146 protein-coding genes, 1 tRNA gene and 1 riboswitch (1 of these 148 running past the window's edge) are annotated in these 164,434 nt (G+C 67.3%); of the genes, 77 read left to right on the forward strand and 70 right to left on the reverse strand.

The window, feature by feature from the left end:
* On the forward strand, nucleotides 1-778 hold the end of the coding sequence (locus AC5P8D_RS15805; RefSeq protein WP_010482758.1) for a hybrid sensor histidine kinase/response regulator. Its footprint begins 2,750 nt before the window's first position; 778 of the gene's 3,528 nt are visible here — the last part of the coding sequence; the start codon falls outside the window, past its left edge; the stop codon is at nucleotides 776-778.
* A 602-nt stretch (nucleotides 779-1,380) separates the two neighbouring features.
* Here the strand turns inward: AC5P8D_RS15805 and mdtD are convergent.
* The 5 genes from mdtD to AC5P8D_RS15830 form a co-directional block, all read right to left on the reverse strand.
* Nucleotides 1,381-2,790, reverse strand: coding sequence for a multidrug transporter subunit MdtD (gene mdtD, locus AC5P8D_RS15810; RefSeq protein ID WP_010482759.1), 1,410 nt, complete (start codon nucleotides 2,788-2,790; stop codon nucleotides 1,381-1,383).
* Nucleotides 2,791-2,882: 92 nt separating this feature from the next.
* Entirely contained in the window at nucleotides 2,883-3,965 is a 1,083-nt protein-coding gene (hemE, locus tag AC5P8D_RS15815) for a uroporphyrinogen decarboxylase (protein WP_019336385.1), read from the reverse strand.
* Nucleotides 3,966-3,991: 26 nt separating this feature from the next.
* Nucleotides 3,992-4,231: a WGR domain-containing protein gene (locus AC5P8D_RS15820; RefSeq protein WP_019336384.1), complete on the reverse strand. Its 240-nt coding sequence runs from the start codon at nucleotides 4,229-4,231 to the stop codon at nucleotides 3,992-3,994.
* Nucleotides 4,232-4,351: 120 nt separating this feature from the next.
* The gene (gene aroB / locus AC5P8D_RS15825) at nucleotides 4,352-5,464 is read right to left on the reverse strand and encodes a 3-dehydroquinate synthase (RefSeq protein ID WP_478420708.1); all 1,113 of its coding nucleotides are present in this window, start codon (nucleotides 5,462-5,464) and stop codon (nucleotides 4,352-4,354) included.
* The gene (locus AC5P8D_RS15830; protein WP_010482764.1) at nucleotides 5,461-6,003 is read right to left on the reverse strand and encodes a shikimate kinase; all 543 of its coding nucleotides are present in this window, start codon (nucleotides 6,001-6,003) and stop codon (nucleotides 5,461-5,463) included. Before AC5P8D_RS15830 ends, aroB begins: the two co-directional genes overlap by 4 nt.
* Nucleotides 6,004-6,101: 98 nt before the next feature.
* Here AC5P8D_RS15830 and AC5P8D_RS15835 point away from each other — a divergent pair, with 98 nt between their 5' ends.
* Nucleotides 6,102-6,305: a dodecin family protein gene (locus AC5P8D_RS15835; protein ID WP_005410663.1), complete on the forward strand. Its 204-nt coding sequence runs from the start codon at nucleotides 6,102-6,104 to the stop codon at nucleotides 6,303-6,305.
* Between the two features lie 6 nt (nucleotides 6,306-6,311).
* Here the strand turns inward: AC5P8D_RS15835 and AC5P8D_RS15840 are convergent, their stop codons facing one another.
* A complete protein-coding gene (locus AC5P8D_RS15840) occupies nucleotides 6,312-7,139 on the reverse strand; it encodes a kinase (protein ID WP_329761134.1) in 828 nt (275 codons plus the stop codon).
* Between the two features lie 40 nt (nucleotides 7,140-7,179).
* On the opposite strand from AC5P8D_RS15840, the gene pdxH reads away from it, so the two are divergent.
* Nucleotides 7,180-7,779, forward strand: coding sequence for a pyridoxamine 5'-phosphate oxidase (pdxH, locus tag AC5P8D_RS15845; RefSeq protein ID WP_329761135.1), 600 nt, complete (start codon nucleotides 7,180-7,182; stop codon nucleotides 7,777-7,779).
* An 84-nt stretch (nucleotides 7,780-7,863) separates the two neighbouring features.
* Here the strand turns inward: pdxH and prpR are convergent, their stop codons facing one another.
* Nucleotides 7,864-9,447 carry a propionate catabolism operon regulatory protein PrpR gene (gene prpR / locus AC5P8D_RS15850; protein WP_495203474.1) on the reverse strand — a complete coding sequence of 528 codons (1,584 nt, stop codon included), beginning with the start codon at nucleotides 9,445-9,447 and terminating at the stop codon, nucleotides 7,864-7,866.
* Between the two features lie 154 nt (nucleotides 9,448-9,601).
* On the opposite strand from prpR, the gene prpB reads away from it, so the two are divergent.
* From prpB to pbpC, 9 genes are all read left to right on the forward strand, one after another.
* Nucleotides 9,602-10,495, forward strand: coding sequence for a methylisocitrate lyase (gene prpB / locus AC5P8D_RS15855; protein WP_197646569.1), 894 nt, complete (start codon nucleotides 9,602-9,604; stop codon nucleotides 10,493-10,495).
* Nucleotides 10,496-10,531: 36 nt separating this feature from the next.
* On the forward strand, nucleotides 10,532-11,689 hold the full coding sequence (prpC, locus tag AC5P8D_RS15860; protein WP_010482770.1) for a bifunctional 2-methylcitrate synthase/citrate synthase: 1,158 nt from the start codon (nucleotides 10,532-10,534) through the stop codon (nucleotides 11,687-11,689).
* Nucleotides 11,690-11,786: 97 nt separating this feature from the next.
* A complete protein-coding gene (gene acnD, locus AC5P8D_RS15865) occupies nucleotides 11,787-14,405 on the forward strand; it encodes a Fe/S-dependent 2-methylisocitrate dehydratase AcnD (protein ID WP_495203475.1) in 2,619 nt (872 codons plus the stop codon).
* Between the two features lie 100 nt (nucleotides 14,406-14,505).
* Complete coding sequence (locus AC5P8D_RS15870) at nucleotides 14,506-14,763, forward strand: type II toxin-antitoxin system ParD family antitoxin (RefSeq protein ID WP_071306232.1); 258 nt, start codon at nucleotides 14,506-14,508, stop codon at nucleotides 14,761-14,763.
* A complete protein-coding gene (locus AC5P8D_RS15875; protein ID WP_262102851.1) occupies nucleotides 14,750-15,076 on the forward strand; it encodes a type II toxin-antitoxin system RelE/ParE family toxin in 327 nt (108 codons plus the stop codon). Before AC5P8D_RS15870 ends, AC5P8D_RS15875 begins: the two co-directional genes overlap by 14 nt.
* A 23-nt stretch (nucleotides 15,077-15,099) precedes the next feature.
* A complete protein-coding gene (prpF, locus tag AC5P8D_RS15880) occupies nucleotides 15,100-16,278 on the forward strand; it encodes a 2-methylaconitate cis-trans isomerase PrpF (protein WP_414614500.1) in 1,179 nt (392 codons plus the stop codon).
* A gap of 124 nt (nucleotides 16,279-16,402) precedes the next feature.
* Nucleotides 16,403-17,863: a bifunctional 2-methylcitrate dehydratase/aconitate hydratase gene (locus AC5P8D_RS15885; RefSeq protein ID WP_414614499.1), complete on the forward strand. Its 1,461-nt coding sequence runs from the start codon at nucleotides 16,403-16,405 to the stop codon at nucleotides 17,861-17,863.
* Between the two features lie 157 nt (nucleotides 17,864-18,020).
* Nucleotides 18,021-22,928 carry an alpha-2-macroglobulin family protein gene (locus tag AC5P8D_RS15890; protein WP_495203476.1) on the forward strand — a complete coding sequence of 1,636 codons (4,908 nt, stop codon included), beginning with the start codon at nucleotides 18,021-18,023 and terminating at the stop codon, nucleotides 22,926-22,928.
* Nucleotides 22,929-22,977: 49 nt separating this feature from the next.
* Nucleotides 22,978-25,359 carry a penicillin-binding protein 1C gene (gene pbpC / locus AC5P8D_RS15895; protein ID WP_495203477.1) on the forward strand — a complete coding sequence of 794 codons (2,382 nt, stop codon included), beginning with the start codon at nucleotides 22,978-22,980 and terminating at the stop codon, nucleotides 25,357-25,359.
* A gap of 154 nt (nucleotides 25,360-25,513) precedes the next feature.
* Here pbpC and AC5P8D_RS15900 read toward each other — a convergent pair whose 3' ends face one another.
* Together AC5P8D_RS15900 and AC5P8D_RS15905 are read right to left on the reverse strand one after the other, a co-directional pair.
* Nucleotides 25,514-26,089 carry a ferritin-like domain-containing protein gene (locus tag AC5P8D_RS15900; RefSeq protein ID WP_010482780.1) on the reverse strand — a complete coding sequence of 192 codons (576 nt, stop codon included), beginning with the start codon at nucleotides 26,087-26,089 and terminating at the stop codon, nucleotides 25,514-25,516.
* Nucleotides 26,090-26,118: 29 nt separating this feature from the next.
* A complete protein-coding gene (locus AC5P8D_RS15905) occupies nucleotides 26,119-26,601 on the reverse strand; it encodes a peroxiredoxin (RefSeq protein ID WP_049410392.1) in 483 nt (160 codons plus the stop codon).
* 261 nt (nucleotides 26,602-26,862) lie between these two features.
* Here AC5P8D_RS15905 and AC5P8D_RS15910 point away from each other — a divergent pair, with 261 nt between their 5' ends.
* Nucleotides 26,863-27,756 (forward strand): DnaJ C-terminal domain-containing protein, encoded by an 894-nt coding sequence (locus AC5P8D_RS15910; protein ID WP_010482782.1) that lies wholly within the window; start codon nucleotides 26,863-26,865, stop codon nucleotides 27,754-27,756.
* A gap of 88 nt (nucleotides 27,757-27,844) precedes the next feature.
* On the opposite strand, the gene pilH is transcribed toward AC5P8D_RS15910, so the two are convergent.
* On the reverse strand, nucleotides 27,845-28,216 hold the full coding sequence (gene pilH / locus AC5P8D_RS15915) for a twitching motility response regulator PilH (RefSeq protein WP_005410644.1): 372 nt from the start codon (nucleotides 28,214-28,216) through the stop codon (nucleotides 27,845-27,847).
* Between the two features lie 88 nt (nucleotides 28,217-28,304).
* Complete coding sequence (locus AC5P8D_RS15920; protein WP_043399083.1) at nucleotides 28,305-29,300, reverse strand: YhdH/YhfP family quinone oxidoreductase; 996 nt, start codon at nucleotides 29,298-29,300, stop codon at nucleotides 28,305-28,307.
* 153 nt (nucleotides 29,301-29,453) lie between these two features.
* Between AC5P8D_RS15920 and hflK the strand changes: the two genes are divergently transcribed.
* The 5 genes from hflK (at nucleotide 29,454) to AC5P8D_RS15945 (ending at nucleotide 34,109) form a co-directional block, all read left to right on the forward strand.
* Nucleotides 29,454-30,587 (forward strand): FtsH protease activity modulator HflK, encoded by a 1,134-nt coding sequence (hflK, locus tag AC5P8D_RS15925; protein WP_049435269.1) that lies wholly within the window; start codon nucleotides 29,454-29,456, stop codon nucleotides 30,585-30,587.
* A complete protein-coding gene (gene hflC / locus AC5P8D_RS15930) occupies nucleotides 30,584-31,447 on the forward strand; it encodes a protease modulator HflC (protein ID WP_010482785.1) in 864 nt (287 codons plus the stop codon). The genes hflK and hflC overlap by 4 nt, the downstream gene beginning before the upstream one ends.
* A gap of 68 nt (nucleotides 31,448-31,515) precedes the next feature.
* Nucleotides 31,516-31,701, forward strand: coding sequence for a DUF2065 domain-containing protein (locus AC5P8D_RS15935; protein WP_005414170.1), 186 nt, complete (start codon nucleotides 31,516-31,518; stop codon nucleotides 31,699-31,701).
* A 325-nt stretch (nucleotides 31,702-32,026) separates the two neighbouring features.
* Nucleotides 32,027-33,319 (forward strand): adenylosuccinate synthase, encoded by a 1,293-nt coding sequence (locus tag AC5P8D_RS15940; RefSeq protein ID WP_142806544.1) that lies wholly within the window; start codon nucleotides 32,027-32,029, stop codon nucleotides 33,317-33,319.
* 127 nt (nucleotides 33,320-33,446) lie between these two features.
* Nucleotides 33,447-34,109: a hypothetical protein gene (locus AC5P8D_RS15945; RefSeq protein ID WP_099560314.1), complete on the forward strand. Its 663-nt coding sequence runs from the start codon at nucleotides 33,447-33,449 to the stop codon at nucleotides 34,107-34,109.
* Here the strand turns inward: AC5P8D_RS15945 and AC5P8D_RS15950 are convergent.
* Nucleotides 34,045-34,695, reverse strand: a complete 651-nt coding sequence (locus AC5P8D_RS15950) for a M23 family metallopeptidase (protein WP_010482789.1) — start codon at nucleotides 34,693-34,695, stop codon at nucleotides 34,045-34,047. The two genes, AC5P8D_RS15945 and AC5P8D_RS15950, sit on opposite strands and share 65 nt — an antisense overlap.
* A gap of 4 nt (nucleotides 34,696-34,699) precedes the next feature.
* The gene (locus tag AC5P8D_RS15955; RefSeq protein ID WP_329766476.1) at nucleotides 34,700-35,659 is read right to left on the reverse strand and encodes a L,D-transpeptidase family protein; all 960 of its coding nucleotides are present in this window, start codon (nucleotides 35,657-35,659) and stop codon (nucleotides 34,700-34,702) included.
* A gap of 235 nt (nucleotides 35,660-35,894) precedes the next feature.
* On the opposite strand from AC5P8D_RS15955, the gene AC5P8D_RS15960 reads away from it, so the two are divergent.
* Nucleotides 35,895-38,021, forward strand: coding sequence for a methyl-accepting chemotaxis protein (locus AC5P8D_RS15960; protein WP_495203478.1), 2,127 nt, complete (start codon nucleotides 35,895-35,897; stop codon nucleotides 38,019-38,021).
* A gap of 88 nt (nucleotides 38,022-38,109) precedes the next feature.
* On the opposite strand, the gene AC5P8D_RS15965 is transcribed toward AC5P8D_RS15960, so the two are convergent.
* Both AC5P8D_RS15965 and AC5P8D_RS15970 read right to left on the reverse strand, forming a co-directional pair.
* A complete protein-coding gene (locus AC5P8D_RS15965) occupies nucleotides 38,110-38,400 on the reverse strand; it encodes a hypothetical protein (RefSeq protein WP_032954416.1) in 291 nt (96 codons plus the stop codon).
* 14 nt (nucleotides 38,401-38,414) lie between these two features.
* The gene (locus AC5P8D_RS15970) at nucleotides 38,415-38,918 is read right to left on the reverse strand and encodes a hypothetical protein (protein WP_495203479.1); all 504 of its coding nucleotides are present in this window, start codon (nucleotides 38,916-38,918) and stop codon (nucleotides 38,415-38,417) included.
* Between the two features lie 176 nt (nucleotides 38,919-39,094).
* Between AC5P8D_RS15970 and AC5P8D_RS15975 the strand changes: the two genes are divergently transcribed.
* Entirely contained in the window at nucleotides 39,095-39,835 is a 741-nt protein-coding gene (locus AC5P8D_RS15975) for a serine aminopeptidase domain-containing protein (RefSeq protein ID WP_049410380.1), read from the forward strand.
* 9 nt (nucleotides 39,836-39,844) lie between these two features.
* Here AC5P8D_RS15975 and AC5P8D_RS15980 read toward each other — a convergent pair whose 3' ends face one another.
* The gene (locus tag AC5P8D_RS15980; RefSeq protein WP_049410378.1) at nucleotides 39,845-40,321 is read right to left on the reverse strand and encodes a hypothetical protein; all 477 of its coding nucleotides are present in this window, start codon (nucleotides 40,319-40,321) and stop codon (nucleotides 39,845-39,847) included.
* A 22-nt stretch (nucleotides 40,322-40,343) separates the two neighbouring features.
* Nucleotides 40,344-42,434, reverse strand: a complete 2,091-nt coding sequence (locus tag AC5P8D_RS15985) for a catalase (RefSeq protein ID WP_235650844.1) — start codon at nucleotides 42,432-42,434, stop codon at nucleotides 40,344-40,346.
* A 114-nt stretch (nucleotides 42,435-42,548) separates the two neighbouring features.
* On the opposite strand from AC5P8D_RS15985, the gene AC5P8D_RS15990 reads away from it, so the two are divergent.
* The 3 genes from AC5P8D_RS15990 to AC5P8D_RS16000 all read left to right on the forward strand — a co-directional run bounded on the left by AC5P8D_RS15990 (nucleotide 42,549) and on the right by AC5P8D_RS16000 (nucleotide 45,272).
* The gene (locus AC5P8D_RS15990) at nucleotides 42,549-43,271 is read left to right on the forward strand and encodes an AraC family transcriptional regulator (RefSeq protein ID WP_043399063.1); all 723 of its coding nucleotides are present in this window, start codon (nucleotides 42,549-42,551) and stop codon (nucleotides 43,269-43,271) included.
* A gap of 82 nt (nucleotides 43,272-43,353) precedes the next feature.
* Nucleotides 43,354-44,721 carry an amino acid permease gene (locus AC5P8D_RS15995; protein ID WP_043399061.1) on the forward strand — a complete coding sequence of 456 codons (1,368 nt, stop codon included), beginning with the start codon at nucleotides 43,354-43,356 and terminating at the stop codon, nucleotides 44,719-44,721.
* Nucleotides 44,722-44,861: 140 nt separating this feature from the next.
* The gene (locus AC5P8D_RS16000; protein WP_005410627.1) at nucleotides 44,862-45,272 is read left to right on the forward strand and encodes a VOC family protein; all 411 of its coding nucleotides are present in this window, start codon (nucleotides 44,862-44,864) and stop codon (nucleotides 45,270-45,272) included.
* 92 nt (nucleotides 45,273-45,364) lie between these two features.
* On the opposite strand, the gene gcvP is transcribed toward AC5P8D_RS16000, so the two are convergent.
* Nucleotides 45,365-48,232: an aminomethyl-transferring glycine dehydrogenase gene (gene gcvP / locus AC5P8D_RS16005; protein ID WP_329766473.1), complete on the reverse strand. Its 2,868-nt coding sequence runs from the start codon at nucleotides 48,230-48,232 to the stop codon at nucleotides 45,365-45,367.
* A 62-nt stretch (nucleotides 48,233-48,294) separates the two neighbouring features.
* Nucleotides 48,295-48,397: riboswitch (glycine riboswitch) on the reverse strand.
* Between the two features lie 301 nt (nucleotides 48,398-48,698).
* On the opposite strand from gcvP, the gene AC5P8D_RS16010 reads away from it, so the two are divergent.
* From AC5P8D_RS16010 to AC5P8D_RS16020, 3 genes are all read left to right on the forward strand, one after another.
* The gene (locus tag AC5P8D_RS16010) at nucleotides 48,699-49,925 is read left to right on the forward strand and encodes a multidrug effflux MFS transporter (protein WP_329763366.1); all 1,227 of its coding nucleotides are present in this window, start codon (nucleotides 48,699-48,701) and stop codon (nucleotides 49,923-49,925) included.
* A 141-nt stretch (nucleotides 49,926-50,066) separates the two neighbouring features.
* Complete coding sequence (locus AC5P8D_RS16015) at nucleotides 50,067-50,963, forward strand: siderophore-interacting protein (protein WP_010482799.1); 897 nt, start codon at nucleotides 50,067-50,069, stop codon at nucleotides 50,961-50,963.
* A gap of 83 nt (nucleotides 50,964-51,046) precedes the next feature.
* Nucleotides 51,047-51,439, forward strand: a complete 393-nt coding sequence (locus AC5P8D_RS16020; RefSeq protein ID WP_010482800.1) for a hypothetical protein — start codon at nucleotides 51,047-51,049, stop codon at nucleotides 51,437-51,439.
* A 121-nt stretch (nucleotides 51,440-51,560) separates the two neighbouring features.
* Here AC5P8D_RS16020 and AC5P8D_RS16025 read toward each other — a convergent pair whose 3' ends face one another.
* The 4 genes from AC5P8D_RS16025 to AC5P8D_RS16040 all read right to left on the reverse strand — a co-directional run bounded on the left by AC5P8D_RS16025 (nucleotide 51,561) and on the right by AC5P8D_RS16040 (nucleotide 58,360).
* Entirely contained in the window at nucleotides 51,561-53,525 is a 1,965-nt protein-coding gene (locus tag AC5P8D_RS16025) for a M2 family metallopeptidase (RefSeq protein WP_049481899.1), read from the reverse strand.
* A 579-nt stretch (nucleotides 53,526-54,104) separates the two neighbouring features.
* Nucleotides 54,105-55,754, reverse strand: coding sequence for a phosphoethanolamine transferase (locus AC5P8D_RS16030; protein ID WP_010482802.1), 1,650 nt, complete (start codon nucleotides 55,752-55,754; stop codon nucleotides 54,105-54,107).
* Nucleotides 55,751-56,518 (reverse strand): phosphatase PAP2 family protein, encoded by a 768-nt coding sequence (locus AC5P8D_RS16035; RefSeq protein WP_029379842.1) that lies wholly within the window; start codon nucleotides 56,516-56,518, stop codon nucleotides 55,751-55,753. The genes AC5P8D_RS16030 and AC5P8D_RS16035 overlap by 4 nt, the downstream gene beginning before the upstream one ends.
* Before the next feature lie 111 nt (nucleotides 56,519-56,629).
* Nucleotides 56,630-58,360 carry an ArnT family glycosyltransferase gene (locus tag AC5P8D_RS16040; RefSeq protein ID WP_495203480.1) on the reverse strand — a complete coding sequence of 577 codons (1,731 nt, stop codon included), beginning with the start codon at nucleotides 58,358-58,360 and terminating at the stop codon, nucleotides 56,630-56,632.
* A gap of 103 nt (nucleotides 58,361-58,463) precedes the next feature.
* Between AC5P8D_RS16040 and AC5P8D_RS16045 the strand changes: the two genes are divergently transcribed.
* Both AC5P8D_RS16045 and AC5P8D_RS16050 read left to right on the forward strand, forming a co-directional pair.
* Nucleotides 58,464-59,177: a response regulator transcription factor gene (locus tag AC5P8D_RS16045; RefSeq protein WP_010482805.1), complete on the forward strand. Its 714-nt coding sequence runs from the start codon at nucleotides 58,464-58,466 to the stop codon at nucleotides 59,175-59,177.
* The gene (locus AC5P8D_RS16050) at nucleotides 59,164-60,450 is read left to right on the forward strand and encodes a sensor histidine kinase (protein ID WP_049411177.1); all 1,287 of its coding nucleotides are present in this window, start codon (nucleotides 59,164-59,166) and stop codon (nucleotides 60,448-60,450) included. The genes AC5P8D_RS16045 and AC5P8D_RS16050 overlap by 14 nt, the downstream gene beginning before the upstream one ends.
* A gap of 86 nt (nucleotides 60,451-60,536) precedes the next feature.
* On the opposite strand, the gene AC5P8D_RS16055 is transcribed toward AC5P8D_RS16050, so the two are convergent.
* Nucleotides 60,537-60,926 carry a VOC family protein gene (locus AC5P8D_RS16055; protein WP_010482807.1) on the reverse strand — a complete coding sequence of 130 codons (390 nt, stop codon included), beginning with the start codon at nucleotides 60,924-60,926 and terminating at the stop codon, nucleotides 60,537-60,539.
* 135 nt (nucleotides 60,927-61,061) lie between these two features.
* Here AC5P8D_RS16055 and AC5P8D_RS16060 point away from each other — a divergent pair, with 135 nt between their 5' ends.
* Nucleotides 61,062-62,312 (forward strand): DUF819 family protein, encoded by a 1,251-nt coding sequence (locus AC5P8D_RS16060; protein ID WP_010482808.1) that lies wholly within the window; start codon nucleotides 61,062-61,064, stop codon nucleotides 62,310-62,312.
* A 542-nt stretch (nucleotides 62,313-62,854) separates the two neighbouring features.
* Here the strand turns inward: AC5P8D_RS16060 and AC5P8D_RS16065 are convergent.
* Nucleotides 62,855-63,079, reverse strand: a complete 225-nt coding sequence (locus tag AC5P8D_RS16065) for a YbdD/YjiX family protein (protein WP_005410613.1) — start codon at nucleotides 63,077-63,079, stop codon at nucleotides 62,855-62,857.
* Complete coding sequence (locus tag AC5P8D_RS16070; RefSeq protein WP_010482809.1) at nucleotides 63,079-65,160, reverse strand: carbon starvation CstA family protein; 2,082 nt, start codon at nucleotides 65,158-65,160, stop codon at nucleotides 63,079-63,081. The genes AC5P8D_RS16065 and AC5P8D_RS16070 overlap by 1 nt, the downstream gene beginning before the upstream one ends.
* Before the next feature lie 215 nt (nucleotides 65,161-65,375).
* Here AC5P8D_RS16070 and AC5P8D_RS16075 point away from each other — a divergent pair, with 215 nt between their 5' ends.
* Nucleotides 65,376-66,227 (forward strand): pirin family protein, encoded by an 852-nt coding sequence (locus AC5P8D_RS16075; protein ID WP_049481948.1) that lies wholly within the window; start codon nucleotides 65,376-65,378, stop codon nucleotides 66,225-66,227.
* A 128-nt stretch (nucleotides 66,228-66,355) separates the two neighbouring features.
* Here the strand turns inward: AC5P8D_RS16075 and AC5P8D_RS16080 are convergent, their stop codons facing one another.
* From AC5P8D_RS16080 to AC5P8D_RS16095, 4 genes are all read right to left on the reverse strand, one after another.
* Nucleotides 66,356-66,814, reverse strand: a complete 459-nt coding sequence (locus AC5P8D_RS16080) for a hypothetical protein (protein WP_010482811.1) — start codon at nucleotides 66,812-66,814, stop codon at nucleotides 66,356-66,358.
* A gap of 196 nt (nucleotides 66,815-67,010) precedes the next feature.
* On the reverse strand, nucleotides 67,011-67,730 hold the full coding sequence (gene aqpZ, locus AC5P8D_RS16085; protein WP_019338641.1) for an aquaporin Z: 720 nt from the start codon (nucleotides 67,728-67,730) through the stop codon (nucleotides 67,011-67,013).
* Between the two features lie 121 nt (nucleotides 67,731-67,851).
* A complete protein-coding gene (locus AC5P8D_RS16090; RefSeq protein WP_032129853.1) occupies nucleotides 67,852-68,715 on the reverse strand; it encodes a pirin family protein in 864 nt (287 codons plus the stop codon).
* A gap of 648 nt (nucleotides 68,716-69,363) precedes the next feature.
* Nucleotides 69,364-71,427 (reverse strand): 3-hydroxyacyl-CoA dehydrogenase NAD-binding domain-containing protein, encoded by a 2,064-nt coding sequence (locus AC5P8D_RS16095; RefSeq protein ID WP_054172299.1) that lies wholly within the window; start codon nucleotides 71,425-71,427, stop codon nucleotides 69,364-69,366.
* Nucleotides 71,428-71,662: 235 nt separating this feature from the next.
* Here AC5P8D_RS16095 and rpoE point away from each other — a divergent pair, with 235 nt between their 5' ends.
* From rpoE to recO, 9 genes are all read left to right on the forward strand, one after another.
* Complete coding sequence (gene rpoE / locus AC5P8D_RS16100; RefSeq protein WP_495203481.1) at nucleotides 71,663-72,283, forward strand: RNA polymerase sigma factor RpoE; 621 nt, start codon at nucleotides 71,663-71,665, stop codon at nucleotides 72,281-72,283.
* Nucleotides 72,280-73,161 carry a sigma-E factor negative regulatory protein gene (locus tag AC5P8D_RS16105; protein ID WP_159360447.1) on the forward strand — a complete coding sequence of 294 codons (882 nt, stop codon included), beginning with the start codon at nucleotides 72,280-72,282 and terminating at the stop codon, nucleotides 73,159-73,161. Before rpoE ends, AC5P8D_RS16105 begins: the two co-directional genes overlap by 4 nt.
* A gap of 74 nt (nucleotides 73,162-73,235) precedes the next feature.
* Nucleotides 73,236-74,771 carry a DegQ family serine endoprotease gene (locus tag AC5P8D_RS16110; RefSeq protein WP_159360446.1) on the forward strand — a complete coding sequence of 512 codons (1,536 nt, stop codon included), beginning with the start codon at nucleotides 73,236-73,238 and terminating at the stop codon, nucleotides 74,769-74,771.
* Nucleotides 74,772-74,951: 180 nt separating this feature from the next.
* Nucleotides 74,952-76,745 carry a translation elongation factor 4 gene (lepA, locus tag AC5P8D_RS16115; protein ID WP_010482819.1) on the forward strand — a complete coding sequence of 598 codons (1,794 nt, stop codon included), beginning with the start codon at nucleotides 74,952-74,954 and terminating at the stop codon, nucleotides 76,743-76,745.
* Nucleotides 76,746-76,799: 54 nt separating this feature from the next.
* Nucleotides 76,800-77,594, forward strand: coding sequence for a signal peptidase I (lepB, locus tag AC5P8D_RS16120; RefSeq protein ID WP_010482820.1), 795 nt, complete (start codon nucleotides 76,800-76,802; stop codon nucleotides 77,592-77,594).
* 52 nt (nucleotides 77,595-77,646) lie between these two features.
* Nucleotides 77,647-78,030 carry a DUF4845 domain-containing protein gene (locus tag AC5P8D_RS16125; RefSeq protein WP_010482821.1) on the forward strand — a complete coding sequence of 128 codons (384 nt, stop codon included), beginning with the start codon at nucleotides 77,647-77,649 and terminating at the stop codon, nucleotides 78,028-78,030.
* Nucleotides 78,020-78,700 carry a ribonuclease III gene (gene rnc / locus AC5P8D_RS16130; protein WP_010482822.1) on the forward strand — a complete coding sequence of 227 codons (681 nt, stop codon included), beginning with the start codon at nucleotides 78,020-78,022 and terminating at the stop codon, nucleotides 78,698-78,700. Before AC5P8D_RS16125 ends, rnc begins: the two co-directional genes overlap by 11 nt.
* Nucleotides 78,697-79,593: a GTPase Era gene (gene era, locus AC5P8D_RS16135; RefSeq protein ID WP_010482823.1), complete on the forward strand. Its 897-nt coding sequence runs from the start codon at nucleotides 78,697-78,699 to the stop codon at nucleotides 79,591-79,593. The genes rnc and era overlap by 4 nt, the downstream gene beginning before the upstream one ends.
* Before the next feature lie 18 nt (nucleotides 79,594-79,611).
* Nucleotides 79,612-80,331 carry a DNA repair protein RecO gene (recO, locus tag AC5P8D_RS16140; RefSeq protein ID WP_010482824.1) on the forward strand — a complete coding sequence of 240 codons (720 nt, stop codon included), beginning with the start codon at nucleotides 79,612-79,614 and terminating at the stop codon, nucleotides 80,329-80,331.
* Between the two features lie 525 nt (nucleotides 80,332-80,856).
* On the opposite strand, the gene AC5P8D_RS16145 is transcribed toward recO, so the two are convergent.
* Entirely contained in the window at nucleotides 80,857-81,585 is a 729-nt protein-coding gene (locus AC5P8D_RS16145) for a response regulator (RefSeq protein WP_010482825.1), read from the reverse strand.
* 127 nt (nucleotides 81,586-81,712) lie between these two features.
* On the opposite strand from AC5P8D_RS16145, the gene rlmD reads away from it, so the two are divergent.
* The 9 genes from rlmD to AC5P8D_RS16190 all read left to right on the forward strand — a co-directional run bounded on the left by rlmD (nucleotide 81,713) and on the right by AC5P8D_RS16190 (nucleotide 89,045).
* Entirely contained in the window at nucleotides 81,713-83,047 is a 1,335-nt protein-coding gene (rlmD, locus tag AC5P8D_RS16150) for a 23S rRNA (uracil(1939)-C(5))-methyltransferase RlmD (RefSeq protein WP_010482826.1), read from the forward strand.
* 30 nt (nucleotides 83,048-83,077) lie between these two features.
* The gene (locus tag AC5P8D_RS16155; protein ID WP_010482827.1) at nucleotides 83,078-83,563 is read left to right on the forward strand and encodes a CYTH domain-containing protein; all 486 of its coding nucleotides are present in this window, start codon (nucleotides 83,078-83,080) and stop codon (nucleotides 83,561-83,563) included.
* Nucleotides 83,564-83,675: 112 nt separating this feature from the next.
* Nucleotides 83,676-84,371: a DsbA family oxidoreductase gene (locus AC5P8D_RS16160; RefSeq protein WP_049436450.1), complete on the forward strand. Its 696-nt coding sequence runs from the start codon at nucleotides 83,676-83,678 to the stop codon at nucleotides 84,369-84,371.
* A 165-nt stretch (nucleotides 84,372-84,536) separates the two neighbouring features.
* Nucleotides 84,537-85,544 carry a beta-N-acetylhexosaminidase gene (gene nagZ, locus AC5P8D_RS16165; RefSeq protein ID WP_019336693.1) on the forward strand — a complete coding sequence of 336 codons (1,008 nt, stop codon included), beginning with the start codon at nucleotides 84,537-84,539 and terminating at the stop codon, nucleotides 85,542-85,544.
* Entirely contained in the window at nucleotides 85,544-86,098 is a 555-nt protein-coding gene (locus AC5P8D_RS16170; protein WP_005410592.1) for a hypoxanthine-guanine phosphoribosyltransferase, read from the forward strand. The genes nagZ and AC5P8D_RS16170 overlap by 1 nt, the downstream gene beginning before the upstream one ends.
* Nucleotides 86,099-86,180: 82 nt before the next feature.
* Nucleotides 86,181-86,927 (forward strand): S-methyl-5'-thioinosine phosphorylase, encoded by a 747-nt coding sequence (locus AC5P8D_RS16175; protein WP_495203482.1) that lies wholly within the window; start codon nucleotides 86,181-86,183, stop codon nucleotides 86,925-86,927.
* An 88-nt stretch (nucleotides 86,928-87,015) separates the two neighbouring features.
* A complete protein-coding gene (locus tag AC5P8D_RS16180; RefSeq protein WP_005410590.1) occupies nucleotides 87,016-87,222 on the forward strand; it encodes a cold-shock protein in 207 nt (68 codons plus the stop codon).
* 103 nt (nucleotides 87,223-87,325) lie between these two features.
* Complete coding sequence (locus AC5P8D_RS16185) at nucleotides 87,326-88,594, forward strand: FAD-dependent oxidoreductase (RefSeq protein ID WP_495203483.1); 1,269 nt, start codon at nucleotides 87,326-87,328, stop codon at nucleotides 88,592-88,594.
* Nucleotides 88,595-88,775: 181 nt separating this feature from the next.
* Nucleotides 88,776-89,045, forward strand: a complete 270-nt coding sequence (locus tag AC5P8D_RS16190; protein ID WP_019336695.1) for a hypothetical protein — start codon at nucleotides 88,776-88,778, stop codon at nucleotides 89,043-89,045.
* A gap of 1 nt (nucleotide 89,046) precedes the next feature.
* On the opposite strand, the gene pdeM is transcribed toward AC5P8D_RS16190, so the two are convergent.
* Genes pdeM through AC5P8D_RS16210 form a run of 4 tightly spaced genes read right to left on the reverse strand, consistent with a single transcriptional unit; the run spans nucleotide 89,047 to nucleotide 94,736 of the window.
* Nucleotides 89,047-89,688: a ligase-associated DNA damage response endonuclease PdeM gene (pdeM, locus tag AC5P8D_RS16195; protein WP_495203484.1), complete on the reverse strand. Its 642-nt coding sequence runs from the start codon at nucleotides 89,686-89,688 to the stop codon at nucleotides 89,047-89,049.
* A complete protein-coding gene (locus tag AC5P8D_RS16200; RefSeq protein ID WP_329841326.1) occupies nucleotides 89,678-92,137 on the reverse strand; it encodes a ligase-associated DNA damage response DEXH box helicase in 2,460 nt (819 codons plus the stop codon). Before AC5P8D_RS16200 ends, pdeM begins: the two co-directional genes overlap by 11 nt.
* A complete protein-coding gene (locus tag AC5P8D_RS16205; RefSeq protein WP_043402346.1) occupies nucleotides 92,134-93,741 on the reverse strand; it encodes an ATP-dependent DNA ligase in 1,608 nt (535 codons plus the stop codon). The genes AC5P8D_RS16200 and AC5P8D_RS16205 overlap by 4 nt, the downstream gene beginning before the upstream one ends.
* Nucleotides 93,738-94,736, reverse strand: coding sequence for a ligase-associated DNA damage response exonuclease (locus AC5P8D_RS16210; protein ID WP_043402344.1), 999 nt, complete (start codon nucleotides 94,734-94,736; stop codon nucleotides 93,738-93,740). Before AC5P8D_RS16210 ends, AC5P8D_RS16205 begins: the two co-directional genes overlap by 4 nt.
* 113 nt (nucleotides 94,737-94,849) lie before the next feature.
* Here AC5P8D_RS16210 and AC5P8D_RS16215 point away from each other — a divergent pair, with 113 nt between their 5' ends.
* On the forward strand, nucleotides 94,850-96,487 hold the full coding sequence (locus AC5P8D_RS16215) for an acyl-CoA dehydrogenase family protein (RefSeq protein ID WP_134958913.1): 1,638 nt from the start codon (nucleotides 94,850-94,852) through the stop codon (nucleotides 96,485-96,487).
* 295 nt (nucleotides 96,488-96,782) lie between these two features.
* Here the strand turns inward: AC5P8D_RS16215 and AC5P8D_RS16220 are convergent, their stop codons facing one another.
* The 3 genes from AC5P8D_RS16220 to AC5P8D_RS16230 all read right to left on the reverse strand — a co-directional run bounded on the left by AC5P8D_RS16220 (nucleotide 96,783) and on the right by AC5P8D_RS16230 (nucleotide 98,993).
* Nucleotides 96,783-97,193, reverse strand: coding sequence for a hypothetical protein (locus AC5P8D_RS16220; protein ID WP_257472247.1), 411 nt, complete (start codon nucleotides 97,191-97,193; stop codon nucleotides 96,783-96,785).
* 158 nt (nucleotides 97,194-97,351) lie between these two features.
* Nucleotides 97,352-97,693: a hypothetical protein gene (locus tag AC5P8D_RS16225; protein WP_004153024.1), complete on the reverse strand. Its 342-nt coding sequence runs from the start codon at nucleotides 97,691-97,693 to the stop codon at nucleotides 97,352-97,354.
* Nucleotides 97,694-97,817: 124 nt separating this feature from the next.
* Nucleotides 97,818-98,993 carry a thiolase family protein gene (locus AC5P8D_RS16230; protein WP_010482849.1) on the reverse strand — a complete coding sequence of 392 codons (1,176 nt, stop codon included), beginning with the start codon at nucleotides 98,991-98,993 and terminating at the stop codon, nucleotides 97,818-97,820.
* A 183-nt stretch (nucleotides 98,994-99,176) separates the two neighbouring features.
* Between AC5P8D_RS16230 and AC5P8D_RS16235 the strand changes: the two genes are divergently transcribed.
* Nucleotides 99,177-102,017 carry a S8 family serine peptidase gene (locus AC5P8D_RS16235; RefSeq protein WP_495203485.1) on the forward strand — a complete coding sequence of 947 codons (2,841 nt, stop codon included), beginning with the start codon at nucleotides 99,177-99,179 and terminating at the stop codon, nucleotides 102,015-102,017.
* Nucleotides 102,018-102,061: 44 nt separating this feature from the next.
* Here the strand turns inward: AC5P8D_RS16235 and AC5P8D_RS16240 are convergent, their stop codons facing one another.
* A complete protein-coding gene (locus AC5P8D_RS16240) occupies nucleotides 102,062-103,159 on the reverse strand; it encodes a Glu/Leu/Phe/Val dehydrogenase dimerization domain-containing protein (protein ID WP_010482852.1) in 1,098 nt (365 codons plus the stop codon).
* A 278-nt stretch (nucleotides 103,160-103,437) separates the two neighbouring features.
* Between AC5P8D_RS16240 and AC5P8D_RS16245 the strand changes: the two genes are divergently transcribed.
* Complete coding sequence (locus AC5P8D_RS16245; RefSeq protein ID WP_495203486.1) at nucleotides 103,438-104,514, forward strand: HDOD domain-containing protein; 1,077 nt, start codon at nucleotides 103,438-103,440, stop codon at nucleotides 104,512-104,514.
* Between the two features lie 3 nt (nucleotides 104,515-104,517).
* Here AC5P8D_RS16245 and AC5P8D_RS16250 read toward each other — a convergent pair whose 3' ends face one another.
* The 3 genes from AC5P8D_RS16250 to AC5P8D_RS16260 form a co-directional block, all read right to left on the reverse strand.
* Nucleotides 104,518-106,107 carry a phospholipase D family protein gene (locus tag AC5P8D_RS16250; RefSeq protein WP_197579523.1) on the reverse strand — a complete coding sequence of 530 codons (1,590 nt, stop codon included), beginning with the start codon at nucleotides 106,105-106,107 and terminating at the stop codon, nucleotides 104,518-104,520.
* A gap of 103 nt (nucleotides 106,108-106,210) precedes the next feature.
* Nucleotides 106,211-106,909, reverse strand: a complete 699-nt coding sequence (locus AC5P8D_RS16255; RefSeq protein ID WP_495203487.1) for an RNA pseudouridine synthase — start codon at nucleotides 106,907-106,909, stop codon at nucleotides 106,211-106,213.
* Nucleotides 106,910-106,956: 47 nt separating this feature from the next.
* On the reverse strand, nucleotides 106,957-107,457 hold the full coding sequence (locus AC5P8D_RS16260; protein ID WP_100446354.1) for a M48 metallopeptidase family protein: 501 nt from the start codon (nucleotides 107,455-107,457) through the stop codon (nucleotides 106,957-106,959).
* Between the two features lie 62 nt (nucleotides 107,458-107,519).
* Between AC5P8D_RS16260 and AC5P8D_RS16265 the strand changes: the two genes are divergently transcribed.
* On the forward strand, nucleotides 107,520-108,077 hold the full coding sequence (locus AC5P8D_RS16265; protein ID WP_019338831.1) for a DUF2058 domain-containing protein: 558 nt from the start codon (nucleotides 107,520-107,522) through the stop codon (nucleotides 108,075-108,077).
* 170 nt (nucleotides 108,078-108,247) lie between these two features.
* Complete coding sequence (locus AC5P8D_RS16270) at nucleotides 108,248-108,514, forward strand: DksA/TraR family C4-type zinc finger protein (RefSeq protein ID WP_019662141.1); 267 nt, start codon at nucleotides 108,248-108,250, stop codon at nucleotides 108,512-108,514.
* A 512-nt stretch (nucleotides 108,515-109,026) separates the two neighbouring features.
* Here AC5P8D_RS16270 and AC5P8D_RS16275 read toward each other — a convergent pair.
* Nucleotides 109,027-109,620, reverse strand: a complete 594-nt coding sequence (locus AC5P8D_RS16275) for a mechanosensitive ion channel family protein (RefSeq protein ID WP_010482867.1) — start codon at nucleotides 109,618-109,620, stop codon at nucleotides 109,027-109,029.
* Nucleotides 109,621-109,654: 34 nt separating this feature from the next.
* Nucleotides 109,655-109,834: a hypothetical protein gene (locus AC5P8D_RS16280; protein WP_049411841.1), complete on the reverse strand. Its 180-nt coding sequence runs from the start codon at nucleotides 109,832-109,834 to the stop codon at nucleotides 109,655-109,657.
* A gap of 126 nt (nucleotides 109,835-109,960) precedes the next feature.
* On the opposite strand from AC5P8D_RS16280, the gene AC5P8D_RS16285 reads away from it, so the two are divergent.
* From AC5P8D_RS16285 to AC5P8D_RS16295, 3 genes are read left to right on the forward strand one after another with little or no spacing between them, the layout of a single operon-like run.
* Nucleotides 109,961-110,539, forward strand: a complete 579-nt coding sequence (locus AC5P8D_RS16285; RefSeq protein WP_495203488.1) for an RNA polymerase sigma factor — start codon at nucleotides 109,961-109,963, stop codon at nucleotides 110,537-110,539.
* Entirely contained in the window at nucleotides 110,536-111,069 is a 534-nt protein-coding gene (locus AC5P8D_RS16290) for a hypothetical protein (protein ID WP_019337005.1), read from the forward strand. The genes AC5P8D_RS16285 and AC5P8D_RS16290 overlap by 4 nt, the downstream gene beginning before the upstream one ends.
* A 10-nt stretch (nucleotides 111,070-111,079) precedes the next feature.
* On the forward strand, nucleotides 111,080-111,961 hold the full coding sequence (locus AC5P8D_RS16295) for a DUF4097 family beta strand repeat-containing protein (protein ID WP_478407163.1): 882 nt from the start codon (nucleotides 111,080-111,082) through the stop codon (nucleotides 111,959-111,961).
* 49 nt (nucleotides 111,962-112,010) lie between these two features.
* Here AC5P8D_RS16295 and AC5P8D_RS16300 read toward each other — a convergent pair whose 3' ends face one another.
* From AC5P8D_RS16300 to AC5P8D_RS16310, 3 genes are all read right to left on the reverse strand, one after another.
* Entirely contained in the window at nucleotides 112,011-112,193 is a 183-nt protein-coding gene (locus AC5P8D_RS16300; RefSeq protein ID WP_005410566.1) for a hypothetical protein, read from the reverse strand.
* A gap of 11 nt (nucleotides 112,194-112,204) precedes the next feature.
* Entirely contained in the window at nucleotides 112,205-112,498 is a 294-nt protein-coding gene (locus tag AC5P8D_RS16305) for a YkgJ family cysteine cluster protein (protein WP_053462562.1), read from the reverse strand.
* Nucleotides 112,499-112,727: 229 nt separating this feature from the next.
* A complete protein-coding gene (locus AC5P8D_RS16310) occupies nucleotides 112,728-114,089 on the reverse strand; it encodes an Hsp70 family protein (RefSeq protein ID WP_478407162.1) in 1,362 nt (453 codons plus the stop codon).
* Nucleotides 114,090-114,271: 182 nt separating this feature from the next.
* Between AC5P8D_RS16310 and AC5P8D_RS16315 the strand changes: the two genes are divergently transcribed.
* The gene (locus AC5P8D_RS16315) at nucleotides 114,272-114,607 is read left to right on the forward strand and encodes a zinc ribbon domain-containing protein YjdM (protein ID WP_010482882.1); all 336 of its coding nucleotides are present in this window, start codon (nucleotides 114,272-114,274) and stop codon (nucleotides 114,605-114,607) included.
* Nucleotides 114,608-114,613: 6 nt separating this feature from the next.
* On the opposite strand, the gene AC5P8D_RS16320 is transcribed toward AC5P8D_RS16315, so the two are convergent.
* Entirely contained in the window at nucleotides 114,614-115,768 is a 1,155-nt protein-coding gene (locus tag AC5P8D_RS16320; RefSeq protein WP_019662133.1) for a transglutaminase domain-containing protein, read from the reverse strand.
* A gap of 228 nt (nucleotides 115,769-115,996) precedes the next feature.
* Here AC5P8D_RS16320 and AC5P8D_RS16325 point away from each other — a divergent pair, with 228 nt between their 5' ends.
* From AC5P8D_RS16325 to AC5P8D_RS16340, 4 genes are all read left to right on the forward strand, one after another.
* The gene (locus tag AC5P8D_RS16325; protein WP_019337000.1) at nucleotides 115,997-116,599 is read left to right on the forward strand and encodes an HD domain-containing protein; all 603 of its coding nucleotides are present in this window, start codon (nucleotides 115,997-115,999) and stop codon (nucleotides 116,597-116,599) included.
* Between the two features lie 50 nt (nucleotides 116,600-116,649).
* Entirely contained in the window at nucleotides 116,650-116,823 is a 174-nt protein-coding gene (locus AC5P8D_RS16330) for an oxidoreductase-like domain-containing protein (RefSeq protein ID WP_049398321.1), read from the forward strand.
* Nucleotides 116,820-117,437: a DUF998 domain-containing protein gene (locus tag AC5P8D_RS16335; RefSeq protein ID WP_495203489.1), complete on the forward strand. Its 618-nt coding sequence runs from the start codon at nucleotides 116,820-116,822 to the stop codon at nucleotides 117,435-117,437. The genes AC5P8D_RS16330 and AC5P8D_RS16335 overlap by 4 nt, the downstream gene beginning before the upstream one ends.
* A 78-nt stretch (nucleotides 117,438-117,515) precedes the next feature.
* Complete coding sequence (locus tag AC5P8D_RS16340) at nucleotides 117,516-118,862, forward strand: virulence factor family protein (protein WP_029379846.1); 1,347 nt, start codon at nucleotides 117,516-117,518, stop codon at nucleotides 118,860-118,862.
* A 29-nt stretch (nucleotides 118,863-118,891) separates the two neighbouring features.
* Here AC5P8D_RS16340 and mprF read toward each other — a convergent pair whose 3' ends face one another.
* Nucleotides 118,892-121,456 (reverse strand): bifunctional lysylphosphatidylglycerol flippase/synthetase MprF, encoded by a 2,565-nt coding sequence (gene mprF / locus AC5P8D_RS16345; RefSeq protein WP_053443354.1) that lies wholly within the window; start codon nucleotides 121,454-121,456, stop codon nucleotides 118,892-118,894.
* Between the two features lie 192 nt (nucleotides 121,457-121,648).
* Between mprF and AC5P8D_RS16350 the strand changes: the two genes are divergently transcribed.
* A complete protein-coding gene (locus tag AC5P8D_RS16350) occupies nucleotides 121,649-121,996 on the forward strand; it encodes a RidA family protein (RefSeq protein ID WP_005410556.1) in 348 nt (115 codons plus the stop codon).
* A gap of 51 nt (nucleotides 121,997-122,047) precedes the next feature.
* Here the strand turns inward: AC5P8D_RS16350 and rnfB are convergent, their stop codons facing one another.
* From rnfB to AC5P8D_RS16395, 9 genes are all read right to left on the reverse strand, one after another.
* Nucleotides 122,048-122,461: an Rnf electron transport complex subunit RnfB gene (rnfB, locus tag AC5P8D_RS16355; protein WP_053091869.1), complete on the reverse strand. Its 414-nt coding sequence runs from the start codon at nucleotides 122,459-122,461 to the stop codon at nucleotides 122,048-122,050.
* Nucleotides 122,462-122,486: 25 nt separating this feature from the next.
* Nucleotides 122,487-123,077: an HAD family hydrolase gene (locus AC5P8D_RS16360; RefSeq protein WP_010482899.1), complete on the reverse strand. Its 591-nt coding sequence runs from the start codon at nucleotides 123,075-123,077 to the stop codon at nucleotides 122,487-122,489.
* Nucleotides 123,078-123,153: 76 nt separating this feature from the next.
* The gene (gene metG, locus AC5P8D_RS16365; RefSeq protein ID WP_495203490.1) at nucleotides 123,154-125,235 is read right to left on the reverse strand and encodes a methionine--tRNA ligase; all 2,082 of its coding nucleotides are present in this window, start codon (nucleotides 125,233-125,235) and stop codon (nucleotides 123,154-123,156) included.
* 103 nt (nucleotides 125,236-125,338) lie between these two features.
* Nucleotides 125,339-125,782, reverse strand: coding sequence for a DUF2147 domain-containing protein (locus AC5P8D_RS16370; protein ID WP_005410552.1), 444 nt, complete (start codon nucleotides 125,780-125,782; stop codon nucleotides 125,339-125,341).
* 415 nt (nucleotides 125,783-126,197) lie between these two features.
* Nucleotides 126,198-126,602: an SMU1112c/YaeR family gloxylase I-like metalloprotein gene (gloA2, locus tag AC5P8D_RS16375; RefSeq protein ID WP_495203491.1), complete on the reverse strand. Its 405-nt coding sequence runs from the start codon at nucleotides 126,600-126,602 to the stop codon at nucleotides 126,198-126,200.
* On the reverse strand, nucleotides 126,599-127,669 hold the full coding sequence (locus AC5P8D_RS16380) for a serine hydrolase domain-containing protein (RefSeq protein WP_495203492.1): 1,071 nt from the start codon (nucleotides 127,667-127,669) through the stop codon (nucleotides 126,599-126,601). The genes gloA2 and AC5P8D_RS16380 overlap by 4 nt, the downstream gene beginning before the upstream one ends.
* Before the next feature lie 19 nt (nucleotides 127,670-127,688).
* Nucleotides 127,689-129,629: a DUF885 domain-containing protein gene (locus tag AC5P8D_RS16385; RefSeq protein WP_495203493.1), complete on the reverse strand. Its 1,941-nt coding sequence runs from the start codon at nucleotides 129,627-129,629 to the stop codon at nucleotides 127,689-127,691.
* A 95-nt stretch (nucleotides 129,630-129,724) separates the two neighbouring features.
* On the reverse strand, nucleotides 129,725-130,510 hold the full coding sequence (locus AC5P8D_RS16390) for a queuosine precursor transporter (RefSeq protein ID WP_049437362.1): 786 nt from the start codon (nucleotides 130,508-130,510) through the stop codon (nucleotides 129,725-129,727).
* A complete protein-coding gene (locus AC5P8D_RS16395; protein WP_054172268.1) occupies nucleotides 130,507-131,190 on the reverse strand; it encodes a DUF502 domain-containing protein in 684 nt (227 codons plus the stop codon). Before AC5P8D_RS16395 ends, AC5P8D_RS16390 begins: the two co-directional genes overlap by 4 nt.
* 76 nt (nucleotides 131,191-131,266) lie before the next feature.
* Between AC5P8D_RS16395 and AC5P8D_RS16400 the strand changes: the two genes are divergently transcribed.
* Nucleotides 131,267-132,583: a hypothetical protein gene (locus AC5P8D_RS16400; RefSeq protein WP_495203494.1), complete on the forward strand. Its 1,317-nt coding sequence runs from the start codon at nucleotides 131,267-131,269 to the stop codon at nucleotides 132,581-132,583.
* A gap of 8 nt (nucleotides 132,584-132,591) precedes the next feature.
* On the opposite strand, the gene AC5P8D_RS16405 is transcribed toward AC5P8D_RS16400, so the two are convergent.
* From AC5P8D_RS16405 to trxA, 5 genes are all read right to left on the reverse strand, one after another.
* Complete coding sequence (locus tag AC5P8D_RS16405) at nucleotides 132,592-133,308, reverse strand: hypothetical protein (protein WP_010482927.1); 717 nt, start codon at nucleotides 133,306-133,308, stop codon at nucleotides 132,592-132,594.
* A gap of 45 nt (nucleotides 133,309-133,353) precedes the next feature.
* On the reverse strand, nucleotides 133,354-133,806 hold the full coding sequence (locus AC5P8D_RS16410) for a DUF4442 domain-containing protein (RefSeq protein WP_313124938.1): 453 nt from the start codon (nucleotides 133,804-133,806) through the stop codon (nucleotides 133,354-133,356).
* Nucleotides 133,807-133,881: 75 nt separating this feature from the next.
* On the reverse strand, nucleotides 133,882-135,507 hold the full coding sequence (locus tag AC5P8D_RS16415; protein ID WP_010482931.1) for a CHASE2 domain-containing protein: 1,626 nt from the start codon (nucleotides 135,505-135,507) through the stop codon (nucleotides 133,882-133,884).
* A complete protein-coding gene (locus AC5P8D_RS16420; RefSeq protein ID WP_197598068.1) occupies nucleotides 135,504-137,204 on the reverse strand; it encodes a FecR domain-containing protein in 1,701 nt (566 codons plus the stop codon). The genes AC5P8D_RS16415 and AC5P8D_RS16420 overlap by 4 nt, the downstream gene beginning before the upstream one ends.
* Before the next feature lie 107 nt (nucleotides 137,205-137,311).
* Nucleotides 137,312-138,169, reverse strand: coding sequence for a thioredoxin (gene trxA, locus AC5P8D_RS16425; RefSeq protein WP_019336992.1), 858 nt, complete (start codon nucleotides 138,167-138,169; stop codon nucleotides 137,312-137,314).
* A gap of 125 nt (nucleotides 138,170-138,294) precedes the next feature.
* On the opposite strand from trxA, the gene AC5P8D_RS16430 reads away from it, so the two are divergent.
* The 8 genes from AC5P8D_RS16430 to AC5P8D_RS16465 all read left to right on the forward strand — a co-directional run bounded on the left by AC5P8D_RS16430 (nucleotide 138,295) and on the right by AC5P8D_RS16465 (nucleotide 145,194).
* Nucleotides 138,295-138,906, forward strand: coding sequence for a DUF998 domain-containing protein (locus AC5P8D_RS16430; RefSeq protein ID WP_049482177.1), 612 nt, complete (start codon nucleotides 138,295-138,297; stop codon nucleotides 138,904-138,906).
* A 105-nt stretch (nucleotides 138,907-139,011) separates the two neighbouring features.
* Nucleotides 139,012-141,654 (forward strand): leucine--tRNA ligase, encoded by a 2,643-nt coding sequence (gene leuS, locus AC5P8D_RS16435; RefSeq protein ID WP_495203495.1) that lies wholly within the window; start codon nucleotides 139,012-139,014, stop codon nucleotides 141,652-141,654.
* Nucleotides 141,655-141,790: 136 nt separating this feature from the next.
* Complete coding sequence (locus AC5P8D_RS16440) at nucleotides 141,791-142,375, forward strand: LPS-assembly lipoprotein LptE (RefSeq protein ID WP_010482940.1); 585 nt, start codon at nucleotides 141,791-141,793, stop codon at nucleotides 142,373-142,375.
* A 9-nt stretch (nucleotides 142,376-142,384) separates the two neighbouring features.
* Nucleotides 142,385-143,422, forward strand: coding sequence for a DNA polymerase III subunit delta (gene holA / locus AC5P8D_RS16445; RefSeq protein WP_010482943.1), 1,038 nt, complete (start codon nucleotides 142,385-142,387; stop codon nucleotides 143,420-143,422).
* A gap of 3 nt (nucleotides 143,423-143,425) precedes the next feature.
* Entirely contained in the window at nucleotides 143,426-144,091 is a 666-nt protein-coding gene (gene nadD / locus AC5P8D_RS16450; RefSeq protein WP_495203496.1) for a nicotinate-nucleotide adenylyltransferase, read from the forward strand.
* 58 nt (nucleotides 144,092-144,149) lie between these two features.
* Nucleotides 144,150-144,560 (forward strand): ribosome silencing factor, encoded by a 411-nt coding sequence (gene rsfS, locus AC5P8D_RS16455; protein ID WP_005418109.1) that lies wholly within the window; start codon nucleotides 144,150-144,152, stop codon nucleotides 144,558-144,560.
* Nucleotides 144,561-144,624: 64 nt separating this feature from the next.
* Nucleotides 144,625-145,095 (forward strand): 23S rRNA (pseudouridine(1915)-N(3))-methyltransferase RlmH, encoded by a 471-nt coding sequence (gene rlmH, locus AC5P8D_RS16460; protein WP_005418108.1) that lies wholly within the window; start codon nucleotides 144,625-144,627, stop codon nucleotides 145,093-145,095.
* 22 nt (nucleotides 145,096-145,117) lie between these two features.
* Nucleotides 145,118-145,194 (forward strand) — tRNA-Asn (locus AC5P8D_RS16465).
* Between the two features lie 128 nt (nucleotides 145,195-145,322).
* On the opposite strand, the gene AC5P8D_RS16470 is transcribed toward AC5P8D_RS16465, so the two are convergent.
* From AC5P8D_RS16470 to AC5P8D_RS16485, 4 genes are all read right to left on the reverse strand, one after another.
* A complete protein-coding gene (locus AC5P8D_RS16470; RefSeq protein WP_495203497.1) occupies nucleotides 145,323-146,744 on the reverse strand; it encodes a basic amino acid/polyamine antiporter in 1,422 nt (473 codons plus the stop codon).
* Between the two features lie 135 nt (nucleotides 146,745-146,879).
* Nucleotides 146,880-149,711, reverse strand: a complete 2,832-nt coding sequence (locus tag AC5P8D_RS16475; protein WP_159360424.1) for a TonB-dependent receptor — start codon at nucleotides 149,709-149,711, stop codon at nucleotides 146,880-146,882.
* 191 nt (nucleotides 149,712-149,902) lie between these two features.
* Entirely contained in the window at nucleotides 149,903-150,553 is a 651-nt protein-coding gene (locus tag AC5P8D_RS16480) for an energy transducer TonB (RefSeq protein ID WP_414614543.1), read from the reverse strand.
* A gap of 217 nt (nucleotides 150,554-150,770) precedes the next feature.
* Nucleotides 150,771-151,508: an SIMPL domain-containing protein gene (locus AC5P8D_RS16485; RefSeq protein WP_006382138.1), complete on the reverse strand. Its 738-nt coding sequence runs from the start codon at nucleotides 151,506-151,508 to the stop codon at nucleotides 150,771-150,773.
* A 131-nt stretch (nucleotides 151,509-151,639) separates the two neighbouring features.
* Here AC5P8D_RS16485 and AC5P8D_RS16490 point away from each other — a divergent pair, with 131 nt between their 5' ends.
* Genes AC5P8D_RS16490 through tldD form a run of 4 tightly spaced genes read left to right on the forward strand, consistent with a single transcriptional unit; the run spans nucleotide 151,640 to nucleotide 159,119 of the window.
* Complete coding sequence (locus AC5P8D_RS16490; protein WP_029379848.1) at nucleotides 151,640-152,248, forward strand: Maf family nucleotide pyrophosphatase; 609 nt, start codon at nucleotides 151,640-151,642, stop codon at nucleotides 152,246-152,248.
* Complete coding sequence (rng, locus tag AC5P8D_RS16495) at nucleotides 152,241-153,728, forward strand: ribonuclease G (RefSeq protein ID WP_010482960.1); 1,488 nt, start codon at nucleotides 152,241-152,243, stop codon at nucleotides 153,726-153,728. Before AC5P8D_RS16490 ends, rng begins: the two co-directional genes overlap by 8 nt.
* Before the next feature lie 30 nt (nucleotides 153,729-153,758).
* Nucleotides 153,759-157,613: a YhdP family protein gene (locus AC5P8D_RS16500; RefSeq protein WP_495203498.1), complete on the forward strand. Its 3,855-nt coding sequence runs from the start codon at nucleotides 153,759-153,761 to the stop codon at nucleotides 157,611-157,613.
* A gap of 60 nt (nucleotides 157,614-157,673) precedes the next feature.
* Nucleotides 157,674-159,119, forward strand: a complete 1,446-nt coding sequence (tldD, locus tag AC5P8D_RS16505) for a metalloprotease TldD (protein WP_159360420.1) — start codon at nucleotides 157,674-157,676, stop codon at nucleotides 159,117-159,119.
* Between the two features lie 41 nt (nucleotides 159,120-159,160).
* Here the strand turns inward: tldD and yjgA are convergent, their stop codons facing one another.
* Nucleotides 159,161-159,748, reverse strand: a complete 588-nt coding sequence (gene yjgA / locus AC5P8D_RS16510) for a ribosome biogenesis factor YjgA (RefSeq protein ID WP_134958094.1) — start codon at nucleotides 159,746-159,748, stop codon at nucleotides 159,161-159,163.
* A 68-nt stretch (nucleotides 159,749-159,816) separates the two neighbouring features.
* Here yjgA and pmbA point away from each other — a divergent pair, with 68 nt between their 5' ends.
* Together pmbA and AC5P8D_RS16520 are read left to right on the forward strand one after the other, a co-directional pair.
* Entirely contained in the window at nucleotides 159,817-161,184 is a 1,368-nt protein-coding gene (gene pmbA / locus AC5P8D_RS16515; RefSeq protein WP_049482167.1) for a metalloprotease PmbA, read from the forward strand.
* Nucleotides 161,185-161,271: 87 nt separating this feature from the next.
* Nucleotides 161,272-161,643: a DUF4870 domain-containing protein gene (locus AC5P8D_RS16520; protein ID WP_010482972.1), complete on the forward strand. Its 372-nt coding sequence runs from the start codon at nucleotides 161,272-161,274 to the stop codon at nucleotides 161,641-161,643.
* A gap of 85 nt (nucleotides 161,644-161,728) precedes the next feature.
* Here the strand turns inward: AC5P8D_RS16520 and AC5P8D_RS16525 are convergent, their stop codons facing one another.
* From AC5P8D_RS16525 to tilS, 3 genes are read right to left on the reverse strand one after another with little or no spacing between them, the layout of a single operon-like run.
* Nucleotides 161,729-162,607 (reverse strand): polyprenyl synthetase family protein, encoded by an 879-nt coding sequence (locus AC5P8D_RS16525; RefSeq protein ID WP_495203499.1) that lies wholly within the window; start codon nucleotides 162,605-162,607, stop codon nucleotides 161,729-161,731.
* Nucleotides 162,597-162,857 carry an exodeoxyribonuclease VII small subunit gene (locus AC5P8D_RS16530; RefSeq protein WP_019338620.1) on the reverse strand — a complete coding sequence of 87 codons (261 nt, stop codon included), beginning with the start codon at nucleotides 162,855-162,857 and terminating at the stop codon, nucleotides 162,597-162,599. The genes AC5P8D_RS16525 and AC5P8D_RS16530 overlap by 11 nt, the downstream gene beginning before the upstream one ends.
* 36 nt (nucleotides 162,858-162,893) lie before the next feature.
* Entirely contained in the window at nucleotides 162,894-164,180 is a 1,287-nt protein-coding gene (gene tilS, locus AC5P8D_RS16535) for a tRNA lysidine(34) synthetase TilS (RefSeq protein ID WP_414614541.1), read from the reverse strand.
* Nucleotides 164,181-164,434 lie beyond the last annotated feature (254 nt).

Here is a 164,434-nt window from a genome sequence, read left to right on the forward strand (position 1 = left end):
GCAGGCCACCGGCGATGCAATGCGGGTCCGTCAGATTCTGCTGAATCTGCTCTCGAATGCGGTCAAGTTCACCAGCCGCGGCACCATCACCCTGCACGCGCGCGGCGACGCCGAGCTGCGATCGCTGCATTTCGAGGTGCGCGACACCGGCCCCGGCATCAGCCAGGAGCAGCAGCAACGCCTGTTCCGCCGCTTCGAGCAGGCCGATGGTGCACGTACCGCCGCCCAGTACGGCGGCAGTGGCCTGGGCCTGGCGATCTGCCGCGAACTGGCGCATGCGATGCAAGGGCGCATCCAGGTGGAGAGCCAACTCGGTCGCGGCACCTGCTTCGGCGTGACGTTGCCGTTGCCGATGGTGGTCGATGCCAATGCCGAAGCAGATGGTGAAACGCACCGCGAGGACGCGGCGAACATGCCGCCATTGCGGGTACTGCTGGTGGAGGACGATGCGACCGTGGCTGACGTGGTGCGCGGGTTGCTGAGTGCGCGCGGGCACGAGGTCGTGCATGCGGGGCATGCGCTGGCGGCACTGCGCGAGATCAGCGCCGGTGATTTCGACGTCGGCCTGCTGGATCTTGACCTGCCGGGCCTGAGTGGCTTCGAGCTGGCCCAGCACCTGCGCAACCAGGGCTACATGCTGCCGCTGCTTGCCGTGACCGCGCGGACCGATCCGGACCTGCAGCAGCAGGTGGAAGCGGCCGGCATCGGCGGTTTCCTGCGCAAGCCGGTGACCGGTGAGCTGCTGGTGGAAGCGATCGCCAGGGTCATGGGGCGGTAGGGGGTTCGGCAGGGCCTGCGGCCCTGCACCTGCGGCAAGCCGGAGCAACAGCAACAGTAACAGCCGAAGCAAAAGCTGGCTTCCTGTGGGATGGCGGGGTGGGCCCGGTTACGGGGGACGCTGCAAGTCCCCCTCCGGGGCCCGGCCCAGCCGCTGGCGGCTGTGCGTTCGGGCGCTTGCGAAGCAGTGCTTCGCAAGCAAAGCGCCCTCACCCATGTAAGCTCGGTCGCCGCATCCATGCGGCTCACGCCCCCGCAACCGGACCCACCCCGCCTTCGACAGAATTCTGCGATCTGCAGTAGATCCACGCCATGCGTGGATGCGTTTCGATTTCAATTCGACCTATTCGATGTTAATGGACGTTCATCCACGCACGGCGTGGATCTACCCGATCGCGAAAATCTGTCAGAGGTGGGGCGGTGTGGGCTTGCAGGACCGTTGGCGCCATGGATGGCGCCATCGAGCCCCCATGGACGGGTTTACGGCGTGTCCTGCAAGCCCACACCGCCCCGCCATCCCAAGGAATGCCTGCTTTTGCTGTTGCTTTTGCCTTGGCTTGAAGCCTCTGCAGGTGCAGGGCCGCAGGCCCTGCCGAACCACCCTCACTCCGCGACGTGCTCGACCTGCCGTGGCTCCGGCTTGGTATCGGGCAGCTGCCAGAAGATCATCGTCGAAGTCAGCGTGATCGCGCCCACGCACAGGAACGTCGCATGCAGCGCCGCGGTCGCGCTGTTGCTGTCCAGGTGGTTGCCGAACGCGGCCAGCAGGCTGCCCGCAGCGGCGGCACCGAAACCAGCGGCGAGCATCATCACCATCGACAGCAGGCTGTTGCCGGAACTGGCGAATTCGCGGTCCAGGTCGCGCAGCGTCACGGTGTTCATCACGGTGAACTGCAGTGAATTGACCGCACCGAAGAACGCCAGCTGCAGCAGGCGCCACGCCAGGTGCTGGCCCGGTGTCATCAGGATGAAGCTGGCCATCGCCAGGCCGACCAGCACGGTGTTGACCATCAGCACGCGGCGGTAGCCGTAGCGCTCAACCAGCTTTACCGCCAGCTTCTTCGACACCATGCCGGCCGCTGCCACTGGCACCATCATCAGGCCGGCGTTCATCGGGCCCAGGCCCAGGCCGACCTGCAGCAGCAGCGGGATCAGCATCGGCATGGCGCTGCTGCCGATGCGCGAGAACAGGTTGCCGAGGATACCGATGCGATAGCTGGGCACGCGGAACAGGGCCAGCGAGAACAAGGGGGCGGTGGAGTTGGCGGCGTGCAGCCAGTAGCCCACCAGCGCAGCCAGGCCGGCCACGGTCATCAGCATCACCAGCGCATGTGGCGTGCCGAGTCCAGAGATGCCGTCCAGCGCCAGTGACAGCACCACCATCGCGAAGGCCAGCATGATGTAGCCACGCAGGTCGAAGCGGGTGCGATGGCTGGCGTAGTGGTCGGGCATGATCTTCATCGCGGCGATGAAACCGATCACGCCGATCGGCAGGTTGATCAGGAACACCCAGTGCCACGAGGCGATCTCGACCAGCCAGCCACCCAGCGTGGGACCGATCAACGGGCCGACCAGCGCGGGGATGGCGATGAAGCTCATCGCACGCAGGAAATCCTCGCGCGGCACCGAACGCATCACCGCCAGGCGACCGACCGGCAGCAGCATCGCACCGCCGATGCCCTGCAGCACGCGCGCACCGACCAGCTGGTGCAGGTGCTGGGCCAGCGCGCAGGCCAGCGAGCCGAGGGTGAACAGGATGATCGCCACCAGGAAGGTGCGGCGGGTGCCGTAGCGGTCAGCGATCCAGCCGGAGGCGGGAATGAAGGTAGCCACCGCCAGCGCATAGCTGAACACCACCGATTGCATCTGCAGCGGGCTTTCGCCCAGGCTGGCGGCCATCGCCGGCAACGCCGTGTTGACGATGGTCGAGTCCAGCATCTGCATGAAGATCGCCAACGAAACCAACCACAGCAGGGGGCGCTGGCGGTTGTAGGTCGATGGCGAGGTGGACATGGGGCGCGGCCGGTGCAGCGTGGGGGAGACCATGATCGCGCACTGCGGGTCACGGCGCGATCAACATCGCGCCGCAACCGCATGCGCAAGGTTCAGCGCTGGCTGTGCGCGTGCACAGCGTCGACCAGCACCTGCACGTGCGCCGGGTCCATGTCCGGCGACATGCCGTGGCCAAGATTGAACACATGGCCCTCGCGCGAACCACCGTTGCCCGCGGCATAGGTGTCGAGCACGCGTGCGGCAGCGGCGGCGATCGCATCCGGCGAGGCGTACAGCGTGGTCGGGTCGAGGTTGCCCTGCAGGGCAACGCGGCCACCGGTGCGGCGCATGGCCTCGTCCAGGTCCAGCGTCCAGTCCAGGCCCAGCGCATCGGCGCCGGTCTGCGACAGCGCTTCCAGATGCAGGCCGGTGCCCTTGCCGAACAGGATCAGCGGCGTGCGCTCGCTGCCTTCGCCACGCTCCAGGCCCTCGGCAATGCGCTGCAGGTAACGCAGCGAGAACTCGCGGTACATCGACGGCGACAGCACGCCACCCCAGGTGTCGAACACCTGCAGCGCCTGCGCACCAGCCGCACGCTGCGCGCCGAGGTAGGCGATCACCGCTTCAGTGGTGACCTCCAGCAGGCGGTGCAGGGCCTGGGGGTGGTTCAGCGCCATCGCCTTGATGCGCGCAAAGTCCTTGCTGCCGCCGCCTTCCACCATGTAGCAGGCCAGCGTCCACGGGCTGCCGGAGAAGCCGATCAACGGCACCTGGCCATCCAGTTCGCGGCGGATCAGGCGCACCGCGTCCATCACATAGCCCAGGTCCTGTTCCATGTCCGGCACGGCCAGCCTGGCGATGGCCGCTTCATCACGCACCGGGTGGCGGAACTTCGGGCCTTCGCCTTCGACGAAGTACAGCTCCAGGCCCATCGCGTCGGGAATGGTGAGGATGTCCGAGAACAGGATGGCCGCGTCCAAGGGGAAGCGGCGCAGCGGCTGCAGGGTGACCTCGCAGGCGATCTCCGGATTCTTGGCCATGGCCAGGAAGCTGCCGGCCTTGGCCCGGGTCGCGCGGTACTCCGGCAGGTAGCGGCCGGCCTGGCGCATCAGCCAGACGGGGGTGCAGTCCACCGGTTCGCGGCGCAGGGCGCGCAGCAGGCGATCATTGCGGAGAGGGCTGGTCACGATGGGCATTCCTTGGACGAAAGTTGGCAGCGGCATCAGTCGCCGTGCGAAAGAATCTGGAAGCCGCGATGCAGTTCGGCATCGCGGGCCTTCTCGAAAGCATGGCGGGCTTCGTCGGCCTGCAGGAACAGCTCGCGCCGCAGCTGCGAGCGGGCACCGACGCGGCCGCTTTCGCGCAGCAGTTCCCAGCCGCCGAACAGGTCCGGCTGCAGGCTCAGGCGCAGGAAGCGCGGTGCCTGCGCACCGGCGTCGGGATGTTGCAGGTAGACGTGCATGGCGCCGATTGTATCGCCCCGGGGCGGCACGGACCTGTAGAGCCGAGCCCACGCTCGGCTGCGCTTCATGCCGCAGCACAATCCGTCAGCGCCGGGCCATGCCCGGCGAACGCGGAAAGGTCAGCCCGCGCCCAGCACCTTCAGCACCGCCTCCTCATCCACGTCCGGCACCACCTCGGCACGGCCCATGCCGCGCCACAGCACCAGGCGCAGGCGGCCGGCCACGTTCTTCTTGTCCAGCCGCATGCGGCCGAGCAGGGCCTGTGGGTCCAGCCCGGCCGGAATCGCCACCGGCAGGCAAAGGCGCTCCAGAAGCGATTGCAGGCGCGCGCGGTCGGCATCCTCGGCCAGGCCCAGGTGGGTGGACAGCTTCGCCGCCAGCACCATGCCCACCGCCACGGCCTCGCCGTGGTTCAGCGCATCGCGGCCCGGGGCCGAGTAGCCCTGTTCGGTCTCGATGGCATGGCCGAAGGTGTGGCCCAGGTTGAGCAGGGCACGCTCGCCCTTCTCGAACGGATCGCGCTCGACGATGGCGGCCTTGTGCCGGCAGCTGCGCGCGATGGCTTCGGAAAGCACGTTGTCTTCACCGGCGATCAGCGCATCGGCATGCTGCTGCAGCCATTCGAAGAACATGGCATCGCCCAGCGCGCCGTACTTCACCACTTCGGCCAGGCCGGCACGCAGTTCGCGCGGCGGCAGCGTAGCCAGCACGCGGGTATCGGCAATGACCGCGCGCGGCGGATGGAAGGCGCCGACCAGGTTCTTGCCGGCCGGAATGTCGACCGCGGTCTTGCCGCCCACCGACGAATCGACCATCGCCAACAGCGTGGTCGGCAGCTGCACGCAGTCCACGCCGCGCATCCAGCAGGCGGCTGCAAAACCGGCGAGATCACCGACCACGCCGCCGCCGAGGGCGAACACGCAGGCGTCGCGGGTGGCGCCAAGCGCGGCCAGTGCTTCGATCGCACGGCCGAACTCGGCCAGGGTCTTGGAGGCTTCGCCTGCGGCCAGCACGTGCTCGCCGACGATCAGGTCGGGGCGTGCGGCCAACAGCGTCTGCTTCACGGCGTCCAGATAGCGTGGGGCCACTTCGCTGTCACTGAGCAGCAGCACGTGGCGGCCGCGAACATGCGAGGCCAGCGCAGCGCCGTCGGCCTGGGCACCGGCGCCGATGGTGATGGTGTAAGGGCGGTCGCCGCCAACGGCGACCTGCAGCAGGGCGGGGGAAGTCATGCGGTCAGGTCCTGGCGCTGCCATTGCGTGGCCAGCTTGACCACCAGGTGGGCGGTCGCGTCGGCAGCGGTATACGGGTCGGTATCGAGGGTGAGGTCGGCCAGTTCGCGGTACAGCGGGTCGCGGTGTGCGGCCAGATCGTGCAGCACCTGCTCGCGGTCCGGGCGCTGCAGCAGCGGCCGGCCCTTGTCGCGGGCCAGGCGTTCCAGCTGCGCGGCCACGCTGACCCGCAGGTAGACCACGAAGCCGCGCTGGGCGATCAGTGCACGATTGCCAGGATCCAGCACCGCGCCGCCACCGGTGGAGACAAGCTGGCCGCGGCCTTCCAGCACGCGCGCAAGCGCCTCGCGTTCATGGCTGCGGAAGCCGGCTTCGCCGGAGTGCTCGAAGATGGTCGGGATGCTGGCGCCGGCGGCATCGACGATGGCCTGGTCGACGTCGACGAAGTCCAGCGTGAAGCGCTCGGCCAGGCGGCGGCCGATGCAGGTTTTGCCGGCGCCCATCGGGCCGATCAGGATCAGGTTCGGAGCAGGATTCATGCTCTCTGATGCTAACACCTCCGTGCCCTGGCCTTTACGTTCTTCACGTCAGGGTAGGCGTTCCTGCGGGGTCTCCCGCGCCAGCCGGAGTACAGGCCATGACGGTCGCCAAGGTCATCGAAATCACCGCCTCCTCGCCGAAAAGCGTGGAGGACGCCGTGCGCAGCGGGCTGAAAAAGGTCTCCGAGACGGTCAAGGGCATCCAGGGCGCCTGGGTGAACGAGACCAAGGTGGTCACCAATGGCAGTGGCGAGATCACCGAATGGCGGGTCAACCTGCGGGTGACCTTCCTGGTGGAATAGGCGCGCTCAGCGCACGTCCTGCACCTGTCGCTGGCCGTCCAGCACCACCACGTGGTCGGCCAGGGCGGGCAGGGCACGCAGCGCCTGGCGGCTGACCCGCTCGTAATACTGCACGAAGCGCTCCAGCTGTGGCCGGCTCATGCCGTGCCGGCCCGGCTGCGCGGCCTGCAGGTTCTGCTCCTGCTGCCAGCGCCAGCGTGGTACCACCAAGAAATCCGGTGGCTGCAGGAACCACAGGCGGTCGCAGCGCTGCCACAGCGCAGGATAGTCGCGGGCCAGCGCCTGGTTGCACCAGCGCCGCCAGCGGCCATCGGCGTCGGCCTCGCGTTCCAGCGCGTTCAACGGGCTGTCCAGCGCGTCGTCATCCTGCGCAGGCGTGCCCAGGAACCAGCCTTCGAACACCAGCAGGTCCAGCGGTTGTTGCAGCTGCGACCATTGCGCTTCGGGCAGGCGTTCATCGGCCAGCTTGTCGAAGCGCGGCATCGCGAAGGGCTGGCGTGCGGCCACTGCATCCAGTACCGCGTGGGCCAGCGGCAGGTCATGGGTGCCAGGCGGGCCGCGGGTGATCAGCAGTGGGTGCACCTGGCGGGCCAGCCGTTGGCGCTGTGCACGGGTCAGGTAGACATCATCGATCGACAGCGTGGCTGCGTTCAGGCCGCGCGCCTGGGCGCGGGCCACCACCTGCGCGGCCAGCGTCGATTTGCCGCTCCCCTGCAGGCCGCTGATCGCCAATACTGGAACTGCTGCGCCGCTGCCCAGTGCATCGTCCAGCACCTGTTCGGCCAATGTTTCGGGGAATCCTTTCACCTGGGGCATATACGCAGCAGCGGCCATGCAGCCACAATAGCCCAATCCGTGTGAGAAGAACGCAATCATGAGCGACCTGTACGCCGAAGCCCTGTCCACGTTTGCCGGCCTGTTCGAAGAGGCCAAGCAGAGCCGCGAGGTCGAGCCGAATGCGATGACCGTGGCCACCGCCGATACGCAGGGCCGTCCCTCGGCACGCACCGTGCTGCTGAAGGCGTTCGATGAGCGCGGCTTCGTGTTCTACACCCATCTGGACAGTCACAAGGGCCAGGAACTGCAGGCCAATCCGCAGGCGGCGCTGTTGTTCCTGTGGCGCAGCCTGCGCGAGGCCGGCATCCAGGTGCGCATCGAGGGGCGCGTGGAGCAGGTGGCCGACGCCGAAGCCGATGCCTATTTCTCCAGCCGTCCGCGCATGAGCCAGATCGGCGCCTGGGCCTCGCAGCAGTCGAAGACGCTGGCGACGCGTGAGGAGTTCGATGCCCGCGTTGCCGGGATCGAAGCCCGCTTCGAAGGCAAGGACGTGCCGCGCCCGGAGGGTTGGAGCGGCCTGCGCGTGGTGCCCGACCGCATCGAGTTCTGGTACGGCGCGCAGTTCCGCCTGCACGAACGCTGGTGCTATGAAGCCGGTGCCGAAGGGCGCTGGAGCAAGCGCCTGCTGTATCCGTAAGTCGGGGCGGTGCCGGGGCTGCGGTAGAGCCGAGCCCATGCTCGGCTGTTGTCCCTGCAGAAGCCGCCGAGCATGGGCTCGGCTCTACAGACCCTCCGCGCGCAGCCAGCGCCATAGCGTGGTGCGTGATACGCCCAGCGCCTGTGCCATGCCCTCGCGGTCATTGCGATGTTCCTGCAGCAATGCTTCCAGCTGCGCACGCGGCGGGCGTTTGCCGTTACTTTCCAGCGGCAGTGCCGTCGCGCCTTCGCTTGCCAGCTCGGGCGCAAGCTGCAGCAGTCGCGAAGCATCAATAGGCCCTTCAGCCGGCTGCCAGTGGATGCGCAGGCGATCCACCAGATTGCGTAGTTCGCGCACGTTGCCGGGCCACTCGGCCGTGGTCAGCACCGCCAGTGCATCCTCATCCAGTGGCGCGTCGATGCCACGCAGCTGGCGGAAGAAGTGCTGCGCCAGCAACGGGATGTCACCGCGCCGGGCACGCAGCGAGGGCAGGGCAATGCGTAGTGCGGCCAGTCGGTAATAAAGATCGCGGCGGAAGCTGCCCGCTGCCGCGCGCTGCTCCAGCGATTGCAGGGTGGCGGCCACCACGCGCAGGTCGACCGGGGTCGGTTCGGTTGCGCCGACACGCAGTACCTCACGTTCTTCAAGTACACGCAGCAGGCGGGTCTGCAGTGGCAGTGGCAGTTCGCCGATCTCATCCAGGAACAGGGTGCCGCCATCGGCGGCCTCGACCAGGCCGACGCGGCCGCCACGACGTGCACCGGTGAAAGCGCCATCGCTGTAGCCGAACAACTCCGCTTCCAGCAGCGATTCGCTGATCGCGCCGCAGTTCAGCGCGACGAAGCGACCCCGCCGGCCGCTGGCGGCGTGCAGCTGGCGCGCGACCAGTTCCTTGCCGGTGCCGGTTTCGCCACTGACCAGCACGGTGCTGTCGTGCGGTGCATAGAGCGCAATCTGTGCGCGTACCTGTGCCATCGCATCGCTGTCTCCGAGCAGTTCATGCGCGTCGGCACGTACTGCCGGGCGCCGGCGTGGGGTGGATCGGTTGCCACTGGAGCGGGCCAGCGTCTGGGTCAGTTCCAGCGCATGTTCGAACGCCTGCCGCACCGAGTCGGCCGAGTACAACAGAACGCCGGGCAGGCCGGCCTGTTCGGCGTGGTCGATGGCCATGCCGGTGCCGACGATCACCTCGATGCCATTGGCGCGCAGGTCTGCAATGCAATCGCGCGCGTCTTCGCGGGTGACGAATCGGCGGTGTTCGATGTCCAGGCCGAAACTCTGCTGGAAGTTGCTGAACACCGGTACGTCGCTGGCATGGGTGACCAGGCCGATGCGGCTGGCGATGCGGCGTGCACGCGCCAGCGCCTCCATCAGATCGAAGCCGTTGGCCTGGATCGGCACCAGCGGCAGCTCCAGCCGGCTGCGCAGCCAGGCGGCATTGGAGCCACCGGCGATCACCACGTCGCAATGCTCACGGCGCAGGCGCTGGCCGATCACCTCGACGGCTTCCTCGAAGCCGAGATTGATCTGCTCGATGCGCGCGCGGCGGTCGAACTCCGGAATGACGTCGCCGAGCAGGCCGGTCAGCCGCGAAACGCTGACGGTCCAGATCACCGGGCGACCGGGGTCGGCGTCGGCGTGGCGCAGGGGCGAGCGGGGCAGGTACATGGCGGCGTGCGTGGGACGGGGTGTTTCATGATACATCTGTTTCAATGTTTCATTTGTTTCACCCCTGCATGGCGGTCATGCCCGTGAAATCAACGGCTTGCAGCTTGGCATGGTGCTTGCGCTTTCTTTTCCGTACCTCAACCTGGATTGCCGCATGACCGCTTCCGCCCCTTTCTCCGCCGGTGCCCGCTTCCGTGAGGCGCTGGCTGCCGAATCGCCGTTGCAGGTGATCGGCGCGATCAACGCCAACCACGCTCTGCTGGCCAAGCGCGCCGGTTTCCGTGCCATCTACCTGTCCGGTGGCGGTGTGGCCGCCGGCTCGCTGGGCCTGCCTGACCTGGGCATCAATACCCTGGAAGACGTGCTGGTGGACGTGCGCCGCATCACCGATGTCTGCGACCTGCCGCTGATGGTCGACATCGATACCGGCTTCGGCCCGAGCGCGTTCAACATCGCGCGCACCGTGAAGTCGCTGATCAAGGCCGGCGCGGCCGCCTGCCACATCGAGGACCAGGTTGGCGCCAAGCGCTGCGGTCACCGTCCGGGCAAGGAGATCGTCTCGCAGGGTGAAATGGTCGACCGCGTGAAGGCGGCTGCCGATGCCAAGACCGATCCGGAATTCTTCCTGATCGCGCGCACCGACGCCATCCAGGTGGACGGCGTGGACAAGGCCATCGAGCGCGCCATCGCCTGCGTCGAGGCCGGTGCCGATGGCATCTTTGCCGAGGCCGCCTACGACCTGGAGACCTACCGCCGCTTCGTCGACGCGGTGAAGGTGCCGGTGCTGGCCAACATCACCGAGTTCGGCGCCACCCCGCTGTTCAGTCGCGATGAACTGGCGTCGGCCGGTGTTGCCATCCAGCTGTTCCCGCTGTCGGCTTTCCGCGCCGCCAACAAGGCCGCCGAGAACGTCTACCAGGCGGTGCGCCGCGATGGTCATCAGCGCAACGTGGTGGAGACCATGCAGACCCGCGAAGAACTCTACGACCGCATCGGCTACCACGCGTTCGAGCAGCAGCTCGATGCACTGTTCGCCGCCAAGAAATAAGCAGTACCCTGCACCATCAGTTTTCGGAGGGAAAACATGAACGATACGACCGCAACCCCGACCTTCAAGCCGAAGAAGTCCGTCGCCCTGTCCGGCACCGCTGCCGGCAACACCGCGCTGTGCAGCGTGGGCCGTAGCGGCAATGACCTGCACTACCGTGGCTACGACATCCTGGACCTGGCCAACACCAGCGAGTTCGAGGAAATTGCCTACCTGCTTGTGCACGGCAAGCTGCCGACCCGCGCCGAGCTGGTTTCGTACAAGGCCAAGCTGAAGTCGCTGCGTGGCATCCCGGCGGCGGTGAAGGCGGCGCTGGAAGAGTTGCCGCCGTCGGCACACCCGATGGACGTGATGCGCACCGGCGTGTCCGTGCTCGGCTGCGTGGCGCCGGAGAAGGACGACCACAACCATCCGGGTGCGCGCGACATCGCCGACAAGCTGATGGCCTGCCTCGGTTCGATGCTGCTGTACTGGTACCACTGGAGCCATAACGGCCGCGCCATCGATGTGGAAACCGATGACGACTCGATCGGTGGGCACTTCCTGCACCTGCTGCACGGCGAGAAGCCGCAGGAATCGTGGGTGAAGGCGATGCACACCTCGCTGATCCTGTACGCGGAACACGAGTTCAACGCCTCGACCTTCACGTGTCGCGTCATCGCCGGTACCGGCAGCGACATGTACAGCGCGATCTGCGGTGGCATTGGTGCCCTGCGCGGCCCGAAGCACGGCGGCGCCAACGAAGTGGCGTTCGAAGTGCAGAAGCGCTACGACACCCCCGATGAGGCTGAGGAGGACATCAAGGCCCGCGTCGAGCGCAAGGAAGTGGTGATTGGTTTCGGCCACCCGGTCTACACCGTCTCCGATCCGCGCAACAAGGTGATCAAGGACGTGGCCCGCGAGCTGTCCGAAGAGCAGTCGAGCATGAAGATGTACGACATCGCCGAGCGCCTGGAATCGGTGATGTGGGACATCAAGAAGATGTTTCCGAACCTGGACTGGTTCAGCGCCGTCAGCTACCACATGATGGGCGTGCCGACCGCGATGTTCACTCCGCTGTTCGTGATCGCCCGCACCGCCGGCTGGAGCGCGCACATCGTCGAGCAGCGCATCGACGGCAAGATCATCCGCCCGAGCGCCAACTACATCGGTCCGGAAGACCGCGACTTCGTCGCCATCGACAAGCGCGTCTGATCCACCTGCTGTACCCATCCGGCCGGCTGCGTGCCGGCCGGATGCTTTCGCCGCCGCACCGCCGGCACCCGGCCCGCCTCAAGCATTCCGCCAGCCCATGAATACCGATTACCGCAAGAACCTCCCCGGCAGCGCGCTGGATTATTTCGACGCGCGCGCCGCTGTCGATGCAATCCAGCCCGGCGCCTACGCCACCCTGCCGTACACCTCGCGCGTGCTGGCCGAGAACCTGGTGCGCCGCTGCGATCCGGCCACGCTCGGCGATTCGCTGAAGCAGCTGATCGAGCGCCGTCGCGACCTCGACTTCCCGTGGTTCCCGGCGCGCGTGGTCTGCCACGACATCCTCGGCCAGACCGCGCTGGTCGACCTGGCCGGCCTGCGCGATGCGATCGCCGACAAGGGCGGTGACCCGGCCAAGGTGAATCCGGTGGTGCCGGTGCAGCTGATCGTCGATCACTCGCTGGCGGTGGAGTGTGGCGGTTTCGATCCGCAGGCGTTCGAGAAGAACCGCGCGATCGAAGATCGTCGCAATGAAGACCGTTTCCACTTCATCGACTGGACCAAGCTGGCCTTCGAGAACGTGGACGTGATTCCGCCAGGCAACGGCATCATGCACCAGATCAACCTGGAGAAGATGTCGCCGGTGGTCTACGTGCAGGACGGCGTGGCCTTCCCGGATACCTGCGTGGGCACCGACAGCCACACCCCGCACGTGGACGCACTGGGCGTGATCGCGATTGGTGTTGGCGGCCTGGAAGCAGAGAACGTGATGCTTGGCCGCGCCTCGTGGATGCGCCTGCCCGACACCGTCGGTGTCGAACTGAGTGGCCGCCCGCAGCCGGGCATCACCGCCACCGACGTGGTGCTGGCCCTGACCGAGCTCCTGCGCAAGGAGCGCGTGGTCGGAGCCTGGCTTGAATTCTTCGGCGAGGGTGCTGCGGCACTGACCATCGGTGACCGCGCCACCATCTCCAACATGTGCCCCGAATACGGTGCCACCGCCGCGATGTTCTACATCGACGCACAGACCACCGATTACCTGCGCCTGACTGGCCGCGAGGATTCGCAGGTGGCGCTGGTGGAGAACTACGCACGCACCACCGGCCTGTGGGCCGACGATCTGGCGACCGCGCAGTACGAGCGCGTGCTGCGCTTCGACCTGTCCAGCGTGGTGCGCAACATGGCGGGCCCGTCCAACCCGCACAAGCGCGTGGCCACCGCCGAGCTGGCCGAGCGTGGCATTGCTGATGAAGCCAAGCTGGAAGCCGGCAAGGCCGAGCAGGCGCAGGGCCTGATGCCCGATGGCGCGGTGATCATCGCCGCCATCACCAGCTGCACCAACACCTCCAACCCGCGCAACGTGATCGCAGCCGCGCTGCTGGCGCGCAACGCCAACGCGCGTGGCCTGCAGCGCAAGCCGTGGGTGAAGTCGTCGCTGGCGCCGGGCTCGAAGGCGGTGCAGCTGTACCTGGAAGAGTCCGGCCTGCTGCCGGACCTGGAGCAGCTCGGTTTCGGCATCGTCGCCTTCGCCTGCACGACCTGCAATGGCATGAGCGGCGCGCTGGACCCGAAGATCCAGCAGGAAATCATCGACCGTGACCTGTACGCCACGGCCGTGCTGTCGGGCAACCGCAACTTCGATGGCCGCATCCATCCATACGCCAAGCAGGCCTTCCTGGCCTCGCCCCCGCTGGTGATCGCCTATGCCATCGCCGGCACCGTCCGCTTTGATATCGAGAAGGACGTGCTGGGCGTGGATGCCGACGGCAACGAGGTGCGCCTGAAGGACATCTGGCCGAGCGACGCCGAGATCGACGCGGTGGTGAAGGCTTCGGTGAAGCCCGAGCAGTTCCGCAGGGTCTACAACCCGATGTTCAACGTGCGCGTGGAGCATGGCGCGGCGGTCAGCCCGCTGTACGACTGGCGGCCGCAGAGCACCTACATCCGCCGCCCGCCGTACTGGGAGGGCGCACTGGCCGGTGAGCGCACGCTGGCGGGCATGCGTGCGCTGGCGGTGCTGCCGGACAACATCACCACCGACCACCTGTCGCCGTCCAACGCGATCATGGCCTCCAGCGCCGCCGGCGAATACCTGGCGAAGATGGGCCTGCCGGAAGAAGACTTCAATTCCTACGCCACCCACCGCGGCGACCACCTGACCGCGCAGCGCGCCACGTTCGCCAATCCGAAGCTGTTCAACGAGATGGTGCGCAACGACGACGGTAGCGTGAAGCAGGGCTCGCTGGCGCGCGTGGAGCCGGAAGGCAAGGTGATGCGCATGTGGGAAGCGATCGAGACCTACATGGACCGCAAGCAGCCGCTGATCATCATCGCCGGCGCCGACTACGGCCAGGGCAGCTCGCGCGACTGGGCCGCCAAGGGCGTGCGCCTGGCCGGCGTGGAAGCGATCGTGGCCGAGGGCTTCGAACGCATCCACCGTACCAACCTGATCGGCATGGGCGTGCTGCCGCTGGAGTTCAAGCCGGGCACCACCCGCCTGACCCTGGGCATCGATGGCACCGAGACCTTCGACGTGGTGGGCGAGCGCACCCCGCGCGCCGACCTGACCCTGGTCATCCACCGCCGCGACGGCCAGGACCTGATCGTGCCGGTCACCTGCCGCCTGGACAGTGACGAGGAAGTGGCGATCTACGAAGCCGGCGGCGTGCTGCAGCGCTTCGCCCAGGACTTCCTGGAGGGCGCCAAGGTGGCGTGATGCCGGGCTGAATGCCTGCTCCTGGAGACCGGGGGCGGGCTTGTCCGACACGCGGGTGGGGCGCACACTGGCTTGGCAAAAACTGCCAAAGGAGAGTTTCATGGCCACCATGAACATTTCGCTGACCGACCCGCTCAAGCAGTTCGTGGACGAGGAAGTACGTGAAGGCGGCTATTCCAGCACCTCCGACTACGTGCGCGACCTGATCCGCCAGCGCCAGCGGCGCAAGGCCGAAGATCTGCTCAAGCAGCTGATTGCCGAGGGCTTGGCATCTGGGCCTGCCGTGCCGGTGACGGCCGACACATTCGAGCGCATGCGTCGCGAACTGACCGAAAGGATGGAGCGTGAAGGCGATTGAGTGGAGGCCCAGGGCCGAGGCGGATGCGGCCGATGCCGCGCTGTGGTTTGCCCGGCAGGGAGGGCTGGCACTGGGCCAGCGCTTTCTCGAAGAACTGGAGGCCACGCTTCAACGCATCGCGCTGTTTCCAGCCTCGGGTTCCACACGGCACGCCGACCTCGCGGCACAGCTGCCAGCGCCATTGCGCTTCATGCGCGTCCCAGCCTTTGAACGCTATCTCGTCTATTACCTCGATCTGCCGGACCGCGTCGACGTCATGCGTGTGTGGTGCGTTGATCGTGGCCTTGATGCCCTGATGCAAGACATTTCCTGAAATCCAAACGCGTGGATCCGACGATGACCTTCCTCCCCCAACTCCGCATTCCCGCCACCTACATGCGCGGTGGCACCAGCAAGGGCGTGTTCTTCCGCCTGCAGGACCTGCCCGAAGCCGCGCAGGTGCCGGGTCCCGCGCGCGATGCGCTGCTGATGCGCGTGATCGGCTCGCCCGATCCGTATGGCAAGCAGACCGACGGCATGGGCGGCGCCACCTCCAGCACAAGCAAGTGCGTGATCATCTCCACCGCCTCGGTGCCGGACCACGACGTGGACTATCTGTACGGCCAGGTCTCGATCGACACCGCCTTCGTTGATTGGAGCGGCAACTGCGGCAACCTCAGCACCGCGGTCGGCCCGTTCGCGATTGCCAATGGCCTGATCGATCCCGCCCGCGTGCCGCGCGATGGCCTGTGCACCGTGCGCATCTGGCAGGCCAACATCGGCAAGACCATCATCGCCCACGTGCCGATGCGCGACGGCGAAGTGCAGGAGATCGGCGATTTCGAACTGGACGGCGTGACCTTCCCGGCGGCCGAGATCCAGCTCGAATTCATCGATCCGTCCGATGATGGCGACGCGGGTGCGATGTTCCCGACTGGCAATCTGGTAGACACCCTGGAGGTGCCGGGCGTGGGCAGCTTCGAGGTGACCATGATCACCGCCGGCATCCCGACGATCTTCCTCAACGCCGCCGACCTGGGCTACACCGGTACCGAGCTGCAGCCGGCGATCAACGAGGACAAGGGAGCGCTGGAGCGCTTCGAGAAGATCCGCGCCTACGGCGCCTTGCGCATGGGTCTGATCAGGAGCCTGGAAGACGCGGCGACCCGCCAGCACACACCGAAGGTCGCCTTCGTGGCACCGGCGCAGGACTACGTGTCGTCCAGCGGCAAGGCCATTCCGGCTTCGGCGATCGACCTGCACGCGCGTGCGCTGTCGATGGGCAAGCTGCACCACGCGATGATGGGGACCGCCGCCGTGGCGATCGGTACCGCAGCGGCGATTCCGGGCACGCTGGTCAATCGTGCGGCCGGTGGCGGCGAACGTGAAGCAGTAACCTTCGGTCATCCCTCCGGCACGCTGCGCGTGGGCGCACAGGCTGGTCTCGTTGACGGCCAGTGGACAGTGACCAAGGCCATCATGAGCCGCAGCGCCCGTGTGCTGATGGAAGGCAAGGTGCGGGTGCCGGCCGAATGATGTACTGGTAAACGCCAACCAGGGTTGGCGACTACCGGGCCGCAGAGACCGATTGCTTTGGTAGATGCCAACCTTGGTTGGCATGGTGCGCGGGCAACTGCGCACCGCAACGAGGAGATCGACGATGTCCGACAACCACACCCCATCCAACGAGCGTGCAGCGTGGGATGCGCTGCTGGTGGATATCGTCGATTACGTGCGTGACGCCCGCATCGACTCACCGCTGGCGTTCCAGACCGCGCATCACTGCCTGCTTGATACGCTGGGCTGCGGCCTGGAAGCGCTATCCTTCCCGGCCTGCAGCAAACTGCTCGGCCCACTGGTTCCGGGCATCAGCGTGGTCAACGGCGCGCGCGTACCGGGCACGCACTACGTGCTGGACCCGGTGCAGGCCGCCTTCAACATCGGCGCAATGGTGCGCTGGCTCGATTTCAACGACACCTGGCTGGCCGCCGAATGGGGCCATCCATCGGACAACCTGGGCGGCATCCTTGCCGTCCTTGATTGGCTGGGGCGCAACGCGCAGGCCCTGCGTCGTCCGCCGCCGACCGTGCACGACGTGCTGCTGGCGATGATCAAGGCGCACGAGATCCAGGGCGTACTGGCCCTGCAGAATTCCTTCAACCGCGTCGGGCTGGACCATGTGGTGCTGGTCAAGGTGGCCACCACCGCCGTGGTCGCGCAGCTGCTCGGCCTGGACCGCGAACGCATGCTCAATGCAGTGTCGCTGGCCTGGGTTGATGGCCAGGCGCTGCGAACCTACCGGCACGCGCCCAATACCGGCTCGCGCAAGAGCTGGGCCGCTGGCGATGCGACCAGTCGTGGCGTGCGTCTGGCGCTGATGGCAGCCAGCGGCGAGATGGGCTACCCCAGCGTGCTGAGCGCGCCGACCTGGGGCTTCGAGGCTGTATCCATGCACGGTCAGGCACTGGCGCTGGGGCGACCGCTGGGCAGCTATGTGATGGAGAACGTGCTGTTCAAGATCAGTTACCCGGCCGAGTTCCACGGCCAGACCGCAGTGGAGGCGGCGGTCACGCTGCACCAGCAGCTGCGCGCGATGGGACGGCGGGCCGAGGACATCGCGCACATTGCCATCCGCACCCAGGAAGCCTGCATCCGCATCATCGACAAGCAGGGGCCGTTGCATAACCCGGCCGACCGCGATCACTGCGTGCAGTACATGGTCGCCATCGCGTTGCTGCACGGGCGGCTGGTGGCCGAGGATTACGAGGACGACGTTGCCGCCGATCCGCGCATTGATGCGCTGCGCGCGAAGATGGCCTGCCATGAAGACCCGCAGCTCAGCGCGGATTATCTGGATCCGGACAAGCGCAGCATCGCCAACGGCCTGAGCGTGCGCTTTACCGACGGCAGCGAATTGCCGGAGGTACTGGTGGAATACCCGCTCGGCCACGCCCGACGCCGCGAGGAAGGCATTCCGCTGCTGATGGACAAGTTCCGCCGGCACCTGGCCCATCGCTTCCCGACCGTGCAGCAGCAGCGCATCCTGGCCGCATCGCTGGACCCGGTGGCGCTGGCGGCGATGCCGGTAACCGACTACGTGGACCTGTACCTGCCGGGGTGAGGCCGCTCTGGTAGATGCCAACCTTGGTTGGCATGGGGGGCGCCAACCAAGGTTGACGGCTACCGGGTCCCGGGCGGGACCGGGTTTCCGACCGCCGGGGCGTCAACACCTTGACGCAGCCTGCCTATAATGGCCACCTCGATCAAGGAGTGACGACATGAGCGGTCCGGCACGGCGGAAGCGGTGGGGATGGGCGGCGGCGGTACTGGCAGGAGGCCTGTTGCTGGGTCTGGCGGGCTGCCGCAACGACAGCGGGCAGCTGCCCAAGGCCAGCGGTGAAGCCATCACCACCAAGGCCGAGCAGGTGAAGGAGTTCACCCTGCTGCGTGCCTACCCGGACCAGAAGAATGACGGCTTGTCGCTGGCGCTGGAGTTCTCGCGCCCGCTCGTCGGCACCCAGGATTTCGACAAACTGGTGCGCTTCGAGGAAAAGGTCGGCACCGACGACAGCAGCTGGACGCTGTCCGATGACGGCCTGACCCTGCGTTACCCGTTCGTCGAGGCCGGCAAGGAGTTCAGCCTGGTGGTCTCGCCGGACCTGCTGGCCGCCGATGGCAGCCGCCTGGGCAAGGAACTGAAGCAGAAGGTGTTCAGCGGCGAGCTGAAGCCGGTGGTCGGCTTCGCTTCGCAGGGCAGCGTGCTGCCGGCCAAGGACAGCCGTGGCCTGCCGGTGGTGTCGGTGAACGTGCCGGAGGTCGATGTCGAGTTCCTGCGCGTGCGCGAGAAGGACCTGCCAACCTTCTTCAGCCAGTACCAGCGCGGCGGCCGCCGTGGCAGCTGGGAGCTGAGCAGCGACTACGAGCGCAGCCCGATCAACAAGCTGGCCGAGCCGGTCTACGTCAACCGCTTCATCCTGGGCGGCAAGAAGAACGAGCGGGTGCTGACCTACCTGCCGACCCAGGACATCAAGGAACTGCAGGAGCCGGGCCTGTACTTCGCCCTGCTCAAGCGGACCGGCGACTACGAGGGCGAGTTCGATACCGCGTTCTTCTCGGTCAGCGACATCGGCCTGCATACCCGCGCCTACAAGGACAAGCTGTTCGTGCACACCGCCGGCCTCAAGGACGGCGCACCGCTGAAGGGCATCGACCTGCGGGTTCTCGATGCCAAGGGCGAGGTGGTGCTGAAAGGCAGCACCGACGGCAATGGCAATGCGCTGCTGAACTACACCCTGGATGCCACCCACGTGCTGGTCGCCAGCACCGGCAAGGACACCAGCTTCCTGCCGTTCAACCAACCGGCGCTGGACCTGAGCGAATTCGCCGTGGCCGGCCGTGACAACGCCTGGTTCGATGTCTATGCCTGGTCCGGACGCGACCTGTACCGCCCGGGCGAGACCGTGCGCCTGTCCGCACTGCTGCGTGACAACGACGGCAAGCCGGTCAAGGCGCAACCGGTGTTCCTGCGCCTGAAGCAGCCCGACGGCAAGACCTTCCGCGAGACGCGCCTGCAGCCGGGCGACCAGGGCTACATCAACTTCGAGCAGGTGATCCCCGCCGAGGCGCCGACCGGGCGCTGGCAGGTCGAGTTCCGCACAGACCCGGCCAGCAAGGAAGCGATCCAGGGCATGACCCTGCGCATCGAGGAGTTCCTGCCCGAGCGCATGAAGCTGGACCTGGACAGCGCGCAGAAGACGCTGAAGCCGGGTGAGGACCTGCGCCTGCAGGCCAATGGTGCCTACCTGTATGGTGCGCCGGCCGATGGCAACCGCTTCACCGCGCGCATGGCAGTGGCGGCCGAGCAGCAGCCGGTGGAGGGCCTGCCGGGCTACTTCTTCGGTGACCCGACCCTGCAGCTGCCGCGCGAAGCCAAGGACGTGATCGACACCACGCTGCCGGCCAATGGCCAGCTGCGCGAGGACGTGGCGTTGCCGGAGGAGGCGGCCAAGGCCAAGGCACCGATTGCCGTGGTGCTGTCCGGCAGCCTGTACGAGACCGGCGGCCGCACCGTCACCCGTACCCTGAAGCGGGTGATGTGGCCGGCCAATGCGCTGGTGGGCGTGCGCCCGCTGTTCAACCCCAAAGACGGCGCCGATGCCAACGGCAATGCGCGCTTCGAGCTGATGCGCGTGGACGCGGCGGGCAAGCCACAGCCGGCCAAGGGTCTGAAGATCACCCTGGTGCGCGAGCTGCGCGATTACCACTGGACCTTCAACGACAACCGCTGGGACTACGACTTCACCCGCCGTTTCGAGAACAAGGAAACGCGCACCGTCGATGCCAGCAGCAGCGCGGTCGCCTTTGATTTCCCGGTAGAGTGGGGCGAGTACCGGGTGGACGTGTTCGATCCGACCACCGGCCTGACCAGCCGTTATCCCTTCCGTGCGGGCTGGAGCTGGGGTGATGACAACCGTGGCCTGGACGCGCGCCCTGACAAGATCAAGCTGGGCCTGGACAAGACCGGCTACAAGGCAGGCGACACGCTCGAGGTGACGGTGACCCCGCCGCACGCCGGCAAGGGCATCCTGATGGTCGAGACCGACCGCATGCTGTACGTGCAGGACATCGACGCCAAGCCGGGGTCGACCTTCAAGATTCCGGTCACCGCCGACTGGGAACGCCACGACGTCTACATCACCGCGCTGGTGTTCCGTGGCGGCAGTGCGCCGAGCAAGATCACCCCGGCCCGCGCCGTGGGTGTGGTGCACGTGCCGATGGACCGCAAGGGTCGCACCGTGGCCGTCGGCCTGGTCGCGCCCAAGCAGATGCGCCCGGAGCAGGACCTGCCGGTGACGGTCAGCGCGCCGCAGCTGGCCGGCAAGACGGCGCATGTCACCGTCTCGGCGGTGGACGTGGGCATCCTCAACATCACCCGCTTCCCGGTGCCCGACGCCGGTGCGCACTTCTTCGCCCAGCGTCGCCTCGGCATCGATGCCTACGACATCTACAGCCGGGTGATCGAGAGCTTCGACGGCAGCAGCGGCAAGCTGAAGTTCGGTGGCGACATGGCGCTGCAGGCGTTGCCGCAGGCCAAGCGCCCGACCGCGCGCGTGCAGACCGTGGACCTGTTCTCCGGCCCGGTGCAGCTGGATGCCAAGGGCAATGCCCGCATCCGCCTGAAGGTGCCGGACTTCAACGGCACCCTGCGCGTGTCGGCGCTGGTCTACAGCGATGACCAGTACGGCAAGCGTGACGTGGAAACCATTGTGCGCGCGCCGATCCTGGCCGAAGCCAGCATGCCGCGCGTGCTGGCCCCGGGCGACCGCAGCACCGTGACCCTGGACGTGCAGAACTTCACCGGCAAGCCGGGCCAGTTCAACGTGAAGGTGGAAAGCGAGGGCCCGCTGAACCTGGGCGAGGGCAGCCGCAGCGTGCAGTTGAATGCCGATGCCAAGACCACGTTGAGCTTCCCGTTGTCCGCACGCGAGGGCCACAGCGTGGCCAAGGTGCGCGTGCGCGTGGATGGCAATGGCTTCAAGGCCGACCGCCGCTACGATCTGCCGGTACGCGCGGCGTGGCCGCAGGTGCTGCGTTCGCAGGTGCGCACGCTGGATCCGCTGGCCGCGGTCAGCCTCGACAACAGCCTGACCGAGGGCCTGATGTCCGAGTCGGTGAATGCCCGCCTGCTGGTCAGCCCGCTGCCGCCGATCCCGTTCGCCAGCGCACTGCAGGGCGCGCTGAACTACCCGTACGGCTGCGCCGAGCAGACCACCAGCAAGGGCTACGCTGCGCTGATCCTGGACCAGGCGACGTCGTCGATGCTCGGTGCTGACGGGCTGGATGCCAAGTCGCGCCGCGAGCGCATGGAAGGCGCGTTCGGTCGCCTGGCGTCGATGCAGGTGGCCAATGGCAACTTCTCGATGTGGGGTGACGACGGCTACGTGAACCCGTGGCTGACCCCGTACATCACCGAGTTCCTGCTCGATGCCAAGGACGCCGGCTTCGCGGTGCCCGACAACGTGCTGCAGAAGGCGCTCAACCGCCTGAGCGAGGATCTGCTGTCCGGCGGCAACCAGTTCTACGGCCAGGACGACCGCGAGAAGCTGAAGTTCGCCAACCAGGCGTATTCGGGCTACGTGCTGGCACGGGTCAACCGTGCGCCGCTGGGTACCCTGCGCACGCTGTACGACAACGAGCGCAGCAAGGCGGTCGGTGGCCTGTCGCTGGTCCATCTGGGTGTGGCGCTGTCGCTGCAGGGCGATGCCAAGCGCGGCCAGGCGGCACTGGCTGCGGCCTTCGCCAAGTCCAGCAGCGAACGTCCGTCGTACTTCGGCGACTACGGCAGCGCGATCCGCGATGACGCGCTGATGATCGCGCTGACGCACGAGAACAAGCTGGCCAAGCCAGCCTGGGATGCGCGTGCGGTCGATCTCGGCCGTGGCCTGGATGCGCGCCGAAATGCCGGCTGGATGTGGCTGAGCACGCAGGAACAGGTGGCGATTGCCCGCCTCGGCAAGGCGCTGGCTGCCAATCAGAAGGCGCTGGTGGCCGGTGAGCTGGTGATCGGTGGCAGCACCGAGGCGATCAGTGAGCGCAAGCTGTTCGGCCGCAACTTCAGCGCCAGCGAACTGGCCAGCGGCGTGCGCTTCACCCCGCAGGGCCAGCCGCCGATGTTCGCCAGCATCGACGTGGCCGGCATCCCGCGCAGCGCACCGGCGCCGGACAACAGCGTGCTGGGCGTCGAGCGCAGCTACTACGGTACCGATGGCAAGCCGTGGACGCCGCGCCCGCTGAAGGAAGGCGAAGCGCTGATCGTGCGCGTCACCGTCACTGCCGACACCACCATGCCCGATGCACTGCTGACCGACCTGTTGCCGGCCGGCCTGGAGATCGAGAACTTCAACCTGGGCGACGCCAAGCAGTGGGCCGACGTGGTGGTCGATGGCATCACCATCAGCGATCGTGGTGAAGCCGCCGATACCAAGCACGAGGAGTTCCGCGACGACCGTTACGTGGCTGCGCTGAAGCTCTCGCGTGGCAGCAAGGCCAACGTGTTCTACCTGGTGCGCGCGGTGACCCCGGGAACCTACTCGGTGCCGCCGCCGCTGGTGGAGGACATGTACCGGCCGCAGCTGCGTGGCGTCGGCCGCAGCAACCCGACCACGATCACGGTGGTACAGCCGTGACCGCGCGGACGGGCCGCGACGGCGCGGCCCGTCCTGATGGCAATTCGCAATGAAAGACGCAATGAAGACCCGGCTGGCGGCCCTGCGCCGCCGGCTGCGGCCGCTGTGGCCGTGGTTGCGCTGGGGCACGGCCGTCACGCTGGCGCTGCTGCTGGTGCTGGATTTCGCCTTCCCTCCGCCGCTACCGAAGCAGCGCGATACCAGCACCCTGGTGGTGGCCGCCGACGGCACGCCGCTGCGTGCCTTTGCCGATGCCGAGGGCGTGTGGCGCTATCCGGCCTCGATCGACAGCGTGTCGCCGCTGTACCTGCAGGCGCTGCTGACCTACGAAGACCGCTGGTTCTGGAACCATCCGGGCATCAATCCGCTGGCGATCCTGCGGGCAGGCGGCCAGCTGCTGCGCGGCGGCCGCATCGTGTCCGGTGGCTCGACCCTGACCATGCAGGTCGCGCGCATCCTCGACCCGCATACGCGCACGCCGTGGGGCAAGCTCAAGCAGATGCTGCGCGCGGTGCAGCTGGAAGTGCACCTGAGCAAGCGGCAGATCCTGGCCCTGTATCTGGAGCGCGCGCCGTACGGCGGCACCATTGAAGGCGTGGAAGCGGCCAGCTGGGCCTACCTGGGCAAGCCGGCGGCGCAGCTGTCGCATGCCGAGGCCGCGCTGCTGGCGGTGCTGCCGCAGGCGCCGAGCCGGCTGCGCCCGGACCGTCATCCGGAAGCGGCGCAGAAAGCGCGCGACAAGGTGCTGTCACGCATGGCCGAACTGGGCGCGTGGACACCGGAAGAGGTGGACGACGCGCGCATCGAGAACGTGGTGGCACGCTCGCTGCGACCGCCGCTGCACGCCGCGTTGCTGGCGCAGCGACTGCATTCGGCGCATCCGGGGCAGGCACGCATCCAGAGCAGTATCGACATTGGGCTGCAGCGCACGCTGGAGGAACGCGTGGCCAGCTATTTCTCGACGCTGCCCGAACGCACCTCGGCCGCGCTGCTGGTGGTCGACAACCAGACCCTTCAGGCGCGTGCCTATGTCGGCACGCTGGCCTTCGGCGACCGCCAGCGGCTGGGTCACGTCGACATGGTGCAGGCCTGGCGCTCGCCGGGGTCCACGCTCAAGCCGTTCCTGTATGCGATGGCGCTGGACGATGGTCTGATCCATTCGGAGAGCCTGCTGGTCGATGCGCCGCAGAGTTTCGGCAGCTACCGTCCCGGCAACTTCGACATGGCCTTCAACGGTCCGATCGGCGCTTCCAGTGCGTTGCGCCTGTCGCTCAACGTGCCCTCGGTGGACCTGCTGCAGCGGGTGGGCGCGGCGCGCTTTGCTGCGCGGCTTTCGCACGCCGGCATCCAGTTGCGCTTCCCGCCGGGCAGCACGCCCAACCTGTCACTGATCCTGGGCGGCACCGGCGCGCGGTTGGAAGACCTGGTCGGCGCGTTCGCCGCGCTCAACCGCAATGGCATCGCCGGGCGCGTGCGTTACACCGACGATGAGCCAATGATCGAGCGGCGCCTCGCTTCGCCCGGCGCAAGCTGGATCGTCCGCGAGATGCTGGAATCGAATCCGCGGCCGGGCTATGGCGTCGGGACGTTCGATGTCGGTGGCCGCCCGCGTGTGGCGTGGAAGACCGGCACCAGTTACGGGTACCGCGATGCGTGGGCCATCGGCAGTACCCGTCACTACACAGTGGGCGTGTGGGTGGGGCGACCAGACGGCACGCCGTTGCCGGGCCAGTATGGTGCGGTTACCGCACTGCCGCTGATGTTCGAAGTGGTGGACAGCCTGCCGCGCCAGCGTGGCGATTCCGCTGCTGCGCCAATGTCGGCCAGTGTCAGCCAGGAAGACATCTGCTGGCCGACCGGCGAACGTGCCGAGGGACTGCCAGCTGCGCTCTGCCAGCGCAGGATGCAGGCCTACCTGCTGGACGGTGCAGCACCACCGACCTTCCCCGAGCGCGAGGCGCGGCGCTGGCAGCCGGGGCGGCAGCGCTACCTGGCCGATGCGCGGACCGGTCTGCGTGTCTCCGCTGATTGCCGTTTGCCGCATGAGGAAGTCGCGCGTGAGATCGCTCGCTGGCCGGCGCTGTTGTCGCCGTGGTTGTCCAAGGCCACGCGCGAGGCCTCGCAATTGCCAGCGCTATCGCCTGACTGCCGCGACGATGGGCGTGAGGCCAGTGTCGCGTTGCACATCGATGGCCTCAATGATGGCGCAGCACTGGCGCGTGCACCCAACGCCGAACATGGCGTACGCCTGCAGCTGCGCGCGCTGGGCAGCGAGCAGGCGGTGGACTGGTTGCTGGATGGACGCTGGATTGCGCAGACCCACGGCGCGCAGTTGATGCAGCGCGAGTTCGCCGATCCGGGAGCACACACCCTGACCGCGCTGGCGGCAGATGGCGCGTGGACCCAGGTACGGTTCAACGTCCTCCGGTAGGTGCCAACCTTGGTTGGCACTTCCCGTATGACTGCCACGCTGTTGTAGAGCCGAGCCCATGCTCGGCTGCTCCTTCGACGTGCATGCAGCGGTAAGCCGAGCATGGGCTCGGCTCTACAACACCGTAGATGGCCGCGAGCCCGTGGCGTAACCGCTATTCTCCGATCCACCCGTCCAGCAGGTCGGCAAACTCGTCGGCGTGTTCCTCTTCCTGCGCCAGGATCTCTTCGAGGATGCGCTTGGTGGTGGTGTCGCGGTCGCCGATGAAGTTGATCATTTCGCGGTAGCTGTCGATGGCAATGCGTTCGGCCACCAGGTTCTCGCGCACCATGTCGCGCAGGTCGCTGCCTTCCTTGTACTCGGCGTGCGAGCGCGCGGTCAGCGTATCCGGGTTGAAATCGGGCTCGCCGCCGAGCTGGACGATGCGCTCGGCCAGCTTGCCGGCGTGTGCCTGCTCCTGCTGTGCGTGCTCCAGGAACTCGGCCTTGACCGCGTCGGCCAGCATGCCCTTGGCCATGAAAAAGTGCCGGTAGTAGCGCAGCACGCACACGTACTCGGTGGCCAACGCGTCGTTGAGCAGCTTGATCACTGCCTCGCGGTCGGCATTGTAGCTGTCGGTGATCGCACCATCTTCGATGTTGCGCCGGGCGCGTTCGCGCAGGGTCTTGCGGTCGCTGATGCCGGGAACCTTTGCGGCAGGCTTTGTGGCTTTGGCTGGCTTGCTGGACATGGCTGGCCGTTTCCTCTTGCGGTGGAAGATCAGGTGGGCAGGTGCTCCAGCACGTACTCGGCTGAAGAGACTTCGAACTGGCCCGGCTGTTCGACCCAGACCGCACGCACCACGCCATCGACCACGTACAGGGCGAAACGGCGCGAGCGGATGCCCATGCCCGAGGCGCTGGCATCGAGCTCCAGGCCGAGCGCGCGAGTCAGTTCGGCGTTGCCGTCGGACAGCATCAGCAGGCCGTCGGGCACGCTCTGGTCGGCGGCCCAGGCCTTCATCACGAACGGGTCGTTGACGGCCATGCAGTAGACGTCGATGCCGCGCTGGCGGAAGTCCTGGAATTTTTCGACGTAGCCGGGCAGGTGGCGCGCCGAGCAGGTCGGGGTGAACGCGCCGGGCACGGCGAACAGCACCACCTTGCGCGCATCGAACAGCGAATGCGTATCGAGTGTTTCGATGCCCTCGCGGATGCGCTTGAGGGTCACTTCCGGAATGCGGTCGCCGACATGGATGGTCATGGGGAACTCCTTGCTGGGGCAGGCTAGTGGGCCGGATGGGACAGGGGCGTCAAGACATTGGAAAACCTGCGTGCAGGCCCCATCTTCGGGCTTTGCGGCAGGGGCTTCCAGCCACAGCGTGGGGCATGGGGATGGCAGCCGCATTGCGCAGGATCAGTCGGCCTCACCGGCGCCGCACGAGGCCCGGCGTAGCATCGCCGGCGCGTAGAATGAACCCGGGGCGGCGCCACCGGCGCGGCCGAAGCGAATCGAGGTAGCTGGATGGAATTCAAGGATTACTACGCCACCCTGGGGGTGGAACCGAGCGCGGGCGAGGCGGAGATCAAGACCGCCTACCGCCGGCTGGCACGCAAGTACCACCCGGACGTCAGCAAGGAGGCCGGGGCCGAAGACAAGTTCAAGGCGGTCAACGAGGCCTATGAGGCGCTGCGCGACCCCGAAAAGCGGGCGGCCTATGACCAGCTGCGCGCGCAGGGCTATCGCCCGGGCGAGGAGTTCAACGTGCCGCCGAACTACGGCGGCGCCGGGGGGTTCAATTTCGAGGAAGTGTTCGGCGGCGGCGGCCCCAACGGCGGCTTCAGCGACTTCTTCGAAAGCCTGTTCGCGCGCCAGCGTGGCGGTGGCGGCGCTGGTCCGGGGCCGGGCTTCAGCAGCCAGGGCCATGCGCCCAATCGCGATACCCGCGCCAAGCTGTCGGTACCGCTGGAGGCGGCCTACAACGGTGACAGCCTGCGCATCACCGTCAACGGCAAGCAGCTGGACGTGCGCGTGCCCAAGGGCATCCGCCCGGGCCAGGTGATCCGCCTGGCAGGGCAGGGCAACCATGGCGGCAACCTGCTGCTGGAAGTGGAATACGCCGCGCACCCGCAGTTCGAGGTCGATGGCCGCAACATCCTCTATACGCTGCCGGTCACACCGTGGCAGGCCGCGTTGGGGACCAGCATCAGCGTGCCGACCCTGGGCGGTGCGGTGGAGCTGAAGATTCCGGCCGATTCCGATGCCGGGCGCAAGCTGCGCCTGCGTGGCCGTGGCCTTCCCGGCAGCCCGGACGGCGACCAGATCGTCGAAATCGAGATCGTGGCCCCGGCTGCGACCGACGAGGCGCAGAAGAAGGCCTATCGGAACCTGGCCAAGGCGTTTGGCGAAACGATCTGAGATCGATTCTGATGGGTGTGGACCTCGGTCCACACGCCTTTCGGCCGTTCAAGGCGTGCCAACCAAGGTTGGCACCCACCGGAATGTTTCAGCCCTGCCCGGCGAACACCCGTTCCAGCACCTCGGACAGTTCATCTTCCGAGAACGGCTTGGTGATGTAGGCCTTGGCGCCCTGGCGCATGCCCCACATGCGGTCGGTGTCCTGGTCCTTGGTGGTCACCAGGATCACCGGAATGTGCCGGGTCGCCTCGTCGCGGGCGAGGGTACGGGTGGCCTGGAAGCCATTGAGGTTGGGCATCACCACGTCCATCAGGACCAGGTCGGGCAGCTCGGCCTTGGCGGTTTCGACCCCGGCGGCGCCATCGGTGGCGGTCAGGATCTGGTGCCCGAGCTTCTCGACGATGCGCTGTATCCCCAACAGCTGCGACGGTGAGTCGTCGACGATCAGAATGCGTGCCATGTTGTTCCCCATGTAATGCCCGCAGTGTAGTGCGGGCACATTACCGGCGGGAGGGGCGCGTCTGCCGTCCGTCGCCTGCCTGCGACGTTCAGTCGATCCGCACCACCGTGCGCCCCAGCGAGCCGCCGGCCAGCATCCGCTGGAACACGGCGGGCAGGCCATCCAGGCCGACTTCGGCAGTGCAGATGCGGTCCAGGTGCTGCGGCTTCCAGTCACTGCCCAGTCGCGACCACACCTCTTCGCGCAGCCCGCGCGGCGCATTGGCCGAGGACACCCCCAGCAGCGAGACACCGCGCAGGATGAACGGCATCACGGTCATGTCCAGCGTCGGGCTTGCGGCCAGACCGGCACTGACCACGCTGCCGTAGGGCACGGTCTGCGCCAGCAGGCTGGCCAGCATGTCGCCTCCGGCATTGTCGAGGCCACCGCCGAAGCGCGCCGACTGCAGCGGGCCGGTATCGGCCAGCGCGTCGCGTGGCAGTACCTCGGTGGCGCCGATGCTGCGCAGGAAATCGGCCTGGTCCTGCTTGCCGCTGACCGCGTGCACGCTGTAGCCGGCACGGCTGAAGATCGACAGCGCCAGCGCACCGACGCCGCCGCTGGCACCGGTGACTGCCAGCGGGCCGAGTTCCGGGGTCTGCCGGTTGTCCTGCATGCGCAGCAGGGCCAGCGCCGCAGTGAAGCCGGCGGTGCCCAGCACCATCGCCTCGCGCGGGGTCAGCCCGGCCGGCTGGGCGATCACCGCGCGCGATTCCAGCCGCACGTACTGGCTGTAGCCGCCATCACGGGTCTCGCTGAGGCCGCAGCCGGTGGCCAGCACCGCATCGCCTTCACGCCAGTCCGGGTCGGAGCTGGCGACCACGGTACCGGCCACGTCGATGCCGCCCACGAGCGGGAAGCGGCGCAGGATTTTCCCCTTGCCGGTACCGGCAAGGGCATCCTTGTAGTTGACCGAGGACCAGTGGGCGCGGATCAGCACCTGTCCGGGGTTGAGGTCGTCGATCCGGAGCTGGGCAAGGCCGCTGCGGTAGCCGGCGTCGTCGTTTTCGATGCGGAAGGCGGTGAACGGGGTGGTGGGGGCCATCGGCGTTGCCTGACTTCGAGGAAAACGCCACCTTACCCCGTTGCCCCCCTTTCGATCCTGCCGATCCGCCCCATCTTGTATGATCGGTGATGGTTTCACGGCTGGCGGTGCGGGAAGGGCCCGCGCCGCAGCCCAAATCTTGATGGAGCGTGCATGGCCTGGAATACACCCGGCGGCAACAAGGGCGGACAAGGCCCCGAGGACAATCGACGCGGGCCCTTCGGGTCGCGCGGCGGTGGCAATGGTGGTGGCTGGGGCGGACTGCCCGGGCCGCTGAAGGACCTGTTCGACGGTGGCATCGTGCGTTGGGTGGTGGCAGCCGTGGTGTTGCTGGTGCTGTTCTCCAGCTTCCAGCTGATCGGCGAACAGCAGCGTGGCGTGGTGCTGCGCTTCGGCCAGTTCTCGCGCATCCTGCAGCCCGGCCCGAACTTCAAGCTGCCGTGGCCGATCGAATCGGTCACCAAGGTCAATGCCACCGAGATCAAGACCTTCTCGATCCAGGTGCCGGTGCTGACCCGCGACGAGAACATCGTCAACGTCTCGCTGAACGTCCAGTACCGCATCGACGACCCGCAGCAGTACCTGTTCGGCACGGTCGATGCCAACCAGGTGCTGGAGCAGTCGGCGCAGAGCGCGGTGCGCGAGGAAGTCGGCCGCGCCGACCTCAACGCCGTGCTGAACAACCGTGGCCCGCTGGCCGTGGCCGCCGAAGAGCGCCTGCAGGCGCTGCTGAAGGCATTCAAGACCGGCCTGACCGTGACCGGACTGACCCTGCAGGACGCCCGTCCGCCGGAAGAGGTCAAGCCGGCCTTCGACGAGGTCAACGGCGCCCAGCAGGTCAAGGAACGCCTGATCAACGAAGCCCAGGCCTACGCCGCCAAGGTCGTGCCGGAAGCCCGAGGCCAGGCCTCGCGCGCCCGTACCACCGCCGAAGGCTACAAGCAGGCCGTAGTGTCCAAGGCCGAGGGTGACGCGCAGCGCTTCAGCCTGTTGCAGGCCCAGTACAAGGACGCCCCGGAAGTAACCCGCAAGCGCCTGTGGCTGGAAACCGTGCAGCAGGTGCTGAGCGAGAACCGCAAGGTGATCGGTGGTGATGGCCGCCAGCTGATCTACGTGCCGATGAACGGCGATACCCGTCCCACCACCTCGGCTCCGCCGGGAGTGACGAACCCGGAGGTGGTGATGCCGTCGCTGCCGGGTGCAGCGGCGGAAGCTTCCCGTGATCCGGGCCGGCCGGTGGGCCGCCCGACCGGGCGACCGAGCGGCCGTGAGGAGGGCAGCCGATGAAGAGTCCTATCTGGATCGCCGTGATCGTGGCGGTGGTGCTGGGCCTGCTCGGCTCGGTGTACGTGGTCCGTGAGGACCAGACCGCCATGGTCCTGAACCTGGGCAAGGTGGTGCGTTCGGACATCAAGCCGGGCCTGCACTTCAAGGTGCCGGTGGTGGAAACGGTGAAGGTCTTCGACCGCCGCTTCCAGGTGCTCGACACCGCGCCGGCGCGCTACTTCACCGCCGAGCAGAAGGACGTCAGCGTCGACTTCTTCGCCATCGGCTACATCTCCAACGTGGGCGACTACTTCCGTGCCACCGGCGGCGATCCGCGCATCGCCAATGCCCGCCTGGCACCGATCATCACCGACTCGCTGCGCAACCAGATCAACTCGCGCACCCTGCAGCAGCTGGTGTCCGGCGACCGCAGCGAGCTGATCGCCGAGCAGCTGAAGGGGATCAACGAGGCGGTGGCCGGCCTCGGCATGCAGATGATCGACCTGCGCATCAAGCAGGTGGACCTGCCGACCGACAGCCAGGTGATCAATGACGTGTACGAGCGCATGCGCGCCCAGCGCAAGCAGGAAGCCGCCAAGCTGCGCGCCGAGGGCGAGGAGCAGTCGCTGACCATCCGTGCCCAGGCCGACCGTGACAGCACCGTGCTGATCGCCGAGGCCGAGCGTGATGCCCAGCGCCTGCGTGGTGAAGGCGATGCCGATGCCGCCCGTATCTACGGCAAGGCCGGCTCGGCCGATCCCTCGTTCTACGCGTTCTACCGCAGCCTGGAGGCCTACCGTGGCTCCATGACCGACGGCAACGGCGTGATCGTGCTGGACAAGAACGACCCGTTCCTGCAGTACCTGAAGAACGACCGCTGAGGTCGCAGGGCACTACCCCACGGGGCCCGGCCAGACGCCGGGCCCCGTGCTTTTTCCGGAGTCCCCCCATGAAAGATCTGTTCGCCGCCGTCTGCCTGGTCGCGGTGCTGGAAGGCCTGTTCCTGTTCGTCGCCCCGTTCGCCTGGAAGCGCATGGCCGAGCGCCTGCTGGACCTGCCCAGCCCGGCCCTGCGCAGCTTCGGCGGGCTGGTGCTGCTGGCCGGCCTGAGCCTGCTGTGGTGGGTGCGGCACTGAAGGCCCGGCACGGCCGCCTGCGTTCACATGCGTGGCCCTGCTCTGGTAGATGCCAACCTTGGTTGGCATTGCCGGCCAGCGGCCGGCACGACCGGGCGGGGCGCCTGACCGGTGGGTAAAGCCGCCCGTCGGAAAGGTGGCACCCGACCCCGGAAACCCGGATAATGCACAAAAGCCGGACGGGCCTCCCCGTTCGGCTTTTTCCGTGTCTGGGCCTTCCATCGCCGGCTGCTCCCCGTTTGGAGCCGCCCTCCAGGTGCTGGCCAGCCCCGCCACGGTTTACCCGTCCGCGGCCCCGATGGCCGCAACATATGAGGAGCCCGTCATGGGTCAGTCTGTCGTAGTGCTTGGTGCCCAGTGGGGCGATGAAGGCAAGGGCAAGATCGTCGATCTGCTCACTGAGGAAATCGGCGCCGTCGTGCGCTTCCAGGGCGGCCACAACGCCGGCCACACTCTGGTCATCAACGGCAAGAAGACCGTCCTGCACCTGATCCCGTCGGGCATCCTGCGTGACGACGCGCTGTGCCTGATCGGCAACGGCGTGGTGATCTCGCCGGCCGCGCTGCAGAAGGAAATCGCCGAGCTGGAAGCCTCCGGCGTGGAAGTGCGTTCGCGCCTGAAGATCTCCCCGGCCGCGCCGCTGATCATGCCGTACCACATCGCCCTGGACCAGGCGCGCGAGCGCGCCGCCGGCGGCAAGGCGATCGGCACCACCGGCCGTGGCATCGGCCCGGCCTACGAAGACAAGGTGGCGCGCCGCGGCATCCGCATCGCCGACCTGCATTACCCGAAGCAGCTGGAAGAACTCCTGCGCACTGCGCTGGATTACCACAACTTCGTGCTGACCAAGTATCTGAACACCGATGCGGTCGATTTCCAGAAGACCTTCGACGAAGCGCTGGCCTTCGGCGAATACGTGCAGCCGATGAAGTCCGACGTGGCCGGCATCCTGCACGACCTGCGCAAGCAGGGTAAGCGCGTGCTGTTCGAAGGCGCGCAGGGTGCACTGCTGGACATCGACCACGGCACCTACCCGTACGTCACCAGCTCCAACACCACGGTCGGTGGCGCACTGGCCGGTTCCGGCGTCGGCGCCGATTCGATCGACTACGTGCTGGGCATCGCCAAGGCCTACGCCACCCGCGTCGGCGGCGGCCCGTTCCCGACCGAACTGGACGACGAAGTCGGCCAGGGCATCCGTGACCGCGGCGCCGAGTACGGTGCGTCGACCGGTCGCCCGCGTCGCTGCGGCTGGATGGACATCGTCGCGCTGAAGCGCGCCGTGGCCATCAACGGCATCAGTGGCCTTTGCATCACCAAGCTGGACGTGCTGGATGGCATGGAAAAGCTGAAGGTCTGCATCGCCTACGAATACAACGGCAAGCGCACCGAGTACGCGCCGCTGGACGCGCAGGGCTGGGAAGAGTGCACCCCGGTGTACCTGGAGTTCCCGGGCTGGAGCGAGAACACCCACGGCATCACCCACTGGGACGACCTGCCGCCGGCCGCACGTGCCTACCTGCGTTCGCTGGAAGAGCTGGCGGGTTGCCCGATCAGCATCGTCTCCACCGGGCCGGACCGCGACCACACCATGGTCCTGCAGGATCCGTTCGCCTGAGTGCGTGACCGGTAGCGCCGGGCTGCGCCCGGCGTCGCTGCAAGGAAAGGCCCCGCGAAAGCGGGGCTTTTTCGTTACTGTGGCGGCATGGCCAGCGGGGAGGCGACGTGATGACCAGGATGTCCGCGTGAAAGGCGAGACGGTGGTGCGGGTCACCCTGTGGGTGTTGTGGAGCCTGTGGGGCATCGCCTGCGCGGTTCTGGCGCTCGGCGCCATCGCCAACCATCTGGCCTCGCGTACCCAGACCCTGCCGCTGCTGCTCAGCCCCGGCGCGACGGCCGAGGTGACGGTCTACCGCTTCATTGATGACCAACTGCGGCTGCGACTGCGGTATGCCGCAGACGGTACTGAGGCTGACCCTGAAGTGCTGCTGCGCATCGACACTCCCACCGATCATGGGGACTTCCGCGCAGGAGAGCGTTCGGGAGTGGCCGGGCAGGGTATCAACCGCAGGCTGGCATCGGTTGAGTCCAGCGGGCTCATGGCGTCCTACTTTGGATATGGCCGCGGTGATGCATTGCCACGCGGACGCTCATGGCTGCGGGTAACCGTACTGGAGGTGGACCCGGCGCTGGCGGGCAGGGCGGCCGTGATCGAACTGCAGCCCCCGCTGGACCTGCTGAAGCTGACCGACCTGGATTACGTCTGGCTGTGGCCGTTCTTCTTCTGGAAGGTGGCGGCACTGTTCCTGTTGATTCCCGGGGGTGCGTTGGCGGTGTTCACGTTCACCTTGCGGCGCTGGCAGCGCCGGGCGTCGAAGCAGCCGATTTCAGCAGCGGATACGGATTGATCGATTCCCCCTTCCACCACTGCTTCTCCGGCCCCAGTACGTGTACTTCGAAATGCAGGTGCGGGGCCTCCGCGCTGGCATTACCAGTGCTGCCCACATAGCCAATCACATCCCCGCGTTTGATCACCTGCTTTTCGCTCAGGCCATCGGCATAGCGCTGCAGGTGCGCGTAGTAGTAGCACCAGCGTCCGCTGGGCTCGAACTGGTAGATGGTCAGCCCACCGCGCTTGCTGTCGAACAGCTTCTCCACCGTGCCGTCGGCCACCGCCAGCACCGGCGATCCGGCATCGGCCATGATGTCGATCGCATCGTGCACGCGGCCCTCGCTGCGTGCATCAGTGAAGGTGTCGCGCAGTTGAGAGGGCAGTACCCCCTGCACCGGCAGCAGCAGGGTGCCCGAGGCTGCGTCGATGCCAGTCGGTGCCGTCGCGCGCGGCGCGGCAGCTTGCATCGACGGCGTTGTGGCCACGCTGGGCTGCGCTGCAGGAGTGGACGCGGCCACGAATTCGCCAGCATCGCGGCGCAGCCACCAGCCCAGTCCCACACCCAGCAGCACGCCCAGCACGATCAGCTGCGAAAAACGCATCGGCTCACTCCTGCATCACCACGGGGACGGAGGTATCCACCGCATCGGCCACGCGCAGCGCATCCCAGTTGGTCATGCGTACGCAGCCGTGCGATTCGGTCTTGCCCACGTGGCTGGGTTCGGGCGTGCCGTGCAGACCGTAATGCGGCTTGGACAGGTCGATCCAGACCCGGCCCACGGGATTGTTCGGGCCGGGCGGCAGCGTGGCCTTCTTCTCGCCCTTGCGCGCATCCCAGAACAGCTTGGGGTTGTAGTGGAACGGCGGGTCGCGATAGACGCCGAGAATCTTCCATTCGCCGATCGGCAGCGGATCGTGCTGGCTGCCCGAAGACACCGGCACCTGCGCGATCACCTTGCCCTGCACATCCAGCAGTTGCAGGGTGGAATCGGACTTGTCGACCACGATCTTCGCCGCCTTCGGCAACGCCCCCGGTGCGATGTTGGGCACCTGGATGCGATTGCCGGCCTTGGCCAGATCGACGCCGGGGTTGAGCGCCTTCAGCAATGCCGGCGAGGCATGGAAGCGCTCGCCGAGCAATTCCTCCACGCTGCCGTAGCCCAGCGCCTTCAGCTTGGCCTGTGCGGCCGGCCCTTTCGGAACCGGCTGGAACGGGCCGGCCACGTCCTCGGCGGTCAACGTGTAACTGGCAAGCGGTGTGGTCGTATCGGCCTGCAGGGCCTTCCAGGTGCTGTCGTCCAGCTCTCCGCTCACTGTCAGGCCGTGGGCCGCCTGGAAGCCTGCCACGGCCCGGCGCTGATTGCTGCCGACTTCACCGTCGATCTCGCCCGGGGAGAAATTGGCGCGATCCAGAAGCACCTGGGCGTGCAGTGGCGAGCGCGCCGCGGTATCGGGTCCGGCCTTCTCGGCAATGGGCTCCGGCAGCTGGACCGGCGGCGGCACCTGCGCGAAGGCGGGGGACATCAGCAATGACAGGGTGAGCAGGGCGGGGCGACATACGGGCATGGAGATCTCCGGCAGATGGCAGCTCCACCCTGCCCGGAGAGGCTGCGCAGCCCCCGTGAAAGCAACCTGATGCTGGCATGAGCAGGGCAGCCCAGGCGTGGCCCAGGCCCTTGTCGCAGAAGCGCCGTGCGTGGCATCACCAAGGTGAACGGCTGCCGACGCCCGTGCACGTTGCCGATCAAGAATGCCGGCGGCGCGGCCGATAGGGGCGCATCCCCCCGTTTTGGATGTACCGATGAACTACTTGAGGAATGTCAGGGTTGCCTGGCGTCTTGGGCTGGGCTTTGGCCTGCTGTTGTTGCTGGTTGCCGCCGTGGTGGCCACCGGCGCCACCGCCAGTGTCGTGCAGAAGCGCGCGATGCAGCAGGTGGTCGACGTCAGCGTGGCCAAGGTGCGCCTGTTGTCGCAGATGCTCGATGCCAACAACCAGATGATGGTGGTGCGCCGCGAGATGCTGATCCGTCAGGGCGAAGACCGCGGCAGCGACGAGCAGCGCATCGCCGATCTGGTCAAGCGCTATGAGGCCAGCTGGACCAGCTACCAGGCACTGCCCAGCGACGCCGACGGCAAGGCCATTGCCGAAACCATCGCGGCCAAGCGTGCCATTGCGCGCCCGCTCAACAAGCAGACCAGCGAACTGATGGAGCAGGGCGATTATCCCGGCGCGGTGGCGCTGACCCTGGGCCCGGTGCAGGAAGCGGCCAATGGCTGGAACAAGGCGCTGTCCGATGGCGTGGACTTCGAAGAGAAGGAAAGCCGCGATGCGGCCGCCGAGGCGATCCGCCTGGGCGAGCGCAGCCTGCTGCAGCTGCTGGTGCTGGGCGGCGTCGCGCTGCTGGTGGGCATCGGTGCCTCGGTGATGATCGGCCGCAGCCTGACCGGGCCGCTGGCGCGTGCGGTGAACCTGGCCGAGCGCCTGTCCAAGGGCCAGCTGGACCAGGAATTCCGCCTGGGTGGGCGTGATGAACTAACCCAGCTGGGCGAAGCGATGGCCAGCGTGCGGCAGAGCGTGCAGGCGGCGATCGGCGCGCAGCTGCAGATGGCCGAGCAGCATGAGGCCGGCGCGATCCGCTATCGCATGGACGCCAGTGCGTTCCCCGGTGATTTCGGGCGCATGGTGCAGGCCACCAACAGCCTGGTGGAGTCGCACGTGCAGGTGGAACTGCTGATGGCTGAGGTGATGCAACGTTACGCCATCGGTGACCTCAGCCGCGACCTGCCGGACTACCCGGGCGAGAAGGGCACGCTGACCCGCACCCTGGCTGCGGTGAAGCAGAGCCTGATGGCGATCAACGCGCAGATCGATGAACTGGCCCGCGCCGCGCGTGCCGGTGACTTCAGCATGCGTGGCGATGCCACTGCGTTCCAGTTCCAGTTCAAGGCGATGGTCGAGCACCTCAACGGCATGATGGCCAGTTCGCAGGCCAGCATCGCCGATGTCTCCGACGTGCTGCGCGCGATCTCGCACGGCGACCTGACCGCACGCATGGATGGCGAGTACGACGGCGTGTTCGCCCGCATGCGCGACGACGCCAACACCACCACCGCGCAGCTGACCGGCATCGTGCGGGGCATCCAGGTGGCCGCCGACAGCATCAACAACGCAGCGCAGGAACTGGCTGCCGGCAACAACGACCTGTCGCGCCGCACCGAGCAGCAGGCCGCCAATCTGGAAGAAGCGGCCGCATCGATGGAGGAACTGACTTCCACCGTACGCCAGAATGCCGAGCTGGCACGTCAGGCCGACAGCGAAGCGCATGCCGCCGGTGCCGCGGTGCGCGAGACCGAGCAGGCGATGGCACAGATGGCATCGGTCATGGGCGAGATCGATCAGTCGTCGGCTCGCATCTCGGAGATCTCCACGGTGATTGACGGCATCGCGTTCCAGACCAACATCCTGGCGTTGAATGCTGCAGTGGAAGCTGCGCGCGCAGGCGAGCAGGGCCGTGGTTTTGCCGTGGTCGCCAGTGAAGTGCGCACGCTCGCGCAGCGTGCCGGTGTCGCCGCCAAGGAGATCAAGGAGCTGATCGAAGACGCCGCTGCCAAGGTAAAGAGTGGCCTGGCGGTGACCGTTGAATCGGAGGCCGCGATCGCGCGCGTGGCCCAGGCCAGCTCGCGCACCACCCAGCTGATGAGCGACATCGCAGCGGCCAGCAAGGAACAGGCCGCCGGCATCGAGCAGGTCAACCAGGTGGTGGTGCAGATGGACCAGGTGACCCAGCAGAACGCCGCGCTTGTGGAAGAAGCCACTGCCGCGAGCCGCGCGCTGGAAGAACAGGCGCATGCACTGACCACGTCAGTGGCGGTATTCCAGCTGGAGCAGGGGCCGCGCATGCCGGTCATGCCGGCGCGGGCAGCGTAAGCGACCTGTAACTGGATACTGGATGGCGCCCTGCCTGCGATGTCCCGCATGCAGGGCGTCGATGCACCCACCGGAACGATGCCGCAGGCTAACGCCCGCGGGCTGAGCGTTCGATCAGCCAGCCGGCTGCGTACAGCAACAGCAGTGTTGGCGGAACCAGCACTGCATATGCGGTCGACCAGGGTTTGCCACGCAGCAGGCCGCCTGCGCCGATGGCATCGAGTGCGGCAGACTGCAGGGTGATGGGGAGCGCCATCAGGATATAGGTACCCTTCGGGTCCCCCTCCGACTGCGCGCCGTGAACCAGCCATGCGGTCAACAGCAGGTAGACCACGCAAAGCGCAAGACCGGTCCAGCTCAGGAGTCGCCGCATCTTCATCCGCATGCCCCGGTTCAACGGACGTCGAAGCGGGCCTGCAGCGGCAGGCTCACCTTCCGCAGCAGATCCCGGACCATCACCTGCGCAGTCCACGTGCCTTTGGGATCACCGGCCTCGGCGACGAACTTCAGGTGCAGGTTGGTCATGTACAGCAGGTTTGGTGGGCCAGTCAGGGCGGCGGTGAAACAGGGAACATCGCGTTCGTCGATACTGGTACTGCCGTCCGGGCGCAGCATGCGCAGATCGCAGTGCACCTTGGGTACGCGGTTCTCGTCCAGTTGCGGGTTGGAGAGGAATGTCAGCAGGAACAACTCACCGCCCAGGTGGACTTCGTTGGCCTCGTTGAAGCCGGGAGTGGTCTCCGGCGGGGTCTCCCACTTGGTCCGCCAGTCGGCATCGGAAGTGACCAGCAGCGATGCCGCGAAGCCGCCGCTGGATTTCATGGCATCGGTCTCCGTCAACGCCTTGCCATCCCCATTTATCCAACCATCACTGGCGGAGCTGTTCAGTGACAGCATCATGGCCATCATGGTCAGCGCGCAGGTCCATCGCATCAACGGCTCTCCCGGGTAGCCGCGTCCCGCGGCAGAGCGGGTAGTATTGCCCAACATTGGCCTGCAAAGCAGCAGGACAGCCGGAGCAGGGGTTCCGTTGCCTGCCGATGTGGGTCATGCTTGCCAGCAAAGGAGGTGGCATGGGAATCGGGAGCGAGGAAACGCCGATCTGTTTCCCTGCATCGGCCGTGCCGCAGCACGTGCTGATGCTGCCCGGTCTGGATGGCTCCAGCAGGCTGTCGCCCCCGTTCCTGTCGGCACTCCAGGCTTACGGTCTGACAACGCAGGCGATCACGCTGCCCGCGCAGGGACCGCAGGATCACGCCACGCTTGCCCAACGGCTGTGGTCGCAGCTGCCCAGTCGTCCCTTCATCCTGCTCGCCGAGTCTTTCTCGGGCCCGTTGGCTGTTGAACTGGCCACGCGCCATCCCACCGGGCTGCGCGGACTGGTGCTTGCAGCGACGTTTGCGCGTCGGCCGGTGCCACTGCCGGCAGCCAGCGCAGCCCTGCTGTCGCCGGCCTGGCCGCTGCCTCCCGTGGCATTGCTGGCGCGCCTGTTGCTGGGGCCGTGGTACACCCGCGGGCACACATCGATGCTGCGCGATGCGTTGGCCAGGACTCCGACGAGCACGTTGCGGCAACGCGCCGCAGCGACCCTGCGGGTCGACGTGCGTGCATTGCTGCCAGCAATCCAAGTGCCGACGCTGTGCCTGCACGCGTGCCACGACCGCCTGCTGTGGCCGCCCAGCGTGGCCGAGCTGCAGGCCCTGTTGCCCGATGCCCGCCATGTGTCGTTGGAGGGGCCACATCTGCTGCTGCAGGCGCGTGCCGACGCAGCTGCAGCCGAAGTGGCCGCGTGGATGAGGACGTTGCCGCGTTGAACGATGCGCTCAGCTGCGGGCGCGGGTACGTGCCGCTTTCCTGGCCGCCACCTTGCGCACGGTCTTCTTCGCCGCACGGGTCTTGGCCGCCTTCTTCGCTGCAGCACTGCGCGAGGCGGCTGTACCGGCCTTCTTGACCGCTGTCTTCTTTGCGGCCTTCTTGGTGGCGGTCTTACGAGCCGGTGCCTTCTTTGCCACCGCTTTCTTCGCAGGTGCCTTCTTCGCTGCCGTCGCCTTGGTCGTGGCCTTCTTTGTGGCCGACTTCCTGGCAGGCGCCTTCTTGGCAGCCTTCTTGCTGGTCGCCTTCTTCGCGCCCTTGCGGGCACTGCCGCTACGCTTGCCGCCGCCGTCCTGCTTGTTCACGGTGGCCCAGGCAATGCGCTCGGCGGTGCCTTCACTCGCGCCGCGATCACGTTCGCTTTCCTCGATGTGCTCGGCCTGGCGCTTCTGTTTTTCGGTATATGCGGATTTGTCACCACGGGGCATGACGGATCTCCTGTCGTAGTAGTCAGGCCAGCAGGCGCAGCTTCGGTTCACGCGCCCATTGGCGGGTGGCGGCCGCCGCCAGGAAGGCCTTGGCGTCTTCCGCTTCGACGATGCCGGCATCGTTGCCGACCCGCGCCGCCTTCAGCAGCGTCTGGCCGCCTGCGTCGCTGGCGATGGCCTTCAGGTGCGTCCACGCCTGGCTGACGAATTCGACGGCTGCACTCTCTTTCGACAAGGCCTTCGCGGCTTCCGGGCTGAGCACCACGGCCACCGCATCGAACACAGCCGATGGCGTGCCCGCCAGTTGCCCATCCGCCGCCTGCATCGCCCCATCGCTCAGCGTGGCGCCGCCTACTTTGGGCGCGACCAGCTTCACGTCTGCACCCGCCTTCCGGGCCGCTTTGCTCAGGCTGGCCATCACGCGCGCGTCGGAGCCCTCATCAAACAGGATGCCGATGCTGCGCCCTTGCAGGGTGGGCTTGTTGCGCCCGATCACGCGCACCTCGGGAGCGGCAGGCATGTCCTGCACCGGCGTGGCGGTCGGCGCGGGGTCGGGCAGTGCAGGCAACGCGAGCCCATCAGCTACGCGCTGCGCCAGTGATTCGTCGATGTTGCGCAGGTGGCTGACGGTACGCACCCGCACCTTCAGCGTTTCCACCTTGGACAATTCGAACACGAGTGCCGATGCCAGATGCGCCTGTTCCGGCTTCTCAAGGCTACGGAAGAACATGCGTGCCTGGCTGTAGTGGTCGGCGAAACTCTCCGCGCGGGTGCGACCCTTGCGACCATCGTCGGCGCTGGCATGGCTGCGGAATCCGGCAGGCGTCTCGCGCGGGGTGTCCTCCTGCAGCGAACTGGGATCGTAGGCCACCCGGCCCTTGGGCACCTGCATCTGCATGTGGCCGTCGCGCTGATGATTGGCAAACGGGCACTTGGGCGCATTCACCGGGATCTGGTGGAAGTTCGGGCCGCCCAGGCGCAGCAGCTGGGTGTCCAGATAGGAGAACAGGCGCCCCTGCAGCAGCGGGTCGTTGCTGAAGTCGATGCCCGGTGGCACGTTGGCCGGGCAGAACGCCACCTGCTCGGTCTCGGCGAAGAAGTTGTCCGGCCAGCGGTCCAGCACCATGCGCCCGATGACCTGCAACGGCACCAGCGATTCGGGAATGATCTTGGTCGGGTCCAGATGATCGAACGGGAATGCGTCGGCCTCTTCTTCCGTAAACAGCTGCACTCCCAGTTCCCATTCGGGAAAGTCGCCGCGCTGGATGGCCTCGAACAGGTCGCGGCGATGGAAGTCGTTGTCGGCCGACTGCAGCTTCAGTGCTTCGTCCCAGACCGTTGACTGGATGCCAAGCTTCGGCCGCCAGTGGAACTTGACGAAGGTCGACTCTCCCGCCTCGTTCAGCAGGCGGAAGCTGTGCACACCGAAGCCTTCGATCATCCGCAGCGAACGCGGTATGGCGCGGTCGCTCATCGCCCACATGATCATGTGCATCGACTCGGGCATGAGCGAGATGAAATCCCAGAAGGTGTCGTGGGCCGTGGCGGCCTGCGGAAACGCACGGTCCGGTTCCATCTTCACTGCGTGCACCAGGTCCGGGAATTTCATGGCGTCCTGGATGAAGAACACCGGAATGTTGTTGCCAACCAGATCCCAGTTGCCCTCCTTGGTATAGAACTTGACCGCGAAGCCGCGCACATCGCGGGGGGTATCCACCGAGCCCGCGCCGCCGGCTACCGTCGAGAAACGGGTGAACACGGGCGTCTTGACGCCTACCTCGGTCAGGATGCGCGCGCGGGTATGGGCGGCCAGTGACCGGGTCAGCTCGAAGTAGCCGTGTGCTGCGCTGCCACGTGCGTGCACGATGCGCTCGGGAATGCGTTCGTGATCGAAGTGGGTGATCTTCTCGCGCAGGATGAAGTCCTCCAGCAGCGTGGGCCCTCGGGGCCCCTGCCGCAGGGAGTTCTGGTTGTCCGCCACCGGGATGCCCTGATCGGTGGTCATCACCGGATGGGTGCCCCCGGCCTGCTGGTGCAGTTCATCGCCGTCGCCCCGGCGATGGTTTCCGGCAGGGGCGGTTGCGCGCTTGCCGGTCGGCTTGCTGGCGGCCATTGACGTTGGCTCCGGATCATCAGAAGGAACCACGACACTGGAACCAGCCCCGTTAAACCGAGGTCCGGCAGAGGTGAACGTACAGGCAAAAGCAGGCTCGGGTATGCTTGCTCCATGCGAGTCGAGCCCGCCGACATCGAAGCCCTGTTCGACGCCATCCCGGATGTGCTGTTTTTCATCAAGGACCTTCAGGGGCGTTACACCCACGTCAACCAGACCATGCTGCGGCGGCTGGGCCTGCGCGCGCGCAAGGACGTGATCGGGCGTACCGCGGCCGAGATCTACCCGACCGGGCTCAGTGCGGACTACGTCGACCAGGACGCCCGCGTGCTGTCCGGCGAGGTGATCGAGAACCTGATGGAGCTGCACCTGTTCGCCAACCGCGAACCGGGCTGGTGCCTGACCTGCAAGCGCCCGCTGGTGGTCGATGGGGCCATCGAGGGCCTGATCGGCATTTCCCGCGACCTCGGCCAGAAGGACAGCCTCGGTACCCAGTACGAGCAGCTACGGCTGGCCCTGGCCCACCTCAATGCGCACTACGCCGAGAACGTGCGCATGCAGACCCTGCTGGACATCACCGGCTTTTCGCTGTCCAAGCTGGAGCGCAGTTTCCGCAAGGTGTTCCAGATGACCCCTCAGCAGGTGCTGACCCGGCTGCGCATCCAGATGGCCATGCACCTGCTGCACGGCGACGACAGCATCGCCTGCATCGGCCAGGCCTGCGGTTTCAGCGACCAGAGCGCCTTTACCCGCAAGTTCAAGGCTGAAACCGGTTTCTCGCCGCGCGCCTACCGCGCCCGCATCGGCGGCAGTGTCGGCGAGCCAGCGCTGGCCTGAGCCGCCTGCTGCGCTGTGCCTATCCCCGCAGGCATGGGACAGGGTAAGGTGTCGCCCCTGTAGCCCGCCGCCAGCCCCGCCGATGCCCAACTCGATTCCGACCGCTTCGCCGTCCCGCCTCGGGCATTCGCTCAAGCCTCGCCAGCTGATCATGATGGGCCTGGGCAGCGCCATCGGCGCCGGCCTGTTCCTCGGTTCGGGCGTGGGCGTGCAGGCGGCCGGTCCGGCAGTGCTGGTGTCGTATCTGGTCGCAGGCGCGCTGGTGATCATCGTGATGAACGCACTGGGCGAGATGGCGGCGGCCAAACCGACCAGCGGCGCGTTTTCGGTGTATGCGGCCGACGCCATGGGCGCCACCGCCGGTGCCACGGTCGGCTGGTTGTGGTGGGTGCAGCTGGTGATCGTGATCGCCGCCGAGGCGGTGGGCGCGGCCGGGTTGCTGGCCACGGTCTGGCCTGCGGTGCCGGTACCGATGGCAGCGCTGGCCTTCATGCTGTTCTTCACCGCGATCAACCTGCTCGGGGTGAAGAACTTCGGCGAGTTTGAGTTCTGGTTCGCCATCCTCAAGGTCGCGGCGATCCTGGCGTTCATCGCCATCGGCGTGGCGCTGCTGATGGGCTGGCTGCCGCAGGTGACCTCGCCGGGCTTGAGCAACTTCACCGAACATGGCGGCTTCGCACCCAAGGGTCTGGCCGGTATCGGTGCCGCGCTGCTGGTAGTGGTGTTCGCCTTCGGTGGTACCGAGATCGTGGCCGTTGCGGCGGCGGAGACCGAAGATCCGGAGCGCAGCATCGCCCGTGCCATCCGCACCGTGGCGTGGCGCATCCTGGTGTTCTACATCGGCTCGCTGAGCGTGATCATCGCTGTGGTGCCGTGGACCAGCGAGGCGCTGAAGTCGCCGTTCGCCGCCGTGCTGGATATCGCCCGTATTCCGGGTGCCGGCACTGCCATCACCCTGATCGCGGTGATCGCGCTGCTGTCGGCGCTCAATGCCAACCTCTACGGCGCCTCGCGCATGATGTACTCGCTGGCGCAGCGCCGTGAAGCGCCGGCCGTGCTGGGCTGGACCGATCCGCGCCAGGTGCCGGTGATCGCCGTGCTGGCCAGCGTGCTGTTCGGCTTCGCCGCCACGGTGATGGAGTTGCTGTTTCCGGACCGGGTGCTGCCGGTACTGCTGAACATCGTCGGTTCCACCTGCCTGCTGGTGTGGACGCTGTCGCTGGTCTCGCAGCTGGTGCTGCGCCGCCGCGCCGATCGCCTGGGCACTCGCCTGCCGTTCCGCATGGCCGGTTTCCCGTGGCTGACCTGCTGCGCGCTGGCGATCCTGGCGCTGATCTTCGGCCTGCTGCTGAGCGAGGCGCACACCCGCCTGCAGTTCCTGTCGATGGTGGCGCTGACCGCCACGATCGCCGCTGGCAGCGCCATCGCGCGGCGCATGCGCGAGGCGTGATTCTGTAGAGCCGTCCCTACGGTCGGCTGCTGTTCGCGCGGCGGCCAGCCGAGCATGGGCTCGGCTCTACAGCAGGCATACATCCGCCGTGCCATCCTGATCGCGTGGGCCGCCAGCGGCCCGTCGACCGGGAGTACCGCATGCTGCGCAGCCGTCCTTTCCTGATGTTCACCGGCCAGGCCGAGGCCGCCCTGGCCCTGTACGCCGAAGCCTTCGCCGATTTCCGCCTGCTGGCAATGCAGCGCCATCCGGACGGCGCCGGTGCCGGTGTGCCCGGGCAGGTCCGCCAGGCCATCTTCCTGCTGGGCGGCACCCACTACCTGTGCTTTGACAGCCTGGACGTGCACGACTTCACCTTCAGCCCGTCGATCTCGCTGTTCGTCGAGTGTTCCGGTGCCGAGCAGTTCGAGCGCGCCGCGCGTGTGCTGGGCGAGGGCGGCCACTGGTTGATGCCGGTGGGCGACTATGACTTCAGCAACCGCTACGGCTGGGTGCAGGATCGCTTCGGCGTGTCGTGGCAGTTGAGCCTGGGGCAGATGCCGGACCCGTGATCGGATGTTTGTGGGTGTGGACTTTGGTCCACACACCCTCATGAAAACGGCCCGCTTGCGCGGGCCGTTCTCTTTACCGATGCAGCGAGGAATCAAGCCTCGACTTCATCATCCTTGTAGGCATCGACCGGAATGCAGGCGCACATCACGTTCTTGTCGCCGTACACGTTGTCCACGCGCGCCACCGGCGGCCAGTACTTGCTCTGCTTCAGGCTGGCCAGCGGGAACGCAGCCAGTTCACGCGGGTAGGCGTGGGTCCATTCGCTGGCGGTCACCGCAGTGGCGGTGTGCGGCGCGTTCTTCAGCGGGTTGTCTTCGCGGTCCAGGCGGCCGTCTTCGATCGCGGTGATCTCCTCGCGGATCTGGATCATCGCGTCGATGAAGCGATCCAGCTCGTGCAGCGATTCGCTCTCGGTCGGTTCGACCATCAGCGTGCCGGCCACCGGGAAGCTCAGGGTCGGTGCGTGGAAACCGAAGTCGATCAGGCGCTTGGCCACGTCCTCGGCGCCGATGCCGCTGGTCTTCTCCAGCGGGCGCACGTCCAGGATGCACTCGTGCGCCACCAGGCCGTTGCGGCCGGTATACAGGGTCTTGAAGTGCGGGGCCAGGCGCTTGGCGATGTAGTTGGCGTTGAGCTGTGCGACCTGGGTGGCCTTGCGCAGGCCTTCGCGGCCCATCATCGCGATGTACATCCAGCTGATCGGCAGGATCGAGGCGCTGCCGAAGCTGGCCGCGCTGACCATGCCGACCGGGCCGTTGTCACCCAGCTTGCCCGGCAGGAACGGCGCCAGGTGCTCCTTGACCGCGCACGGGCCAACGCCCGGGCCGCCACCGCCGTGCGGGATGCAGAAGGTCTTGTGCAGGTTCAGGTGCGAAACGTCCGAACCCCACTTGCCCGGCTTGGCCACGCCGACCAGGGCGTTCATGTTGGCGCCGTCGGTGTACACCTGGCCGCCGTGCTTGTGGATGATCTCGCAGATCTCCACCACCTCTTCCTCGAACACGCCGTGTGTGGACGGGTAGGTCATCATGATCGCGGCCAGGCGGTCGCTGTACTTCTCGGCGTTGAGGCGGATGTCCTCGACATCGACGTTGCCGTTGGCATCGGTCTTGGTCACCACCACCTTCATGCCGCACATCTGTGCCGAAGCCGGGTTGGTGCCGTGTGCCGAATCCGGGATCAGGCAGATGTCACGGTGATCTTCGCCGCGCGAACGGTGGTAGGCGCGGATCGCCAGCAGGCCGGCGTACTCGCCCTGCGCGCCGGAGTTCGGCTGCAGGCTGACCGCGTCGTAGCCGGTGCATTCGACCAGCATCGCTTCCAGCGTGTCGATCAGTTCCTTGTAGCCCAGCGCCTGGTCGGCCGGCACCAGCGGGTGGATCTGCGAGAACTGCGGCCAGGTCACCGGGATCATCTCGGCGGTGGCGTTGAGCTTCATGGTGCACGAGCCCAGCGGGATCATCGTGCGGTCCATCGCCAGGTCCTTGTCGGCCAGCGAACGCAGGTAGCGCAGCAGTTCGTGCTCGCTGTGGTGGGTGTTGAACACCGGATGGGTCAGGAACGCGGACTGGCGCAGCAGGCCGGCCGGCAGCGCGTCGGCGGTGCTGGCATCCAGCGCGTCGACGTCCAGCGAAGCACCGAACACCGCAGCCACGGCGACGATGTCGGCGCGGGTGGTGGTCTCGTCCAGGCTGATGCCGACCGAGTCGCTGTCGATCGCGCGCAGGTTGTAGCCGGCGGCGCGCGCCTTGGCATGGATCTCATCGGCGTGCACGCCGGTGACATGCAGGGTGTCGAAGAAATCGCCACCAACCTGCACGCCGGCATTGCGCAGCGCTGCGGCCAGGATCGAGGCCAGGCGATGGGTGCGGCGGGCAATGCGGGTGAGGCCTTCCGGGCCGTGGTAAACGGCGTACATCGAGGCCATCACCGCCAGCAGCACCTGCGCGGTACAGATGTTGGAAGTCGCCTTCTCGCGGCGGATGTGCTGCTCGCGGGTCTGCAGGGTCAGGCGGTAGGCCGGGTTGCCCTGGGCATCGACCGAAACACCGATCAGGCGGCCCGGCATCGAGCGCTTGTAGGCGTCACGGCAGGCCATGAAGGCGGCGTGCGGGCCACCGAAGCCGAACGGCACGCCGAAACGCTGGCTGTTGCCGACCACGATGTCCGCGCCCCATTCGCCCGGGGCGGCCAGCAGGGTCAGGGCCAGCAGGTCGGTGGCCACGGCCACCAGGCCGCCGCGTGCGTGCACGGCATCGACCAGCGCCTTGTAGTCGCCCACCTGGCCGAAGGTATCCGGATACTGCAGCAGCAGGCCGAAGGCTTCCGCTTCCAGCGCTTCGGCCGGGGTGCCGACGCGCAGCACGATGCCCATGGGCTCGGCGCGGGTACGCAGCAGTTCCAGCGTCTGCGGATGCACGGCGTCGTGCACGAAGAAGGTGTCCGACTTGGACTTGGCCGAACGCTTGGCCAGGGTCATCGCTTCAGCAGCGGCGGTGGCTTCGTCCAGCAGCGAGGCGTTGGCGATTTCCATGCCGGTCAGGTCGGCGCACAGGGTCTGGAAGTTGATCAGCGCTTCCATGCGGCCCTGCGAGATTTCCGCCTGGTACGGAGTGTAGGCGGTGTACCAGGCCGGGTTTTCCAGGATGTTGCGCAGGATCACGTTCGGCGTGTGGGTGCCGTAGTAGCCCTGGCCGATGAAGCTGCGCAGCACGGTGTTCTTGTCGGCGATCGCACGGATCTTCGCCAGTGCCTGTACTTCGGTCATCGACTCCGGCAGCGCCAGCGGTGCCGGCGACTTGATCTTGGCCGGTACGATGGCATCGGTCATGCCATCCAGCGACGCGTGGCCGACGACATCGAGCATCTGCGCGATCTCGGCGTCGTTGGGGCCGATGTGGCGCTCGACGAACGCGTTGTGGTGCTCGAGCTCACGCAGGGAAGGGGTGTTCTGGGACATGGCGAAGGATCCGTCAGGAAAGGGCACACGCACGGGCACAAGCCGCCTGTCGGCGGTCTGCGGGGCGCCCCTCTGTCCTTTTGCCTGAGAGTTTAAAAGCGCGGAAAACCGCAGCTTCGTGCCCCTTCGGCGCCGGATCGAACCGGTCTCTCCAGAGTTGTGTTACGGGTGGTATCGGGCCTGAGCGATTACGGGCGTTGCGCCTTCGGCAGCGGTGTTCCGCTTCTCCCACCGTGTTGCCCGCCGATTATAGCCCGTTGCGGGCCCGGCCAGCGGCCGCCGGTCGGTGCCGCCGCGCCTGAATGGCCGATGGCCCGGCCGTGCGTTTTGTGCAGTGCTGCATGGCATCAGGCGCAATCCCCACCTATGATGGGCGGATACCCGAATTCATCTGGCGCCGTCCCCGTTGTTGCGGGACCGGCGCCCGCCGTGCGTGCCCCGCATGGCCCTGCCGGACGCTTCCTCCATGACCGCCGCTGTTGCCCCTTCCACCCGCCGCATGGCCCTGCTGCTTGCCGGCCTGGCCATGTTCGGCCCGTTCTCGATCGACACCATCTTCCCTGCGTTCCCGCAGCTGGCCCAGCGCCTGGCGGTGGACGAGGTGGCGGTGCAGCAGACCATCAGCGTGTACCTGCTGTTCTACGGCCTGATGAGCCTGGCGCACGGCCCGCTGTCCGATGCCTGGGGCCGCAAGCGGGTGATCCTGGGCGGCCTGGTGGTGTTCGTCGGCGCCTCGGTCGGCTGCGCGCTGTCCACCGACCTGTCCACGCTGCTGGCGTTCCGCGCGCTGCAGGGCCTGTCGGCGGGTGTCGGCATGATCGTCGGCCGCGCGGTGATCCGCGACCTGTACCACGGCCACGATGCCCAGCGGCTGATGAGCCAGGTGTCGATGCTGTTCGGCATCGCTCCGGCCATCGCACCGATCATCGGTGGCTGGATCCTGCTCAGTGGCGCCGGCTGGCCGCTGATCTTCTGGTTCCTGGTGGTGTTCGGGCTGGTGCTGTTGGCGGCCACCGCGTGCTTCCTGCCGGAAACCCATCCGGTCGAGGCACGGGTGCCGCTGTCGCCGCGCGTGCTGCTGCGTGACTACGTGCGCATCGGCTTCAACCCGCGCTTCCTGCGCCTGGCGCTGGCCGGCAGCATCGGTTTCGGCGGCATCTTCCTGTACATCTCCTCGGCACCGGTGTTCGTGATGCAGCACCTGCACCTGGGCGAGGGCGGTTTCGCCTGGTTGTTCATCCCCACCATCGGCGGCATGACCACCGGCTCGTTCCTGTCCGGGCGCATGGCCGGGCACACCACGCCCACACGCCAGGTCGCCATCGGTTTCAGCCTGTGCGCGCTGTCGGCGCTGCTGAATGTCGGCTACGTGGCGCTGTCGCCGCAGTTCGTGCTGCCGTGGGCGGTGCTGCCGATCTTCCTGGGCGGCATGGGCATGGCCCTGATCTTCCCGATCCTGGCCTTGGCGGTGCTGGACATGTACCCGCACCAGCGCGGCCTGGCCTCGTCGCTGCAGGCCTTCGTGCAGCTGATGATCAGCACCGTGGTGGCCGGCGTGGTGTCGCCGCTGCTCAGTGCCAGCCCGCTGCACCTGGCGCTGGGCCAGGCCGCGTTCTTCGGCGCCGGATTCGTTTTCTGGTACTGGGAACACCAGCGTGAACGCGCGGCGCAGGCAGCCTGCACGGGCCATTGAGCAGCGCGCAGGGGTAGGGCAGGCCGCGATGCCCGTAACGCTTGCGGCGAGGAACGACCGGACTAGGCTGGGGACTCCAGCCAGCCGGTGCGTGGATGCACGACAGCCAGCCGATCCGATGTCGTTGCATGAGGTTCCCCCATGGCTGCGCAGCAGACCTATCGCCTGTTCGAGGTGGCGCTGAAGGAGCGCCGCGTTCTTTCCCCTTCCCTGGACCGCATGGTGTTCACTGGTGCCGACGTGGCGCGGATGAAGACCGAAGGCCCGGACCAGCGCATCAAGGTGTTCTTCCCCTTGCCCGGCCAGGAGGTGCCGCAGGTCCCCAGCGGTGACGACTGGTACCCACGCTACCGGGCCCTGCCGGACGACCAGCGCCCGCCCATGCGCACCTACACCATCCGCCACCTGCGCGCCGAGCAGGGCGAGGTCGACGTTGATTTCGTGCTTCATGGCGAGACCGGGCCGGCCTCGCGCTGGGCCATCCACGCGCGACCGGGCGACCGCGTAGTGCTGCTGGCCCCCGATGCCGACTGTGCCGACAGCAGCGAAGGCTGGGAATGGAAACCGCCGGCGGGAGTCGGCCAGGTGCTGCTGGTGGCGGATGAAACCGCGCTGCCGGCGGTGGCCGGAATTCTTGAGGAACTGGCGGCCATGGTCGACCCACCGCGCACGCTGGCGCTGCTGGAGGTGGCGCAGGCCGGTGATGCGGTGCACCTGAAGGCGCCCTCCAGCGCCGAGCTGGTCTGGCTGCCGCGCGGGCAGGCCGCCTACGGACAGCCGTTGCTGCAGGCGGTCCAGGCGCGGTTGGCAGCGACCTCGAGCGTGGCTGCCGGCGATGCGCTGGAGGAGATCGACGTCGATACGCAGATCCTCTGGGAGCAGGCTGATACCCGCGTGGCCGGTCCGCTGTATGCCTGGGTGGCGGGTGAGGCGGGGGCGGTGATGGCGATCCGCCGCCACCTGGTGCGCGATTGCGGGCTGGACCGCCGCGCGATCACCTTCATGGGCTACTGGCGGCATGGCAAGGTGCTGGACTGACCGGACTGGATCGAGCACGCGTGAAGCAGCGCTGCGGGCGGGGTGCGCTATCCTTGCGCCCCCCTTCGCAGCGGTACCGCACCATGTCCACCAGTTCCAAGACCCGCCGCGACCAGCGCCGTCGCCAGGAAAAGCAGGCCGTCAACAAGGCCGCAGCGCAGGCGTCGCCGGTGGAACCGCATGCCGAACTGCGCGATGCTCAGCGCACCCTGCTGGCCGGTGTCGTGCGCCGCGACGGCGAATGGGTGCTGGGCATGGACGGCCGCATCGCGGGCCACAGCGAGAGCGCTGCGCAGGTGCTGGCGCTGATCATGCAGGCCGGTGAGCTGCACGAGCGCAATGGCACGCCGGTGCGCCTGATGTACTCCGATGCACTGCGCGATGCCGCACAGGCCGAAGCGCAGGAGAAAGGCCAGACCTTCGAGGAATTCAAGGCCGAGCTGGCCGCGGCGATGGCGGCGAAGAAGAACAGCTGATCCGCCGTGGGTAGCGCCGGGCCATGCCCGGCGAGCGCAGCGGTGCGATGAAGAGCCGCCGGGCATGGCCCGGCGCTACCGGAAACATCAGGGGCGGATCCTCGCGGACCCGCCCCTTTTCTCATTTTGCTGCCGGGGCCGCGTTGGCCTGCCAGCCGCACATCTGGCCTTCGTTCTGCTGCTTCAGCCACTCGTTGACCGGGGTGAAGTACTCGATCATCGGGCCGGCATCGAGCTTGTCGGTACCGGTCAGTTCCTTCAGCGTGGCCTGCCACGGCTGGCTGGCACCCTTGCTCAGCATCGCCCAGTACTTCTGGCCGGCTTCCTTGTTGCCGTAGAAGGTGCACTCATGCAGCGGGCCCTTGTAGCCGGACGCGTCGCACAGGCCCTTGTAGAACTGGAACTGCAGGATGCGCGCCAGGAAGTAGCGGGTGTACGGGGTGTTGCCCGGCACGTGGTACTTCGCGCCCGGATCGAAGAACTCTTCGCCACGGGTGCTGGCCGGCGCCACGCCCTGGTACTTGGCCTTCAGGTCCCACCACGCCTTGTTGTAGTTGTCGGCGGTGATCGAGCCATCGAACACGCCCCAGCGCCAACGGTCGATCATCAGCCCGAACGGCAGGAACGACACGCCCGACAGCGCCATGCGCATCTGGTTGTTGATGACCGCCTCGCGGCTTTCGGTCGGCGCATCGACCAAGCCGATCGAGCTGAGGTACTTGGGCGTCATCGCCAGCACGATGGTGTCGCCGATTGCTTCATGGAAGCCATCGTTGGCACCGCCCTGGAACAGCGGCGGCAGCGGGTTGTAGGCCAGGTCGTAATAGATGTGGCCCAGCTCGTGGTAGATGGTGGTGAAGTTCTCTTCGTTCGGCTTGATGCACATCTTGGTGCGCACGTCGCCTTCCATGTTCATGTCCCAGGCGCTGGCGTGGCAGACCACGTCGCGGTCGTCAGGCTTGATGAACTGGGTCTTTTCCCAATAGGACTGCGGCAGCGACGGCATGCCAAGCGACACGTAGAAGTCCTGCGCGCGCTCGGTCATCTGCTTGGCGGTACGCAGTTCGGCCTCACGCTGCGCCTTGTACTGGGCGGCCACGTTGGCGTCCTTGCCGGCCTTGGCCAGCGCCGCGCTCAGGTTGGTCTGGTACTGCTTTTCCAGCGCTGCGGTGATGTCCAGGCTGCCAGCGCCCGGATACGGTTCCAGCTGGTCCCACAGGTTCGACCAGTCCTGCTGCCACATGTTGCCCAGCAGGTGCGCGGCGATCAGGCCGTTGCCCACTTCGGCCTTGTCCTTGCCGTAGGTCTTGTCCAGCTTGCCGCGTGCGTAGCAGTGCAGCTGCTCGTACATCGGCTTGACCTGTTCCCACAGGCGATCGGTTTCCGGGCCGATCTGCTCCGGCGGCATGTCGTAGCCGCTGCGCCACATCTGGCCGGCATCGGTGAAGCCCATGCCCTTGGCACCTTCGTTCACCAGGCCGACGAACTTCTGGTAGTCGCCGCGCATGCTCTTGGTGGTGCTGTGCCACCCCTGCCAGGCGTCGAGCTGCTTGTCGTAATCGCGGCTGCGTGCCAGCACCTGTTCCAGCTCGCCCAGCTGGCGGCAGGAGTTGGGATCGTTGGCGTCGGTGCAGTACTTGCCGGCACCGTAGCTGCCTTCCATGCGGGTGGCGATCTGGGTCAGCTCGGCCAGCTTGGCCGGATCGCGTGGCGCCGGCATCGAGGACATCAGTTTCAGCAGGTGGATCGCGCGCTTGCTGTCCTCGCTCATCGGCTTGCCATCGAACTTGGCGGCCTGCTCGATCCAGCTGTTGAGCTGGGTCAGCGAGCGCTCGTTGGCCTTGGCCGCGATGCGTTCGGAGTCACTGTTGATGTAGGTGGAGGACAGCCACTGCGCCGAGGTCATCTCCGGGTAGGCGGCCTTGAATTCGGCATTGATGCGGGCCACGAACTGGTCGGCGGTTTCGCCGGCCGGGGCGCTGCTGCTGGCGGTATCGGTGCCTGGGGTGGGTTCCTTCTTGCAGGCGGCCAGGGCCAGCGTGGCGGCGGCGACAGCCGAGGCCAGCAGGAGATGACGGTGTTTCACGGGCGGTCCTTGGGTGGTGAACGACGGCCGAAGGCTAGTGGGCCGTCGCTGCCACCGCAAGTGGCGGAAGTCGGCCGGGCGGCGCCCGGCACCCGCAGAGGCCTTCGAGCAACGGCAAAGCCGAAGCAACAGCAACAGCGGACTATCCGTGGTTTGGCGGGGCGGGTCCGGTTGCGGGGGGCGCCGTAAATCCGTCCATGGAGGCTCGGTCGCGCCATCCATGGCGCTCACGCCCCCGCAACCGGACCCACCCCGCCTTCGACAGATTTCCGCGACCTGTCATTGATCCACGCCATGCGTGGATGCTTTTCGAATTCAATTCGACTATTCGATTCCGATGGAAATTCATCCACGCATGGCGTGGATCTACCAGATCGGGACAATCTGTCAGAGGTGGAGCGGTGTCGGAGTGCGGGGTGTCAGCCGCATGGATGCGGCTGCCAAGCCTACATGGACGTACTTGCGGCGTCCCCGCATTCCGACACCGCCCCGCCAAGCCACGAATCGCCTGCTTCTGCTGTTGCCGTTGCTTGTGCAGTGGCCTCGGCGGGTGCAGGGCGCAGCCCTGCCGACAAACCCTCAACTCTCGCAGTTGGCGAACACGTCGCGATCGCGCTCGTACAGCGCCGTCTTCACCTGCATCAGGCCCAGCACCGACGGGAACAGGTTGTCGTGGTCGGTATAGGCCGCCGAACGCCTGCGCACGCATTGCAGGTCCAGCCCGCGGCTGCTGGCGAAGCCCGGCGAGAACCACATCGTCATCGGCACCCGGGTCTGCTCGGCCGGGGCGATGGCGTAAGGCACGCCGTGCAGGAACAGGCCCTTCTCGCCCAGCGACTCGCCGTGGTCGGACAGGTAGATCATCGCCGTGTCGTAGTCCTGCATGCCCTGCAGCGTGCCGATGGTCTTGCTCAGGAAGTGATCGGTGTACAGCACGGCGTTGTCGTAGCTGTTGGTGATCTCTTCGCGCGAGCAGCGGCCGATGTCACGGGTATCGCAGGTTGGCTTGAAGCGGGCGAAGGCGGCCGGATAGCGCTCGAAATAGGCCGGGCCATGGTTGCCCAGCTGGTGCAGCACCACCACGCGGTCGCCGGACTTGGCACGCACCTGGGTGGCCAGGTCCTGCAGCAGGATCTCGTCCATGCAGCGGCCGTCGGCGCACAGGCCCGGGGTGGTCGCATCGGACAGCGACTGGAACTCCAGGCCTTCGCATACGCCCTTGCATCCGGACTGGTTGTCACGCCACAACGGTGCGATGCCGGCACGGTTCAATACGTGCAGCAGCGACTGGTGTGCACGGATCTTCTTCTCGTCGTAGTCGTGACGGCCCCATGGCGAGAACAGGCACGGCAGCGAAACCTCGGTGCTGGTGCCGCACGAATGCATATCCGGGAAATTGACCACACTGGCCTGGGCCAGTTCCGGGGTGGTGTTGCGGCCACCGTTGAGGCCCCAGTTCTGTGCGCGCACGGTTTCGCCCATGACGATCACCAGCAGGCGCGGCTTGCTGGCAGGTGCACGCGGGGTGGCCTTGGCATCGGTACCGATCGGCAGCTTCGGCGCGCGCTGCACCGGGTTGTCGCCACGCAGTGCGCGCGGCATGCCCAGCAGCACGTTGGCCGGGGTGGCGAGGTAACGCACTTCGCGCTGGTTGCGCATCAGTGCCGAGATATCCTGGAACGAGATCAATGCGCCGCCTACCGCGGTCACTGCCGCCACCACCAGGAAGCCGACGCGCCAGAGCAGGCTGCGACCCCAGCTGCGACGGCGCAGCTGCACGCGCCACAGCACGATCATCGGCAACACCGCCAGCAACAGCACCGGCCACACCAGCGACACGGTCATCAGCTCGCGGCTTTCCTTGGGATCGGTCGCCAGCACGTTGCGCAACATGTCCGCATCCAGGTAGATGTGGTAACGGCTCATGTAGTGCGCGGCGAATGCGGTCACCAGCAGCAACAGGCTGATCACCACCCTGGCGTTCCAGCGCCAGACCAGGATGCCCAGCAGCACGCCGTGCGCACCCAGCAGCAACAGCAGCAGCGACAGCGCGTAGCGCAGGCTGCCCGGATGGCTGGCCATCGCGCTGTGCCAGAACAGGCCGTTGCCGGCCACCGCGAAGAACAGGCTGGTCAGTGCGATGAGTGCTTCGGTGGACAGCTGCGGCCGCCAACGGCGAAGGTTCGCCAACGCGGGAAGGCGGGCGGGGCGTTGGACCGATGCACTCATGCGTTTGCCTCCTGGCGGTGGGGACGGTCCAGCTGACGACGTGCCAGGACGCGTTTGACGATCAGATACAGGCCCAGCGAAAGCAGCCAGCAGATCAAAGCAGTAGCAACGTCATGCGAAAGGAAATGCGCACCCCGCAGCTGCTGGCTGATGCCGAACACCAGGCCGGTGGCAAGGCCGATCCACAACCCGGCCCAGCGCCATGAAGGGCGCCACAGCAAGGCAAAAAAGTACAGGGACAACCATGCATAACCCGCGCTGGCGTGGCCCGCCGGGAAGCAGGCCTGCGCGGCCATGCCTGCGGGGCGCGCCGTGAAAAGCCCGATGAAAGGCTGGTGGCCGCCGTAGCGCAGCAGGTCCCAGGGGCATTCCATCGGCACCAGCGACTTCAGCAGGGAGATCACACCCGTGCCCAGAGCCATGGCAATTACGACATAAAGCAGCGCCCACCGCAGGGTGCGATCGCGACCCTTCCGCCAGTGGTGGAAGCACAGCAGGATCGCCACGAGGGCAGCAGCCGTGCTCAGCCACTTGCCAGCCTTGTGCACAAGCGTGCGGGTGACCCAGGCGTCCTGAAGCGCCCAGTGGCCCCCCTCAAGGCGGAACAGGTGATCGGCCACCCATTGGTCGCCGCCGAACCCCATCAGCAGCGTAAACAAGGGCAGACCGATTGCGACAGGCAGCCAGAGGTGAGTTACGGCAAATCGTGACGCCAGTGGCGATGTCGCAAGCGGCGCTACCGCATCAAGGGGACGGACGGGCATGCTGGGAAAGGGCGGGTCGGGAATCCGCGGTCATGCTCGTCACCTGGATGTCGGAGAAGGGTCGGACGCTCGTTCGTGCCGGGTTAATGCTTGCCCAGCACGTGCCGACGTTCAGTCTTCTTCGGCGGTCGACCCGGCCCGCTCGGCGTGGCATTGCGGGTTCCATGCGGTACCGGGAAGCAGTTGCCAACGGTTCCTGTTGGCAACACCGATATCGATCACCTTGCTCGGGTCCACGCACGGGCTCATCGCATCATCCAGCACCAGCAGCCAGCGCTTGTCCGGCGCCTCGGCCAGCCACGGCCCGGCGTCGTGCCACTGCTCGGCCCAGGGCCGCTTGAAGCCGAACTCGCGCACCGGCCGGTCGGCCTGCAGCAGGTTCTGCTCGCGCCAGGCCACCAGCGCCAGTTCGGCGTCGGGACCGATCCGAGCGCCGACCCGGCGCATCAGCGCCGATGCCGAGGCGAAGGGGTCCAGTGCAGGCATCAGCACCAGGCCGTAGAGCATCCACAGCATGCCGTGGGTCAGCAGCACCAGCGTCGCGGCACGACGTACCCGCAGCCACACGATCAGCGTGGCCAGGGCAATGGCGAAGGTCAGCAGGCCATCGCCCAGCACCGGCAGCAGCGTATCCGGCATGGCGCGGCGTTCCAGTTGCGCCAACGCCCACGGGTGCTCGGTCATCAGCATCACGCCGAGCACGCCGGTGGCCAGCATCAGCACCACGCTGTAGCCGAACAGGTAGCGGCGCACGCACAGGCGGCGCAACAGGCCGGGCAGCAGCGGTGCCACGGCCAGTGCCATTGCCGGCAGCATCGGCAACAGATACACCTCGCGCTTGCCCGGGCTGGCACTGAAGAACACCAGTACCAGCACCGCCCAGCCCAGCAGCAGCCATTGGCGACGGTCGCCACGGCGGATACGGCGCCACCAGGGCTTGAACAGCATCGGCAGCAGCAGGCTGCCCGGCAGCCATAGGGTCAGGATCACCTGCAGGTAGTACCAGGCCGGCTGCCGGTGGTGCCAGGCATTGGCATAACGGGTACCGGTCTGCTTGAACAGCAGCTCATGCGCGTAGGCCTGCAGTTCGGCGCTGGGCGTGTGCAGCAGGGCCCAGCCCAGCGGCGCCAGCCACACGCCCACGCCCAGCAGGAACGCCGGGATCAGCCACAGCAGCGTTGCCGGGTGCGGACCCTCCACGCGGTACCCGCGACGGCGCTGGTACAGCCACCAGCCGAACCAGGGCAGCACCATCAGCAACGGCAGGAAACCCACGCCCTTGGTCACCGTGCCGACGCCTGCGGCGAAACCGGCCAGCCACAGCGCGGGCAGGTTACGACGTTCGCGCAGGTGCCGCATTAAGCCCCACACGGCGACGGTGGTCATCCCCACCAGCACCATGTCGATCTGCGCACGCTTGGCCATCAGCCCGAACTGCAGGGTGCAGAACAGCGCCGCGAGGGCATAGATGGAATGCCGCGGCGACCACAGCCGCCGTGCCAGATCCGACACCAGCCACAGGCTCAGCAGGGCGCCCAGCAATGACGGCAGCAGGAACGACCACTGCCAGCTGCCGACCACCTCGTAAGCGGCCGCCTGCAGCCACATGAACACCGGTGGTTTCTCGGCATACAGCTCGCTGCCACGATGCGGCAGCAGCCATTGCCCGCTCTCGACCATGGTCCGCGCGGCCAGCACGAAGCGCGGCTCGTCCGGCGGCTGCGGCTGCCGAAGGCCGATGCCCGCTGCCAATGCAGCAATGATCAGCAGCCACAACAGGGGCAGGCGCCAACGGCGGGGCAGGGCTACGGGCACGGCAGGCTCCGGGAGCAAAACGGCCATTCTGAGGTGGCGGGGGTGGGAAAAGCGTCAGAAGGGGGCGGGACGACCGCATTCCGACATGGGCGGCGCTACCATGGTACGAACTTCTGTGGATGTTTCGTGCATGCGTCTGTTGGTGATCGAGGACAACCGCCAGCTGGTGGCCAACCTGTTCGACTATTTCGAGTCGCGCGGGCATGTGCTCGACGTGGCCCCGGATGGCATCACCGGCCTGCACCTGGCCGGAAGCCATCCCTACGACGCGGTGATCCTGGACTGGATGCTGCCGCGCATGGAGGGGCCGGAGGTGCTGCGCCGGCTGCGCACCGAGCATGCATCGGAAGTGCCGGTGATCATGCTGACCGCGCGTGACGAGCTGCCGGACAAGATTGCCGGCTTCCGTGCCGGCGCCGACGACTACCTGACCAAGCCGTTCGCGCTGCCGGAACTGGAGGTGCGGCTGGAAGCGCTGCTGCTGCGCGCGCAGGGCCGCAACCCGCGCAAGCGCCTGCAGGTGGGCGACCTGGTGCTGGATCTGGCGACGCTGGAGGCCCAGCGTGAGGGCCAGGTGCTGCACCTGTACCCGGCGTGCCGCAAACTGCTGGAAGTGCTGATGCGGGCCAGCCCGGGTGCGGTGACACGACAGCAGCTGGAGTTCGCCCTGTGGGGCGACGAGCCGCCGGATGGTGACCTGCTGCGCTCGCATGTCTACGAGTTGCGTCGCAGCGTTGACGGCCCGTTTGCCGAGAAGCTGATCCACACCCTGCCGCGGGTGGGTTATCGGCTGGCCGTGACCACCGGCAGCGACGCTGGCAAGGATACTGATGAAGGCGCGTAAGCCCGGGCCGCTGTACCGGCGCGTGCTGTGGTGGTTGCTGGGCTACCTGGCGCTGCTTTCGCTGGCGGTGTTCAGCGTCGGCAATTACGTGCATGAGCATGCCGAGCACGCTGCCTGGCGCGCGCTGCTCAATTCCGAACTGGACAGCATCGTCGAACATGTCGAACACGAGCCGCACTACCGCTGGCAGGATTCGGACACGCTCAGCCTCTACCGCTTCGACGCGGTCAACCTGCCCGACAGCCTGCGTACCCTGCATCCCGGGCTGCATGACGGGGTGATGGTGAAGGGCCGCGAGACGGCGGTGATGGTGCGCGAGACCGAATCGATGGGGCGGGTCGCGCTGGCGCTGGATATCTCCGACTTCCACGATCTGGAGCAGTTCGCCACGCGCTGGGTGATGCTGGCGGGCGTGATCATGATCTTCGTCACCGTGCTGATGGCGTCCTTCGGCATGGAGCGGATGGTGCGACCGTTGAGCCTGCTGGCGCAGCGCATCGCCGATCTGCGGCCCGGTGCGCAGGGGCAGCGCATAGAGGTCGACCCGCGTGGCAGCTCCGAGCTGCACACGATTGCCGGTGCACTGAACGATTACCTGGACCGCAACGAACAGTTCGTCGAACGCGAGCGGGTGTTCATCAGCACCGCCAGCCATGAACTGCGCACGCCGATCGCGGTGATGACCGGTGCCGCCGAACTGGCGCTGGAGCAACCGGGCCTGCCCGAGCGTGCGCGCCAGCAGATGCAGCGGGTACTGCGCACCGCGCAGAGCGTGGAGCAGCTGATCGAACTGCTGCTGGTGCTGGCGCGTGATCCGGCACGACTGGCGGCGCGTGCCGAGCGCATCGCGCTGGACCAGCTGCTGCCGGAGATCGTCGACGACCATCGCCATCTGTTGGGCGACAAGGACCTGAGCATCGGCATCCAGGCCGCGCCGGTGGACATCGTCGCGCCGCTGGCAGTAGTGCAGGCGGCGATCGGCAACCTGGTGCGCAACGCCATCGAGAACAGTGGCCGTGGCCACATCGAATTGCGGCTGAGTTCGTCGGCGGTGCTGACCCTGCAGGACCCCGGGCATGGCATGAGCCCGGAGGAGATCGCGGCCATCCACGCGCGGATGGCCCGTGGCGAGCGCGCCGATCGTGGCGGCGGCATCGGGCTGGATCTGATCGCGCGGCTCTGCGAGCACCTGGGCTGGACCCTGCAGCTGCAGCCCTGCGAGCCGCGTGGCACGCGTGTCACGCTCGATTTCAGTGCCTCGCGACCGGGCTGATCCGGCCGTCCTGGTAGATGCCAACCCTGGTGGGCATGCTGCCCGTCGACCAAGGTCGACGCCTACCCACGCAATGGCTGTCCGCGTCAACGCCCGTTCGGCCGCGCCACATGCTGGTCGATCAGGATCACGTTGCCGTCGGGATCGGCAAGCTGCAGGTAGCCGGTCCCCTGGCCATCGGGATCGGTGCGGACTGCCAGCGCGATGCCCCTGGCGTCCAGCTCCGCCTGCAGCTCGCGCACATCCTGGAAGTGGGTCAGTTCCTGCTTGTGCTGGTCCCAGCCGGGGTTGAAGGTCAGCAGGTTGCCCTCGAACATGCCCTGGAACAGGCCGATCACGGTGCCGTTGCTGCGCAGCACCAGCCAGTTCTGTGCTGGATCGCCGCCGGTGACCGAGAAGCCCAGGGCTTCGTAGAAGGCACGGGAGGCCGCGAGATCCTTCACCGAGAGACTGACCGAAAAGGCGCCAAGCTGCATGAGTAGGCTCCCTGAGGGGATGGAGGCGTGGTCGGCACTGCAGCATGACCCGGCGTGAAGACAATGTTAATCTCGACCTGCGCCGCTTTATGCGGCGCTTTTTTTTCTCCGCTCTTTCGATCGACAGAGGATCCCGTGCCGACCGAACCCGCTACTGCCCTGATCAGCAACGACATCGTTGGACTGGGCCTGATTGCCGCCACCCTGGCCCTGATCTTCTGGGCCGCCAGTGGTCCGACCCCGCTGCTGAAGAAGATCTTCGCCTGGGTGCCGGCACTGCTGCTGTGCTATTTCATCCCCGCCATCTACAACACCGCTGGTGTCATCGATGGCCACAACACCTCGCTGTACAACCCGGTCGCGCGTGACGTGCTGCTGCCGGCCGCGCTGGTCCTGCTGACCCTGTCGATCGACCTGAAGGGCGTCATCAAGCTCGGGCCGAAACTGCTGCTCGTGTTCTGCGCCGGTACCGCCGGCATCATGCTCGGCGCTATCGTCTCGTTCCAGCTGATGAAGCTGATCCATCCGGAAACCGTGGCCGGTGATACCTGGGCGGGCATGGCGGCGCTGGCCGGCAGCTGGATCGGTGGCGGCGCCAACATGGTCGCCATGCGCGAAGTGTTCGGCACCGATGCCACCACCTTCGGCCAGTTCGCCGTGGTCGACGTGGCCTGCGCCAGCCTGTGGATGGCGATCCTGCTGTTCCTGGCCAACCGCGCACAGCAGATCGACACCCGCAATGGTGCCGACACCCGCGCCATCGACGAGATGAAGGCACGCATCAGTGCCTACGAGGCGCAGAACGCGCGCATTCCCAGCATGACCGACCTGATGGTGATCGTCGGCGTGGCACTGGGCGGCGTCGGCCTGGCCCATGCGATCGCCGCGCCGCTGGCGGGCTGGTTCAAGGCCCATGTCAGCTGGGCCAGCCAGTTCAGTCTGGACAGCCAGTTCGTGTGGGTGATCCTGCTGTCCACCGCGATGGGCCTGGGCCTGAGCTTCACTCGTGCACGCAGGTTGGAAGCGGCCGGTGCATCGCGGCTGGGCACGGTGTTCCTGTACTTCCTGATCGCCTGCATCGGCATGCAGATGAACCTGTTGTCGCTGCTGGACCGGCCATGGCTGTTCCTGCTCGGTGCGATCTGGATGGCCACGCACGTGCTGGTGCTGTGGGTCGTGGCCAAGCTGCTGCGCGCGCCGCTGTTCTTCTTCGCCATTGGCTCGCAGGGCAACATCGGCGCTGCGGCCTCGGCGCCGGTGGTGGCAGCGGCGTTCCATCCGACGCTGGCCCCGGTGGGCGTGCTGTTGGGCACGGTGGGCTATGCCACTGGTACCGGCCTGGCGTATGTCACCGGTCTGATCCTGAAGTGGATGGCCACCGGCTGAGGAGGCCAGCCAGGCGGCGCCCGGCACCCGCGGTAGTGCCGGCCGCTGGTCGGCAACCTCAACATCAAAAGCCAGAGCGGCATTCCGTGTGATGACGGGGTGGGTCCGGTTGAGGGGGACGGCGTGAATACGTCCATGTAGCCTCGGTCGCGCCATCCATGGCGCTCACGCCCCCTCAACCGGACCCACCCCGCCTCCGACAGTTTTCCGCGATCTGCTGGATCCACGCCATGCGTGAATCAATTCCATCGGTATCCATGAACAAAGAAGGGGGCGGCTCCGTTTTCCAACGAAAACGAATCCGACCCCAGATGTTTCGCACCGTCCCCGGAAATCTGTCAAAGGCGGGGCGGGGTGGGCTTGCAGGACCGTTGGCGCCATGGATGGCGCCATCGAGCCCCCAGGGACGGGTTTACGGCGTGTCCTGCGAACCCACAGCGCCCCGCCAAACCCACAGAAAGCCAGAGCCGACGCTCCAGCAGTTGCAGTTGCAGTTGCTCCGGCCTCTGCGGGCGCCGGGCTGCAAGCCCGGCACCCAACCCTCAACAGCAGCGGCCACCGTTGCGTCCGCCGTAACGCGCTTCCTGGCGTTCGCGGAAGAACGTCTTGTAGTCCATCGGCTCCTGGTCCGGATGCTTTTCCAGCATGTGCCGGACGTAGTTGTCGTAATCAGGAATGCCACAGCACAGCCGTGCGGTCTGCACCAGGCGCCGCCAGATGCGGCGGTGGGCCTGGTACTGGCCGGCGGGAACCAGTTGCGTGCTCATCACAGATCCACCATTTCATGCGGCTTCAGCGCCACGTACGGGGTCTCGCGGTCGCTGCGCTGCGGATTGCGGCGGGCCGCCAGGATGGTCTTGATCGAATACACCAGCACCGCGCCCACCACCAGCAGGAACAGCGCGGTCAGGCCGGTGTTGACGTAGGCGTTGACCACGATCTGCTTCATCTGCGCCACTGACTTGGCCGGTGCGGTGATGGTGTCGCTGGCGAGCGCGGCCTGGAACTTGTGTGCCTGTGCCAGGAAGCCCTGTGCCGGGTTGCTGTCGAAGATCTTGATGAAGCCGGCGTAGGTGGTGCAGATCAGCAGCCACACTGCCGGTACTGCGGTAACCCACGCATAGCGGTCACGCTTCATCTTGAACAGCACCACCGTGCCCAGCATCAGCGCGATACCGGCCAGCATCTGGTTGGAGATGCCGAACAGCGGCCACAGTGTCTGGATGCCACCGAACGGATCGACCACGCCGGTGTAGAGCAGGTAGCCCCACAGCGCCACGCAGCCTGCGGTACCGATGATGTTGGCGGTCCACGACTCGGTCTTCTTCAGGGCCGGCACGAAGTTGCCCAGCAGGTCCTGCAGCATGAAGCGTCCGGCGCGGGTACCGGCGTCCACCGCGGTCAGGATGAACAACGCCTCGAACAGGATCGCGAAGTGGTACCAGAACGCCATCATCGCGTCGCTGCCACTGGGAATTGCTTCGTGCAGGATCTGCGCGATGCCCACCGCCAGTGTCGGCGCACCACCGGCACGATGCAGGATGGTCGGTTCGCCGATCGCCGCCGCGGTCGCAGTCAGCTGTTCGGGCGTGATGGTGAAGCCCCAGGTGTTGGTGATGTAGTGCGCCGCCGAGGCCGCGTCGGCACCGATCACCGCGGCCGGGCTGTTCATCGCGAAGTAGATGCCCGGGTCGATGATCGATGCGGCCACCAGTGCCATCACCGCTACGAACGATTCCATCAGCATGCCGCCGTAGCCGATGTAGCGCATGTGCGCTTCATTGGCCAGCAGCTTCGGCGTGGTGCCCGAGGAAATCAGGGCATGGAAACCAGAGACCGCACCGCAGGCGATGGTGATGAACAGGAACGGGAACATGCCGCCCTTCCACACCGGACCATCACCGCTGGCGGCGAACTGGGTCAGCGCCGGCATCTTCAGTTCCGGCATCACCACCAGGATGCCGATGGCCAGCGCGATGATGGTGCCGATCTTGAGGAAGGTCGACAGGTAATCACGCGGGGCCAGCAGCAGCCACACCGGCAGCACCGAGGCGACGAAGCCGTAGCCGATCAGCATCCAGGTGATCTGGGTGCCGGTGAAGGTGAACGCCGGGCCCCAGACCGGATCGGCGGCGACCTTGCCGCCGTACCAGATCGCAGCCAGTAGCAGGATCAGGCCAACCACCGAGATCTCGCCGATCTTGCCGGGGCGGATGTAGCGCATGTACACGCCCATCAGGATCGCGATGGGCATCGTCGCGATCACCGTGAACATGCCCCACGGGCTTTCGGCCAGCGCCTTGACCACCACCATCGCCAGCACCGCCAGGATGATGATCATGATCAGGAACGCGCCGAACAGCGCGATGGTGCCGGGCACCTGGCCCATCTCTTCTCTTACCAGGTCGCCCAGCGAACGGCCGTTGCGGCGGCTGGACAGGAACAGGACCATGAAGTCCTGCACCGCGCCGGCCAGCACCACGCCCACCACCAGCCACAACAGGCCGGGCAGGTAGCCCATCTGCGCAGCCAATACCGGGCCGACCAGCGGGCCGGCACCGGCGATGGCGGCAAAGTGATGGCCGAACAGCACGTGCTTGTTGGTCGGCACGTAGTCCAGGCCATCGTTGTTGATCACCGCCGGGGTGGCCCGGGTCGGATCCAGCTGCATCACCTTGTTGGCGATGAACAGGCTGTAGAAGCGGTAGGCGACCAGGTACAGCGAAACCGCTGCCACCACGATCCACAGTGCGTTGATGTGTTCGCCGCGGCGCAGGGCCACGGTGCCCAGACAGAATGCGCCGAGCAGGGCGAGTACCGCCCAGCCCAGTTTGGAAAACCCTTTCATGAGGTGCTCTCTCCCGGAAAGACAGACAAAGAGTCCCGCGTGCCCTCGACAGGGTCAATTGGCACAGGACGAATCGGCGGTAGTACTTTGGTCGTACGTTTGTTGTGCTGACGTGCAGCGAACATCAGGGATGGAACAATCGGTTGCGGCGCCGTCCATTGGCGTGCGGCCGTGTGGCGCCCATCTTCAGTGGCATCCATCCAACAGGAGTCGCCATGAGCTTTCCCGAACCGGTCCGCGTGCTGCGGACCATCCGTGGCATGCCCACCTCCGACGGTGCCGGCGTGCGCCTGACCCGCGTCATCGGTGGCCCCACGCTGCCCGACCTGGATCCGTTCCTGCTGCTCGATGAGTTCGGTACCGATCGTGCCGAGGACTACATCGCCGGGTTTCCGGAGCATCCGCACCGCGGCTTCGAAACCGTCACCTACATGCTCGACGGGCGCATGCGGCATCGCGACAACCACGGCAACGAAGGCCTGCTGACCCCGGGCAGCGTGCAGTGGATGACCGCTGGCCGTGGCCTGGTGCATTCGGAGATGCCCGAGCAGGAGAGCGGGCAGATGCGCGGGTTCCAGCTGTGGGTGAACCTGCCGGCGAAGGAGAAGATGACGGATCCGAAGTACCAGGAATTCGCGCCCGAGCGCATTCCCGTGGTGCACCCGGAGCCGGGCGTGGACGTGAAGGTGATTGCCGGCAGCGTGGATGGCACGCAGGGCCCGATCGTGCAGCCGGCCACCGATCCGCTGTACCTGGACATCACGCTGGCCCCGGATCGCGCCTGGACCTATGCGTTGCCGGAAGGGCACAACGCCTTTGCATACGTGTTCGAAGGTGGCGTGACCGTGGGGGAGCAGGACGCCGCGCGTGACGTGGCACGCCAGGAGCTGGCGGTGCTGGGCGGCGGTGAGCAGCTGCACCTTTCGGCCGGCAGCGAAGGCGCGCGGCTGATCCTGGTGGCCGGCCGTCCGCTGCGCGAACCGGTGATGCGCCACGGGCCGTTCGTGATGAACACACGGCAGGAACTGATGCAGGCCTTCGTCGATTTCCAGGAAGGCAAGTTCTGAGGGAGTGCCGGCCGCTGGCCGGCAACCTCTTCTGATCGGGAACGAAGCGTTTGCCGGCCAGCGGCCGGCACTACCGTCGGATCGGGTCGCATTGCGGGGATGCTGCCAGGCAGTCATCCCCGTCACCTTCAGCGCCCCGCGGCCACGGCCGACGGGGTCAGGCTCATGCCCTGCGCCAGCTGCTGCAGCGAGCCCAGTTCCTGGGCGCTGTCCGGATACAGCGAAATCTGCGCGTAACGCCCTTTGTCGAGCTTGACCACACTGATGCGGCGCTCGGCATAGCCGGGCGGCTGCTGGCCTCCCAGATCGGGCTGGTACCAGTACAGCGACTCACCGCCGAAGCTGCCCTTTTCCTGGCGCAGCGAGCGGTTCAATGGAAGGTTGGGATCGCGCGCACTGAGCATCAGGCTCAGTACCTCGCGGCCGTCCCCGGTGCTGGCGCGGCAGACCAGGAAATCGGCCTGTGCCTGCTGTTGCCACTGCAGGCCACTGCTGGCCGGCAATGAAGGACATTCGGTGGGAGCCTGCGCAGCGGCCTGGGCCGCAGCGAACAGCAGGCTCGACAACACTACAGGCGCGAACTTCATGCATCCCCCAAGGTGGTGTGTCGTTGGCTCCGCCGGATGGACCGGCAGCCTTGGCATCCCATCCCCGGATGCCACCCCGGCCGGCATGTGCACGGACGGTCAACTCAACCTTAACGGAACGTGAGCGATCGCACAAATTGCGGTTACAAGCGTAACCATTGCGGCCGAAGGTCGGCCGCAATGGTCCGCACAGGCCTCAGCGGTCGTTGCCGATCCACTTGTAGATGATGCCACCGATCGCGCCGCCCAGCAGCGGAGCGACCCAGAACAGCCACAACTGGCTGACCGCGCCGCTGCCGGCGAAGAAGGCCACCGCCGTGGAGCGGGCCGGGTTCACCGAGGTATTGGTGACCGGAATGCTGATCAGATGGATCAGGGTCAGCGACAGGCCGATCGCCAGCGGCGCGAAACCGGCCGGTGCCTTGCCGTGGGTGGCGCCCATGATCACGATCAGGAACACCGCGGTCAGCACCACTTCGCACAGGAAAGCCGCCGCCACGCTGTAGCCGCCGGGCGACAGCGCGCCATAGCCATTGCTGGCGAACGCACCGGCCTGACTGCCGTCGATGGCGAAGCCACTGGCGCCGGAGGCGATCTGCAGCAGGATGAAGCCGGCCAGCAGGCCGCCGGCGACCTGGGCGATGATGTAGGGCACCAGGTCCTTGGTCGGGAAGCGGCCGCCAGCCCACAGCCCGACGCTGACTGCCGGGTTGAAGTGCGCGCCGGAGATGTGGCCGAACGCATAGGCGCCGGTCACCACGGTCAGGCCGAAGGCGAGCGCCACGCCGAGGAAACCGATACCCAGCGGATTGCCGTCACCCCCGAACTTGGCGGCCAGCACCGCGCTGCCACAGCCACCCAGAACCAGCCAGAACGTGCCGAGGAACTCGGCGGACAAGCGTTTACCCATGCTCATGTGTTGCACTCCTTTGACGGTCGAAAGTGTGATTTATGTCACATTTCAGTGATCAGCGGGTGACTGTAGTGTCAACGCCGGGTGCAGGGATACACCTTCGGATGTGTGCAACACGCGATGTTCAGTACTGCGGCAGCGGGATGAATTCCTTGTCGTCGCCGGGGATGGTGCCGAATCGGCCCGCTTCCCAATCGTGCTTGGCCTGCTCGATACGCTCCTTCGAGCTGGATACGAAGTTCCACCACAGATGACGCGGGCCATCCAGCGGCTCGCCGCCGAACAGCATCGCCTTCACCGGCGTCTTCGCGCGCAGGCGGCCACGTGCGCCGGCTTCCGGGATCACCAGGTGCTGGGCGGGGATGTCCACGCCGTCCAATTGCGCGTCGCCTTCGAGGATGTACAACGCGCGCTCGCGGTGGCCATTGTCGATATCGATCTCCGCATCCGGGTCGAGGTCGATTGCTACGTTGAGGGTGTCGGCGAACACCTTCACCGGCGATTCCTCGCCATAGGCACGCCCGGCGATCACCCGCAGCCAGGCACCATTGCGGCGCTGCTCGGGGAGGGTGGCCGCGGCATGGTGGTAGAAGGCCGGTTCGATTTCCTCATGCGACTTCGGCAACGCCACCCAGGTCTGCATGCCATGGATCGGGTTGTCATGGTCGCGGTCCGGTTGTGGCGTGCGCTCGGAATGGGCGATGCCGCGGCCGGCGGTCATCCAGTTGACGTCACCGGGACGGATCACCTGGTCCGACCCCAGCGTGTCGCGGTGGCCGATCGCGCCCGACCACAGGTAGGTCACGGTGGCCAGGCCGATATGTGGATGCGGGCGCACGTCGATGGCGGTGCCGGGGTGCATGAGTGCCGGGCCCATCTGGTCGACGAACACGAACGAGCCGATGCTGCGCGCCTGCAGGGTGGGGACGGCGCGACGGACTTCGAGGCCGCCGATGTCGTGCACGCGCGGGGCGATGATGGTGGTCATGCGGGCGTTCTCGCTGGCAGGGATCAGGTGATCAGCATCGCATGCAGCTGTGACGGGCACATGCCCCGTATGGGTAACAGGTTGTTCCAGCCAACGGCGCAGCCCCTCGTGGCTGGCTGGTTGGTCGCTGAAGGCAAAAGCAGAAGCCGCGCTTGGCCGGGCGGGTGGGTGGCGCAGGGGGCGCTGCAAGTACGTCCATGTAAGCTCGATCGCCGCATCCATGCGGCTCACGCCCCTGCGCCACCCACCCGCCCGGCCTCTGACAGTTTCCGTGTGCGTCCAGCCACGGAGAAGAAAAAAGAAAATCAAAGTCAGAATCAAACGCCGGTCGCTTCGCTCCTGGTGTCGACCAAGGTCGACACCCACCAGTTCGTAATGATCCGTGCCGACCAACGTCGACATCTACCAGCCATCGCAGTTCACCCACCGTCACCGGGAAACTGTCAGGGGTGGGGCGGTGTCGGGTTGCGGGGTGTCCGCGGCATGGATGCCGCGGCCAAGCCCCCAAGGACGGGTTTACGGCGTCCCCGCAACCCGACACCGCCCCGCCCAACAAACAGAAAAGCCAGAGCCGCTTTGGCTCTGGCTCTGGCTTTTGCTTCGGCGGTTGCCTCTGCGGGTGCCGGGCCGCAGGCCCGGCCGATAAACTCAAACCACTGGTTCGCGCAGGGCGGGGTTGTCCCAGCCGGGGCGCGGGGCGAAACGGTCGCCATGGCGCTGCTGCAATGCCTTCAACCGCTCGACAATCGCATCGGCACCCACCGCACGGATGTGCTGGATCGGACCGCCACGGAACGGGGCGAAACCGGTACCGAAGATCACGCCCGCATCCAGCAGGTCCGCATCGGCCACCACGCCCTCGTGCAGGCACGCCACGGCCTCGTTCAACAGCGGCAGGATCAGGCGGTCCTCCAGATCGGCCGGGGCCTGGTAATCGCTGGCCACGTCCGGCTTCTTCGGCTTGCCGTTTTCCCAGGTGTAGATGCCCTGGCCGTCCTTCTTGCCACGCTTGTCCGGTTCCACCGTCTGCAGTGCGGCCGGAATCTGCAGGCCCAGGAACGGCGCCAGTTCGCGGCCGACGCCTGCGGCCACGTCCAGGCCCACGGTGTCGATCAGTTCGATCGGCCCCATCGGCATGCCGAACTTCACCGCGGCCTTGTCGATCACCGGGCCCGGGATGCCTTCGGCGTAGGCAGTGGCGGCTTCCAGCATGTACGGGAACAGCACGCGGTTGACCAGGAAGCCCGGGCTGCCGGCCACCGGCACCGGGAACTTGCCCAGCGCCTTGCAGAACGCGGCCAGGCGGCGCTCGGTCTCCGGCGCCATGCCGTCGTGATGGATGATCTCCACCAACGGCATCTGCGCGACCGGGTTGAAGTAATGCAGGCCAGCGAACTGTGCTGGGCGCTGGATGTGGTCGCGCAGTTCCACCAGCGGAATCGACGAGGTGTTGGTGGTCAGCAGTGCGTCCACCTTCATCTTCGGTTCCAGCGTCTGGTACAACGCACGCTTGGCTTCCGGATTCTCGATGATCGCTTCGATCACCAGGTCGGCCTCGGCCACGCCGTTGCCATCCAGGTCGGCGCGCAGGCGTGCCGCCACGGCAGGGCGCTTGCTCTCGTCGCGCACCTTCTTGGCGAACAGCGCCTGCGCGCGTTCCATGGCGGGATCGATGAAGCGCTGCTCGCGGTCCTGCAGGGTCACCTCGAAGCCCTTGTAAGCGGCCCATGCGGCGATGTCGCCACCCATCACGCCGGCGCCGACCACGTGCACGTGGCGGATGCCGGAGTCACCGCCGCCCAGGCCCTTCAGGCGCTCGGTCAGGAAGAAGATGCGGATCAGGTTGCGCGCGGTCGGCGTGCTGGCCAGCTTCACCACTGCGCGGCGTTCGGCATCCAGGCGCGCCTGGATCGGCTTGCCGCCGCTGCGCTGCCAGGTGCTGATCAGCGCGTACGGCGCCGGGTACTGGTCCTTCTTGGCCTTGCGTGCGACCTGCTTGACCATCTGCGGTGCCAGCAAAGTGCGTGCCAGCCAGGTATTGGTGGCCCAGGCCGTCGCGCGCTGCTTGAACGGGCGGGTGGTGCCGGACAGCGCCAGCGCCACGGCGGTGTCGAGCACCACCGCCGGTGCCACCACCTTGTCGACCAGGCCGATGCCACGCGCGGCCGAGGCCGACAGGGTGCGGCCGGTCAGCATCATGTCCATCGCCGCCGGGGCGCCCACCAGCTGCGGCAGGCGTGCACTGCCGCCCCAGCCCGGGAAGATGCCCAGCTGGGTCTCCGGCAGGCCGATGCGGGTGCTGCTGTCATTGGAGGCCACGCGGTAGCGGCAGGCCAGTGCCAGTTCGGTGCCGCCGCCCAGGCAGTGGCCGTGGATGGCCGCCACGGTCGGGCAGGGCAGCTCGGCCAGCTTCTGGTAAGTGGCCTGGCCGCGACGGATGGCGTCGTTGACGGTGCCGCGGCGGTCGAACTCCTGGAACTCCTTCAGGTCCGCACCGGCAATGAAGCCGGCCTTCTTCAGCGACTGGATCACCACGCCCTTGGGCGGGTCCAGCGCAATGCGCTCGAGCAGGTCGCCCAGTTCCAGCAGCACGTCCTGCGACATGGCGTTGACGCTGCTGTCCTGACGATCCAGGGAGAGAACCACCACGCCGTCGTCGCGGATCTCGGGGTGCCAGTGGCTGAAGCGGAGACCATCGAAGCCTGAGAGCATGGACGTTCCATCCGGTTGTGTATGGAGAAGCGGCTATGATCCAGAGGTTGTTTCCCCCGCGTCAAATCCCAATAGCAGGGGAGTGGCGACCCCGGATCCATGGCCGTGGACCGGAACGCTAACGGAACGGTGGTTAAAAGCTGGTGCGGCGCCAGGTGATCGGCGACTGAACTTTTCCCGGGATTGGCAGTCTCATTGCCCGACGTCGGTTGGGCTGACAGGAGTGCGGCCCCTCATGGCCGATGTTGATACACCTCAGGAGCTGGATCTGGAACTGGTCCGGCGCGTGCAGCACGGCGAGAGCGCCGCGTTCGATGTCCTGGTGCGCAAGTACCAGCATCGCGTGGTGGCCGTTGTCGGTCGCTACATCGCCGACTGGAGCGAATGTCAGGACGTCGCCCAGGACACTTTCATCCGTGCCTACCGCGCGATCGGAAGTTTCCGTGGCGATGCCCAGTTCTCAACCTGGTTGCATCGAATCGCCGTGAATACCGCCAAAAACTACCTGGCTTCACACAATCGCCGACCGCCGACCGATGACATCGACATCGGGGATGCCGAACAGTTCGACAGCGGGACGCGCCTGCGCGACACCGACACGCCCGAACGCGAGTTGATGCGCCAGGAACTGGAACAGACGGTAATGAAGGCCGTCAACGCGCTGCCGGAAGAGCTCCGGTTGGCGATCACCCTGCGCGAGGTGGAAGGCCTGAGTTACGAGGATATCGCGCAGAAAATGGGGTGCCCGATCGGCACCGTGCGCTCACGGATCTTCCGGGCGCGCGAGGCGATCGACACCGAACTCCGGCCGCTGTTGGACATCGGCAGCGCCACCCGTGAGAAGAGCCGCGTATGACCAGTAATCCGTTCAATGAATCGCAGAACCACCAATCGCCCGCCGGGCAGCGCCTGGACCAGCGCCATCGCGAGCAGCTGTCGGCCCTGGTCGATGGCGAGCTGGGCGCCGATGAAGCGCGCTTCCTGCTGCGCCGGATGGAGCACGACCCCGAGCTGGCCGGCTGCCAGGAACGCTGGCAGCTGCTGGGCGACGTGATGCGCGGACAGGCGTCGGCGCTGGCGCCGGCCGGCTTCAGTGCTGCCGTGGCCGCCGCCATCGCCGCCGAACCGGCGCCGCAGGCCGAGCCGCGTCGTCAGGTACGCCGCAGTGGTTGGCGGGCCTGGGGCGGTGGCGCCGCACTGGCCGCATCGGTGGCGGCGGTGGCCCTGTTCATGGGCGGTGAGAAGCTGAAGGAGGCCACCCCGGGCGAGCCGTTGGCACCGCAGGTGATCGCCAGCCAGGCCGAACTCGCGCCGGCACCGACGACGCCGGCTCCGGTGACCGAAGCCTCGGTGGATACCGCCGCAATGGCCGTGGCCGGTGTACCGGCAGTGGCCATGGCCGCTGCCAGCCGGCGCCAGGACACCCGTCGCGCCAGCGCTACCCGCAGCCAGCAGGCCGCGCGTGCCGCCCAGCGTGAGGACATGCCGCAACGCGCTGTGGCCGCCGCACAGGCGCCGTTGACCCCGACCGTGCCGGCCAATGCCAGCCGCAACATGCCGTTCGGTGAGGTCGGTGGCCTGCAGGCGCGACCGTGGCCGCGCTCCAGCCTGGCGCCCGCTGCCGGCGGCGCGCTCAATGCGAGCTTCCCGGCCCATGCCGGGGGCGCGGCGTTCTACCCGTTCGAGCCGCGCCTGCAGGACGACCTGCCGGTGCCGCCGCGCCCGCGCGACTGAGCCGGGCGCTTTCATGCCCCGCCGTCGGCGGGGCCCGTATTCCTCTTTCCATCCGATCCGGAGGTTGCCGTCCGATGACTCCCCGACTCCGCACGCAGGCCATTGGCCTGCTGGCCCTGACCCTGCCGTTGATGGCCTGCGCGCAGGCCCCGGCTCCGGCCGCCCAGACCCAGGCCGCGCCGGCCGCCGCGCCGCGGGCGCCGGCCCAGCCGCTGGTCACGGGCCTGCCTGACTTCACCAATCTGGTCGAACAGGTCGGGCCTGGCGTGGTCAACGTCGACACCACCATCGTCCGCAACAACCGCCAGGCCTCACGGGGCCCGATGGGCGGCGGCGATGACATGCCGGAGTTCTTCCGCCGCTTCTTCGGCCCGGATTTCCCGATGCCGGGGCAGGGCCCGGGCGGCCCGGACGGTGGCCCGAGCATCAAGGGCCGCGGCATGGGCTCGGGCTTCATCATCTCGCCCGATGGTTATGTACTGACCAACTACCACGTGGTGGCCGATGCCAGCGAGGTGAAGGTCAAGCTGGGTGACCGCCGTGAGTTCACCGCGAAAGTGGTGGGCAGCGACCAGCAGTACGATGTCGCACTGCTGAAGATCGACGGCAAGAACCTGCCGACCGTGCGCGTTGGCGACTCCAACTCCCTCAAGCCGGGTCAGTGGGTGGTCGCGATCGGCTCGCCGTTCGGCCTCGATCACTCGGTCACTGCCGGCGTGGTCAGCGCCCTCGGCCGCAGCACCGGCGGTCCGGACCAGCGCTACGTGCCCTTCATCCAGACCGACGTGGCGATCAACCAGGGCAACTCCGGGGGCCCGCTGCTGAACACCCGTGGCGAAGTGGTCGGCATCAATTCGCAGATATTCTCCGCGTCGGGCGGCTACATGGGCATCAGCTTCGCGATCCCGATCGACCTGGCGATGAGTGCGGTCGAGCAGATCAAGAAGACCGGCAAGGTCACCCGCGGCCAGCTCGGCGCGGTGGTGCAGGAAATCGACGGCCTGAAGGCGCAGGCGATGGGCCTGCCGGACAGCCGCGGCGCCCTGGTCAACCAGATCGTGCCGGATTCGGCTGCAGCCCGGGCCGGGGTGAAGATCGGCGATGTGATCCGCTCAGTGAACGGCGCGCCGGTCAACAGCTGGTCCGACCTGCCGCCGCTGATCGGCGCGATGGCACCGGGCAGCCGGGTCACCCTGGGCGTGATCCGCGATGGCAAGCCGCGTGACCTCAGCGCCACCCTGACCGCCCTGACCGAAGACGGGCAGGCCAGTTCGCGTGGCCCGGCCACCGGCGACAGCGATGCGGCGCCGCAGGCCGGCGCCAATGCCCTGCTGGGGCTGGACGTCAGTGACCTGACCGCGCCGCAGCGCAAGCAGCTGGGCCTGGAATCGGGCGAAGGCGTGCGCATCACCGGGGTCAAGGGCCAGGGCGCGCGTGATGCGGGCCTGTCTCCGGGCATGGTGATCCTGCAGGTGGCCAGCACCCAGGTCGGCAGCGTGGACGCGCTGAACCGTGCGCTGTCCAGCTACAAGAAGGGCGACGTGGTGATGCTGCTGGTACGCACCGGCAGCGGCAACAGCGCGTTCGTAGCGGTCAAGGCCGGCCAGTAAGGCCTGCCGGGGCCGCTTCGGCGGCCCCGGCTTCTCCTCCGAAGCCCCGCCCCGGCGGGGCTTCGGCCGTTCCGGACCCGGTCCGATGAGGCCGTTTTCGCGGGCGGGCGCCGGGCATGCGATAATCGACCGTTACCCTGACGACGCCGCGCGCCGCCGCCACCTATGTCTTCTGATTCGATGCGGAACATCCGCAACTTCTCCATCATCGCCCATGTCGACCACGGCAAGTCCACGCTGGCCGACCGCATCATCCAGCTCTGTGGTGGCCTGCAGGCCCGCGAGATGGAAGCGCAGGTGCTCGACTCCAACCCGATCGAGCGCGAGCGTGGCATCACGATCAAGGCGCAGTCGGTGTCGCTGCCGTACCTGGCCAAGGACGGGCAGACCTACCATCTGAACTTCATCGACACCCCCGGCCACGTCGACTTCTCCTATGAAGTCAGCCGCTCGCTGGCCGCCTGCGAAGGCGCGCTGCTGGTGGTCGATGCGGCCCAGGGCGTGGAAGCGCAGTCGGTGGCCAACTGCTACACCGCCGTGGAGCAGGGCCTGGAAGTGGTGCCGGTGATCAACAAGATCGACCTGCCCACCGCCGACATCGAGCGCGCCAAGGCCGAGATCGAGGCCGTGATCGGCATTGACGCCTCCGACGCCGTGCCGGTCAGTGCCAAGACCGGCCTGAACGTGCAGGACGTGCTGGAAGCGATCGTGCACCGCATTCCGCCGCCGAAGCCGCGCGACACCGAGAAGCTGCAGGCGCTGATCATCGACTCCTGGTTCGACAACTACCTGGGCGTGGTCTCGCTTGTGCGCGTGATGCAGGGCGAGATCAAGGCCGGTGACAAGCTGCAGGTGATGTCCACCGGCCGCAACCACCAGGTCGACAACGTCGGCGTGTTCACCCCGAAGCGCAAGGTGCTGCCGGCGCTGCGTGCAGGTGAAGTGGGCTGGGTCACCGCCAGCATCAAGGACGTGCACGGTGCGCCGGTCGGCGACACCCTGACCCTGGCCGGCGACCCGGCACCGAAGCCGCTGCCGGGCTTCCAGGAAATGCAGCCGCGCGTGTTCGCCGGCCTGTTCCCGGTCGATGCCGAGGACTATCCGGACCTGCGCGAAGCGCTGGACAAGCTGCGCCTGAACGATGCCGCGCTGCGCTTCGAGCCGGAAAGCTCCGAGGCGATGGGCTTCGGCTTCCGCTGCGGTTTCCTCGGCATGCTGCACATGGAAATCGTGCAGGAGCGCCTGGAGCGCGAATACAACCTGGACCTGATCAGCACCGCGCCGACGGTGGTGTATGAAGTCCTGAAGACCGATGGCTCGATCATCAACATGGACAACCCGGCCAAGCTGCCGCCGGTGAACCAGGTCGAGGAGATCCGCGAGCCGATCATCCGTGCCAACGTGCTCACCCCCGAGGAGTACATCGGCAACATCATCAAGCTGTGCGAAGAAAAGCGCGGCAGCCAGATCGGCATCAACTACCTGGGCAGCCAGGTGCAGATCAGCTACGAGCTGCCGATGGCCGAAGTGGTGCTGGACTTCTTCGACAAGCTGAAGTCGGTCAGCCGTGGCTATGCCTCGCTGGACTACCACTTCGTGCGCTTCGACGCCGGCCCGTTCGTGCGCGTGGATGTGCTGATCAACGGTGACAAGGTCGATGCGCTGTCGCTGATCGTGCACCGCAGCCATGCCGACCGCCGCGGCCGCGAGCTGTGCGAGAAGATGAAGGACCTGATCCCGCGCCAGATGTTCGACGTGGCCATCCAGGCCGCCGTCGGCTCGCAGATCATCGCCCGTACCACGGTCAAGGCCATGCGCAAGAACGTGCTGGCCAAGTGCTATGGTGGCGACGTTTCGCGCAAGAAGAAGCTTCTGGAAAAGCAGAAGGAAGGCAAGAAGCGCATGAAGCAGGTCGGCCGCGTGGAGATCCCGCAGGAAGCGTTCCTGGCCGTGCTGCAGATGGACAACAAGTAAGCCCGCACCGGCCCTGCGGGGCCGGTCGTCCGGTGACGTTGCAAAGGACCCTGAATGAAACTGTTTGAGATCCTCCTGGTCGTGCTGACCCTGGCCTCGGGCCTGATCCTGCTCGCGGACAAGCTGTACCTTGCCAAGCGGCGTGCCCAGCGCGCCGGCCTGCTCGATTCCGAGCCGGTGCTGGTGGACTACTCGCGTGCGTTCTTCCCGGTGCTGGCGATCGTGCTGATCGTGCGCAGTTTCATCGCCGAGCCGTACAAGATCCCGTCCAGCTCGATGATGCCGAACCTGTTGATCGGTGATTTCATCCTGGTCAACAAGTTCTCCTACGGCCTGCGCCTGCCGATCAGCAACACCAAGATCGTGCCATTTGGCGAGCCGTCGCGTGGCGATGTGGTGGTGTTCCACTTCCCCGGCCACAGCGACAACGACCCGGCAAAGGGCGAGAACTTCATCAAGCGCGTGATCGGCGTGCCGGGTGACACCGTGGTCTTCGAAGGCGACGGCATGATCCTCAATGGCGAACCGCTGAAGTACGACAACAAGGGCATCTACGCCGGCCACAAGGGTCAGGGCGAGGGCGCCAACCTGCTGGTCGAGCACCTGCCGGGCCGCACCCACACGGTGCTGGAGACCGACTACCCGCGTGGCCAGGGCCAGTGGACCGTGCCGGCCGGCAAGTACCTGGTGATGGGCGACAACCGTGACAACAGTGACGATGGCCGTTTCTGGGGCCTGCTGCCGGAAGAGAACCTGCGCGGCAAGGCCTTCCTGATCTGGCTGAACTGCCAGGGCTGGTTCTGCAAGGATGGTTTCGAGCCGTCGCGGATCGGCTCGAGCATCAACTGACCGGGCATCAACCGGGTATTTTCACATCCAACGCGTATCTGGGGAGAACGCAATGAAGACGATGAACACGCAGCGTGGCATGACCCTGACCTCGTTCCTGACGGTCCTGATCGTGGTTGGCTTCTTCCTCTACATCGGCATGAAGCTGTTCCCGATGTACCAGGAGTACTACGCGGTGCGCTCGGCGATGAAAAGCCTGGCCAACGAGCCGGGCGTGGGCAGCATGGAGCCGGCGCGCATCCAGGACCTGTTCTTCAAGCGCCTGTACATCAACTACTCGGACAATGTGAAGCCGGCCAACGTGAAGTTCGACCGTCGCGACAATGGCTGGACCCTCAAGGTCAACTACGAAGTGCGCCGTCAGCTGATCGGCAACCTCGATGTGGTTGGCAAATTCGATTCTTCCCAGGACCTGACACGAAGCGGTGCCCAGTAAATTCATCCAACGTGGCGACCTGATTGGTCATGCCTTCAGCGACCCGGCCCTGCTCAAGCAGGCGCTGACGCATCGCAGTGCCGGTGCGCCGCACAACGAGCGCCTGGAGTTCCTCGGCGACAGCATCGTCAACATGATGGCGGCCGAGGCCTTGTACCGACGTTGGCCCAAGGCTGACGAAGGGGCGATGACCCGTGCCCGTGCCGAGCTGGTGCGTGAAGGCGCGCTGGCGGTGATCGGGCGCACCCTGGAACTGGGCGAGCGGCTGACCCTGGGCCCGGGCGAAATGAAGTCCGGCGGTCATCGCCGCGACTCGATCCTGGCCGATGCGGTGGAAGCCGTGGTGGCCGCGATCTACCTGGATGCCGGCTTCGAGGCCTGCCGGGCGGTGGTACTGCCCTGGTTCAGTGCTTCGATCGAGGCGCTGCCGGCCTCCGGCCGGCCCGAGAAGGACCCCAAGACCCGCCTGCAGGAATGGCTGCAGGCCCGACAGAAGGCGTTGCCGCAGTATGAACTGGTGTCAGAATCCGGTGACGACCACGCCAAGCACTTCCGGGTACGCTGCAACGTAGCCGACCCGGCCGCCAGCATCGAGGGCGAAGGCGCCTCGCGGCGGCTTGCCGAACAACAGGCGGCTGCAGCCGTCCTAGAACAACTGGATTCCAAGTGAGCGAACAAACTTCCCATCATTGCGGCAGCGTGGCCGTCATCGGCCGCCCGAACGTGGGCAAATCGACCCTGACCAATGCCCTGGTCGGCGCCAAGGTCAGCATCGTTTCCAACCGCCCGCAGACCACGCGCCATCGCCTGCTGGGCATCGCCACCTATCCGGAAGGCCAGTTGGTGCTGGTCGACACCCCCGGCCTGCACAAGGTGCAGAAGCGGGCGATGAACCGGGTGATGAACCGTGCCGCGCGCGGCTCGCTGGAAGGCGTCGATGCCGGCCTGCTGGTGATCGAAGCCGGTCGCTGGGACGAAGAAGACAGCCTGGCCTTCAATGTTCTGCGCGACGCCGGTATCCCGGTGGTGCTGGTGGTCAACAAGATCGACCGTCTGAAGGACAAGGGCGCGCTGCTGCCGTTCCTGCAGGAAGTCACGGCCGGCCGCGATTTCTCGTCCGTGCACCCGATCTCGGCGCAGAAGCGCAACGGCCTGGAAGCACTGGTACGCGACGTACTGGCGCTGTTGCCGGAAGCGCCGCCAATGTTCGGCGAAGACGAGATCACCGACCGCAGCCAGCGTTTCCTGGCCGGCGAGCTGGTGCGTGAGCAGCTGATGCGCCAGCTCGGCGAGGAACTGCCGTACGCGACCACCGTGGAAATCGAGCGCTTCACTGAAGATGGCAACCTGCTACGCATTGGTGCGGTGATCTGGGTCGAGCGCGAGGGCCAGAAGGCGATCGTGATCGGCAAGGGCGGCACCCGGCTGAAGGAGATTGGTGCCAAGTCCCGCCTGCAGATGGAGCGTCTGTTCGGGGCCAAGGTGTTCCTGGAGACCTGGGTGCGCGTGCGTGAAGGCTGGTCCGACGACGAGGCCGCACTGAAGGCCTTCGGTTACGAGTAAGCCGTTGCGGTCGCTTCGATGATGATCGAGGACGACACTGGCTTCGTGCTGCACGCACGGGCCTACCGCGAGACCAGTCTGCTGGTCGAAGTGTTGAGTGCGCAGCATGGCCGGATCGGCCTGCTCGCGCGTGGCGTATCCACCGCCAAGGGACAGGTGCTGCGGGCCGCTCTGCAGCCGCTGCAGTGGATCCGCTTCAGTGCCCAGCAGCGGGGCGAACTGGCCCAGCTGCGGGGTGCCGAGGCGCTGGATGCCGCGCCACGCCTGGTCGGCCAGGCGATGCTGGCCGGCTTCTACCTGAGTGAACTGACCCTGCGCCTGGCCCCGCGCCAGGACCCGCTGCCTGAGTTGTACCTGGCCTACGGCGAGGCACGTGCGCGGCTGGCCGTGGGCGCCGGCCTGGCCTGGACCCTGCGTCGCTTCGAACGCGAGCTGCTGTCCGCGCTGGGCCTGGGTTTCGATCTGGACAGCGCGAGCGACGGCCAGCCGATCGACCCGGCCGCGCGCTACGAACTGGATCCGCAGGAAGGCGCGCAGCGCCTGCTGAGCGAGCGCGGTGGGGAACGCCGGGCGGCGGCGACTGGCTCGGCGCTGCTGGCGTTGGCGGCCGACGAAGAGCCCCATGCCGCCGACCTGGCCAGCCTGCGTCTGCCGATGCGGCGGGTGCTGGCCCATCACCTGGGCGCCCGCGGCCTGAAGTCCTGGGAAATGCTCGAGCAGCTCGCGCCCCGCAGGTAGGGGATGTTCGGCAGGGCTTGCAGCCCTGCACCTGCCGAATCAACGTCAACGTCAAAAGCAAAAGCTGGTTATCCGTGGGTCGGCGGGGTGGGTCCGGTTGCGGGAGACGCCGTAAACCCGTCCTTGGGGGCTTGGCCGCGGCATCCATGCCGCGGACACTCCCGCAACCGGACCCACCCCGCCTTCGACAGATTCTTGCGAGCTGTTGGACATGCCGACGGGGTCAGATCCGTTTTCCGAAGGAAAACGGATCTGACCCCAGTTTGAATTTCGATATCTGACAGAGATTCATCCACGCATGGCGTGGATCTACTGGCCACCGGTCAACTGTCGAAGGCGGGGCACTGTGGGTTTGCGGGGTGTGAGCGCCATGGATGGCGCGACCAAGGCTACATGGACGTACTTGCGCCGTCCCCGCATACCCACAGTGCCCCGCCATCCCACGGGATGGCTGCTGTTGCCGTTGCTTCGGCTGTTGCTCTGGCTTGAAGCAGGTGCAGGGCTGCAAGCCCTGCCGCCCCCCCCTCAGTGCAGGAGCGCTGCCACCGCCGCGCGGAACCCGTCCTGGGCCTGCCCGGACTCCGGCGCATGATGCAGCTGCCGCACCGCGCGTCCCAGCCGTGCCGCGCCGACGAAGCCACAACTGGCCTGCAACCGGTGCAGCTGGCTGCGCAGCTGACGCTCGTCGTGCTGGTCCACGGCCTGCTCGACCGCGTCGCGTACCCCCGGCAACTCGGCCAGGAACAGCTCGCGCAGGGCGATCAGGTGGTTGCGCTGGCCATTGAGCGCGGCCAGTGCCGCGGTCTCGTCCCAGTCCTGCACCTGCAGCTCGACCGCTGCCGGGGCCGGGGCGACAAAGATCCCCGCGGGGCTGTTCACCAGCGCGCGGCGCACGGCTTTCAGCAACTGGTCGCGGCCCAGCGGCTTGACCAGCGTGTCGCTGAAGCCAGCTTCACGCAGGCGGGCATGGATGGAGGTGTCGCCGTCGGCGGTATGCGCCAACGCCGGGGTGTCGGGGTGTGAACGGCGCAGTTCGCGCAGCAGCTGCGCGCCGTTGCCGTCCGGCAGGTTGACGTCGATCAGCCACAGGTCATGCGCGCCGGGTTCGGCGCTCGCCAGCGCACTGGCCAGTGAATCTGCGGTGTCCACGTCCGCCGGTAACGTTTCCAACGCCGCCTTGAAAAAACCGCGGCTGATGATGTCGTCCTCGACAAGCAGGAAGCGGGGCCGGCTGGCCCGCGGGGTCATCTGCATCAGGGCTGCCTCCATGTCAGCTGTTGCAATCATCAAGCACGGCGGCGGCGGGCGCAAGCGGGTCCGGGCCCTGCCGGTCAGGATCTGCGACAATACGCCCCCATTTTTGCCCGCAGCCTGTTGCCACGTGGCCCGATCCCGCTCCCGCATCGACCGTACCCCGTTCCAGACCGAGATCCTCGACCTCAGCCATGATGGTCGCGGCGTCGCCCGCCGTGAGGGTGAGGGCGGCAAGGTCACCTTCGTCAGCGGCGCACTGCCGGGTGAGGTGGTCATGGCCGAACAGACCGCCCGCAGCCGCCATTTCGACGAAGCGCGCACGGTGGAAGTGCTGAAGGCCTCGCCGCAGCGCGTCACCCCGAAGTGCCCGCACTTCGGCACCTGTGCCGGCTGCGTGCTGCAGCACCTGGACGAAGACCAGCAGATCGTGGCCAAGCAGCGCGTGCTGATGGACAACCTGGAGCGCATCGGCCACGTGAAGCCGGGAACCGTGCTGGCGCCGCTGGTCGGCGAGAGCTGGGGCTACCGGCGCAAGGGCCGCTTCTCGGTGCGCCGGGTCGAGAAGAAGGACAAGACCCTGGTCGGCTTCCGTGAACAGGACCCGCGTTTCGTCGCCGACCTCAGCCAGTGCCTGACCGTGATCCCGGAAATCGGCACCAAGGTCGAGGCGCTGTCCACTTTCATCGAATCGCTCGACGGCAAGCGCGATATTCCGCAGATCGAGTTCATCGCCGGTGACCAGGCCGTGGTCCTGACCGTGCGCCACCTGCAGCCGCTCAGCGATGCCGATCGTGCGGCCTGGGCCGCCTTCGGCCAGCAGCATGGCTTCGTGATCTACCTGCAGTCCGGCGGCGTGGACACCGTGCAGCCGCTGGACGGGCAGGGCGTGCCGCTGTCGTTCCGGCTGGCGCCGTGGGACGTGGAACTGGCGTTCCGCCCGCTGGACTTCATCCAGGTCAATGCCAAGCTCAACGAGAAGATGATCGCCCACGCCCTGGACCTGCTGGAACCGGGTGAGGACGAGCGCGTGCTGGACCTGTTCTGCGGCCTGGGCAATTTCACCCTGCCGCTGGCGCGCCGCGTGCGCGAAGTGGTCGGCGTGGAAGGCGATGCCGGCCTCGTCGCGCGTGCCCGTGAGAACGCCGAGCGCAATGGCCTGGCCAACGCCCAGTTCTTCAGCGCCGACCTGACCCAGGATCAGCGCAGCACGCCGTGGATGCGCCAGGGCTTCGACAAGCTGCTGCTGGACCCGCCGCGCTCGGGCGCGATCGAAGTGCTGCAGCAGCTGCCGCTGAAGCAGTTCAAGCGCATCGTCTACGTCAGCTGCCACCCGGGCTCGCTGGCCCGCGATGCCGGCTATCTGGTCAACGAACAGGGCTTCACCCTGGTCAGCGCCGGTGCCATGGACATGTTCCCGCACACCGCGCACGTGGAAAGCATCGCGGTGTTCGAGAAGCGCTGATCTGTCATGCCCATCGCGCATAATTGTGCGATGGGCATCGAAATCGAACGCAAATTCCTCGTCAGCAGCGATGGCTGGCGCGCCGCCGCGCACCGGGTGATCCCGATGGCGCAGGGCTACATCAACGACATGGGGGCGCTTGACCGCGGCACCCAGAACGCCTCGGTGCGGGTGCGCATCGAAGGCGACCACGCCGCGTTGAACCTGAAGTCGCGCACCATCGGCCATACCCGCCAGGAGTTCGATTACCCGATCCCGGTGGACGATGCACGCGCACTGCTGGCGCTGTGCGTGGGCGGCCTGATCGACAAGCACCGTCATCTGGTCGAGCACGCCGGCCTGACCTGGGAGGTGGACGAGTTCCTCGGCGACAACGCCGGCCTGGTGGTGGCCGAGGTCGAGCTGGACAGCGCCGACCAGGCGATCGACCTGCCGGATTGGGTGGGTGCCGAAGTCACCGACGATGCGCGCTACTACAACGTCGCGCTGGCCAGTCACCCCTATTCACAGTGGTGAACCCCAAAAAGGGGACGGAGGGGATTAAGACATCTTTACCCCACCTGTGCGGGAACCGACTTAGTCCCCTCCGTCCCCTTTTAACGAGGGAGGCGGGCCCCATGTCGTGGGGATGAGAATCGATATCTACTCCGACGTGGTCTGCCCCTGGTGCTGGATCGGCAAGCATCGTTTCCAGCAGGGCGTGCAGTTGCTGGGCGCGAACGCGCCTGAACTCGATATCCACTGGCAGCCGTTCCAGCTGGACCCGGATGCGGACGCCACCCCGGTGCCGCTGCGCGAGGCCTACGTGCGCAAGTTCGGGGGCGTCGAGCGTACCGAGCAGATCCTCGGCCAGACCCAGACCACCGCGCGTGCCGAGGGCCTGCCGATGGACTTCAGCCAGGGCCAGGTGCGGGTGACCACGCTGCCGGCGCACCGGGTGCTGTGGCTGGCCGGCGAGCATGGCGTGCAGGATGCGGTCGGCGAGGCTCTGTTCCGCGCTCACTTCGAGCACGGCCAGAACCTGGCCGACCCCTCGGTGCTGATCAAGGCCGGCGTGGCGGGCGGCCTCGACGCCGGCGAAATCGCGCAGATGCTGGCCTCCGACCGCGGCCTGGCCGAGGTCGAAGCCAAGCTGGCGCAGGCCCATGCATTGGGCGTTTCTTCGGTGCCGACCTTCGTCATTGATGGGAAGTGGGCCATTTCCGGGGCACAGCCGCCGGAGGCCTTCGCCAACGCCCTGCGCCAGATCGCGGCCGAACAGGGCGCTCCGGCAGCGTCGGCTGACGGCGACGAGACCTGCGGCCCGGACGGCTGCAAGGTCTGACCGGCCCCCCAAAAAGGGGACGGAGGGGATTAAGACGTATCCAGCCCACCTGGGTCGATTGCGCCTTGATCCCCTCCGTCCCCTTTTTCTGACCACTGCGCCTGTCGGCCGGTTCTGCGACAATGCGGCACTGCGCCATGCGGGCGCGCGTTGTGGAGATCGACCATGCTGCTGATCGGCGTTGCCGGTACCGAACTGACCGCCCAGGAACGTGACTGGCTGCAGCACGATGCCGTGGCCGGGGTGGTGCTGTTCAAGCGCAACTTCGCCTCGCGCCAGCAGGTGACCGATCTGAGCGCGGCCATCCGCGCCGCTGCCCCACGCCCGCAGCTGATCTGCGTGGACCAGGAAGGCGGCCGCGTGCAGCGTTTCCGCGAGGGTTACAGCGATCTGCCGCCACTGCAGGACATTGGTGCGCTGTATGCCACCGACCCGCAGCAGGCCTTGGCATTGGCCGAACGGCACGCCTGGCTGATGGCCAGCGAGGTACGGGCCAGCGGTGTGGACCTGAGCTTCGCGCCGGTGGTCGACCTTGGCCGTGGCAACCGTGCCATCGGCAACCGCGCCTTCAGTGAAGACCCGCAGGTGGTGGCCGCGTTCACCGCCGCCTACGTGCGCGGCATGCATTCGGTCGGCATGGCCGCCACGCTCAAGCATTTCCCCGGCCACGGTACCGTGCTGGAAGACACCCACGTGGATACCGCGATCGACCCGCGCGCGCTGGACGCGCTGCGCGCGCAGGACCTGGTGCCATTCCAGGCCGGCATCGCCGCCGGTGCCGACGCGGTGATGATGGCGCACGTGATCTACCCGCAGATTGCGCCTGAACCGGCCGGCTACTCGCCGCGCTGGATCCAGGACATCCTGCGCGGCGAGCTCGGCTTCCGCGGCGTGGTGTTCTCCGATGACATCGGCATGGCCGCCTCGCACAGCGCCGGTGGTGTGCCCGCGCGCGTGCACGCGCATCTGGATGCCGGCTGCGACGTGGTGCTGGTCTGCCACCCGGAACTGGTCGATGAAGCCCTGCACGCGGTGCAGGGACGCTCCCTCAACACTGCTGCGCTGCTGGGCCTGATCGGCCGTGGCGCGCTTGGCTGGGATGGCCTGCTGGCCGATGCCCGCCATGGCGACACCCAATCCCGTCTGCTTGAAACCCTTGGAAGAACCGTCTGATGCCCAACCTCACCATTTCCCAGGCCCTGGCCCAGGCTGACCTGCTGGTCGACCGCCCCACCATCGACAAGGCCATCGCTGGTATCGCCGACGCCATCGCGCGCGATTACAAGGGCGAGGTGCCGCTGTTCCTGTCCATCATGCACGGTGCGCTGCCGTTCGCCGGCCAACTGGCGCTGGAACTGGGCGCGCGCGGCCAGGACGTGCAGTTCGATTACCTGCACGCTACCCGTTACCGCGGTGAAACCACCGGCGGCGACCTGGTCTGGAAGCACAAGCCGGCCACTTCGCTGTTCGGCCGCCGCGTGCTGCTGGTCGACGACATCCTGGACGAGGGCTACACCCTGCAGGGCGTGCGCACCTGGTGCCTGGAACAGGGCGCGACCGACGTGCGCATCGCCGCGATGACGGTGAAGAAGCACGACCGCGCGCTGCCGGACGTGACCGCCGACTACGCCGGCATCGAACTGCCGGACCGCTACGTGTTCGGCTTCGGCATGGACGTCAATGAAACCCTGCGCTGCGTGCCGGCCATCTACGCGATGAAGGAATAACGGCGCAGCCGCCCGCGGCGCGTCTTCTTCTGCCGCCGGCATCCTCGGGTGCCGGCGTTCGTCTTTTCATGGAGTGCTTCGAATGCAACAGATCGCCCTGGCCGTGATCGGCGGTACCGGTGTCTACAATCTGGCCAAGCTTGACGATGTGCAGACCCAGGAGGTCGACACCCGCTTCGGCCGCCCATCGGGCCCGGTGCGCGTCGGTACGCTGCTCGGCCATCGCGTGGCGTTCCTGGCGCGGCATGGCGAAGGCCATTCGCTGCCGCCGCACAAGATCAACTACCGCGCCAACCTGGCCGCGCTGCAGCAACTGGGCGCGCAGCGCGTGCTGGCGTTGAACACGGTGGGGGGCATCACCGAACACTTTGGTCCGCGCGTGCTGGCTTGCCCGGACCAGATCATCGACTACACCTGGGGCCGCATCAGCACGATCTGTGAAGAAGAAGGCACCGACGTGGTCCACGTCGATTTCGGCCACCCGTACACGCCGATGCTGCGCAGCAAGATCCTGGCCGCGGCCAAAGTGACCGGTGTCACGGTCCATGACGGTGGCTGCTACGGCGCAACGCAGGGCCCGCGCCTGGAAACCATCGCTGAAATCGCCCGTATGCGCCGCGACGGCTGCGACCTGGTGGGCATGACCGGCATGCCGGAAGCCGCGCTGGCACGCGAGCTGGGGCTGGATTACGCCTGCCTGGCGATCATCGCCAACTGGGCTGCCGGGTGTGGTGATGGCGAGGAGATTACGATGGCCGAAGTGCTGGCCAACGTGCAGGCGGCCGGCAACGGACTTCCGGAACTGGTGGGCGAATTGGCACGGGGGTGATTGTCTTCCCCGAGCAAGCTTTGCATACTCAGCTTGTGCGCGGGTTCAGCGTACACCACCCATTCATTGCATAAGGTCTCGCATCACCATGCCGAACGGTACCGTCAAGTGGTTCAACGACGCCAAGGGATTTGGCTTCATCTCGCCGGAGGATGGCAGCGCCGACGTGTTCGCGCACTTCTCCGCCATCAACTCCAAGGGCTTCCGCAGCCTGCAGGAAGGCCAGCGTGTCACCTATGACGTGACCCAGGGCCCGAAGGGTGCCCAGGCTTCGAACATCACGCCGGCCGAGTGATCCACTCGACAGTGCGTTGAAAACCCCGCTCCGGCGGGGTTTTTTTTTGCGCGGCATGCCTGCGGCCCGTTCGCGATCCACCCACCTCGGGCACAATGCGCCCATGAAGGAACGACTGCGCATCGCCGTGATCGGCTACGGCACCGCTGGACAGGCAGTGTCCATCCTGCTCACCCGTGACGGCCACGAGGTGGAGATCTTCGAACGCGTGCCCACGCCGGGACCGGTTGGCGCCGGCTTCCTGCTGCAGCCCAGCGGCCTGCAGGTACTGTGGCAGATGGGCCTGCTTGATTCCGTGCGCGCACATGCCGCGCCGGTGCACCGCCTGTATGGCGACACGCCGTGCGAGCGCGCGGTGATGGACATGCGTTACGACGGACTGGATGCGCGCCTGCACGGCCTGGGCATGCAGCGCGGGGCCTTGTTCTCGCTGCTGGATGAAGCGCGCGCGGGTGCAGGCCAGTTGCATGCGGGCGTCAGCATCGCGGCGGTGGATGCCGAGCAGGGCCGCCTGCGCGACAGCGACGGTCGCATGCACGGTCCGTTCGATCTGGTGGTGGCCGCCGATGGCGCCGCCTCGACGCTGCGCGGCACGATCGCCGGCGGTGCCGGGCTGGACCGCGTGTATCCGTGGGGGGCGCTGTGGTGCCTGCTGCCGGCCGAAGACTGGCCGCACGTGCGGGAGCTGCGCCAGCGCTACGTGGCCGCGCGCAAGATGATCGGGCTGCTGCCGGTCGGTACGCGCCCCGGTGATGACACGCCGCGCCTGAGCTTCTTCTGGAGCCTGCCACGCGCCGACTTCGAGCGCTGGCAGGCCGACGGCATGGCCCCCTGGCTGGATGAACTGCATGCACTGTGGCCGCAGGCCAGTGCGCGCTTCGCCCATCTGCGCGATGCCGGCCAGATGGCGCGCGCGGTCTACCATGATGCGGTGATGACGCGCTGGCACCAGGGCCGCATGGTGCTGGCCGGTGATGCCGCGCACGCGATGAGCCCGCAGCTGGGGCAGGGGGTGAACATGGCGCTGCTCGATGCGTTGGCATTGCGCGATGCCGTTCGCACGCATGGCGGTGGTGCCGAAGCGTTGCAGGCGTACCAGGCGCAACGCAGGGCGCACGTTGCGGTGTACCAGCGCTGGAGTCGTTGGCTGACGCCGCTGTTCCAGTCCGACCGCGACGCCTGGGCCAAGGCGCGTGATGTGCTGCTGGGCCCGATGGGGCGCCTGCCCGGTGGCCGTGGCCACATGCTGCGCGTGCTCAGTGGCACCCAGCACGGCTGGTTCGGTGCGCTCGCACTGGATCCGGCTTTCGTCGACGCATTGGCCACCGCAGCGGAGACACCTCGCATCAACTCGATCACGGCCAATGCGTGAAGCGCGTCGTCACGTGAATTAACGGTTGCCTCACCGCGGATATGCGAGAAGTAGGTTGCACGCGATTGCGCGTCGCCCGTTTTCCTTTCCGTGATCAACATCGCGCGTGGCCCGGGGCGGCGCTGCCGTTGCGGCCTGTTGCGGCCCGGACGTGCCGCCTGTTGTTGAAGAGGAGGACGCCATGTTGTTCGCGGTCGAGGAGCTGGAATCGGAAATCTGCAAGCTGCGCGGATTGCTGCAGATGCTGCACGAGGACCAGCCCGACGTACTGGAGGACGTGTTCGAGTTCCATGTCGGCAGCCTGATCAGTCATGCATCAGCGGAGCACCACGCACGCATCCGCACCTGCGCGCAGGAGATGCTGGCGGCGATCCAGGCGTTGCCGCGACGACGTGAAGATGACACGCCTGATTTCCGGTTGATGCCGCAGCTGGGCATTCGTCCGGCCTGATTCAAGCTTCCGGCAGTTCCACCAGGCCGCCCTGCACGCAGACGATCATCTGCTCGCCAGGGACGGGGGCAGGGACGTTTCCGGCGGTAAACGCGGAGAAGGCGGGCAGGATTGTCGTCCGGTCGCGCAGCCAGAACGCGGCGAAGCGCCGCCGCAGGGGCGGCAAGGCAACCTGCGGATGCAGATGCCCGGCGATCACATGCAGCTCTGCATCGGGCATCGGCTCATGCCGAAGCAGGAACGGCCCCAGCCGTACTTCATCGTGGATCTGGACCTGCAACTGCGCATGCGGCAGCTGGCGGTCGTGATTGCCGCGCAGAACATGCACGTCCAGTGCGGCATTGCGTTCACGCCATTCCAGCCATTGCTGGTACCAGGCAGCGCGATGCGCCGGCCCATGCAGGATGTCGCCCAGGATCCACAGCTCGCGGCAGGCATGCCTGTCCAGCAGCCCCTGCAGGCGTTGCAGGTCTTCGCCGGTGCCGCCGCTGGGCAATGCGATGCCGGCACGACGGAATACATCGGCCTTGCCCAGGTGCAGGTCGGCGATCAACAGCGCCTGCCGCGCAGGCCAGTACAGTGCACGCGCGCCAAGCAGAATCAGCGATTCGCCGGCGCGCAGCAGCGGCAGTTCATCGGCCATGGCGGCGCTCCAGCTGCTGGGCCGCGCGTTGCACACGGGTGCGCCAGTCTTCGTTGCTGAACTGCCCGCGCAGGCGTTCGGCCCACAGTGGAAAGCCCAGCGGTGTGAGTGATGCCGGGTGCTGCACCGAGAAGACCTGCATGCCGATCCTTGCCAGTACCCGCTGCAGCCCTGGGAGGTCCAGGCTGTCGTGCAGCACTTCGCGTTCGGCCAATGCCAACAGCAGGTGGCCGGGGTCATGCTCGCGCAGTACGTCGTAGAGCAGGCCCGCCGAGGCCTGCAGCTGGCGCAGCGACCGCGGCATGCCGCCGGGCAGGCTGGGCACCAGCAGGCCGGCTACGCGTGCGATGCCACGGAACTGGCGCCGCGCCAGCTCGCCGAGGTTCACTGCCGCGCGCAGATCGTCCAGCAGCTGATCGGGGGTGAACAATGCGCGCCATTGCGCCGCATCCAGATCGATCGCCTGCGCCGGTGCCAGCACCAGGCCATGATCGTTCACCGCATAGCCGATGCTGTTGCGCTGCCAGCGGGTACAGCGCAGTGCCAGCAGGGCGGCCAGCGCCTCGTGCACGTGGCGGCCGGCAAAGGGGTAGACGAACAGGAACTGGCCTTCGCGGCGCCGCACCTCTTCCACCAGCAGATGTTCCGGGCCGGGAAGCGCCGACAACTGCTGCTGCAGTGCCAGCAACGGTGACAACCAGCGTGATTCGGCACTGTCGTCGGCGCCGGACAGTACCCACTCCAGCTCACGGCCGAGCGGCATCGACAGCGGCAACTGGCCTCCCTGCCAGCGTGGCACCACACCATCACCGCGCCCTCGTGCCAGCCGCACGAAGGCGGTCATGTCGCGCAGCTGCACCAGTTCCAGCAGGCGCCCGGCGAACTGGAAGCGATCACCACGGCGCAGGCGGCTGGCGAACTGTTCCTCCACGGCGCCCAGGCCACCACCGCGCAGGAACTGCACGCGCACGCTGCCATCGCTGCTGATGGTGCCGATCGACAGCCGATGGCGCAGTGCCTGGCGGCGATCGTGCATGCGGTAGCAGCCGTCGTCATCGCGCACGACCTTGTGGAAATCAGGGTACTGGGCCAGCGCCTGGCCGCCCTGCACGATGAAGGTCAGTACCGCCTGCCATTGGCCGTCGCCGAGCGATGCGAAGGCGTGGGTGCGCCGCACCTGCGCCAGTAGCGCATCGCTGTCGAAGCCACCGGCCAGCGCGCGGCTGACCGCATGCTGGGCCAGCACATCCAGCGACAGCGTCGGCGGCCTGCGTGCTTCGACCACGCCGGCGGCCAATGCACGGCGCACGGCGGCGTACTCGGCCAGTTCCAGCGCATGACTGGGCACGCACAGGATGGAGCCGCTGGCGCCCGGGCGGTGGCGCGCACGTCCGGCGCGTTGGCGCAGGCGGGCTACACCCTTCGGGCTGCCCAGCTGCAATACCTGCTCAACCTCGGGGAAGTCCACGCCGAGGTCGAGGCTGGAGGTGGCCACCACGCAGCGCAGCACGCCCGCGCGCAGGCCATCCTCCACCTGCTGGCGCAGCGCCGGATCCAGTGAGCCGTGGTGCAGCGCAAGCGTGCCCTGGTCTTCGGGCCAGACCGCGGCCAGCGCCTGATGCCATAGTTCCGCCTGCGCACGCGTATTGGTGAACAGCAGGCTGCTGCGTGCCTGCATCAACGCGTCCAGCACGCGCGGCAGTTGCGCCAGGCCAAGATGCCCGGCCCAGGGGAAACGTTCGCCGGGGTCGGGCAGCAGGCTGCGCACGCCGACTGCGCGCGGGCGCACGCCCTGCACGATGGGCGCGTTGGGCTGCCCGGGCAGCAGCACGTCGCGTGCCTCCTGCAGATTGCCCAGCGTGGCCGAGAGTCCCCACAGCTGCAACGCGGGGGCGATGTCGCGCAGCAGCGCCAGGTTCAGTTGCAGCAGCACTCCCCGCTTGTTGCCCAGCAGTTCATGCCACTCGTCCACCACCACGCAGCGCAGCTGGCGCATGCGTGCCACGGTATCGGGATAGCTCAGCAGCAGCGCCAGCGATTCGGGCGTGGTCACCAGCACGTCGATGCGGCCTTCGCGGGCCTGGCGCCGCTCGCGGTTGCTGGCGTCACCGCTGCGCAGGCCGACACGCCATCCCAGTCCCAGGCCGTCGACGACGGCCTGAAGGGCGCGGGCGGTATCACTGGCCAACGCGCGCAAAGGCGTCACCCACAGCACCTGCAGTGGGCGCACCGCGCTGGCCCTGCGGGGCGGTGGCGGTGGATCGATCAGCGCCTGCAGCAACGGCCCACCGAACATCGCCAGCGTCTTGCCGCTGCCCGTGGGCGTATGCAGCAACCCGGATTCGCCGGCCAGGTAGTGGCGCCACATTGCGCGCTGGAATGGCAGTGAGCGCCAGCCGCGTGCCGCGAACCAGTCTTCCAGCCTGCGCAGCGCCTGGCTGCGGTTCATCGCGCCAGCGCCTGCAGCGTAGCCAGCTGATCGGCCTCGCTGGCAGGCTTGTCGTGGCGCCAGCGCAGGATGCGCGGAAAGCGCACGGCGATACCGGATTTGTGCCGGCTGCTGCGGTTGACCGCTTCGAAACCCAGTTCGAACACCTGTTCGGCGCGCACGCTGCGCACTGGACCGAAGCGCTCGCGGGTGTTGGCGCGGATCCAGCGGTCGAGCGCGAGGATCTCCTTGTCGTCCAGGCCCGAATACGCCTTGGCCACCGGCACCAGCGTGTCTCCGTCCCAGACGCCGAAGGTGTAGTCGGTGTACAGCGTGCTGCGCCGCCCATGGCCGGCCTGGGCGTACAACAGCACCGCGTCGATCGTGAGTGGATCGACCTTCCATTTCCACCAGTCGCCGCGTCGTCGCCCGGTCTGGTAGGGCGAGACACGCCGTTTCAGCATCAGACCTTCCACGCCGCGTTCGCGTGCCACGTCGCGCATCGCTGCTGCCCGTTGCCAATCGTCGGCGTCAACGTCGGGCGACAGCTGGATCCGCACATCGTCCAGCGCACCGATGACCTCAGTGAGCCGCGTACGCCGTTCCTGCAACGGCAGCTCACGCAGGTCCGCGCCATCGACTTCCAGCAGGTCATAGGCGAGCACGCGCACCGGCGTGTTGCGCAGGGTGGCCGCACCGGGTTTGCGGCGCTGGATGCGGGTCTGCAGCGCGGTGAAGGCACGCGGCAGGTTGGCGTTTTCGTCCCAGGCCAGCAGCTCGCCGTCCAGTACGCAGCCATCGGGAAGCGCCATCGCCGCCTGCTCGATTTCGGGGAAGCGGCCATCCAGCCGCTCTTCGCCACGCGACCACAATGCGACCTCGCCACGCCGGCGAAGCAGCTGCAGGCGAATGCCATCCCATTTCCATTCCAGCAGCCAGTCATCGATCGGGCCGAGCCGTTCGGCAGGTTCACCTTCCAGTGGCGATGCGAGGAAGAACGGGTAGGGCTGCTGACGGTCCAGCGGAAGCTCATCCGGCGACAGCAGCTGAGCCAGCAGCCCGGGCGAGGGCACCCACTCACCAAGCATGCGCTGGGCGATGCGTGCGATGTCCAGGCTGGACCATTCGGCCAGCGCCTGCTGTACCAGCCGCTGCGAAACACCTACGCGCAGGGCACCGGTCAGCAGCTTGTTGAACACCAGGCGTTCGCTGCTGCACAGCTGCTGCCAGCCTGCGACGACCGCCGCACGGCGCACTGCTTCGGCTTGATTGGCCACCGCCAGCAGATGTTGTTCGATCCATTCGGCCAAGGGGCGGTCGACAGCTGGCCGGGATGGATCATCCAGCAGCAGGGTCAGCGTTTCGGCCAGGTCCCCCACCTGCGCATAGCTGTCCTCCACCAACCAGGGCGGCAGGCCCGATTCCTCGCTCACCCACGCGCGCAGTTCGCTGCTGGCGGCGATCTTCCGGCGTGCGCCGCCCACCTTGCCGCCGCTGAGCAGGTACAGCGCCCATGCCGCGTCATGCGCACGCGCCTGGCGGAAGTAGTCGACCAGCGCCGCACGCTTGTCCAGCGTGGCGGTGCTGCGATCCAGGCGCTGGTAGAGCGCAGCGAATGCCTTCATTCTTCGCTCCCGAAATCGGTACGGAAGGCTTCGGCAGCCACGCCGCGCTCGCGCAGGAACGGAATCAACGCATCGGTATTGCCATGGGTGGCGATCACCCGCTGGGCGCCCGTCTGTTCGATGGTCTGCAGCAGTGCTGGCCAGTCGGCGTGATCGGAAATGACAAAACCGCGATCGACATTGCGACGCCGCCGATTGCCGCGCAGCTGCATCCAGCCGGATGCGAAGCCCAGCTGGTGGCGGCCGAAGCGACGCATCCAGGGCGTGCCCGCAGCTGACGGCGGCGCGAGGATCAGCTGGCCGGCGGCATCCGGCTGGCGGCCCTGTTCGGCCACGGTGAGCGTCTCCAGCATCGGTACGCCGGCCTGCCGGTAGACCGCCACACCATTGGCGATGGCGCCATGCAGCCAGGCCGGGCGATCGTCCAGTGGCCGCAGTTCGGCCAGCACCCGTTGCGCCTTGCCCAATGCATAGCACAGCAGGATCGCCGCTTCGCCACGTTGTTCGCATTCGCGGCGCCACGCCACGATTTCCGCAGCCACCGCCGGCGTGTCCGGCCAGCGGTAGATGGGCAGGGCGAACGTGGCTTCGGTGATGAAGGTATCGCAGGGCACCACTTCGAACGGCGCGCAGGTCGGGTCGGGCTGGCGCTTGTAGTCGCCCGAGGCCACCCAGACCTGCCGGCCGTCGTCGATGCGTACCTGCGAAGAGCCGAGGACATGGCCGGCAGGGTGCAGCGATACCTGCACCTTCCCCAGGCGGAACGGCACGCCCTCGACGTGCGCCTGCACCGGCACGTCACCCAGGCGCCAGCGCAGGATCGGCAGGCTGCCTTCGCTGCAGTGGTACTCGCCCATGCCCGGACGGGCATGGTCGCCGTGGCCATGGGTGATGACCGCGCGCGCTACCGGTCGCCACGGGTCGATATGAAAATCGCCGGCGGCGCAGTACAGCCCCTCCGGGCGCAGCACCACCAGATCGTCGTTGCCTGCCATGCGGTCACTGTGGCCTGCGTCTCGTGCAGAGGGTGAGAACCGGCCTGAACACGGGCTTGGCAGGCGATGCGGCACAATCGGGCCGCAGACCTCTTGCCGCCAGGATGGACCGGATGAGTGGACCCAGCTTCAGCAGCAACGCGCCGTATGAAACCCATGTGGTGCTGAACCAGCCGCCGCCGTTCGCAGGGCGACAATTGTGGACCGACGACGTGGCGCTGATGGAAGCCGTGCAGCGCGAAGGCGCCGCCAGCTTCGCGCCGCGGCTGGGTGTCTATGGTGCACTCGCCGGTGATGAACTGTACCGGCTCGGCTTCGATGCCAACCGTGATCGTCCGCGGCTACGCACGCATGATGCACAGGGCCATCGCATCGACACGGTGGAGTTCCATCCGGCCTATCACCGGTTGATGGACGCGGCCAAATCGCACGGCGTCGCAGGATTGTCCTGGCATGAGCCGCAGCCTGGCGCACACGTGGCACGTGCGGTGTTGAGCTACCTGCATCACCAGGCCGAGGCGGGCACCAGCTGCCCGTTGACCATGACCCATGCGGCGGTGGCGGTGCTGCATTCGCAGCCGCATCTGGCCGAGTGGGCGCGCAAGGCCGCTGCACCGGTCTATGACCCGCGCGACGTGCCGGTGGCGGACAAGGCCGGCATCACCCTGGGCATGGGCATGACCGAGAAGCAGGGCGGCTCGGATGTCCGCGCCAACAGCACGCGCGCCGAACCGATCGATGGCGAGCGTTATCGCCTGGTCGGCCACAAGTGGTTCTTTTCCGCGCCGATGTGCGATGGCTTCCTGGTGCTGGCGCAGGCGCCGGGAGGACTGACCTGCCTGCTGATGCCGCGCCGGCTGGCCGATGGTGACCGCAATGCGTTCCGGTTGATGCGGCTGAAGGACAAGCTTGGCGACTGGGCCAACGCCTCCAGCGAGGTCGAGTTCTGCGGCGCACAGGCATGGCGCGTGGGCGAAGAGGGGCGCGGCGTGGCCACCATCATCGGCATGGTGATGATGACCCGCCTGGACTGCATGCTGGGTGCGGCGGCAGAGATGCGCATGGCGCTGGCGCAGGCGCTGCACCACGCACGCCATCGACGCACCTTCGGCAAGCTGCTGGTCGAGCACCCGTTGATGACCAACGTGCTGGCTGATCTGGCGCTGGAGTCGGAAGCGGCCACGGTGTTGGCGATGCGCATCGCACGCGCGGTGGATCGTGCCGGTGTGGATGCCAATGAAGCGGCGATGGCGCGGTTGGGGACGGCACTGGGCAAGTACTGGCTGTGCAAGCGCGCACCGGCTTTCGTCAATGAGGCGCAGGAATGCCTGGGCGGTGCCGGCTACGTAGAGGAGTCGATGCTGCCGCGCCTGTACCGGCAGGCACCGTTGAATTCGATCTGGGAGGGCAGCGGCAACATCCAGTGCCTGGATGTGCTGCGCGCGCTGGCGCGTGAGCCGGAGGCGATGGCGGCGTTGCGCGGTGAGCTGGCGTCGGTGGCTGATCGTGATGCGCGCTATGCAGCGGCATTGCAGCGTTGGGCAGCGGCGCCGCCACCGGAGGAAGCGCAGGCGCGGCTGTTCTGCGAGCGTACCGCGCTGCTGCTGCAGGCGGCGCTGCTGCTGCAGGCGCGCAGCCCGATGGCGGAGGCGTTCGTGCGCAGCCGGCTGGAAGGGGAGCATGGGCTGGCGTTTGGGACGCTGCCGGCGGGGCTGGAGCTGACGGCGATGCTGGCGCGCGCGCTGCCGTAGGGAATGGCCAACGGCGGTGCCCCTCGTGGTGGGCGCTGATACTGATGGATGGGCCGCGCGGCTAGGTCGCGCAGGGGGCGCCGTGAATACGTCCTTGTAGGCCCGGGCGCGCCATCCATGGCGCTTACGCCCCTGCGCAACCTACGCGCGCGGCCTTGGACGGTTTCCGTGCGGTCCACCACGGAATCAACAGAAAGAGCGGAGAGCGAAAAGCAGAAAAGCCGCGGCAGTGCCGCGGCTTTTCTAGTAGCGCCGAGCCGATGCTCGGCTGCCGATACTCGGCTGGCGATACACCTCAGTGCTTGGCTTCTTCCTTGGCGGCGTTGGCCTTGGCGTCATTGGCGACATCACGTGCCTTGTCGGCAACCTTCTGCGCGGCGTTGGCGGTCGCGTCGCTGGCGTGTGCGGCGGCGTCGGTTGCGGCGTCCTTGGCCTTGTCGGCCGCGTTCGCGGTGGCGTCTGCAGCCTTGTCCAGCGCCTGCTGGGTATCGGCGGCGGCCTGCTCGGAAGCGGCAGCGGTCTTGTCGGCGGCTTCGCGGGTGGCGGCAGCAGCCTTGTCGACGGCGTCGCGGGCGGCAGCGCCTGCGCTGTCGGCCGCCTGCTGTGCGTCCTGCTTGGCCTGTTCGGCTTCCGGGCCCTTGCAGGCGGCCAGGGCCAGCAGCAGGGAGGCGGCCAGCAGGCTGGTAGTGATCGGACGAATCTTCATGGCGGTCTCCGGTACTGCAATGGATGGGGACGCCAGCCTATTCATGCCGTTGTGAAGACGGGGTCGCGATGCAGCGGCTCAGTCGCGCGCATTTCGACAAAAGAAAAAGCCGCTGGCGAACCAGCGGCTTTTCCAGAACAGCGTGAAGAAAGAAGTTATTACTTCTTGGCTTCTTCAGCAGCGTCCTTGGCCTTCTCAGCGGTGCCTTCAGCAGCCTTGGCAGCGTCAGCAGCGGCGCCGGCAGCGGCGTCGGTGGCAGCAGCGCCAGCCTGGGCAGCAGCGTCAACCGAAGCGTCAGCAGCGGTGGCGGCGGTGTCAGCGGCCTGCTGGGCAGCGTCGGCGGTCTGGGCGCCAGCAGCGGCGGCCTGGTCGGCAGCAGCCTGGGCTTCGGTGGCGGCTTCGTTGGCCGAAGCAGCGGCGTCCTGGGCAGCTTCCTGCTTCGAGCAGGCGGCCAGGGCCAGAGCCAGGGACATCGCGACCAGCAGCTTGTTGATGCTCATTGTGTGAATCCTCGTCGTTAGAATTAGGCAACGCGCATGCTGCGCGCCGACAACATGATGACAAGCCAAGATTGGGTGTCAAGCGATCCCGCATTCATTTTTGCGAAATCATCGTTAAATCCATTTAAATCAATTCGATGGCGATAGCCGTTGCTTCGCCACCGCCGATGCACAGGGTGGCAATGCCGCGCTTGCCACCGCGCGTGCGCAGGGCGTTGACCAAGGTCACCACCAGGCGTGCACCGGAGGCGCCGATCGGATGGCCCAGTGCGCAGGCACCGCCATTCACGTTGAGCTTGTCATGCGGGATGCCCAGTTCGCGCATCGGCGCCATCGCCACCACGGCAAAGGCTTCGTTGATTTCAAACAGATCGACCTGGTCCAGCGACCAGCCGGTCTTGTCCAGCAGCTTGTGCAGCGCGCCGATCGGGGCGGTGGTGAACCACTCCGGTTCCTGCGAGTGGGTGGCGTGGCCGACGATGCGGGCCAGCGGGGTGATGCCACGCGCGGCTGCGTCTTCCTCGGTCAGCAGGACCACAGCGGCGGCGCCGTCGGAGATGCTGGAGGAACTGGCGGCGGTGACGCTGCCGTCCTTCTTGAAAGCCGGACGCAGGGTCGGGATCTTGGCGATGTCCGAGCGGCCGGGCTGCTCGTCGGTGGTGACCTCGACCTCGCCCTTGCGGGTGGCGACCTTCACCGCGACGATTTCATCGGCGAACGCACCGTTGGCCTGGGCCGCCTGCGCGCGCTTGACCGATTCGATGGCGTAGGCGTCCTGCTCTTCGCGGCTGAACTGGTACTTGTCCACGGCGCATTCGGCGAATTCACCCATCGCCTTGCCGTCGTATGCGTTGACCAGGCCATCGTGGGCCATGTGATCGACCGCCTGGAAGTTGCCGAAGCGGTTGCCGGTGCGCGAGTTGGGCAGCATGTGCGGCGCGTTGGACATCGATTCCATGCCGCCGGCGACCACGATGCTGGCCGAACCGGCCTTGATCAGGTCATGGCCGAGCATGATGGTCTTCATGCCCGAGCCGCACACCTTGTTCAGCGTGGTGGCACCGGTTGACAGCGGGATGCCGGCAGCGATCGCCGCCTGGCGGGCCGGCGCCTGGCCCAGATTGGCCGGCAGCACGCAGCCCATGAGGACTTCGGAAACGTCGCTGGCCGGGATGCCCGACTGTTCCAGGGCGGCGGCGATGGCGGCCGCGCCGAGGGTCGGGGTCGGCACGCCGTTGAACTGGCCGAGGAAGGAGCCGATGGCGGTGCGCTTGGCGGCGGCGATGACGATGTTGGACATGGCAATCTCGTTGATGCGTAAGCAATGTTCGGAAAGGAGACCGTGGGCCGTTGGAAGCGCCCCGGTTTCCCGGCAGACTGCGTGGGGGTCGGCCCAAGTATAGAGGGTCGGGGAGGGCCGCCGTTGGACGGCGCCGCATGCCTGCCGGCACAAGGGCGGGCCAACGTTCATGGGAAGGAATCGATGAAACGCACGACGACGGTGAGATCTGCCCTGGCAACCGCGCTGGCACTGGCGCTGACGGCTTGTGGTGGAGGTGGCGGGGGCGGCAACGTGCGCATTGAGACACCGCCACCACCGCCGCCACCGACTACCCCGCCACCGACGACGCCGCCCCCGGTCAAACCACAGGAGCCGGCTTTCGACGCGCATCTGTCAGTCACCAATGCGCGCGCCGCACAGGCTGCCGGCCTGACCGGTCAGAACGTGCGCATCGGCATCGTCGACTCCGGCGTGCAGCGCAATGCGGTGGCATTGAATGGCCGGGTGCTGGCCAACCTCAACTACATCGATCCGGCCAGAAACAATCTGGGTGTCGATGATGTGGTCGGCCACGGCACCGCCGTGGCCAGCCTCGCCGCCGGCGCGGCAACGGGCTCCTGGCCGGGCGGCATCGCGCCAAAGGCGCAGATCGTGTCGGCACGGATCATTGCCGACAAACCGCCGGCCGACGACGGCAGCGGACGCGGCAATGCATTCAGCGGACCGCTGGGTGTGGCCCAGGTCCACCAGGACCTGATCAGCTACAACGTGAAGGTGATGAACAATTCGTGGGGCGGCCTGTACTGGACCGACCTGCCGACCACCGCGCAGGTGGCCGCCGAATATCGTCCCTTCGTGATCAACCACGGCGGGCTGGTGGTGTTTGCCGCGGGCAATGATGGCCGCAGCGAACCGAGCAGCCTGGCCGCGCTGCCCAGCCAGCAGGGCGTGGCCGGCACGCTGCCGGCCGCCGATCTGGAGCGCGGCTGGCTGGTGGCCACCGCCGTGGATCCGTATGCGCCCGGTACGCTGGCCAGCTATGCCAATGCCTGTGGCCAGGCAGCCCGCTACTGCCTGGCGGCGCCAGGCAGCGCGGTCTATCCCGATGCCAATGGTGGCAGCTACTACTGGAACTACGGCACGTCATTTGCGGCGCCCTTGATTTCCGGCGCGGCGGCGCTGGTCTGGGAGCGCTTCCCGTACTTCAGCAACGATCTGGTGCGGCAGACCCTGCTGGGCACCGCCAAGGACATCGGCGCGCCGGGCGTGGATCCGGTGTTCGGCTACGGCCTGCTCGACATCGGCCGTGCGATCAACGGTCCGGGCCGTTTCGACTGGGGGGATGTGGTCGCCAACGTGGATCTTGCTTCGACCGGCTCGGCGTGGCGCAACGATATCGTCGGCAGCGGCGGCCTGGTCAAGCAGGGCGGGGGCACCCTGGTGCTGGCCGGCAACAACAGTTACACCGGCGCCACCCGCATCGAACGCGGCATCCTGTCGCTGCAGAACGGTGGTGTGGTCCGTTCCAATGTGACCATTCTCGGCCAGTCCGATCCGGATTCGACCGGCCTGCAGTTCAATGGCGGCACGCCCCGCGTGATCGGCAATGTGGTCAACGGCAGCAGCGTGTTCCTCACCACCGGCAACACCACCGGCACGATCGAGGGCAACTACACCCAGCAGGCCGGTGCACAGCTGATGATCGCACTGGGCGCCAATGCGCTGCAGGTCACCGGCAATGCCGCGATCGACGGTGGCGTGCGCGTGCATGGCTTCGTTTCCGGCTACGTGCCACAGAACGGCAGCCGGCAGGACCTGATCCACGCGGCAGGCGGACTCAGTGGCACCTTCAGTACGCCGGCTACCTCCAGTGGCCTGCAGGGGCTGTCGTTGCTGCAGAGCAGTTACGGCTACGACAGCAACAACGCCTGGTTGAACCTGACCCAGGTCAGCGTCACCGCAGCGGCCAGCGGCCTGGGGGCGTCCGCCCAGGCGGCAGCACAGCGCCTGGAAGGTGCATTCGCAGCACTCGACAAAAACGCAGGGCTGCAGGGATCGGCCTTTGGTGCAGCGGCCGGCGCCCTGCAGTGGACCGGCGGTGGCCCGCAGGGCCTGGCCGCCAGCCTGCAGAGCCTGTCCGGTCAAGCGCACGCCCGTGCCGAAGCGGCGACCTTCGACAGCATCGACATGTCGCGGCGTGCGATCGCCGAGCGCTTCGATCGTGTACAGGCCGCACCGCGCCTGCGCGGTAGCTGGCAGAGCGCGCTGGGTGAGGCGGGGCAGGGCAGCTTCGCCGGCAACGCCGCCGACAGCCGGGGCTGGATGGCCGGCCAGGATCTGCCACTGGGCAGCAACGGCCTGATGGGCGTGGCGTTTGGCGAGACCCGAAGTAATGGTGGCAGCAGTTTCGGCGGCGATCGTGGGCGTGATCGCCAGGCGCAGGCGCAGCTGTACGCGGGCTGGAATCTGGGGCGTGGCTACGCGCTGGCCCAGGTCGGAAGCGGCCAGTTCACCCGCGCGCTGGATCGTCAGCTGCTGCTCGGTGCGGGCGCCTATGGTGTCTCTGCGCGGTATGGCGGCCGTTTCAGCAGTGCCAGCGTGGAGGGCGGGTACCGGCTGGGGCGTGCAGGCGCATCATTGACGCCCTACGTCGGCGCCAGCACCACGCGCGTGGATACCGACGCCTTCAATGAGCTCGGCGGCTTCGGTTTCGGCCTGCGGGGCGATGCCAATCGCGTGCAGCGCAGCCAGATGCTGGCCGGTATCCGCGGCGAGCGTGGCTGGGGGCGTTGGACGCTGCGTGGGCATGCCGAATGGCAACAACGGATTGATGGCGCGGATGCGGACTGGCAGGCCAGTTTCGTCGGCGTCGATGCCTGGGCACCGCTGGCGGGCTGGAACGTACCGCGCGGCAGTGCGCTGATCGGCGTGGCGCTGGAATCGTGGTGGGGCCGCAATGGCCGCCTGAGCCTGGGCTTCGACCAGCGCGTCGGTGGCGAAGGTGCGCGGCAGGCAGCCTTGCGCTACAGCACCGGCTTCTGAAGGACAGGTCGCGCCGGGTCATGCCCGGCGCGACGTCGGCTGGCTCAGCCGCCGCGCAGGTTGCCCAGGCGCGGGGTGCTGCGGCCCAGCGGCATCTTCAGCTTGCCGATCGACAGGATGCGGCTCTCGGCGATGCGGTCGGCGGCACGCTGCGGCGCGATGTTCTCGCGCTGCGACAGTTCGAAGATGCGGGTGAGGTTGTGGTAGATGCTGCGGATCAGGCGCATCGCGCGTTCGCGGTTGTAACCGTCGATCTCCAGCGACACGTTCATCACGCCGCCGGCATTGACCGCATAGTCCGGTGCATACAGGATGCCGCGCGCATGCAGCTCGTCGCCGATCTCCAGGCTCGACAGTTGGTTGTTGGCGGTGCCGCAGATGATCTTCGCCTTGATCCGCGGCAGGGTGTCGGCGTTGATCGCGCCTTCCAGCGCGCACGGTGCGAACACGTCGGCGTTCACTTCATGGATCTCATCCGGCTTGACTGCTTCGGCACCGAAATCGCTGACCGCGCGATCAACCAGCGCGCTGTCCAGGTCGGTGACGTAGAGCTTGGCGCCGCGGTCGCGCAGCAGCTTCACCAGTTCCATGCCGATGTGGCCCAGGCCCTGCACAGCGATGCTGGTCTTGCCCACTTCCTCATGGCCGAACTTGAAGCGCATCGACGCCATCAGTGCCTGCAGCGCACCGTAGGCGGTGAACGGAGCGGGATCGCCGGAGCCACCATGGACCTGGTGCACGCCTGTCACGAACTGGCTTTCCAGGTAGATGTTCTCCATGTCGTTGACGTCGGTGCCGACGTCCTCGGCAGTGATGTAGCGCCCGCCCAGGGAATCGACATAACGGCCGAAGGCACGGAACAGCACCTCGGTCTTGTCCACTTTGGGGTCGCCGATGATCACCGCCTTGCCGCCACCTACGTTGAGGCCGGCCAGTGCATTCTTGTAGGTCATCGTTCGGCTCAGCCGTAGCGCATCGGCCAGCGCCTCGTCGGTGCTGGCGTAGGGGCGCATGCGCACGCCGCCCAAGGCCGGGCCGAGGGTGGTGTTGTGGATGGCGATGATCGCCTTCAGGCCGGCGTCGTGGTTGTGGCAGAACACCACCTGTTCGTGGCCGGTGGTGGCGAGGGTTTCGAATAGCATGGCGTCTCCGATGGCGCGATCAGCGGCGAACTGCAGCGAACGGCCAGTGAACGGTAGGGTCCCAAAACAAAAAAAGCGACGTCGTCGGTGCAGGGGGACGGGTCGCGCGGCGCCATTCTAGTCCATTCCCCCGGTCGGTGCCGTCGACATCGGCGGCCTTCCGGTTAAAGAAGATGAAAGTGCGGCCGATGCTGCGACGACGGCGGGTGGCCGGATTCGCGTGAAGAGGCAGGGCGGTCAGTGACGGCAAGGGCACCACAACGACAGGGCGGGCGGCGATGACGCCGGCCTGGTGGCGATCGCTGCGCGGCTGGCTGGCGCGCTCGACCGGGGCCGCGCCGTCCCGGTTGGCGGCGGTGTCGCGACAGGCGGTGGCGGCGGCTGCGGCCAGCCTGCAGGGTGAGGCGCTGCCTTCGGCCGAGATCGCTGCACATCTGCAGCGCGGCCTGCATGCGCTGGCCCTGTACCCGCGCCTGGCCGGTGGATCCACGCCGGTGCAGGCCGCGGGACTGGGCGAGGCTGTGGCGCGCGCGCTGCAGGACCGGGACTGGGCGGCCCGTCAGTTGCCGCGCCGCCCGCAGCTGCTGCCGCAGCTGATCCAGACGGTCAACGACGATGCGGCATCGGCGCGGGTGATGGCGGCGATCATCGGCCAGGACCCGGTGCTGACCGGCAACCTGCTGCGCATCGCCAACAGCCCGGCCTACAAGGTGCACGAGCGCCCAGTGGAAAGCCTGCAGCGGGCGGTGACACTGGTCGGAACCGAAGGCGTGCGGCAGATCATCAGCGCGGTGCTGGTACAGCCGGTGATGCAGGTGCAGTGCGAGGTGTTTCCGCAGTTCAGCACGATCATCTGGGAGCACGCGCTGCTGGCTTCGCGCGCAGCCGCTGACCACGCGCGCACGGTCACCTTCGGCGATGCCTTCGCCGCCCAGTGGCTGGGCCTGGTACAGGGGCTGGGGGCCGCACTGGTGATGCGCCAGCTGCTGCAGGAAGCGCAGGCACGCGATGAGACGGTGGAGCCGGCGCTGGCGCTGCAGCTGCTCCAGCAGTGGTCGCTGCCGTTGGCGCAACGCGTGGCTGCGGCCTGGGAGCTGCCCGAGCCGGTGCACCAGGCACTGGCGCCCGAGGCGGATGGCCCGCTGGCTGACAGCCTGCGCCTGGCCAGTGCGGCCGCAGCGGCCAGCCTGCTGTGCCGGCATGGACATGCCAGCCAGAGCCGCATGCTGGCCCTGCTCGAACAGTTGCCTTCGGCGCCGCCGCATGCCCTGCGCTGGATCTGGCGGCGCCTGCACGGGCGCAGTGTGGAAACACGCGATGACGCTGGACAGGAAGAAGCGGATCCTGCGCCCTGAGTGCTACAGCTGCGATTCCACCGGCAGCCAGCTGATCACCCGCGCGGTCCAGCGCTTGCCCAGGCTGGCCCCGGGTTCGGCCTCCACCCAGTGCGGCGGGGGCTGCCGCTCCAGCCAGCGCAGGTCATCATCGCGACCCAGCGCCAGCCACCAGCTGTGCTCCGGGCCGGCAAGGCGCAGGTACTCGTCGCGCAATTGCGCACCCAGCACCGGGTCGTCGAACAGCACGCCCATTTCGGTATTGAGGTAGGCCGAACGCGGGTCGAGGTTGAACGAACCGACGAAACCGCGACGGTCATCGACCACGAATGCCTTGGTGTGCAGGCTGGCCCCGCTGCTGCCGAACAGGCTGGCATCCAGCTGGCCGTGTGCCTTCAGTTCGTACAGCTGCACGCCGGCCTTCAGCAGCGGCACGCGGTAGCCCATGTAGCCGCCGTGTACCGCCGCCACGTCGTTGGCGGCGAGTGAATTGGTGACCACGCCGACCTGCGCGCCGCGCGCGGCCAGCGCCGACAGCGCCTCGACCCCATCGTTGCCGGGCACGAAGTAGGGAGAGATCAGCAGCGCACTGTGCCGCGTGCTGCGCAACTCGTCGCTGAGACGGCTGACCAACCAGCCGCGGCGATCGTCATCGCGGTGCTTCATCGGCGGATCGGAAGCGATGCGCACGTTGGCGCTCCAGTGCAGCGGTTCCGGGCTGGGCCGCTGCCGTGCGCGTGATTCGGCCACGCGCTGCAGGTAGGGCTGTGCCTTGGCATGCATGGTATCCAGGTCCGACTGCCGCACCAGCTGCTGCAACTGCGCATCGGTGTACGAGGCCAGTGCGGAAATCGGGATCGCCGTGCTGCTGTTCCAGTAGTCGTCAAAGATCTGGTTGGCCTGCTGCACGGCGGGGCCGGCCACCACCAGATCCAGATCCTGGAAGTTCACATCGTCGCGCGCGCTGAAGTATTCCTCGCCGATGTTGCGGCCACCGACGATCGCGATGCGGCCGTCTGCGATCCAGCTCTTGTTGTGCATGCGGTGGTTCACGCTGAAAGCGCGCTGCACCAGTTCCAGCGTGCGCGCGATGCCGCTGCGGTTGCGGAACGGGTTGTACAGGCGGATCTCGATGTTCGGATGCGCATCGAGCGCCATCATCAGCGCGTCCTTGTCCTTGGCGTTCATGTCGTCAAGCAGGATGCGCACGCGCACACCGCGCTCGGCGGCGTCGTACAGCGCCTTGGCCATCAAGTGGCCGATCAGGTCGTCGTGCCAGATGTAGTACTGCAGGTCCAGGCTGCGGCCTGCGTGCGTGGTGATCATCGCGCGTGCGGCGAAGGCATCCATGCCATCACTGAGGAACGCCACGCCGGACTGTCCGGGGTGTGCGTCCTGCAGCGGCACGATTTCCTGGTCGATGCGGGTCTGCGCCGGCTGCAGTGGCAGCACATGCGAGGGTGCGCCCTGCGCCCGTGGCGTGAGATGGTCGGCCAGCAGCAGCCCGGACAGGACCAGCAGCAACAGCGCGGCGAGGATGATTGCAGCGACGCGCAGCAGGCGTCGCCACAGGGGCTTGGGCAGGCTCATGCCCCGATGGTAGAGCCACGCCATGCGTGGATGAAAGCCAACAGATTCATTGCAGTAGATCCACGCCATGCGTGGATGCCTTCTTCAGGCAATGTCACGCCATGCGCGGATGACTGGAACTTCGCGGTCAGAACCGCTCGTCGCTGCCCAGGTAACGCCACTGCCGCGCGGGCAGCGGTCCCAGTGCCACGCGGCCAATGCGCAGCCGGCGCACGGCCGTCACCTGCAGGCCGGCAGCGGTGACCGCCACGCGCAGGCCCTTGGCCGTCAGGCCCTTGCCCGCGAAGCGCAGGCGCTGCTCGCTCTGCCAGCTGACCTTGGCGCCGCCCGATTCGTGCTGCAGCCGCGCCATCAGCCACGGGCCGCGCTCGGGCCCGCCTTCGGCCACTTCAATCAGGTATTCCTGTTCGGTGCGGCCCAGATTGCGCTGCAGATGGGCCAGCGTGGCCGGATCCTGGCTGACCACCACCAGGCCGCTGTCGCTGGCCGGAAGCGAGGCGGCCAGCTGCAGTCCGTGGAAGTGGCGCTGCAGCGGACGGATGTCGCTGGCGTCGAGTTCGCTGCGGCTGTCACTGCTGACCAGCGCGCACAGGGTTTCGGCGGCAACGCCAGCCGGTTTGTGCAGCAGCATGCTGACCCGCTCGGCCTTTTCATCGCTGGCCTGCTCGGCCACGACGATCACCGCGCTGTCATCGACCGGACGCTGCGGCTGTTCCACCACCTCGCCATTGACCGTGACCCAGCCGCCTTCGATGTAGCGTCGCGCCTCGCCGCGTGGGATGCCGAGCAGAGCGGACAGGCGTTTGTCGAGACGGATCGGTTCCATGGCGGAAAGGTCAGGCAGGGGGCGCGCAGTGTAGCTGCTGCGGCCGGTCAGCGCTGGCCGCGGTTGGCCAGCTCGGTCAGGTACAGGCGGGTATCGAACTCCAGCTGCAGGTAATCCGGCTCCATGTGCTGGCACAGCTGGTAGAAGGCCTTGTTGTGGTCGGCTTCCTTCAGGTGGGCCAGCTCATGCACCACGATCATGCGCAGGAACGCGGCCGGTGCCTGGCGGAACACGGTGGCGATGCGGATCTCACGGCTGGCCTTGAGGCGGCCGCCATGCACGCGGGAGATGGCGGTATGGGTGCCCAGCGCGTGCTTGATCACTTCCAGCGTGTTGTCGTAGCAGACCTTGTTGAGCGGCACCGACTTGCGCAGGTAGCGGTCCTTCAGGTCCTGGGTGTAGTCGTACAGCTGGCGGTCGCTGCGCACTTCGTGCGGGTCGGGGTAGCGCTGCTGCAGCCAGGGGCCGAGTTTGCCCTGTGCCAGCAGGTCGCTGACCTGGGCGACCAGGGATTCGGGATAGCCGTTGAGGTACTTCAGGACTGCCATGCAGGGGCGGCGGGGCGTCGGTAGAATGGAGCATCCAAGATTACACGCGGTACGCATCGACCATGGCAAAGCCCAACGCGCTGCAGGAACAATTGCTCAAGGCCGGCCTGGCCAAGAAGTCGCAGGCCAGCGCTGCCGCGAGCGCGCAGGCCAAGGCCCGGCAGGGCAAGGCCGAATCGACCTCGGCCGACGTCCAGCGCGAGGCTGAACGGGCCCGCGCCGAGAAGGTCGAGCGCGACCGCGCACTGGCCGCCGAGCGCAATGCCCAGGCCCGTCAGGCTGAACAGAAGGCGCAGGCGAAGCAGATCATCACGGCCCATGCCGTGCCCCACAAGGGCGACGACGAGTACCGTTTCAGCGATGGTGCGGCGATCCGCACCCTGCTGATCGACCCCAAGCTGCGCAAGGCGCTGTCGGTCGGCGTGCTGGTCATTGTCGCCAATGGCGAGGGCTACGCCCTGCTGCCACGTGCTGCTGCCGAGAAGGTGCGTGAGCGCGCCCCGGAGGCGATCATTGTCGACCATGGCCAGCCGGGCTCGACCGCCGAGATCTCCACCGGCAACGCCGAGGACGACGCCTACTACGCGCAGTTCCAGGTGCCGGACGACCTGGTCTGGTAAACAAGAAGGGGACGGAGGGGATTAAGTCGCAATCGGCTTGATCGAACCCATCCGCGCTCTGTTCGTCTTCCTGAAGAGCAGCCGAGCGTGGCTCGGCTCTACATTAAGGCGTGCCTTTTTGCCGGGGTGTATCGTCTCCATATCAGGCGACACACCTGCGGAGGATGGCCATGGCTACCGGTTGGGCGGGAGACGGCGCGGTCCAGGACCAGATCGACGCCACCGTCGACGATGCGATCGCCCGCGCGCGGCGCCAGCTGCGCGAGGGCCCGGGTCTGGAGCACTGTGAGGAATGCGACGCGCCGATCCCGTTGGCGCGGCGCCAGGCCGTGCCCGGTGTCCGGCTGTGCGTGGCGTGCCAGCAGGCGCGTGACGACGAAGAACAGGCGCATGCCGGCTATAACCGGCGTGGCAGCAAGGACAGCCAATTGAGGTAAAGGTTGTTCGGCAGGGCTGCGCCCTGCACCCGCCGAAGCCTTCAAGCCAAGGCAGCAGCAACAGCAAAAGCTGGCATTCCGTGGGGTGGTGGGGCGGTGTCGGAGTGCGGGGACGCCGCAAGTACGTCCTTGTAGGCTTGGCAGCCGCATCCATGCGGCTGACACCCCGCACTCCGACACCGCCCCACCTCCAACAGATTTCCGCGATCGGGTACATCCCGCCGTGCGTGGATAAATTTCCATCGAAATCGAAAATTTCGATATCGGAATGATTTGAGCCGAGCATGGCTCGGCTCTACAGAAGAACGGACAGCTCGCGGAAATCTGTCGAAGGCGGGGTGGGTCCGGTTGAGGGGGCGTGAGCCGCATGGATGCGGCGACCGAGCTTACATGGACGTACTTGCAGCGTCCCCCTCAACCGGACCCACCCCGCCATCCCACGGATAGCATGCTTTTGCCGTTGCCGTTGCTCCGAGCAGGTGCAGGGCGCAGCCCTGCCGAAAACCCCACCCTCAGCCGTCGCCCTGGATGCCGCCAGGCGCCTGTGCCGGGTCGCGCCAGCGGCGGACCGTGCGCTGGAAGAACAGGTTGTTCGGCAGCTGCAGCACCGTGCCTTCGTGGCCGTCGCCGGTCTCCTGCAGCGTGGTGTAGATCAGGTTCACGTCGATCACCCGGCCCTTCAGGCCCGGCTTCTCGCCGTTCTCCAGCACCTCGATGTAGTCGTGCAGGCGGAACGGGCGGGTGGTGAAGATCAACAGCGTGCAGAAGATGTTGGACAGCACGCTCCACGCCGCGAAGAAGGCCACCGCGCCCACGGCGGCGAAGCCGGTAAACGCGGTCCACAGCACCGACGGCTTCGCGCCGAGCAGGCTGAGGATGTAAAGCAGGGCACTGAAATAGACCACGAAACTGGTGATCCGGCGTGCACCCATCACCATTTCGGGCGGCAGCGTGTAGTGCTCGGCGAAGCGGCGGATCAGGCGACGGGCGAGCACGCGCAGGAGCCACGCAACCAGCAGCACCAGTACGATCTGCACGGCGACGCCGGCGTAGTTCAGCCACGGGTGGGTCCAGGCGGGCAGGTGATCCTTCAGCGACAACATCATGGGGCGACTACGGAGGGGGAAACGGCCCCCGATGTTACCCGGCGCGTGCGGGGGATTCGACCGCCGGGGTCCAGGCCAGGCACACCAGCTCCTGGCGGTGCTGCTGCAGGCAGGCGCGGCCGTTGTCGGGGCGCAGCTGCAGTGACAGGCCCAGCGCCTGCAGCAGGACGCAGGTGGTAATCACCAACAGGGCGGCGCAGGATGGGCTGGACATGGCAGGACTCCTGGACGGCAATTTTGCGAAGGACCTTCCATGGATGCAGCAGCCATCAAAAAGGTTGCATGGCATTGATCGTGGATGGGCTCTAAACCTTTTTCCGGGTCGCCGCATCCAAGCGATATGCTCGACATCACCATGCCCGCGCTGCCTGCCGCCAACGACGCCGTCGACGAACCCGCCCTGGTGCGGGCGGCCGCCGCCGGCGACACCGCGGCCTATGAACTGCTGTACCGGCGCCATGCGCCCCGGGTATTCGCTGTGCTGTGGCGGCTGTGTGGCGGCCAGCAGGCACGCGCCGAGGACGCGCTGCAGGAAGCGTTCCTGCAGGCATGGAAGTCGCTGCCGGGCTTCCGTTTCGAGAGCAGCCTGTCGACCTGGCTGCACCGGCTGGGCGTCAACGCCGCGCTGATGGAACTGCGCGGGCGTGCTGCTGGGCAGGACCATGACAGCCTCGACGAAGTGGACGGAGGGTTGCAGGAACTGGCGGTACACGACCGCTGTGCCGGCACCGAACGCGACCTCGAACGGGCGCTGTCGACACTGCCGCCACGGGCACGTGCGGTACTGGTACTGCACGACATCGAAGGCTGGAAACACCAGGAAATCGCCGAACAGCTGCAGATGGCCGTCGGCAGTTCCAAGGCACAGTTGCATCGTGCGCGCGGCCTGTTGCGCGCACGGCTGGGAGACATGACATGAATACACACGACCACGATTCCGACCACGATCTACTGGCACGGCTGCGCGCGCTGCCAAGCGAGCGCGACGTACCCACCGATGGCTGGGCACGCCTTTCGGCCCAGCTGCCGCCGCGTGAGCCGCAGGCGGCGCCTGCGCCGGGCGACAACGTGGTGGCCCTGCCGAACCGTTCGCGTCGGCGTTGGTGGTTGCCGGTGGGTGCGGTGTTGGCGGCCAGCCTGGCGGTCTACGCCGTGGCGCCGTGGCGCCATGCGCAGCCAGAGGTGCCGGTACCTTCAGCACTGCAGCTGCAGGCGGCAGCGATGACCGAGCAGTACCAGCAGGCCGTTGCTTCGCTGCCCGATGGACGGGCGCCGGAATGGCAGCCGGCCCTGCACGAACTGGATGAAAGCGCGGCGCAGATCCGTGCCGCCCTGGCGCAGGACCCGCGTGCGCCGCACCTGCTTGGCCAGCTCAAGCGCACCTATGCGCTGCGGCTGGAACTGACCCGGCAGGCGGCCTATGCCGCCGAGTCCGGCTTGACGACCTGAGGAGACCCCCATGACCCGAACCCTGATTTCCTGCTGTGTCGCGCTGCTGCTGGCCCCTGCCGTAGCACTGGCCGACACCCGCATCGACGAGCGCCACACCCTGGCCGCGGGCGGTCGCATCGAGCTGAGCAACGTGGCCGGCAAGGTGACCGTGCGCGGCTGGGACCGCAATGACGTGCAGCTCACCGGCACGCTCAGCGACGGCCTGCAGTTGCGCCAGGAGAAAAGCACCAACCGGGTGCGCTGGGAGATCGAATATCCGCGCCGCAGCAACAATGGTGGCGCGACGCTGGTGCTGAACGTGCCGCGCTCGGTGGAGCTGCTGCTGAGCACGGTCAGCGCCAGCCAGGACATCAGTGGCATCGATGTGCGACGGCTGCAGGCCGACACGGTCAGCGGCAGCCTGAGCGCAGCTGGCCGCAGTGGCGACAGCAAGCTCAACACGGTCAGTGGCAGCGTCAGTGCACGCCTGCAGACGCCGAAGCTGGACGTGAATACGGTCAGTGGCCGGATCGAGGCCGGCGGCGGGGTATCCGGTGATATCGGTGCGCAGACGGTGTCCGGCCGGGTCGAGGTGGACGCCGGGCGCGTGCAGCGGCTGGCGGTGGAGACCGTCTCGGGCAGCATCGATCTGGCAGCAGCCGGATTGGCACCCGGTGGCCGCATCAATGTCGAATCGGTCAGTGCCTCGGTCACGCTGAGCCTGCCGCGCACGGTGTCGGCACTGCTGTCGGTGAACAGCTTCAGCGGGTCGATCAACAGCGATGCCGGGCAGGTGGAGCGGCCGCGCTATGGGCCGGGCAGCCACCTCGATACGCGGCTGGGCGGCGGCGACGGTGACATCCGCATCCAGTCGCATTCGGGCAGTGTGCGGGTACGCCTTGACCGCTGAGCGCGATCCGGCAGGCCGCGGCGGCAGCGCCGCCGCGGTCAGTGTTGGGTCAGCTGGCCTTCTTCAGTGCCCAGGTGGTGCCGAGGACTTCGATCTTGCCACCGGCCTTGCGGAACGCTGCCAGGTCCGAAGCGATCGAATCGCTGCTGACCACGGTGCTGGCGGCCGCGCCCTTGCGTTCGCTGCGGATGCTGTTGCTGGCCTTCGCGGGGGTCTTTGCCTTGCGGGGCATGGTTGCTCCTGTCAGGTGGAAGGGGAGGAAAGCGCCCAGGCGTCGGCCTGGCGCAGGTAGTCCTGCCGCTCGCGGCGGCAGTCATCGCCGCCCATCGAAAACTGGCGGCAGATCGCCGGGCGCTGCGAATAGATCGTGCAGCGCAGGTGATAGGGATCGATCGCCGCGCACCAGCCTTCCTCGTTGCGCGCCATCACGGCACGGCCGTGGGTGTCGCGTGACAGGAACTGGCCAGGCACGTGGTCGCCGGGCTGCAGCAGCACGGGCAGCCGGCAACAGACCGCGTCACAACGGCGGCAGTCGATGGGTGCAGGTGCTGCGTCAGGTTGTAAGGCCACAGGGGCCTGGCGGGTGCCCAAAGCGGGTCTCGATGGCGGCTCAGGTGCTGCGCGGACCATGAACGAGCCAGGAAGGCATGGCCGCTAGGCCCGCAGGGCGGGCCAGGCTGCACCGTGGACACACACCGGCGTGGCCGGCGGAAGGTGCAGCGGAGTTCTAGCCGACCAAGAGTAACTTAGACCGCGTAACGTTTTGTTAATCCTGGCTGGCTGCCGCCAAGGCCAGGCCCTGGACCACGCCCAGCGAGGGCTCGCCGTGGACCATGCGGGCGCCCGGGAAGGCCTCGGCCACGGCCTGGCGCAGGTAACCGGCGCGGGACATGCCGCCGGTGAGGAACACCGCAACCGGGTCGCCCCCGATGTCGCTGCGGACCTGGGCCAGCAGTTCCCGGATCTGCTCCAGGTAGCCATGGGCGGCGGCGGCCAGGCCATCGGCGCTGCTGTCGGCATGCAGGTCGCGGGCAATGTAGTCCAGCGTGCTGCGGTGCTCGCTGGCGGCACTGAGGGCGATCTTGGCGCGTTCGACGTCGCGGTACAGCCGCGCGGTGTTGCCGGTGTCCTGCAACGCCTGCAGGCGGTCGCCCCAGGGCGCGTCGACATGGTCGTACTTGTGCAGGCGGAAGTCGCGCTGGCGGGTCATGTCCTGCACGGTGGCCGCTTCCACGTAGTGGTGGGCCGGCACGCGGGTGATGCCGCGGCCGAACAGCGGCATGTAGCTGGACAGGCTCAGCGCCAGGTCGATGTCGGTACCGCCGCGGGCGATACCCCAGGCGCGGTGGATGCGCGGGGCGTCGTCGCCGCCGACTTCGGCATGGGCGATGTCGGTGGTGCCGCCGCCGATATCGACGATCACCGCCTGGTGCCGCTCGCGGCTTTCGGCGTGGTAATGCATGGCCGCCGCGGCCGGTTCCTCGAGGAAATCGATCTGGTCGAAGCCGGCCTGGGTGGCGGCCTCGCGCAGGATGTCCAGCGCCTGGTCGTTGCCGGCCGCACCGATCGAACTGCGGAACTGCACCGGACGGCCAAGCAGGGCCGAGCGCAACGGTTGGCCGAGCTGGGCGCTGGCGGTCAGGCGGATGTGTTCGAGAATGTGCGCGGCGATACCGGTGATGGTCTGCTTCGCACGCGGGTGCAGGTTGTAGCCCAGCATCGACTTCGGGCTCTGCACCAGGTTGCCTTCGTGTTCCTCGAAATAGGCTTCCAGCGCGTCATCGCCGTAGACCGCGTTCTGCAGCAGGTCGCTGGCGCTGCGTTCCTTGCCGGCGCGGGCTTCCATCCATTCCCGGCGCAGCGCGCGCAGGGCTTCGCGGCGCAGTGCCTGTGGCGTGCGTTCCTGGCCGGCGGCACGGGCTGCGCGCGCGGCGCTGTCGATCATCTGCTGCAGCTGGTGTTCCTGGCCGTCATCGAGCTGGAAGTCGTCCGGATCGGGCACCACGCCGGGGAAATACACGCTGGTGCGGAACTGCTCGGCATCGCCGAAGCGGATCGGCAGCAGTTTTCCCTCATGCACGATGGCGGCGGCGGAGTTGCTGGTACCGAAGTCGATGCCGAGGCGCATGGGGAGTTCCGGGGGCGATCAGGGGCCGCGCACTCTGCTGCAGTTCGCCGCCGACTGCAAGTTCCAGCGGGCGTGCTGTTCTGGTCCGGGTCCAGTGGGCAGCCCGGAGCCCGCCCGGAAAAGGGCCGGGGAAGCCGGCCGGTTACAATGGCGGCTGTTGATTCACTTTGAGGTATTTGCTGATGTCTTCTGCCCCCGCCTGCCCGCAGTGCACCCTGGAAAACACCTACGCCGATGGTGCGCTGTGGATCTGCGCCGACTGCGGTTTCGAATGGACCGCCGAGGAAAGCGCCGGTTCCACCCTGGTCGTGCGTGACAGCAACGGCAATACCCTGCAGGCCGGCGACACCGTCACCGTGATCAAGGACCTGAAGGTGAAGGGGTCTTCGATCCCGCTCAAGCAGGGCACCGTGATCCGCAACATCCGCTTGGTCGAGGATGATGCCGAGCACATCGAAGGCAACTCGGACAAGATCAAGGGCCTGGTCCTGAAGACCTGCTTCCTCAAGAAGGCCTGATCACCTTCAGCGCCTGGCCTGCTGCTGCGCGCGCCAGCGGGCCAGGCTGTCCAGCTTGGCCTGGTAGCGCGCCTGCTCCGGCGCGCCCCCCAGTTCCTGTGCACGCAGCAGTTCGCGATCGGCGCGCTTGAGCTGGCCAGCCAGGAAATAGACCCGCGCCAGCCCGAAGTGGAACTGATGCGCGGTGTCATACAGGCGCACGGCCTGCCGGTAATAGCGGATCGCCTGGTCCAGCTGGCCGGCCCGTTCGGCCTTGGCGCCGAACATGTACTGCGCGAACGGGTCTTCGCGCTGCACCGATTTCAACCGGCGCTCAAGTGACTGCGCCTGCGCGGTCAAGCCCAGGCTGCGGAACAGCGCGGAGGCATTGGTCAGTGCGGCATCCTGGCGGCCGTCCAGCTGCAGCGACCGGTCCAGCGCCTGCCGCGCCGCCTCGTTGTTGCCTTCGCGGTGGTCGAGCACGCCGAGGTTGTTCCACACTGGAGCGAACCCGCTGTCCTGAGCCACGGATGCGTCGAAGAATGCACGGGCGCCGCCGAAGTCACCGTCGGCGAGGCGCTCCGCACCCCGGTTGTTGTAGAAATGCGCCAATGCCCGCGCACGGCTCACGGGAACCGGCCCGCGGCGGTCATAGAGCACATTGCGATCCAGATCGACGGTACCGAAACGCCCGCCGACATCGACGCCGGCATTGACGTGGCCGACGCTGTAGACCACGCCCGCGTCCTGGTCCTGGTACCAGGACACCACCTGCCCCACTTCCTGCACGCGGGCCTGGATGCCCGCCTCCCGCGCAAGCGTCACGAACAGCAGGGTGAAGGCCAGGCAGTTGGCGCGGCGGTGCTGCCAGATATCGCTGACGGTGTAGGTCGCATTGGCGTCGTACTGCAGGTCCAGCCCGTGCTGGTCGAAGATCATCTCCACGAGCGCCTGCAGGCGCTGGTCGCGGGAGTAGCTGCGCTGGATCACCTGCTTCTGGAGCATCGCACGCAGGTCCGCGGGAATGGCGAACACTTCTTCCGGGGTCGGCACGCGTGCGGCCGATACGGTGATGGTCGGGGTCGTCACCACATCGGCGGGCGGTGCCTGACCTGCGCCGAAGGCAGGAGCACAGAAGGCCAGCAGCGAAAGGGTGAGGCAATGGGCGGCAGAACGGTACATGACGGTTCCCGGCAGCGGCGGGCGCTCCCGCCTGGGGCGAGTGTATTCCCATGGATGCCCAGCTGCAGCGACCGTTGGTCGGCGCCGCGTTCATCCACAACCGATGTGGACCAGCGCGCGACAAAGCTGTGGACAACTGGCTCCGGGCCTCGCCTGGCAAGCGTTGTGAGTGTGTGGTGAAAAAACCGCCAGCTTGCCCGGCGCCGGCACAGGCGGGATGATCCGGGCATGGACTTCTCACCGCTGACGCTTGCCCCGGCGCAGTGGCAGGCGCTGCAGGACAGCTATGCCACGCCGCCACGCGCCTACCACCACTTCGGCCATGTGCGCGCGGTGCTGCAGCACTGCCAGGAGGTGGCCGACGGCCCCGGCTGGAAGCAGCCGGCCGAGATCTATCTGGCCGTGCTCTATCACGACGCGATCTACCAGGCGGGGCGCAAGGACAACGAGGCGCGTTCGGCGCAGCTGGCCCTGCAGGCGATCGCACAGGCGCCGGCGCTTGCCGGTGTCGACGCTGCTCGCGTGGAGCAGTTGATCCTGCTGACCGCCCGCCATGGCGCGCTGGGTCCGGAGGATGTGGATGCCGAGGCGGCGCTGTTCCTGGACTGCGACATGGCGATCCTGGCTGCACCGGAGCCGGTGTTCGCCGCCTATGACCGTGGCGTGGCCGAAGAATACAAGGGCGTGGTGCCCGGCTTCCTGTACCGTGCCGGCCGTCGCCGATTCCTGCAGGGCCTGCTGCGCGCACCGCGGATCTTCCTCAGTGAGTTCTTCCACCAGCGCCTGGACGCGGCCGCCCGTGACAACCTGCGTCGCCAACTGGGTGGTTGAGCCGGCCCGGTACACTGGTGTCCTGTTTCCAATGATTGTTGTTTCCGACCGTGTCCGTTCCTGATCCCGATCCCCGCCCGCTGCCACCGGAAGAGCCCGGTCCCAACGAGTGCTGCGGCAGTGGCTGCCCGCTGTGCGTGCTGGACCTGTATTCCGATGAGCTGCAGCGCTACCGCAAGGCACTGGCCGAGTGGAAGACGCGGCATCCCGAGGCCGCACCATGAGCCGTGCGCGCCCGGCGGCGGTGCTGGCACTGGTGGCGCTGCTGCTGTTCGTGGCCACCGCGCTGTGGACCCAGGTCGCGCGCAGTGATCTGGACTGGGTGCGGGCGACCTTGAGCCTGTACCTGCACGGGCCGTGGGGGCTGGCGTTGCGTGCTGCCTACTGCCTGCTGGCGCTGGCCATTGCCGCACTTGGCATTGCGCTGTATCGCGGCAGCATCGGCCCGCGGCGCAGTGCGGCCGCCCCCTTGCTGTTCACGGTTTCCGCGCTGGGCCTGGCGACGGTGGCGATCGGCGACAGCTGGCTGCCTGAAGCGACGCCGCTGCTGGCACCGTTCATCCATGGACTGGCAGCCAACACGGCGTTCCTGTGTGCCAGCGTCGGCATGCTGTTGCAGGGCTGGTACCTGCGCCGCGAACCGGGTTGGCAGTCCGCCGCGGGCCTGCTCTGGGGCTGGGCATGGCTGGCCTTCGTGCTGCTGTGGCTGCATGTGCTGTGGCGTGGTGGACCACCGCGTGGGCTGGGACAGAAAGTGGTGATCGCGGTGATCGTTGGCTGGCTGCTGTATCTGGCGATGGCCCTGTACCGTCGCAGCCGCCAGGCCGCGGCCCACTGAATCCCCAACGGCCTGCGCCGGTACGTGCCGTGCACGCGGCGGCGGCGTATCGTGTGCGCATTCCATCGGGGATGCGATATGAAGCGTGCAGGGCTGGGCAGGGCAATGGGTGTGGTACTGGCGCTGGCCGCGCTGCCGGCGACGGCGGCCGTGACCCCGCAGCAGTTCAGCCATGGGCGGTTCGAGCAGATTCCGGTGCACATGCCGGCCGGCACGCCGCAACGGGTGGTGATCTGGTTCCACGAACCCACGGCCGGCGGTGACACCAGCCGCCTGCCGATCGAGGCCCTGCGTGCCGATGGCGCGCTGGTCGCGGCAGTGGACATTGCGCACCTGCGCGGTGTGCTCAAGCGCGAGGGGGACCCGACCTGTTCGTTCGGTTCCGGTGACGTCGAGAATTTCTCACGCTGGCTGCAGGCCTCGCTGCATCTGCCCGGCTACCACCTGCCGCTGGTCGGCGGTGATGGCGAAGGTGCCGAGATGGCCTATTCGCTCGCGGCGCAGGCCGATACCCAGGTGTTCGCCGGTGTACTCACCACCGGCTTCTGCCCGGACCACAACCACCAGCGCATGGTCTGCGGCGATGGTGTGAAGCACAACAAACTTCAGCCTACCGAGCTGAACTTCCCGTGGTTGAGTGCGGCCGGTGACCACGGCTGCAAGGTGGGGGAGGCCAGCCAGTTCGTGCAGCAGGTCGCCATGGCGCGCGAGTTCAAGCGCACTGCGCGCGGTGATGCGTCACCGGGCCTGGTGGCTGCGGCACGGGTGATCGGCGCGCAGGCCGGCGTCAGCCTGGCCCCCCCGCCTGCTGCACTGAAGGGCCTGCCGGTGGTGGAAATGCCGGCGACCGGCAACGGCGATACGCTGGCGGTGTTCGTCTCCGGCGACGGTGGCTGGGCTGGCCTGGACAAGAACGTGGCGTCGTCACTCAACGAGCATGGCGTGGCGGTAGTCGGCATCGATTCGCTGCGCTACTTCTGGAGCGAGCGCACACCGAAGGGCTTTGCGGGCGACCTGCAGAAGATCATCGACCACTACCGCCAGCAGTGGCACCGAGACAAGGTGATGCTGATCGGTTTCTCGCAGGGCGCCGACGTGCTGCCGGCCACGATCAACCAGCTCGACGCCGGTACCCGCGAGGCGCTGGAGCGCATCGTGCTGCTGTCGGTGGGCAGGAAGGCCGACTTCGAATTCCATGTCAGCAACTGGCTGGGCGGTGGCGGCGACGGCCTGCCGATCGCGCCGGAAGTGGCCAGGCTGCCGGCGGAAAAAACGTTGTGCGTGTACGGCGACAAGGATGAGGACGCACTGTGCCCGGACCTGCCGGCCAATGACGGCGTGAGGAAGGTGAAGCTGCCGGGCGATCACCATTTCGGGGGGGACTACGATCGCTTGGCCGAAGTGATCCTCAAGGGTGGGGCGTAGCGTCAAGCCATGCCCGACGCATCGCGGCTTCAGTTCCGCCGCGGATCCAGCGAGATCAGGCGCGTGGCATCCAGCAGCGCGGCCGGCAGATGCATGCCGCCGGGCGCCGCGAGATAGCGTGGCCGCCACTGCGGATCGAACTTCGACTTGAAGCGGCGCAGGCCACTGAAGCCATAGAAGCGTTCGCCATGCCGCGCCAGCAGGCCGGCCAGGCGGTTCCAGCGACCGGCCAGCCGATGCTGGGCCAGACCGGACAACGGCGCCATGCCCAGCGAGAAACGCGCATAACCCTGCGCGCGGCCCCACAGGAACAGTTCGATGAAGAGGAAGTCCATCGTGCCCTTCGGTGCTTCGTTGACGTGGCGCATCAGGTCGACCGACAGCTCGGCGCCGGCCGGTGCCTGCCACAGGTTGGCGAACGCCACGATCTGGCCTTCGGCCTCGACCAGCGCTACCGGGAAGCGCACCAGGTAATCGGGGTCGTAGCTGCCCAGCGAGAAGCCCTTCTCATCGCCGGCCTTGTCTTCCAGCCATGCATTGGAAATTGCGTGCAGGCGCGGCAGCAGGCTGGGAATTTCCTCCACCGGTGCCACGCGGAAGGACAGGCCGCTGCGCCTGCCCCGGTTCCAGGCCTGGCGCAGATCGGCGCGTTCGCGACCTTCCAGCCCGAAATCATGCAGCGGCACCATCGCTTCCTCGCCCAGCTTGACCAGGCCCAGGCCCAGGTCGAGGTAGGTCTGCCAGTAGGTCTCGCCGACCTGGTAGAACACCGGGCGCAGGCCCAGCCGGTCGGCCTCCTCGCGGAAGCGCCAGATCAGCGCGCGCGCCACGTCAGGCGGGCCGACCGGGTCGCCCATCGCGATCAGCGAACCGCCGTAGCGCTGCATCATCACGAAGCCCTGTTTCGCATCATCGCGCAGCACCGCCTTGTCGGCGGTCAGTACCAGGCAGGCCTGGGTATCGGTGGCGCCGGCCAATACCGGCGCCAGTGATTGCAGCGTGGCTTCGTCGGCGGCCGGCAGCGGGCTGCGGGTGCTGTGCAGCAGCCGCGCCAGGCCGAACATCACCAGTGCGATGGCTACCACCAGCAATGCACGCAGCGCGCGCGGTGCGTTGCCCGACACCGCGAACTGCCACCACAGCTCGTTCTGGTACTCGACATGGCTGTAGGTGAAGAACAGCAGCCAGGTGACCGCGACCAGCACCAGGCCGAGATTGCGCAGCCACGGCCACGACCAGGCTTCGTCCAGCAGCGCACCTTGGCGGTAGAACTCGCGGCGTGCAGCCCACAAGGCCATCGCCACCAGCACCGCCGAGACAGCGATCAACAGTTGGCCACCCCGCAGCCACAGTGGCAACGGGGTGATCACGCACACCGCCATTGCCAGCATCCACGCGGCGTGGCTGCGCCGGGCCAGGCCCTGGCCGATCAGCAGCAGGGCGACGCCGCTGAGGCTGCCGATCAGGTGCGAGGTTTCCAGGATCGGCAGCGAGGCGTTCACCAGGTGACGGCGTGGCGTCGGCAGCGTGCCGTCGATGACCAGCGCGGCGCCGATGCTGAACACCGCCAGTGCGATGATCTGCGGCAGCCATGGGCGCAGCGCGTTCCAGCCAGCACGGGTTGCCCCGGCGCTGGCCTGCAGCGGCTGACGCAGGGCGGGCGCAAGGGCAAGCAGGGTGGCCAGCACCAGCGGCAGCACGTAGTAGGTGACGCGGTAGATCAGCGCTGCCGCCAGCACCGCTGCCGGTGCCACCTGCGGCAACAGCTTCAGCAGGCTCCACTCGAACACACCCAGGCCTGCGGGCACGGTGGAGACCAGGCCGGCCAGCACTGCCACCAGGTAGAGGCCGACGAAGCCCGGCAGGCCGGTTGGCGTGGAGTCCGGCAGCAGCACGTAGAACGCGGCACTGGCCAGCACCAGCTCGATGACGCTGAGTACGGTGACACCGATCATGGTGCGGCGATCGGGCAGCCACAAGGCGTGACCGAGCACACTGAACTGCCGTCCGTCGCGGCCGACCAGCAGCACGGTGCCGAGATAGGCGAGCAGGGCGACGATGCCGACGATGCGCACGGCATCGGGATTCAATGGCAATGCCAACGCTGCCGCCGCCGGTTCCATGCACAGGGCCACGCTGATCAACAGCCATGCACCGAATACGAAACCGAGCGTGCTCATCAGCACCACCTGGCCAATCTGCGCCAGGTCCAGGCCGGCGCTGCGGTAGCCGCGCAGGCGCACCGCGCCACCGGTCAACGCGGCAAAGCCCACGGTCTGGCCCAGCGTGTGCGCAAGGAACGCGGTGATGCCGACGCGCGCGGGGTGCACGCGGATGCCGCTGCGACGCAGGCCGATGGCATCGAAGCCGATCAGGCAGGCGTAACTGGCCAGGCCGAGTACCACGGTGAGTGTGATCTGCGTGCCGCTGAGTTGCCGGAACGCCTGGCGGATCGCACGATAGCCGTGCTCGTCGAACTCATTGGCCAGGCCGTGCAGGGCCAGGGCGAGGATCAGCAGCGGGATGAGGATGGTGGCAACCCGCTTCCAGGTTGGCGTGGAAGGGGCAGTGGTGGAATCGACGGGGGCGGTCATCGGCGCAAGGGTGCGGCAGGAGGGGCGAGGGCGGTGTCAACGCGGGCGTGGCGCATCGTGCGCCTGTCATCGTCATTTGACCAGTGGGACCGTCGGAGCCCGGTAGTGACGTGTCGCGGAGGGTACCCGTGCACCCACCGTCGACCGGTTTGGAGGACAATGCAGGCCCGATCAACCGCAGGAGCCACGCCCATGATGGAGCGTTACGACGTCGGACCGCGCATGTCCGAAATGACCGTATACAACAAGGTCGCCTACCTCTCCGGCCAGATTCCGGAAGACACCAGCCAGGACATCACCGGCCAGACCCGGCAGGTGCTGGCGGAGATCGACAAGCTGCTGGCGCTGGTCGCCAGTGACCGCCAGCACGTGCTGCGCGCCGAAGTGTTCCTGGCCGACATGGCCGACTTCGACGGCATGAACAAGGCGTGGGACGAGTGGGTGGTTGAAGGCGCGACCCCGGCACGTGCCACAGTCGAGGCCAAGCTGGCCCACGCTGACTGGAAGGTCGAGATCGTGGTGACGGCAGCAGTACCGTAACGATTGAATGGGGTCAGATCCTTTTCGCTCAGGAAAGGGGATCTGACCCCGTTACAGCGGCACCAGCTCGATGCAGTCCACCGGGCATGGCGGGATGCACAGCTCGCAGCCGGTGCACAGATCGGCGATTACCGTGTGCATGTACTTGGCGCCGCCGACGATGGCGTCCACCGGGCAGGCCTGGATGCACTTGGTGCAGCCGATGCAGTCGGCTTCCACGATCAGCGCCACCTGCGGCGCCTTGTGCTCGCCGCGCGATCGATCGAAGGGAATGGCAGGTACTCCGAGCACCTGCGCCAGTGCGCGCGCACCGGTATCTCCGCCCGGCGGGCAGTGGTCCACGCCTGCTTCGCCGCGAGCCATGGCCTGCGCGTACGGGCGGCAGCCGTCGTAGCCGCATTGCCCGCATTGGGTCTGCGGCAGCAGGCGGTCGAGGCGTTCGGTCAGGGGCGGGATCAGGCTCATGCGTGGCGAAGGCTGCGCGTTGGGGTCATTTCAGGGGTTTGCCACGGAACCAGCGCTCGTGGGCCAGCGCCAGCATCGGCTTGTCTTCGGAACTGTCACCGTAGGCATGGATGCGCACGTAGCGCGACAGGTCGAACTGGCGACGGATGTGCTCGACCTTGCGCGGGCCACAGTCGCCACCGGCATAACGGCCTGTGAGGCGGCCGTCCTGGCTTTCCAGCCGGTTGCAGATCAACTGCAGGCCCAGCTGTTCGCACCATGGCCGCAGGTACAGGTCCAGCGAGCCGGACACGATCACCACGGTGTGCTGCTGTTCCTTGTGCCAGCGGATCTGCTCCAGCATTTCCGGGCGCACCACGTCGGGCAGGAACTCACGCGAGAAGCCGGCGGCCAGCGTGGCGATGTCATCGCTGTGGCGGTCGCTGAAGGTCAAACGGGTGACGCGCGCGCGGATGCGCTCGGCCGAGATCAGTTTCAGCTTGTACGCGGCCAGCCATGGACCAATCTTCCACCACGCCTGTGCCAGCTGTTCGGCGGTGGCCACGCGGCGCAGGAAACGGCCGTAGGTATCGCAGGTGGTCACGGTGTGGTCGAAGTCGAACAGCGCCAGTTCCATTCCGTTGCCTCCCATCGCGTTGCCCTGTGGCCGGTGCTGCCGGCGGGCGTGGCCGCAACCACGCCCGCTGCAGGCATCAGCGGACCGGCATGCCCGGCTGTGCGCCGCTGTCGGCGTCCAGCAGCGCCAGTGCGCCGCCGTCGAAACCGGCCGACAGGATCATGCCTTCGCTCAGGCCGAAGCGCATCTTGCGCGGGGCCAGGTTGGCGATGAACACCACGCTGCGGCCAACCAGCGTTTCCGGCTCGCCGTAGCTGCCGCGGATGCCGGAGAAGATCTGGCGCTTGCCCAGCTCGCCGGCGTCCAGTTCGAAGCGCAGCAGCTTGTCCGAACCTTCCACGAACTCGCAGACCAGCACCTTGCCGATGCGCAGGTCGAGCTTGGCGAAATCGTCGATTCCGATGTAGGCCGGGGCGTTGGCGCTCTTTGCGTCGTCCTTGGCCGGGGCCGAGGCGGCCGGCTTGACCGCTTCGGTCTTGGCGGCGGGGGCGGCGGCAGCGGCCGGCTGCAGGGTGTCCTTGGAGGCGTCGATCATGGCGTCAATCTTCTTCGGGTCGATACGGGTGAACAGCGGGGTGTAGTCGGTGATGCGGTGGCCCAGCAGCGGCTGCGCCAGTTCGGTCCAGTCGTTGACCGGCGCGGCCAGGAAGGCCTCGGCCTGCGCGGCGGTGGCCGGCAGCACCGGCTTCAATGCGGTGACCAGCACGCGGAACAGGTTCAGGCCCTGGCTGCACACGGCCTGCAGCTGCGCGTCGGCGCCTTCCTGCTTGGCGATGACCCACGGCTTGACGTCGTCGATGTAGCGGTTGGCTTCGTCGGCCAGGGTCATGGTCAGGCGGATCGCTGCGGCCGGGTCGTTGCGCTCGTAGGCTTCACGGATCGGCGCCAGGCCGTCGACGAAGCGCTGGTACTGCGCGGCATCAGGCAGCTGCGCGGCCAGCTGGCCGTCGAAGCGCTTGCTGATGAAGCCGGCGCAGCGGCTGGCCAGGTTGACGAACTTGCCGACCAGGTCGGCGTTGACGCGGGCGATGAAGTCACCCAGGTTCAGGTCGAGATCGTCGACGCCTCCGCCGGACTTGGCGGCGTAGTAGTAGCGCAGCGCTTCCGGTTCCAGGCCGGCGTCGAGGAAGGTGCGGGCCATCACGAAGGTGCCGCGCGACTTGCTCATCTTGGCGCCGTCCACGGTCAGGTAGCCGTTGACGTGCAGGCGGGTCGGCGCGCGGTGGCCGGTACCGTGCAGCACCGCCGGCCAGAACAGGCCGTGGAAGTTGACGATGTCCTTGCCGATGAAGTGGTGCAGCTCGGTGGCGGTACCGGCGCGCAGATGCGCTTCGAAGTCTTCGCCGAGCTTGCCGCACAGGGTCTGGAAGCTGGACAGGTAGCCGATCGGCGCGTCCAGCCAGACGTAGAAGTACTTGCCCGGCTGGCCGGGAATCTGGAAACCGAAGTACGGTGCATCGCGCGAGATGTCCCACGCGCGCAGGCCACCTTCGGCATTGAGCCACTCACCGAGCTTGGCCTTCACGCCCGGTAGGGCGACGTCGCCGGTCAGCCATTCGCGCAGGAACGCGTCGAAGTGGCCCACCTCGAAGAAGAAGTGCTCCGAATCGCGCATTTCCGGCGTGGCACCGGAGATCACCGAACGCGGTTCCTTCAGGTCGGTCGGCGCATAGGTCGCGCCACAGACTTCGCAGTTGTCGCCGTACTGGTCGGGGCTGCCGCAGTTCGGGCAGATGCCCTTGACGTAGCGGTCGGGCAGGAACATGCCTTTGGCCGGGTCGTAGAACTGCGCCACCGAACGGCGGCTGATGTGACCGGCCGCTTCCAGCTTCAGGTAGAACTGCTCGGTCAGCGCCTTGTTGGCCGCCGAATTGGTCGAGTCGTAGTGGTCGAAGGCCACGCCGAAGGCGGCGAAGTCACGTTCGTGGCTGGCCTGGATGTTGGCGATGAAGGTTTCCGGGGTGACCCCGGCCTTTTCCGCGGCCAGCATGATCGGCGTGCCGTGGGTGTCGTCGGCGCAGACGAACCAGGCCTTGCCGCCGCTCATTCGCCGCGCACGCACCCAGATGTCGGCCTGGATGTAGCCGACCAGGTGGCCCAGGTGCAGCGGGCCGTTGGCGTAGGGCAGGGCGGTGGTGACGAGCGCGGTACGGGTCATGGTCGCGGGGTGAAGCCGAGGGGAACCGCAGAGTATCGCATGCCCGCAACGAGGTGACCCGGCCGGGGCCGGGTCACGGGGGTGAAGCGGGGGGGCGGGGCGCTTACTCGCGCTGCCAGGTCTGCGCGCGGCAGATGAAGGCGATGCAGCCGGACACGTCAAGCCTGGTGCCGCCGGGCTGCAGTTCCATCTTCGACTTGTAGGTCTTGCCATTGGCCGGATCGAGGATGGTGCCGCCGGACCACTTGTTGGCGCCGTCGGCCTTGAGGTTCCAGAGGATGGTCATGCCCTTCACGGGCTTGTTCCTGTTGGCGCCTTCACAGCCGTCGCAGACCGGGTTCGGGCCCTTGTCCGAGTGCAGGATGTCGACCACCTTGCCGGTCAGCGTGCCGTTGGCGGCCTGGGTGATCTCGACGATCGACTTCACCTTGCCGGTCTTGTCGTCGATGGTCTTCCAGCGGCCGGCGGCGCCATCGGCGGCCTGCGCCGAGAGCGCGGCCAGGCACAGCGGCAGTGCCAGCAGCAGGGTCTTGAAGGTCTTGCGCATGGTCCCCTCCCAGGGTTCATTCCGGCACGGTGCCGGTACGGGTCGACTGTATACCCATTCGGCGGGGTATGGGGAAGGGGGGGCTTGCAGGGCTGCGCCCTGCACCTGCAGAGGCAACCGCAACGGCCGGAGCAACAGCAAAAGCGGACTTGCCCGGGGATGGCGGGGCACTGTGGGTTTGCGGGGCCGCCGTAAACCCGTCCCTGGGGGCTTGGTCGCCGCATCCATGCGGCTCACACCCCGCAAACCCACAGTGCCCCGCCTTCGACAGTTTCCGGCGATCTGCCGGTGCTGGTGCGGTTGGGTGTCGACCTTGGTCGACACAGATCCATGCCATGCGTGGATGACGTTTCCCGTGGCGGCGATGGGGTCAGATCCCTTTTCCGTCGGAAAAGGGATCTGATCCCCAGGGACGTCAACCGACTTCGTACAGCTCCAGCGGCAGGCCGTCGGGGTCGGCGAAGAAGGTGAAGCGGCGGCCGGTGTACTCGTCCGCGCGGATCGGTTCGCAGGCGACGCCATGCGCGGCCAGGCGCTGGATGAAGGGTTCCAGTGCAGCCACCCGGAACGCGAGGTGGCGCAGGCCCTGGGCTTCGGGGCGGCTGGGGCGCGGCGGTGGCGAGGGGAAGGAGAACAGTTCCAGCTGGCCGCCGTCGGGCAGGGCCAGATCGAGCTTCCAGGAGTCGCGCGCCGCACGGTGGTTCTCGGCCAGCACGCGCAGGCCGAGGATACGCACGTAGAAGTCCTTCGAACGCGCGTAGTCGCTGCAGATCAGGGCGGCGTGGTGGATGCCCAGCAGGGTGTCGGACGCAGCGGTCATTGCAGGATGTCCAGCCAGCGCTGGGCGATCTTCTGCGCCAGCGGATAGGGTTCGGGATCGTTGCGGTTGGTCAGCACGATCACGGTCAGGTGCTTTTCCGGGTGGCGCACGATCACGTTGCGGAAGCCGATGCTCTCGCCGCTGTGCCATTGCACCGGGCCATTCAAGCGCCAACCGAAGCCGTAGTGCGGCACGTCGGCTTCGGGCGTCGATGTGGCCGGGCTGAACATCGCCCGGCGCGAGGCCTTCGACAGCAGGCGGTCGTCGTACAGCGACGCATCCCAGCGGGCGAGGTCGTCCAGCGAGGAATAGATCCCGCCGTCTCCCAGTACGGCGCTGGTGGTGCTCTGGTCGGTGCGCTGCCAGCGGCCGTCGATCCGGCTGTAGCCATAGGCGCGTGCGGCGACCGTGTCCACGCCGTCCTGGTGGGCCACGGTATGCGCCATGCCCAGCGGGCGGAAGATGCGCTCCTGCAGGAAGGTCGCGTAATCTTTCCCGGACGCGCGGCCGACGATCAGTGCCAACAGCGCGTAGCCGCTGTTGCTGTAGCGGTACTGCGTGCCGGGTGCGAAATTCAGCCGGTCCTCGTGCGACAGCAGGGTCAGCACGTCGGCGTCATGCACCTGCCGAGGGTCAGCCGGATCCATCAGGTCTTCGTAGTCGATCAGGCCGCTGGTATGCGAGAGCAGCTGGCGGATCGTGATGGCCGCCGCTGCCGGCGGCAGCTCGGGCAGCCACTGCCGGGCAGTCTGCTCCAGCCCGAGCCGGCCGTCTTCCACCAGCAGCAGCACCGCCGCGGCGGTGAACTGCTTGCTGACCGAGGCCAGCCGGAAGTTGCTTGCCGCGGTGACCGCAGTACCGTCTTCCACTACCGCCAGGCCGTAGCCGCGGCGGAATACCGGTTGCCCGTCGTGCAGTACCAGTACCGCAGCGCCGGGTACCTGACCGTCGTAGGCCTGCATCAGGCCGTCGATGCCCGCATCCGGTGGAGTCAGCACCGGTGCGGCGCAGCCCGCCACTGGCAGCAGGCCCAGCACGACGGCGAACAGGGCGACGGCAGGGCGCATGGCGGCTCCGGGGAGGGGGTCAGGGTGAAGGGGCAGGTGTGGCGCTGGCGGGCTGCGCCATCCAGCGTTCCATCTTGCGGTCCAGCACGTCCAGCGGCATCGATCCGTCCTTCAGCAGTTCGGCGTGGAAGCGGCGCAGGTCGAAGGCGGCGCCCTGGCGGCTCTTGGCCTTGTCGCGCAGGGCGACGATGGTGGTCAGGCCGGCCACGTTGGACAGCGCCTGGCCGGGCTGGGCCATGATCCGCTCGACTTCGGCGTTGGCGTCGTCACTGCTCATGTCCACGGTCTTCTGCAGGTAGGCCACGGCCTGCTGCTTGCTCCAGCCCTGGGCGTTCACGCCGGTGTCGGCCACCACGCGGGCAGCACGCAGCAGGCGCGAATACAGGTAGCCGATGCGGTCGTAGGGATCGGTGTAGATGCCGAGGTTCTCACCCAGCGTTTCGGCATACAGCCCCCAGCCTTCGACGAAGGCGAGGTCGCCACCGAGGCGGCGGAAGCGCGGCAGCTTGGCCAGCTCCTGCTGCAGGCCCAGCTGCACATGGTGGCCGGGGATTGCTTCATGCAGGTACTGCACCGGCACGTTCCAGCGCTTGCGGCTGGGCAGGTCGCGGGTGTTTACGTACAGCACGCCCGGTTGCCCGGCCGCAGACGGCTGGTAGGCCGCTGCTGCAGCGGTCAGCGCACGCTCCGGTTCCACTGCGCGCACGTCCAGCGTGGACTTGGGCAGGGTATCGAGCACCTGCGGCAGGCGTGCGTTGACCTGCTGCTGCACCTGGCGGTAGCGGTTGATCAATGCGTTGGCGTCACCGTACTGGAACTGGCGATCGTTGCGCATGCTGCGCAACAGCTTGGACGGCGTGCCACGCAGCCTGGCATCCTTCATCACGGTGGCGATCTGCGCCTGCAGTTCTTGCACGCGCTGTTCGCCCAGTGCGTGCAGCTGCGCGGCGGTCTGGTCGCTGGCCGTGGTCTGCACGATCAGGTTGGCGTACCAGGCCTGGCCATCGGGCAGTGCGCCCAGGCCGCTGCTGGTGCGCGTGGCCGGCAGGTATTCGGTGGCGATGAAACCGCGCAGGGCGCGATAGGCTGGCATGATGCGCAGCTCGATCATGCGCTTGTACTCGGCGCTGATGCGCGCCTTGTCCTCGGCCGCGATGGTGTTGGGCATGGTGCGGATCGGCGACCAGAAGATGCTCTCTTCAGCAGTCGGCTTGATGACCGCATCCAGCTGCGGCAGCACCTTCTCCATCAGGTCGCGCGGCTGCACCACGCCGGCCTTCATGCCCTGGCGCATGTTGTCGATGGCCTGGTCGAACAGCTCGGGAATGCCCAGCGAGCGACGCGACCAGGTGTCGTAGTCCTGCACGGTGTTGAACGGCTGTGCGCCGGCGCCCGCGCCGAGGATCGCCATGATGCTGCCGACGTTGTAGTACTGGCTGATCGGCATCATCCAGCTCGGATAGCGTTCGGCGGCCAGCGAGGCGCGCGCATCGCGCACGAAGATCTCGTAGCTGAGCAGGTCCTGGCCCTGCAGGCCGTCGCTGCCGAGTTTCTCGACCTTGCCCAGCCACTCGGTGGTGAAGTCGTGCGATTGCTGGCGCCACGCGGCGGACAGGATGTTGGGCAGCTGGTCGTTGTAGCGGGCCTCGCCCTGGAAGGTTGCCTGCAGCGGATTCAACCGCATCGAGGCATCCCAGTATTCGTCGTACAGGCGCTCCAGCTGCACCTGCTTGGGCACGGCCCGGGCCGCTGCGGCCGGACGCGGCGCGGCGCGGCGCGCCGAACTGCCACGGGCCGGCGCGGTGGCGCGGGCGGGCCGGGCCTTGGGCTTGGCGGCCTGGCGGGTCTGCGCGGCGGCAGGGCGGCTGGCCTTCTTTTTCGCTGCTTCGGCCGACGGTACGGCGCTGAACAGGAACAACGCGGCAATGGCGGCGGCCAGGACGCGGGGGGAATACGGCATCAAGAAGCTTCCGTGGAACACAGACCGTGGAGCTTGCACGATCCGCGCGCGTACGGCCAGCGTGAAGGCCCAGTCAGCGTTCCGCTGCTGGGGCTTCAGTCAGCCGCAGCTGCAGCCCGCAACGATGCGGCCCGCTCGGCACCCAGGTAGCGGGTGATGGCACGCCGCATCAGGTACAGCAACGGAATCAGTGCGATCGCAAAACCCATCTTGTAGATGTAGTTGACGCTGCTGACCGCCAGGAACAGCGAGGTCGGCCAGTGTTGCGGGCCCAGCACGAAGGCGATCCAGATCACCACGAAGCTGTCCACCACCTGCGAGATCGCGGTCGATCCGGTCGCACGCAGCCACACGTGGCGCTCACCGGTCGCCTGGCGGATGCGATGGAACACGGCCACGTCGATCAGCTGGCCGAGCAGGAAGGCCACCAGCGAACCGGCGATGGTCCACATGCCCTGGCCGAACACGGCTGCGAACGCGGCCTGGTAATCGGGCACGCCGTGGCCATCCATCGACGTGACCCACCAGCTGGCCGGCGCCAGTGAAATGGCGGCGAAGGCGAACAGGAAGCCGTAGCCGATCAGCACCACCGCCAGCCACGAGATGAAGCGCACGCCGCGCTTGCCGAAGAACTCGTTGATGGTGTCGGTCATGATGAACACCACCGGCCACAGCAGGGTGCCGGCGGTGAAGCTGAGCGAGCCGGTCTGGCCGAACAGGTTCCAGTTCAGTGGAGCGATGCCGAGGGTGTCTTCCAGCGCGAAGATCTTCACCCCGATCAGCTCGGCCAGCACCGCATTGCCGCAGAAGAACGCGGCCAGCACGATGAACAGCAGGACCGCGCGGTCCTGCAGCGGGCGCTCGATCGGCGCCGGGGTCATTCGGTGCGTTCGCCGGCGCGGGTGAATGGCACGCTGGACGGCGCCACGGCACCGCCGGAAATGATGAAGCTCATGGCCTGGTCGACGGTCCAGTCGGTCGGGGTCAGCAGTTCCACCGGCACGATTTCCAGGTAGCCCGAGGTCGGGTTCGGCGTGGTCGGCACGTACACCGCGGCCAGCTCACGGTCGGTGCCGTGTTCCTTGATCACGCGGGTGACCAGCCCGACCGATTTCATGTCGCGATGCGGGAAGTCGATCAGCACCACGCGCTGGGTGCTGCCCGGCTCGGTCTGCAGCATGTCCAGCAGCTTCTTGGCACTGTCGTAGATGATGCTGGCCAGGGGGATGCGCTTGATGACCGCGCCGACCCAGCGCAGCAGGCGCTGGCCAAGCACGCGGCGACTGGCCACGCCCACCGCCAGGATCACCAGCAGGGTGGCCAGCAGGGCGATGGTGTCCTGGATCCACTCGGCGCGGACCCAGCCCAGATAGTGCGGGAAGCTGGTTGCGATCTGTTCGGACAGCGGCACCACCAGCGGGCTGGAAATGCCCGACAGCAGCACGAACACGAACTTGACCACGACCCAGGTCAGCCAGATCGGCAGCAGGGTGAGCAGGCCGGTCAGGAACAGGCGCTGCAGGGAGGGGCGGGGGACCAGGGCGGGGGCTTCGAGCGACATGCGCGCATTGTAGCGGTCACTGCAGGTCGATTACGCTGGGAAATCGACTGCGGCAACGGCACATGGAAGGGAAGCTGTGTTGAAGATTCTGCGCGGACTGGGCTGGACCCTGGCAGGCCTGCTGGTGCTGGCCATCGTGGTGTGGTGCGCCTCGCGCATGTGGCCGGTACCCGAATCGCGGCTGCAGGCGCAGCAACGACTGGAAGCACGCCTGCCGGCGACCGGGCACAACGGTTATGCCTTGTTGTGGACGCTGCCATTCGACGACCTGGATGCCCAGCAGCGCGAGCAGGCGCTGGCCGAGGATGTACGGCGCTGGGAGGCCGACCCACACGGTGGAGGCGGCGGCCGGACACACCTGGTGGCCAACCATGCCGAGCTGCACTCGCGGCCCGGTGCCAGTTGCGGGCCGGCCGCCAGCGGCTGTCTCGTCCAGGTCCGCGCGGACCCGCAACGCTTCGTGGAGGCCCACGCCGGCCACCAGCAGTTGCATGCGCGGCTGGATCAGCTGGCCGAAGCGGACTACTTCATGTCGCCGTTCCCGCCGAAGGGCGAGGGCATTCTGGTCCCGTTGCCGGCCTATGGCGTGGTGATGGACGCCACCAGCGCACGCGCGCTGGCGTACGTGCAGGGCGATATCGACGGTGCTCTGCGAGGTGCTTGCCGTGGCCTGCAGCTGGGCCGGCGGCTGGTGCCCGGCAGCAGTTATCTGGTCGAGAGCATCATCGGTGCCAGCCTGGTGCAGGCCAATGCCCAGTTGCTGGCCGACATGCTGGTTGAACTGCCTGCCGACCATCCGTTGCCAAGGGAATGCGAACAGGCGCTGCAGCCGCTGCGGGCCGAAGAGCAAAGCCTGTGCCGGGCAATGCAGGGCGAGTACGCGATGAGCCGGGCGGCGATCGAGTCTTCGGCCCAGGAATTTGGCGGCGTCCTGGTACTGGATCGGAGCAGCACCCTGGCCCGCGCGGCCGGCAATCTCGGCTGGGCCTGTGGCGCGGCAGCCACAGCGGCGCTGGAAGTGGATCGCCCGTTGCCAGTGCCGGCGCCACCGCAGCATGACTTCGGTTGCCTGTCGAACGTCATGGGCTGCGTGCTGACCGATATCGCCGCGCCGATCTATCCTGCCTATTCGTCACGGCCACAGGATGCTGCGGCGATGGTGCGGCTGCTGGGGGCGCAGCGTTGGCTGCGGCAGCAGACGGATGATCCGGTGCACGCCCTGCAGCGGCTGCCGGCGCAGTTCCGCTCGCCGGTGCGGTCGCCGCAGCTGTCCGCCGATGGCCACCATCTGCAGGTGCCGCGTCGTTCGCCGCCGCGTGGCAACGCTGAGAGCCCGTGGTTGTCCGTACCGTTGGTGGCCGGCGCCGGCGCAACCGCCGCTGCCCGCGACTGAGCCGTGGCTCAGTCGGTGCCGGCCTGCGGATCGAATGCCCAGCCATCGCCGACCGTCTGCAGCGTCCAGCGACGGGTGCCGCGCAGTGGCTGCCAGCGCACGCTGTCCTTGTCGTTGTCGATGCTGCCTTCGACGCGCCTTACCTTGCGCGTGGAGAAGTTCACGCTCAGCGATTCGGTCTTTCCGGAATTGCGCATCACCGAATCCTGGTCGTAGCCGATCAGCGCGAACGCGCCGTCCTGCCAGCGGAAAGTGAAGGCGGTGGTACCCATCGACCAGCTTCCGGCGCTGGCGAATGAAAACAGCGCGACCTTCAACGTGCCACGCTGGATGCTGACACCCCCTTCTTCAAGCGGATCGCTCATCACCGGGTTCTCCGGGCGCGGAATCAGCTGATGGTCCTGCACCGCCAGCACATAGCCGGTTGGCCGTGACCACGCCACGGCGAGAATGCGCGGGTTGCTGTCATGCGGGGACGGGCCGAAGCCGTCGTGTTCGATGACGTTGCGCGGGTCCTGCTGGCGCAGTACCAGGACCAGATCAGCGCGGCCATCCTGGTCGAGATCGCCTTCGATGCTGGATTCAAGCGTCCAGCCGTTGGGCACGAAGCCGGCGGCAGTGGCAGCCTGTGCCGGCAGCGTCGGGTACTGCACCGGCGGCAGGTCCAGCGCATGGGCCGCGCACGGCAGGGTGCTCAGCAGTGCAGCAAGGGTGTACGGGCGCATCGGGGCCTCCATGGCAGAGGCCAGAGGATAGCGCCCAAGCGATGATCAGCGTGCGTGTGGCTTCAACCGCAGGTAGACCTGCTTGCGCACCTGGGCGACCACCTCGCCACTCTCATCGATCACGTCGTTGCTGAACCAGCGCAGCACCTTCTCGCCACTGGCCGCTTCGGCGCGCAGTTCGTCCAGCAGCGCGTCGTCGATGCGGAACGACGTCCGCACGATGCCACGGCCCGGCTTGAGGAAGTCGATGGCGCCGGCGCGGTCCCACACGTAGTAGTCGCGGCCGAGGATGTGCAGCAGGCTGAGCATCCAGAACGGATCGGTCATCGCGAACAGGCTGCCACCGAAGTGGGTACCGACGTAGTTGCGGTTCCATGGTCGCAGGCGCAGTTCGACATCGATCTGCCGGTAGTCCGGCGTGATGCGGGTGACGTGGATGCCGGTGAACAGGAACGGCGGCCAGAGATTGATACCGAAGCGGAACAGGCGGGCGTTCATGCGGATCCGGGAGCGCAGGGCGAGGCGCCCAGTCTAACCATTCGCATGCGTATGTTGCACCCAGGGCGGCGAGGGTCATGCCTCGCCGTCGATCACATACCCGTCGCGGCCGTTGGCCTTGGCCTGGTACAACGCGGTGTCGGCGCCTTCGACGAAATGGTGCGGTTGCAGCGTGCCGTCGGGTACGCGGGTGAACACGCCGATGGTGAGGGTGACGCCTGCTTCGCCGCCGTCACCGGGCGCCGGCAGTGCACGCACGCAGGCGATCAGGTCCTCGATGACCTGGCGTGCGCCTTCGGCCGGGGTATCCGGCAGCACCAGTGCGAACTCATCGCCACCGTAGCGCGCGGCCATGTCGCGTGGACGTCGCGCATGTGCACCGATCAGGCGCGCGACATCGCGCAGCACGCGGTCACCGACCTGATGCCCGTGGCGGTCGTTGTGGCGCTTGAAATGGTCAACGTCGATCAGCGCGAGGCTCAGGGATTTGCCACTGCGTCGCGCGGCATCGCATTCCTGTTGCAGCGACTGCTCGAAACGCAGGCGATTGCCGAGACCGGTCAGCGCATCGCGATTGGCCAGGCGGTGCCAGGCCGAGACTCGCCAGATCGCCCAGGCCAGCAGCACCAGCAGGATGCCCAGCATTGCGCTGGCCGGTGCCCACCACAGGTCACCGGCGCGCAACAGCAACCAGCTCAGCAGCGGTGGAAGCGGCAGCGAGCACAGCGCAGCAAGCCATGGCAGGCGCAGGCCGAGCAGGATCACGCACAGCGCCACCAGCACGCCGCTGATGGCGTGCTGCCAGAGGCGGGGCAGCAGATCGATCTGCTTGTGCTGCAGCAGCATCGACGCGATGTTGGCCTGGTACTCACTGCCGCTCATCCAGAACTCGCGGGTGGTCGGGGTCAGCAGCCGCGGTGCGATGCCGCTGGCGGTCATGCCTACCACGATGCGGCGACCATGCAGCATCGCCATGTCCACGTGACCATCCAGCACGTCGGCATAGGACACCTGTGGCAGGCGCTCGGGCGGCCCGGCATAGCGCACGCGCACGTAGTCGTTGCGCCGCCATTGGTAGGGCGAACCGATCTGCGGATCAGGGTCGGGCAGGCCGTGCACCGCGCCCGGCGGCAGGGCGGCCAGCGCCAGGCCCAGTGCCGGCCAGTGAGCCTGGCCGATGCCCGCATGCAGATACACACCGCGCGCGACGCCATCGCCATCCACTTCCACGTCGGTATGGCCGATCGCCGCGGCACTGGCCGCGATCTGCGGAATCGGCAGCATTTCCTCGGCCATGCGGTCGCCGGCGGCCGGCGCCGCGAGTACCGGCAGCACCACCCGGCCATTGCGGCGGATCGCTGCGGCCAGTTCATCGTCCTGGCGGCTGTCGCGTCGATCAGGTTCGGACAGCATCAGGTCCAGTGCGACGCGCTCGGCACCGGCGTCGGTCAGCCGGTCCAGCAGGCGGGCATGGATCGAGCGGGGCCAGGGCCATTGGCCGATGCGCTGCAGGCTGCCCTCGTCGATGGCCACGATCAGCACGCTGGGGTCGGGGCGGTAGTCCCAGTTGCCGACCATGGCGTCATAGGCGGCTTCGTCCTGCCGCCACAGCCACTGGCCCTGGCTGGCGATCACCGTCAGTACGCCGGCCAGCAGTGCCAGCAGGATCCGTTTCGACCACGGCAGCGGCGAGCGCCTCATAACAACAGCAACAGCAGCAGGGCGCCACCACCGGCGCCGTAGCACAGGCGGCAGGGCAGCTTGATCTGCTGGGCCGGTGAGTACTCGCCCGCATGACCGTCGTCGTCGATGTACTGCACACGCACATGCAGGGTGCCGCTCCACGGCCGCTTGAAGCTGACCTGCGGCTCGCTCACGGTCTGGTCGACCAGGGGCGTCCTGAAGTCGCCACGACGGTCCACCTGCACCCGGTACTGCTGGCCTTCGCTGCCGGCCTGCCAGCGCAGGGTCAGCTCGCCATGCGCGGCTTCAGGCGGCTGCAGGGCAGGGTCGACCGGTTCATTGCTCAGTTGCAGGGGCAGGGCCTGGCCGTAACGGCCCTGGTGGCCGTTGCCATCGCGCGACGCCACCCGCCAGAAGTACTCGCCGGGCGGCAGCGGCTGCGCCAGGCGCAGGTCGGTGCCTTGGGTGCTCTGTTCCTGCAGCGGCTGCACGAAGCTCGGCTCGGCGGCGATCTGCAGCACGCTGCTGCGCGCGCCCGGCGCTTGGCTCCAACGGAAGCGCGGGCGGTCGCTGTTGACGGTCTGCCCATGCAGGGGGGTCACGGTGAGCGGCGGCGGGGGCTGGTCGCTGAGTTCGAAATCGGCGCTGGCGTCGAGGCCTTCCACGCCCTGCGCATCCACGGCGCGCAACAGGATGCGCAACTGGCCGGGGGGCAGGTCACCGATCGCCAGCCGGGTGTCGGCAGTGGTGGCGGCAAACAGCAGGATTTCCGGCGTCGCTGCCTGCACCACTTCCACACGGTAGCGCGCGGCGCCGTCGACGGGGTCCCAGGCGAGCAGGGTCGGCAGGGGCGCCAGGCGCACATCGTCGCTGCGCAGCTGCGGCGCGGGAAGAAGGGCGGAGACAGCGTCCGGTGCGGCATCGGCGCTGATGCTGCGGCTGGCCTGTCCAGGCTGGACCATGCGTTTGCCGTGGGTGTTGCCGACCTGCACCTTGCCCTGCAGTACCTCGGTGGCAGCGACGTGGCCGGTGTCACCGGCGCTGACCCGGAATACGGTACCGCGCACGCTGCTGGTCGCCGTAGGTGCATCGATGATGTAGCGCGAGGCCGGGCCACGGGCAGGTGTCACCCGGTTGCTCGCGCGGCCCTGCTGCAGGCGCAGGCGGGTATCGACCATGCCGGTGTGGCCGTAGCGGCTGAGCTGGTCCAGGCGCAGCCGGGAATACTCGCGCAGCTGCAGGCGCGAGGCGTCGGCGAATTCAAGCGTGACGCTGGAGTCGCCTTCGGTCTGCACGGTGTCACCAATGCGAAGTTGTTCCCCGGCGAGTATCGCGCGCGTGGCGCTGCCATCGGCGCCGGACAATTCGACCTTGCCGCGCACCGACAGCACGCGGGCAGGTGCCGGTTCGATGCGCAGCCAGCTGATCGGGAAGCGCAGCAGCTGGCCCGGCGGCAGCTGGTAGGGGTTGTCGATGCGGTTGTGCTGTTGCAGCTGCTGCCAGCGCACCGAGGGCTTGAGGTACAGGCCTCCCAGATCCCACAGGGTATCGCCGGGACGGACCCGGTAGTTCCAGTCCTGGGCGGCGGCGATGGCCGGCAGGAAGAGAAGAGCGCAGAGCAGCGCGCCCTGGAAGCGCATGGCGAACGACAGCGAGCGGACGAAGGTCACAGTTTGCAATCCCGGCAATGCGGGGGCGCAGCTGCAAGACCCCATGGCCCCGACCTCATCCCCCCGAACGGATCGTGGCGGCCGTACGGCCGCCATCCCGCGCATTATTGCCCGCGTTCAGTGCAGGGATTCTGAACGAAGTGGGTTTCCGTTCAGAACAGCAGGGAGGCCATCCGGCGGCGGTACTGGCCGACCAGGTCCTCGTCGGAGATCACATTGAAGGCGTCGATCAGGGCCTTGCGCGGCAGTCCGTCCTCGAACGTGCGGTCGATCCGCAGCATTTCCAGGAACTGGGCCAGCGCGGCTTCGTCGTGGCCACCGAGCAGCAGCTGTACGCCGCGCAGGTGGCGTGCCTTGAGGTCCTTGCCATCGGTGGCGATGCGGGCGTCCAGCACTTCAGCGGCCGGGGCGTCCTTCAGGGCCGAGGCGAAGGCCAGCCGGGCGCGTGCACGCACAGCCCGGTCGTCGGTGGACAGGTTGGCGGGCAGGCCGTCAATCAGCAGGCTGGCTTCATCGACGCCGCCGATCTGCAGCAGGGCCAGCGCCAGGTCGAGTTTCAGCTCGTCCTTGTCCGGCTCGGCGGCGATCTGCGCGCGCAGTACGTCTACCTGCGCCTGCGGGTCCAGCGGGGCTTCATCTTCGGCGACGGCGTCGCCGATGTCGGCCGGCACGATGCCGTGCTGGGCCAGGAACTCACGCAGTTGGCCTTCCGGGATGGCCCCCGGGAAGCCGTCCACCAGCTGGCCGCCCTTGACCAGGAACACGGTCGGCACCGAGCGGATCTGGAAGGCGGCGGCGATCTGCTGTTCCTTGTCAACGTCGACCTTGGCCAGTTCGAAGGCGCCGTTGTACTCGGCAGCCAGCTTTTCCAGCATCGGCCCCAGGGTCTTGCACGGCCCGCACCAGGTGGCCCAGAAGTCGACCAGCACCGGCGTCTGCAGCGACTTCTGCAGGACTTCGGCCTCGAAGGTCGCAGTGGTGGCGTCGAATACGTAGGTCGTCTCGGTCATGGGGGGAAGCATCGTTTGGCGTCTGGAGACCGATTCTATGGTGACGATCGATGCCGGTCTCAACCCGGGTTGTAGTAAATGCCTGACAATGCAGGCTTCCTGTCGCCGTTCTTTCCGGAGCCTGCATGTCGTCCCTGTCCCCGTTGCTGCGCCTGTCCGGCCTGTCCGGCCTGGTCGCCGCGCTGCTGTTCGTGCTGGCGGTGCTCGGTTTCGGTGCCGGCCTGGACGGCTACGCGCAGGCCCGCCACCCGGTAGCGCTGCTGGGGGCACAGGGGGTGCCGCATGCGCTGGCCTTCAATCTGCTGGGCTTCGTGCTGCCGGGGCTGCTTGCGGTGGTTGTGGCCGAGTGCCTGCGCCGCAGGCTGCCGGCAACCGCCGGCTGGGCGCCGCGGGTGGGCAGCCAGATGCTGCTGCTGGCCGGGTTGGCGTTCGCCGCGATGGGGTTGCTGCCGCTGGATGTGGACGACCTGCACGGGCCGGCCAGCCAGCTGCATGCCAGCGCCTGGATGATCTGGGTGCTGGGTTTTGTCGCCGGGACCTTGTTGCTGGGCACGTCGCAGGTGCGCCAGGCGCATGGGCGCGCGCTGGGCGCCGTGGCGCTCGCCTGTGGCGTGCTGGCCGCGCTGGCGGCGTTTGCCCTGCAGGGCGTGCTGCCGGCGCCGCTGGCACAACGGCTTGCGTTCGCCTGCTGGGCGGCTTGGCTGGTCCTGGCCCTGCCGTTGTCGCGGCCACGCTGAGACTGGCCGCGGGCGCTGGCGGAGCCTGCCTTGAGCCGGCAGGATTGGAGACGTTTGCCGCACTGCGGTACGCTGTACCGCTTTGCCGCCGCAACCGCGTGTTCCATGACCAGCGCTGAAACCAACGCCTACGACCCGCAGCAGGTTGAATCCGCCGCCCAGCAGTACTGGGACGCCACCCGTGCCTTCGAAGTCGACGAGACTTCGGACAAGCCGAAGTACTACTGCCTGTCGATGCTTCCGTACCCGTCCGGTGCGCTGCACATGGGCCATGTGCGCAATTACACGATTGGCGACGTGATCAGCCGCTACAAGCGCATGACGGGTCATAACGTGCTGCAGCCGATGGGCTGGGACGCGTTCGGCTTGCCGGCGGAAAACGCCGCGATCAAGAACAAGACCGCGCCGGCGGCGTGGACCTACAAGAACATCGACCACATGCGCAGCCAGCTGAAGTCGCTGGGCTATGCCATCGACTGGTCGCGCGAGTTCGCCACCTGCCGCCCGGACTATTACGTCCACGAGCAGCGCATGTTCACCCGCCTGATGCGCAAGGGCCTGGCCTACCGCCGCAACGCGGTGGTGAACTGGGATCCGGTCGACCAGACCGTGCTGGCCAACGAGCAGGTCATCGATGGCCGCGGCTGGCGCTCCGGCGCCCTGGTCGAGAAGCGCGAGATCCCGCAGTGGTTCCTGCGCATCACCGATTACGCCCAGGAACTGCTGGACGGCCTGGACGAGCTGGACGGCTGGCCGGAATCGGTCAAGACCATGCAGCGCAACTGGATCGGCCGTTCCGAGGGCCTGGAAATCCAGTTCGACGTGCGTGATGTAGACGGCGGCATGCTGGATCCGCTGCGCGTGTTCACCACCCGCCCGGACACGGTGATGGGCGTGACCTTCGTGTCGATCGCCGCCGAACATCCGCTGGCGCTGCATGCGGCGAAGAACAACCCGGAACTGGCCGCGATGCTGGCCGACCTGAAGCAGGGCGGTGTGTCCGAGGCCGAGCTGGAAACCCAGGAAAAGCGCGGCATGGACACCGGCCTGCGTGCGCTGCATCCGGTCACCGGCGAGCCGGTACCGGTGTGGGTCGCCAACTTCGTGCTGATGGGCTACGGCACCGGTGCGGTGATGGCCGTGCCGGGGCATGACCAGCGCGACAACGAAGTGGCCAACAAGTATGGCCTGCCGATCAAGCAGGTGATCGCGCTGAAGGATGCGCGCACCGAAGAAGAGCGCACCTGGGATGGCAGCCGCTGGCAGGACTGGTACAGCGACAAGAGCCGTGCCTTCGAGCTGGTCAACTCGGCCGAGTTCGATGGCCTGGATTTCCAGGGCGCCTTCGAAGCCCTGGCCGAACGATTCGAGCGCAAGGCCCAGGGCCAGCGCCGCGTCAACTACCGCCTGCGCGACTGGGGCGTGAGTCGCCAGCGCTACTGGGGCTGCCCGATTCCGGTGATCTACTGCGCCAAGTGCGGTGCGGTGCCGGTGCCGGAAGAACAGCTGCCGGTGGTGCTGCCGGAGGACGTGGCGTTCTCGGGTACCGGTTCGCCGATCAAGACCGATCCGGAATGGCGCAAGACCACCTGCCCGGACTGCGGCGGTGCGGCCGAGCGCGAGACCGATACCTTCGACACCTTCATGGAGTCGAGCTGGTACTACGCCCGTTACACCTCGCCGGGTGCCCGTGACGCCGTCGACAAGCGCGGCAACTACTGGCTGCCGGTGGACCAGTACATCGGTGGCATCGAGCACGCGATCCTGCACCTGATGTATTTCCGTTTCTACCACAAGCTGCTGCGCGACGCGCGGATGGTGGACAGCAACGAACCGGCGCGCAACCTGCTGTGCCAGGGCATGGTGATTGCCGAGACCTACTACCGCCCGAACCCGGACGGCTCGAAGGACTGGATCAACCCGGCCGACGTGGAAGTGCAGCGTGACGAGCGCGGCCGCATCACCGGCGCCACCCTGATCGCCGACGGCCAGCCGGTGGTGGTCGGTGGCACCGAGAAGATGTCCAAGTCGAAGAACAACGGCGTGGACCCGCAGGCGATGGTCGACAAGTACGGCGCCGACACCGTGCGCCTGTTCTCGATGTTCGCCGCGCCGCCGGAACAGTCGCTGGAGTGGAACGAAGCCGGCGTGGATGGCATGGCCCGCTTCCTGCGCCGCCTGTGGGCCCAGGTGCAGAAGCATGCTGCCGACGGTGCCGCTCCGGCACTGGATGTTGCAGCACTGGATGCCAACCAGAAGGCACTGCGCCGCAAGACCCACGAGACCATCGGCAAGGTCGGTGACGACTATGGCCGCCGCCACAGCTTCAACACCGCCATTGCCGCGGTGATGGAACTGATGAACGCGCTGGCCAGGTTCGAGGACGGCAGTGCGCAGGGGCGTGCGGTGCGCCAGGAAGCGCTGCAGGCCGTCGTGCTGTTGCTCAACCCGATCACCCCGCATGCCAGCCATGCCCTGTGGCAGGTGCTGGGCCACGGCGAGACCCTGCTGGAAGACCAGCCGTTCCCGCAGGCCGATGCCGGCGCGCTGGTGCGCGACGCGCTGACCCTGGCCGTGCAGGTCAACGGCAAGCTGCGTGGCACCATCGACGTGGCGGCCGACGCCGCGCGCGAGCAGGTCGAGGCACTGGCCCTGGCCGAGCCCAACGCGGCCAAGTTCATGGAAGGCCTGACGGTGCGCAAGATCATCATCGTGCCCGGCAAGATCGTGAACATCGTCGCCGCCTGATGTACCCCGCACCGGCCACCCGTGTGGTGGCCGGTGCCATTCCGGTGCAGGGCCAGGCGTTTGATGGCCCTGCATTCACGCGGCTTCGGGCACGCTGTGTGTTGCCGTGATCGCCCGGCTCCGCCAGACTGTCTCCATGACCCGAATCCTGCTTGCCCTCGTTCTTGTCCTCGGCCTTGCCGGCTGCGGTTTCCATCTGCGCAACAAGCTGATGCTGCCGACCGACACGGCACCGGTGAAGGTGGTTTCCACTGCGCCGTACAGCGAACTGGTCAAGCTGCTCAACCGCAGCCTGCTGGCCTCCGGCGCCAGGCTGGCCGATGAGGACAGCAAGGAACCCAGTACCCAGCTGCAGGTGCTGTCCGAACGCTGGGGCGACCTGCCGATCGCCATCGACTCGCAGGGCCGTGCGCAGGAATACAGCCTGCGCTACGCGGTGATCTTCATTTTCCGTCGCGAAGACGGCAGCGAGCTGGTGCCGCAGCAGGTGATCGAGCTGTCGCGCGACTACGTGTCGCCACCGACCGACGCCACCGGTACCACCACCGAACGTGAAATCCTGGCCAATGAACTGCGCCGGGAAATGTCCGCCTCGATCATCCGCCGCATCGACAGCGTGGTGCGTGCCGAGATCGAGAAGGGCGGCAGCCTGTCGGCGCCGAAGGACAAGCCGGTTGAAGGTGCGGAGCCGGCCGAACCGGTCCCCGCAGCCAAGCACTGAGCCGCGACGATGGAACTGCGTCCGGAGCAGCTGGCCAGCCAGGGCGCTGATACCGCGCTGGCGCCGGCCTACCTGATTGCCGGCCCGGAAACCCTGCGCGTGCTTGAGGCGGCCGACGCCATCCGCGCGCGCGCGCGCGCCGCCGGCATCGGCGAGCGGGAAGTGTTCGACGCCGATGGCCGTGATTTCGACTGGAACCAGCTCGACGCCAGCTTCAACGCGCCCAGCCTGTTCAGCGCCCGCCGCCTGGTCGAGGTGCGCCTGCCCAGCGGCAAGCCGGGCAAGGACGGGGCCGAGGTGATCAGCCAGTTCTGCGCCAATCCGGCGCCGGACGTGGTGCTGATGATTACCGCCAACGAATGGAGCAAGGCCCACCAGGGCAAGTGGGCCGAGGCGGTCAACCGCATCGGCGTGCTGTCGGTGGCGTGGGCGATCAAGCCGCACGAATTGCCGGACTGGATCGAGCGCCGCCTGCGTGGCAAGGGCCTGCGCGCGGACCCGGCCGCCGTGCAGCGCCTGGCCGAGCGGGTGGAAGGCAATCTGCTGGCTGCCGCCCAGGAAATCGACAAGCTGGCGCTGTTGGCCGACGGCCAGCCGCTGGACGTGGAACGGATGGAATCGCTGGTGGCCGACGCCGCGCGCTATGACGTGTTCCGGCTGGTGGAGGCGACGTTCTCCGGGCAACCGCCGGCGGTGCTGCGCATGCTGGCCGGCCTGCGCGGCGAGGGTGAGGCGGTCGCTGCACTGATGCCGATGGTGATCCGCGAACTGCTGGCTGGTGCAGGCCTGGCCCGGGTGCAGGCCCGTGGCGGTAACCTGGCCGCCGAGATGAAATCGCGCGGCATCTGGGAATCGCGGCAGGCGCCGTACAAGCGCGCGCTGCAGCGGCATCCGGAAAGCAAGCGCTGGGAGCGCTTCGTGGCCGAAGCCGGGCTGGTCGACCGCATCGCCAAGGGGCGCGCCGACGGTGATGCCTGGCTGGCGCTGGAGCGCCTGCTGGTGGCCGTGGCCGAACCGCGTGCCGTGCGCCTGCTGGCGCGGGCCTGAGCAATGAGCCTGCGGATCTACTACGGGGGCACCTTTGATCCGGTGCACCTCGGGCACCTGGCGATCGCGCGGGCTGCCCGTGACGAACTGCAGGTTGCCGTGCGCATGCTGCCGGCCGCCGATCCGCCGCACCGGGCCGTGCCAGGCGCCACGGCCGAGCAGCGCTGCACCATGCTGTCGCTGGCCATCGGCGACGAACCGGGTCTGCTGCTGGACCGTCGCGAGCTGGACCGTGCAGCGCGTTTCCCCGGTCGGCCGTCCTACACCGTGGACACCCTGCGCGAGCTGCGTGGCGAGCTGGGTCCGAGCCGGCCGCTGGCCTGGCTGGTCGGCGCCGACAGCCTGCTTGGCCTGTCCCGCTGGCACGAGTGGGAGGCGCTGTTCGGGCTGGCTCATTTCGTGGTGGCGGAGCGCCCGGGCAGCCCGTTGCAGGCTGCGGTGGATGGCGAGCTGGGCCGGGCGCTGGAAGGGCGCTGGGCCGACACCGAGCAGGCCCTGTTCGCCAGCCCGGCCGGGCGCATCCTGCGCCTGCATCATCCGCTGCGCGAGGAATCGGCCAGCGCCGTGCGTTCGCAGATCGCCGGCGGTGGCCCCTGGCGCGCCCTGCTGCCACCCGGCGTGGCGGACTATGTGGCTGCACACGGGCTGTACCGCCCGGCCAGGCCGTGAATGGCGCAGCGGCGCCATCCCCGTATAATCGCCCCCACGTTTATCGAGTCGATCCACTTTGAGCAACCAGACCCAGCCCCAGACCATCAAGGTCGATCTGCCCAGCCCGCCGCCGTCCGTGCCGGAACTGCTGGCCAGCGTCCGCCAAGCCACCGAAGACCTGAAGGCCAAGGACCTGGTCGAGATCGACGTGCGCGGCCGGTCCAGCGTTGCCGACTACATGATTGTTGTTTCGGGCACCTCGACCCGCCACGTCAAGTCGATTGCCGATGAAGTGGTGCGCTTCGCCAAGAACATCGACGTGATGCCGCTGGGCGTGGAAGGCGAGCGTGAAGCCGAGTGGGTGCTGGTCGATCTGGGCGACGTGATCGTCCATGTGATGCTGCCGCGCGTGCGTGAGTTCTACGCCCTCGAGCGCCTGTGGACCGTCGGCGACCAGCCGCCGTCCAGCGACGACGAAGTGGCTTGAGCCACGCGTTGATGCATCCCTTCGACGGCGCCGATGGCGCCGTCGACGTTTTGGAGGACCGTTGATGAAAGCCCGCCTGATCGCCACCGGTGAACGCGCCCCCAGCTGGGTGGCGCAGGGCTTCGCCGAGTACCAGAAGCGGCTGTCGCACTGGCTGCCGTTCGAGCTGGTGGAAATCGAGCCCGGCCTGCGCGGCAAAGGCCGTGATCCGCGCCGCGCCACTGAAGATGAAGGCAAGCGGGTGATCGCTGCGCTGCCGAAGAATGCCTATGTAGTGGCGCTGGATGTGCCGGGTCGCCAGCTCAGTTCCGAACAGCTGGCACAGCGCCTGGAACACTGGCGCGGGCAGGGCAGGGACCTGGCGTTCCTGATCGGTGGCCCGGAAGGGCATTCGCCGGAAGTCTCCGCGCTGGCCGACGAGAAGTGGTCGATCGGACCGCTGACGCTGCCACACATGCTGGTACGCCTGGTGGTGGCCGAGCAGCTGTATCGGGCTGCCGCAATGATCGCCAATCACCCCTACCATCGCGCGTGAAGAATGGTTATACTAGTCGTCTGCCCGAATAGCTCAGCCGGTTAGAGCACTTGACTGTTAATCAGGGGGTCGTTGGTTCGAGTCCAACTTCGGGCGCCACCTTGAGAAACCTGCATCGCGAGATGCAGGTTTTTTTTTGCGTCTTTGTGGAGTCGAGCTTGCTCGACTGCTGTTGTGGAGCCGAGCCGTGCTCGGCTGCCTGTGCGAAGCCGAGCGTGGGCTCGGCTCTACAGCGCCAGCGCTCCTCGCCAGAACGCCACCATCGTGGCGATCGCCACGATCAGGATCGCACCGAACAGCACCCATTCCCATCGCGTGAATACCTGTTCGCCGCGTTGGCGCCGGGTCAGTGCGAACAACACCACACCGGGCACGTACAGCAATACCGACAGCAGCAGGTTGTCCAGGCCACCGGCATACACCAGCCACAGCGCATACGCACTGGCCAGCAGTGCTACTCCGAAATCACGCCAGCGCACACCCGGCTCACCGGCATAGGCCTGCCCGCGCCAGGCCAGCTGCACGCCGAATGCCGTGGACAGGAAGTAGGGCACCAGGCTCATCGACGCGGCCAGCAGCACCAGCCCGGTGTAGCTGCCGGAACTGACCAGCACCAGCAGCAGGAACAACTGGATCAGGCCGTTGCTCAACCACAGTGCATTGGCCGGCACGCCGCGCGCGTTCTCACGGCCAAGGAAGGCGGGCATGGTGCCGTCACCTGCGGCGGCATAGAGCACTTCGGCGCACAGCAGCACCCAGGCCAACAATGCACCGAGAACGGAGATGATCGAGCCGATGATGATCACCGTCGCGCCCCATTCGCCGACAATGGCGCGCAGCACATAGGCCATCGACGGATTGGGCAGTCCGGCCAGTTCCGCCTGCGACAGCACGCCCATCGACAACAGGCTGACCAGCACCAGCAGCAGCCACACGCCAAGGAAGCCGATCACCGTGGCGCGACCCACGTCGGTGCGGCGTGCCGCGCGTCGCGAATAGATGCTGGCCCCTTCGATGCCGATGAACACCCACACGGTCACCAGCATCATGCCGCGCAGCTGCTGGCCAAGGTCGCCGAGTGCAGGCGTGCCGAGGAAATCGGCGCGGAACACGTCCATGCGGAACGCGCCGGTGGCCAGGATCAGGAACAGCGCGATCGGCAGCAGCTTGGCCACGGTCACCAGGCCGTTGACGATGGCTGCGGTGCGCAGGCCACGCAGCACCAACAGGTGCACCGTCCACAATAGCAATGACGATGCGGTCACGGCGGCCGGGGTATTGCCTTCGCCGAACACGGGCATGAAGTGGCCGAGGCCACTGAAGATCAGCACGAAGAAGCTGGCGTTGCCAAGCACCGAGGCAACCCAGTAACCCCACGCAGCGGAGAAGCCGATGTAATTGCCGAAGCCTTCGCGCGCGTATGCGTAGATGCCGGTATCGAGATCAGGCCGGCGGTTGGCCAGCGCCTGGAACACGAAGGCCAGCATCAGCATGCCCGCGCCGCTCACCGCCCAGCCGATCAGCGCGGCGGCCGGACCGGCGCTGCGCGCTACGTTCTGCGGCAATGAAAAGATACCGGCGCCGACCATCGAGCCGACCACCAGTGCAGTCAACGCGGGCAGGCCCAAGCGCTGCGATGTCGCGGCCATGGAGATCCCCTGCGGCGGTGATGCCGCGTGCACACGGTAGCCTTGTGCCCGTGAACATGCCTGCAAGGGGCAGAACGGCGAAGGCCCGGGCAGCTGCCCGGGCCTTCGAAGTTGCGTTGAAGCGTGTTGCCTGTATTACTTGAAAGTGTACTTGGCACCGACGGTGAAGTAACGACCGATGGCACCACTGAAGTGCATCGGGTTGTAGTTCACGCCGCCATAGGTCAGCGGATCCAGCGGAGCAATTCGGTCGAAGACGTTCTCGACCGAAGCATTCAGCTCGAACGCTTCGGTGATTGCCCAACGGCCGGAAAGGTCGAAGGTGGTGAACGAAGAGATCTTCTTCACCGGCGATCCATCGGCATAGAAGAACTGGTACTTGCCGCCGCGCTTGTCAGTGTTTTCCATGCTGGAGATGTAGTTGGCCACGCCGCTGACACTCCACGGGCCCTGCTTCCAGGTGGTACCGAAGTTGATGCGGTCCTTCGGCGTGCCGATGCAGTTGGTCACGTCGCAGTTGCCGTGCGTGCCCAGGAAGTCATCGGTGCTGGTACCGCTGGTGCGCTCGAACTTCAGCAGGTGGCTCCACTGCAGATCCATCTCCAGCTGGCCCGGGCCGATGTCGAAGGTCTGGCGGATGTCGGTGTCGATACCGCGAACGCGCGAGGAACTGGCGTTGATGTAGGCGGTGTTGACGGCCAGGATGCTGCCGGTACCGGCGACGCCGTTGAGCAGGTTGTTGTCGCGCAGGACATTGCCAGCCCGGATCGCATCATCGGTATCGCCCTGGGCGATCTCGTTGGTGCGTTTGATTTCCCAGGCATCGACGGTCAACGAGGTGGAGCGGGTGGGCTGCAGCACGATACCCACCGAGTAGCTCTTCGACTCTTCCGGCTTCAGGTCCTTGTTCGGGCGGGTGATGATCGCAACCGACTGCGAGCCGCAGTCGTCCGGCGAAGCACCCGGGGCCGGGTTTTCACCGTCCGGGCAACGGATCGGATCCGAGGCAGTGGAGAAGGCGGCCAGGCCACCATCGCCGTTCTCGGCCGGGTTCGGCGCGCGGAAGCCTTCGGCGTAGCTGGCGCGCAGGGCGATCCAGTCGGCCGGCGTCCACTTCACACCCAGCTTCGGCGTGGCCTTGCCTTCACCGCTCTCATACTTGTCGTAGCGCAGTGCAGCGGACAGTTCCAACTGCTCCAGCACCGGTGCCGACAGTTCGACGTAACCGGCGTACACGTTCTGCGTGCCGTCATAGGCCGAGTAGCCCAGGCCGATGATGTCACCCGTGTCGGTGTAGGTCTGCGGGGTCAGGCTGTTGCTGGTCTTGCGCCACTCGGTACCGATCGCCAGGCCCAGCGGGCCACCCTTCAGGTCCATCAGGCTGCGCGACACGGTGAAGTCGAACATGTCCAGGCTGGACTTGGCACGTGCGCTGATCTTCGGCGAGATGTAGTCGTACAGCGCCTGGGAGTTCAGGTTGGCGTTGTCGCCGATGCGCCATACGCCACCGGCACAGTTCGGGTTGCCCAGTGCACACTGGACGGCGCTGTAACGCAGGAAGCCGGTGCGCTCGTTGACCAGGTCGGTGCCCGAGTGCAGGTAGGCGGTGTCGTAGCTCCAGTCACCCCAGTTGCCCTTGACGCCGACCAGGAAGCGGTTGAATTCGTTGGTGTTGTCGGTCACGCGCGGACCGACATCCCACGCCGAATAGCGCAGGCGCGAGGCCTGGCCAGGAATCGGATTGTCCGGGTGGTTGGGCCCCAGCACCACGGCGCCCGGGCCGCTGTTGCCGTTGACCGGGCCGCCGGGATAACCCCAGCCGCCGGACGCGGCGGACGGGGTGTTGCTGAAGGTGGTTTCCTTCTTCGAGTAGCCGATCTCGGTGTAGATTTCGCCACCTTCACCGAACGCGAAGCTGGCGCGGCCGAACACATTGACGTACTTCTCTTCCGGCGAGATGTCGCGATACAGCTGTGCCGGATCCCACAGGCAGCCCTGCGCGGCGACCGAGGCGTCGGTCTGGCCACCGATGGTGGTCAGGCCCTGGCAGCCCGGCAGCGCGACGAGAGTGGCAGGATTTTTTTCGGTGACATTGCGGTCGTCGTACACCGAGCCGTTCGGACCAACGCCGCCGCGGGTCTTGCCGCTGAGGAAAGCGCCACCCAGGAACTGGGCATTGTTGCCATAGCCCCACTGGCGGGTGTCGCCGGTACCGATCCACTTGCGGTTCTTGCGGTCGCTGATCTTGATTGCGTCGCTCTTGCCGACATCCAGGCTGAAGAAGGCGTTCCATCCGTCGGTGGCCATGTCGCCGGTACCGGCGGTCAGGGTCGCTTTCTTGGTATCGCCATCGCTGTCGCCGGACAGGCCGTAGGAGCCGCGAAGGATCGCGCCCTGGAAGTCGCTGCGCAGGATGATGTTGACCACGCCAGCGATGGCGTCGGAGCCATAGATCGCCGAGGCGCCGTCCTTCAGCACTTCCACGCGTTCAACGGCGTCGAGCGGAATGGTGCTCAGGTCGGTGAAGACCTTCTGGCCGTCATCGGCCAAGCCGTAGGTGGCCATGCGGCGACCATTCAACAGGACAAGGGTTGAACCCGCGCCCAGGCCACGCAGCGAAATGCCGGCGCCACCGCCGGCGAAGCCGTTGCCGAACGATTTGGGAATCGAGCCGGCGCCATTGGCGGTGATGGTCTGCAGGTACTCGGCAACCGTGGTCTTGCCGGTGCGGTCGATTTCCTGGCGGGTCACCACCTGCACCGGGGACGGTGTTTCAGTGTTGGTGCGCGGGATGTTCGAGCCGGTGACCGTGATGCGGTCCAGGTTGGTGGCCTTCTCCTGCGCGAAAGCGGAGGTGGAAGCCACGGCGCCAACCAGCAGCAGGGTGCCGCCGGTAAGGATATGGGTGATGGACGATGCCAGGGTGGTGCGGCGGCGGCTGGCGGGCCGTTGGATCAGGTGTTTCACAGCTTCTCTCCTAACTGGAAAACCGTAGCGTTGAGGGCTGTCTCCGGTAGATTCCGGGACGGACCAATCTAGGTTTCCGGCAGGTGACGAAGTCGTGAATTTTTGCTTAATCAATAACAGTTGATCCGGTTCCGTCCGTACCCGCCCGGACGGAAGGGCCGGCCCGGCAGGTCGCCGGGCCGGCGATCACTTCAGTCCGGCAGCGAGAACTGCACCGGCACCATGCCGATGGCCGGCACGGCCACGCCATCACGCTGGGCCGGCTCGAAGCGCCAGTGCCTGAGCACCTGCTGGCGTGCAGCCTGGTCCAGGCTGCGCGAGCCACTGCTGCGCTCGATGCTGACCACCGCCGGCTGCCCGTGGGTGTCCACCTCTACCCGCAACAGCACCGTACCCTGCTCGCGGTTGCGCAGTGCCGCCAGCGGGTAGGCCGGTGGCGGGGCGCTGCGGTACTGCAGCTGGGCGCCAGCCAGTGGTGTGGCGGTATCGATGCTCGGTGCGAGCTGGGGCGGGGCCGGTTCGGCGGCCGGCAGTGCGATGCCCTGGGTTTCGTCCACGGTCGCGGTGGGGGCGGGCAGCGGCGGTACCACCGGCTGCGTCCGCGGTTTCGGCATCACCTGGACGATTTCTTTCGGCGGGATCGGAACCGGCGGCGTGGGCGGTGGCGGGATCTTCTCGATCAGCCTGACCGCAGTCTTGTCACGCGGGACCTGCACAGCCTGGTAGGTCGCCGGGATCAGCAGCAACAGGAAGGCCAGCAGATGCAGGGCGATGGCCGCGCTCCAGGCGGCAACGCGGGCGGGGTCGAAGTGCGGGGATGCAACGGGATACGTACGAACCATGGTCCACCTCCATGCCAGTGACGAAGTCCTCAACGCACCAGGGCCCGTGGCGGGGTTGCCGCACGCGGCTGGCAGTCCATCAGTAGCGCGACATGGCGGCTACTGCCTAGAGGCAGGGGGGCGATCGTTGGGCTGGCCTTCAGCCAGTGCCGGCTGCGGGCATGAAAAAAGGCGGATCCCCTGCGGGATCCGCCTTTGCCGGCAATGACGAACGGGATCAGCGACCGAGTTCGAACACCACGTCCAGGTTGACCGAGACCGTCGATTCACCTGGTGCGACCGGGGTGGCCTTGTCCATCGCCGCGCCGGCCGACATGGCCCGCATCATCGGCATCGGGCGGTAGCCGCCGCCGGCGTTCTCGGAAATGCTGACGATGCGGCGCACCTGCAGGCCCAGCGACTTCGCATAGGTCTGGGCGCGGGCCTGGGCCTTCTTCAGTGCAGCCAGGCGGGCTTCGTCATAGACCGGTTCCGGCTGGTCGATCTCGAAGCTGGGGCCATTGATCTGGTTGGCGCCCTGCGCAGCCAGTGCGTCCAGCACCTTGCCCAGCTTGGCGATGTCGCGCACCTTCAGGCTGACCGTGTTGCTGGCCTGGTAGCCGGTGATCTTCGGTGCTTCGTTGTCGGCATAGCGGTACTGCGGGTTGAGGCTGACGCCACTGGTCTGCACGTCGCGCTCGGCGATGCCGGCGGCCTTGATCGCAGCCAGTACCTTGTCCATCTGCTGGGCGTTCTGGCGCATGGCGCTGTTGCCATCGGCAGCCTGGGTGACCACACCGGCCGACAGGGTGGCCACGTCCGGCACGCGGGTCGCCTCGGCGTTGGCCGAGATGTTCAGCAGGGTGCCTTCGGCCGGAGCGGCGATCGACGGCGACGACGGGGCAGCATGGGCGGTCATCGAGGTTCCAAGGGCGAGGGACAGGGCGAGCAGCAGCGGGGTGGCGGTCAGGCGCATGGAGAACTCCTTGTTGTGCCGTTGAGGGTGGTGTCGTAGCGATGAACGCGCTGTGAGCCCGTTCGGGGTTGAGCGCGTTCCAGAACGGGTTGCCGACGATTCAGGTGGCAGCCTCAGGTTATGCTGTGCCGATGCTCTACCTTGCTTCCCGCTCCCCCCGACGCAACCAGCTGCTGGCCCGACTCGGACGCCCCTTCCAGGCCTTGGACCTGGAGGTCGTCGAGCAGCGCGCGCCCGCTGAAAGCGCCGAACAGTATGTCTGCCGGGTCGCCGCCGACAAGGCGCGCGCCGGCCTGGCCCGGGTGCTGGCCGATGACCCGCAGGCGCGGGTGCTCGGTTCGGACACCGAGGTGGTGCTGGACGGCGACGTGTTCGGAAAGCCCACCGACGCCGCCGATGCGCGGGCGATGCTGGCGCGTCTTGCCGGGCGTACCCATCAGGTGATGACCGCGGTGGTGGTGGTCGGCGCGGACGGGCTGGACAGCGAGCTGGTCATTTCCGAAGTGACCTTCGCCCCGATCGACGCCGCCGACATCGCCGCCTACGTGGCCACCGGCGAACCGCTGGACAAGGCGGGGGCCTACGCCATCCAGGGCGGGGCCGAGCGCTGGATCGAGCACCTGTCCGGGAGTTACTCCGGGGTGATGGGGCTGCCGTTGCTGCACACCGATCGTTTGCTGGCGCGCTGTGGCGTGCCGGCCCCCACTGCCGATGCCGCCAGGGAGGCTGCCGATGTCTGAGGAAATCCTGGTCAATGTGACCCCGCGCGAGACCCGGGTCGCGGTGATCGAAAATGGCATGCTGCAGGAACTGCACATCGAGCGCGGCTGGCGCCGGGGTGTGGTCGGCAACATCTACAAGGGCAAGGTACAGCGGGTGATGCCCGGCATGCAGGCGGCCTTCGTCGAAGTCGGGCTGGAGCGTGCCGCGTTCCTGCACGCCAACGACGTGGTGCGGCCGGCGCCGGTAGCCAGTGCCGACACCGAGAACACCACGCTGCCGCCGCCGTCCAGCGTGCCGATCGTCGAGCTGCTGCGCGACGGCCAGGACATCGTGGTGCAGGTGGTGAAGGATCCGATCGGCACCAAGGGCGCCCGCCTGACCACCCAGATCAGCATTCCCTCGCGCTACATGGTGCTGCTGCCGCAGTCCAAGGTGGTGGGCGTGTCGGCGCGCATCGAGGATGAAACCGAGCGTGCGCGCCTGAAGGCGCTGGTCACCGAACTGTCGGCGCAGCACGGGGGCTACGGCTACATCGTGCGTACCAATGCCGAGGGCCAGCCGGCCGAAGCCATCGCCGAGGACATCGCCTACCTGTCGCGCGTATGGAACGTGGTCGAGCGTCGTGGCCGCGAAGCGGCCTCGTGCAGCAACATCTATGAAGACCTGAGCCTGCCGCTGCGATCGGTACGCGACCTGATCCGCAAGGATGTGGACAAGGTGAAGGTGGACTCCAAGGAGACCTTCGCGCAGTTGCAGGCCTTTGTTGCCAAGTACATGCCGGTGCTGGCGGAGAAGATCGAGCTGTACAGCGGCGATCGCCCGATCTTCGACATGTTCGGGGTGGAGGACGAGATCGGCCGCGCGCTGGACAAGCAGGTGCCGCTGAAATCCGGTGGTTACCTGGTGATCGACCAGACCGAGGCGATGACCACCATCGACGTCAACACCGGTTCGTTCCTCGGCCAGCGCAACCTGGAAGAGACGGTGTTCCGCACCAACCTGGAAGCGGCACAGGCGGTGGCACGGCAGCTGCGCCTGCGCAACCTGGGCGGCATCATCATCATCGACTTCATCGACATGGATGATGCCGAGCACCGCCGCCAGGTATTGCGTACGCTGGAAAAGGCGCTGGCCCGTGACCATGCCAAGACCACGGTGTACGACTTCTCGCCGCTGGGCCTGGTGGAGATGACCCGCAAGCGCACGGTGGAAAGCCTGGAGCGCCAGCTGTCGGAAACCTGCCCGCAGTGCAGCGGCCGCGGCAGCATCAAGACCACCGAAACGGTGACCTACGAGATCTTCCGCGAGATCACCCGTGCCGTGCGCCAGTTCGATGCCGCGCGCCTGCTGGTGATCGCCTCGACCAAGGTGGTCGCGCGCATCACCGACGAGGAATCCGCGGCGGTGGCCGAGCTGGAGGAATTCCTCGGCAAGAGCATCCGCTTCCAGGCGGACGAGCAGTACCTGCAGGAGCAATTCGATGTTGTTCTGCTCTGATCCTCGCCGGCCGCAGGCCGGCGGTGGCCGATGAGCGCGCCGCCGCGCCTGCGACTGCGAAGGATCCGCCGTCATTTCATTGCCGCCTGCGCGGTGGGCCTGGTCGGGCTGGCACTGCTGGTGGGCACCCTCAGCCAGCTGCTGCCGCTGGCCGAGCGCCATCCCGACAGGATTGCCGCCTGGTTGAGTGAACGCGCCGGCCAGCCGGTGCGTTTCGACCAGCTGCAGACGGCCTGGACCCGGCGTGGTCCGCTGCTGCAGCTCAAGGGCCTGCGCATTGGCGCCGGCCAGGGCCTGGCGATCGGCGAGGCCGAGGTGCTGGTATCGATGTACAGCGGGCTGCTGCCCGGCCGCTCGTTGACCGAACTGCGCCTGCGTGGCCTGGCACTGGACCTGCAGCAGGGCGAGGACGGCCGCTGGTCGGTGCGTGGCCTGCCGCAGGCCGCCAATGGCGGGGACCCGCTGGATGCGCTGCGCCGTCTGGGCGAACTGCAGGTGATCGGGGGCCGCCTGGGCGTGCATGCGCCGGGGCTGGGGATCGATACCACGCTGCCACGCATCGACGTGCGCCTGCGGGTCAATGGCGACCGCCTGCGTGTAGGCGTGCGCGCCTGGGCCCAGGCCGAAGCGCTGCCGTTGACGGCGGTGCTGGACGTGGACCGCGTTCGCGGCAACGGCCAGGCCTGGCTGGGCGCCGATCCGGTCGATTTCCATGCCTGGTCGCCATTGCTGGCGGCCGGCGGTGTGCGCCTGCGCGAAGGGAAGGGCGAACTCAACCTGTGGCTGACCCTGCGCGATTTCGCGCCGGTGGCGGTGACCACCGATTCGGACCTGCGTGATGTCCGCATCGATGGCGCACCGATGCCCGCGATGGCGGCTCCGCAGCTGCAGCTGCAGCGGTTGCAGGCACGCCTGCGCTGGCAGCGCCAGGTCGACGGCTGGGCGTTGCAGGTGCCGCGCCTGCGCCTGAAAACCGAAGAAGGCGAGCAGCAGCTCGATGGCCTGCAGCTGCAGCTCGGCAAGCAGCTGCGGGTCAGTTCTGGCGAAGTGCAGGCCGGCATCGCGCTGCGTGCGCTGGCCCTGAGCGATCGTCTTGAACCGGGCCTGCGTCGCTGGCTGTTCCTGTCCAGGCCGCAGCTGGACGTGCGCGAGCTGCAGCTGGCGGGCGAACGCGATGGCCCGCTGTGGGCGCAGGGCGAACTGCAGTCGCTGGGCTTCGCCAGCGTGGGCAGTTCGCCCGGCCTGCGCGGCCTGGGCGGGCGCTTCGAAGGCGACGCGGATGGCTTCAGCCTGCAGCTGCAGCCGCAACGCCAGCTGCAGTTCGATTGGCCGACCGGCTTCGGCGTGCGCCACGATCTGCACCTGGCGGGCCAGGTGGTGGGCTGGCGCGATGAAGGCGGTGGCTGGCGCATCGGCACGGCAGCGATGCGCGTGGAAGGCACCGATTATGCGGCGGACGTGCGCGGTGGTGTCTGGTTCCAGGGCGACGGTACGCGGCCGTGGCTGCAGCTGGCGGCCAAGCTGGACGACGTGCCGATGACCGCGGCCAAGCGCTTCTGGATCCACTCCAAGATGAGCAAGGGCGCCACCGACTGGCTGGACATGGCGCTGGCCGGTGGGCAGGTGCGCAACGGCATCGGCCTGGTCAGTGGCGACCTGGACGACTGGCCGTTCGACAACAACGATGGCCGCTTCGAGGCGACCGGCCATATCACCAATGGTGACATCCGCTTCCAGCACGACTGGCCGTTGATGCGCCAGGTCGACGCCGATATCGCCTTCATCGGCCCCGGCTTCGACATGCACGGTCGCGGCGATCTGGCCGGCGTGGCGGTGCAGAAATTCGAGGCGGGCATCCAGGATTTCGGGCAGCAGCCGCTGTACGTGCGTGCCGATGCGCAGAGCGAGGCCGGCAGGCTGCTGGCCATGCTGCGGCAGAGCCCGCTGCACAAGGATTATGGCGACACCCTGGACAACCTCACCGCTGCGGGCCCGGCGCATGTGACCTTCGATCTGCTGCAGCCGCTGCACCACGATGAAGGTGGCGGCCACCTGCAGGGAACGGTCGATCTGGCCGGCGTGAAGCTGGTCGACAAGCGCTTCCAGCTCACCTTTGACAACATGCACGGGCAGGCGCGCTACAGCAACGGCGGTTTCGGCGCCGAGGAACTGGCGGTGCGCCACCTCGGCCAGGACGGTCGTCTGAGCCTGCGTGCCGGTGGCTACGTGCACGACAGCAAGCTGGCCTTTGAATCGCAGTTGTCGGCCAACCTCGATGCTGGCGTGCTGATCGACCGCGCGCCGGAAATGGCGTGGCTGAAGCCCTACATCGCCGGCACCTCGCCGTGGACCATCGCGGTCAATCTGCCCAAGGTCGCTCCGGGGGCGCCTGCGCCGCCCAGCGAGCTGCGGTTGAGCTCCGATCTGGTCGGGACCCGGCTGGACCTGCCGGCGCCGCTGGACAAACCGGCTGCCGAGCCGTTGGCGACCACCGTGGCTGCACAGCTGCCGATGGGGGCCGGCCGCATCGACGTGGCGTTCGGCCAGCGCCTGGCGCTGGCTGCGCGCAGCCACAACAACCAGACGGGTGTGCAGGTGACGCTGGGCAGCGACCATGCCGATCGCGAGCCGCCGCCGAGCGGACTGTCCGTGAATGGCCGCAGCCCGACCCTGGACGCGCTGGAGTGGATCGGCCTGGCCCGTGGTGGCAACGACGATGACGGCATGCCGCTGCGTGCGGTGGATGTGCAGGTCGGCAAGCTGATGCTGATCGGTGGCGTGTTCGAGCAGACCCGGTTGCAGCTGCGCCCGGGAGCGCAGGCACTGGATGTGCGCCTGGACGGCCCGTCGCTGGCCGGGCGCCTGACCGTCCCCAATGCAGACGGCGGCACCATCAGTGGCCAGCTCGACCGCGTGCACTGGCAGTCATTGCCGGCGGCTCCAGGTGCACCGGCCGCGCCGGCACGGGTACAGGCCGGCGCCAACGACATGGACCCGGCCAAGCTGCCGCCGTTCGCGCTGGACATCGCCGACCTGAAGTTCGGCAAGGTGGTGCTGGGCCAGGCGGTGCTGCGTACGCGGCCGCTGGCCAATGGCCTGAACGTGGATGAGCTGCGCTTCCGTGCGCCTGACCAGGAGATCGACATCAGCGGTCGCTGGCTGGGCCGCACCGGTGGTGCCCGCACCGAGCTGACCGCTCAGGTGCGCAGCGAGGATCTGGGCGGACTGATGCAGAACCTCGACTACGGCGGCCAGCTGCGTGGCGGTTCCGGCCAGGCGCAGCTGCAGGCCACGTGGAGTGGGGGGCCGTCGGACTTCCAGCTGGGCAACCTGCAGGGCCGCCTGGACCTGCACGCACGCAACGGCCAGCTGCTGGAGCTGGAACCCGGCGCCGGCCGCGTGCTGGGCCTGCTCAGCGTGACCCAGCTGCCGCGGCGCCTGATGTTCGACTTCCGCGACTTCTTCTCCAAGGGCTTCGCGTTCAACCAGATCGACGGCAGCATGCAGTTCGGCCAGGGCATGGCGCGCACAGACAAGGTGCTGATCGAAGGCCCGGCAGCCAACATCACCATCCGCGGCCAGGCCGACCTGCGCAACCAGCAGTTCGACCAGACCATCGACGTCAACCCGCGCGCAGGCAATCTGCTGACCGTGGTGGGGGCGGTGGCCGGTGGCCCGGTGGGGGCGGCGCTGGGCGCGGCCACCAATGCGGTATTGTCCAAACCATTGGGCGAGATTGGCGCCCGTACCTACAAGGTGACCGGTCCATGGAAGGAACCGAAGGTGGAAGTGATCGAGCGCAGCCGCGACAAGGCTCCGCCACCCGCGCCGGCACCGGCACCGGCCATTCCGCCGACCGTCACCGGCCTGCCGCGCGCGCGTTGAGCGCGGCTTTCCTGTTCACGGGGCTTGCCTGAGCGCCCCCGCATCCCCAGATCGAGAACCATGACTGATATCGCCCTGACGCTTGCCCAAGACCGCCTGCTGCGCCCTGGTGGCCTGGATACCGCTGGCCTGGAGCGCACCTTCGGGCAGTTGCTCGGCCCCGGTGTGGACTTTGGTGACCTTTACTTCCAGCACGCCCGCCGCGAGAGCTGGAGCGTGGAAGACGGCATCGTCAAGGACGGCGCGCATTCCATCGAGCAGGGCGTAGGCGTGCGGGCGATTTCCGGCGAGAAGACCGGTTTCGCCTACTCCGACGACATCCATGCCGATGCGCTGCGGGTGGCGGCGCAATCGGCACGTGCGATCTCGCGCGAAGGTGGTGCCCAGACCGGTCGCTCGCTGCTGCGTGGCAACGCGCGCGCGCTTTACCCGGCGCTGGACCCGATCGACGGCATCGGCAACGAGGCCAAGGTCGAGGTGCTCAAGCGCCTGGACGGCTACCTGCGTGCCGCCGACCCGCGCGTGAAGCAGGTGATGGTCAGCCTGTCCGGCGGCGTCGATACGGTGCTGATCGCCCGCAGCGACGGTGTGCTGGGCGCTGACGTGCGCCCGCTGGTGCGCCTGAACGTGCAGGTGATCGTCGAGCACAACGGCCGTCGCGAGTCCGGCTATGCCGGTGGCGGTGGCCGTTACGGATATGAGGAACTGTTCGCGGACGGCCGCCCGGAAGCCTTTGCCCGTGAGGCGCTGCGCCAGGCGCTGGTGAATCTTGAGGCGGTACCGGCACCGGCCGGCGTGATGCCGGTGGTACTGGGCCCGGGCTGGCCCGGCGTGCTGCTGCATGAAGCGGTCGGCCACGGCCTGGAAGGCGACTTCAACCGCAAGGGCACCAGCGTCTACGCCGGCCGCATCGGCGAACGCGTGGCCGCCCCGGGCGTGACCATCGTCGATGACGGCACGCTGGATGGACGCCGTGGTTCGTTGAACATCGACGACGAGGGTCATCCCAGCCAGTGCACCACGCTGATCGAGGACGGCATCCTGGTCGGCTACATGCAGGACAGCCTCAACGCGCGCCTGATGGGCGTGGCGCCGACCGGCAATGGTCGCCGCGAATCGTTCGCGCACATGACCATGCCGCGCATGACCAACACCTACATGCGCGCCGGCCAGCATGACCCGCAGGAGATGATCCGTTCGGTGAAGAAGGGCCTGTACGCGGTCAACTTCGGCGGCGGCCAGGTCGACATCACCAGTGGCAAGTACGTGTTCTCGGCCACCGAGGCCTACCTGATCGAGGACGGCCGCATCACCACGCCGGTGAAGGGCGCGACCCTGATCGGCAACGGTCCGGAAACCATGCAGAAGGTGCGCATGGTCGGCAACGACCTGGCCCTGGACGAGGGCGTGGGCATCTGCGGCAAGGACGGGCAGAGCGTGCCGGTGGGTGTCGGCCAGCCCTCGTTGCTGATCGAGGGCATCACCGTCGGCGGTACCCAGGCCTGAGCCGGGCGATGGCCAGTGCCACCGCCCCTGCCGGCGAGGACTCAGTCCTCGTCGGCTTCGTCGGTTTCAATGGGGTCGGCGTCTTCGGCGCTGGCCTTCAGGCCCAACGCGGTCGGCAGCATCAGGGCGCGCAGCACCTGGAAAATTTCGCGGTAGGCGCGCGGCGGCTTGTTCTTCGCCTTCTCGGCCTGGGCATTGCGCACCAGCGTGCGCAGCTGCTGGCGGTCGGCCTGCGGGTAGTCGTCCAGCAGTGCCGCCAGTGCCTTGTCACCCTCGGCCAGCAGGCGCTCGCGCCAGTCTTCCGCGCGGTGCATCATCGCCACTTCGCGGCGGCCGGTTTCGCTGTTGGCGTCCAGCGCATCGCGGATCGCATCCAGCGTGGCGTCTTCTTCGCGGCGCATGTGCTTGGCCAGGAACGCCAGCTGGCGCTTGTGGGCGATGTGGGCGGTGATGCGCTTGCACTCGGCGATATGCGGCAGCAGGTCTTCCGGAATCGGCAGGCGCGCCAGCTGGGCCGGGGTCAACGACACCAGCTTCTCGCCCAGGGCCAGGACGTCGAGCGCATCGCGCCGGTTCTGGCTGCGGCTCTTGTCGTGGAATTCACCGGTTTCTTCGTCGCGTCCGCGCATCGTTCCTACCTGATCTCAAAAAAAGTCGCCCGGCGTGATGCCGGGCCCAACCCGTACAGGATAAAGCATTGAACGTGATCGCCCCTGAAGTCGCTGTCGGCGACGACAGCCCGGCCCGGCTGGAACGGCTGGCCGACCTTTCCCAGCAGCTGCTCGACCGTGCCCGGGCGCTGGGCGCCAGCCAGGCCGAGGTCAGCTGCAGCGAGGACCGTGGCCTGGAGGTCAATGTCCGCCTTGGCGAGGTTGAGACCGTGCAGTCCACCCGCGACCGCGGTATCGCCGTCACCGTCTATTTCGGCCAACGCAAGGGCAGCGCCAGCACCGGCGACCTGAACGAGGCCAGCCTCACCGCCACGGTCGAGCAGGCCTGTGCGATCGCCCGGCATACCGAAGATGACCCGGCTGCAGGCCTGGCCGATGCCGCGCTGATGGCTACCGATTTCCCGGATCTGGATGCCTGGCACCCGTGGGCACTGCAGGCCGACGAGGCGGTGGACCTGGCCCTGGCCTGCGAGAACGCAGGTCGTGAGGCCGATGCGCAGATCCGTAACTCCGACGGCGCCTCGGTGTCGAGCATGCAGAGCCTGTCGGTGTACGCCAATTCGCATGGCTTTTTCGGCCGTGAGCGTGGCACCCATCATTCGGTGGGCTGTGCGCTGATCGCCGGCCAGGGCGATGGCATGCAGCGCGATGGCTGGTACACCAGCGCGCTGGCCCGCGAGGACCTGGAGGAGGTGGGCCTGGTCGGTCGTCGTGCCGCCGAGCGTACCGTCGCCCGCCTGCAGCCTCGCTCGATGGCCACCGGCAGCATGCCGGTGCTGTTCGCCCCGGAAGTCGCGCGCAGCCTGGTCGGTCACCTGCTGTCGGCGGTGTCCGGCGGTGCCCTGTACCGCCAGGCCAGCTTCCTGCTGGACAGTGTTGGCCAGCAGCTGTTCCCGGACTGGATGCAGATCGAGGAACTGCCCCACCTGCGCCGTGGCCTGCGCTCGGCCGCCTTCGACGGTGACGGCGTGGCCACCCGTGCTTCGGCCCTGGTCCGTGACGGCGTGCTGCAGCGCTATGTGCTGGGCAGCTACTCGGCGCGCAAGCTGGGCCTGCAGACCACCGCCAATGCCGGTGGCGTGCACAACCTGCAACTGGCCGCCAACGCGGGCTCCCTGCATGAGATCGCCCGCCAGATGGGCGATGGCCTGCTGGTGACCGAGCTGATGGGGCAGGGCGTGAACGGGGTGACCGGCGACTACTCGCGCGGTGCCGGCGGCTTCCGCGTCGAGAATGGCGAGATCCAGTACCCGGTGGATGGCATCACCATCGCCGGCAACCTGCGCGAGATGTTCAGCAGCATCGAAGCGGTCGGCAGCGACGTCGACCCGCGCTCGCACATCCGGACCGGTTCGATCCTGCTGGGGCGGATGACCATTGCCGGTAATGATTGATGGCGTCGATGGCGTAAGCTATGCCCGCCTGACGCAACCAGCTTGGTGCTGGTGGGTCAAGACCACCCAATGAAAAGGAGTTTTGTCGTGAGCGAATTCGATAACGTCCCGCCGCCGCCGGCCACCACCGACGTGCCGGCCGACCAGCGCACCATGGCCCTGGCTGCCCACCTGCTGGGCATCTTCACCGGCTTCATCGGCGCACTGATCATCTGGCTGATCAACAAGGACGATGCTGGCAAGGCTTTCGTGACCGACCAGGCCAAGGAAGCCCTGAACTTCCAGATCACCGTGACCATCGCCATGGTCATCAGCATGATCCTGACCATCGTGATCATCGGCGTCTTCCTGGCCCCGATCGTCGGCATCATCAGCCTGGTGTTCAGCATCATCGCAGCGGTCAAGGCCAACAACGGCGAAGCCTATCGCTACCCGTTCGCGCTGCGCCTGATCAAGTAATACCGGCTGCATGCGGAACTGAAAACGCCCGGCATTGCCGGGCGTTTTCATGTGTGGGGAGCGACGGGCGGTGCCCGGCGAGCGATCAATGATCGCGTTCGACCGCCAGCGTCGCCAGCGCACGCAGCGCATCGGCTTCCTCGCCATACCCGGCCAGGATCGACTGCATGCGTGCAGCGAGTTCGTGCAGCTGGGCCTTTGCGCCGTCCATGCCAAGCAGGGCGGGGAAGGTGCTCTTGTCCTGCGCCTGGTCCTTGCCGGCGGTCTTGCCCAGCTGCTCGGAACTGGCCTCGACATCGAGGATGTCGTCGCGTACCTGGAAGGCCAGGCCGAGTGCATCGGCGAAGCTGTCCAGCTGGGCCAGCTGCGGTTCGTGGGCCTGGCCGCACAGCGCGCCCATGCGCACTGCCGCGCGGATCAGGGCGCCGGTTTTCAGCGCATGCATGCGAGTCAATGCCGCCAGCGTCTGCTGCTGGCCGGTGGCATCGATATCCAGGGCCTGGCCGCCGCACATGCCGGACGCGCCGGAGGCGTGGGCCAGGGTCTGCAGGCAGGCCACGCGCAGCGTGGCCGGCAGCGGTGCATCGGCCAGCAGGCCGAAGGCACGGGTCTGCAGCGCGTCGCCGGCGAGGATCGCGGTAGCTTCGTCGAAGGCGATGTGGGTGGTCGGCTTGCCACGGCGCAGCGCGTCGTCATCCATCGCCGGCAGGTCGTCATGCACCAGCGAGTAGGCGTGGATGAGTTCGACGGACATAGCCGCCGCATCCAGGCTTTCCAGCTGTGCACTGAACAGGTGGCCACTGGCGTAGACCAGCAGCGGGCGCATGCGCTTGCCACCGCCCAGCACCGAATAGCGCATGGCCTGGTGCAGGCGCTGCGGTGCTTCGGCAGGCGAGGGCAGGGCAGCGTCGAGCTGGCTTTCGATACGGTCGCGCCAGCGCGCGAACAGAACCTCAGCCGTCATGGTTGGGCGGATCGAAGGGCTCGGATGCTTCCGGCTGCGCCGGATCGCTGAGCAGGCGCACGCGCAGTTCGGCCTGCTCCAGCGCCTGCTGGCACTGGCGATACAGACCGACGCCACGTTCGTAAGCACTGAGCGAGGCTTCCAGGCTCAGCTCGCCGGTTTCCATCTGCTCCACCAGCTGTTCCAGCGATTCGAGCGACTGCTCGAACTGGGCGACCGGGGAGGCGTTTTCGGGGGACTTCTTGGCCATGTGGCAAGTGTGGACGGGCCGCGCGCGGGGGTCAATTCACCAGCCGCCGGGACGCCACTGCAGCTGTGCCTGGTGGGCCTGCAACCAGGCCTGCAGTGGCGCGGAGATGACCACGTCGGCGGCGGCCAGCAACTGCGGGCCATCAAAGATCAGCGGCAGCTGCGCGCGTCGCCAGGGGGCGAGATGTTCGCGTTGCAGGCAGTCCTTCAATGCGTGCGAATGCTGGCGACCTGGCAGCAGGATGCGCTCTCCGCCCACGCGTGCACGGACCTGCAGCGGGCGCTCGAAGGCGGCGCCGCCCTGCAGCCGCAGCTGGCCGCCATCGGGCAGCGGCAGGGGGGCATGCCCATCCCATTCGGCCTGCCACGCGCGGGGCAGCGATGGCAGCTGCGCGGGTAGCAGATAGGCATGCTCGCGCCATTGCTGGATGGCATGATCGTGCCAGCGCACCCGCGCCTGGCGATCATTGCCGGCCGGCAGCAGTTCGTCCAGGCCTTGCTGCAGCACCGTGGTCGGCAGTGGGGCGGCACCATGGCCGATCACCCAGGCGCGCAGCACGCGCGCGGCGCGTCCCGGTGACACCTGACGCAGCAACTGCAGCGACAGCACGCGTGGAGCGACTTCCAGGTGTGTGATCAGCTCGGCGTCTTCTTCATCCAGCAGTTCGCGGGTCTGCCGGCAATGCAGGACGCTGCCGGCCAACGCGGCGGCGGCGTGCGGCCAGCGCTGGCGCAACAGTGGCAGTACCTGCAGGCGCAGGAAGTTGCGATCGGCGTGGTCTTCGGCGTTGCTGGGATCCTCGATCCAACGCAGCGCGTGTTGCCGGGCATAGTCGAGCAGTGCGGTGCGCGGTGCGTGCAGCAAGGGACGCCACAGGCGGTGCGTACCGAGCTGACTGTCATCGGCCATCGCGGCAAGGCCATCGACACCGGAGCCGCGCAGCGCGCGGAGCAGGAAGGTCTCGGCCTGATCGTCCTGGTGCTGTGCCAGCGCCAGTGTTTCGCCTTCGCGCAGTTCAGCAGTGAACGCTGCACGTCGTGCTTCGCGCGCTGCGCCTTCGAGGCCCAGGCCTGTGGTTTTGTCGATCTGTACGTGGCGCACGGCCAGCTCGACGCCCAGTGCCGCGCACTGCTGCTGGCAATGCCGTACCCAGTCGTCAGCTGCTGGTTGCAGGCCGTGGTGTACGTGCACCGCACGCAGCGCCGTGCCGGAAGCCTGGGCGCAGCGCCACAGCCAGTGCAGCAGCACGGTGGAGTCGACACCACCGCTGTAGCCCACCAGCAGCGGCGCATCCAGCGGAACAAGGGCAGGGAAGGCAGTCACGGCGGCAAGTATAGGGTTGCCCGGCAGGGCTGCGCCCTGCACCCGCTACGATCCAGAGCAACAGCAACAGCTGGTCTGCTGGGGGACGGCGGGGTGGGTCCGGTTGCGGGGGACGCTGCAAGTACGTCCATGTAAGCTCGGTCGCCGCATCCATGCGGCTCACGCCCCCGCAACCGGACCCACCCCGCCTTCGACAGTTTCCTGCGAACTGTCGGAATTGCTCTTGAGGTCAGATCCGTTTTCCTGTGGAAAAC

It is taken from the genome of Stenotrophomonas sp. YJH_SMC_101-4 (assembly GCF_059370395.1).

Bases quoted from the DNA above. Each gene is read 5' to 3' on its own strand.
- mdtD (WP_010482759.1), bottom strand. From the start codon at position 2,790: ATGTCCACCTCGCCATCGACCTACAACCGCCAGCGCCCCCTGCTGTGG.
- hemE (WP_019336385.1), bottom strand. From the start codon at position 3,965: ATGCCCATCGTGACCAGCCCTCTCCGCAATGATCGCCTGCTGCGCGCC.
- AC5P8D_RS15820 (WP_019336384.1), bottom strand. From the start codon at position 4,231: ATGCACGTCTACCTGCAACATCCCGACGCCGGTGCGCAGGCACCGCGC.
- aroB (WP_478420708.1), bottom strand. From the start codon at position 5,464: ATGACTTCCCCCGCCCTGCTGCAGGTCGCCGTTGGCGGCGACCGCCCT.
- AC5P8D_RS15830 (WP_010482764.1), bottom strand. From the start codon at position 6,003: ATGAATCCTGCTCCGAACCTGATCCTGATCGGCCCGATGGGCGCCGGC.
- AC5P8D_RS15835 (WP_005410663.1), top strand. From the start codon at position 6,102: ATGACGGTCGCCAAGGTCATCGAAATCACCGCCTCCTCGCCGAAAAGC.
- AC5P8D_RS15840 (WP_329761134.1), bottom strand. From the start codon at position 7,139: ATGGCCGCTGCTGCGTATATGCCCCAGGTGAAAGGATTCCCCGAAACA.
- pdxH (WP_329761135.1), top strand. From the start codon at position 7,180: ATGAGCGACCTGTACGCCGAAGCCCTGTCCACGTTTGCCGGCCTGTTC.
- prpR (WP_495203474.1), bottom strand. From the start codon at position 9,447: ATGTACCTGCCCCGCTCGCCCCTGCGCCACGCCGACGCCGACCCCGGT.
- prpB (WP_197646569.1), top strand. From the start codon at position 9,602: ATGACCGCTTCCGCCCCTTTCTCCGCCGGTGCCCGCTTCCGTGAGGCG.
- prpC (WP_010482770.1), top strand. From the start codon at position 10,532: ATGAACGATACGACCGCAACCCCGACCTTCAAGCCGAAGAAGTCCGTC.
- acnD (WP_495203475.1), top strand. From the start codon at position 11,787: ATGAATACCGATTACCGCAAGAACCTCCCCGGCAGCGCGCTGGATTAT.
- AC5P8D_RS15870 (WP_071306232.1), top strand. From the start codon at position 14,506: ATGGCCACCATGAACATTTCGCTGACCGACCCGCTCAAGCAGTTCGTG.
- prpF (WP_414614500.1), top strand. From the start codon at position 15,100: ATGACCTTCCTCCCCCAACTCCGCATTCCCGCCACCTACATGCGCGGT.
- AC5P8D_RS15885 (WP_414614499.1), top strand. From the start codon at position 16,403: ATGTCCGACAACCACACCCCATCCAACGAGCGTGCAGCGTGGGATGCG.
- AC5P8D_RS15890 (WP_495203476.1), top strand. From the start codon at position 18,021: ATGAGCGGTCCGGCACGGCGGAAGCGGTGGGGATGGGCGGCGGCGGTA.
- pbpC (WP_495203477.1), top strand. From the start codon at position 22,978: ATGAAAGACGCAATGAAGACCCGGCTGGCGGCCCTGCGCCGCCGGCTG.
- AC5P8D_RS15900 (WP_010482780.1), bottom strand. From the start codon at position 26,089: ATGTCCAGCAAGCCAGCCAAAGCCACAAAGCCTGCCGCAAAGGTTCCC.
- AC5P8D_RS15905 (WP_049410392.1), bottom strand. From the start codon at position 26,601: ATGACCATCCATGTCGGCGACCGCATTCCGGAAGTGACCCTCAAGCGC.
- AC5P8D_RS15910 (WP_010482782.1), top strand. From the start codon at position 26,863: ATGGAATTCAAGGATTACTACGCCACCCTGGGGGTGGAACCGAGCGCG.
- pilH (WP_005410644.1), bottom strand. From the start codon at position 28,216: ATGGCACGCATTCTGATCGTCGACGACTCACCGTCGCAGCTGTTGGGG.
- AC5P8D_RS15920 (WP_043399083.1), bottom strand. From the start codon at position 29,300: ATGGCCCCCACCACCCCGTTCACCGCCTTCCGCATCGAAAACGACGAC.
- hflK (WP_049435269.1), top strand. From the start codon at position 29,454: ATGGCCTGGAATACACCCGGCGGCAACAAGGGCGGACAAGGCCCCGAG.
- hflC (WP_010482785.1), top strand. From the start codon at position 30,584: ATGAAGAGTCCTATCTGGATCGCCGTGATCGTGGCGGTGGTGCTGGGC.
- AC5P8D_RS15935 (WP_005414170.1), top strand. From the start codon at position 31,516: ATGAAAGATCTGTTCGCCGCCGTCTGCCTGGTCGCGGTGCTGGAAGGC.
- AC5P8D_RS15940 (WP_142806544.1), top strand. From the start codon at position 32,027: ATGGGTCAGTCTGTCGTAGTGCTTGGTGCCCAGTGGGGCGATGAAGGC.
- AC5P8D_RS15950 (WP_010482789.1), bottom strand. From the start codon at position 34,695: ATGCGTTTTTCGCAGCTGATCGTGCTGGGCGTGCTGCTGGGTGTGGGA.
- AC5P8D_RS15955 (WP_329766476.1), bottom strand. From the start codon at position 35,659: ATGCCCGTATGTCGCCCCGCCCTGCTCACCCTGTCATTGCTGATGTCC.
- AC5P8D_RS15960 (WP_495203478.1), top strand. From the start codon at position 35,895: ATGAACTACTTGAGGAATGTCAGGGTTGCCTGGCGTCTTGGGCTGGGC.
- AC5P8D_RS15965 (WP_032954416.1), bottom strand. From the start codon at position 38,400: ATGAAGATGCGGCGACTCCTGAGCTGGACCGGTCTTGCGCTTTGCGTG.
- AC5P8D_RS15970 (WP_495203479.1), bottom strand. From the start codon at position 38,918: ATGCTGTCACTGAACAGCTCCGCCAGTGATGGTTGGATAAATGGGGAT.
- AC5P8D_RS15975 (WP_049410380.1), top strand. From the start codon at position 39,095: ATGGGAATCGGGAGCGAGGAAACGCCGATCTGTTTCCCTGCATCGGCC.
- AC5P8D_RS15980 (WP_049410378.1), bottom strand. From the start codon at position 40,321: ATGCCCCGTGGTGACAAATCCGCATATACCGAAAAACAGAAGCGCCAG.
- AC5P8D_RS15985 (WP_235650844.1), bottom strand. From the start codon at position 42,434: ATGGCCGCCAGCAAGCCGACCGGCAAGCGCGCAACCGCCCCTGCCGGA.
- AC5P8D_RS15990 (WP_043399063.1), top strand. From the start codon at position 42,549: ATGCGAGTCGAGCCCGCCGACATCGAAGCCCTGTTCGACGCCATCCCG.
- AC5P8D_RS15995 (WP_043399061.1), top strand. From the start codon at position 43,354: ATGCCCAACTCGATTCCGACCGCTTCGCCGTCCCGCCTCGGGCATTCG.
- AC5P8D_RS16000 (WP_005410627.1), top strand. From the start codon at position 44,862: ATGCTGCGCAGCCGTCCTTTCCTGATGTTCACCGGCCAGGCCGAGGCC.
- gcvP (WP_329766473.1), bottom strand. From the start codon at position 48,232: ATGTCCCAGAACACCCCTTCCCTGCGTGAGCTCGAGCACCACAACGCG.
- AC5P8D_RS16010 (WP_329763366.1), top strand. From the start codon at position 48,699: ATGACCGCCGCTGTTGCCCCTTCCACCCGCCGCATGGCCCTGCTGCTT.
- AC5P8D_RS16015 (WP_010482799.1), top strand. From the start codon at position 50,067: ATGGCTGCGCAGCAGACCTATCGCCTGTTCGAGGTGGCGCTGAAGGAG.
- AC5P8D_RS16020 (WP_010482800.1), top strand. From the start codon at position 51,047: ATGTCCACCAGTTCCAAGACCCGCCGCGACCAGCGCCGTCGCCAGGAA.
- AC5P8D_RS16030 (WP_010482802.1), bottom strand. From the start codon at position 55,754: ATGAGTGCATCGGTCCAACGCCCCGCCCGCCTTCCCGCGTTGGCGAAC.
- AC5P8D_RS16035 (WP_029379842.1), bottom strand. From the start codon at position 56,518: ATGCCCGTCCGTCCCCTTGATGCGGTAGCGCCGCTTGCGACATCGCCA.
- AC5P8D_RS16040 (WP_495203480.1), bottom strand. From the start codon at position 58,360: ATGGCCGTTTTGCTCCCGGAGCCTGCCGTGCCCGTAGCCCTGCCCCGC.
- AC5P8D_RS16045 (WP_010482805.1), top strand. From the start codon at position 58,464: ATGCGTCTGTTGGTGATCGAGGACAACCGCCAGCTGGTGGCCAACCTG.
- AC5P8D_RS16050 (WP_049411177.1), top strand. From the start codon at position 59,164: ATGAAGGCGCGTAAGCCCGGGCCGCTGTACCGGCGCGTGCTGTGGTGG.
- AC5P8D_RS16055 (WP_010482807.1), bottom strand. From the start codon at position 60,926: ATGCAGCTTGGCGCCTTTTCGGTCAGTCTCTCGGTGAAGGATCTCGCG.
- AC5P8D_RS16065 (WP_005410613.1), bottom strand. From the start codon at position 63,079: ATGAGCACGCAACTGGTTCCCGCCGGCCAGTACCAGGCCCACCGCCGC.
- AC5P8D_RS16070 (WP_010482809.1), bottom strand. From the start codon at position 65,160: ATGAAAGGGTTTTCCAAACTGGGCTGGGCGGTACTCGCCCTGCTCGGC.
- AC5P8D_RS16075 (WP_049481948.1), top strand. From the start codon at position 65,376: ATGAGCTTTCCCGAACCGGTCCGCGTGCTGCGGACCATCCGTGGCATG.
- AC5P8D_RS16080 (WP_010482811.1), bottom strand. From the start codon at position 66,814: ATGAAGTTCGCGCCTGTAGTGTTGTCGAGCCTGCTGTTCGCTGCGGCC.
- aqpZ (WP_019338641.1), bottom strand. From the start codon at position 67,730: ATGAGCATGGGTAAACGCTTGTCCGCCGAGTTCCTCGGCACGTTCTGG.
- AC5P8D_RS16090 (WP_032129853.1), bottom strand. From the start codon at position 68,715: ATGACCACCATCATCGCCCCGCGCGTGCACGACATCGGCGGCCTCGAA.
- AC5P8D_RS16095 (WP_054172299.1), bottom strand. From the start codon at position 71,427: ATGCTCTCAGGCTTCGATGGTCTCCGCTTCAGCCACTGGCACCCCGAG.
- rpoE (WP_495203481.1), top strand. From the start codon at position 71,663: ATGGCCGATGTTGATACACCTCAGGAGCTGGATCTGGAACTGGTCCGG.
- AC5P8D_RS16105 (WP_159360447.1), top strand. From the start codon at position 72,280: ATGACCAGTAATCCGTTCAATGAATCGCAGAACCACCAATCGCCCGCC.
- AC5P8D_RS16110 (WP_159360446.1), top strand. From the start codon at position 73,236: ATGACTCCCCGACTCCGCACGCAGGCCATTGGCCTGCTGGCCCTGACC.
- lepA (WP_010482819.1), top strand. From the start codon at position 74,952: ATGCGGAACATCCGCAACTTCTCCATCATCGCCCATGTCGACCACGGC.
- lepB (WP_010482820.1), top strand. From the start codon at position 76,800: ATGAAACTGTTTGAGATCCTCCTGGTCGTGCTGACCCTGGCCTCGGGC.
- AC5P8D_RS16125 (WP_010482821.1), top strand. From the start codon at position 77,647: ATGAAGACGATGAACACGCAGCGTGGCATGACCCTGACCTCGTTCCTG.
- recO (WP_010482824.1), top strand. From the start codon at position 79,612: ATGATGATCGAGGACGACACTGGCTTCGTGCTGCACGCACGGGCCTAC.
- AC5P8D_RS16145 (WP_010482825.1), bottom strand. From the start codon at position 81,585: ATGCAGATGACCCCGCGGGCCAGCCGGCCCCGCTTCCTGCTTGTCGAG.
- AC5P8D_RS16155 (WP_010482827.1), top strand. From the start codon at position 83,078: ATGGGCATCGAAATCGAACGCAAATTCCTCGTCAGCAGCGATGGCTGG.
- AC5P8D_RS16160 (WP_049436450.1), top strand. From the start codon at position 83,676: ATGAGAATCGATATCTACTCCGACGTGGTCTGCCCCTGGTGCTGGATC.
- nagZ (WP_019336693.1), top strand. From the start codon at position 84,537: ATGCTGCTGATCGGCGTTGCCGGTACCGAACTGACCGCCCAGGAACGT.
- AC5P8D_RS16170 (WP_005410592.1), top strand. From the start codon at position 85,544: ATGCCCAACCTCACCATTTCCCAGGCCCTGGCCCAGGCTGACCTGCTG.
- AC5P8D_RS16175 (WP_495203482.1), top strand. From the start codon at position 86,181: ATGCAACAGATCGCCCTGGCCGTGATCGGCGGTACCGGTGTCTACAAT.
- AC5P8D_RS16180 (WP_005410590.1), top strand. From the start codon at position 87,016: ATGCCGAACGGTACCGTCAAGTGGTTCAACGACGCCAAGGGATTTGGC.
- AC5P8D_RS16185 (WP_495203483.1), top strand. From the start codon at position 87,326: ATGAAGGAACGACTGCGCATCGCCGTGATCGGCTACGGCACCGCTGGA.
- AC5P8D_RS16190 (WP_019336695.1), top strand. From the start codon at position 88,776: ATGTTGTTCGCGGTCGAGGAGCTGGAATCGGAAATCTGCAAGCTGCGC.
- pdeM (WP_495203484.1), bottom strand. From the start codon at position 89,688: ATGGCCGATGAACTGCCGCTGCTGCGCGCCGGCGAATCGCTGATTCTG.
- AC5P8D_RS16200 (WP_329841326.1), bottom strand. From the start codon at position 92,137: ATGAACCGCAGCCAGGCGCTGCGCAGGCTGGAAGACTGGTTCGCGGCA.
- AC5P8D_RS16205 (WP_043402346.1), bottom strand. From the start codon at position 93,741: ATGAAGGCATTCGCTGCGCTCTACCAGCGCCTGGATCGCAGCACCGCC.
- AC5P8D_RS16210 (WP_043402344.1), bottom strand. From the start codon at position 94,736: ATGGCAGGCAACGACGATCTGGTGGTGCTGCGCCCGGAGGGGCTGTAC.
- AC5P8D_RS16215 (WP_134958913.1), top strand. From the start codon at position 94,850: ATGAGTGGACCCAGCTTCAGCAGCAACGCGCCGTATGAAACCCATGTG.
- AC5P8D_RS16220 (WP_257472247.1), bottom strand. From the start codon at position 97,193: ATGAAGATTCGTCCGATCACTACCAGCCTGCTGGCCGCCTCCCTGCTG.
- AC5P8D_RS16225 (WP_004153024.1), bottom strand. From the start codon at position 97,693: ATGAGCATCAACAAGCTGCTGGTCGCGATGTCCCTGGCTCTGGCCCTG.
- AC5P8D_RS16230 (WP_010482849.1), bottom strand. From the start codon at position 98,993: ATGTCCAACATCGTCATCGCCGCCGCCAAGCGCACCGCCATCGGCTCC.
- AC5P8D_RS16235 (WP_495203485.1), top strand. From the start codon at position 99,177: ATGAAACGCACGACGACGGTGAGATCTGCCCTGGCAACCGCGCTGGCA.
- AC5P8D_RS16240 (WP_010482852.1), bottom strand. From the start codon at position 103,159: ATGCTATTCGAAACCCTCGCCACCACCGGCCACGAACAGGTGGTGTTC.
- AC5P8D_RS16245 (WP_495203486.1), top strand. From the start codon at position 103,438: ATGACGCCGGCCTGGTGGCGATCGCTGCGCGGCTGGCTGGCGCGCTCG.
- AC5P8D_RS16250 (WP_197579523.1), bottom strand. From the start codon at position 106,107: ATGGCGTGGCTCTACCATCGGGGCATGAGCCTGCCCAAGCCCCTGTGG.
- AC5P8D_RS16255 (WP_495203487.1), bottom strand. From the start codon at position 106,909: ATGGAACCGATCCGTCTCGACAAACGCCTGTCCGCTCTGCTCGGCATC.
- AC5P8D_RS16260 (WP_100446354.1), bottom strand. From the start codon at position 107,457: ATGGCAGTCCTGAAGTACCTCAACGGCTATCCCGAATCCCTGGTCGCC.
- AC5P8D_RS16265 (WP_019338831.1), top strand. From the start codon at position 107,520: ATGGCAAAGCCCAACGCGCTGCAGGAACAATTGCTCAAGGCCGGCCTG.
- AC5P8D_RS16270 (WP_019662141.1), top strand. From the start codon at position 108,248: ATGGCTACCGGTTGGGCGGGAGACGGCGCGGTCCAGGACCAGATCGAC.
- AC5P8D_RS16275 (WP_010482867.1), bottom strand. From the start codon at position 109,620: ATGATGTTGTCGCTGAAGGATCACCTGCCCGCCTGGACCCACCCGTGG.
- AC5P8D_RS16280 (WP_049411841.1), bottom strand. From the start codon at position 109,834: ATGTCCAGCCCATCCTGCGCCGCCCTGTTGGTGATTACCACCTGCGTC.
- AC5P8D_RS16285 (WP_495203488.1), top strand. From the start codon at position 109,961: ATGCTCGACATCACCATGCCCGCGCTGCCTGCCGCCAACGACGCCGTC.
- AC5P8D_RS16290 (WP_019337005.1), top strand. From the start codon at position 110,536: ATGAATACACACGACCACGATTCCGACCACGATCTACTGGCACGGCTG.
- AC5P8D_RS16295 (WP_478407163.1), top strand. From the start codon at position 111,080: ATGACCCGAACCCTGATTTCCTGCTGTGTCGCGCTGCTGCTGGCCCCT.
- AC5P8D_RS16300 (WP_005410566.1), bottom strand. From the start codon at position 112,193: ATGCCCCGCAAGGCAAAGACCCCCGCGAAGGCCAGCAACAGCATCCGC.
- AC5P8D_RS16310 (WP_478407162.1), bottom strand. From the start codon at position 114,089: ATGCGCCTCGGCATCGACTTCGGTACCAGCAACTCCGCCGCCGCCATC.
- AC5P8D_RS16315 (WP_010482882.1), top strand. From the start codon at position 114,272: ATGTCTTCTGCCCCCGCCTGCCCGCAGTGCACCCTGGAAAACACCTAC.
- AC5P8D_RS16320 (WP_019662133.1), bottom strand. From the start codon at position 115,768: ATGTACCGTTCTGCCGCCCATTGCCTCACCCTTTCGCTGCTGGCCTTC.
- AC5P8D_RS16325 (WP_019337000.1), top strand. From the start codon at position 115,997: ATGGACTTCTCACCGCTGACGCTTGCCCCGGCGCAGTGGCAGGCGCTG.
- AC5P8D_RS16335 (WP_495203489.1), top strand. From the start codon at position 116,820: ATGAGCCGTGCGCGCCCGGCGGCGGTGCTGGCACTGGTGGCGCTGCTG.
- AC5P8D_RS16340 (WP_029379846.1), top strand. From the start codon at position 117,516: ATGAAGCGTGCAGGGCTGGGCAGGGCAATGGGTGTGGTACTGGCGCTG.
- mprF (WP_053443354.1), bottom strand. From the start codon at position 121,456: ATGACCGCCCCCGTCGATTCCACCACTGCCCCTTCCACGCCAACCTGG.
- AC5P8D_RS16350 (WP_005410556.1), top strand. From the start codon at position 121,649: ATGATGGAGCGTTACGACGTCGGACCGCGCATGTCCGAAATGACCGTA.
- rnfB (WP_053091869.1), bottom strand. From the start codon at position 122,461: ATGAGCCTGATCCCGCCCCTGACCGAACGCCTCGACCGCCTGCTGCCG.
- AC5P8D_RS16360 (WP_010482899.1), bottom strand. From the start codon at position 123,077: ATGGAACTGGCGCTGTTCGACTTCGACCACACCGTGACCACCTGCGAT.
- metG (WP_495203490.1), bottom strand. From the start codon at position 125,235: ATGACCCGTACCGCGCTCGTCACCACCGCCCTGCCCTACGCCAACGGC.
- AC5P8D_RS16370 (WP_005410552.1), bottom strand. From the start codon at position 125,782: ATGCGCAAGACCTTCAAGACCCTGCTGCTGGCACTGCCGCTGTGCCTG.
- gloA2 (WP_495203491.1), bottom strand. From the start codon at position 126,602: ATGACCGCTGCGTCCGACACCCTGCTGGGCATCCACCACGCCGCCCTG.
- AC5P8D_RS16380 (WP_495203492.1), bottom strand. From the start codon at position 127,669: ATGCGCCCTGCCGTCGCCCTGTTCGCCGTCGTGCTGGGCCTGCTGCCA.
- AC5P8D_RS16385 (WP_495203493.1), bottom strand. From the start codon at position 129,629: ATGCCGTATTCCCCCCGCGTCCTGGCCGCCGCCATTGCCGCGTTGTTC.
- AC5P8D_RS16390 (WP_049437362.1), bottom strand. From the start codon at position 130,510: ATGACCCCGGCGCCGATCGAGCGCCCGCTGCAGGACCGCGCGGTCCTG.
- AC5P8D_RS16395 (WP_054172268.1), bottom strand. From the start codon at position 131,190: ATGTCGCTCGAAGCCCCCGCCCTGGTCCCCCGCCCCTCCCTGCAGCGC.
- AC5P8D_RS16405 (WP_010482927.1), bottom strand. From the start codon at position 133,308: ATGCGCCCGTACACCCTTGCTGCACTGCTGAGCACCCTGCCGTGCGCG.
- AC5P8D_RS16410 (WP_313124938.1), bottom strand. From the start codon at position 133,806: ATGAACGCCCGCCTGTTCCGCTTCGGTATCAATCTCTGGCCGCCGTTC.
- AC5P8D_RS16415 (WP_010482931.1), bottom strand. From the start codon at position 135,507: ATGAGGCGCTCGCCGCTGCCGTGGTCGAAACGGATCCTGCTGGCACTG.
- AC5P8D_RS16420 (WP_197598068.1), bottom strand. From the start codon at position 137,204: ATGGGGTCTTGCAGCTGCGCCCCCGCATTGCCGGGATTGCAAACTGTG.
- trxA (WP_019336992.1), bottom strand. From the start codon at position 138,169: ATGACCGAGACGACCTACGTATTCGACGCCACCACTGCGACCTTCGAG.
- AC5P8D_RS16430 (WP_049482177.1), top strand. From the start codon at position 138,295: ATGTCGTCCCTGTCCCCGTTGCTGCGCCTGTCCGGCCTGTCCGGCCTG.
- leuS (WP_495203495.1), top strand. From the start codon at position 139,012: ATGACCAGCGCTGAAACCAACGCCTACGACCCGCAGCAGGTTGAATCC.
- AC5P8D_RS16440 (WP_010482940.1), top strand. From the start codon at position 141,791: ATGACCCGAATCCTGCTTGCCCTCGTTCTTGTCCTCGGCCTTGCCGGC.
- holA (WP_010482943.1), top strand. From the start codon at position 142,385: ATGGAACTGCGTCCGGAGCAGCTGGCCAGCCAGGGCGCTGATACCGCG.
- nadD (WP_495203496.1), top strand. From the start codon at position 143,426: ATGAGCCTGCGGATCTACTACGGGGGCACCTTTGATCCGGTGCACCTC.
- rlmH (WP_005418108.1), top strand. From the start codon at position 144,625: ATGAAAGCCCGCCTGATCGCCACCGGTGAACGCGCCCCCAGCTGGGTG.
- AC5P8D_RS16470 (WP_495203497.1), bottom strand. From the start codon at position 146,744: ATGGCCGCGACATCGCAGCGCTTGGGCCTGCCCGCGTTGACTGCACTG.
- AC5P8D_RS16480 (WP_414614543.1), bottom strand. From the start codon at position 150,553: ATGGTTCGTACGTATCCCGTTGCATCCCCGCACTTCGACCCCGCCCGC.
- AC5P8D_RS16485 (WP_006382138.1), bottom strand. From the start codon at position 151,508: ATGCGCCTGACCGCCACCCCGCTGCTGCTCGCCCTGTCCCTCGCCCTT.
- AC5P8D_RS16490 (WP_029379848.1), top strand. From the start codon at position 151,640: ATGCTCTACCTTGCTTCCCGCTCCCCCCGACGCAACCAGCTGCTGGCC.
- rng (WP_010482960.1), top strand. From the start codon at position 152,241: ATGTCTGAGGAAATCCTGGTCAATGTGACCCCGCGCGAGACCCGGGTC.
- AC5P8D_RS16500 (WP_495203498.1), top strand. From the start codon at position 153,759: ATGAGCGCGCCGCCGCGCCTGCGACTGCGAAGGATCCGCCGTCATTTC.
- tldD (WP_159360420.1), top strand. From the start codon at position 157,674: ATGACTGATATCGCCCTGACGCTTGCCCAAGACCGCCTGCTGCGCCCT.
- yjgA (WP_134958094.1), bottom strand. From the start codon at position 159,748: ATGCGCGGACGCGACGAAGAAACCGGTGAATTCCACGACAAGAGCCGC.
- AC5P8D_RS16525 (WP_495203499.1), bottom strand. From the start codon at position 162,607: ATGACGGCTGAGGTTCTGTTCGCGCGCTGGCGCGACCGTATCGAAAGC.
- AC5P8D_RS16530 (WP_019338620.1), bottom strand. From the start codon at position 162,857: ATGGCCAAGAAGTCCCCCGAAAACGCCTCCCCGGTCGCCCAGTTCGAG.